The following is a 169,995-nucleotide window of genomic DNA, read 5'->3' as shown; positions in this document are numbered from 1 at the left end:
GTTGTACCGGGTACAGAAATCGCATCAGGTTGTACCGGGTACAGAAATCGCATCAGGTTGTACCGGGTACAGAAATCGCATCAGGTTGTACCGGGTACAGAAATCGCATCAGGTTGTACCGGGTACACACTTCACAACTAAGTGTACCCGGTACAAAAAAAGTGTCAAAAATTGAATTTTTAATGGACGTTGAAGTATCTGGCTTCGGGGTGGGCGAAGACGATGGCGGTGACGGAGGCTTCGGGCTCCATCATGCATTCTTCGGTGAGTTCCACGCCGATCTGTTCGGGTTGGATGAGTTTAAATAGTTTCTTCTGATCTTCTAGTTCCGGACAGGCCGGGTAGCCGAATGAATAACGCTGTCCTTGATATTTTGCGGAAAAGCGTTCCTGCATGGTGAAATCCACTGCATCCGGGAATCCCCATTTATCACGCATGAGCTGGTGAATATGTTCGGCCAGTCCTTCTGCTGTTTCTAAAGCAAGAGCCTGCAGAGCGTGACTCTTCAAGTATTCTCCCTGATCTTTCAACTTAATGGATTGATCGCGGATTCCTTTCCCGGCAGTCACAGAGAAGAATCCAGCGTAATCCATTTCTCCGCTGTCGACAGACCGCAGATAGTCGGCTAAACAAAGGTAAGGCTCCTGGTTCTGCCTTGGGAACGTGAACCGTTCAATGATCGTTTTATGATCATTTGGATCATAAATAATGACGTCGTCCCCATCCGACTGAGCCGGGAAGAATTGATAGAGTGCAGAGGGCTGAATGATCCCTTCTTTTTGAGCTTTTTCAATCAATTCATCAACCACTTCTTTCAAATGTAGAGCCTTTTCATTTTTCTGTTCCATTAGTTTTGAGAATTTACCTTTTAACCCTAAGTGGTGACCGATTAACATTTGCATATTAATGTAAGGTTCAATATGGGCAACTGAATAATTTCTCAATAGATGCTGATTGAAATCATGAGGTTTAAATACAGGAACCGTTTTCGACACCGTGGAGACCGGTTTTTCAGCTACAGCGGTGGAGGCCGGCTTTTTGGCAGCTTGTTCTGCGCCTCTCGTAATGGCCTGCTCCTGCTTTTCGCGCTGTTCTTCAATCAAGAGCTGACGGTCTTCTTCATGACTCAGCCGGTTCGATAACGACAGCCCATCCATCGCGTCCTTCGCATAAAAAACTGTTCCTTCGTACTGCGGAGCGATTTTCGTATTGGTGAACTTTCGTGAAAGCGCAGCGCCGCCAACTAAAATAGGAATATCAATTCGCTGCTGCTTCAGATCTTGAGCTGTCAATACCATCTGCTGAGCGGATTTCACGAGCAGTCCGGATAATCCGACAAAGTCCGGGTTTTCGTTTTTAATTTGTTCAATAAGTTCAGTGGATGTGACCTTAATCCCGAGGTCAACAACATTAAACCCGTTGTTACTAAGGATAATGTCAACAAGGTTTTTACCGATATCGTGTACGTCGCCTTTTACAGTGGCCAGTAGGATTTTGCCTTTTTTATTCGACGTATCATCTTTTTCCATATGTGGTTCAAGGTGGGCTACAGACGTTTTCATCACTTCAGCACTTTGCAGAACCTCAGCAACAATCAGCTGGTTGTCATTAAAGAGACGGCCGACCTCGGCCATACCATCCATTAATGGACCGTTTATGATCTGTAAAGGTGTTGGATAAGCAGCTAATGCTTTTTCTAAATCAGGGATCAGTCCTTCTTTTGTTCCTTCAACGACGTAGTGAGCCAGACGTTCCGGTAAGCTCATCGTGGCTGTCGGCACCTTTACCTCTTTCTTTTTACCACGGTAAAAGGCCGTGAATTTGGCTAATGTAGCGTCTGTTGTCTCAAAAAGAAGTTCGTTGGCCTGATCGATTTCTTCCTGGGCGATAGAAGCAAAGCGCTCAAGCTTCTCTGTATTGACGATCGCGTAATCAAGTCCAGCTTTTGTACAATGATAAAGATAAACGGCGTTTAATACCTCTCTTCCTACAGGAGGAAGACCAAAGGACACATTGCTGACACCTAAAACGGTCTGACAGTTCGGCAGCTTCTCCTTAATCATACGAATACCTTCGACTGTTTCATCTGCAGAGCCGATATACTGCTCATCTCCAGTACCAACAGGGAAGACAAGAGGATCGAAAATAATATCTGATTCATTAAGTCCGTAATCTTCAACGAGAATATTTCTTGAACGAACAGCGATCTCAAGCTTGCGTTCTGCTGTAACGGCCATACCTTCTTCATCAATGGTACCAACGACGACTGCAGCTCCATATTGCTGAACTAAAGGCAGGATTTCCTTGAAACGGTCTTCACCGTCTTCTAAGTTAATCGAATTGATAATTACTTTACCTTGAGAATAGGTAAGAGCCTTCTCGATAACATCCACGTCAGTCGAGTCAATAATAAGAGGTACCTTCACTTTATTAATAACCTGCTTCATGAATTCTTCCATATCCTGCACTTCATCACGGTCCGGATCGGCCAGACAGATATCGATCACTTGAGCTCCTTTTTTTACCTGCGCACGAGCTATTTCTGATGCTTCTTCGAATTTCTCTTCAGCAATTAACCGCTTGAATTTACGGGAACCAATAACATTTGTCCGCTCTCCGATTAAAATAGGACGGTCATTTTTGTCTTCGTAAATAAAAGGCTCAATTCCAGCTACAGCGTGTGCGTGACTATCAGGTGCTTTTCTCGGCTCAAAATCTTTTACTGCTTCTACCAGTGCACGAATATGGTCTGGTGTGGTGCCACAGCAGCCTCCGACGACATTAAGCCAGCCTTTCTCAGCGAACCCGGCAATTTTTTCAGCCAGCGATTCAGGTGTTTCGTGATAGTTCCCCTCTTCATCAGGCAGCCCGGCATTTGGATAACAGCTGACGTTTGTTGTGGCTAAGTCAGATAATGAGCGAATGTGATCTCTCATAAATTCAGGACCCGTAGCACAGTTCAGCCCGACGACAGCAGGTTTCATATGTTCAAGCGATAGATAGAACGCTTCAATGGTCTGTCCCGCAAGCGTAGTTCCCATGGGCTCAATGGTCCCTGACACCATGAGCGGTACTTCTTGATCAAGTTCTTTAAAAGCACGGGATATCCCAAGATACGCCGCTTTTACATTCAACATGTCTTGAGAAGTTTCTAGTAAAAGAAGGTCGACCCCGCCTTTAAGAAGACCGCGGGCCTGCTCCTGATAAGCATTCGTCAAATGTACAAACGTTGTGCCGCCTGTAACGGAGAGCGTTTTCGTTGTCGGTCCCATAGCACCGGCAACGAAGCGGGGACGCTCCTCTGTTGAATGTCGATCTGCAACATTTTTAGCAATTTGTGCGGCTTTAATATTAATCTCTTCTGCTAAGTGCCCTAGTTCGTATTCATCGAGGACAAGGTCGGTGGCTCCGAATGTATTTGTTTCAATAATATCGGCTCCGGATTTTAAATATTCATCATGAATCCAATCAATAACACCTGGAGATGTGAAATTCAAGTATTCATTACACCCGTCATATAATTCTCCTCCAAAATCATCAGGGGAAAGGTCGGCGTCCTGGAGCATCGTTCCCATAGCTCCGTCTAACACTAAAATTCTATTTGAAAGATGCTGGTGAAATGGTGTTGTTTTCATGGTGAACCGTCCTTTCTGCACGTTGCTTGGTAACTTCTTTTATATAATTGGTCAATTCTACAGTAATCTCATAACGTAAAAATGGAGTAATTAAGTAAATTCCATTAAAAAGCTCAGCGGCTGTATCAATTAACGTCTTGGCAATAGCGATTCCTTCTGCTTGAGCAAGCGCGGGATCGTGACTTACATTCTCCATACACTGACGGATATCATCTGAGAGTTTAATGCCGGGTACTTCATTGTGCAGAAACTCTGCATTTCGAGAGCTCGTCAGCGGCATAATTCCAATGTAGATGGGCGCATCAATGTGTTTTGTCGCTTCATAAACTTCCTTAATCTGTTCAACGCTGTAAACCGGCTGGCTGATAAAATAGTCAGCGCCGTAAGTTATCTTTTTCTCAAGTCTCCCTACAGCCCGGTTAAGGTTACGGACGTTCGGGTTAAAGGCTGCTGCCACGGAGAAGTTTGTATTCATGCCGAGCGATTTACCTGAGAAAGAAATTCCTTTGTTGAGCTGCTTTATATATTGAATTAAATCAAAGGAAGATAAATCATAAACGGACGTCGCTCCTGGAAAATCACCAATTTTGGTCGGGTCGCCAGTAATTGCTAATACTTCAGTAATTCCTAATGTGTGAAGTCCCATTAAATGGGATTGCAGCCCGATTAAATTACGATCCCGGCAGGCAATGTGTACTAGTGGGTTAATATCGTATTGCTGTTTAATAATGGAAGCGATGGCTGTGTTGCTGATCCGCGGGCTTGCAAGCGAATTATCAGCCAGTGTAACGGAATCCACCCCGGCATCTCGTAACGCCTGCGCCCCTTTCATGTAGCGGTCAGTCTTAAGTTTTTTCGGGGGATCCAGCTCTACGATAACAGATGGCCGCTCAGCCGCAATTTCGTGAAGGTGGGGTTTATGATCTCCGGATTCATTAGGTGCTTGAACCTCTGCAGGCTCTTGATGAACGACTTTCTGCTGAATCGGTTGTTTCCCTTTTACTTCCTCAGCAATGGCTGCGATATGTTCGGGTGTAGTTCCACAGCAGCCTCCGATTAAACGCGCGCCCTCTTCGTAAAGTGAGCGTGCACTTGCTTTAAAATAATTTGCGTCTGTTTTATAAACGAGACGGCCGTCCTGATAAGCAGGGAGGCTGGCATTCGGATATGCAGACAGAACAGCTTTCTTAGGGAGAGGGACACCTTCTAAGGCCTGGGTCATGTGATAAGGACCCAATCGGCAATTGATGCCTACTACGTCTGCTCCCATGTTTTCCAGAGCGGTTAATGCATCTGCTAGAGAAGTTCCGTCCTGGAGTACTCCCGGCTCATGCATCGAAACTTGTGCAATAATGGGCAGCTTCGTTTCTTTTCTAGCGATTTGAACGACAGTGGACAGCTCTTCGAAATCGTAAAAGGTTTCTAATAAAATACCGTCCACTCCTTCAAAAAGCATGCAGTATAACTGCTCCCTGAAACTTCCTTTAATTTCCTCCAATGAGACGGCCTGTTTACTGATCGCCCGGATGCCGCCGATCGTTCCTACCACATAATTGTGGTCCTTGGCAGCTTGCTTTGCGATCTTTATAGCCGCTGCATTAATTTCCTTTACTTTATCTTCAAGTCCATATCGTGATAATTTGACGTAATTGGCACCGTATGTGTTCGTCTGGATGACATCAGCACCGGCCTCTACATAAGCTTTATGGACATTAAGAACTTCAGTTGGATGTGTACGGTTTAAATCTTCAAAGCATTGATCGATCCCATAAGAGTAGAGAAGTGTTCCCAGAGCACCGTCCCCTACGAGAATTTGAGATTGAAGAGCCTCTTTCAAATTCATACATTTCCTCCTTGATTATAGAGTACCGCTATAAATACAAAAAAGCCTTCTTAAGAAGAAGACTTTAATTCGTAATTAATCCTCTCCTTATCTGCCAAGTTTAGTAACTTGCTGGAGTTAGCACCATACTGACGGACCAGTGGTTGCTGAGGCTTCATCGGGCCAGTCCCTTCACCTCTCGAGATAAGAAAGCATATGAAATTTCCTACGGCAAAACATTGTTGCGACTTACATTACACTAAATAATGTGAGGAATCAAGAGAATATTCGTAATTTTTCATCTTTGACCAGGGTTTATTCAGAAATCAAGAAATAATTGTTTTAAAATGGTAATTAATTAGTCCTAAATATACTCGTAAGTTTCGACAATTAGTGACATATATAATTATAATGTAGTGAATTTTCTTAATATTAAAATATGTCGAAAGATTTCTGTTATACTTGCCAAAAGCTTGATGTAAAGCCAATCCCGACTATCGTTATAGTGAATTTTAAAATCTATCAACCTCTATTGAATTTTAATGCAATTAAATGTATGATTAGTAAATTGGAAACGGGAATTTAAGTATTATGCACTACTTTTTTATACAATATTTATTCATTTATAGGGGGAATTCAAATTATGGATGCAGAAAAAAGGGAAGAAGAGTACATCACGCAAAACTATACGCCGGGGCAGCTTGTGAAATTCTTAGTGCCGTCGATTATTGGGGTATTATTATTTCTTGTCCCTGTTTCGGTGAATGGAACAGTTACAATTGGGCTCGGGGTAATGGCCGATGGTCTTCAGGCAGCAATAGAAGAATACATTCCTTTATTTATGACAATTATTATCTGGTTATCAGTCGTTGGGGCATTCGTAATCAAAGCAATAAGTCATCCATCTATACGCAATCATAAATTTTTATCCAGCTTGTTTGATATCAGTGCTTTCTGGATTATTCTACGTATTTTAGGTGCTGTTTTCGCTACTTTAACCCTTGCAGGAGCCGGACCTGAGATTATTTCATCTGAGCTTACCGGTCAAGTAGTACTGTTTGATTTAATACCTGTCTTAATGGTTTGGTTTCTATTTGCCAGTTTATTTATGCCGCTGCTGCTGGAGTTCGGACTTATGGATTTCATTGGGGCTGTTGTTAGAAAAGTAATGAATCCATTATTTAAGCTTCCGGGCCGTTCTTCTGTTGATGCGCTGGCCTCATGGATGGGGAGCGGTACCGTCGGCGTATTGCTGACAACGCAGCAATATGAAGGAGGTTATTATTCAAAAAGGGAAGCAGCGGTCGTAGCAACAAATTTCTCGATTGCTTCGATTGCTTTCAGTTTAGTAATTGCACGTCTTATTGATATTGACGACATGTTTGTTCAATTCTATTTCACCGTGGCAGTGTGCGGAGTCATAGCTGCTGTGATCTGCCCGCGTATTCCGCCGCTTTCAAGAAAAAAGAATACGTATTATGAGCCGGTAGGAAAACAAATTGATGAAGCCGTTCCAGAAGGCATCACAAGCTTCCGCTGGGGAGTGGATCAAGCCGTGAAGAAAGCCGATCAGGTAAAAAGCGCAAAAGACGTTATAAGCCGGGGGATTTTCAATGTTGCGGATATATGGCTGGGGCTGATTCCTCTCGTAATGGCGATTGGTACTATTGCGTTAATTATTGCTGAATTTACGCCTGTCTTTACGTACCTGTCTTATCCGTTTATCCCTTTATTAAACCTGCTTCAAATTCCAGAAGCAGCAGAGGCAGCACCTGCGATGATCGTAGGGTTTGCGGATATGTTCCTTCCGGCTGTAGTCGGGGCAGGGATAGAGCCCGAGCTTACGCGCTTTGTAATCGGGGTTATGTCTTTAACACAGCTTGTCTATATGTCTGAAATAGGAATTTTATTAATCAAGTCTAAAATTCCATTGAATCTGCTGGAACTGTTTGTGATTTTCCTGCAGCGAACCGTTGTTACTCTGCCAATTGCAGCTCTGATGGCTCATCTATTATTCTTTTAAAACAAGTGTTACGATTATGAGAGATTGTAGGAGGAGGTTGTGAATATGGGACATGATTGGAGTCACCTTGTTAAGAATATGTCAAATCGTCTGGCACCCAGTATGGCGAAGGATCATCCGAACCTTCCTGTCGTAAAAGAGGAAGGCTGCTATTACTATGGGGTGGACGGTAAAAAATATTTAGATTTTACTTCCGGGATTGCCACAACTAATGTTGGCCATCGTCATCCAAAGGTAGTGGAAGCAATTAAAGAAGGAGCTGATCAGCTTGGTCACGGTCCTTCAGGAGTTATTATTTATGAATCAATTTTAAAATTAGCTGACCGCTTAGCCGAAATTATGCCGGGCAATCTCGATTGCTTCTTTTTTGGAAACAGCGGGGCAGAAGCCATTGAAGGTGCAATTAAACTTGCGAAGCACGTCACGCAGCGCCCTTATATTGTTTCCTTCATAGGCGGCTTTCACGGAAGGTCAATGGGAGCTTTAAGTGTTACAAGCTCCAAAAGCAAATACCGTAAATTCCTCCAGCCCTCAGGGTCATATCAAGTGCCCTATGCCCAGGTAGATGAATGTCCTAAAGAGCACGATCCGGAAGAATATGTGGTAGAGCAGCTTGAGAAAGATTTTGAAAGATTATTTGCTCATCAAGTTACTCCAGAAGAAGTAGCAGCGGTGATTGTCGAGCCGGTTCTTGGAGAAGGTGGATATATTGTACCGCCTAAAGCCTGGCTGAAAAAAGTGAGAGAGCTGTGTGATCGTCATAATATTCTCCTCATTTTTGACGAGGTGCAGACAGGTTTTGGACGGACGGGTGAATGGTTTGCCTCTCAAACATTCGATGTAACGCCGGACATAATGGCGATTGCTAAAGGAATTGCCAATGGCATGCCGCTTAGTGCCACGGTGGCTTCGAATGAATTGATGAAGCAGTGGCCGCTCGGCAGCCACGCCACCACATTCGGCGGTAATCCTATAGCGTGCTCAGCCGCTAACGCAGTACTTGATGTCATTAAAGAAGAGAACCTGCTGGCCAATACGAAGGAGGTTGGAGCTTATGCAGTACAAAAGCTGCAGGAAATTAAAGCGAAGCATCCTGTAATTGGCCGCGTGCGCTCAGTAGGGCTGATGATCGGAATTGAAATTATCAATCCTAAGACAGGAGCACCGAATAGCGAGGGATTATTCAAAGTTTTAGATACTTCACTTGAAAATGGAGTGCTTTTCTATTTTGGCGGAAATCAAACTGAAATTATTCGAATGATCCCTCCTCTGACGGTAACGAAAGAACAGATTGATGAAGGCTTGCAAATGTTTGATCAGGCCCTCAAGTCTTACGAAGAAGAAATTGGGGTTTATAGTTGATATGAAAAGGAGCCTATCCAAACGGATAGGCTCCTCAGCTTGTAGAGAAACCCTGTGTTTTACTACAAGCTTTTTTTTGTGCGCCCGTGCGGACAAATACCACTCGCTTTCCGCGGACGAACGCCCGAGCCTCCTCGTGAAAACCCCACTGCGGGGTCTCGGATCGCCCGTTTTTCCGCAGGAGTCTCCTGGTATTTGACCGCCCTTCACCTAACTCATCTTGGTTAGGTGAAGGGCAATCTTTTTCATGTTCTGGCAGGCAGCCGTCAGTAACGCCTGCTCTCGAACTTTTTCGAGGATAAAGGAGAAATCTATGTATTGGTCAATCTTACGGAGTAAGTGATTTTCCGGGACAAGCTCTTCAATCGTTACGATTTCCATTTCATTTTGTCGTTCTTTTCTGGACTGAAACAAAAGATCACCGCCTAAACAGATTCTTATCTATAGGATAACAAATGAACGCGGTGAAAAATAAAAGAAATCAAAAAAATCAGGCTGTCGAGACTTTCGCGACAGCCTGAGGGAGCCTATCCAAACGGATAGGCTCCTTTTATTTAATGACTAATACTGGACATTTAGCATGCTGTACAACGTTGTTGCTCACACTGCCTAAGAAAAACTTCTTTACGTTTCCAAAACCGCGGTTACCTATAATAATTAAGTCGATGTCATTTGCAGCGGCGTAATCACAAATTTTAATGCCGGGGTTGCTTTCTCCTTTTCCGACTAACGCCTCAGTTACAATCGGGTGGTGAACTGTTTTAAACTCTTCCTTAATTTTTTCCAGGTCAGATTTTAACTGTTCGGCCAGCTCTGTTCCAATACTTTCACTCATTTTTGCATTCGTAAAGGGGCCAGTCGGCTTAATGACTGAGACCACATGGACCTCAGCTTCATTGTTAGTTGATTCTTTCGATAAAGCTTCCTGAATAGCTTTCTTGCTAAGTTCTGAACCATCGTATGCTACTAGAATCTTTTCCTTCATTATAACCACCTTCCTTGGAGCTATAATACTAAGGTTTCCTATCTATATTTTACCATACAATTAACTGGAAATCTTCCAAAGCATTTCTTTTGTCGAATGCGGATATGAAAGTATGGTTACACTTTAAATAAACGATAAAGTACAGGTGAAGACGTTGAAAATATTATGTATAGATGGGGGAGGGATTCGAGGAATTCTTCCTGTCACCATATTAAAAGCAGTTGAGCAGGACAGGCAAATTCAGGTGGGAAAAGACTTTGACTTAATTGCAGGTACAAGTACAGGTTCGATTATAGCAGCATCTATTGCTTTAAATAAAAAAATGGAGGATGTGCTGGAATTTTATCAAACGTATGGAAAGAAAATATTCAAGAGACAGGCGAAGGTCGGTTTATTTAAGAGTGTTTACAGTGATCGAGATCTAAGGGAGATGCTTCGTCAAGTTTTCGGAGAAATTAAATTAAGTGAAATTGAGAAACCTCTCTTAATACCAGCCGTAGACATTACCCATGGCCGGCCATTTACGTACCGCTCGCACGTAAACGAAAGTGATAAATCGAGAGAGGATGTTCATTTATGGAATGCCGTTCTCTCTTCCTGTTCAGCGCCCGTTTACTTTCCTCCTAATAACATTTCCCAGCACTATCTATCCATCGATGGGGGGCTGTGGGCGAACAATCCATCTATAGCTGCGATCACTGAAGTAATCCAGTCCTTTCATACGTCCTTAGAAAATATCCAGGTTCTATCGTTTGGTACAGGAAGACAGAAAATTGAGTTCTCTTTTACAAAAAATAAATATTGGGGGCTGAGGCAATGGATGCCTTTACAGCTTCCGTCGTTAAAAACAAAGCCGAAGCTGTTAGATTTGGCCCTTCACCTGTCTTCAGAATCGGTATCTTACCATAGTCAACTATTATTAGGTGACCGCTACCTGCGTATTGACGATGATTTAACTAAAGAAGTCCCTTTTGATGATATTAACTGTATGAACGATCTAATGACGTTAGGGGAGCAGGTATATCAGCGTAATAAAGATGCGATTCTACAGTTCCTGGAGCAGTAGAATCCCTTTTACAGATTCAAGAGACCCTGACTGCATCCATATTCACCATAGGTTAGTAAATTACTGTTGTTCCATGCCCGGCACGGCAACATACTGCCATTGATCTTGAATTATAAAATCCTCCCCGTTCCAGTAAAGCGGAGATTGAACGAGCCCCAGCCCATCCGCATTGTACCGGCCTGCTATACGCTGGAAAACAAACAGTTCATACACGCCGTCTCCATTAAAATCAACTGGATAAGCCGTGTTTAACCCGGAGACCCACCCTTGAACAAGAGACTTCAGTATGCCGTCTTTAGTATATATTTCCGAAAGATATTCTTCTCCCTTATTACTAATATCAATAATATAATCAAGCTTTAACGTTTGATTGGTCACGTCTACTTTATAGTGATCACGATAAACCACATCGTATAAGTATTGGTCATTGAACGTTTCATAATTAAATAACTCGTGTGCCTGGTTGTTTAGGAATGAATAAATGTACACAAAGTAATAGCCGCCGCTGCCGCCGGAGTTGATGTTTATTTGAATATCATCCACCCCGTTTCCGGTGAAATCTCCTAAAAATAGAGAAGGTTCATAGCCCGCATTAGACTCGAGGGGGATACTGAAAAAGCCTTGAGTTCTTCCGTCCTGAATAACCAGAGTAATGTCGGTCGTGAAAGGGCTGCCTGAATCATTCGGTTTCTTCCCTGTTAAATATACGTTATCCATGATCCCGTCACCATTCACATCACCTTGAGCAAAAGCAATGACTGTCGGCTGTTCAGCTGTCAGTCTATAGTAATATGGATACATGAGCTCCATCCTTTCCAGAAAATAGCCTTAGACTATTCTATGCTTCTTCACCGGGACAATATATGAAATCTTTGGAAAGACTTTTTGTAGACTCTTACTGATGGGATGGTATATCCTTAAAGGTAGGCATTACATAAATAAAGGAGCATAAAGCATGTCAATTCGTAAAAAGTTCACACGTTCTAATCTAGCAATTGTTATTATCCCCGCATTATTATTTTTAGCTGTTGAAGGCTACCTGCTTTTATATACATTTGATTTCAGTGCACAGCAAAGCGACCAGCTTACATTCATCTCTATTCACATTGCGGGCTGGCTAGTTCTGTTATTAATAACTAATGCATTATTTATTTATTTTGTAACAAAGCACGTAATTAAACCGATGAAAAGCCTTACGAAAGCAGCGGAAGAAGTAAGTGCCGGTCAAATGGAGACTCCATTTATACGGATGAAAAAGGATGAAATTGGGAAACTGGCTGATTCCTTCGAGAATTTGAGACTGCAGTTGATGGAAGCAGAAGATGTGAAAGAGAAATATGCAGAGAACCGAAAGAAGCTTCTCTATAATATATCAACGGATCTCCGCCTCCCGATGACCTTCATCAAAGAGCAGATCGAATTAGTTAAGGGAGATGAGGCTTCGAAGGAAGAAGTGGATGCAGCTTTACAAGCCCTCCATATGAAATCAATTGTACTTGAACGTTTAGTCGATGAACTGTTCCAGCATTCAGAACTGGATATGGGACGTCTTGCCTTTTATTTTAAAAAAGTAGAGCTCCGCTCGTTTCTAGTTGAAGTTATGGAAGAATTTCAAATGGAATGGGAAGAGGTAACGTTTACGTTTGAAGCTGAAAAGGTGAGGCCCTACGAAGCGAAAGCCGATCCTGCACAGCTTAAACGTGTAATGGTTCATTTAATTAACAACTGCCTGCGGTTTATGGATAAAGAAACGAAAAAAATAAATATACACTTAAAAGAAAAGCAAGGAGAAATAATAGTAGAAGTGATGGACAATGGACCGGGAATTCTCGATCATGATCTGCCCCACATTTTTGAACTTTTCTATCAATCAGAGCAGACGAAAATGTTTTCTGAGGGAGGAAGCGGTCTCGGTCTTCCGATTTCAAAGCGTATTATTGAGGAGCATGAAGGCACGATTAAAGCTGCCAGCCGAATCGGCCATGGCACGACGATCACATTTACGCTGCCATCCTATGAGTCTTAATCCGATTTAATGAATGCTGCCATTATAAAAAAGCTTCCCTTTTAGGGAAAGCTTTTTTAAATACGGCTGAATCCTTCCTGTTCAAGAAAGTTAGCGGCTTCTTTGTAAGAATTAAAAGATCCTTCTAGATCTTCTCCTGCGTACACATGAAATCCATCATCTTCCCGCATAAGAAAAAGAGACTGCTCGAAGTCATTCATCCATTCTTCGAAAACAGGATTTTTCTCTGCCGGGGTGGAAGACAACGAATCAATCGCCTCGCGCACAATCGTTCGCAGTTCTGCTTCACTGAAGTGGCGGATATTGACCATCCCGCGTTCATCAGCCGGATAGTCGTCGATTTCTCCTGCATACACGAACCCGTTCCCATTCGGATGAAGATGGTAGACAATGTTCTTTTTGTCGTAAAGACTATCCTCGTAATGGAAGTTGATTCTGCCTAATGACACTTGCTTTTTATCCAATTCTTTAAACTCTTCAATAATAGCGATCTTTTCTTCAAACGTTAGCATAAGAGCCTCCTGCTGATTTTGTAATTCGTTAATTATAGCACAGGTGGGACAGGTCCTGAAATAAGGGATTGTAAGCGGCATTAGAAAATGGTATAGTAATTAAGCGATGAGCTGTTTGTGTAAGACGAAGTATATGCCTTTAAGGCTAAACGACGAATGTGGTCGTCGGTACATTCGCGTCAAAAGATCGAAAGCTTTCCCTGAAATACGGGAAAGCTTTTTTTGATGGCTTAGAAAGGGGAATTGCCCATAAAAGTTGGCTATTGGCCCATAAATGTTAATATTCGCCCATAAATTAAAATATCTGCCCATAGAAGGTTTAAACGCGTCCATAAAACCCGGACGCTGATTCGTTTTTATACCGTTAATTCAGCATGGATATGGTATAGTGTTAGAAACATCTTCGTTTATGAAAGGGAAGGTGAATATTATGTACTTAACAGTTAAAGAAACGGCTCAATATTTAGATGTCTCAGAAGAATACGTGGAACATTTAATTAGAGAAAAGAAAGTACGATGCTTGCATGACGGAGAGCAGTATCTCGTTAACAACGACCAATTTGATGGCTACTTTGAACAAATAGAAAAATATAGGGATATGATGCAGGAATATTTAAATGAACCGCTGCCTCAAGACCCGAATATTAAAGATGAGGATTAGAAAGAGCAGGGGGGATTCCCTGCTCTTTTGCTTTTGAAGACTGTACTCACACGGCTCCAGCATTCAGACACCTGCCTTCAGCCGTTGCTTATGCGTTGTTATGTTTACCAGTCCGCTTATGCTTTTATTCTAAAAGTTCTTTTTCCACGCTGCCACGTTTCGACCACTTGGATAGTGTGAAGCTTTTCAGGAGGTACTTCTAAAGGGTGGTCGCTTAATAAGACGAAGTCAGCCTGCGAGCCTTCGGTAATAGTACCTTTTGTATGCTCTTTAAATTCCAGGTGGGAGGGAGTGACGCTGAATGAGTGGAAGCTGTCATCTATAGAAAGCTTTTCCTGCGGCATCCACCCTCCTTTAGGGTTATGGTTTAAATCCGTCCGGTTTACAGCTGTAAATATTGAGATGAGGGGGTTAATACTGCCGATTGGCAAATCAGAGCTTAGCGTTATAGGAATCTGAGCACGAATTAAACTATTGAATGGGTCACAGAATGGAAGAAGCTCTTCAGGAGTCCACCGATCCTTTTTATCCCACTCTCCCAGTAAAAAAGAGGGCTGAGTTTCAATGAAAGGCTTAGTTTCCTGAAGCCGCTCGATTAAATCAGGCGCTAAAGTCTGCGCATGAATGATGCGGTGGCGCAGTCTTTTTGTGGCTGCTTCTTCTTGTTCAAGGGCAGTGACCGCCTGCTCGACCGCTTTGTCTCCAATCGCATGCATGGCCACCTGCATGTTTTGAGATCCTGCCAAAGAAACCATCTCATTTAACTGTTCCTGTGTATAAATAAGCTGTCCGCTTTTGTCCGGATTTTCTGGATAGGGATTTCGCATAGCTGCTGTGTGAATACGCTGCGTGCCATCGAGAAATATTTTAACAGCCCCAACAGTGACCTGATCGGTGCCGTCACCTGTACGTCGGTGGTGGTTTTCTAAAAAGCCGGTTAAATCTTCAATGTCAAAAATGTAATGATGCAGCTGCACATCAATGGGAAGCTGACCTTCGGCTTCAAGCTCGGTGTAAGCTTCAAACAGCCGGTCGTAATCCCCAATAAAGCTCCGGTCATCTGTGTGAACGCTCGTTATTCCGTTCGCACATAAATGAGGAAAGGCAGCGAGCAGTGCCTGCTTTGCATCATCTGCAGACCTCCCCCAAAAACGGTGGTTAATATAGTGAACGGCTGTATCCTTAAATCGTCCCGTCCAGTTCCCTTTATCGTCTTTTTCTTTAAACTCCTCAGGCTCCTTTTTGAAGGCTTCCTCCTGCTTTAATAGTTCTATTGCTTTCTCACTAATGACACATTCATGACCATCTTTATGCAAAAGATAAATATAAGCGTCAGTCTGAATTTTATTAAGGTCTTCGGCTGTTAATAAATGTTCAATATCATCAAATTGATCATCATTAAATCCCTTTCCAAAAAACCAGCCGTCTTCATTTAAATCTTTGTAATGGTTCTCTATCCGTTCTTTCATTTCCTGAAAACTGCCGGCCTGAGTTAAATCCAGCTCTTTTTTTAGAAGGCCGTAACGAAGCAGGTGCATGTGACTGTCAATAAAGCCGGGGCACAGCACCCTCCCTTCCCCATCATAGGTTTGCTGTTCCCCGTCCCATGGGCTTGGGTAGACAGCTTTAATTTTTTCTTCTTCTATTTCAACGGCATATTTTTTGTTTGGGTCTTCATTTCCGTAAGGCTGATAGATCCTGACATTATCCAATATCATGAATAGACCTCCTGCAGTCGTTGTCTACTGTTTTTCTACCCTGAAAGAATCTTTTATATGCACAAAAAAAGCAGAGCATTTAGCTCTGCTGCATCTATCTATTCTTTTACGGCGACAGCTTCGATTTCAACTTTTGCTCCCTTAGGAAGCTTTCCTACTTCTACAGCTGCACGAGCAGGATAAGGCTCACTTAAGTAACTAGCATAGACTTCGTTTACGATTCCAAAGTCCTCCATTGAATCAAGGTAGATGTTCGCTTTGGCAATATGTTTATACGTCAGTCCAGCTTCATTTAAGATAGCTCCTAGGTTTTTCATGACCTGATGGGTCTGATCTTCCACCTGATCAGAAACAAACTCCATTGTATCAGGATCAAGGGGGATCTGTCCGGAAATAAAAATGAGATTACCTACATCTGCAGCTTGAGAATAAGGTCCAATCGCAGCAGGTGCCTGGTCGGTAGCTAAAGGTTTAAACATAATGGTCACTCCTTTTATGTAATTATTCTTATCCTATCATGTTCAGGGTGATTTGCGAAAACATTAGACGAAAAACATATCATTTCCTGGGAAATAATCATATGTTTTGTCGAAGTGCGTGATTGAAAACTAACTAAGAAGACCTTCCTTAATAATTGTGAATATTATACATATTAATTCTGATTTATAAGGATTAAATCCTGGAATGAAGATAACGATTCCTTATAAAAGATAATTAGTGATACACTATGATAGGATTTTAAGTCATCAAGGAGGAAGTCTAATGGGCAAGTTCGGAAACAATGAAGTAATTGATGAAGCTTTAGGATAGAAAAAGATACAAAAATTAGAATTCCGCGGCGGCGTTTTTGCAGCTGCGATACCATTAGTCTTTTTCATTATTTGGGCGATTACGTTAAGTGCAGCTCAATTAGTTACTGAAGAAGCGCTGGTACTAGGAATGGTTATTGGGGTAGCTATAGGATTATTTTTTTGTAAATCAAAATGGGCTGATTTTGCTCAAAGTTTAATATCAGGAATGGCTCAGCCTGTAGGAGTTGTAGCCGTCATTGCATGGTTTTGGGCCGGGATGTTTGCCACTCTTCTATCTGCAGGGGGGCTGGCTGGCTCGGCTTTCAAAAGGGTCTTCAAGGCGGAGCTTTTGTCGGGGTGACCTTTCTGCTTTCAGCAGTATTCGCTACAGCAGTAGGGACAGGATATGGAACTGTAGCCACATTTGGGGTGCTTATGTATCCAGCGGGAGTTATACTTGGCGCAGACCCGGTGATTCTGCTAGCGGCGATATTAAGTGGAGCTGTCTTTGGTGATAACTTAGCTCCTGTATCTGATACGACAATTGTCTCCGCCACATCGCAAGAGGCGGATGTTCCGGGTGTCGTACGTTCAAGGTTTAAATACTCTATTACAGCAGCGGTGCCTGCTTTAATTTTATTCGTTATATTTGGCGGCGGTGAAAGTCTTGGAAATGCCCAGGTCATTACAGAATTGCAGCAAGAGGTTTCTGCTGATGGACTTCTGCTGCTGCTTCCATTTGCACTCGTATTATTTTTAGCTTTGTCCGGGCACCATTTACTCACTTCATTAACGTGGGGAATTGTTGCTTCTATCGTCGTTATGGGACTGGCTGGCACACCTTTAACAGAAATCATTCACATTTATCAAAATGATGCAGGAGATGCTGTTATTGAAGGGGCTCTGATGGAAGGGATAGGCGGCTACTTTAATATGGCAATCTTAATTCTATTTATATTAGCGGCCGCTCATTTAATGGAAGTAGCCGGAACTATGGATACGATTAAGAATTTCTTCTTAGGAATTATTAATAATGTGGTACGCCGTGCAGAATTGACGATGTTTGGAATTGTCGCTTTCTTAAATGTGTTTATTACGATTAATACAGTGGCTGAGATTGCAGCGGCCCCTTTCGTACGTAAGATAGGAAAAGAAATGAACATCCCCCCATACCGACGGGCTAACTTTTTAGATACCGTTACATCATCGCTCGGTTATATATTTCCTTGGAGCGGGGGTGTACTGCTTGCATGGGCCACGATTCAGGGGGCAGCTGATGATTATGATTTTCTGCCTGTGGTAAGTCCGACAGAAGTTTTTCCTTTCGTATTTCAAGGCTGGGGTTTGCTGATCGTTATGCTTATTGCTGCACTTACTGGCTGGGGGCTTCGGTACAACGGTAAAAATGGCGAAGAAGTAAAGCCTAAGGACGTATAATATAAGCAGCGAACCTTCTTTTCATAAGAAGAGAGACCCCTATGACTTTGTAATCAACCTTGTAATTTATTAACGCTCACATTTAAGCATTCTGGACCTTCATAGCACTTTACAAGGGTATTATAATAGAAAAAAGGGTTTATTTTGTCGATAGGAGGATATCATAGCAATGGCTTATAGTTATTACTTATCAGATGATGATAATAAAAAGAAAAAATTCAATATAGTGTCACTTGTATTATTCGTTATATTTATTGCCTTGTTTACCTTAATGGTCAGCGGATTTTCATTCTGGGGACTTGGAAGAGCTGCCGTAATCTTAATGCTGTTATTTCCAATAGGCGGAATAGTAACTGGGGTTAAAGGCGGCGGCTGGAAGAAGTGGCTGCTTATCCTGGTGCACGCTGCTGCGTTCATAATGATGGTTTTCATTTTATTGAATGCACTTGGCATAGCTTAATTGTAAAACAGTATTTTCTTAAAACCCTGCCCTCAATGTTTACTCCTTCCAGCAGAGGAGACGATGGTTTTTCAAAAAGCTTTTCTTCAACACGAAGAAAAGCTTTTTGTTATACATCGCTATAGTTTGATATATAACAGCAGTTTCATTAGAATTATATGTAAGCGCTTTATATGTATAAGAGAAGGAGGAGTACTATGCATGTACCTTTAGTTCTTACTGATTTCTTAGACCGTGCTGTTGAACTTTATGGGGATAAGCCGGCCATCATTGATGATCATCAGACTTTAACATACAAAGAACTGAATGAAAGAGTCAATCAATTATCCAGGGGGTTGAGAGGTTTAGGTGTTAAGAAGGGAGATAAGGTTGCTTATTTAGCACCCAATTCGACAGAAATGCTCGAAGGGTTTTATGGAGTTTTTCAAGTAGGCGGTGTGATGACTCCGTTAAATACCAGGCTGAAACCGGCAGATTATCAGTTTATACTAACCCATAGTGAGAGCAAGGTTTTATTCGTAGATGAAGAACTTTACCCGTTAGTAGAGTCAATACTGCCTGAGCTTCCGACCCTGGAAGAAGTGATTGTCCACGGCGGCAGTTCACACGGACGGCTTGCTTATGATGCCTGGCGCAGCAATTATTCTTCGGATAAGTTTGACCGGGAGCCGCTGGAGGAATCGGATACAGCCAGTCTCTTATATACAAGTGGAACTACAGGAAACCCTAAAGGGGTCCTTCTGTCTCATCGTTCGAATTATCTTCATGCCCTTTCTTCCATGCATCATTTACGTGTCTCCGATCAGGATACGTTGCTGCATGTTTTACCGATGTTTCATGTTAACGGCTGGGGTTCTCCTTTTTATTACACATTAAATGGAGCCACTCAGGTGATGCTGCGCAAAGTCGATCCCGAGATCATTTTACAAAAAGTGAGAGAACACCATGTGTCGGTCATGCATATGGCTCCTACCGTCTTAAATATGATACTGGAACAGTATGAGTCTCAATCTGAAACGATATCCCATAAAGGACGGATTGTCATCGCCGGATCTGCTCCTCCGCCTGCTTTTGTACGAAAAGTAGAAGAGGAGATGGGCTGGGAGTTTATTCAGGTGTACGGTATGACTGAAATTACTCCACTCATTACGACTTCAGCTCTGCGCTCTATGGAGCAGGATCTATCGAAAGAAGAACAGTACTTGTTAAAAGCAAAAACCGGATACGAGATGGCAGGATCGAAAGTCCGTGTGTTTGATGAACTGGGAGAGGAAGTTCCGAGGGATGGAAAGACCATTGGAGAGATTGTAACCCGCTCAAACAATGTCATGGAAGGCTATTACAAGAACCCGGAAGCAACTAATGAGACGATACGAGATGGCTGGCTTTATACCGGGGACATGGCCGTAGTGGATGAGAGAGGTTATATTGAAATTGTAGACCGTAAGAAGGACGTCATTATAAGCGGTGGAGAAAATATTTCTTCCATCGAGGTCGAAGCCGCACTCTATGACCACTCTTCTATATTAGAAGCTGCAGTAGTAGCTGTCCCTCATGAAAAATGGGGAGAAGCACCGCATGCGGTCGTTGTGAAAAGAGAGGGACATGATGTCACAGAAGATGAATTAACGGATCACTGTCGAAATAAATTGGCGCATTTCAAGGTTCCAAAAAGCTTTTCATTTGTAGAAGAACTCCCAAAAACCGCCTCAGGCAAGATTCAAAAAGTAGTACTGCGTAAGGAACTTTGGAAAAATGAAGGACGGATGGTGAAATAGCCCCGGGCAGACGGGGTTTTTTTCATGTGTGAACTGTCAGGTTATTCAGGGTCAGGAATAGGGTAAAGGGCAGTACAAAACCATTTGCTCAGTCAGGAGGCTCATCAGCGTGGAGACAGCGAAAAAGAAAAAAAGGCCAGTCGTAGCTCTCACTGGAGCGAGCGGCTACATCGGCAATAATTTGCTTGAGAAACTAACAGAATACGCCAATGTGATTGCTTTATCGAGAAACGGGGATGACAAAGAGGATGCTGAACACGTATTTTGGCGGTCCTGTGACCTCTACTCGATGGCGGATGCAGAAAAAGGTCTGGAAGGAGCGGACATTGCAGTATACCTCGTTCACTCCATGCTTCCTTCTGCTAAATTGACCCAGGGATCGTTTGAAGATATGGACGTGATTCTTGCGGACAATTTTGCTCAAGCTGCGAAGAAAAAAGGGGTAAAGCAAATTGTCTATTTAAGCGGGATTGTTCCAAAGGCGGATAAACTATCCCGCCATTTAAGAAGCCGGCTTGAAGTAGAGAAAATTCTAGGTGCTTACGGTGTGCCTGTGACGACCATAAGGGCTGCACTTATCGTTGGGCCAAAAGGTTCTTCGTTCCCGATATTAGCGAAGCTTGTGAGACGACTTCCTGTGATGGCGCTGCCAAAATGGACGCGCACGAAGACACACCCGATTGCGCTGCCTGATGTTCTACATGCATTAAATAAAAGTATTGATAATGAAAAGCTGAAAGGAAAAGCGATTGACGTTGGCGGGCCGGAAGTGATGACGTATAAAGAAATGATGATTCAAACCGCGGAAGCCATGGGGAAGCAGCCGCGGCTGTTTGACGTACCGTTTATTACAGTAAAGCTTTCCAGGCTGTGGGTCAGCTTAACGACCCAGTCCCCTAAAGAAATGGTATATCCTTTAATAGAAAGTCTTATCCACCCTATGACAGCCAGTAAAGAACGGATGGAGGAAGAAGTGAGCCGTGGTAAAATGAGCTTTAAAGAAGCTGCCGAATGGTCCCTCAAGGAAGAAGCTGAAGCATCAGGTTCATCGAAGAAAAAATTTCAAGCTCCCCATGTGCAGAAGGATGTGCGGTCTGTTCAGCGTATCTGTCTTCCAGAAGGAAAAGATGCCTCCTGGGCAGCGAAAGAGTATGCGGACTGGCTTGCCCGTAAATTTCGTCCATTTCTTAAGACTGAAGTAGATCATAATCATAATTATAAAATAAAACTGAATCAGACAGGACAGCCTTTGCTGAAGATGAGTTTCTCTTCCGATCGCAGCAGTGACCAGCGGGCTTTGTACTATTTAACCGGCGGTTTGTTTTTTGATGCACGTAAAAACGAACGCGGCCGTCTGGAGTTTAGAAAAATTCCGAACTCTCAGGAATGTATTGTTGCAATTCATGACTATATGCCTTCTCTGCCATGGTTCATTTATAAATACACGCAGGCTAAAGTACATTTGTTCGTAATGTATCTTTTCCGAAAACATTTACAAAGTATGATAAAATCAACAGAAAACCGGATACCCCGTGTAAGGGAACATGTAGAAGGTACGTCTTAATTTAAGAGAAAAGGAGTAAAGGAATATGGATCTGCCCCAACCGTTTGCAGACAATGTACTAACGGCCTGTCCTACAGAAGGTGAGGCCTGGCTTAAGAAGATTCCAGAGCTGCTGAGATATAGTGAACAACGCTGGGCTCTTACGGTTCATGACCCTTTTCCTCTATCTTATAATTATGTAGCTCCGGCCACTTCTAAAAAAGGAGCCAAAGTTGTTCTTAAACTGTCTCTCCCTGAAGAAGGGTTTGAGCGCGAAGCATTACTCGCCTTAAATCCGGCAGGAAGGGTTAAGGTTATAGATGAAGATAAGGAGAAAGGGATTTTACTGCTGGAGAAGGTCGAGCCGGGCATGCCGCTGTCTGAATTAAAGGATGATGAAGCAGCGACGTTAACAGCTGCCCGCTTACATAAGCAGCTCGTTACCGCTGTCAGGCCTGATTCTCCGCTGCCTACTATAAAAGGCAGAGAGAATCAATTAAGGGATATTTTAATGAACAATAGTGCGGGTCTCGGTCCAATATCGAATCAGACTTTAAGTCGTGCGCTGGCTTTATTTACATATTTGAACCAAACCAGTAAGACCCAGGCCGTCCTTCACGGTGACTTTCACCATTATAATATATTAAAGCAGGGAGAGAATGAGTGGACAGCCATTGACCCTAAAGGATTAATCGGTGAAATAGAGTATGATCTTATTCAATTTTTATTAAATCGATGGCCTGCGGAGCGGCAAAGAGATTGTATTAATGAACGAATAAAAATATTTGTGCAGGAATTAAACTTAAATAAAGAGAGACTGCTGCTATGGGGATACTGTCATACGGTGCTGGCTGCTTCCTGGACGGTTAACCAGCACGGGGGTTACGATGAAGATTTTTACTCAGCTATTGAAATCTTTCGCTCTCTTTATGAATGTACTTATCAACGCACCATTGAAGGCGCTATTGATTGAAAAGAGGGAAAGACGATGAACACGAAATACGAATTACATAAAAGGAAGTGGCTGGTGGCCGGGATTATCCTTGTGGCTTTGAATTTACGGCCTTCCATTACAGCTGTTGGACCGCTTATCGGTTCGATTCGTGAAGACCTTGCCATATCAAACGGTACAGCCGGTCTGCTCACCACACTTCCGCTGGTGGCTTTTGCTGTTCTCTCCGCACTAGCCCCGCGGCTCGGATTGAGAATTGGACAAGGTCAGGCTGTATTCCTAGGTATGATCATTCTTACAATAGGTATTTTTATACGATCCATCGAGTGGGCAGCCGCGTTATTTATCGGAACTACTCTTATTGGTGTGGGTATTGCCATTGGCAATGTCCTTCTGCCGGGGATCGTTAAGGAGCAGTTTCCCGAGAAAGTTGGCCTGCTGACAGGTCTTTATTCGATTTCTCTAAGCGGACTTGCTGCGATCGGATCGGGGGTCAGTTTTCCAATTGCCGAGCGGCTTGCAGGCGGATGGCAGAGTTCCCTGGCGCTCTGGGGGGCTCTCTCGGCTGTTGCTCTTCTTGTTTGGATCCCACAAATAAGAATTAAGAAGCAGCCTGTTAAAATTCCAAAGATTGATTTAAAAGACAGTCCGCTTTTACAATCAAAGCTTGCCTGGCAGGTTACGATCTTTATGGGCATGCAGTCCTTTATGTTTTACTGCTTAATCACATGGATCCCTGAAATTATGCAGAGCCGGGGCATGGACCCGTATTCAGCTGGGTGGATGCTGTCGTTCATGCAGATTGTCGGGCTCCCGAGTACTTTTTTAACCCCTGTATTAGCTGGCCGTATCCAGAGTCAGCGAGGAATTGTAATGAGTATTGGAGTTTTGTACTTGATTGGATTAACGGGCATGTTAATTGGTTCCTCTTCTAGTCTATTAACCTTATGCATCGCTATAATTGGGATCGCTCAAGGGGCTTCTGTCAGTCTGGCACTGACCCTGCTAAGCCTTCGTGCCTCCTCAGCAGTTCAAGCATCCAACTTATCAGGCATGGCCCAGTCAATAGGATATACACTAGCTGCTGTCGGTCCGATTGCACTGGGATTACTGCATGATATTACTCAATCATGGACTCCGGCTTTAATTATTTTTATTGGAATAGTTATTGTGATGGTAAGTGCGGGGCTGGGAGCCGGCAGAGATATTGAAATTTCTAAAGCTGAGATCGCCGATCGTTCGACAAACTTTTAAAAAGTGTGCACAAAAGAGTGGACAACGACGAAATGAGATGATAGTATCATTTAAAAGAACGTTCTTTATAGAGAAATTGATCAATCTAGTAACTGGGGTTCAGTATAAGCGCGTCTTTCTTAAGATGTGCTGATTTTTTAATCTTTTGTTCTTTATTAAGAATAGAAAGGCGGAGAGATTGTGAAAAAAGAGTGGAATATCCCTGTATTAGACGAGCTGGATGTCAGTAACACGATGAAGTTCCACGGTACTATCGGTACCCCCCCTTGCTGGAAGTGTGGAAAAAACCACGAACATGATAAGGATTGCGAACACGGTGGAGGAGGTTTAGACAGTTAATCATTAGACCCTTATGGACATTAACCCATAAGGGTCTTGCTAAAGGGGGACTCTTAATGTATGAAATAGTCACAACCCATAAACAGCAAAAAAAATTTAAGAAAACATGGGAATATTTTTGTGAAAAATATTGCTGGATTAATGATCCCTATGCAGCAGATGGCATTCGGTATAACCTGATTTCACAGAATAGAAGAATGAGGATCATAAGGAAGAGAGTGATCGGTACGATTGAATTCATTCCTTATAACCCCTATAATCCCCACAGTACAGTGGAAGGAAGACATCCTTTCTCTAAACTAATAGAAATTAAATCAAATATAGATTATGTATGGGAAATAGATAAGCTCTGTATCCATGAAGATTTTCAGAGGGCAGGGAACTTCGAAACGTTTATACACATTATGTATGACCACATACAAAGATATAAAGCCAGGTATTATGTGGCCTTAATCGAGAAAAGGCTGTACCGTCTAATTAAATTCTACTACGGGTATGGAGTAGAGAAAACAGGCAGTGAATTAGAGGGACCGGCCTCATCCTTAATTCCCGTTTTGATTGATGTAGAGAAGATAGTAAGGAATGATAAGTACGTCGAGGAACTGATTCAGGCAAGGAAGCAGCCGGAGAGTACCTTAACTTTTAAAAGCAGGACTTCCACTCACTGATTGCTTTTTATCTCAATTTTCGGACTTTTTCTCTTTACCCCCTTGACACGTTCTTTATATAGAACTAAAATGTAGTCAATATAGTAAATTAAATCGTAGAAAAAGTTGAATTATGGAATGAATATATTTTTTTGCCCCTCTCGTTCTTTATAAAGAATAACAGCTAAAGGTGGTAAACATGAGCAAAATGAAGCGGATAGTCTATAATGATGAACAGCTTGGCAAAGAGATTAACTTAAAGGAATACTGGGATGTCATTAAAGGACGGATTTGGATTGTGTTTGCCATGGTGATTTTTGCTGTAGGAGCAGCGTACGCGTACAGTTACATGAATAACACGCCGCTCTATGATACATCAACACGCATGATTCTAAGCACTGAAGACGAAAATATGAATACCCTGATGGTTATGATTAAAGACCCGATCATTATGGAACAGGTTAAGAGTGATTTAAATCTTGAACAATCCTCAGAAGGATTAGCTAATCAAATTGAAGTGAACCGCCTGGAGGATTCAGAGGTCATTCAAATTTCAGTGACAGCCAATGATCCTGAATTAGCAGCTTCAATTGCTAATAAAACAGCGGAAGTCTATAAAAACGAGATTGTAAATATTCTGGAATTTGAGCAGGTGCAGCTTCTATCTAAAGCAGAAGTCAACCCTTATCCTAATAATGAATTTCAAGATCGTAACCTCGTGATAGCGGGAGTATTCGGAATAATTGCCGGAATCGGTTTAATCTTTCTATTAGATACATTGGATGGAGCGGTGAAAACGAGAGAAGAAGTAGAGGACTTCTTAGGAATTCCAGTACTCGGCTTTGTATCACCGATGAACCGAAAAAATAGTACAACGAAAAAGAAAAAAAACAAGGGACAGGAAGTAGAAGTAAGGGGGGAATCCGTTGATATTAAATAAGGATAAAAAGAACAGGCTGGTCACTCATTTTTTTCCTGAATCTATCATTTCTGAACAATTTAGAACGATTAGGACCAATATTCAATTCCTCACCGAGAATCGAAATCAGCGCCTGTTCTTAGTAACATCTCCAGGGAAAAAAGAAGGAAAGTCTACGTCCATCGCAAATTTAGCCGTATCCATGGCCCAGCAGAAACACAAGGTATTACTCATTGATACTAACTTTAGAACCCCGATGGTGCACCAACTATTTAAAGTAAGCAATAAAGAAGGTTTAATTGAAATCCTGACGGGTCGGTCGACTTTTGAACATACCGTATACCCAACAGGAATCGGTAATCTGGATTTGTTAACGAGCGGCCAATTAGCAGCCAATCCTTCAGAACTGCTTGGCGGCGAAGCTATGAATGATCTTCTGAAAAAAGTCAGCCAGAAGTATGACGTTGTTCTAGTTGATGCTCCGCCTGTTCTGCAGTCAAATGAATCGAGACTGCTGGCTCATTTATGTGACGGGGTGGTGCTCGTCTTAAGCCGCGGGAAAACAGATTTACGGAAAGTTGTCGAAGCAAAAAAAGTACTGGACCTCGTGAATGCAGAAGTTGTAGGGGCGATTATGAACGAGAAAAAGTAATTTGTAACCTTTCGTTCTCTATTACGAATTTAAATTCTTTAAAAGATGCGGTGATGTCTCCTTACCGTTAGCAATGGAGGCACTCAGCCATGTTGTGGGTTGAAATATGACCTTAGCGCAAGTCGCATTGGCATGGTGTGAGGATGGGTTAAATGCCCGTATTAAAATCTTCAGAAAAAAGATTTGCCCTTAAGAATCTTTTTTCTGAAGATTTTAATCTATAACACTAGGAAAGGAGCAAGTCCATGACCTATAGGCAAAGGTTATCTTTATTTATTTTTATCGATCTTTGTATCGTCCTTGCCTCATTAATAATGATTAAGCTGTTAGTCAGTTCACAGTTTTATGATTCTACAGCTGCGCTGACGATATCCTTTGGAGTTGTATTGATCAGTCATATTTATTTTTCCTTTCAGCTTAATCTTTACCGGAAAGTATGGGAATACGCGAGTGTGAGGGAATTAATCATTATAGGCAAGACCGTGACCTACGCTATAGCAGCTACCGCTTCGATACAGATTATTCTTTTTCAAACCCTTTATTTGAGGATGCTCGTTCTTACGTGGATGATGCATATTTTACTCATTGGAGGATCACGGTTCTTATGGAGGGTCTATCGTGATTCCGTTATGCTGGCTGAGCAGAATAAGAGCCGGACCTTAATTGTCGGTGCTGGATCAGCGGGCACGATGGTAACCCGGCAGCTTCAAAAAGGCAGTGATTCTGAACTGACGCCGGTCGCTTTCATAGACGATGATGTGAAGAAACATCAGCTCGATATCTTAGGAGTGCCGGTTGTAGGAGGCGTGCATGATATTGTTCAAAAAGTAAAAGAGCTGGACATCTCTCATATCGTAATCGCCATTCCTTCATTAAGCCGAAGGGAATTGAATGTTATTTTTCAAGAATGCGCCAAAACCGAGGCCAAAACACAAATCCTGCCTATGCTGGAGGATTTAGTAACCGGGAAGGTATCCGTTAAGCAGTTTCGTGACGTTCAGGTCGAGGATCTGCTTGGAAGAGAACCTGTGGTGCTGGATTCAGAAAGTATCTCAGACTATGTAAAAGGAAAAACCGTCCTTATTACCGGTGCAGGAGGCTCGATCGGATCAGAGATAACGAGACAGGTCGCGAAATTCGGTCCAGGAAAAATTGTTTTGCTCGGACATGGCGAGAACAGCATTTATACGATCGAAATGGAAATGCGAAACAATTTTTATGATGAACATATTGAGCTGGTAACAGAGATTGCCGATGTGCAGGACGCAGAGAAAATGATGAACATTATGGGGGATCATCAGCCCGATGTTGTTTACCATGCAGCTGCTCACAAGCACGTTCCTTTAATGGAAAGAAATCCAGAGGAAGCTGTAAAAAATAATATAATCGGTACGTGGAACGTCGCAAAAGCAGCCAGCTGGCATAAGGTTGATACTTTCGTCATGGTTTCAACCGATAAAGCCGTGAACCCGACGAGTGTAATGGGAGCTTCCAAACGTCTGGCTGAAATGATCGTACAGAATATGAATCAAAACAGTTCGACGAAGTTTGTAGCGGTACGGTTTGGAAATGTACTCGGCAGCCGCGGCAGTGTCATACCGCTGTTTCGAAACCAAATCGAAAAAGGGGGACCCGTTACCGTCACTCATCCAGATATGGTCCGTTATTTTATGACGATTCCTGAAGCCTCACGATTAGTCATCCAGGCTGGCGCATTAACAAAAGGCGGAGAAGTATTTGTATTGGATATGGGGGACCCCGTGAAAATCTTGGACCTGGCCAAGAATTTGATCAAGCTTTCAGGCAATTCTATTGAAGAAATAGGAGTAGAATACAGCGGCATCCGTCCTGGCGAGAAGCTGTTTGAAGAACTCCTTAAAGCAGATGAGATATACGAAGACCAGGTCTATCCTAAGATCTATATCGGCAAGACTGTACAGCTTTACATCGAAGAAATAGAATCTATTATCGAAGAATACGAATCGATGAGCCGTGAAACTCTGCGCCAGCGTCTGATCGGTCTTGCAAACTATTCGAATCCGAAAGAGAAACCAATGCCTATTATTAGTTAAAGGAGGAAACCTTGTGAAGGTCAAAAAAGCAATCATCCCCGCTGCTGGATTAGGAACGAGATTTTTGCCGGCAACGAAAGCCATGCCTAAGGAAATGCTGCCGATCGTCGATAAGCCTACGATCCAATATATTGTAGAAGAAGCAATCGAGTCAGGAATTGAAGATATCATCATCGTAACCGGAAAAGGAAAACGTGCGATTGAGGATCATTTTGACTACTCCTTTGAGCTCGAACAGAATTTAATGGAGAAACGGAAATTCGAGCTGCTGAGCGAAGTTCAGAAATCTTCGAATCTAGTAGACATACACTATATACGGCAAAAGGAACCAAAAGGACTTGGACATGCCATATGGTGTGCGAGAAAATTTATTGGAAATGAACCTTTTGCCGTCCTGCTGGGAGACGACATCGTCCGGGCAGAAACACCATGCCTGAAGCAGTTAATTGACCATTACGATCAATATGAATCATCGGTGTTAGGGGTGCAGTCGGTCAAACGGGAAGAAGTAAGCCGGTACGGCATTGTCTCAGGAAGCCCCGTCACGAAACGTCTCCACGCTGTGGAGGGGTTAGTAGAAAAACCAAAAATAGAAGAAGCCCCATCGAACTTAGCCATATTAGGGAGATACATTTTAACGCCAGCCATCTTTGACATACTAAACCATCAGGAACCTGGCGCCGGAAATGAAATTCAGCTGACCGATGCTATCGCCTCCCTAAACCAATCGGAACATGTATTTGCTTATAATTTTGAAGGCACCCGCTACGATGTCGGTGAGAAAATGGGTTTTATTAAGACAACTCTTGAAATCGCGTTAGAACGCGAAGAACTGCGTGAAGAATTATTTACTTATCTGAACACCATTTTAGATAAAGAGTTAATGTCAAAATGACAGGGACGTGAGAAGAGTGGTCCAAAAAGTTCTGTTCACAGCCACCGTCGACTATCACTTTAAGGCCTTTCATCTTCCCTATTTAAAATGGTTTAAAGAACAAGGCTGGGAGGTCCATGTCGCAGCGGGTGGGAATATTGAGCTCCCATACGTTGATCAGAAATACAGCCTGCCTATTCAAAGGTCCCCTATGCACAAAGAAAACATCACCGCTTTTCGTCAGCTGAAGAAAATAATAGATAACAATGAATATGATTTAATTCACTGCCATACCCCCATGGGCGGAGTACTGACAAGACTTGCCGCCCAGGAAGCGAGACACAAAGGAACAAAAGTGATCTACACCGCTCACGGCTTTCATTTCTGCAAAGGCGCCCCATTAACGAACTGGGGACTATACTATCCAATTGAAAAAGGTTTATCCTTTCTCACCGATTGTTTAATTACGATTAATGAAGAAGACTACAGGCTGGCCGCTGCTAAACTAAAAACAAGAAGAAACGAGCTGGTCCACGGGGTCGGAGTGAATACGGAAGAATTTAAGCCCGTCAGTCATGAACAGAAAATGGAGTTAAGAAAGTCATTAGGCTATCAGTCTGATGACTTTTTATTAATTTACGCCGCTGAATTTAACAAAAATAAAAACCAAAAGTTTCTATTACGAGCATTTGCAAAAGCAGCAAGAACCGTGCCGCAGATCAAGCTCTTGCTGGCAGGTGAAGGTTCGACATTCAATGAATGCCGGGAACTCACCGTTCGTTTAGGAATTGAGAATCGAGTGAAATTTTTAGGATTTAGAAAAGATATGAAGCGTCTGTTGGCAATGAGTGATGCTGCGGCAGGATCAAGCCGTCGTGAAGGGCTTCCAGTCAACATTATGGAAGCGATGGCTTGTGCACTCCCCATCATCGCAACCGACAACCGTGGTCACCGCGAACTGATTCACCATAGTGTGAACGGCTGGCTGATCGAAAAAAACGACATTGATGATTTTGCCGGGAAAATAGAGTTCCTCGTCCATCATCCACAAGTGAAAAAGCAGCTGGGTAATGAAGGTAGAAAAACAATCCTACAAACATACAGCGAACAAAAAGTATTAATTGAAAAGAGAAAAATCTATCAATCTTATATGAAGGAAGAGGAGGTGGGAGCTTGGGCAGTCCGTTAAGAGTACTCCATGCCGTCGTTAATATGAACCGCGGCGGAGCGGAAACCTTACTCATGAACTTATACCGAAATATCGATCGATCCAAAGTGCAGTTTGACTTTCTAACCTGCAAGCCTGGGGTGTTTGATCAAGAAATTGAAAATCTGGGCGGCACGGTTCACCGAATTCCTTACGTTACAGATGTCGGTCATCGGGGCTATAAAAAGGCTTTAAAAAGATTTTTTCAATCCCATCAGTATAAAATTGTTCATGCTCACATGGATAAGATGAGCGGGATTGTTCTTCAGGAGGCCGAAAAAGCTAAGGTGCCTGTCAGGATTGCTCATAGTCATAACACGCAGAGTGAAGGCGGCATGTTAACTAAACTGTATAAAAATTATGCAGCCAGCAGCATACACCGATCGGCAACTCACAGATTTGCGTGCTCCCGGTCAGCGGCTGAATGGCTGTTCGGACGGAAGTCATCACAAGTTCATTTATTAAAAAATGGAATAGACTGCCGGAGATTCCTCTATTCTGCAGAAAAACGATTAAGGGTGAGAGAGCAGTTAAATTTATCGCCAGAGACTTTTGTCGCAGGGCACGTAGGAAGGTTTAACTATCAGAAGAATCACAACCATATACTTGAGATCTTTTGCAGGTTCTTAAACACACATGAAAATTCAGTACTGCTATTGGCCGGAGACGGGACTTTAAGAAATACGATAGAAGCCAAATCAAAGCAGCTTGGAATAGAAGATAAAGTTAAATTCCTTGGTGTGCGGGAGGATGTAGATGAGCTTCTGCAAGCTTTTGATTTATTTCTTTTTCCCTCCCTGCATGAAGGACTGCCTGTGACATTAATCGAAGCACAAAATGCCGGACTACCATGTTTGATAACAGATACCATTACTAAAGAAGTGGATATGGGGATGGGACTTGTGGAGCATTTACCTTTGTCACATATAGATCCCTGGATAACGGCAATGAAAAAAGCGGCCGCCACCCCGGATTCCAGAGTCGTGGATACGGCTTTATTAAAAAGGAATGGCTATGACATTAAACAATCAGCCGTGCAGACACAAAATAATTACATTGTTTTAGGGAGGGTTGTAAGCTGAAACTGCTGACAGTATTTACCCCTACCTATAATCGCGCATTCTGTTTAGAGAAATTGTATAAAAGTCTTGTAGATCAAACCAATCAAGATTTTATATGGCTTATTATAGATGATGGATCTACAGATCACACGAAGCAGCTGGTGGATTTATGGACAAAGGATAATCATCTGACGATAAAATACATTTATCAGGAAAACCAGGGAATGCATGGGGCTCATAACACAGCTTATGAGGCGATCGAGACCGAACTTAATGTGTGTATTGACTCAGATGACTTTATGCCTGAGGATGCTGTTGACAATATAGTATCCTGCTGGAAGGAATATGGAAGTGAAAAAGTCAGTGGGATAATTGGACTTGATTCATATACCGATGGAAGGGTAATTGGTACCGGACTCCCGTCACACCTTACACAGTCGACACTTTTTAATTTATACAACAAACATGGCGTAAAAGGAGATAAAAAACTCGTCTACCGTACAGAGTTGACTAAAGAGTTTCCTTATCCAGTTTTCAATAATGAAAAATATGTAGGCCTCGCTTACAAGTATTTTAGACTTGATGAGAAATACGAAATGCTGCTTCTTAATCAAGTGTTGTGCAGGGTAGAATATTTAGAAGATGGCTCTTCACGTAATATGCTGAAGCAGTATCGCAGAAACCCTGAAGGATTTGCGTTTTATAGAAAGGAATTAATGACACTTCGTTTTGCGGGTGTCTTTTTTAAATTCAGACAAGCAGTTCATTATGTATCAAGCAGTTTAATGATGAAAAACAAACAATTATTAGTTGAATCACCTCAAAAAGGAATGACGATCCTGGCCCTGCCGTTTGGATGTCTTCTATATTTATACGTAACAAGCCGGACTAAAGACGTTCTTAACTAAGCAGCGGATTGTCCAGCTGCTTGGAAAGGAAACACATTATGACATTACTTTGGATGAATTTATTTCTCGTGTTTGGATTAGTACTGCTGGCTAGAGTGTTGGCGGTGGAGGTTCATACGAATACATCTGTCTATTTTAAACCAAATAAATTGTTTATATTTATTGCTCTAATATCAATTGCTGCTGTTTCAGGATTAAGGTCAAATATAGGTGACACCTACTACTACATGCACTCTTTTGAAGTGAATACATTTACGTGGGAAGTGATTCAGGAACAGAAAGATATCGGCTTTGGTATCCTTCAAATGGGACTGCAGTCTCTGTCTCCTGACCCACAAATATTAATACTTACCACAGCCGTCATCACTAACGCTCTGATTGTAATGGTTCTTTACAAATACTCCCGCATGCTGGAGTTAAGTATTTATGTCTATATAACCGGCGGGTTGTTTCTAATCACAATGAATGGAATCCGTCAGACATTAGCTGCTGCCATCGCGTTTGCAGCCATTAAATTTTTAATTGAAGGCAGCTTTAAGAGATATGCGATGGTTATTATGTTTGCTTCACTGTTTCATCAGAGCGCACTCATTCTGCTCCCGGTCTATTTTATCGTGCGGGTGAAAGCTTGGTCTAAAGCCACCGCAGCTTTAATAGGATTGGCGGTATTCCTTGTAATAGGGTTTGAACAATTTTCTTCTGTATTATTTTCAGCTATTGAAGATACACAGTATGGAGAATACAAAGATTTTGCCGAAGGCGGCGCGAACTTTCTTCGCGTAGCTGTAGAGAGTGTGCCGTTATTTATAGCATATCTCGGAAGACATAAATTAAAAGAGATCATGCCGAACAGTGATGTCATTATTAATATGACGCTGATTGGATTTGTCTTTATGGTCATCGCTACACAAAATTGGATTTTTGCAAGGTTCTCTATTTATTTCAGTCTGTATCAACTCATATTAATTTCCTGGATCATCCCTCTGTTTCAGAATAGAGACAAAAAATTTGTTTATTTAGCCATTATTGTCTGCTATTTCGCTTATTATTTTTACGAGAATGTCATGACATTAAACATTCAATATGAAAGCAATTATTTAATATGGTAGTTAAAGGAGGAAAGTAACATATGACCATTTTGGTAACAGGTGGAGCGGGATATATCGGCAGTCATACGTGTGTCGAATTATTAAATGAAGGACACGACATTGTAGTTGTAGATAATTTTTCTAACAGCCACCAGGAAGCCTTAAGAAGAGTAATGGAAATCACGGGCAGGAAGTTTCCCATATACGAGCTTGATCTTTTGGAAAGAGAAGAGCTTGAAGTTGTTTTTGAAGAAAATGACATAGAGGCCGTGATCCATTTTGCTGGGTTGAAAGCTGTTGGAGAATCGGTGGAAAAGCCATTATGGTATTACGCTAATAATGTAATCAGTACAGTCATTTTATGTGATGTCATGAAAGAATATAATGTAAAAAATCTCGTGTTCAGTTCTTCAGCAACTGTATATGGTGATCCGAGTGAAGTGCCTATTACGGAAGAGCACTTACTGTCAGCGACTAACCCTTACGGACGTACGAAGCTGATGATTGAAGAAATTTTAAGAGACTTGCATCTGTCGGATTCTCAATGGAGCATCGCGCTTCTTCGTTACTTCAATCCGATAGGAGCTCATGAAAGCGGGAGAATCGGAGAAGCACCTAACGGCATTCCAAATAATTTAATGCCTTATATCTCTCAAGTGGCTGTGGGGAAGCTCGATCGGCTTAATATATTCGGGAACGATTATCCGACTAAAGACGGCACAGGAGTAAGAGATTACATTCATGTGGTGGATCTGGCAAAAGGTCATTGCAAGGCGTTGAGAAAGATTACGGATGAAGCCGGCTTAGAAGCTTATAACCTGGGAACTGGTCAGGGATACAGTGTTTATGAAATGGTAGCTGCATTTGAGAAAGCATCAGATCGATTTGTACCTTATACTATTTTAAACAGACGTCCTGGAGATGTTGCAGCTTGTTATGCAAACCCTGACAAAGCAGAAAGAGAACTCGGCTGGACGGCAATTAGAGGAATCGAACAGATGTGTCAGGACACCTGGAAGTGGCAGGTCAATAATCCAAATGGTTACGAAGAACCAGCCATAAAAGATCCGGTGCTTGGCAGAGCAGCGGATTTATTTATTCCAGCCAGTAAGTAGAAGAGGAGACGTAATAATGAAGCGAACGATCGACATAGTCATATCTTTCATTCTCTTACTCGTTTCTTTTCCTCTTATGTTCGGTGCAGCTCTTTTAGTGAAAACGAGTATGGGTTCTCCTATTTTGTTTAAACAGGAGCGGCCGGGCCGGTTCGGACAGCCTTTTTATCTGTACAAATTAAGAACGATGAGGGAAGGAGATTCATCAGATGAAATGCGCTTGACAAAGGCGGGAACGTTTCTAAGGAAATATAGTTTGGACGAACTTCCGCAGCTTATTAATGTTATTAAAGGAGAAATGAGTTTAATCGGGCCAAGACCCCTGCTTATGGAATATCTACCTTTATATTCGCAAGAGCAGGCAAAGCGTCACGAAGTAAAGCCGGGAATTACGGGATGGGCACAGGTTAATGGAAGAAATGATATATCTTGGGAAGAGAGATTTAAATTAGATACATGGTACGTAAACCACCAAAGCTTCGAACTTGATATGAAGATTCTATCGATGACCATTCAGAAGGTTATCAGGAAAGAAGGAATTACACCTGAAGGGCGTGGGGCGATGGAAAAATTTAAAGGCTCCAAGGAAGTGATGTAGAATGAAGCTTATTTTAATTGGAAATGGAGGCCACAGCCGGGTCATTCAAGACATAATTACAGCTAGAGGAAAAGAGAAGCTGGCAGCTATTCTGGATGAGAAATACTCTTATGGATTTATCGAGAATAATATTTATTTTGGCCCTGTAAAAGACATCGAGCACATGATCGATGATTCCACGAAAATCGTAGTGGCGATTGGTAACAATGAAACCAGAAAAAGGTTAACTCAGAAATTTAAGAGGCGACAATTTGCTACGTTGATTCATCCCGCTGCGATGGTCAGTCCGTCAGCTTCTATCGGAAAGGGAACGATCATTATGGCACACGCTGTGGTGAATGCTGCAGCGAAAGTCGGGGAGCACTGTATAATCAATACCGCTTCGATCGTAGAGCACGACAGTAAAATAGGGGATTACTCTCATATATGTCCCAATGTAACATTAACAGGTCAGGTATCGATAGGGGAAGGCGTAGACATGGGGGCGTCTTCAACAGTTATTCCTGGAATAACTATTGATCAATGGTCAGTAATAGGGGCAGGGTCCACTGTCATACGTGACCTGCCTTCTTACAGCAGAGTAGCAGGATCGCCAGCTCGAAGTATTAAAAAAGCGGTGCCGTTCAAATTTCTGCATCGTACAGGGGGTGACGCATTTGAAAGATTCAAAGATATTCCTCTCCCCACCGCACATGACAGGAAATGAGCCTTTTTATATAGACGAAGCGTTTAAGAGTAACTGGATTGCACCAGTTGGACCGAATATTGACGCCTTCGAAAAAGAAATTGCGGATTATGTAGGAGCTAAAGGAGCAGTGGCTGTGAGTTCAGGGACAGCCGCCATTCATTTAGCTCTTTCTATATTAAATGTACAAAAGGGTGACCGGGTATTCTGTTCGAGTCTTACTTTTGTTGCTACAGCCAACCCCATCTTGTATCAAGGGGCCGAGCCTGTCTTTATTGATTCGGAACCCGATACGTGGAACATGTCTCCAAAAGCACTAGAAGCAGCTTTAGTTCAAGCCGTTAAAGACAATAAGCTGCCAAAAGCTGTTATTGTGGTTCACCTCTATGGACAGAGCGCTAAAATGGTTGAGATCTCCGCGCTTTGTGATGAATACGGGGTGCCATTAATAGAAGATGCTGCAGAATCACTTGGTTCCACTTATAAATCAAAACATACCGGCACTATAGGAGACCTGGGTCTATACTCCTTTAATGGGAACAAGATTATTACAACCTCGGGCGGGGGGATGTTGGTTTCGGATGACATGGAAGCCCTTAGAAGAGCCAAGTTCCTAGCCACTCAAGCTCGCGATCAAGCCGTCCATTACCAGCACAGCACCCTCGGCTTTAATTACAGAATGAGCAACCTCCTAGCGGGTGTCGGAAGAGCCCAGCTTCAAGCGATTGAGCATCGAGTGGCAGCAAGACGCCGGTTATTTAAACGATATGAACAGATGCTGTCCTGGCTGCCAGGTATCCGTTTCATGCCGGAATATAACGGGACAAAGTCGAATCGGTGGCTGACTACATTTACGATTAATCCGAACATCTCCACTGTCACCAATAAAGATATTATAGAAAATCTAAGCTTAAGAAGCATCGAAGCTCGCCCGGTTTGGAAGCCGCTGCATCTGCAGCCTTTATTTAAAGGGTGCCAGTATTTCACCCATGAACCATTTAACAGTGTATCCGAGAAGCTTTTCGTCACTGGAGTTTGTTTACCATCCGGATCGAGTCTCAGCGATCTGGAGCAAAATAGAGTGATCGATTTAATTCAAGAAACGTTCGAGAAAGCCACAAACAAGGAAGGTATTGTATGACAAAAAAATTGAGGTATTTATGAATGATAGGAACAACAATCCATAAAATTCGCCGTGGCAAGGGAATCTCATTATCAGAACTGGCCAAGAAAGCCAACATCTCAAAGTCAAACTTAAGCAACATAGAACGAAACGTAAACAAGAATCCGTCCATTACATTAGTAAAGAAAATTGCAGACGTTTTAGAAGTTGATTTATATGATCTGCTGCACCCAGAACGCGACATCCACCAACAGCTGCCCCCTTTAATTGAGTACGAATGGGTTCAATTCGTTTACGACTTAAAAAAAGCAGGAGTTCAAAAGGAACAGCTGCCGGAATATAAGCACATCATTGAATTTATTCATTGGAAGAAACAACAAGAAGATGGCTAGAAATCTTATGGGGATTTGAGGGGAAAAACATGGCTCAATCCAAACCTATAAAAGTTCTCCAAGTCACAGGAGGCATGAACCGAGCTGGAACCGAGACGATGTTAATGAACATATACAGAAACATAGACCATGACAAAATTCAATTCGACTTTATTTCTTACAGTCGGAAAGAAGCTCACTATGACAAAGAAATTGAAATGCTGGGGGGCAGAGTAATCCGGCTGAACCAGACGAATTCAGTGAAAGAACTCTATCAAGTAATGAAAAACTATGGACCATATCAAGCTGTTCATTCTCATACTCTTTTTCATTGTGGCATTGCAAATATGGCTGCTTTACTAGCTGGAGTGAAAGTTAGAATCGCCCACGCGCACACAACGGATGACGAACATACTCGGCTGATCAAGAAATTATATATATCGGGTATGCGGAAAGTCATTAAGTATGCATCGACGAATTACTTAGCCTGCAGTAAGCAATCAGGTAATTATCTATTCGGAAAACAAATGCTGGAAAAGAACGAATACTCTTATTTTCCAAACGTGATCGATTACTTTTCTTTAATCGAAAAACCGCAGCAGAAAGTCAATGAGTTTAAGCTGCAGCATGGGTTAGGAAACAGCCTGGTCATCGGTCATATCGGCCGCTTTATCGAAGCAAAAAATCACACCTTCTTATTAAAGATAATGAAAGTTATTGTAAACAAACACCAGGATGCCAAACTTTTATTAGTCGGAGATGGAGACCTTAGAAGTCAATTGATAGAGGAAGCTGAAGAGCTGGGAATATTCAACAATATCAGATTTGTCGGGGTCAGAAGCGACATCGAAACGATGCTTCACAGTATGGATGTGTTCGTTTTCCCATCCATTTACGAAGGGTTAGGATTAGTATTACTCGAAGCGCAGGCAAGCGGAACTCAATGCGTTGTGTCAAATGCTATTCAGCCGGAAGCTGATTTAGGATTAGAATTGGTCTCCAATCTTTCATTAAGTGATGGACCCGAAAAATGGGCAGAAGTAATTCTGGAAAAAGCAGGACAGAAAGAAAAGAACATCAACAAAATTATTAACAGTTTTGAATTGAATCGATACAGCCTCAACGCAGGAATCTCCAGGCTGTTAAAAATTTATGGCGGGAAACAAGGAGAAAACTATGAAAAACCTGTTAATTACCTCCTTTGATATGGAAGTGGGCGGGGTGGAACGGAGCTTAATCAGCATGTTAACTCACTTCGACTATGAGAAATATAAAGTCGAACTGCTGCTCTGCAGCCACACCGGAGAATTTATGGACATACTCCCACAAGAACCAACGCTTCTAAATGAGATTCCTTCTTACAAAACATTTAGGATGTCGATAGGACAAGTGATCAAGCAAGGAAAACTTCCAATAGCAATAACAAGACTCTTAGCCAAATACCGTGCCAGCCAATCTAAAGGGGTGGAGAACGGGTACAAGCAAATGCAGTACATGTGGAAATATTCCTTACCCTTACTACCAAAAGTTGAAAAAACCTATGACGTAGCGATCAGTTACCTTTGGCCACACTACCTGGTGGCGGAAAAAGTAAAGGCAAAGACCAAAATTGCCTGGATCCACACTGATTATTCTACTGTGGATACGGATCAAGGGATGGACCTTGAGTTATGGGACAAGTTCAACCACATCATCGCTGTTTCAGAACAATGTAAACAAGCCTTTATCAAGAAATATCCCCCACTTAAAAGTAAAGTTAAGGTGATAGAGAATATAACCTCTCCTCATTTGGTTCGAACTCTATCAGAAGAGAAGCTAGACAACCCGATGAAGAATGACAATAGGTTCAAAATAATAACCGTGGCCCGCCTGTCGCATGCCAAAGGAATTGACCAGGCAGTAGAAGCTATGAAACTGCTGGCGGATAGAGGGTATAATCAGCTGGCCTGGTACGTTGTCGGCTATGGCGGGGACGAGGAAAAGATAAGAAAGCAAATTAAAGACAATAACTTAGAAGATTGCTTTTATTTGTTAGGCAAAAAAATCAATCCGTATCCTTTTATGAAAGCAGCAGATCTATACGTTCAGCCTTCCCGTTATGAAGGCAAAGCTGTGACTGTAGGAGAAGCCCAGCTTCTAGGAAAGCCGGTAGTCATCACGAATTATCCAACAGCACCAAGCCAAGTCGAAGATCAAGTGGATGGATTCATCTGTTCGTTGTCTCCTGATGGGATTGTGGACGGTATAGAAAAGCTGTACCACGATAGGGAATTAAGAAGTAAGTTGGAACGTAATTGCAGCAATCATAACTATCATAATGAACACGAACTGGATAAACTCTATCAACTAGCATAGGAGGTGTAAGAATTGAATCAAACAGTCAGCGTTATCGTTCCTATCTATAAAGTAGAAAAATACATTCACCGCTGCATAGACAGCATACTTACACAATCCTATCAAAAATTAGAGATTATTCTAGTCGACGACGGTTCCCCTGACCGCTGCGGTGAAATTGCGAATCAATATGCTGATAAAGATCCCAGAGTCAAAGCCTTGCATAAAGAAAACGGCGGTTTGTCAGATGCGCGTAATTTCGGAATGAAGCACGTAACTGGGGAATTTACGATGTTTGTTGATAGTGATGATTGGCTTGAACCGCAAGCGATTGACCACATGATTCATCATATGCTCGCCTTTAAAGCTGATGTAATCCAATCAGCTTTTTATTATGCGCATAAGGATCATCTCCTGTTTGATCAAAGGTATTATTCAAAAAACGGAGACCTTCTTATCTACGATAATGAAAAGCTAATGTATGAACTCGTAAAAAATGAAACCGTGAAAAACTTCGCCTGGGGCAAGCTCTATAGAACCGAACTCATTCGCGATCTGGAGTTTGAAAAAGGGGTATTGTTTGAAGACGTGTTCTGGGCTCACAACGTTATGCATCGGGTAAGAACCTTCATCGTATTGAATGAACCTTTATACAACTATTACCAGCGTAATGACAGTATCGTGGCTAATTATACAATTAGAAATTTAGACATAATTAAAGGGCTTAAAGTCAGGCACGAATTTCTGGAAAAAGAACACACGAGTCTGACACAAGAATCCTATAAACAATTATTGAAGAACCTGCTAATTCATTATAACCTCCTGCTTTTAAATCGTAAGGTAGATCAACAAAGAATGCATCGAAAGGAAATAAAAGAGTATATTCGTCAGAACTATTTTAATTTCAAACAGGCGACCGAAAATGACCAGCAGCTGAGTCTTCAACTGCGTTTATTTTATAGAAATCCATATTTGAATGTCGCTTACTTGAGCCTGCGAAAAATAACGAGGAAATTAAAAGTGTTCTCTAAACAAGCTGGACTTGAAAAAATAAGCAGGGAAGGAGCAAATGCAGTATGAGCCTCCTCAAGAAATTCCTTTCCTATCTCATCATTTATTTCTTTAACAGCTTTCCTATTAAAAAGAATAAAGTCTTCTTGTTTAGCTATTACGGCAGTCAGTATGGATGTAATCCAAAATATATTACAGAGTATATGCTTCAGCATAATAACAGCAAATTCGATGTCGTATGGGCCTTTAATGACCCAGAAGCCTATAATCTAGATCCTCGAATAAGAAAAGTAAAAGTAATGTCCATTAAGTACTTTTATGAACTTTGTACATCTAAAATCATCATTACCAACTTTAGAACCACTGATTTATTTGTGAAAAGGAAAAAACAATATTACATCCAGACATGGCACAGCTCGATGCGGTTAAAACAAATCGAGAAAGACGCAGAAGAAACACTCCCTGAACATTATGTAAAGATGGCAAAGAGAGATTCTAAGCAGTGTGACTTACTGCTCTCAGGATGTGAAAACAGTACAGACATATTTAGAAGAGCGTACTGGTACAATGGAGAAATTTTCAAACATGGAACTCCGCGGAATGACCTTTTATTTGGAGGAAGAAGCGGATCTGACCTAGTAAAACAAAATCTTAATTTATCAGATAACACAAAGGTTCTATTTTATGCCCCTACGTTTAGAAGAAAGAACGATACCTCAGTTTATGACTTGGATTATCAGCAATTACGACAATCACTCACCCAACGATTTGGAGGAGAGTGGACGATTCTCGTTAAATTTCATCCTCATCTCCTTTCATTAAAAGGCGAGCGGATGGGAGAAGGTGTCATAAACGTCACGGATTACAGTGATATACAGGAGCTTTTATTCATTTCTGATGCACTGATAACAGACTATTCTTCCCTAATGTTTGATTATGCCATAACCAAACGGCCCTGCTTCTTATATGTGCCTGATCTGGAAGAATACATGAGGAAAGATAGAAAGCTCTACTTTAATGTAGTAGAACTCCCATTTGTTAAGGCAGCTTCTAATCATGAACTCGCTAAGAGAATTGAAAAGTTTAACGAAAAGCATTATCAGGAGGAACTGATTTTATTTCTAGATGAAATTGGCTCTTACGAACAAGGTCAGGCATCAGAACAAGTAGTAAAACAAATGGAAGAAATCTGCTTTAGTGAAAAGAGAGGAGAAATATATGAAGCCATATAAAATCGGATACACAACCGGGGTCTTTGATTTATTTCATGTGGGTCATCTAAATATTTTACGTAAAGCGAAAGAACAGTGCGATTATCTTATCGTTGGCGTAAGTACAGACGAACTCGTTCAAGAATATAAAAACAAGCAGCCTGTGATTCCGTTTGAAGATCGCAAAGATATTGTGAGCGGAATTAGGTATGTCGATCAAGTGATTCCTCAAGTTAACAGGGACAAAATAGCTGCCTGGGAAATGTTGAACTTCAATGTCATGTTTGTTGGGGATGATTGGAAAGGTGACAAGTTGTTTTTAGAGGTTGAGGAAAAGTTTAACCGGGTTGGGGTAGATATTGTTTTTTTTCCTTATACGAAGGGTGTTTCTTCGACTTTGGTGAAGGAGAAAATTGAGTTGTAAAGTGGGTGAGATTATGAATCCAGCTATAAGTATAATTGTTCCTGTTTACAATGTTGAGCCTTATCTTAGAAGGTGTTTGGATAGTATTCTTGCACAAACGTTTACTGATATTGAAGTGATAGTTGTTAACGATGGATCTACTGATAGAAGTGGCGAAATTTGTGATGAGTTTGCAGAAAAAGATAAAAGGATCAGGGTAATTCATAAGAAAAATGGAGGGTTAAGCTCAGCAAGGAACGCAGGATTAGATATAGTTAAGGGTGAGTATATAGGTTTCGTGGATAGTGATGATTATATTGATATAAATATGTATAAAAAGTTATATGAATTATGTATATATACAAGAAGCGATATCTCTATTTGTACATTTGGGGAAGTTAATGAAAAAAATGTATCGGTACCTAAAAAGGAGAAAGATTTAATACTAGAAATGGATAACAATGAAGGCTTAAGACAACTTTTTAAAGGGGAAATTTATCGCTTTTCAGTCTGTAATAAATTGTTTAATAGGAAATGTATATCAAACATTAAGTTTCCAGTCGGATTTTTACACGAAGACTTAGCAACTTCATATCAAATGTTTGCTAAAGCAAACAAAGTTGTATTCACTAACTTCACGGGTTATATGTATTTTAAAAGAGAAAACAGTATCCTAACTACTAATTATAAGGCGGATAGGCTTATAAGCTTTTCAATATGGGATAAAATAATTTCTTTTATGAGAAAGGAATACCCCGAGCTATCAAAAGAATACTTTTCTTCCTTTGTATTTTGGAGTATAGACAATAGTTACTATATAGTAAGTCAAATAAGGAGCGAGGAAGAAAAGATGAAATTTTTGAAGATTATACAATCCCATATAAAGAATCATTATAAACAAGTTATGAAAAATGACTTATTATCCATTAAATATAAGTTTTTAATTACATTAATAAATTACAACCCACGTTTATTTTACTTTCAACATAGGATCAATACTTTATTAAGAACAAAATATTAATAAATTCAAGGAGGGAAAATGAAACATTATTTACAATTAGAACAGAAACTCTTTGTTAGTAAAGATATGTTATTTATTAAGTTTATATATATACTAATATTTAAATGTAAACCATTTTTGCCAAATGATTTTAGAGGAAAAATAAATAAAATAATTTTGTACATTAAGATTTTTTTGAAGTCTAGATCTAAAGTGATCAGTTTGCCTTTGAAAGGAGACATAGCTTTAAAGGTAAGCGATATTAATTACAAAGTAATCTCTTTAAGAATTAAAACCGTATCATTTTTGTATGAAAAACAATATTCAAATTTAGTAGAAAATCAATTCTATTTAAGTAAGCTCCAAAGTATGGTTCATGTAATAAATTGGGATGAAGAAAATAGAATATTAAATGAGTTGTATATTAATGGGATGCATCCGACAGCTAGTTCTTTATTAAACAATCATAATTCTATAAAAAATTTAATGGAAAATTTAATAAATTCGTCTGAGGTGAAAGAAATAAAAACTGAGGATTATATAAATTATTTGTTTAACCAAATAAGAAAAGAACTAAAAACAAATACAATTTATATAACAGACGCTCAGAAGAAAAAAATTAACGATTACTGCTATCAAACGTACAAGAAATTAATAGATGAGTTGACTTTAAAAAAGGTTCCTCAAGTAATTAGCCATGGAGATGTATCATGTAAAAACGTAATTATTAAAGACGGAGGTTTTCATTTGATAGATTGGGAGTATTGCAATTTCCGCTCTCCATACTTTGATATTAATTTTCTTATTAATACTCTCCTTGATGATGACTCTCGGTATTCAAAAGAAATTAATGATGTGAAGACATTCAAAAAATCGATATTACAAAATTTAAATTGTAGAAGAGATATATTTGATTTTTTTCAAGTTGATATATATATATTGGAGTGTCTTTTTATGATGGAATATATTCTTCTAGTTTTAAATCAAATAAAATACCGTGATTTTGCGAAAGATATCAATAAATACATTATTGAAAAAATTAATATAGAGTAGTTAAAGAGGCAGGGGAAAACATGAAAAAGAAATTATTATTTGTTATCGAATCTTTAGATGTTGCTGGTGCAGAAAAGAGTTTAGTAACATTACTATCCTTATTGGATTATAACAAGTACAGTGTTGACCTAATGCTTTTTTCGCATGGAGACCCCCTTGAAGAATTTGTTCCTAAAGAAGTTAACCTCTTGCCAGCATTAGAATACATTAAATTTTCAAATTGTAGTTTTAAAAACTCTCTAAGACATGGATTCCTTAGTGGAAATTTTAAAATGCTTACTTCGAGAATCAAATATTCTTCAAGAATACGGTTAAAAAAGTATAGTAACGCAGAAAAAGCTAGAATATATTGGAAAACAGTTTCAGATGTTATTGAAAATAACACAAGTAAATATGATGTAGCAATTAGTTATTCACAGGGAGTCCCTACTTTTTATGTTGCTGAAAAAGTGCAAGCTAAAACAAAAATTGCTTGGGTAAATGTTAGTTATCATTTAAATAGAAAAGAAAAGGAATTTCAAGAAGTATACTATAGAAATTATAGTAAAGTAATCGCAGTTTCAAAATCAACAAAAGAAATTTTCGCAGAAACTTTTCCAGAAAACAGGAACAAATTAGAAGTGATTTATGATATAAATCATCCTGATCTTATTTTTAACATGGCTAATATAGGGGATGCTTACAAAGATGATTTTGATGGGTATCGCATTCTAACAATTGGTAGATTAGCTTATCAAAAAGGTTATGACATTGCATTAGATGCTTGTGAAAGACTAAGAAATCAAGGGATCAATTTTAAATGGTATGTATTAGGAAAAGGTCCATTGAGAAAAGAAATTGAAGAAGAAATTGAGAAGAGAGAGTTAAGTGACCACTTTATATTACTTGGTGTCAAACCAAATCCGTATCCTTATATTAAAGGTGCGGATTTTTATGTACAAACCTCTAAGTTTGAAGGTTTTGGATTGGCGATTGCAGAAGCAAGAATGTTAAATGTTCCTATAGTCACTACTAGGTTCGATGCAGTTTATAACCAAATGATAGATAACAAGAATGGGTTGGTCGTGAATATGGATGGTAATAGTGTTTTTAATGGAATTATTAGGTATATTGAGAACCCATTATTAAAAGACGAAATTATTAATTTTCTCAAGACAGAGAAAAAAGGTAATTTCGAAGAAGTTAATAAGTTTTATAAATTGATAAAGTAATAGTATTAATACAGAAAGATGTGTATATATGAAGAGAAAAAGAATATTAGTCAATGCTTACTATAACATAAACTTAGGAGACGATTTGTTTTTAAAGGTTCTTTTTGAAAGATACCCAAATGTACAATGGGAACTTTTAACTACGAAGAAAAAATATGAATTAATATTTAAGGAATACAAAAACGTCAATCTTATTAAACAATCTAGTTTAAATGTACTTGTGAAAAAAGTAAGGTTTTATAGGAGATTGGACAACTTGTTATTTTACTATTTTAGATATAGTGCCTACGTTTATATAGGTGGTTCAATTTTCATGGAGGGAAAGGGGTGGGAAAAATTCTTAAAAGAACGAATGGAGGTCCCCTTAAAATTTAAAAAATCCAAGAAACCTATATTTATTATTGGAGCAAATTTTGGTCCATTTAAAGATTCATATTTTATAAATGAACATCGGGAATACTTTAAGTTATTTGATGATATTTGTTTTCGTGACAAATACTCGTACAATATTTTTAGTAATGAACAAAATATTAGGTTAGCTCCAGATGTGATTTTTGGGTTAAAAAATGATTCAGTCAGTTACAAAGAAAAAAGTGTTGGTTTTTCCATAATAAACTTGGTTAACAGAGAAGGATTAAAAAAGTATGAATCACAGTATAAAGATAAGATTGTAGAATTAATAAAAAGGTATATAGAGAAAGGATTTGAAGTGAAATTATTTTCTTTTTGTAAAAAAGAAGGTGACCTGGAAGCAATAAAACAAATTATAGAGTCTTTAAGATTCAAACATAGAAGGAAGATTAAGATAGTGAGTTATGAAGGAAATATAGATAACTTTCTAAACGAATTCAAAAAATGTGAAATAATATTTGGTAGCCGTTTTCACTCCATCATACTTGCTTTCTTATTCAATCAAAGTGTTTTTCCTATTATATACAGTGAAAAAACGTATAACATACTTAACGACCTTGAGATGACTTCAAACTACTCTTATATAAGAGATATTAGTAAGATAAATGTAGAAAAAATAATAGACGAGGTTAGTAGAAACAAATTAATTAATAATAATATATTCGAAAAATCTAAAAAACAATTTAAATATTTAGATAAATTTGTTGATTAATGCACTTTATTTTACATTAACTCTTATGTTAAAAGAAGGTGAAATAATGAAGAGAAGCATAGTTTTTATGGTTAAAAACATGAATATTGGTGGAACAGAAAAAGCCCTTCTGAATTTGCTCTCTGAAATGTCAAAAGATAGATATGATATTACGATTTTATTAATGGAAGAAAAAGGGGAGTTTTTGACACATATACCACAACATGTTCATGTAGAAGTTCTAAAAGGTTTTTCAAAAATTAAGCGAATGATTAATCAACCTCCTAAACAAACAGCTATCTCATTATTTAAAGAGGGAAGTGTTATAAAAGCTTTGAGTTTTTCTTATTTTTATTTTTTATCGAAAATATTTAGAAATAAAGATATATATATAGGGTATTTAGCTAAACACATTCGTTATGAAAATAAAAAATATGATATAGCAGTAGCTTATGCAGGTCCTATGGACTTCATAAGCTATTTTATATTGAATAAAGTTTCAGCAACAAAAAGGATACAGTGGATACATTTTGATGTCACAAAAATAGGATTTAATCATGTAAATGCTCTAAAAAGTTATAGGAGTTTTAACAAAATTTTTGTAGTCTCGAAAGAAAGTCAACAAAAGTTAAAAGAATTACTGCCTAGTATATCAAATAAAATTTTTTGGTTTCCTAATTTTATCTCCCAAAAGGTTATTCAAAATTTGGCTGAAGTAGGGAGTGGGTTTCAAGATGATTTTAATGGCATCAGGATCCTTACTGTGGGAAGACTCAGTAGAGAAAAAGGGCAAGATTTAATTATTAAGGTACTTGCTAAATTAAAGAGAAAAGGTATTCATGTTAAGTGGTACTGCATAGGAGAAGGCATTGAACGTAATAATTATGAAAAATTAATTGAACATTATGGCCTTCGAGAAGATTTTTTATTGTTAGGAGCTAAGGCGAACCCATATCGATATATGAAGGATTGCGATATATATATTCAGCCATCGCGTCATGAAGGATTCTGTATTACCTTAGCTGAGGCCATATGCTTTAACAAACCAATTATTAGCACAAAATTTTCTGGAGCATATGAACAGTTAGTGCCTAAAAGGAAAGGGGAAATTGTTGATTTTGATGAAGACCAGCTGGAACTCATGATTCTAGAGAAAATTAAGGAATTAAAAAATTATCAAAATGAGTCCGTACGAGGCTAGTGAAATTGCTAATATGGATAATTCTTAGAATTAGGGTAAATCGTTCGAAAAGGGAGGAGTGAAGCAATAAAATGCCTAGTATAAGTGTTATAGTACCAATTTATAATGTTGAACCATATTTGGCTTCATGCTTAGATTCGATACTATCCCAATCGTTCTCTGATTTAGAAGTTATACTTATAAATGACGGCTCTGAAGATAGTTGCGGAGAAATTTGTGAAAAGTATGCATTAGCAGACAATAGAGTAAAAGTAGTTCATCAAAAGAATGCTGGGGTTTCTTCTGCCAGGAATAAAGGAATAGACATTTCTAATGGTGATTATTTAGCATTTGTGGATCCTGATGACACTATCGAGTCCAATATGTATGAAGTGATGTTTTTAAAGGCTAAAGAAAATAACGCTGATATGATTGTTTGTCCTATTAAAACAATAAACTCTTTCAATAAAACAGAAACCATATCTTCTATATGGACCAAAGCAGAGGGGCTATATAGTAAAGCTGATATTGAGGAAAACATAATCATATCATCAATAGTAGAACAAAAAACATATAGCTTAGTATCTAGCGTAAATAAGCTATACAAAAAGTCTTTATTTAGTCACTACGAAATTAAATTCGATGAAGACAAAAGTCACAGTGAAGATATGATATTAAATTTTAAGATATTACCATTATTAAATAGTCTGGTTTTCATTCCCCAACCCTTATATAACTATTTTGTTAGAAGAGAAGATTCATTAACTCAAACTTTTAGAGAAGACTTTTATGATTATATTGTAGTTAATAGAGAACTCTTCTTAAATAGGTGTTGTGAATATAAATTATTTAATGCACAAGAAAAAATAAGATACAAATATGCAGGTATTACACTATCATATTTGGAAGATATTATGAGTTGTTCACTTCCAAACTATAAAAAATTAAAAATGATCTCAAAAATAGTTAACGATAATGAATTTATTAACGATATCCGTTATTACCATTGTCCCTCTATATTTACAAAGTTATTAAAAGCTATATGCAAGTTAAGAAATGAGAAATTAGTTTACTCTCTTATTGTTTTAAAAGTGAAAATTAAGACAGTTACCAAGCTTAGAGATGCTATTTTTAGTTGAAGAAAAAAATCTTTTGTGTAAGGAGTGAAATAGTTGTTAAAGAACTTCAAGAAGTTACAAACTTTATTTAATAAACAAGAAAAAAAGAAGCTATTATTATTGTTTGGAATGATGGTAATTGCTGCAATATTAGAAACCATAGGAATAGGTTTAATTGTACCCTTCGTAGGTATAGTAACTAAACCAGAACTAATACATGACCAATTTATACTTGCATACTTTTATGACTTGTTTAATTTTAATAGTAATAATGCATTTATTATTTTTGCAGTTATCGTACTATTATTAGTATTTGTATCGAAAAACTTGTATTTATTATTGTTTAATTACACACAATTTCGAGTAATATTAAATCAGCAAGTGAAATTGTCAGCAGAATTATTTCAAGAATATCTGACCAAACCATATACTTTTCATTTGAAACGTAACACTTCCGATTTACTTAGAAATATTAATTCAGAAGTACCAAAAGTTTTTCAAGGTATAATTATGTCTAGTTTTCAACTGTTTACTGAAATATTAGTAATTGTTTGTGTGTTAACTTTACTATTTATAACATCTCCAATTGCAACAATAACAGCTTTCACTTTATTAAGTGGAAGTGTTTTTATTTTCTTTAAAATTTTTCGAAAGAAGATTTCTTTACTAGGTAATGAACAGCAAAAGGTTTCTGGGAAGATGATTAAGTGGGTAAACCAAGGTCTAGGAGCAAGTAAAGTAGTGAAAGTAACAGGTAAAGAAAGTTTTTTTATTAATGCATATAAAGAGCAAAGTCAGATTAAGGCAAACAATAGTCGGTATATGAAATTGTTAGAACAAGTGCCTCGTTTATTTATAGAAACATTACTGGTTTCTGTAGTGCTTATTACTATGGTTATTATTGTGCTCCAAGGTAAAGATACTTCTGAAATTATATCTACGATGGCCCTATTTGCTATGGCGGCTTTTCGTCTGATGCCATCAATAACACGTGTAGTAGCAATGATTACCACAATTAAATATAGTCAACCTGCTCTATCGGTAATTTACTATGATTTATCGAGAGAAAAAGATTATATATCTTATAGGAATGAATTAGGGTTTAAAAAAGATATTATTAATAGAGGAGAAAAAACTTATAAAAAGTTAATTAAATTAGAGAATATTTCTTTTAAATATCCAGGGCAAGATAATTATTGCGTAGAGAATGTGTCACTAAATATTCCTATTGGCGATTCAGTAGCTTTTGTAGGTCCCTCTGGTGCTGGAAAGACTACATTAGTTGATATAATTTTAGGGATATTACAACCTGAAAAAGGGGAAGTGAAAATTGATGGAGAAAGTTTAACAAGTCAAAAGTCTTTATGGCAGCAAAAGATTGGTTATATTCCCCAATCTATTTATCTATCAGATGATACCATCAGAGGAAATGTAGCTTTTGGAATTGAAAGTGAGAAAATAAATGATAAAGAAGTTTGGAGGGCATTAGAACAAGCACAGTTGAAGGAGTTCGTGAAAGACCTTCCCGAGAAGTTAAATACAACGGTAGGGGAAAATGGAGTAAGGCTATCCGGTGGTCAACGCCAACGTATCGGTATAGCTAGAGCTCTATATCATAATCCGGAAATTTTATTTATGGATGAAGCCACCTCCGCATTAGATAATGAAACAGAAAAAGAAATTATGAAAGCGATTGATGGTTTAAAAGGTGAAAAAACATTAATTATTATAGCTCACAGACTAAGTACAATTAAAAATTGTGATACAACTTTTGAAATTAATGGAGGACATTTAGTTTCTCCCCAATCTAAACAAAAGAAATCAGTAATGTAGTCACCATATTATAATAAAGGTGAATATTTATTACCTTTATTATAATTTTCAGGTAAACCTTTTATATTGTCATTAATTCACGATTTAATGGATATAAAGGATAGGCTTGTCATAGTTAAAAATAATTCTCATATAACCGCTGCATTCATATACTGAAACTAATTGGTTCAAAAGGATGTGGGATAGGTTAAATGAGAATTTTAAATTCTGTAACTGGTTGGTTGAACAAAGCCAAAACAGATAAAGAAAGTTTAGACAAAAATGGGAGCATTACAAATAATAATTTTAAAATTACAGAGGAGGAATTGAATTCAACCGTATGTAATGATATCTCTACTTTAGACTGGGTTGAAGGATCAGAATTGGTGGAAATAGAAGACACACAGCCACCTAATGAAGTTGAAAATATTTATGTTACAAATGTACTTCAGGAAAGCCTGACTTTACACTGGAGTGCTAGCAATTCTAGTGACATTAAAGAATATAATATCTATTTGCAAGAGAACTTGTTAGGTACTACCTCATCCTTAAGCTTTCAAGTTACTTCTCTAAGTGCTGATACAGAGTACACTTTCTTTATTAAAGCAGTTGACCAAGACAACAATGAGTCTATAGGGGTTAGTTTTACAGTAAGGACAGCTTCTTTAGAATTTTACTTGCAAATGTCAGGAACCGATAGCTTCTTTAGGGCGCCATCTTCTCTTCCGCTGTACAATAAAATTGTGGTAATTGGACTCATTTCAGTTAAGGATAATGGAGATTTATTTTACTCAGGCTCTGGAAGTTACTCAGTGATGTCAGGCGCTAAAAGAAATATAGAAAAAATTGAAATTAACGGAGATGAAATTCCGGGTAATTTGGGTAACTACGTTCCGATTGGAGAAGATTGCGAAATTATTCATTATTTAAGTACACCAAAAAGCGGCAGTTTAACATTATTCGGCTCGAATAGCTCTAATTCTATGCCTGGAAATATCTATAATATTGAAGTTTTTCATGATGATGTATTAATTGCTGAATACGATACTTCGGAAGGCAATGTGTTGGATCAATCGGAAAATGGTCATGATGCTTCTATAAATGGGTCTCACAGCTTTGTTGAGATCGACTAATCCAGGGGTGAAGATGTGCTAGGTAAAATTAACCGCTTAAAAGATAATTGTGATGACAAATTTATTTATCCTTTAACTGTTTCAAAAGCAATTTATGTGAACGAGACTCAAAACCTGCAGAGTAAATTAGCAGATATTGACCAAAAGTTTGAAGATTTTTCAATCGAAGATATTAAGGATATTGACTTTAATAATGTTGATGAGCGAGGACTAATTGCATATCAAAACGGTAGTTGGAAGGTAGTCCCCGACATTACCAGTAGCTATACTCTTGAATTAGAGAAATGGGAAGTATCTAACGAGGGAATAGATGCTGTTAATACTTCTCAACACTTAAATGATGCACTTCAGTGGGCAAGTCAAATGGGATACAATGAATTCGTTTTGCCAGATGGTACCTATCTTATTGATGAAAATAATCCAATATTAATACCCAGCCGAATGACGTTTAATTTAGGTGGCTCAAAGCTTCGTATACAGGATAATGGTCTTGAAAGGTATACTGTTATCTTAATTGAAAATAACTCAGAATTTATTAGGGTAACGAATGGAGATATTGAAGGCGATAGATACACTCATGATTATGAAAGTATCCCAGGAACTCATGAGTGGGGGATGGGGATTACAGTTGAACACCACTCAAGATATATTCATATTGACTTTCTTAATATCTATAATTTCACAGGAGACTGCATCTATACAGAAGCGTTACCGAATTTCTACAACATGAATGCATTCGATCATTGGGAACAAGGGAGTATTGATACAAATAATGGTGAATTGTTCAGCGATTCTTCAAGGATTAGAAGCAATAGTTATATCTCTTTACCAACTGCAGCTATAAATATTTATGGTTTTTTTAATGTGTGTGGGAATAGCTGGGGTGATTTTGGCCGTGACATTGAAAGTGAAACCTTTGACGTAATATTTTACGATGAAAACAATAACTTTGTAGATTCCTTAATTAGAGCTAAAGTATTTGATGATATTGAAATTCCTGAAGGGGCAACAAAGATCAAACTGTCTTACTATCAAGGTACACTTCCCACAGATACAGAAGGGACAGCGTTAAGTTTATGTGTATCTTTATGTCCAAGGTATGTTTATATAGAAAAGTGTGATCTTCATCATGCCCGTAGATGTGGAGTCGTTCCCACAGGAAAACATTTGTTTATTAATGAAAATAAAATCCATCACATTAGAGGAGCTTCCCCTGGTTGCATTATTGACGTTGAAGATGGCTACGGATTAAACCAAAATATTAGAATTTACAATAATCACTTTTATGATTCCAGAATTGGAGTTGCGTTTGTAAGCACGCAACATGTTTATTTCTATAGTAATTATATGGATAGGTTGGGACAAAGCACTGTCTGGGGTGAGTGTAGGCAAGTTCATATAAAAGATAATATCATTAATTCTTCTAGCTGGGATCTTCAGGGGGAAGCACTTTTTAGCGGAAATACAATGTTTCACTCTTCAGTAGGTTCAAGGAGTACTGGAAGACATCTAATTAGCAATAATTATTTCTATAACAGTTCTTTAGGCTTAGATAAAAAAATAGCTTATACATCACTAGTGAATTCTAATTATTTTTTTAGAGATTCCAATAACATTTCGGCTACAAGCGATAGTAATAACCTACAGACTTCAGGAACTCCACAGATGCTTCAAGACAATGTTTTAGATGAAGCACGGATATACAATTATTCAGATGAAAATGGTTGGATGTTTACCAACAATTATCTAAAGCTCACACCAGGAACTTTAGGGGTAACTATTGCTCCAGGCGACTATAGAGGATGCTACTTTGACTGTTCAGATTTGGATTCACCATTACAATTCAGAGTCAACTCAACCGGCTACAAATATGAATTCAAAGACTGTACATTTAATGAAACCGAATTTTTCGCAAGCTATGATCAACCAATGGACATTTTAAGGTTTGAACAGTGTGAGATTAACAGTACTCAGAATAGATTTGTATATTTCCGTGATATGAATGGAAAAGTGGAGTTTCTCAATAACCGTTTTAATATGGCACCAGTCGATGATAATCCAGACAATATTATTTCGCTGCTTACTTCTCGGTTTGTTTCATGTGAAAAATTTCTTGTGAAAGGCAATACTTTTACTTCCTCAGGTGAAGCGATGCAAGTCATGCCTTTATCGGGATATTCAATACCTGATTTTCAGTTTCGGGATAATGTATTAGAAAACACAACGATAAATCCTAACAATCAAGATCTTATCCTATCTAATAATTTGATCAATGGAATTAAAGATCCTTACTTCATCGTTTCTTCAGCACCTACCACGGGATATTTTAGGTATAGGCAAAAGTTAGAAGAGGCAAACTTGGAGCCTGGAGGGTATATAGGATGGATTTGTATTCATGAGGGTACAGCAACCGATTTAACCTGGCAGTCTTCTACGAGTTATATTGCTGGAAGTACTATCCACCACAACGGACTGGTTTATGAAGCGTTGAATGCTGGAACATCTTCTGATTCAGGTCCGACACACACTTCGGGAAGTGAGGAAGATGGGGAAGTTACCTGGGAGTATAAAAGTGAAAGAGCCATCTTTAAACCATATGGTTTGATAGCAGATTGAAGTATGATTAAAACATGAAAAAGAGTGCTGAGATCTCAGCACTCTTTTTCATGTTTTAATTTTTTTTAATCAAATGAATTAATTGTGCAAATTTTGAAAAAATAAGAAGAAATATTTGTTTTCAATATTGTGTTCTTTATAAAAGTGTGATAAGTTCTTTATATAGAATAATAGCGTATGAAACGTTATATAATTACTACAATAAACAAATTCTTACACATAATCGTTCGTTATTAAGAATTTAAATTATTTATAAAAGAGTGGGGATTGCTATGAGCGCTATTGCTGGAATTATAAACCTTAACAATGAGCCTGTTCCTATGATGCATAGTAATTCCATAATGGAATCTCTACAAAAATACCCAGCCGATGACATACAAACGTGGAATGATCGCAATATTTTCTTGGGCTGTCACAGTCAATGGATAACTCCTGAGCAGGTGGGTGAGAAGCTCCCATATTATGACCCAGACCGAAAATTGTGCATAACTGCAGATGCTATTATCGATAACCGTGAAGAATTATTTAATGCCTTAGGTGTGAGTAAGGCTCTTAGAACAAATATGCCGGACAGTAAATTAATCTTACTTGCTTATCACAATTGGGGGGAAGACTCTCCAAGATATTTAATCGGAGATTTTGCTTTTATGATTTGGGATGAGCGAGAGCAGAAGCTTTTTGGGGCAAGGGATTTTTCAGGAGCTAGAACTTTGTATTACTTTCAGGGCCATAACAGTTTTTCTTTTTGTACCACAATTAAACCACTACTAGCATTACCTTACGTTGAAAGGGAGATTAACGAAGATTGGGTAGCTGATTACCTGGCAATTCCTGATATGTTTAACTCTGTAGATTTGTTTTCAACTATCTACAATCAAGTTAATCAAATTCCGCCATCTCACACAATTACAGTAACTAAATTAAAACTATCCTTTAAGAAATACGATCATTTCAGTTCAATAAAGAAGCTAAGGTTAAATTCTAATGAAGAATACGAAGAAGCGTTTAGAGAAGTATTTAAAGAAGCGGTGGATGCAAGGTTAAGAACTACTAAGGAAATTGGGGCGCATTTAAGTGGAGGATTAGACTCTGGAGCAGTGGCAGGATTTGCTGCAAGTTCTTTAAGGGATAAGAAAAAGACCATTAAAACATTCAGTTATGTACCTATTAAAGAATTCAAGGATTGGACTCCTAAGACAAAAATCCCTGATGAGAGGCCTTTTATTAAGAATACTGTTGAATACGTAGGCAACATAAGAGATCACTACTGCTCTTTTGAAGGTCATAATTCTTATACAGTGGTGGATGATTGGTTGGATACATTAGAAATGCCTTATAAATTTTTTGAGAATTCATACTGGATGTCTGGGATTTATAGAGAGGCTGCAAAACAGGATATTAGTATTTTATTAAACGGAGCAAGAGGTAACTATACGATTTCATGGGGATACGCACTTGATTATTATACTAAATTGCTAAAACAGTTTAAATGGATTTCTCTTGTTAAGGAAATGAATGCATACAGGCATGTTAAAGGGACAGGTAATAGAAAAACATTAGCCATTATAAGAAAGAAGGCATTTGCAAAACCGGTAAATAATTTAGGGGAATTTAAATCTATTCCTAGCATAATCGATTCTGAATTTGCCGATAAAACAAATGTTTACAATCGTCTACGAGAACATAGTATTGATTTCACAGGGACTAACCTTCCTAATACTTACGAAGCTAGAACAAATCAATTCACAAAACTTTATTATTGGGGAAATGGAACAAGTGCTACTAAATTATCACTAAGATATTCTTTATGGAACAGGGATCCAACGAACGACTTAAGAGTAATTAAATTTTGTTTATCTTTACCTGATTCCCAATATATCCAAAATGGTATGGATCGTTCAATTGTTCGTAGAGCTACAAAAGGTATATTGCCTGATAAAGTGAGATTAAATTTTAAGTATCGAGGGCTCCAAGGTGCTGACGGAACTCAAAGGTTGGGGTCTCATTGGAATGAGTTAATTAATGAGTTTAAAGGGTTACTAAAAAATTCTTCAGTGGTTCAATATTTAGATGAAAATGTCATTAAAGATTCTCTGAATAAAATTAACGGAGAGCTTAAACCTGAATTAATTTTTAATCATGATTTTAAAATGTTAATGAGATTATTAATCTTAAATAGATTTCTAATAAAAAACTCATTAAAGGAGGTGAGAAAATGAGCCGCAAATGGAAAGAGCCTAAACTTGAAGTCCTTGATGTAAATCTAACGATGGCAGGACCAGGACTTACTATACCTGATGCTGAACAGCATGATCCAGACGAAGATGTGCACCACGACAGTTAATGTGGATAGTCGAAATTACTGGCCCTCTCGGGGGCCTACATATTTTATATAACTTTTATAACAACTTTACAGAAGGGGGAGTTATGCATGAGTGCTATAGTCGGGCTGCTACACTTAGATAATAAGCAGTTTATCCCCACAGAAAACATATACAACCTAATGAAAAGCTTTAATAGTTATCAGTTTGACTCAAAAAGAGAATGGACAAAGCACAACGTATTTCTGGGCTGCCACGCTCAATGGATAACCCCTGAATCTATAAATGAAGTCGTACCTTATTACGATTACGAAAGAAAACTAGCTATAACATCTGATGCCATTATTGATAATCGAAATGAGCTTTTTGGTCAGTTAGGAATTTCCCAAACAGAAGGAAAGCTGATTTCGGATACTCAACTCATATTGTTAGCTTACAGCAAGTGGAAAGAAGAAGTTCCCCGGCATTTGGTAGGTGATTTTTCATTTATGATTTGGGATGAATCTGAACAGAAGCTGTTTGGTGCTCGAGACTTTTCAGGTTCACGAACACTTTACTTTTATAACGATCCCCAGCGATTTGCATTTTCTACGACTATGGCTCCTTTGTTTTCTCTGCCTTTTGTGGAGAAGAAGATAAATGAAGTTTGGCTGGCTGAGTTTCTTTCCATTCCTACCATGATAGAAGCGGTGGATATGACTTCTACGGTCTATACATCTATACACCAAGTACCTCCTTCGCATAGTATTACTGTTCAAGATGGGAACGTAGCGCTTAAGAAATATGACACGATTGGTGAGGTTAAAGAATTAAAATTAAACTCTTCAAAGGATTATACTGAGACATTTCATGAAGTTTTTGGACGTGCTGTTAAAGATCGTTTAAGAACTTTCGGAAATGTTGGATCTCAGTTAAGCGGTGGCCTGGATTCTGGTTCGGTCGTTAGTTTTGCGTCTAAAGAGTTAAGTAAAGAAGACAAAGTGCTCCATACATTCAGCTATATTCCTGAAAGCACTTTTGAAGATTGGACGCCTAACTATTACATGCCAAATGAAGCAGATTTAATTAAAGAAACGATAAACCACGTTGGTAATATCGACTCTCATTTTCTTCAGTTTGAAGGAAAAAGTCCTTTATCTGAAGTCGATCAATTTATTGAATTAATGGAAATGCCTTATAAATTTTTTGAAAATACGTATTGGCTTAAAGGGATTAATGAAGAGGCTCAAAAAAGAGGGATAAAGGTTCTCTTAAATGGAGCTAGAGGAAATCATTCTATCTCCTGGGGATCCTGGAACTTAAATATGGAATACTACACTTCCTTACTAAAGGGGTTGAAATGGAAAAAGCTTTACAGGGAGCTTAATGAATTTACTCAGACCTATAAGACAGGAAAATCAAATATATTACCTATCTTAGCAAAAAAAGCTATTCCTAAATCATCCATCCATTCAGAGTCAAAAAGTCAGCTATCTTCACTTATCAATCCTTCTCTTGCCAAGAAAACAGATGTATATACTCGTTTATTAGATTACAACAAGAGTGTATACCCTGATTCTATCAAAGACTTGACTAAATACAGAAAAGATTATTTTCAAAAGCCTTATGTATGGAATAAAAGTGGAGTAGCAGAAACAAATCTATCGTTGCGCTATGGGCTATGGAACCGCGATCCTACAAATGACATTAATGTTATCAAATTTTGCTTGTCATTACCTTATGAGCAATATGTTAAGAACGGGGTGGATCGTTCATTTATACGTGAAGCTACCAAGAACTTTCTTCCTGAAAAAGTGAGGTTAAATTACCATGTTAGAGGGTTGCAGGGGGCGGATACGATTCATCGGATGACTGGCAGTTGGAAAGACTTTAGACAAGAAGTTGATTGTATTTGCAGAGACTCCGAATTAGCTGAAATTTTGAATATACAGCTTATACAAGAAGCGATGAATAGGCTGGGAACTATTCCAAGACCGGAAATGGTATTTGAAGAAGATTTCAAGGTGCTCACTCGTAGTTTAATTGTCTCAAGGTTCATTAAATCGATAGAAAGAAAGGAGGTGATGGGGATTTGAAAGAGTGGAAACAGCCAATTTTAGAAGTTTTAGATGTCAGTATGACAATGAATGGTCCTGGTAACGCTAATGCAGATTGCTTTGACATAGGCGAAGCACCAAGAGGGGAGACACATCCTGGGCAATCAAACGCTAGTTGCTTGGGCAGTTAAGTATTATGTGCCCCTATTTCAGAAAAGGGATAGGGGCACTTTCTAAAAGAGGAGGAATGAGCCGTCATGCCTGTCACCTCGAAACAAATTATGTACACGGCATTCGGATTTAATATAATGAGTGAACTATCTTTGCCGGAGCTATTGGAAATTAATCATAAAACCGACTTTGATCTTTACATTCAACAAAAAGATTTATTAGATGAATGGAATGTGAAAACTGTTCAGAATCGGAATTTTTATGTTGAGGCTAAAGAATGCCTTTTTAGAATACCTAATGTAGCCATCTATAAGATTGAGAATGGTAAGCGCATTTATTTCCATGCTTTTGACGAGGCAGAAGAGGATCAACTTCGTCTTTATATTTTAGGAACGTGTATGGGCAGTGTCCTCATGCAGCGCAAGATTCTTCCGTTACATGGAAGTGCTGTAGAGATAGATGGGAAAGCCTATGCTGTTGTAGGTCATTCCGGGGCAGGCAAGTCGACTACAGCATCAGCAATTTTGAACAGAGGATTTCAATTAGTTAGTGATGACGTTATTCCTGTTACTGTTGAAAACGGTATCCCTATGGTAACGCCCGCTTACCCGCAGCAGAAATTGTGGCAGGAGAGTCTTGATGGTTTCGGCATGGAGTCTGAACGTTATCGGCCGATTATAAATAGAGAATCCAAATATGCGATTCCAGTGTCAGATAAGTTTTACTCAAAGAAGCTTCCGTTAGCTGGGATCATAGAATTAGAGAAAGTTGACGGGGAAGAGATTCAATTTGAGCAAATAGAAAAACTGCATGGTTTACACACTATATTTAATCATACGTATCGAAATTTCATGATTCCTCGAATGGGACTGGTAGATTGGCATTTCAGCGTATCGGCACAAATTTGCAGCTATATAGATCTATATACATTGAAGCGGCCTAAGTCGAGGTTCACTGCTCATGAATTAACTGATTTGCTCTTATCAAAACTGGAGGTGCATAAGGTTGGAAAAACAGTTGGAACTATCACTGAATCTTTTAGTCAGCCAATCTGAAGGAAACATAGTGAGTGATATGGGAAACGAAAAAGTAATGCTAAGCGTTGAAAATGGGAAATATTACAACTTAGGAGAAATGGGGGGAGTGATTTGGGAGTTAATTGCGTCCCCTGTGAAAATAGACAAAGTTGTTGATTCCTTACTCGCTCAATATGAGGTTGAACGCCCTGAGTGCGAAAGGCAGGTTACTGCTTTCATAAATAAATTATCTGAAGAGGGGTTAATTGAATTCCATCGGTATGTTTCTCTAGAAGGGAATTAATAAAGATGAACAAGTTGAGAGCGTTTCTGCAAATGGATGTAAGTAGTAAAAAGCTTATGATAGAAGCTTATTTTTTGCTTGCCTGGGCACGTTACCGGAAGAGTATTCCATTTGAAAGGCTGGCCCCTTCTCTTGGATCAGCTTCAGAGGAGACAAGTACAAACTCACTATTAGAACGAAGAGAGCTGGCGAAAATCTCTCAATCTATTCAAATTGTCAGTCGGTATACTTTTTGGGAAAGTCAGTGTATGGTCAAAGCGATTGCAGCTATGAAGATGCTTGAAAGACGTCAGTTGAGTAGTACGTTATACTTTGGTACGGCACGCGATGAAAGTGGGGAAATGATCGCTCATGCATGGCTGCGTTGTGGTCCTTATTATATTACTGGAGCTGAGGGAATGGAAAAGTTTACAGTGGTCGGTAAATTTGCTAAGCGGGTAGGAGGACAGCAGCATGAGGCAAAGACTGAACTTATCTAAGGTGCCCATTGAACTCAAACTCATTATCAGCCTTGTAGAATGTGATACTTCAGACCAAGTCGAAAATATTGACCTCTCTCTTTTTCATGGAGTGAATTGGGATGTTTTTATAAAGCAGAGTAGACACCATCGTATTTATCCTGTTCTTTATAAAAAGTTACAGTGGTGCAGCCCTGAATTGGTTCCTGATTACGTGGTACAAACTGTAGCTGCTGATTATAAGCGAAATACCTTTCAAATGCTTCATTTAAGTAAAGTAATGGAGCAGCTGAGCAAATTATTCTCTGCAAAACGGCTTCAAATTCTATTCCTTAAAGGTCCGCTGCTTGCATTAGATTTATATGGGGACTTATCTTTACGTACTTCTAACGATTTAGATGTACTTGTTCCTATAAATCAATTATCTGATGCTGAAAAGTTATTACAAGATTTAGGTTATCAGAAGGATGATTATATTGAAACGATCTTAAATGATTGGAAGTGGCGGCATCACCACGTTACTTATATTCACCCTGGAACGGGTGTGAAAGTAGAAGTTCATTGGCGTCTAAACCCGGGACCTGGAAAAGAACCAGGGTTTTCAGAATTGTGGGCGCGAAAGAGAAGTATGAGCTTATCGAAGCAGCCAATTTACATTCTTAGCAAAGAAGATCTGTTTGTATTTCTCGCATCTCATGGGGCCAGACACGGTTGGTCTAGGCTGCGTTGGATCGTCGATATACACCAATTGATGAAAATGAAGCTTGAGTGGGAAGAAGCTTATAAATTACTTAAGAAATATGGAAATAAGCATACTGGATTTCAAGCAATCTACTTAGCGGAACAATTATATCATACTTATAGTAAAACTATTCCTAATCAAAAAACAAATAAATCCCGGAAATTAGCTCAACAGGCTGTTTACTATTTAGAGTCTATGATTAATCTACACTCTGAACCATTGGATCCAGAGGTAGCTAAATACCACAAGCGCCATCTATTTGCATTGATGTCGTTTCAGCAAAGAGTGTATTTTATTTTAAGTTTTTTATATCCTTACCCCCAAGATGCACAAACACTGCCACTGCCGAAAAATCTTCATTTTTTGTATTTTCCATTGCGTCCATTTATATGGGGATGGAGGAAAACGAGAAGGCTTGTCTAAGAGAAGGGAGGGTTATTTATGAACCACGTTCTTTATTTCTTGAAGCAAATCCACGCTTTTTCCGGAAAGATTCTGTACGTTAACATACTGGCTATGGCCGGTATTGGTCTGCTGGAAGGGGTAGGTATTTTATTACTGGTTCCAATGATTAGTATGAGTGGAATTATCGACCTTGGTACGGGGAGTATGCCATTTGCGGGTTTGTTTACGTTTCTGGATAGTATTCCTGAATCTATTGGTCTGCCGCTTATCCTAGCCATATTTGTACTTATTGTGATCAGTCAAAATTTGATTAACCGCAGGATTGCTGTACGTAATGCAATTATTCAACAAGGCTTTTTAAGACATTTACGTGTGAAAACCTATCGTTCGATTTTAAATTCCAATTGGAGTTTTTTCATCCGTAATAGAAAGTCTGATCTCATTAATATATTGACAACTGAAATCGGTCGGGCTAATGCAGGTACCCATTCCGTGCTGCAGTTTCTTGCTTCGCTTATTTTCACATGTATTCAAATCGGTCTAGCATTTATTCTTTCTCCTAACATTACGATCTTCGTTTTATTGTGTGGGATAGTTCTGCTGTTTTTTAATCGTCGATTTCTTAAGAGATCCTTGGCATTAGGTAACCGAAACTTCGAACTTGGCCGCCGGTATATCGGAGGGATTACGGAGCAGATTAATGGGATAAAAGATGTTAAAAGTAATACATTAGAAAAATCTCGTATGAATTGGTATGAAGCTATTACAGACCAAATTAAGAAAGAACAGGTTGAATACACCCACCTTAAAACTACTTCTCAATTCTATTATAAAGCTGCTTCAGCAGTGATTATTGCTTCCTTTATTTATTTTGCTTTTACCATGTTTAACGCCCAGGCGGCTCAATTGATGATGGTAATTGTTATCTTCTCCAGGTTGTGGCCTAAGGTGGCAGGGATTCAAGCTTCATTGGAGCAAATTTTCACTAGCTTACCATCTTTAAGAGCAGTCGAAGCACTTCAGCAGGAATGCAGCCTGGCACGTGAACATACCACAGATATATCTAGTGTAAGACCTTTAATAGTAAGTAAGAAAATAGAATGCCGTGATGTTTCCTTTCGTTATCAAGATCAAGCGGATTACGCACTAAAAGACATTAATATTACCATTCCTGCAAATCAAATGACGGCATTTGTAGGTCGTTCAGGAGCGGGGAAAAGTACGCTGATTGATTTGTTAATGGGATTAAATCAACCGGAGCAGGGTGAGGTGATCTTAGATGATCAGCCATTAACAAGCGATAATTTATTAGCGCTCCGCCAAGCGATAAGTTATGTACCACAGGATCCGTTTTTATTTAATATTAGTATAAGAGAAAATCTCACTCTTGTATTACCTGAAGCTAAAGAATATGAACTGTGGGAAGCGCTGGAGTTTGCTTCTGCTGCTGATTTTGTCAGGTCGTTACCTCAAGGACTAGATACGCTGATAGGTGATCGTGGAATTAAATTGTCCGGCGGGGAAAGGCAGCGTCTTGTGTTAGCGCGAGCTATATTGCGTAAACCTTCTATCCTTGTGCTGGACGAAGCAACCAGTGCCCTGGATACCGAAAATGAGGCAAATATTCAAGAAGCAATTGAAAAGCTAAAAGGCAAGATGACTATTATCGTTATTGCTCATCGTCTTTCTACAATTAGAAGCGCAGATCAAGTTGTAGTATTGGACGAAGGGAAAGTGGTTCAAAGAGGCGGCTTTACTCAATTAGCTGAACAAAAACGGAGCATGTTCAGTCATTTACTGCAAAACCAATTAAAAGCAACCCATTAGGAGTAAGGAAAAGTGAAAAAGGTCGTGCGAAAGATGCTCATCATAATTATTGTATTGGTCATATCTTCAGCCATTTATATTATCTGGGATAACCAGCAAATAAAATTAGTAAAACAAACCGTTGAAATTGAAGAACTTCCGAGTGATTTAGAAGGTTTTTCTATTCTCCAAATCACGGACTTACATGAGAAAATCTTCGGCGGTAATCAAGCTAAATTAATTGAATCAATCAATGAACTTGACTACGACGCGATCGTTTTTACAGGCGATATGCTGAATGGAGCAGACAGTAAGAATTACGAGCCTTTTTACACTTTAATCGAAGGTATAGAAAATAAGGATTTTGCATTTTATGTCCCGGGAAATGCTGACCCTGAGAATTACTATATTGATGGTGACAATCAATATGTAATGGATGAGTTTGTGGAGGGGATGGAGGAGCGCGGCGTAAGTCTTCTTGAATCCGCTGCTTATGTGGAGAAGGATGGAGCACGGGTCCGGTTTGACATGTTTGAGGCTTCTATTCTGCATCCTGACCAGGGGGTCGTAACCGCTGAAGGGAGAGTGCGGCCACAATATTCACACACGAGCCAGTATCGTAATCATCATCGGCGCTTAGTTGAGGAAGTTCATCATATGAATGAAGATGATCATGATTTGCTGGTTGCTTTGAATCATTATCCTGTAGTTGATGAAAGAATAGAGCAGCTGCAAGGCGGGCGGTATGTCTGGAGGGATTATGATTTAATTATGGCCGGTCATTATCACGGCGGTCAGATCCGGGTTCCTTTTATTGGAGCTCTGTTTGTGCCGGAACCATGGGGACCGAGAAGCGGACTGCTGCCGCCTCGTGACAGGGTGAGCGGATTGTGGGAATATAATGGCACGCAGCAATACGTAAGCCGTGGTCTTGGAGCGAGTAATTTTATTCCTTTTTTAAAGTTCAGGGTGTTTAATACGCCGGAAATAAACTTAATTACTTTTACAAATCTGTCCTCTTCCTAGGGCAGATTTTTTTGAAAAATAGAACTTTTTTAGAGCAGCGCTTACATTGAAAAATCGTTGTTTTGCTACTAGTATGAGCGGGTATCTCCGGAAATGGAATTATTTTTATATAATAAAAATCAGCCATTCAGGAGGTAGTCTTCATGACTAAAGGAAAAAGTATACACGCTTTAATTATTCTTATGTTTACTCAGTTTATTTCGGGCGGAGTAACAAATACGAAAGGGATTGTGCTCGATAAGGTGGAAGAAGATCTTGGATTGAATATGGATGAGTTCGGACTTGTCGTATTTATTTTCCAATTAGGATTTACGTTAGCCAGTTTAATTATCGGTTATTATACGGATAAAAAAGGACTGCGCATTATGACAGTCATTGGTTCCATTATTATGGGGCTTGGATTTTTAGGGACTGGATTAGCACCTAATGTGATGTTTTTCTTAGGTTTCTACATGATTGTTGGTTTTGGGCTGGGATCGTTAGGGGTTGCATCGAATGCGATTGTACCCGCAGCGTATCCTAATAAACAGCGCCAGATGTTTAACTATGCGATGGGTGTTTATGGGCTTGGTATGGTACTGTTCCCGCAAATTTTGAATTTCTTATTTCAGTTTGCTTCGTGGAGAGTCTTTTACCTTGGTATTGCGGTGATTCTCGTAGCGGTTATTATTTATGTTACTTCAGTGGCGTTCCCGTCCGGCAGGGCAGAGAAAATTGATTTGAAGGCCTTTATCCCGATGTTGAGGGATGCGCAGTTTGTCTTTCTTATGGTTTTTCTCATGCTGCAAGTATCGGCAGAAGTATCGTTTACAAACTTTTTCCCTACTTATTTAAAGTCGCTTGATTTAGGCGGGTTGTCTACGGATGAAAAGGATGACATGACGGCAACGATACTGTCGTTATTCTCTGTATTTTTCATGATTGGCCGATTGGCAGTTGCGTATCTGTCGAATTGGATTAATGAGCGGATCATCTTAATTACATTCTCAGCAGGGTCTGTCGTAATGGTAGGTATCAGTTTTCTATTCGCTGACAGCTTTCCATACTTGTTTGCGGGAGCAGGGCTGTTCTTCTCTACGCTTTTCCCGACAGCCACGGCATTTGGTACGCAGCTGTCAAAAACAAGTGGTTCAGCGTTAGGTCTGATTTATATTGCTTCAGGAATCGGCGGAGGAATTGCCGGTTATATTGTCGGGTTGGCTTCTGATTGGTTCGGACAAAAGGGCGGATTTAGTATTGTTCTGGTCTTTCTGGTTATGATGTTGATTGCATCGCTGTTCTTAGACAGTAAGAAGTCAACTCAGGAAGGATATGCTTCCTCCTAAACAAAAACGTCGAAGAATCTCCAGGGATTCTTCGACGTTTTTAATTTTTGAAATAGGCTTCGATGATCATCTGCAGGGTACTCTCGGATAGGTTAAGGTGCCTAACATTCGTACCTTTGATGAGCTCCTGTGTGTTGTAGTCTTCAAATGTAACGTTCGCAGCCAAATAAACGCGGAAAATATCGATCATACCGTTCAACTGCTGTTCTTCCGGGGTAAGGTCTGTAATGTTATTCGAATTGATGAGGTCCAGTTCCTTAAAGCTCAGTGCAGATTTAAACATATTGAGAATTTCTACGTTGCTGGGTGGATTCGGATTCGTAATGTTGTAGATCTTATTTGGCTCTGCTTTAGTTACTGCCAGACTTAAAATATCTGCTACATAATCAACAGGGACAAAATTAGAAGTTCCTTCGTCGTTAGCAATCACCCGGTATTTAACATCCGGGTTGTCTTTATCTTTTCTTGCGACCCGGCGTTTGAATATATGAAGCGCGCGCATGAACCCGTACAGAGTAAATTCAGAATCGGCTTCCCCGGTTTTTGAATCTCCAACGATGATAGCCGGACGGAAAATAGATACGTCCATTTGATCTTTATAAGAAAATACAAGATGCTCGGACTGTACTTTACTGGCCTCATAAGGATTGTGATACTCAGCATCGATAGGATACAGTTCTTCTACGCCTTTACTGCTCTTTCCAACCGTATAAGCTGTACTGATATAGAAAAACTTCTGGACATCAAGAGCTTTGGCCAGCTCCAGTGTATTTTTCGTTCCTTCGTAGTTGATTTCAAACAGCTCATCGCTCAATTCCACATCGAATTTTACGAGAGCTGCAGAATGATAGAAGCACTGCATGCCGAGGTGCTGTAATTTATCAAATTGTTCCTGTGATAACCCACAATAGGGGGCTGTAATGTCGCCTTTAATCAAATGGATTCTGTTCTGTTTATCTTCAGAAAACTGATTAATCAGACGTTCACCTTTCGCAACATTCCGTACTAATACATAGACGTGATGATCGGTATCATCCATCAAATTGTTAATCAGCTTTCCCCCGAGAAAACCAGTCGATCCCGTTAAAAATAAATTCAAATTCTTCACTCCTGGAGCAATACTTTAAGAAATTTGCTTCGTCGGCTTAACGCTTTGATTTCCTTTAAGAAAATCAAGAGTCAGCTTATTAAATTCCTTATAGCGCTCAATATTACAAACATGTCCACACTTCTCAATCAGCTTGAATGTGGCATTGATATCCTGCTTCACATCTTTTTTTAAATTCTTAATAAAGAGATGGTCTTCACTGCCTGATACATAAAGCTTTGGGATACTTTTAGCTAGTTTTGGTACCAGGTCATAACTACGGGCAACTTTATCTATGGAATTGAACCAACCGATAAAATCCTCCCGCTTCATTTTCTGTGCTTCCTTAATAAAAATATCTCTTGAAGTCTTATGATTCGCTTTAGGCATAATAATATGAGCGAAAAGATAATAGATCCATAAATGAGGCGTAATGGACTTAAACATCCGCCCAATCAAAAGTAAAAATTTAGAGAAAAGATTAAATCTCGTAATTGCGCCAGACAGCACCGCACTCTGAATACGCTCGGGATGGCTCTTCATCATATAATGAAGAATAACGGAGCCAAGCGACACCCCGACAAAATGTGCCCGCTGGATATTTAAATGCTCAAGTGTTTTAATGACTTCCTGCGCCACTAACTCATGTAGAAACTCTTTCCCGTAATGATCTAAGCTGGGGGAATTACCGTGACCAGGTAAATGAATCGTAATGACGTTAAATTGCTCGCGATAATACTTTAACTGTTTATAGAAAATGTTAGAATTCCCGCCCATGCCGTGCAGCAGCACTAAATCTTCTTTGCTACTAACTTTGTTATATACCTTATATTCTAACACGTGGACCCTCCTGAAATACGAACTATATTCAATTCGATTGAAGTCGTAGTGGTTCGACAGAATAAACTGCCTCTCCTCATAGTAAAGCATAGAAGCGCAGGGGGCTAGCCTTAATAGGCGAATTCTTAATTTTTTTGTGAACTTTGTGAATGTGGACAGATTTTCAGGATGAATATGGTAAAAAGGAAGCGTTCTAGATGAGTTATTGGGGGCAGCTGGCTATGTGAAAAGAGGGTATCAGCGAAAATCTGAATTTATCAGCTTTAATTGCTCAAGATTTAAGACAGCATATATATATTTTTGTGCAAAATTACGGACTTGTCCAGGGAGATTCTCGACTCGAACGCCCCTTTGTACATCAGTGTGCTGCTTATCACTAAAGTCAATAATAGCGCCATTATTAGTGAAAACGACAAATGATTCCATTGCCGGTAAAGGGAGCTCTCTTTCCAACAGCCACTGCCTGTCTGCCTGACTTAAATGGCTCGGTATTCCGGTTTCTGCACCGTCCAAAACACGGACTAATTGTTGGCGGTCCATATCAAAAGTATTTTTTTCCTTCCAAGTTCTTCGCTTCTAAAATAAGGATGCAGCTTCTGCTTAGAATGAGTGCGTCAATTTGGACAACAACGTCATTGAGCAAGGGGAGGCGGACATCGTGGAAAATGGAGAAGGATTCGGTTTGGGGGAAGTGGGTGAGGCAATAGCGGAGGAAATCTTCATCGTTGGCTCCTGTAGACCGGCAGTTTACATATTCTTCAATATTTTTTCGGCTGGGGTGCTCGATAGGCACACGCCTGTGGAGAGCTTTAACTTGTTCATAAAAATGGGTACATCACTCCTTTCCCTAAATTATACCTCAACCTTAAGGTGATTTCTGGTAAAATAGTGTGAAGAAAGGAGATGCTTCTAATGTCTTATGATTTTGAATGGTCCTGGAATCTCCCTGAGATCATTCTCTTAGTTTTTGCTTATGCAATCCTCATCACGATTTTCACGATCACGTATAAGAAACAGTCCGAAAAACCTCACATTGGAAAAGCTCTGCTTGCAGCTTTGGTGGGGATTTTTTCATTTTCCGTTAATTTTCAGTTTCAGGGGTATCCGATCAGTATTGCGATTTTGCCTTTGGGCGTCGGTATTCTTTATTTTTTCATTAAAAGAAGAAACGAGGACCGATGGCCGTTATATCGCCGCTATGCCTGGATGGGATTTGTGTTTAACTATGTTTTTTTATTAACCGGACTATTAACACCGCTATTATTTGATCTTATGTATGATAAAAATGATCCCACTACATATTTAGCTCAGACGGATGAAGCAGAGGTGCATTTATCCCACGAATCAGCGGAACCGCAAACCTTACATATCGAAAGGTTAGAAAAGGAATTGGAAAATGCTCAAATTGAAGAGTTTGACAGTATGAGGTGGCACCGGGAAGCAGAGGATCGTGAGGAGAAAGAGAGATTTCCTTATGTTTTATCGGGAGTGCAGGCTGAATCAGGAAGCGATTTAAGGGCAGTTACTTTTGTAGAGAAAGATGGAAAAGGGCTTCTCATTCAAACGGAGGAAGACCAGTTTTATGTGAGAACTGAGCAGTCGGTATTAGAGGAGGGGGAATAACATGAAGAAGAAGTTTATAATAGGGATCCCCATACTTCTTATCATTATTATCTGCTCCTTTATCTTCTTCAACCAGCGTATACCGGAGAATCTCCCCGAAAACAGTACACTGATAGACGAAATAGAATCTACCTTAGACGGGCGTAAAGTTGATAAAATTCTCGACCGTCAACTGGTAGGTGAGCGGCATGCTTTCTTTCCTTATATAGGGGAGAATGGCAGACGGGGGATAAGCGTTTGGAGTGTTGAGAAAGGTAAATGGACTTTAGGAGCCGTGAGTAACGGTGGAGAGCCTGCCCTGTGGAAAATAGACCAAGATAATCCAGATACGTTTTATTTCGTATGGAATTTACATCCTGATGACCAGGTGGAACAATTGGAAATTTTCTTTGAGAGAGAACGCAACTTTAACATTTCTGGCAGCCAGCAGAGATACATACCACAAATATTTTCTAAGGATGAAATGGAGAATAATAAAGATTATGGTGTTCAGGCGATCCCTGAATCATGGAAGGAGTTGTTGGAGCAGCAGGCTTCTTTAGAACAGCCACAGAAAACAGGACCAGCCGCTATGTTTAACCATTCAGAATCTATTCAGCCTTTGCAGTTGTCCTATGTTCCTTATAATGAAGAGGGAGAACATATTCAATTAGATGAAAAAGGTGGACAGTATAGTTTCTATAATGGGGAACAACTTGATATGATTCCATGGGTGGATCCGAGTATGCTTAAAGAAGAACAATTACAGTAACTTGATTCCAACCTCTCCCTGTGCTATTTTTAAATTAATGCCACCTCAGCGCAAAACAACTGCGGGAACTTAACCATTCTCTACTGGGGTGGCAGGTTACATAGTAAAGCGGGATTCTATTTCAGAATTCCGCTTTTTTTATGGTCTAAGCAAACCGGCCTGCGGATAAAAAGACCACCTTCCTCCGGCTGTTTTGCTTATGCGTGTCGTGTCTACCAGTGCGCCTTTGTTCTGCCAAATTATGCCTTGTGAACCTGCTCATGACAGTGAAAACGCTTTAAAATTTAGAGAAATAAGAAAAAATATATAATTTTCAGAATAGAGGTTGTTATCAGGTTATAACCGGTATAGAATACTCCTTACATTCAATTTTGAGAGGAGGCTTGGCGATGCTTACATTTGTTGCATCCATCTTACTATTACTAGCAGGCTATTTTATATACGCAAAGGTGGTCGAACGGATTTTCGGTATTAACGACGAGAATCAAACGCCTGCCTATTCACATAATGACGGTTTCGACTATCAGCCCATGAGCTGGTGGAGAGCGAGCCTGATTCAACTCCTCAATATCGCTGGGCTTGGGCCGATTTTCGGTGCTGTAATGGGCGCACTGTATGGTCCGGTAGCATTTATCTGGATTGTGATCGGCTGTATTTTTGCTGGAGCGGTTCATGATTATTTCAGCGGGATGATGTCTGTACGACATAAGGGAGCGCAATATCCAACTATCGTTGGGAAATATTTAGGGAACAATGTGGCCAGGGTCATTAATTTGTTGTCGATTGCTTTGATGATTCTTGTAGCAGCTGCATTTACGGCAGGTCCTGCTGAATTAATTGCTCAAACAACGCCACTTACGTTTTTTACTGCACTTATCATTATTTTTGCCTATTTCTTAGTGGCGACGATGCTGCCTGTTCATAAAATCATCGGAAGAATTTATCCTATTCTTGGTGCTGTTCTTATTTTTATGGCTGTCTCGATCGGGGTCGGGTTATTCTTCTTTGAGAATCCGGTTCCTAACTTGACGGTTAGCAATTTGCACCCTGGAGAGCTGCCGATGTGGCCGCTTCTTATGGTTACGATTTCTTGTGGAGCTATTTCAGGCTTCCATAGTACGCAGAGTCCAATTCTTGCCCGTACGCTGAAAAAAGAGAGTGAAGGGCGGAAAGTATTCTACGGAGCTATGATTGCAGAAGGGATTATTGCCTTAATCTGGGCCGCAGCAGGTATGGCTTTCTTCGGAAGCACAGGCGGTCTTCAGGCTGCACTTGATGCGGGAGGACCGGCAGGAGTAGTCAATGAAATCAGTTCAACCACGCTTGGTACATTTGGCGGTGTGCTGGCTGTCTTGGGAGTTATTATCCTGCCAATAACTACTGGGGACACGGCCTTGCGTTCGTCACGGATGATGCTCAGTGAGTTGTTGACAAAGAAAGACGCTGAAGAAGCTGTCCCAGGAAAACTAAAAAGCGCACTCATTGTTTTTGTTGTCGCGGCTCCGGCCTTTTATCTATCAACGATTGATTATAATTTTCTTTGGAGATATGTTGGCTGGTCTAACCAGGTTGTTGCAACGGTCATGCTTTGGACGGGAGCTGTTTATCTCCTGCAGAAACAGAAGTTTCATTGGATCTGCAGTGTTCCGGCATTGTTCATGACGGCAGTCGTCAGCACATATATTTTCTATGCTCCAGAAGGATTTGCACTTCCTTATGACGTTTCCATGGTTATTGGAGGCATCATTTGGCTGGCTGTTCTTGGGTGGTTCATTACTCAAGTTGTAAAAAACAAATCTGTAAAACGTACACGGCGTTCTACGGTTGCCACAGAAGCTAGCTGACGTGAAGCCTGTCTCCATTGTGAGGCAGGTTTTTTTGTGTACTATGAAATTATAAAATTCCAAACTGTGGATAATTTTTATAGAGCGACATCCAGCTCCAGCGCCCAGACACTCGTGTCATAAGCTAATCCCTCCTGTGAAAGGTTAAAAACACCTTCCTCCGGCCGTTATGCTTTTATGTTTCGTGTCTGCCAGTGCGCTTTAAGCTTTTGTTATCGAAAAAGCTGTCCTGTTTGGGCGGAAGGACAGCTTATTGATTATCGTCGCAGCAGTTGAATGGAGTCAGGTGATCGACGTTAAACTTCTCGATCGAATGAACGAGCTGAATACGGAGTTCTTGTTCTAAATCCTCTCGTTCTGATTGAGGCAGTGTTGAACTCAGTTTCTTAATCTTGGGCTCGAATCTTTGAATGACTTCTGACACTGCCTGCTCTTCATTGTTTTTAGCCCGAAGTAATAGGTGATACAGTTTACTTTCCACTTTCCTTTTCCTCCTCTATAAGATCGAATACCGTTTCCTCCAGCCTCTGGATGCTTTTATCTAACCTGAATAAAATGAAGGAGGCAATGGCAATCGGGAAGCCAAAGCTCTCTACGGCCTGTACCCACAGATCTAATCCCATATTTGCTCATCTCCTTTAAGAGTTAGTCGCAGTTTAGTCATCATGCGCCGGTATGTTTTAGAAACGGACTGCTGGGAGACTTCCAGTTGATCCGCAATTTCTTGAAAGGTGAATCTCTCGACTGCATAAGTGTAAAGGACATATTGCTGCCTGTCCGTTAGTTTCTTTACAGCTCTATACAACTCTTTATTTTCCAGAGATTCAAATAGATCACGTTCCGTTAGATGTTGAATCACATCCTCATCTGCAGAGATCATTTCGATGTCCTCCACATTTATCGATTGCTGATGACTATAGCGTTTTTTATGATAATCTTTAGCCTGCCGCCACAGCGCTGTGGTGACATAATTTACAAAACGCGCTTCAATTTGTTCAGGGTCATACAATGGATTTACATACCTGCAGTTTTTGGTCGAAGGCTTGTTTATGGCAGCTGCGAAGACGGATGTATTTTTTTGCGCCATTGCTTGCTGTTTTTCAAATTCTTTCCTCATTTGCCACCCTCCTTACTAAAGAATAAGGGTTGAACGTGAAAATTCACAACCTACTTACGAACTAGTGTTCGTGTTTTTGTTCGAAAAAATACCCCTCTTTTTATATAAAAGGGGAATTTAGGATTCAAATTGTTTCTTATATGCTCTTTGATAGAGGAGAAACTGAATTCCTGTAATACTGACAAAGAGGCCGATTGGAACCGGCCATTCAAATGGGGCGTCGCGCGCTGTGCGCAGTAAGTAATACAAGACTACGCATAAAACTCCTGTAAGTACCGGGTAAACGTAAACCTGCCATTTTCTCATGAGATATCTCCTTGTTATGTTCTTACCCGCTACTCTACATTAATCAGGCACGGACGACAAATGGAGTGCTGGTAAGGTCAAAATAAAAAACCAGCAGAGCCCCCACTCTGCTGGTTTACTAGAGTTATTCTTCAATTAATCGATCCTCAAAAGCATCGTCAGGATTGATTGTTTCACCTTGATCACGAATATTACGCAGATAATCGGCAAACAGCTCGCGCTGGAAGTCAGGGTCAGCTTCCCATTCTACTTCGCCGAATGTGTAGTATCCGTCCCCTGTACCTGTAGATAGGAAGTTGTTCGTTACGACAGAGAACGTTTCATCATTTTCTTCTCCTTCGGTATACACAGGAGTTCCATCCCACAATTCGATAGAGGAGACGCGCTCCCCGTCTTCTTGAGAAGGATCATAGACGACATTCATCCCAGAAAACTGAATTTGCATGAAGTTCCAGTCGTCCTCAGCTGGTCCTTCGAAAATATCCTTAATCTGTTCGCCTGTCATGTCTGCTGTTACATTATAATTATCAAACGGGAGAACTTCAAACACGTCTCCATACGTAATTTCGCCTTCTCCGATATCATTTCGGATTCCGCCGCTGTTTTGAAAAGCGATGTCAGTCCCGGCAGTTTCCCGCATAGCATCTGTAATCATGTTACCCAGCTGACTGACGCCAAGATCGCCGTATTTACGATCACGGGTAATAGGTCCTTCTGTAGTAGATACTACTTCACTTGTAACTTCTTCAACCTCATTTTGATAATAGTCTACGATATCCCTTACGCTCTCGTCTTCTCCAGCAAGGTGAGAGTAAGTTTCCAGCATATCTACATCTGAGCTGTAAATTTCTTTAGAATCACGGTCTACGAAAAGCTGGATGTGACCGACGGCTTTCGTATACTCATCAGCTTCGACAACAGGAATATCATTAACGTGTCCGGCTACACGCTCGTGGGAGTGTCCGCCCACTAAAGCGTCAAGTCCGCCATTTTCCGATCCAGCCAGGTCGGCAAGCTCGCCCATGATCTCATCGGTTTCTTCTTCGTGCCAGCCTGGCAGGTGGGAAGTTACCATAACCATGTCTGCTCCCTGTTCCTTCAGTTCAGCGGTTAATTCTTCAGCGATTGGAGCTGGAGTAGGGAATTCTAATCCTTCGACATGAGTGGATAAGGTGGTTTCTGGAGTTTCGGTTGTGGCAAAACCGATGATCCCAACCTGATACCCTCCGATGTCCACCATGGTGTAAGGCTGTGCCCAGTCAGGACGCTCGCCTGTATCTTCTTCAAAAATATTAGCCCCCAAAATTGGGTAGTCCGCATCCTCTAACCGGTCTTGAAGAACATCTACACCCCAGTCAAATTCATGGTTTCCGATTGAACCGGCATCATATCCAATATCATTCAGTGTTTCAATAGTAGACAGACCATCGAATGAGTTGGAGATAAGGGTGCCCTGCATCGTATCACCGCCATCTACTACCACAGTTCCATCACCATTTACTGAGCGGAAATCTTCGATCAGCCCGCCTACCATAGCCATGCCGCCCTGCTCGTACTCTGAATCTTCTTCAATATTTCCGTGGACATCATTGGTAGATAGAATATCAATGACATCGAAAACTAATGGTTTAAAAGAGGCAGCTACTTCTTCACGGTCCATGGGCTCGTTCGGATTAAATTCGTCTTCAAATGAAATGTCAAATGCACCGGCAAGTAAAGCGTATGCCACGTAAGGCTTAGCCTCCTCCGGGATGGAATCTACATCGTTAAAATTATTCAATACCTCTACGTCGGTGTCAGGCTGTTTGCCGTTATTCATAGCAAGCGTAAATACTTTCGCCATATCCAGCTTAGTTATAGGTTCGTTCGGATTGGCACCTTTTCCTTTATTAGAGGAGTCGGAGAAGAAAATATCTTTAGGATTTAACCCTTCCATTTCATCTGCACGCTGCAGCATCTTCTTAACTTCATTTCTCGTAATCTCTGAATTATTATGTACCTTACCATTACCTTTTTCCTGCATAATATTCTTCTCGATCATCAGCTCTGTGTCACTCATGTTAACTGCATCAAAGTTCGTATCAGCTTTGACTGAGTCGGCCTGATAGAGACTCAATGCCATAACAGGTGCGGCAAGAACGGTTAGAAACTGTCTCTTTTTCATAGATTCCTCTCCTTCAAATGTAATAGTAAACCTTCTTTAATGTAACAGAATGTTCACAATTTAAAAATCAATCAATCTACTTAAATTTTACATACATAGGAAGGTATTTTGATATCTTTTGTCAATTTGTGTAATTGGACCTGCAATTTTCTATTTCAGAAGACGCTGATCGTGTAATAACGACTATAATTATTAAAAGTTGTCTATGAGTCGTAAGAAATAGTCGGATATAACCTTTATTATGATTGTAGTCAGGGACTTAAGCTCTATGTGAGAATTAAGAAAAACAGAGGGCATTGATTACATGAAATAGGCGCTGCTAAAATAATGAGCGGGAAAAGTAAGGGGAAGAAACTATTGGCAGGTAATAAAGGACTGTTTCAAATGAACTAAAAAATCCGCTCCCGAAAGAAGCGGATTAATAATTATTTTAGACAAGTTCCTTATCAAGCTCGTGGTCTTTAACAAAGGCTTTTGGAAGCAGTGTATTGCTAAAATCAAATGCCTCCATTTCCATCCCCTGCTTCGCTTTGCGGGGAAAGTCAGGATTGGCCAGGGCACTTGTCCCAAGAGAAATTAAGTCGGCCTGTTCATTTTTCAAAACCTGTTCAGCTTTCCATGGATCTCCCAGATTTCCATTTGCAATAACAGGAAGACGGCTGAATTCTTTAGCTGCCTGGGCAAATGTCCGCGTACCTTTTCCAAAAGAAGGTTCCGCAGCATCTGCATCTGTTACGTGAATGTAATCAAGTGAAGTTACCCCGAGCTTCGTAAAGATGTGTTCGGCTTCTTCTTCACCGCCTGCCCATTTGTGCTCTCCATCTGCGACTTTAGCCTGGGATAGACGGATCCCGACTAGATAATCTTCGCCGACTGCATCGCGGACGTCTTCAATTAGTTCCAGAATAAGGCGTAATCGATTGTCCAGTGAGCCGCCGTATTGATCTTCCCTTTGGTTAAGATAATCAGTTAAAAACTGGTCGAGGAGATAGCCATTTGCTCCGTGCAGTTCTATTCCGTCAAACCCTGCTTCTTTAGCACGGAGACAGCTCTGTACAAAAGCTTCCTTTATTTCGTTAATTTCTTCTTCACTCATGGCGCGCGGGCTGGGGAAGGGACCTTGACCGCCATAGAATTCGAGTTGATCTCCTTTAGGTGCTACCGCGGAAGGAGCGATGGTTTCGTCTGTATAATCATTTCCCTGGCTTTGACCGCCGGCATGCATGATTTGCGCAATAAACAGTGCTCCGTTATCCTGAACAGCTTCCACCACCAGCTTCCATGATTCTGTGTGACTGCCGTTCGCTAAGCCGGGCTGGTTGTAGTACCCCTGACTATATTGGTCATCCGGGTAGATTCCTTCAGAAATGACAGCACTGAAACCGCCTTTTGCGTACCGTTCATAATATTTTTTCATCGTTACGTTTGCCCGTCCATCGTCTTCTGCGCTGATTCGTGTCATCGGGGCAACGACCAATCGGTTGTCCAATGTGGTATTTTTTAATTTAAAATCTGAAAATAATTGATGATAATTCATAAATAAGCCTCCTGAATTCAATATTTCATTCATACTAACGGCAAAAAGTCTCATATTCAAGATAATTGCTCAGCGGGTATTTAAATTTTCCATACCCGCTTTTAAAGCCTGATAAAAGTGTAATCAATTGTTTGTACAAATGCCTGTTCGGGAATGTTTCCTATATGTTTACCGAAGGAGGTCGATATTATGAAAGCTCTATTCTTAAATGCATCATTAAAAAAATCCGATCAAACCTCTAATACAGAAGGTCTGGCTCAGGAAGTGATTGATCTGTATTCTAAAGAGGGTGTTGAGAGTGAAGTGGTGCGTTTAGCCGATTATAATATTCCATATGGGATCGAAAAAGATTTAGGGGAGGGGGATGAATGGCCGCAAATCTTTGAAAAGGTCAAACAAGCCGATATTTTAATTTTAGCTTCTCCTATATGGCTTGGAGAGAAAAGCAGTCTGGCTGCAGTAGCCATGGAACGACTGTATGGAAGCAGCAGTGAAACCAACGAAAAAGGACAATCCATATATTACAATAAAGTAGCTGGCGCAGTTATAACAGGGAATGAAGATGGTGCCAAAAATGCTGCCGCTTCCCTGCTGTATGGTCTTTCGCATATTGGTTTTGTCATACCTCCAAATGTGGATGCCTACTGGGTAGGAGAAGCTGGTCCTGGGCCTTCTTATTTAGACGACGACGGCCAGGAGAACGAATTTACGAAGAAGCATGTAGAAATGCTTGCTTACAATACGATGCATCTGGCTGAAATCTTTAAAAAGAATCCTATCCCTCCTAAAGGGAATGTCATGGAGTAAAAAAACGGACGTCTCCTAATTGGAAGATGTCCGTTTTACATTGTATTCGATAGCTCTGTAACTTTTTTCATTATCTGTGAATACTGCAAGTTCATGCAATTTTTCTAAAAAATATTTTTTATCTAAATCATAAATGTGGTTTTCGAAAACCTGCTCCGTTGTATTTTCAGCAAAATCCCATAGCGTGGCGTGTTTATCGCTGCCAATTGTCTGTGCGAGCATACCCATTACAGCAATAAGCTCAGTAATAATAGTAAGGTGGCCTGTGGCGGCGTTTCTAATTGTGCTGAAGCCTGTGTGTAGAAAATATTCAAAGTCTTCACGGGGGACGATAATTCTTGTTTGTTTATTTTGGTCGTGAAGATAAGGGCTGAACGCCACCTTAGACTCAACGTCTGCAAGTAAATCAGAAATATGATGAATCGTCGAAATTGCCGTTTGAGGATCTGAATTACCGACAGCTTTAACAGCGATCTCACTTAATTTCATTATCCCCATTTTCATTTCCTGAATTTCTGTTTTCTTATGACCTATTTCAATGAGATCCATATATGTGTCCTCGTTCACACTGCTTTGTCCCGGTCCCCAATAGGAGAAGAGGACGTTTTCTTTTAATGTAAAGTCGCCAATTTTTTTATGCATTTTAATCACTATATTGTCTTTATCAGCTTGGTTAATCATTTTCTTGAAATAAACCGTTTGAAGGTAACCTGCTTCAGAAGTTTTTACTGACATTTCTCCTTCTGCATACTTCTCCATAAGATCACCGGCTTCTTGTCTGCTGCTTTCTTCAAATCCATATTTTTGTGATTCTTTTATAGTGGACTTTGATGTGTTTTTCATCGCATAGGTGAAGTTGTGCACCTGCATCCAGCTGGCCGCATGATTAATAAAGAAAATAAATGTGATGATCGTTAACGCTGCAAGCATTACAGACATGACAGGAATAGCTGAATAGAGCTCATTTTCATTATTAGTAAGAAATAGAAAAATGAAGAGCACATAAATAAAGCTGCCATGAAAAATGCCTAAAAGATGCTGGGTGGTCTTATCAGCAATAAAATTAAACATCATTCTCGGTGAGAACTGATCACTGAAATTGGTTAATACGACTAATAAAGAATTCAACGTAAATGCGCTCAGAGTCAATATTCCGCCTATTAACGCACTTACTAGAATTTGAGTCGCATCTCCGCCTGCGGTAAACCACGGGTGGACGAAGTTAGAGATATTTAATTGAAGGTCCAGGAAAATAGTGAATACAATGATCGCTGTCGAAGCACCAATATAAATAAGCGGCATTGACCATAAAGTCATCTGAAGTTCATTTTTTCTCTGACGATGTGACATTTGTAAGTATTTCCGGATTTCCAAAGGGAAGAAGTTCATCCACTTTTTCTTCTTCATTATTAATCCCTCCTGTTGCCTGCTTTTACGTCTTTCCCCGATCGCTCTAAAAATAACCATTATTTATTTTTGAAAATATTGTTTAATCATTCATCGGGGAAGGAAAAGTAAATTAAATAACAGATGTCACTGAAAAGGAGCTTGTATATGAATGAAATTCCCCGGGATCATAAACTGGATCAATCGATCAACGTATTGCGGGAAGGGTATCAGTTTCTGCCTAAACGATTTGAACGATTACATACAGATATCTTTGAGACTACCCTGCTTGCTGAAAAAGTGATTTGCCTGACGGGCGAAGAAGGGGCCGGGTTGTTTTATAATACAGAAAAGTTCAAAAGAAAAGGGGCCCTTCCGAAGAGAATTGAGAAATCGTTGTTTGGAGAGAATGCCATTCAAAGTATGGATGGAGACCCTCATGAGCATCGCAAGCTTCTATTTATGTCTTTAATGACGCCCGAACGGATGAGCAGCCTTTATGACCTAACCTCGCAACAGTGGAAATTAAAAGCAGGCTCCTGGAAGCCGGAAGATGAAATTGTTTTATTTGAAGAAGCGAAGGACGTGCTGTGCAGAGCGGTGTGTCAATGGGCGGGTATTCCGTTAGAAGAAGATGAAGTTAAAGAAAGAGCTGAACAGTTATGGCTGATGATTGACGCTTTTGGCGCTGTAGGAACGAGGCATAGAAAAGGCAGAAAAGCACGTACTGAATCTGAGAAATGGATGACTAAAAAGATATTGAGTGTCCGGGCGGGAGAATTGGCAGCCCCGGAGGATTCAGCTTTGCATAAGATGGCATTTCATCTTGATATAGAAGGGAATCACCTTGACGCCGGGATGGCAGCTATTGAATTGCTGAATGTGATAAGACCCACCGTAGCGGTAGCGGCCTATATATCGTTTGGGGCCCTGGCACTTCATGAGAATAACGAATTGAAACATTATTTAAGAAGCGATGACAAAAATATGGAGTTCTTTGCAAAAGAGATCAGGCGCTTGTTTCCCTTTGTTCCATACTTAGGTGCCCGTGTGAAGAGAGACTTTGAATGGAATGGGTTTACTTTTAAAGAAGGGCGTTTAGTTCTACTGGATATACACGGCACAAATCATGACAAGAGGCTGTGGGAACAGCCGAATCGGTTTATGCCGGAACGATTTGAAGAGTGGAAGGGAGGATTATTTGATTTAATTCCTCAAGGAGGGGGAGAGCATTATAAAGGACACCGGTGTCCTGGAGAATGGATCACCATGGAAGCCATTAAAGCAAGTATAAGGTTTTTAACAGAAGAAATAGAGTATGACGTTCCTTCTCAAGATCTCAGCTACAGCTTAAGGAGGATGCCTTCAATGCCGAAGAGCGGCTTCATCATTTCTAACGTCAGACTGAAGGCTGTACAGGTATAGAAGGAGCAAAAGGAGCAACACTAATACACAGCATGCTTTCTGAAAGAAGGAATTCTATGACAAGTGTATGGGTGAAAGTTTTTGTGCTCCCTGTTTTATTAATACTTGCTTCTTATTTTTTAGACAATGTTCAATTTGGCGCCTTTTGGCAGCCGCTGCTGGTAGCGGCTGTGCTTATTCTAGTTGGCGTACCTATGGAAAACAGGTGGCTGAGGAAAGGGAATCTTATTTCAGGTGTCCTCATGGATGTCATCAGTGCTTTCTTTATCATCTGGGGATTATCGAACATGTTTAACACAGCTTCTGTCACTTTTACAGGGGCCTTCCTTATTTCTTGCGTTATTGGTTTATGTGAGCTCGTGCTTCATAAATATTTATTAAGCAATGATCAGCCTGCTCCTGTATCTGACTAAATAGGAAAAAGCCGTTATGTGGTTCAGTTCAGCAGCCCAGACGGCTTTTTTACTTGGAAAGCTCGTAAAAGCGTATGGTGTTGTCATAAAGCTGATTATAAACTTGCTTCTTGCCCTTTTGTTTAATTTCACAGATTTTATTAATAGATTGGTGAATCATTTTTGGGTGTGTCCATTCTCTGCTAGTGAACTCCCACGGACCGTCCGTTTCTACCATTAATAATTCCAGTGGATACCGTTTAATTAACTGTTGAGTTCTTTCTTTGTATAAGCAGTCAGGGGTAACTGAAATATAATAACGCTTATCCACCATTCGTTTCAGCGTTTCTGTGCTGCCTTTAAACCAATGAAAATGAGCCTTTCTTACAGAATACTTTTCTAAAAGATCACAAGTAACATCAGCATCATCATAGATCGCATGCAGCACAACAGGCTTGTGATATTGGACTGCTTTTCTAATAAATGCTTCGAGAATTTCTTTATACGCATCAAGCGGGAGCGAAGAGTCTTCCTGACGCAAATAATAAGGGAGACCGACTTCGCCTATTGCAGCGATCCTGGTGTGATGTTGGTCTATAAATGATAAGATCTGGTCAATCTCTCCTTCAGCCGGGAGTTTCTGTTCGGGATGAAACCCTGCGGCCATGGAAACTTCTTTATATTCATTGGAAAGCTGCAGGTTAGATCTGCAGGAATCAAAACCGCTGGAAACACTGAGTAAACCCTTAACATGATAAGTATCCATGTCACGCAGAATTTGTTCCCGTTTTTCTTGATCATACCAATCAAGGTGAATGTGCGAATCAATGATAGGGAAGGTCATGGCTGTCCTCCTTTGTGATATGTATAATTCTAACGTAAATCAATGCACAGTAAATAGGTTAGTCTTATATGTTATACTCTTGCTAAGAGAAAAACAGCTAGAGAGGAGCCTATTAATGTCAAAAATTTATGTCATCCATGAAAATGATGAATGGACAGATCATCTAGTTAAGCGTTTAGAAGAAATTGAAGCACCTTTTGAATTATGGCATGTAAATGAAGGAACCATAGATTTATCGATTGAACCGCCTGAAGGAATATTCTATAACCGAACGAGTGCTTCTTCTCATACTAGAAACCACCGCTATGCTCCTGAATTTGCGGAAGCAGTGCTTGCCTGGCTTGAAAGGCATGGACGGAAAGTGGTCAACGGAAGCCGGGCTCTAAGGCTTGAGGTAAGCAAGGTTAATCAATATATGGCTTTAAACAATACAGGGATAACAACGCCCAAAACAATTAGTGCCGTAGGAAAAGATAACATTATCAAAGCAGCAGAGAAACTTAACGAACCTTCGTTCATTACGAAGCATAACCGTGCAGGAAAAGGCCAGGGCGTTCAACTCTTTCATTCTATGGAAACATTGAAGGAGTATGTTTATGGAGAGAATTTCGATCAACCTGTAGATGGAATTACATTGATTCAGCAATATATTGAAGCCCCTCAGCCTTATATTGTTCGCCACGAGTTTGTCGGCGGCCGTTTTGTTTATGCCGTGAAAGTCGATACGTCTGAAGGCTTTGAGCTCTGCCCGGCGGATGCGTGTACCATTGAAGATATGTATTGCCCGACAGATCAGCCTCAAACGGTGCCGGGTGCCAAGTTTCAAATATTAGAAGGGTATTATCATCCCTTACTGAACAAGTATGAGCAGTTCTTACGAGAGAATAAGATTCAAGTTGCCGGTATTGAGGCTATACAAGATCAGGATGGCAGGCTCTATACCTATGATGTAAACACCAATACGAATTATAATTCGGATGCGGAACGGACGGCAGGCATTTATGGGATGCTTGAATTAGCCAGGTACCTGAAGAAGGAATTAAATAATACTTTAATAGAGATTGATTAACACGATCACCTTCATCATCTGATGTACGATGCTGGGGGTGTATTTTTTATAAATTGTGTTAAACTTGTCGAAGGAAGTCGAATACTTACAAACGTTTAATTTCGGAGGGTTTTAATACTTGAATGTTTTCCGCTTTTTGCTATTTCTGCTTCTTTCGTTTTTTTACTACTTCGCGGTAAAAGAAAAAGAAGTAGAGAAGCTTGAAAAATTAGATGCAGGAGAAATTGAATGATTTAATGAAGAAGACCGTGCAAATTAATTGTGCGGTCTTTTCTTTTTCTTCATAATTTCTCGAAAAGATTAAGGTATATTAGTAGGTACGAAAAGGATAAAAGAATCTAGGTTTACTCATTTGGAGGAACTGTAATGCGCAATAAAATATCGGTCAAGTTAGGATTATTATTTTTGGGGCTCACTTTAATCGTGGAGTTTATTTTGTTTGTGTTTTTATATACAAGTATATCGGAAGACCGGATTGACGAGGTGATGGAAAGACTTCAGGCTAGAGGGAACAGTCACCGTGATGTATTAGTAAATAATTTCACCGAATCAACGTTTGACCATGTAGCTTTAATGGAATCGGAAGCCTCTACGGATGTCGTCATCCTGGACGAAGATTCAGATGTCATTGCTGCCTCCACGGAAGTTAGAGAAGAAAAGCGCGCTATTATTGAAGAGCATCAAGCTATGGGCCATAAATCTGAAGAAATGATCGAAGAGAGGTGGAAGACAGAGCCCTACGTTGCAACAATTTCTCCCATACTTGTAAACAACGAAGTTCGAGGCTATGTATATATGTTCTCACCTTCTGAAGAGATATCCGACATTATGTCTCAGCTGACCCGTCAATTTATACTTGCCGTAGCAATAAGTTTGGTAGTCACGGTTCTCATTGTAATGATATTAACGAAGCGGATTACGAAGCCTTTAATCCAAATGAAGGAACAAACAGAACTGCTCAGCCAGGGGAATATGGATATCCAGGTTCATTATAGTCAGAAGGATGAATTAGGAGTGCTGGCTGAATCGATACAGAGGCTTGGGAAGGATCTTGATCGCTTGAAGAAGGAACGCAGTGATTTCCTGTCAGCAGCAGCACATGAATTGAGAACCCCTTTAACCTACTTAAAGGGCTATGCTGATATTGCTTCTAAGCCTGGACTCAGTAACGAGCAAAAGGATAAATACATTGGCATCATCAAGCAAGAAGCTGATCAAGTAACTAAAATGGTTCAGGAGTTGTTTGAACTGGCCAGAATTGACAGTAATGCTTTTTCTTTAGACAGGCAGATCACCAATGCGGTTCCGCCCCTTAATGAAATTAAGGAGAAGCTCTTCCCGGTATTAAATGAAAAGACCATGGATTTATTTATAGCTGGAGATTCTAATGCTGAAGCATATATTGATCCAGTACGTTTTAAACAGGTAATGTTAAATGTGTTAGATAACGCTATTTATTACAGTCCGAACTGCACCAGTGTTCAAGTGAAGGTAGAGAACACAGACCGATACATTAAGATAGCTGTAAAGGATGAAGGTAACGGTGTTCCTGAGGAGGCCGTTGATCATTTATTTGAACGGCTTTATCGTGTGGATCAATCGCGGTCGCGGGCCTATGGGGGGGCAGGGCTCGGCTTATCCATAGTGAAAGAAATTATTCATGCACATGGAGGTCAAGTGAAGGCACAAAACGATTCAAACCGGGGATTAGTAATCACGATGTTATGGCCAAAGGAGAATTGAGATGACACGAATTTTACTAATTGATGATGAACAAAGAATGCTCGACTTATTAACACTGTATTTAAAGCCTCATGGTTACTATTGCGAGACCGCCAGTAGTGGAAGAGAGGCTTTGCAAAAATTAAATGATCAGTCGTTTCAATTAATTTTATTAGATATTATGATGAAGGATATGAACGGTTTTGAGACGTGTAAACATATTCGAAGAAATAAAAATACCCCGATTATTATGGTGACGGCCCGGGATCAAAAGCAGGATATTCTCCAGGGCTTCCGGTTAGGAGCGGACGATTATATTACGAAACCCTTTGATGAGGATATACTGCTCGCGAGAATGGAGGTTTTGATCCGCCGCCAGGAGAAGAGGAGGACAATTTCCACTGATGGATTAGATTGGAACGAAGAAAACCATCAGCTGTTATACAAAGGAAGTGAAATAAACTTAACTCCTAAAGAATTTAAGCTTCTCGGTCTTCTTATGCAGTATCCGGGGAGGGTATTTGAACGGGATCACCTGCTTGAACTTATATGGGGGCATGACTCCTATACAGAAAGCCGGACAATTGATTCGCATGTCAGGAACATTCGGGATAAGGTAAGAGTTTTTGGTTTTCCGATTGATGGTTATTTAAAAACCATTTGGGGGGTAGGCTACAAATGGGAGAGTACTTCCAATAAGTAAATGTCACGAAGTATATATATGGGTTATTCCCATTCTACTCACCATGCAGAAAACATGAAGGACACGATCATGAGGCTATGGAAGATGGTTTCTATATCGTATTTGTGAAGAGCAGCCCAGAGGATATTGTAGCTGTGATCAAGCTTTCAAAAAACACGTACCGGAAGATAATGCAGAATCTTTGGCGGGCTGCAGGTTATAATGTCGCAGCCATCCCCCATGTGCGGGAGTTTCAGCTCCAATTGGAAGTCCAGCCATTGGTGTTGTTCTAATGAGTGTCAGCACAGTGGTTGTGGTCATAAACGCCAGACTTCGTAAATCGGATTTAAAAACAACCATCCACTCGGGTACAAGAGTGGATGGTTTGTTTAATGTCGTTTATTCAGCCATAGAACGCCGGACTTTGCCAGGCGTGGCAGACGCCCTGTCACAGGCTGCTGCATCATATTTCCGAATCCGTCAGATTTACCTAAAGATCCCAATGTTCCCTTCAATTTAATCTCTTTTGGCTTAGCTGGTTCTTTATCATTGAGAAGGGAAGCAAGCACTTCTCCGATCTGCTCCCCCTGCTGACCGGCAAGCTGTGCACTAGGAGAAAAAGTAGACGATGCACAATCTCCCACGACGTACACATTCTGACGTTCAGGGACCTGGTAAAAGTCGTTGATAACAATTTTATCCTGGTCGTCCTTCTTAAATGGAAGTTCACGTACTAAATAATTGGGCCGGACACCGGCTGTCCATATCGTCACGTCATTAATGTAGCAGACACCATTATTACAAACTCCATCCTTTTCCACATAACCTACGCTCGCGCTGTGCAACACCTCTACATCGTTGCTGGCAAACCATTCTTCCACATAATCCTGAATCTTCTTATCAAAAGCTCTCAGCACGGTTTCACCACGATCTAATAAACGAATGTTTAAGTCAGGCCGGCTTTCTCTAATCTCCGAAGCGACTTCGATACCGCTCAGTCCGGCGCCAACTACTGTCACTTTTCCGTAGGCATTTAAGTTTCCGACGGCGAAGCCCGCACCTCTTGCATTTCCGAAAGTTTGAACACTTTCTGTATATTCTTTAGCTCCTTCGATCCCGTGATAGTTGTCTTCACAACCAAGACCGATGATTAAATAGTCATAAGATATGATTTCTCTATAATCTTTAATTAAAATTTGTTCATTTTCTATATCGATTTGATTAATTTCGGTAAAGACATAGTCTACCTGTTCGTGTTTAGGAAATTCCATTCTTACATTTTTATCTGCTTCTGTTCCTGCCGCAATCGTGTAAAATTCGGTTTTAAGTGAATGGTAGGGATTACGGTCAATTACAGTGATATGTACGTCTTTAGGCAAGCCTTGATCAAGTAAAGTCAATAAGGCTTTCAAGCCGCCGTATCCGCCGCCAAGTATGACTAGTCGTTTCAATTGGGACACCACCTTAGGTTGCTTTAAATTAGAGTGTGCTCATTTCTCAAACGTTTATCCAACGGAAAACGCTTTCGCTATACATTCCACTAATAGCCTACCAAAAAACATGACATAAAACTAGAAAAAGTATAGGATTCTTAATATTTGTTGATAATAAACAGCTGTTTTCAGTTTAGTTTTTCTAGTTTCAAACTCTGATTCAAGGGTAAGGTATATTATAGTTAAATAGACGTAAGTCAGATGGAGGGTATCGTATGAGTGAAAATAATACAGTGATTGAGGAGTCGCTGACAGCGCTTCTTGAGGATGAGAGCTTTTTGCCTGATTTAAAAGCTCAGACGAGGAGACAGGCATTTAAATCATTGGTTGCTATATTATCTACACCAAATCATATACATAAGTCTTTTTTACGAGTAGCACTTGAGGACGGTACCATTGTAAGGGTGCCTTCTTTTCGGGTTCAGCATAATGACACACTCGGCCCTTATAAAGGAGGGATCCGATTTCATGAATCAGTAAATGAAGAAGAAGTCGCCAACTTAGCCAGGCTTATGACACTGAAAAATGCTCTTCATGAGCTTCCCTTTGGCGGCGGTAAAGGGGGCGTGATTATTGATCCCCGTGAGTATAGTGTGAAAGAATTGAATTTAATTTGTAAAAAGTATGTACAATACTTTAATGATATTCTTGGGCCAGACAAGGACATTCCTGCGCCGGATGCAGGGACAGGAGAACGGGAAATGGATTGGATGATGGCCGAATATAAGAATACGCACCCGGGTCTTCCATACCGCGGAAGTTTCACTGGTAAAAGCATTATTAATGGTGGTTCGCTCGGACGTAAAGAAGCTACAGGTAAAGGTGTTTACTTTTCTTTCAGGTATTTAATGCATAACTTCCTTAACGATAATGAAAAGTGGCTCAGAGAACAAGATAACCTGTTTGCTGAAACAGCATTAAGTAAAAAAGACAGGAAGCTCAATATAGCTGTCCAGGGGTTCGGAAACTTAGGGGCTGTTGCTGCTAAAGAAGCATTCAAATGTAATGAGCTTCAAAACAACATCGTGGCTGTCAGCGATCGGGATGTTATGCTTTATAATTCTGATGGTTTAGATATACCTGCTCTTGTAAGATACGCACAGGAGCATGGAGGCTCTCTTCCTGATTCTAATACCGCTTTAAAAGAAAATGAAATCAAGGCTGTTATCAATGATCGCGACGAGCTGCTTGAGCTTGATGTGGATGTTTTAATTATGGCTGCTTTAGAGAATCAGATTCATGAGGAAAATATGGATAAGATTCAAGCTCAGATCATTGTCGAAGGGGCCAACGCACCCATAACAGTAAAAGCTGATAAATATTTAAGTGACAATGGTATTTTAATTATCCCTGATATCTTAGCCAATGCCGGCGGAGTTATTGTGTCTTACCTGGAATGGATTCAGGGAAGAGATACTCAGTTCTATAAAGAAGAACAAATTTATAAACTGTTGTTTGATAAAATGCAGAAGACGATGGATACGATTCTGCCGCAATTCTTTGGAGATCCTTTTCCACTTCGGCAGAACTGCTACATTCATTCCGTAATGAAGCTTTCAACAGTGTTATTTAGACAAGGTAAATTATATTAGAATCATGTACTTTGAACAATACGATATTAATCCAGGAATACCCGGACAATTCATTCGAATTTGATCAGGTCTTACTGTATTTAGCGGCTGTCTAAGTCTCCCTTGAACTGACCTTTTTAATAAAGGTCAGTTTTTGGTTTGTATAGGAAATTATAAATACCCAACTGTGGATAATTTTATAGAGCCACATCTAGATCCAGCGCCCAGACACTCGCGTCATAAGCAATCCGTTCTGCGGAAGGGTAGACCACCTTCCTCCAGTCGTTTTGCTTATGCGTGTCGTGTCTACCAGGGCGCTTGCGCTTTTTTGAGTGGTTTTAATATATTTAGGCAAAACTATTGACTAGGTTGTAAAGAGGCTGTATGATCATTAAGTCAACTATCCCGATGGAACAGGTAGGGTTTAAATATGAAAGGAGAATGTGAAATGAAAAAGGCTGGTTTATGGCTGTTTGCGTCTTTATTAATACTTATTATCTCGGCATGCGGGTCGAGTGAATCAGAAGGTGGGAACGCCTCTGAAGAAGATCAAAATTTATATGAGCAGATTCAAGAAGAAGGTGTCCTCACGGTTGGAACTGAAGGCACCTATGCTCCTTATACATTCCACGATGAAAATGACGAGTTAACTGGTTATGATGTAGAAGTTGCTAAAGAAATCGGTAAACGTTTAGACCTTGAAATAAAATTTGAAGAAACTAAATGGGACTCGATGTTTGCAGGTTTAAATAGTGAGCGTTTTGATATGATTGCAAACCAGGTAGGTATAAAGCCAGATCGAGAAGAGAAGTACAGCTTTTCTGAGCCATATACGTACACAGCAGCTGTACTTGTAGCAAGAAAAGATAATGAAGAGCTTCAAAGCTTTGAAGATTTAGATGGAGCATCGTCTGCTCAGTCCCTAACAAGCAATTACGCTGACATTGCAGAAGAGTATGGAGCAGAGATAGAAAGTGTAGAAGGACTTAACCCTGCCATTGAGTTGTTAAGGAATGAACGTGTAGAAGCTACTGTTAACGATCGTCTTTCCGTACTGGATTATCTTAATCAGACAGGTGATAATGCTGCGATTGAAATAAAGGATCAAGAGGACGATGCTTCTAAAAACGCAATGATGTTCCGTCAAGATAATCCTGAACTGGTTGAAGCTGTTAACGGAGCATTGGATGAAATGAAAGAAGATGGAACTCTGGAAGAAATTTCGAGAGATTGGTTCGATGAAGATGTATCTGTACAGTAGTTTTTTGAGTGCCGAAAATATAGAAATATTACAAGACTCCTTTCTTCCTTTATTGAAAGGGGTCTTGTCCTATACAATACCGTTAACGCTTATCTCATTTATTATTGGTATTCTAATAGCTGTGGTAACAGCAGTCTTCCGTATATCAGGGATAAAGGTTCTCTCAGCTGCTGCCAGAGTATATGTCTCTATTATTCGCGGGACTCCTTTACTTGTTCAATTGTTTATTGTCTTTTTTGGATTGGGAAATCTGGGAATAGATGCTTTGAAATTTGAGCCGTTTACAGGAGCAGTCATTGCTTTTTCTTTAAATACGGGTGCCTATGCCTCAGAGATTATCCGGGCGTCTATCTTGTCGATTGACAAAGGGCAGTGGGAAGCTTCTTCTTCAATAGGGATGTCTTATCTTCAATCCTTAAAAAGAGTCATTCTTCCACAAGCAGCCCGAGTATCTATACCACCGCTTTCTAATTCATTTATTGGGCTGGTTAAAGAAACATCATTAGCTTCAACTATATTAGTAAGTGAAATGTTTCGAAAGGCGCAGGAAATTGTGGCGACCACCTACACACCATTGCTCGTCTACGTGGAAGCTGCAGCAATCTACTGGGTCATATGCTTTGTACTGTCTATTATTCAAGAACGGATTGAGATTCGATTGAACCGTTATGTGAAAACGTAAGGAGTAGTCATTATGATTTCAATGAAGAAAATCACCAAACAATTCGGTGACTTAGTTGTTTTAAAGGATATTAATTTGGAGGTTGAAAAGGGGAAGGTTGTCGTTATTATCGGTCCGTCCGGTTCTGGAAAAACTACACTTTTGCGGTGCTTAAATATCCTCGAACAACCGGAAGAGGGCTCAATATCCATCGATCAGCAGACCGTTGACTTTACTAAAAGGATAACTAAGAAAGAAGTTCTTTCTTTTAGAAAACAGACAGGGATGGTATTTCAAACTTATAATCTATTTCCTCACTTTACAGCAATAGAAAACGTGATGGAAGGCCCTGTTACTGTACAAGGTGTAAACAAAAAAGCAGCCCGAAAAAAAGCTGAAGAACTTCTTAAAAAGGTAGGGCTTTCAGAGAAAGTGAATGTTTATCCCCATCAGCTCTCAGGAGGTCAGCAGCAGCGAGTGGGAATTGCACGTGCCATGGCTATAGATCCTAAAGTGATGCTGTTTGATGAGCCAACTTCAGCATTAGATCCAGAATTGGTTGGTGAAGTGCTGCTTGTTATGAAACAGTTAGCCGAAGAGGGCAGGACGATGGTCGTTGTTACTCATGAAATGAAATTCGCTAGAAGTGTGGCGGATGAAGTGATATTTATGGATCAGGGCCGGATTATTGAAAGAGGGAAGCCGGATGAAGTATTCTCCAAGCCTAAAGAACAAAGAACAAAGGAATTCTTGAATTTAATCAATCAGTAAGAAAAAGGTGCCTCAAGCTAGGCCACTGAAAAACTGAAGGTCTGAGAAAAGCAGCTTTCTTAAAAAGCGGTCTGCGTGGAATTTAGTTTTCATACAGACCGCTTTTCATCTAATTTCAAGAGGTTTGTGCCATCTATTTCTTCATTAAATTCAAGAATAATGGACAGCTAACATCGAATCCCTTATTTTTATGTATTCCTTTCATTGGACAAGAAAAAAAGTGACTTTCTTTTATATATCAAAGAAAATCACACCTTCTCGTTTTACCCTCTGTTCATGCCACGATGAGCGTTCGGTGGTGACGCCTGGTCGATTAAAACCGGCCACGTCCTGTGGCCAACATCGACACTAGCACGTCCGGTGCGTCGCGGGAACAGCGCGAGCCGAAGATCCACTTGGTCAAGTGATCTTCTTGACCAAGTTAGCTGAGGCCGTGCCCGCGGCAAGCATCCACCGATAAGCGATTCGTGAGAAGCAACAACAAACTTTAAAAGCAGAAAGGACTTTTTCAGTGGCCACCCTCAAGCCGGGGTGCCTTTTTGTTTATTCCTGGTCCTAAACTGTACGCCAATTAAATACGTCTGTATCGCTTTCTTAGTAATTAGACAATTAATCCGTACGAGTTTAAATCCTTTATCTACTATAAGTCCTCCTTTACACTAAGAAAGATACTAATGACAAAAAGAGGGTAAAACATGAAACAAATACATAGTAATATACTGCAGTTTAGAGGAACTCATTACGAGTTTGGATATGAGCAGGGAAGGTTATTAAAAGACTCTTTAACAGTGAAAAATCGCGAGAAACAGTGGAGAGTGCGAAAGCCTAGGTTTATTGTAAAGGAAGAGGAAGTGAAATCGGCCATTACTACATTCGCTCCATTGTTATGGGATGAACTCCTCGGTCTTCGTGATGGTTTGGACTGGCCGATGGAGCGTGTCCTGATGGAGTATGGCGGCTACCGTATTGATTACAAACGTTCCGGATGTTCCATTATGACAGGAGATGGCTACTTCATTCGTAATTACGACTACATGCCGAAAACCTATGAAGGACGGTACATATTTTTTCAGCCGACTGATGGAGGAAATGCTATTGCCGGCCCCTCCCAGCGAATTACAGGTCGTATGGATGGGATGAATGAGCATGGGCTTGTCATCGGCTATAACTTTATGCATCGAAAAAATCCAGGCGACGGGTTTATCTGCTGTATGATTGGAAGATTGATATTAGAATCATGTGCCAATCTGGATGAAGCCGTGAACATGCTGAAGGTAATTCCACATAGGCACTCTTTCAGCTATATTGTTTTTGACCGCAGTAATCAGACTTTCGTAGTCGAGGCTTCTCCGCGCGGAGTGGAAGTGCGGACTTCTGATGTTTGTACGAATCACTTTGAAATTTTAAAAAAGGAAAACAGAAATCACCTTAAAGATTCGATGAAAAGACTGAATGCTATAAACGCAGCACGCGGGCATATTAATAATGCCTGCGAGGCGTTTCGATTAATGAATGATACAGACCAAGGTGTTTTTTCAAAGCAATACAGGAATTGGGCAGGAACTATTCATACGTCAGGTTATCTGCCTGATGAAATGAAGACATGGTTTGCATTGGGCGGGGATCAGCCGCCCACAGAGTTTGATTTTGCACTATGGTTAAAAGGTAAGAATTTCTCCGAGGATAGAATAACAGGCGAAGTGGACACTGATATTCCTTTTGTGCATATGGACGAAGGGGCTTATTGGACAGGACGTAAGTGACGCGCTCATAGAGAGTGCGTCTTATTAATATCAGGCAAATATAGGTTATCACCAGGATCAGAGACCCTAATCTGACATGAGAGACAAATAGGATTTACTGATTTTTGAAAAAAGATGTTTAGAAACTCTTCCTTTGAGGAACAGCGTATTATAAGAGAATGATTAGAAGGACATTTTAGGTAAGGCAGCCTTATAGATGATATGAAGAATACACTTGACCACTTGAAGGGAAATGTTAGATTGGTAAGGTTGTAGCGGTAAGAGCTGGCTCGTGTCAGCTCTTTTTGTTGGCTGTTAAGCTGTTTTAGTAAAGGGGTGATGCTTTGCATGTTAATATCATTCCGTATATGAGAGCGTTTCTGACGAGGAAATTAGAACCGTCTTTTATTGTAATGTTTGGTTCGTATCAAAACGGCGGGGAGAGAGGTGAAAGTGATATTGATCTTGCTTTTTGCAGTGATATAAACCATTCTTCTTACAAACTTTTCTTAATTGCTCAGCAATTGGCAGAGTTGATTGATATTGAAGTAAACCTTATAGATTTGCGAAATGCTTCTTACGTATTTCAGACTCAAATCTTTTCAAGAGGGACGGTTATTTATTCCGAGAATGAATTTTTACGCATGGGCATGCAGATGAAAGCCTTTAGTATGTATGCTCTACTCAACGAAGAGCAAAATTGTATCGCTAATCGCATCAATGAAAGAAGGGCGTTGGATGAAGGATGAAATAATCGTAAGGAAAATAAACTCTATGGAAAGAAGCATTCAGAAGGTGTACACGGTTTATGATGATAACCCGAATCAGCTTTTGGATAACATTAAACAGGATTCTATTGTGCTTAACATCCATCGGGCATGTAAAGCTGCCATTGACTTATCCATACACATTGTAGCTGAGTATAATTTAGGCGTTCCCCAGAGTTACCGGGATTCTTTCGATATTTTATATGAAAGAGGAATTATAGATCATTCATTGAAGCTCAAAATGAAAAATATAGAAGAATTCCGGCATGTGGCGGTTGGTGACAGCAGAAAACTTAATTTGAATGCTCTAAAGCGTACGATTGAACAGGACCTGAAAGATTTATCTATATTGGGAAAACAAATAATAAAAACGAATGCATAAGAGACAGCTTACTAAAGCTGCCTCTTTTTTTAGCTTGTTTTTTTGTGGACTTCCTTCATTTGCTCGAGGTGACGAATTTCGTGCCATCCTATAAATTCCACCCATTGCTTTATGTTTAAATCCCCGAAAGCAGGGTGAGGGAAGGCATATTTCTTGAGTGTTTCCTCGTCTTTATTATGGATGAGAAACAAAAGGGCTTCTCTGCTTTTAGCTAGAGCGTCTATTGCTTCCTGCCCATTCTTCATTTGTCCTTTAGGCTGTACGGCTTCCGGGGCGTCTACTTTATAATCTCGATTGGTCGTTTTGTGAATAGGCTTTTCACTTGTTTCCTTTGGTGAACCTTCTTCAAATGCTTTTCCAATTTGGTAGCTGATTAACTGTTCCATCAAGAAAAGGTGTTCTGTAATTTCTATAATGGACCAGGATGCAGGTGTGGGTCTTTGGTTCATTTGTGAGGCGGGAACTTCTTTAATAAACGAAAGAACTTCTTCACGTTTTTCTTCAATTCCATACATGCTTATCATCCTTTCACTGGAAGCGTGTTTTGATTTTACCATATTCACTTCAAAGATTCTTTTCTCACCCCTTATTACACGTTCCTTATATTTAAATTTGTACATAGGAATTATTGCTATGTATGATTGTAGAATCAGTAATAGGTGAGAGAGTAATATTCTTTCCGCAGTTCTATTTTTCAGAAGCCGCTAAAGAGGTCTGGCTGAATGAGCAGCTGATTGAATTAAACGACTTGAATAAATGTTAAAAAAGCAAAATCTCTATATAAGCTGAGATTAAGAAAGCTCAAGTATCATTTATCGGAAGGGATGAGGCTGAACTTACGAATACTTTAAGTAATGTTATGATTCATTACCAGGTCTAAAGATCTGTATCGATTATGGACCAATTCATAGGGGAAAGCTGCTATACTTCTGTTATAGTAAAAGGTGTGAAGGATTCAAAGGAAGATCAGCCTAAAGTGTTTGAACTCTTTTATCGAGTGGATCCTTATAGGAGCGAGAGCAGCGAACAGTAATGAAATTGTGAATTGTCATGAATGGTAGTTGATATTAGAAACTGATGGAAAGTGTCATAATTTCACTTTAAGCTTCCCTCTATAATAATAGGAAAGATATTCTACTCTACATGTTCCCTCTTTTTACTGCATGATTATGTAAATAATATAGGAACTATGTTGTATATTATTTTATGCTTTGGTCTGATAATTTAGAAAAGGACCATTCCACACGAATTGCCATCGCCACCATTTATTTGGCTGAATTTTCAGAAACATAAACTTCTATACAAATTCATATATAGGAGTAAACGAGCTTTTACAACTACGAGAAGGAGGCGTAAATGTATGAACTTAACCATTAAAATATTTATAGGTTTAATCTTGGGTGCAGCTATTGGTTTAGTCTTAAATCTTACTTCACCAGATTTATTTAGTACATTAAATACGTATGTGTTCGATCCATTAGGGACTATATTTCTTAATTTAATTAAAATGCTGGTTGTTCCGATTGTATTCTTTTCGATTACCCTTGGAACAGCTTCTTTAGGTGACCCAAAGAAACTGGGGCGTATCGGAGGTAAAACAATTGCTTTCTTCCTGGTTTCAACAACGGTTGCGATCACAATTGCTTTATTGCTTGCTTTCGTATTTGAACCAGGCAATGCAAACATAGATACATCAGGGGCGTCTTATGAGCAGGAAGAAGAATCTCCTGGCGTTGTGGATACATTTACTAATATTATTCCAGAAAATCCACTGCAGTCTATGGCAGAAGAAAATATGCTTCAAATTATTACGTTCTCTATCTTTATAGGGCTGGCATTGGCTATGCTTGGGCAGAAGACAGCAGGCTTATACAGTCTTTTAGAACAAGGTAATGAAGTCATGATGTGGCTGGTTAATCTAATTATGCGTTTTGCGCCTTATGGTGCATTTGGATTACTGGCTTCTGCAATTGGTGAGATGGGAATTGACGGGATGAAAGCGATGCTTGCTTACATGCTTCTCGTTTTGGCAGGATTAGTTATTCACGGGGCTCTTTTCTATAGTTCGATTGTCTACTTTATAGGTAAGATGAACCCAATTCACTTTTTCAAAAATTTCTTCCCTGCAATGACTGTAGCGTTCAGTACGTCAAGTAGTAGTGCTGTCCTTCCAATTTCAATGAAAACAGCCCAGGAACGCCTTGGTGTTTCCAAACCGGTGAGCAGTTTCGTACAGCCGCTGGGAGCTACTGTTAATATGGACGGTACAGCAATTATGCAAGGGGTTGCTACACTATTTATTGCACAAGTGTACGGCAGTGAACTTTCCTTCGCTCAATTAATTATGGTGGTATTAACGGCAGTGCTGGCAAGTATCGGTACAGCAGGTGTGCCGGGCGTAGGATTAATTATGCTTGCAATGGTTCTGAACCAAGTGTCTCTTCCAGTTGAAGGAATTGCGCTTATTCTAGGTATTGACCGTGTGCTTGATATGGCTCGTACAGCCGTTAACATTACGGGTGATGCAGCCTGCGCGGTTGCCATTGATAAATCAGAAAAAGATAAAGGGGCACCGCCTAATACGGCAGAAGAACCTGTATAGTGAAGAGGAGCTTGCTCAATAAGAGTAAGCTCTTTTTCATTCAGCTGTTTTTAATTGGCGGCAGCAGGGAATGAAACAACTATTATAGCTTAAAGAGGTGAGAGTAGAGTTGAGTGTTCTTTTAACGAAGGAAGATATGACCAATTTAGATAAAGTTCCTGCCTGGGTGAAAAGAGAGTACGAAACTTTTCGCGATGTGGTGACAGATAAAACATTTCCCTGTTACTTTGGGATGTCGGGAGAAAAGCGCGGAGAATTGAGATATTCTTACATTACGCATGATAACTGGGAGCACCTGCCTGACACATTAGAGACATTTATACGGTTATTTGATGACCAGAAGCGTATGATTCGGCATGGTTTCTTTCTTTTCGTAGAACCAGAGAAGGAGGAGAAATCCATCCCTTATTACAGAGAGTACTTCTGGAACATTCTACAGTATTTACATAATCAGGATCCAAAACCTTGGCCAAAGGATTATCCAACTGACCCTGACCATCATTTATGGGCATTCTCCTTTGCGGAAGAACCTTTTTTTGCTTTTGGGAATGCTCCAGCTTATCATCAAAGAAAGACGAGGGACTTAGGAAACAGCCTTGTATTAGGCTTTCAACCCCGTCGTATCTTTGAAGGTCTTGAAGGCACCTCAGAGGGCGGGGTAATGTCTCGGGAAAAAGTAAGGGAACGGGTGGAAAAGTGGGATCAGCTGCCGAAGCATCCTAATATAAGCCACTACGGGGATCCTGAGCATCGCGAATGGAAGCAGTATTTTATCGGGGACGACATAGAGCCGCTGCATGGGAAATGTCCTTTTTCCCATAAAAAGAACGAAGAGTCGTAATTTGACTCTTCGTTCTTTTTTAACATGTTTACTAATAGCGTTGACACTTTCACAGTTGTAAATTCGGAGTAGTACCATTGCTTAGGAAGCCCGGTCTACAGAAGAGGCAGATGATTCTTTTTCCTTCATTTTCCGGTAGATAGTAGCGGCTACAGGGCCGGAAATATTATGCCATACACTGAAAATAGCACTCGGAACTGCAGCTAAAGGACTAAAATGAACGGATGCAAGTGAAGCTCCAAGTCCAGAATTCTGCATGCCGACTTCAATTTATACAGCCCGTTGTTTTGCCGGTCCCATTTTAAATAATTTTCCTAGTCCATATCCTGTCAGGTAGCCAAGTAAGTTATGCACAACCACAATGGCGAAAATCATAGGTCCTGTCTCCATAATCTGCTGCTGGTTCGCTCCAATCACTGCGGCAACGATCGCTACAATAGCTGTAACTGACACGAGTGGTACCGATTTAATACCTGCTTCCACTTTTGTCCCAAGTATGGCCCGCACAATCAATCCTAGAATAATAGGAATCAAGACGACGTTTACGATTGAGAGAAACATGTCATAAGCTGATACAGGAAGCCACTGACTTGCAAATAAAAGCATGAGTGCCGGAGTTACAACAGGAGCGACGTTATCGCTACAGACAAAGCCGTATCTCCTTTTGATAAATACGTCATGACGTTCGAAGCTGTACCGCCAGGGCAGCATCCTACTAAAATCACACCTGCGGCTACTTCTGTAGAAACAGGTAAGACGGTGACTAGAAGGAATGCGAGAAGTGGCATCAAAGTAAATTGAGCAGCTACTCCTATGGCCACATCTTTAGGACGGCGAAATACTTCTTTAAAGTCATTTTTTGAGAGGGTGAGTCCCATGTCAAACATAATAATTCCCAGCAGGGGAACGATGTAAGGAGAGATCCATTCAAAGGCGGAAGGATATATAAAAGATAATACCGCAAATAATAATACCCAGATTGCAAAAGTACTCCCTACAAAACTGCTGATTTTTTCTAACGTACGCATATGTACTCCTCCTTGATGTAAAAGAAATATAATGTCAGATTATACGTTATTTTCAGACAAAAGAAAGATGTACTGTATAGAAAAAAAATGAAAAGAATGATAACCTACCGAAATTTTTATCGTTTTGTAAAAAAATCGTAATCGTAATACCAATAATAATTGTGGTAAAGTGGATAGAGTCAGGGTTTAATATGGTACATACTTCGATTAGAATTCACAACGCAGAGAAGGAGTGAGTTTTTGTTTATTCGCTCGTATTTTATTCCGCTCGTTTTCTTCATAACGAACGTAATTTTACTTATTATATTAACTTTAGAAGTATCAGGAGCTCTTCCTCATAAGCAGGGCGGACTAGGCTTCTTTGTACCTTTTCTTTCATTTCTTTCTTTCCAGTTTATAAGAGGTGAACAAAGAAGAAGGAATTATGTCAGCAGGGGCTTAAGTACTTTGCAGGCTATAAATACATTTACATTCATTATCCCGTTTTTAATATTTATTACATTTTTAATTAGATTCATCTAATCTCTCTTGAATTTCCTTAACTTTCCTGTAGAATAATAGTATCCTAGACAGGGAAGTTTTTTTTACATTAATAAATGAATGACTAATCATTCATTTAGGTTTGGAGAGATACAACACTAACTCTGAATTTAATTAATTTAGTATTGTTCGATGTAATACAGGTGAGGGGAATATAAATGGCTGAAATAAAGGAACTACTGACGGATGAGGAAATAAAAATTGGTTTTCCTGTAATGAAGCAGCTCCGAACTCATTTAGAGCAACAAGACTATGTCGATTTAGTAAGAGAAGCTATGGAAAAAGACATGTATCATTTATTCGGCTTGTTTGAAGGTGAAGAAATTGCAGCCCTCGCTGGATTCAAAACTATGATCACATTATATTATGGAAGGTTTGTCTGGGTATGTGATTTAGTTGTTAGAGAAAATCTTCGTTCAACAGGTTATGGGCAGGAGCTGTTGACTTTTATTCATCAATGGGCAGAAGAAAAAGGATACCATAAAGTGGCTCTTTCCTCCGGTCTGCAAAGAGAAGAGGCTCATCGTTTTTACGAACAAAAAATGGGTTACGACCGAGTAAGCTATGTTTTTATGAAGAATATGGAGAGATGAAATGAAAGAATGTATTTTTTGTAATCTATTTAGAGATGAGGAGCAGCTGGTTATAGATGAAACCGAGACCTGTTATTTTATACAAAAAGAAGACGAACAGGAGGTTTTAGAAGGAAGTGGTCTAATTATTCCAAAAGAACATAGAAGAAATGTATTTGAACTGTCTATCCAGGAATGGGAGGATTCCCGGGAATTACTGCTGAAGGCGAAGAAAAGACTGGATGAGTATTATGTACCAGATGGATACAGTATTGGCTGGAATACAGGGGAGGCAGGCGGGCAGTCGATTCCTCATGCCCATCTGCATGTGATCCCGCGATTTGCAGATGAACCACTTGCGGGGAAAGGTATCAGATTCTGGATTAAACAGGCTGAGAATAAGAGAGCATTTAGGAGAAACAAGTAGAACAAACACAACGTAAAAAGAGTTTTGAAAAAAAGTAAATTTATTTGGGGAAACGTAAAACTTTTTACTATGAGCAGTCGTCTAAGTTCATAGGGTTAAGATGTAAAAAATTTCATAGTAAAATGGATATAAGTTCTAAAGTTTTCCTGTTTATGCTAAAATATTTTTGGTGAATATTTAGTCATCCAGAACTAGACAACTGTTTTTAATTCCATTATTAGAGGTGACATAAAAAAAGTGAACTATAACGTAACAATTGATATGGAAGGACGAGGGGAGTTTTCTGATTTTATTTATCAAAAGCTGGCACAATGTAAGAAAGAATATTCTACTTATCTCGCAAAAAACAAAGAGGCTGTTCAACCGATCAATATGATGGTTTCTAATGAGGAACAGAAATGGATGGGTGGAATTTCTTCAGAGTTGTACTGGAATTGGCTGGAGATTAATGATTGCTGGGTGTACGAGCAGTACCGTGGAAAAGGAATAGGCACAGAGTTGCTGCGTACTGTCGAGAACATGGCACGAAAACGAGGCGCAGATTATGCGATGCTCACCACCTTTGAACATCGTACAAGGAAATTCTACGAAGCCAATGGTTACAAAGTGGTAGGTGAAATTAAAGACTATTTCCCAGGCACAAACTTCTACACATTAAAAAAATCTTTATAAACAGCCGGAAAGGAAGGTTGTTGTGGATTGGGTTATGTTGAGGACTTGAGAAAAATCGTAGGGCATCGCCCATTAATACTTACGGGAGCCGTAGTAGCGATTCTAAACGAAAAAGAAGAATTGTTGTTAGAGCAGCGAACTTATCCTAGTGGAGTCTGGGGACTTCCTGGAGGACTGATGGAGCTTGGAGAATCAATGGAAGATACGGCGAAGCGAGAAGTACTTGAAGAAACTAATTTAGTTGTCGAGAACTTAAAGTTGATCGACATTTATTCAGGAAATGAATTCTATACAGTTGCAGAAAACGGTGATGAGTTTTATTCAGTTACTGGAGCATATTACACTACTTCCTTCCAAGGGGAGATTGTATCAAGCAAAAAAGAATCGCTTCAGTGTAAGTTTTTCCCTAAGCATCAGCTGCCAGACCAAATGGTAGGAAGTCATAGAAAAATGATTGAAGATTTATTGAACATATAAAGTACATTTAAAAAGACAGGGTCTTCTTCTGATAAAGAAGACCCTGTCTTTTTTATAGTTTCAGTCCGCTTCTGCTCTTAAAGCGGCGCAGCAGAATATGGCTTTCCACCCGTGTAATGCCCTGCAAAGCATAAAGTTCTTTGTTAATGAATGATTCTAACTCCGTGAAATCACTAACTAACACGTGCATATGTAACGTACTTGGTCCTGTCATTTGATAGCAGCTGGCGACATAAGGGTTGTTCGCGAGATTCTCCGCTACCTCTACCAGAGCTCTAGGTTCACAATCGACTTCAAAAAAAGCAGAAACTTCCTTCCCGACTTTTTCGCTGTTAACGACGGCTGTGAATTTTTCTATTACCCCATTCTCAATGAGTTGATTGACCCTTGTACGCACTGCAACACGGGAGAGGTTTAACTGTTTACCGATATCCGCATAGGATAGTCGCCCATCTTCAGTTAACAACTTTAATATCCTTTTATCTATTTCGTCAATCTTTCTTTGGTTTATTTCCATTTTATCCACCTATCTTAAAATTCAAGTTTACGTATCAAAATAGTAGCATGAAGTATTTATTGCATCAAACTTGCATTTCAAAAAAACTCTTTAAATATTTAGAAATATCGCTTATAATTATTTTACCGAATGTTAATTAAAAAGTCTATTTAAATTAACAATGATTATTTTTTAGTTAATTTATAGATTGAAAGTAATTTTAAGTAGACGAATAATTTAATGTAAAGGGGATTTAGAATGAAGAACTTAGATTATCTTTATCAGCCTTACACTTCTAGAAGAATGGCAGCAGTCGCACAAAAGGGAATGGTCTCTACATCACAACCACTAGCCTCACAGGCAGGGTTATACATATTGAAAAAAGGAGGAAATGCAATAGATGCAGCAATTGCAACGGCGGCAACTTTAACTGTAGTTGAGCCTACTTCTAATGGAATCGGTGGTGATGCATTCGCGCTCGTATGGGTTAAAGATAAACTTTATGGCTTAAACAGCAGTGGACAATCGCCTTCCTCTATATCTATAGATGATTTGAAGGCACGCGGATATGATGAAATTCCTAAGTATGGTTTAACTCCAGTGACTGTCCCTGGCGCGCCAGGAGCGTGGGCAGAGTTGTCCAGGCATTTTGGAAAGCTTCCTTTAACAGAAATTCTCGCCCCAGCAATTGAATACGCTGAAAATGGTTTTCCTATCAGTCCAATTTTAGGTAAATTTTGGGATTTAGGCATCAGAAAATTTAAAGATGAACTAAAAGGTGAAGAGTCCCGTTATTGGTTTGAAACTTTTGCTCCCGATGGCAGGGCACCTAAAATAGGAGAAATGTGGCGTTCACCTAACCATGCAAGTACACTGAGAAGAATTGCTGAATCGAAAGCTGAAGATTTCTATCATGGAGAGTTGGCAGACAAAATTGATGCTTTTTCTAAAAAACATCAGGGATACATAAGGAAAGAAGATTTAATAAGATTTAAACCAGAATGGGTAGAGCCAATATCAGTGAATTATAAAGGCTATGACGTTTGGGAAATACCCCCAAATGGTCAAGGGATGGTTGCACTCTCTGCATTGAATATTATGAATGGATTCACTAATCTTAATAAAGAAGACGTTTCTACCTACCATCGTCAAATCGAGGCGATGAAATTAGCATTCGCTGACGGAGAAAAGTATATTGCGGATGCTGCTCATATGGAAGTTAGACCTGAGCAACTTCTAAATTCCAAATACGCTCAAAAGCGCAGAGCTTTAATAGGTGATGAGGCAGGAACTCCAGAAGCGGGTGAGCCACCTAAAGGAGGAACTGTATATTTAGCTACGGCAGATAATGAGGGGAATATGGTCTCTTTTATTCAAAGTAACTACATGGGTTTTGGAGCCGGAGTTGTGATACCGGGTACAGGAATATCATTACAAAACCGCGGCCACAATTTTTCAATGGATCCTGAACATGTTAACTCTTTAGAGGGAAATAAACGTTCTTACCACACTATCATACCGGGATTCTTAACTAAGAATGGTAAATCTGTGGGACCATTTGGTGTAATGGGAGGGTTTATGCAACCGCAAGGGCATCTTCAAGTTTTGATGAATACGATTAATTTTGGGTTAAATCCTCAAGCCGCTTTAGATGCGCCCCGCTGGCAATGGATAAAAGATAAAACCGTCTTTGTAGAACCTGACTTTCCTTCACACCTTGCTCAGGCTCTTCATAGAAAGGGGCATCAAATTGAAGTGCAATTAGATAGTGATGGATTTGGTAGAGGTCAGATGATATGGAGAGATGAAGAAACTGGAGTATTATTCGGCGGTACAGAATCAAGGACAGATGGTACAATATCTGCCTATTAAAGGAGTTGGGTGTCTAATATGCAGCAATGGAATCTCTTCCTTGCCTTTTTTAGAGTAGGGATATTCGGGTATGGAGGAGGTCCATCCTCCATACCCCTGGTTCATAAAGAAGTGGTTGAGAAATATAAATGGCTTTCTGACGATGATTTCGCAGACATTCTAGCATTGGGGAATTCTCTTCCTGGACCTATAGCGACAAAAATGGCTGGATATATCGGGTATAGGGTTTCAGGATATGCAGGCATGTTCAACGCGATATTAGCGACGATAATCCCTACTATTGCTGTACTAATTATATTGTTATCATTTCTTAACAACTTTAGAGAGCTGAGCTGGGTTAATGGAATGACACAGGCGGTAGTTCCTGTAGTTGGAGTCATGTTAGCCACGTTAACATTTGATTTCATTAAGAAATCTAAAGAGAATCTGGGGTTGTGGATCACTGTATTATTGGCAGGGGTCTCGCTTTTATTGATAGAAGCGGCAGGAGTTCACCCAGGTATAATCATTTTATTACTTTTAATTTATGCCCTGGTACGGCCTGCCCGGAATGAGAAGGTATTGGAGCAAAGTAATAAAAACAAGGAGTCCTCATTATGATTTACTGGCAAATATTCGTTGCTTTCTTTATCCCCGGGATAGTGGGGTACGGCGGCGGACCGGCATCCATCCCTCTCGTTGAGAATGAAGTAGTGGGCCGGTTCGGTTGGATGTCGGTTAACGAGTTTAGTGAAATGCTGGCGGTAGCCAACGCACTGCCTGGACCTATTGCAACAAAAATGGCCGGATTTATTGGCTATGAACAGGCTGGAATATTAGGAGCGTTTATCGGAGTTTTTGCTACAGTCGCACCATCTCTTATATTGATGATTGCCTTATTAAGTTTATTAAATAAATTTAAAGGTTCACCCCGTGTGAAAGCAATGACCTCGTTTATTCGTCCTGTTATTGCTATATTGCTTGGTGTTATGGCGTATCAGTTCTTTGCGACTTCTTACGGATCCGCTGGACTGATTCAAACGATGTTTTTAATTGCAGTCAGCTACATTTTATTGGAACGGGTGAAAATTCATCCCGCATTCGTCATTGCAGGATCCCTATTTTACGGGGCTGTGTTTCTTGGAGGATAGATATTTTATTATTTGAATCATTTACCTGAACTTTTTCGTATACAATAAGGACGAGACAAGAAAGGGGCGTACAGGAATGAGCAATTATTCTATTAATGAATTTATTCGAAAAACGAAGCAGGATGAAAGTGAAAATGAGTTCTTTGAATTGGAGACACCGCGTATATTAGAAGTGAACCTCTCTGACCATGTATGGGCTAAGGCAGGTTCAATGATTTCATATAATGGATCGATTAAGTTTGAACGTGAAGGGATTCTTGAACATGGTGTCGGCAAAATGTTTAAAAAGGCTTTCTCTGGCGAAGGCAGTTCCCTTATGAAGGCTGCAGGCAGAGGGCGTTTATACTTAGCAGATCAAGGAAAAAAGATTACGATTTTTAACTTGGATAATGAAGCCATTACTGTAAACGGCAACGACCTTCTTGCCTTCGAACCAGGGGTTTCCTGGGATATTAAACTCATGAAAAAAGTAGCTGGAATGATGTCTGGTGGATTGTTTAATGTTACGCTCGAAGGAAGTGGGAGGGTGGCGATTACATCTCATTATGAACCGCTGACTTTACTGGTCCGGCCGGGGGAGCCGGTAATAACGGATCCTAATGCCACAGTGGCCTGGTCTGGTCACTTGAAGCCTGAGTTTCGAACGGATGTCAGCTTGAAAACCTTCATTGGACGGGGCAGCGGTGAATCGATTCAGATGGAATTTAAAGGGGAAGGGTTCGTGATTGTGCAGCCTTTTGAAGAAATTGTGACAACAGGGAGCGGGTCTTAGTAATTTTTTTAGAAAATGAAGCAAGCGCCTTTACTTCGAGATCGAAACATTGTATTATATAAAATAACTTAAAATTATAACGGAAACTTCTTATCCAGAGAGGCGGAGGGACTGGCCCTTTGATGCCCGGCAACCATCGAATCAATCTAAGGATTGATAAGAACGGTGCCAATTCCTGTAGAGTGTTATTTCACTCTAGAAGATGAGAGGATCGTACGGAATATTACGACCCCTTTTCTTATACTGGATAAGAAAAGGGGTTTTTTGGTAGTTTATACCGTCAAACTCTCTTAGGTAGAAGTTTTTTGTTAATGGAAAGGGAAGATGACAAATGGCGACAGCAATTTTTGGAGCAGGATGTTTTTGGGGAGTTGAAGCATTCTTTGAGCGATTTGAAGGAATTACACATACACGAGTAGGTTATACGGGCGGCCGTGTGCACAATCCAACCTATGAACAAGTGAAAACGGGAAGGACGGGGCATGCGGAATCTATCCGTATAGAGTATGACCCGGAGATTATCACATATGGCGGTTTAGTTAATATCTTTTTTGAAGCACACGATCCTACAACTAGGAATAGGCAGGGTGCGGATGTGGGGCACCAATACCGTTCCGCCATTTTCTATCAGGATGAAGCAGAAAAAGCGATTGCTGAAGAAAAAATTCAGCAGTGGACGAATAAAGGAATCTTCAAGCGTGAAATCGTAACTGAGGTTACACGTGCTGGAGAATTCTATGACGCTGAAGAGTACCATCAGAAATATGCACAAAAGAATGGTTCCTTTGCTTGTGGAATCGGTTAATAAATTCAAAAGAGCTCCCCCTCTCGCGCGAGAGGGGGAGCTCTTTTTTTATGGAGATTTTCAATGAGAATCTATTGTATAGAAGTTTCGATTTCTTTATTAAATTTCTTCATTCTGTCCTTAATAACCGAAGTATCCGCAAATAAATCGTGGATTCCCTGATGCTTCTTCGTAAAGATAACCACTAAGTAGGGAAGCCCGATAACAGCCATACTGATATAACGGCCGATGAATTCTCTGAAGATAATCTGCCCTTTTGTGAGCTGATCGCCTTTGAGGGATTCAACTGATAAGCCAAGAACCATTTTTCCTAGAGTTGCCCTGAAAAAGAAAGTCATAAGGATAAAATAAAGGAAGAACACAATGGATTGAGTAATATTTGCTGCACTGAAAAGTTCGATCCAAAGTTCAGCTTCTGAAAGGTTTGTTAACCTTAACAGCGGCCTCGTAATAATCGAGTTTAAACTCCAAATCACGATTAAATCAATGATGTACGCAAAGAATCGCGGTGCAAATCCTGCATAAACAATACGATGAATTTCATTTAAGTTTGAACTGACAGCTTGGTTTAAGTGATTGGGTTGATGAGTCGGTTCTACTGTGTCCATCTAATCCCCTCCTTTACTCAGAATACATGTACATTAATCTTGGACCTTGACGCTGTTCTATCATTTCATTAACCCATTTCACTTCACTTGTAGGCAGGAAGCTTCTGACATCGATCGGCATGCCGAATAATGTTTCGCCACTTGGGTTATATTCGATGACTTCAGGGTCGCCGCCGACCTCTTCTTTAAGAGCAGCCAATGCATCTTCTTCAAAACCTATATCATCAATCAGCCCGTTATCAACTGCTTGTTGACCCGAGTAAATCCTTCCGTCAGCAATTTCTCTAACTTCATCTTCAGGCATATCTCGACCTTCACTTATGACATTCACAAAATTTTGGTAGGATTCATCTACTAATGTCTGTAGAATTTCTTCATCCTGCTCCGTCATTTCTCTGGTCGGGCTCATAATATCTTTGAATTCTCCGCTTTTAATTGTGTTGAATTCTACTCCATATTCATCTGCCAGCTCTTCATAGTTTACACTCTCCATAATTACGCCTAAGGAGCCTGTAAACGTTTCTTCAGAAGCATAAATTTGGTCTGCGGGAGCTGATATGTAATAACCTCCGGAAGCAGCCATGCCTCCCATCGATACATATAAAGACTTTCCTTCTTCTTTTAACTCATTAAGCTTATCGTGAATTTCGGCACTTTCAAATACGCCTCCACCCGGCGAGTTTACGTACATTAATACTCCATTAATACTGGAGTCTTCTTTAATCGCTTCTAATTGTTCGAGTAATGCTTCGTGATTATACCCTTCACCCATAAAAGGGTTTGACCCTTGTCCGCTCATAATTGTTCCTTCTACAGAAATACGGGCAATTCGTTCGGACGAAGACCCGGATTCAACTACTTCTTCTGTAGGTCCCTCAGAGCTGTTTCCTCCAAATAAGCCGTCGGAGGTGTCTGAAAACGTATTAGATGTTAAAAAACTAATGCTTTGAATCAGGATGGCAATCACTAATAAACTGGCAGCAATCCCGATAGCAATTAATCGTTTCTTCATGATTATCTGTCCTTTCTTTAATGCATTGAACTACAATCGTAGCAAAAAATTGTCAAATAATATATAGTTACACGAAAGATCATTTGAATAATTTGCTACGTGCTGCTTTTCCATTCTGGGTATAGAATGCTCATCTCAAATAAACTCCAATACTCATTCTCAAAGCGCCGGTGGTCCCGCAGAAGACCATCGATCTTAAGACCAGCATTTTTGTATGCCTGAACCGCTGGTTTGTTAAAGTCAAAGACTCCTAGCGTGACCTTATGCATATCGAGTTGTAGAAAAGCAATGCTTAAGATCTCTTCCATCATGCGTCGTCCGACACCCTGTCCCCTTGCTTCCTTATAAACTAACACTTTGCCCACTCGAACTGAGCGGTTGTGGCGGTCAATATTTTTTAAACCTATATGTCCTACGGTTTGATTAGTGTTTAAATCCACAGCTTTGTAAATAAAAGTTGTACTGTCTTGTTTATTAGCTTCATGTATATAGTTATCTAATTGTTCATATGTAAGAGGATAATGAAAATCAGGGCCTGCCCACTGTAACAGGAAGGCTGGAGATTCAACACAGTTGATCAACTGATCATAATCCTGTTTTTGAAAAAACTTTAAAGAAATCATGCCTTATCACCTTTCTTCTACTTGACGAATGGATTATTTTCGCTTTTAAATGGAAAAGAGATTCATTATAGAAAGTAGGGAAACTATTCGATACTATTATATACTCTTATTCCTTAGTTTGACGATTTTGAGTGCTTGTGGAAGTGGAAGGGACGAAGTTGAGATTGACAGGGATCAGCTGGCTGATACGTTATATATTCAAAAGGTAGAAGATAATCAAACGAGGGAAGAGCAGAAGGCTGCGAGACAGGAAGAAGAAATCAACGATGAGTTATTAAATTTAATAGAAGGCATGGAGATTGAAAAAGGTAGTGAGAATGAAATAAGAGACAGTATGGGCGAGCAGGAAACGTACACTTACAGCTTTTCAGATGAGGGTGAGCTTGCAGCCGGTGCTGATGCTGATTTCAGTTTTGCTGTATTAGAGGATGGCACGTTCTTATTACCGAAAAATGGAGACGATTCAGGGACGATCAGCTATCAATCCACTGAAAAGCACCCTGAGCTGTTAAATAAAATCAATCATACAGTAGATATCAGTTTTTAATTACAACGTCATTTAGGCGGGAAGGGAGGGTGTTATGTGGCTGAATGATGGGATATTAATTCTTATGGCAGGCTTTATGGCTGCAGGTGCAATAGACTACTCTCTTCTTCAAAATCGTTTAGGCCTGGGCGGGCGGTTTAAGGAAGCCTTTCATATGATGGGACCGCTGGCTTTAGCGATGGTTGGAATTATATCGCTGGCACCTGTAATTTCAAGTTCCCTTTCTCCAGTAGTTACACCTTTCTTTGAATGGATAGGTGCAGATCCAGCAATGTTTGCGTCTATGCTTTTGGCCATTGACATGGGGGCTTATCCTCTTTCAGAAGCTTTGGCAGATGACAGTGAGGCGGCTGTTTTTTCGTGGGCTTTTCTAGGAACGATGATGGGGCCGACTTTAGTCTTTACCATTCCAATCGCCTTGACCATTATTCAAAAGGAAGATCAGCGGTACTTTGCACGTGGTATATTGATTGGACTAATGACGATCCCCTTAGGATGTCTAATCGGCGGAGCTTTGGCAGGGTATGAAGTGATTTGGATGATTCAAAACCTGCTTCCAACGGTTGTCCTGGCAGCCTTCATTGGCGCAGGACTATGGAAATTCACGAATGTAACCATCACACTTTTTTCTAAATTTGGTAAAGGGATTGAAATTGTGATTATGATCGGTTTGGTTTCTGTGATTATTGAGACCTTGACAGATATTACAATTATTCCCGGTCTGGCTTCTTTAAATGAAGGGGTGGAAATCGTAGGAAGAATTACCGTGACGCTTGCTGGGGCCTACCCGCTTGTTGCTTTTATTAACCAAAAGGGTGAAAAGCTTTGGGAGAGGTTAAGCAGCCGCATAGGCATTAATTCGGTTTCAATGACAGGCTTTATTGCTTCACTGGCCCATCATCTGCCTATGTTTGCCACAATGAAGGATATGAATCCAAAGGGGAAAATAATGAATGCGGCATTTGCTGTAAGCGGAGCTTTTGCCTTTGGCAGTCATATTGGTTTTGTTGCAGGAGTGGAGAAAGACGTAATAGCCGCTGTGATGGCTGGGAAATTGAGTGCAGGATTACTCGCCGTCTGGCTGGCGTGGAGCACTTCTCCTGAAAATTAACGAATCCTATGTCGCTTTTCTTCAATCTTGGCTTTAATTCTATTATACTTAGAATATACTATGGCAAGGGAGTTTTTCATATGAAAACGGCAATGAAAGACCGCTACAATGAATACTTGCAAAAGTTTAAAGAAGCCACCCCTCAGGAAGTTCAGAGCAAAATGAAAAATGCCATTGATGACTTAAAAAACTCGGATGACGGAAAAGGATTGAAAGAAGGAGACAAAGCTCCAGACTTTTCACTGCCGGATCCAAATGGGAATCAGGTTAATTTATCGAATCAGCTGGACGTCGGACCGGTCATTTTAACTTTTTATCGGGGCGGCTGGTGCCCTTACTGCAACATGGAGCTAAAAGAATATCAGCGTATATTAAGCGAAATTCATGATGCCGGTGGAGAGCTGATCGCAATCAGCCCTCAAACACCAGACTATTCCTTAAGTACGGCTCAGAAAAATGAATTAAACTTTCACGTATTGAGTGACAGGGGAAACAAGGTCGCCCGGGACTATCAATTAGTGTATCCAGTTCCAGATTATCTTGCAGAAATTTATAAAGAAAAAGGATTGGATGTTGATCTTCACAACGGAGATGAGTCGTGGGAGCTTCCTGCTGCCGCAACTTATGTGATCGACCGGGAAGGAACCATTGTCTTTGAATATACGAAAGCCGATTACAAAGATCGGGCTGAGCCATGGGAAGTTCTGGAAGTGTTAAAGGAGAAGACTAAATGATCACGAAACACACCCTTTAATAGAGGGTGTGTTTTCTTGGGTGGAAGGTGTACAAAAAATGAAATTATACAGTGCTTTAATTGGCTTAAGTCTTATTTGGGGCTTGTCCTTTGTTTTTATTAAGTGGCTTGTAGAGCCTGCAGGTGTATGGGGGACAATTTTTCTCCGATGCTTGGCCGGAGCAGTTGTTCTGCTGCCGTTTCTGTATATGAAACGCAAAGAATTAAAGGGACCGATTCCATGGAAAGCCTTATTGTTTGTAGGGATCTTCAACGCGGCGGTTCCCTGGGGGTTTATAGCCTGGAGTGAAACTGAAATCAATAGTAATACAGCTGCGGTATTAAATGCGCTGACCCCGATCTGTACAGGGCTGGTCGGTTTTCTGTTCTTTTCAATTCTATTGAAAAAGAGACAATGGGCGGGGATTGTTCTTGGGTTCATTGGCATATTAGTATTGATGGACTTTAATGTCTTTGACCTTTTGAATGAGAGCTTTATAGGAATGGGAACAATGATCCTGGCAACGGTGTCATACGGATTTGCTTCTCAGTTCACGAAAAGACATTTACAGCACACGTCGATTCTGCTTATTACTACATGTTCTCTGCTGATCGCGTCTTTAATTGGCTTACTTGGCATGATTGTTTCAGGTGAAGCGGGCGCATTAGAAATCGGTACAATTAGCTCTCCTCTAGTTTGGGTTTCCATTATCGGACTTGGATGCTTCGGATCGGGTTTTGCCCACCTCTTATTTTATTACATGGTGAAGAATGGAAGTGCAGAGTTTGCGACTTCAGTAACGTATATTATTCCGGTTACGGCGATGATCTGGGGGTATGTTTTACTGGGTGAGCCGATAACAAAAAATTTAATCCTGGGACTGGTAATCATTTTTGCCGGGGTTTATTTAGCAACACGAAAGCCTCGTAAGCAAGCTGCTGCTATGGCTGCTTAATCTTCTATTTGGTATATTTATTGGCATAGCTGCTGGCTGTTATTGAATCTGGTTTTATTTTTGGTTCAAGCCCTAGTGATTCAATGCGCGCCACCATTTCATTTACGTAAGCTTTCGTACGGTTCCTATCCCCGGCTCCTATATCAATGTGCCCTTCAATGGTCAAACTCGCATTTTGGTAGATATGAGGAAGTACGATTTCTATTAATTGATCAATTTTTTCTTTTGTAAACAAAGAGGCGATCTCGACTGTAAGGCTTGTTTCATAGGAAATCCTTTCATGCAGGACCTTCATAGTTCTCGGAACAACTTCTTTGTGATAGCAGGCCCAGGCTCCTTTGCCTATACGGTGGATGACAATTCCAGTAATAAATAATGTATGATTCGTGTGAATTTGAGAGTCTGTGCCCAGCATTAACTTATAATTACTTACAGGCTCTTCCTTCATAAATGTTTGAATATGTGAAAAAACTTCCTCGAAATTCATTGTTGGATGGGACAAATTTTGAAATATCATCGGTTCCATCTTTGTTCCTCTTTTCAAACGGCTGTCGCAGCCTGTTTTTACTATACTATTCATTATTTACTATTCCCGTGTTTTCAATATTAATAAGAGGCTGGGACATAAGTAAAGCATTTTGACGGAGCGATAGTGTGAATGCTCTTTAACATAAATAATCCGAACTGATTTCTACAAAATCATTCGGATTATTTTAAGATTTATTCAGTTCCGATCTCTTGGAAGTTTCCATTAAGTGATAAGGATATCTGTTTGTACAAGTGCAGCCTAGAAAATAAAAATCCAAACAAGTACAATGGTGATAATAAACGCAATGGCATAGATCCGAGTTAACAGTCTCACGCTCGAGTCTTTAACAGGACGATCTTTCTTCAGGCTTGTCAGGTCTGCTTCCGGGGAGCTTTCATCCCTTTCTCTTTTTGTCATCTCGCGTGCTACTTGAATCGTACCTATAAGAGCAATAACGCAGACGAGTATTACAATTGCGTAGTAAAGTGGATACATCAATAACTGCCCCTTTTCTCCTCAGGTGACTAAATTTTACCATGAATTCTTAGGTTAGAGAAACTTATGATGAAGTTCCCTTAGATAAGTCGACTGGTCGTGCTCTTTTTACAAACAAGGATAGAATAAGCCCGGCTAATGCTACACCAAAGGCGACAAAGTAAACGAGCTCCACTCCTGAAACGGTCGCCTGTGTCAGGGCCTGCTCAGAATTTGGGTTGGACGCTTGATTGAGTACAGATTCTTCCCGGGCCGTCAAAATGCTAATAAACACAGAGACACCAATGGCCCCGGACACGGGCTGTAATGTATTCATAATCGCAGTACCATGGGGGTAAAGCTTCTTAGGCAGCTGGTTAAGCCCGTTCGTTTGCGCCGGCATCATAATGGCCGACACAGATAACATCAGCAGCATATAACTTATAATGATGACGTATATCGGTGTGTTCTCACTAACTTGACTGAGCGAAAACATCGTAGCTGATAAAACGGCAGCGGCCGGAATAATCAATTTTCTTGGACCGAATTTATCAAACAGCTTTCCCATTACCGGTGACATAAGACCATTGAGCAATGCGCCTGGAAGCAGAATGAGTCCGGCATCTGCTGGGTCTAAAGCTAAAGGCCCCTGCATAAACATGGGCAGGATGATTTCAGACGAGAACATCGACATCATAACGATAATAAACATAACGAGAGCAATCGAATACATTGGATATTTAAACACTCGGATATCTAACAGGGGCTCTTCAAGTTTTAACTGGCGAAAAGTGAAAATAACTATGGTAGCAGCCCCGACTAAAATTAAGCTGTATACATGCGGCTCCATTAAGCCGGCTTCTCCTTCTCCTGCAAAACTAAAGCCAAGTACAATTCCGCCAAATCCTATAGTAGACAATAGAATGGAGAGGATATCAGCTTTAGGCTTTGTCACTTCCCCTACATTCCTTAAATACTTAAATGCGAAAATAATGGAGAACAAAGCGAAAGGAATAACAGTGATAAACAAGTATCTCCATCCTAAATGCTCAACAATAATCCCGGAAAGTGTAGGTCCTATTGCGGGTGCAAACATAATGACAAGTCCAATCATCCCCATAATTGCTCCGCGTCTTTCAGGCGGAAATATGAGCAGGAACGTATTGAAAATAATCGGAATTAAAAGGCCCGTTCCAACCGCTTGAATGAGCCGGCCTATAAGAAGGACTGCAAATGTAGGGGCTAAAGCACAAATAATGGTCCCAATAGTGAAGACCGTCATTGTCCCCATAAACATCTGTCTTGTCGTAAACGTCTGAAGCATCAAAGCTGAAACGGGAATTAAGATTCCCATAATTAACATGAATCCGGTAACCATCCATTGAACCGTAGGAGTTGAAATATCAAAAACATCTTTGAGAGTAGTAAGGGCAATGTTTAGTAATGTCTCATTAAGTATGGCAAAAAAAGCACCTATAATGAGAGAGAACATAACTGGTTTTACGCTGAAATCAGGGTCGTCAGCCAAAAACTCGTATTCTTCGTTTGATTCATTTCCTTCCATATATGTAATCTCCTTTTTTGTATGTGTTCACAATAGACTATTATATAGGAAAGAACAGGTCGATATGAAGATTTTGCTCAAATACTTTTATAGGGACATATAGAAGGACGAATACAGTTATTTTTAGCTCCAGCGACGCAGTTTTACAAAAGCTACATTTCTTCCGGAGCTTCAATACCAAGAAGCTGCAAGCCTTCTTTGATCACAATCGTGAAACTAAATACTAAGGTTAATTTCGCCTGCTGATCAGACCCGCCAATAATTTTGGAGTGGGTGTAAAACTGATTAAACGTACGGGCCAGCTCCAGCAGGTACTTAGCTGTTTTACTTGGGTCATAATTCATGTAAGATTGCTCAACTACATGAGGGAAGGCTTTTAGCTGCTTGACTAACGGCCAAGTAATCTCTTCTTCCAGGTGCGGATCCGCATGCTGCTCATCAAAATCTCCTTTCTGAAGGAGGGAGCGGGCGCGCACATAGGCATACTGGAGATAAGGAGCGGTATTGCCTTCGAATGTGAGCATGTCATTAAGAGAGAACTCTACGTCATTACGACGGTCATGTTTTAAATCATGAAATATTACAGCACCAACTCCAACTTGACGGGCTGCATCATTTTTGTTTGTTAACTTAGGATTTTTCTCTTCAATATTAACTTTAGCTTTATGAATAGCTTCTTCCAGTACTTGTTCTAATAAAATCGTTTTGCCTCTGCGTGTGGACATCTTAGAGCCGTTTTGAAGCATCATACCGAAAGATATATGTTTAATGCTATCAGCCCAGGGCAGTTCAAGCTTGTTAAGAACGTGCTTAATCTGCTGAAAATGCAGTGATTGTTCATGACCTACTACATAAAGAGCTTCATCAAAAGAATAGCTTTGATAACGATCGATTGCTGCAGTTAAATCACGAGTAGCATAAATGGTAGTGCCGTCACTTTTTTTGATTAAACAAGGAGGAAGACCTTGCTCATCAAGACGTACCACTTGTGCACCGTCGGACGCCTTTAATAAATGGCGTTTTTTTAGTAAGTCCACAGTAGCTTCCATTTTATCGTTATAATAGGCTTCCCCGCGTGTGAGATCGAAAGTTACACCGAGCAGGTGATAAATTTTATCGAACTCTTCAAGGGAGGCGTCTTTAAACCACTTCCACAATCTAAGAGCTTCTTCGTCCTGATGCTCTAGTTTCTTAAACCAGAGACGCCCTTCTTCAATTAACTGAGGATGATTTTTTGATTCTTCGTGGAATCTTACATAAATCTTAGTCAGTTCGGCTATTGGATTTGATTGTATACGTTGTTCGTCTCCCCACTTCTTGTAAGCGGCCAGTAATTTACCAAACTGCGTACCATAATCACCAATATAATTAATTTTAATCGTTTCATATCCGCAATGCTCGGCTAAATTAGCAATAGCATTTCCGATTACAGTGGAGCGGAGGTGACCCATTGAGAATGGCTTGGCAATGTTAGGTGCTGATAAGTCGAGCACGACCGTTTTTCCTTTACCGAATTGATGCTTCCCGAAGTTCTCACGCTCCGTAAGTATTTGTTTAAGCGTATGTTCGGTTGTGAATTTTTTATTTAGGAAGATGTTGATATAGCCACTGACAGGTTGAACGCTCTCAAATAAATCATGCTTCAGCTGCAGCGCAAGTTCGTTCGCCAATTCTTGAGGCGGTTTGCGTAAGGATGGTGAGAGTTTGAAACAAGGGAATGCCAAATCCCCCATTTTTTCAAGCTTAGGGGTTTCGATGTGATCATAAATCCATTCTCGTGGGAATTTCTCACCAAGTATGTGGGATAACTGCAGGGCCAGTACGTGCTTCTCCATATATATTACCTCCTTCAAATATAAAAAATCACCTCGTCTCAAGAAAGAGACGAGGTGATTGCTCGCGGTGCCACTCTTATAGCTGCACAGGCAGCCACTCGAAGTTAATAACGGGGATCATCCCCGGCCGTGTCCTACTGATAGTTCAGACTGGCTTCTTAAAAGTCCGGTTCACTTACGATAGACTGACAGGCTTACACCATCCCTGACTCGCTTTAAGCGTCTCATAAGTTACTCTCTTTATCACAGAAATTAGGTATTGAGAAGATTATAGCGGAGTATGCTAAGGAAAGCAACAGCTGTTTACACCAAGTTTCTTCTATATAAATAAATAGACCCATACGAGGTTTTAGATTCAACCGGCCAGATTAAGGATGGTTTCCAATGAGGCATGGTAAAGCAATTAGAAATAAGCGTTAAAGGGTGGTTCTTAAGTTTCAGTTCGAGCTGATCCATAGCTCTTGGATAGAGGTAGGTGTAGAACAAATCGTATGCGGACAAGTCTTCTCTCATAAAATTCTTTCTTCTGATGACCAGGTTGGAACGACGCTGAATTACATTTCTTCTTATGAGTAAAAAAATCCAGGGGATGATGGCAGATTCGTAGGCTGTCACTTTAGCATCTGGAAATTGCTCAGCTAACGAAAACGCCATAGTGCCAAAGCCGGCTCCTAAGTCCGCAACAGATTGAGGTGCCATATTCTTTGAAATGTTTAGAATGGCGGATTTCTCTTTAGACGTAGTCGGCGTCGGGGTTATTCCATTTCTAGCTGAATCAATTAAAATAGTGAGAGTAACTCCTACCGTAAAGATTAACACTAGTATAGTTATATACGTCATAGCTTCACCTCTTATAATTAGTATAAAACACACAATCTTAATAAGGAAGAGTTCGGTGTTACAATAAAAGCGAGGTGAGATCATGCAAAAAGCACATTCAATAGAAGAAGAACATGAACTAGTGGATAAGGAAATGCTGGCTCTCGTTTATATTTCCCAGCCCGGGTGTTCGGTTTGTCACTCACTGCTGCCACAGGTAGAAGAATTGCTTTCAGAGTTTTCCCGGATCACTTCCATACATGTAGATGCAGCACAAGTGAAGGAAATTGCCGGGGAGTTTACTGTTTTTACAGTACCCGTTGTCATTCTGCTTTCTGAAGGAAAAGAATTAGATCGAATGGCACGTTTTGTACCGCTAGGAGAATTACATGAGAAGCTCGTCAAATATAATAAGCTTGTTCAGTAATGGCCTTTGCTTTGCGAAAGGTCTGAGGATGATGAAAACTAAAAGTAGGGCTGCTTCTGGGGGAGAAGTGGGAATTTTCATATCGGAGGGTTTAGGAAACGACGATACTTTTGTGAAGATGTGGACATGGTGAGATCCCGGGCGGAACCTGAGCTCTTTTTCAATCGACTGGCAATCAATATTTCTTTAAAAGCTGATACTGACAGAATTTTCGGAAAAAACAGATGTAAACCGCATGGAAGTTCTAAAAGATTAATCTCCATATATCCGCATGAGTCGGAATTATTTGCGATGAGAAGCGATGAATGAGATATATCTCTCCATGAAACCGTTTACGCTCATTAATTGGACGTTATAGACATGACTTGCGAAATAACCCTTGAACTAGTTTTTACTAGTGTTATGATAAAAAACGTCATTGATTAGAGCGAACAAAAAATGCGAACGGGAGAGATGTTACCCAAATGATTAAACAGACAATTGCTTTTCTAGGTGCAGGATCTATGGCAGAAGCTATGATTTCCGGAATGGTTGAGTCAGGAAACATTCCTGCCCACCAGATCATTGTGACAAACAGAAGCAATCAAGATCGTTTAAACGAAATTCAAAGTAAATACGGTGTACGCACTGTTTTAAAAGATAATTTAAACTATGGTGAAGTTGACCAATTCATATTAGCAATGAAGCCTAAAGATATAGATGCAGTCCTTGAAGATTTAAAATATCGTATTGATCCAGATCAAGTACTTGTTTCAGTATTAGCCGGAATTTCTACTTCTTATATGGAAGAACGCTTAAATGACGGGCAGCAGGTAATTCGTGTCATGCCTAATACGTCAAGTATGCTTAGAGAATCAGCAACAGCGATCTGTCCAGGATATTATGCAGGTATGGATAATGTAATGGTGGCTAAAGAATTGCTGCAATCCATTGGGGAAGTTTTTGTAATAGAAGAAGATAAAATGGATGTTTTCACAGGGATTGCAGGAAGCGGACCAGCTTATTTCTACTATTTAATGGAGCACATCGAGGAAACAGGAAACGCAGAAGGAATGGATCGAGAAACGTTGCGTGAAATTGGAGCACAGACATTATTAGGAGCCGCTAAAATGATGCTCGAGCGTGATGAAAGCCCAACAGAACTAAGAGAAAACGTAACATCACCTAACGGAACAACTGCAGCTGGACTTGAGGCTCTTCATCAAGCAGGTGGAGGAGAGGCGATTTCTGAAGCTATTAAAGGAGCAGCCAGCCGTTCTAAAGAGATGAGTAAAGAACTGGAAGGCATGCTTGTCGGTTCTAAATAAAAGTCAAATCAATCAATAAATAAACCATTAAAATATAGTAATTAATAGGAGTGATAATTTGGTTAACGGCACGAACAAGAAACGTGTAGTTATAAAAATTGGAAGTAGTTCATTAACAAGTCTTCACGGTGAAATCAGCCGCCGTAAGCTCGAAAAACTAGTAGATGAGGTTGTACGCATTAAAGATGATGGGCACGAAGTACTGCTCGTATCATCTGGTGCAGTGGCAGCTGGCTACCGTAAGCTGGGCTGTCTGACACGTCCTGATTCTTTACCGGAAAAACAAGCGGCAGCGTCCGTTGGCCAAGGATTGCTCATGGAATCATATTCAGATTTATTCTTATCTCACGGGTATATGGGATCTCAAATCTTAATAACACGCAGTGATTTTTCTGATGAAGACCGTTACAACAATGCGCGAAATACAATTAATGTGCTGTTGGAACGTGGTATTATCCCAATCGTGAACGAAAACGACACGATTACGATCGACCGTTTGAAGTTTGGTGATAATGATACATTGTCAGCCAAAGTCGCGGGCTTAGTAGATGCGGATGAACTGATCATCCTTTCTGATATAGATGGCCTGTACGATGCAGATCCTCGTAAAGACAGCAATGCTAAGCTGCTGGATACAGTCCACGAAATTACTCCGCAAATTGAAGCAGCTGCCGGAGACCCGGGCAGTGACGTAGGAACAGGCGGAATGAAGTCTAAGATAGATGCATTTAAGATTGCTATGGCTTCAGGAATTACCTCTTTCTTAGGTAAAGCAAGTACGGAGAACATTGTTTATGATGCTGTAAATCGTAACGGAGTTGGAACGTACTTTGAGCCTGCGGCTGAACGTGAAAACTTAAACCAGAAGAAGCAGTGGATTGCTTTTAACTCTGGTCCGGAAGGGAAAGTGACGATTGATCACACGGCTCGTGAAACCATCGTTGATGAAAGAAAGAACCTTCTGCCGATTAATGTACACCATGTAAATGGACGATTTAGAAAAGGTGCGGTTGTACGCATATTTGATCTAAATGGAGAAGAAATCGGACTTGGTGTCGTAAATTATTCGTCTAAGCAGCTAGAACAAATGATCGGACAGACTGAGGAAGAACTGTCTAATTATGAAATGGCTGCTATTGAAAGTAAAGATTTAGTTTGTCATTTAGAAGTTAAACTGCCGGTAGGTGTATAGTAAAGCAGCATAGGGTATCGGCATAGATCTGCCGGTGCTGGATCATTCCACCTTTTGTGTACCCAAATTTTTCAAGGAGGTCTTTGATGACACAAACAAAAAGTAATGTGAACGTTGAGGCACAAGCGATCGAAGCGAAGAAAGCTTCCAAATCACTATTGGTACTTTCTGAAAGTGAGAAAAACGAAGCACTGAACCATTTAGCAGATGTATTAGAGAGAGAGTACGAAACCATTTTACAGGCGAACGAGAAAGATCTTGAGAACGGAAAAGAGAAAGGGTTCTCCGAAGCTTTTATGGATCGACTGTCTTTATCAAAAGAACGTATTGCTGATTTTGCTAATGGGCTGCGTGAAGTAGCTAAGCTTGAGGATCCAACGGGAAACATTCTGTCAGACTGGACATTAGATAACGGCCTTCAAGTTGAAAAAGTAACGGTGCCGCTTGGTGTTATAGGTATGATTTATGAAGCACGTCCTAATGTAACAGTAGACGCTACAGGACTTGCTCTGAAATCAGGGAATGCGATAGTTCTTAAAGGAGGATCTTCCGCTATTCATTCCAATGGGGCTATCGTCGATGTTATTCACAAAGGTCTTTCTGAAACTAAAATTCCTAAAGAAGCTGTTCAGTTCATTGCGAGTACTGAACGTGCAGCAACAAATGAACTATTTACTATGAAAGAGCACATCGATGTTCTTATCCCACGCGGAGGCGGCAAGCTGATTCAAGCTGTTGTCGAGAACGCTACTGTGCCTGTGCTCGAGACAGGAGTGGGAAACTGCCATATCTATGTAGATAAAGAAGCAAATGTTGAGAAAGCTATCAATATACTAGTGAACGCCAAAACGGATCGACCAGCCGTTTGTAACGCAGCAGAGACCCTGGTTGTGCACGAAGATTGGCTAGAGAAGCACAGTGCAGCCTTAATTGACGCACTGCAGCAGCATGGAATCAATGTACACGGCGATGAAAAAGCCGTAAGCGTCATTCCGGGTGCTGTTCCTGCGGGTCATGAAGACTGGGCGAATGAATATTTGAACACAGATATCGCCGTTAAAACAGTGAGCGATTTAAGTGAAGCCATTGCCCACATTGAAACGTATGGCACGAAGCACTCGGAAGCGATTGTGACGGAAAATGCTGATACCGCTCATAAATTCTTGAGCCTCGTTGATGCAGCTGCCCTGTATCACAATGCGTCCACACGCTTTACCGATGGCGGAGCGCTGGGCTTTGGAGCAGAAATCGGAATTTCCACTCAAAAACTTCATGCCCGCGGACCAATGGGGCTGCCGGCGCTGACAACGATTAAGTTCTTAATGAAAGGCGACGGCCAGATTAGATAAAGTAGAAGGGAAGCTGAGGCTTCCCTTCTTTTTTGTCGCTGGGGCGGGGTGGGCTGCTGACTGAGGATGGGGAGATAGTGCCCTATCTATATAAGATAGCTCCCTAACTGAAGTAGATAAGTCCCTAACAAAAAAGATAACGCCCTAACAGAAAATATAGTAACTTAACAAAAAAAAATACTTCCTTGATTGTACGGGTTGCGAATTGTGAGAGCAGACTTCTGTTAACAATTTCCTTGCCACCTTCACAGACTTTAACCCCGCAAACCTGCGGAATTCTGCATCGATTTGAAAACTTGAAATTCCATCAAATAAAAGAAGATCTTTTAAAACGCGGAACGTATCTGAAGAAAGGTATTGAAGATAATGATCAGCAGTGGTTTCGCCGTAGTGGCCGGCGGAAGATTTAAGAAACTGTGCCTGAACATCGCTTCGTTTGGGATGATCAGGCAGTAAACGGTGATATAATTTTCGAGCTCTATATGTGGTGTAGTGCGATTTCTTTTTATAAAAATTCACGCTCCTTCTTTCTATTAGTTGCTGCTCTTCTTTTCAGAATCATTTATTTAGGATATGATAATGTAATCATTTACTAAGGAGGGAGTCTTATGCGTCAGTATGAGGCAGTGCATAGGATTACTGAGAGCTTAAAGCAGGATGAACTGGTGAAGGCGGTATTTTTAAAAGGGTCAATGGGGAGGGGGGAAGAGGATGAGCATTCAGATGTGGATTTGTATGTTCTTGTAGATGATGAAGAGGAGTTTCTTCCAAAGCGGTTCCGCCATTTAGAAGTTTATCGGCCTATGATTTTTTATGATGATATTTATATTATAGCTCCTCAAATTATTGTGGTATATGAAAATTTACTTCACGTGGATTTGTTTACAGTTACTGATGAAACGATTATACATAAGGATGATATTAAAGTGTTGTATGACCCCGGCTCAAGGATGGATAAGCATCAAACCTGTCAGAATTTAATACTCTCAGACCAGGAATTTGTAGATGCCGTCGATGATTCGGCATTCTTTCTACTTCAATATAAAAAAGCTGCTGATCGCGGGAATGATCTTTGGTCAGTAAAAATGCTGACTAATGTAATGGAAAATATGACACGGGTGCTTCTGCATAAGTATTGCCCTGAGAGAGCTCAATTAGGATTAAAAACGATCGAACGGTCTCTGGATGCAAGCTTAGTCCAGGAATGCAGGGATATATTTAAATACAATACGATCAATGATCATTCATGTGCTGCTTTTCAAATTGTTGAAATGTTAGACCGGGAATTTGAATGGATATCGAGTTCATTGCCTCAAACGACATTTACAGATTCTTTTCTAAAAAGAATGATCGTTGAAGTAAAGCATACCCGCCCTTAATAACCAGGGCGGGTTATCTTGTTATTCTGAAGGGATCCAGTCCGGGACATTCATAATTCTAGTCCACATTGGTTCTGGAATCATTACATCCTCACCTGGATCTTTCGGCATTTTAGTTCGTACGGATTCGCCGGACCCGACTTTCTGAACCCAGTCAGGTTCTATAAGAAGTTCGCGCCCTAACGAAACAAGGGAAACAGTTTCAAGAGCGTCTTCCACTTCGCCGGCTGTATAAAGTGAGCCGACGCCCATCACTGGGATTCGATCGCCAATGCATTCAGTAATACGCTTAATAACAGGGGGTGAAGAATCCTTATCCCTCATAGAAGACTGATGAAAGTCAGCTAAGGAAACGTGAAGGTAGTCTATATTCTGCTCAGCCAGGACATCAACCAATTGGAGAGTATCTTCTAAAGCAATCCCTGGTTCTTCCCGCTCTTCCGGGGACAATCGATACCCTATGACAAAGGGGGAATCACTATGAGTTTTTACAGCTTTTTTCACAGATTCTATTACTGCTAAAGGGAAGTTCATTCGCTTACGAACATATCCTCCCCATTGGTCTTCACGTCGGTTAGAGTGCGGAGAGAAGAATTGCTGCAGCAGGTAAGTATTCGCTCCATGTATTTCCACTCCATCAAACCCGGCTTCGATTGCTCGACGCGCTGTATCTCCAAAATCCATAATTGTCTGCTCAATTTCTTCATTTGTTAATTCGCGAGGTGTTACAGCACCTTCCCTTTCCGGTGGCACAGGGCTGGCACTGACCGTTTCATTATAAGGAACGAGCTTTGGAGGACACATTCGGCCTCCATGATAAATTTGAAGAATTGCTTTTGATCCTTGTTCATGGATGCTTGCGGCTAACTTTCTAAGACCGGGAATCAATTCATCGCGGTCAGCACCAATCTCTCCTTCAAATCCTTTCCCTTGAGCATTGACGTTTGCGCAAGCTGTGATGACAGCGCCAACGCCTCCTGCCCGCCTGGCGTAATAATCTAATTCTTTAAGTGAAACTGCTCCATTGTCCGTGGATAAGAAATTAGTCATCGGAGCCATTAACACCCGATTTTTAAATTCAACCCCAGAAGGCAGCGTTAAAGGCTGCGATAGTTTCATTTGAAAGCCTCCTTCCTTACTCAGACCATTCACAGTTTAGCATCAAAAGGAATCACTGTCGCTATTACTGTTTTTAATTACAAGAAAATTTTATCGCTGAAGCTCGGAAAGTTGACAATTGGTTCCAAGTTATTTTTAATAGTTTTTAGATTGTAATTATTAAAAAGTAGTTTCGTTACTTTGAGCGAAGGGTACTTCACTTATGCATCCATCTATTATGCGCAAATCTATTCAAGGAAAGAGAGGGTATTATGTCAGACCAAAATTATAAAAAACGTATGACGACCAACCAGGGTGTACCTATATCTGATAATCAGAATTCTAGAACTGCAGGGAGAAACAGTCCGACTCTTATAGAAGATTACCAAATGATTGAGAAAATTGCTCATTTCGACCGCGAACGGATACCTGAACGTGTAGTGCACGCGAGAGGGGCCGGGGCTCATGGAGTCTTTGTTACTAAAAATAGTATGAGCAAATATACAACAGCAGATTTCTTACAGGAAGAAGGCAAAGAAACTCCTGTCTTCACACGTTTTTCCACGGTTATACATGGGAAGCATTCTCCAGAGACTGCACGGGACCCTCGAGGGTTTTCTGTTAAATTCTATACTGAGGAAGGAAATTATGATTTTGTAGGCAACACACTTCCAGTCTTTTTTATTCGTGATGCTATTAAATTTCCGGATGTTATTCATTCCCTTAAGCCTGACCCTGTTACAAACGTACAGGATCCGGCCCGCTACTGGGACTTCATGTCTCTTTCACCTGAAACTACAAACATGATGCTGCACTTGTTCACAGATGAAGGGATCCCGGCGACCTATCGTAATATGCGCGGATCGAGCGTTCACGCATTCAAGTGGTATAACGATAAAGGAGAAACATTCTACATTAAACTTCGCTGGGACCCTAAAGAAGGGATTAAGAATCTAACTCCGGAAATGGCGCAGGAGGTTCAAGGGAAAGACTTTAACCATGCGACTGTGGACCTTTACAATGCCATCGAGGAAGGTAACTATCCAGAATGGGATCTCTATGTACAAGTTCTGCGTCCTGATGAGTTAAACGACTTTGACTTTAACCCGCTTGACGCAACTAAAGACTGGTTAGAAGAAGATGTCCCCTGGGAGCTTGCAGGAACGATGATGCTGAATAAGAATGTAGACAACTTCTTTGAAGAAACTGAGCAGGTAGGTTTTAACCCGGGTGTTCTTGTGCCTGGCATGCTTCCATCTGAGGATCAGCTTCTGCAGGGACGTCTATTCTCTTACTCTGATACCCAGCGCCACCGCGTAGGACCGAACTATCAGCAGCTTCCTATTAACCGTCCAAAAGTCGACGTGAATAATAATCAGCAGGAAGGCTTTATGGCCCGGGATACGGGTATCCGCCACGTAAACTATGAACCTAACAGCCATAGCGGGGAACCAGCTCCAGTTGATGGTTACGAGGAGCCGCCTCAGCCTATCAGCGGAACGGCCGGTCGCGAAATCATTGATAAGCCCAATTACTTTGGTCAGGCCGGACGTATTTACCGCGGGTATGATCAACAGACGAAGGACGGGTTAATCCGTAATATTATGATGGATTTTGATCAAATTGAAGACCGGGATATTGTTGGACGGATGATTGCGAACTTCTACCAGGCTGATGAAAGTCTGGGCAGGACACTGGCTGGAAAATCAAATATTAATCTGGAGCAGTATGTAGGCAATACAGTATAAACTTGTCTATTTATTAAATCCTTACCTTTCATTTGAAAGGTAAGGATTTTTTTGTATGGGAAGGATTTATATAGTTTATGAAGAAATTGTATTGAATAAAGGAGGAATATTATGTTTGTCGAACTTTTTATTGTTTATCCATTTATCAGTCTGGTGCTCGGTGGAATATCTGCATTCTTTTTTAAAAGCATACATATAATGCCTGTGACCATAGGCGTTATATGTATATTACTAATGTTCACCTTGTATAATTTAAGCTTTTGGGTGTGGTGTGTCTTGTACCCTCTTTGTGCTTACGCTGGAGGTACGGCAGTAAAACAATCTGTCGGAAGGAGGTGGGCGGGTGAATAGAAGAGGAGCCGCGATTGCTTCATTAATATTAGGAATACTTTCAATTCTTTTTCCTTTTCTAGGATTAATTCTCGGCATAATAGGCATCGTATACAGCCGTAAAGTATTAAAACTGCCAAAGGAGGAGGATGATTATAAAGGAATGGCGAAAGGAGGGATGATCTGTTCTGTTATCGGTGTATGCCTGCAGGTTTTCTTTATCCTCTCCGCCTTACTTGGAATCGTATTATTTATGAATGTCGCATAAGTCAAGTTAGAGTTGGGACTGCATGTCTCAACTTTTTTTGCTGGAAATTTTATAGCAGCATCCGCACCCGGCTTCCAAACATTCGTATCGCAGGCAATCCGCCTTGGGGAGATGGCGGACTGTTTTATATTAAGAGACTCGTGTCTACCTGAGTGCTTACGATATTATTCCTAAATTAATGAAATGAATTGTTATTCACTTATTACTTGAATTATCAGAAATTTCGGTATAAAATGGAAACAACATACTAACCGGTTGGTATGTAAACTGGGGAAGGAGACCGAATAAGTGAACTTTGATTACTCAGAAAAAGTGAAAACCTACCAGCAGAAGCTTACAGATTTTATGAATGATTACATCTATCCGAATGAAAAAAAGTATGAAAAGCAGTTGAACCAACAAGAGTCCAGGTGGGCTGAGATCCCGCCAGTTTTGGAAGAACTGAAGGTTGAAGCAAAAGAACAGGGGCTTTGGAATCTTTTTTTTTCGGATGATACATACGGGGCTGGACTGAAGAATATCGAATACGCTCCTTTGTGTGAAATTATGGGCAGGTCTTTATTAGCTCCAGAAGTCTTTAATTGTAATGCTCCGGATACAGGTAATATGGAAGTGCTTTCGAGGTATGGAAGTGAAGAACAGAAAGAGAAATGGCTTAAGCCTTTATTAAATGGACAGATCCGTTCTTGCTTTTCGATGACAGAACCTGATGTGGCTTCTTCGGATGCGACCAATATCGAGGCAAGGATTGAAAGAGATGGCGAGGAGTATGTTATTAATGGAAGGAAATGGTGGTCGTCAGGTGCAGGAGACCCACGCTGCGAGATTGCTATTTTTATGGGAAAAACGGATCCAAATGCAGCAAAGTATGAGCAGCAGTCTATGATTCTAGTCCCCCTCGATACTCCTGGAGTGTCGATTAGAAGAATGCTTCCTGTTTTTGGTTATGACCATGCTCCTCATGGTCATGGAGAAATTGATTTTAACGATGTACGTGTACCGGCTTCTAACATGATCTGGGGGGAAGGAAAAGGCTTTGCCATTGCACAGGGAAGGCTTGGACCGGGCCGTATCCACCATTGTATGAGATTAATTGGCGCCGCAGAGCGAGCACTTGAAGAGTTATGTAAGCGCGTACAATCTCGTGAAGCTTTTAAGAAACCAATATCCGAGCAAGGTGTGGTACAGGAATGGATTGCGGATTCCCGCATTGAACTTGAACAGGCCCGGCTTTTGACGTTAAAAGCTGCTTATATGATGGATACAGTAGGAAATAAAGCGGCCAAGACTGAAATTGCCATGATCAAAGTTGTAGCTCCAAACATGGCCCTTAGAGTTCTCGATCGTGCCATCCAGGCACATGGGGCAGCGGGAGTAAGTAATGATTTTACGTTAGCTGCTCAGTGGGCGAACTCGCGGACGTTAAGATTGGCTGACGGACCTGATGAAGTCCACCGCAGGCAGCTGGCCAGACTTGAGTTATCTAAATATAAGGAGTGATATATGATGCATGTTATGGAGTTATTCAAACTAAATGGGAAGACGGCTATCGTCACTGGCGGAGGCCGGGGGTTAGGCGAGCAGATAGCCGAGGGCCTGGCGGAAGCGGGGGCGAATGTGGTTGTCTGTTCAAGGAAAAAAGAAGCGTGTGAAGATGTAGCTGAACGATTGGAGTACGCCTACAAGGTGAAAACTCTCGCGCTGAGCTGTAACGTAACAGACCCTGAGGATATTAAGGATGTAGTCGATCAAACTCTAGCTGCTTTTGGGACGATAGATATTTTGGTAAATAACAGTGGTGCAACGTGGGGAGCTCCAGCCTTAGAAATGCCGTTGGAAGCCTTCCAAAAAGTGATGAATGTAAATGTGACCGGAACCTTTTTAATGTCGCAAAAAGTTGGCGAGGTCATGGTGAAGCAGGAATCCGGCAAAATTATAAATATTGCTTCAGTAGCGGGACTTGGCGGCACTGATCCAAGATTTATGGATACAGTAGGTTATAACGCCAGTAAAGGTGCAGTTATTACATTTACAAAAGATTTAGCTGTAAAGTGGGGTTCTAAGAACATCCAGGTAAATGCGCTGGCTCCGGGATTCTTTCCTACGAAAATGTCCAAAGGATTACTTGAACAAGGTGGAGATTTTATATTAGATCGTACTCCACTCGGCCGGTTTGGAAATGAGGAAGACTTAAAAGGAGCAGCACTGTTCCTTGCTTCAAAGGCTTCCAACTATGTAACTGGAGATGTTCTCGTTGTAGACGGGGGTATGCATGCTTCATGTTAAAGACAGATGAGAAGGCTGGATTGCAGAAGAAGGACAGGATGATAGATACGTGTATTGCTTTGTTTGGTCAAAAGGGATTTAGAGAAACCTCAATTCAGGATATTGTCGAAGCCAATGGGATGACGAAAGGAACATTCTATTATTACTTCAAAAGTAAGGAGGATGTTCTTGTATATATCCATGACACATTTATCTCGGAACTGCTTATGAAACAACAAAAAATCATCCAAAACGATGATTGGTCTTATAAGGACAAACTTTACGCCATCGTTGAGATGATTATTTCTAATATTGCAGAAGGTGTAGATAGTGCGATGGTATTTTTTAGAGAAATCCGGCACTTAAGTGAAAAGAAAACAAACGAAATTCTGCCAAAGCGGGACCTGTTTCAAAAGAACATTGAGCAAGTCATAGAGGAAGGTATAGAAAAAGGGGAGTTTAGAACTGGACTGAGAGCAGACATGCTTTCCTATGCGATATTGGGAATCGTGAACTGGAGTTACTTCTGGTACGAACCTGGAGGTGAAGTTAAAGAAAAAGAACTGACTGAGATTTATATGAACATGATTTTAAAAGGGTTGGAGGAAGGTTAAATGAATGTAAAAACTATCGCAGTTATAGGTGCAGGTTCAATGGGACATCAAATTGCAATGCTGAGTGCTTTAGCCGGGTATAAAACAAATCTTCAGGATCTTAAGAACGAAGCGTTAGAAAAAGCAAAGCTGGATTTAACAAAGATAATGGACAAATGGGTGGCGAAAGAAAAAATTACAATTGAAGCAAAAGATCAGGCTTTTGAGAATTTATTTTTTACGACAGATATACGTGAAGCAGCCGGGCAGGCCGATTTAGTTATTGAAGCCGTTGTTGAAAAGCTTGAAGTGAAACGGGAAGTATTTGCGGAATTAGATCAAATTGTTCCCAGCCATACGGTACTCGCTACAAACTCATCAACCATAGTCAGTTCTTTAATTGCAGATGCTACCTCACGCCCTGATAAAGTGTGCAACATGCATTTCTTTTTTCCGCCGCTTGTGATGGATTGTGTGGAAGTAGTTAAAGGAGAGCACACTTCCGATCAGACGGCTCAGCTTGCTATGGAAATCTGCAGTCAATTGAATCGCACGGCAGTACTTTTACAAAAAGAAATCTCCGGTTTTATTGCAAATCGTATTCTTTTTGCTATTCAAAAGGAAGCAATGGCACTTTATGAAGGCGGCTACGCGAATTATAAAGATATCGACAAAATTACTAGAAAAGCACTGAGTCATCCAATCGGACCTTTTGAATTAATGGATTTGTCAGGAATAGATGTTGGGTATTATGTGATGCAGCAACAGTACGCAGAGACAGGGGACCCAAAGGATAAACCATCTAAAACCATTACTGAAAAAGTAGAAGCAGGAGAACTGGGAAGAAAAACCGGAAAAGGATTCTACGAATATGGAACGAAAGTTAACCGTTGAGGGAGAGAAAGACATGCATGAGACTGAAATCCGAGTCCGTTTTTGTGAGACTGACTTGCTCGGTCACGTAAATAACAATAATTTCTTTGTCTATATGGAAGACGCGCGGATTAAATTTTTTAATGATCTAAAACTGGTAGATGATGATTGGAATTTCATATTAGCTTCTATAAAATGTGACTTTATAAAACAGGTGTATTATGGACAGAAACTTATTATTAATAGTGGTGTCGTCAAAATAGGAAATTCCAGCTTTCACTTAGAACAGGGGATGTATGAAGAAACCTCGGGAGAACTTGTGGCTAGAGGGGAATCAGTGGTCGTTCAGTATAATTTTAACGAGCAAACCAGTCAGCCGCTCTCTAAGGAAATGAGAGAACGGCTGGCAGCTCATCACCTGGCAGCTAATTAAAGGAGGCTGAGTATGAACCATACACCTGAAACGCAAAAAGTGAGAGAAGGGGAAGAGCTGGACATTGCTAAAGTTGAGAAGTTTCTTCAGCAAAATTTTGCAGAACTTTCCAAAACAACTCTCCAAGTCCGCCAATTTGGAGCAGGACATTCAAATTTAACCTATGAATTAAAAATGGGAGACTGGGAGGCAGTACTTCGTCGTCCTCCTAAAGGCCCGGTAGCCCCTAAAGCCCATGATATGAAGAGAGAGTACAAAATCATGGAAGCTTTACATGAAGTATACCCTTTAACACCGAAGCCTTACGCTTTAAATGAAGGGGATGTGTTAGGAAAGCCTTTCTTCATCATGGAACGCAGACACGGCCTCGTGTTTAATACTGAATTTCCTGAAGGAGTGGAAGGCTCTTCAGTATTGGGCAGAAAGCTTTCGGAAACGATGGTGAAACGACTGGCTGAACTTCACGCGATTGATTATGAGAGAACAGGTCTGCGCCACATGGTCAAACCTGAAGGATTTATGGAAAGACAGGTACACGGTTGGATTAAACGGTACGACAATGCTATGACCGATGATGTGGTAAACGCTGATCGTCTAAAAGAATGGATGCTTGAAAACCTTACCCAGTCGGCAGAGGCTTGTATCATTCACTATGATTACAAATTGAACAATGCCATGTTCGATGAAAGCGGTGAAATGGTGGGGCTGTTTGACTGGGAGATGACAACAGTTGGTGATCCTTTAGCTGACCTCGGTGCGGCTATGAGCTATTGGATTGAACATGATGATCCAAAGCTTCTGCAGACCGGACTGGGCAGCCCCCCTTTAACTGTGAAGCCAGATTTCTATACGAGGAATGAATTTATTGAAGCGTATGCTGCGGAGAGTGGAAGAGATGTGGAAAATATCCATTTCTACCTTACTTTTGCCTATTTTAAGTTAGCTGGCATTATACAGCAAATCTATTATCGGTATAAGAAAGGTCAGACGAACGATCCACGGTTTGCCCGCATGAATGAGTTTGTAAACAACCTCATTCAGCATGCGGAAAGAACAGCGGGCATATCTGATGAGTAATGTGCAGTTGATATTTAAAAAAGAAGATATAGTGCCTGAGCAGATGAAAGGAAAGGTTGCTGTAGTGTTTGATGTATTATTTGCCACTTCTACGATAGCTGCAGCATTAGCAGACGGGGCAAACTCGGTCATTCCAGTTTATGATCAGGCACAGGCAAGAGAAAAAGCAAGATCGATGGATGAACCGTTTGTATTAGCAGGAGAAGAGCAGGGACGAACAATTGAAGGGTTTCACCATCCCCTTCGCTCCTATTTAAATCCAATCGTAAAAGGAAGCCATTTAATATTATCCACAACAAATGGCACGGTAGCCATCAACCGCTCAAGTCAAGCTGATCATCTTTATACTTCTTCTCTATTAAATAATAGGGAGATGGCAAATTATTTAATAGAGAACCACAGTAGTGAAACGATTGTTCTTGTTTGTTCAGGGTCTAGCGGACACTTTACAATGGAAGATTTCTATGGGGCTGGAAGCTTGTTATCTTATTTAATTGAAAAAGGATCGTTCACCCTGTCTGATGCGGCTTATACAGCTTTGCTTTTTTATAATGGTTTATCTGTTTCACCTTTTGATCTGCTTCGTTCGAGTAAGATAGGCCAGATTCTTCTTCGACTTGGGATGGATGAGAATGAAATTAAGTTTGTCGCTCAGGAAGGAGTTCTTCACACTATTGCTAAATATGATCCTGCTACTCGACAAATTAAGGAGGTAGAGAAATGAATCCAGCTTACTCTTTAGTTAAAGGTGGTGACTTTCTGTTATCGGATACAAGGCCAGAATCAGTTTTTACGCCCGAAGACCGGACTGAAGAGCACAAGATGATTGCAGACACAGCTCGACAATTTATTGCCCGGGAAATATATCCCTGCCGGAAGGAAATTGAAAAGGGGGATTTTCAATTAGTCAGTAATAAAATGAAACTGGCAGGAGAACTTGGGTTGTTAAGTCACAGCATACCAGAACAATACGGCGGTCTCGGGCTCGATAAAATCAGCAAGGGTATTGTCGGTGAGGCACTGGGTAATGCAGGTGGGTACAGTGTCGCTCACTCAAATCACACGTGTATCGCTACTCTGCCCATTACTTACTTTGGAAATACGTCACAAAAGGAAAAATATCTTCCTAAATTAGCCAGCGGGGAGTTTATCGGGGCGTATTGCCTGACTGAACCGGAAGCGGGTTCCGACGCCTTGGCCGCTGCAACAACCGCTCACTTAAATGACCAAGGGACACATTACATTCTTAATGGGACGAAAATATATATCACTAACGCATCGTTTGCCGATACGTTCATTGTGTACGCCAAAGTTAATAGGAAGTCATTTACGGCATTCATCGTTGAAAAAGGGTTTAAAGGTATTTCCATAGGACCTGAAGAAGACAAGATGGGGATCAAAGGTTCATCCACCTGCTCCGTAATATTGGAAGATTGCGAAGTTCCTAAAGAAAATCTTTTAGGAGAAGCGGGGAAAGGGCATCTGATTGCATTAAACGTACTAAACCTTGGTCGATTTAACCTCGGTTTTGCAACATTGGGAGCCGCTAAACACAGCCTGAAGCTTGCTCTTGAACATACAACCGAGCGCAAACAGTTCGGCCGATCTATCGCAGACTTTAATGCTTCAAAACAAAAAATCGCCCATATGGGTGCTCATATTTACGCAGCGGAATCACTGCTTTACCGTACTGCCGGATATATTGAAGGAGCATTAGGCGGATTTGAAAATTCAACAGACTATGATTCTATCGCCAAAGCGATGAATGAACATGCTTTAGAATCCGCTATTTGTAAAGTAACAGGATCCGAAACACTGGATTTTGTAGTAGATGAATCACTTCAGCTGCATGGCGGAGCAGGATTTATTAAAGAATACGCTATCGAACAAGCTTACCGCGACTCAAGAATAAATCGAATTTTTGAAGAGACAAATGAAATAAACCGTCTGCTCATTCCAGGGAACTTTTACAAAAAAGCAGCCAAACAAGAATTCGAGACAGAAGCACTTATGGAAAAAGCCTTTCATTCTTTGCGTCAAGGAATTAATAATAAGGAAGAAAACGATTTGGAAAAATTGTCTCAGGCCGTCCGTTTGTTTAAGGACCTATACCTGGCAGCGTCTGGTATTGCTTATAAAGTATATGGAAGTGCCATCCAAACAGAACAGGAGACGCTGATGAATCTGGCCGACCTTGCGATAGCTGTTTATGAAAGTGAGTCCGCTCTTCTAAGGACTATAAAAGCAATTAATACATCTGACCGCTATGCCCGAATCAAAACAGATTTAGCGTTCATATTTATTGAAAAGAAGGCTGGTGAAGTTCAGCAAATTTCGAGTGGCCTGCTGTCCTGCTTATTAAACGGAGAAGAACGGGTCCAGTCGCTGCGAAACACTGCACTATTATTAAGTGAATTTAAATTTAAAGACACTATAGAAAAGCAGCGTTCGGCCGCAGATCACTTCATTGAATTCAAACAATACAATTTATAGATGGAGTGGGGTAGACAAAGGGATTATAAAAAAACATTTACTTTAAAGAGGGAGTGGAAGTGAAATGAATAAGTTAGGAAATGCTCACTTAAACGTTAGCGTAAATGGTCCGGTTATGTCTTGTGTCTTGAATCGTCCAGATAGTCTTAATGCCTTTTCAGATCAAATGATTTCCGGACTGCAAGAGGCTATTCAAGCAGCAGAGGAAAATAACGAAGTGAAGGTTGTTGTGCTGTCAGGAGCAGGCAGGGCTTTTTCGGCAGGCGGAGACGTGAAGAGTATGGGGGAAGCGACCTCCAGTCACTTATATGATCATGTCGGCGAATTGAATAAACTGATTTTAATGATGAAGGACTTACCTAAGCCTATTGTCGGGGTTGTGCACGGTTATGCAGCCGGCGCTGGATTTAATTTGGCCCTTTCCTGTGATCAAATTCTTGCTGGGGAAGAATCAAAATTTGTTCTGAGCTTTGCTCAAGTAGGACTGGTTTCTGACGGTGGAGGTCATTACTACCTTTCAAGAATTCTAGGGCCCTACCGTGCGAAGGAATTGTTGTTTAGAGGAGATCCTGTTCCTGTAGAAACCGCTGTGGAGTGGGGCCTCGTAAATAGAGTATTCCCGCTTGCCGAACTGGAGGAAGGGGCAATGAATTATGCGCTTGATCTTGCTAAAGGACCGGGGAAAGCGATAGGTATGATGAAGAAGCTGGTAGACCGTGCTGAACGTACAGATCTTGCTGACATTTTAGAACAAGAGCGGATCACGCAGACGATGATGATTAATACAGAGGATCATAAGGAAGGCGTCCAGGCTTTTAAAGATAAAAGAAATCCAGATTTTATAGGCAGATAAGGAGGAGTTAAATTGAAGTCAGTACTCTTTAAGGAATATGGAGGGCCTGATGTCCTGCAAACAGCAGAGGTCACTAAGCCTGAACCAAAAAAAGGAGAAGTTCTTGTTAGAGTTACAGCAATCGGAGTGAACTATGCGGACACAGCCAGACGTGAAGGAGCTTATGTTGTACCCACTCCGCTTCCTTTTACACCTGGAGCTGAAATAGCTGGTGTCGTTGAGGAAGCTTCCGAAGGGGCGGAACATTTTTCAAAAGGAGACCGGGTGGTCACACTTATCTCCTCTGGAGGTTATGCAGAGTATGCAGCAGTGCCGGCTGAAACATTGATTCGAATACCTGAAGGGTTAGATGATGAATCTGCAGTTGCTCTTCCGCTTCAAGGATTAACAGCTTACCATTTGATAACTACAATGGGCAGGCTTGTAAAAGGAGAAACCGTGTTAGTCCACGCGGCAGCAGGAGGAGTCGGCTCATTAGCAGTACAGCTTGCCAAGCATTTCGGTGCGGGGAAGGTGATCGCAACCGCAAGTAATGAAGAAAAACTCGCTCTGGCCCAGGAATTAGGCGCCGATCATTTAGTTAATTATACGAACACTAATTGGCGGGAATCCGTGATGGAAGCTACAGGTGGAAAAGGTGTAGATATTGCGTTAGAAATGGCGGGCGGAGAGATATTTCACGAAACCATCAAGTGTATGAGTGCATTCGGAAGACTAGTTATTTATGGAGTGGCCAGCGGTAATCCGGCAGAAATGTATCCGTCAGGACTGATGAACCGCAACTTGTCGGTTATTGGTTTTTTCCTGCCTCAAATAATGAAAAAGCCGGCTTTATTTGAAAGGAGTTTACAGGAATTACTTACGTTGGTTCATGAAGACAAATTAAAACTGACAGTTGGAGGGATTTACAAGCTGGAGGAAGCGGCCCGGGTCCATGAACTTATGCAAGGTCGTCGCACCAAAGGTAAGTTAATCCTGAAACCATAGAATAAACCGTCCTTAAGGGCGGTTTTTTTATGAAGCCAGAAGGAGTTTCTTGTAAACTATCGAATTAGTTTAGTAGAGTAAGATCTTGTATAAATTTGACGAAGGAGAGAGAATAAATGTTTGTACATAAGATAGACGATGAATTATCTTTAAAATTAATGGAGATGAAAGATGCGGATGAGCTCTATGAGTTAACGAACACCTCACGAAACCATCTCCGCACCTGGCTGGGCTGGGTTGACGATAATGAATCGATTAAACATACTAAAGAGTTCATACAGATGGGTTTGAATAAATACGCAGCCCATCAGGGAATCTCTGCTTGTATTCTATATAAAGGTAAAATAGCGGGGGTGATCGGGACCCATGCTGCCGACTGGACCAACCGAAGCACAAGTATTGGGTACTGGCTTGGAGAAGAGTTTATAAATAAGGGAATCATGACTCGTTCGGTAAAAGCATTAACAAACTACCTGATCAAAGATCTACACTTAAACAGAATTGAAATAAGAGCTGCAGAAAGCAATAACTCCAGCAGAGCGATTCCAGAACGCCTCGGTTTCACAGAAGAGGGACGACTGAGACAAGTTGAATGGCTTTATGATCACTATGTGGATCACGTAGTTTACAGTATTCTTGCTGAAGATTGGTCTGTAAGATGAAGTGGGTGCTTATACTCATTATCCTTGTGATCTTTGGAATAGGAGGCTTTTTTACCTTTGTCAAATTGAATCCACCTTTAATTAATGGGGGGTATGGGATGAGTGAATCGGATGAGACTGTGGTGATTTCACTAGGGAATAAAGGAATGCAGGATATTTATTTTACAGATGTCCATGTCAACTCAGATGAACCGCCAAAGGAGACGGCTTTTCAAGTTGTCGAAGGAGGAAGCGGCTTTGTTATAAGTGACAATTTTCAAGATGAAGATGAATTTGAAGGTCATTTTCAACCAATTAAAAGAACAGTTCTTCGGGCTGGCACTGATTCCGTTCCTTACGATGATGAAGATATTATCTATGGATTGAGTGTAAGCAGTGGTGAACGTATTGAAAAAGTGAAAGTTACTTATGAATACTTCGGACTAAGGTTTCTTAAAGAAATTTCAGTAGAATAGTAGAGAAGGAAAACTTGTCCGTTTCTGCCTGGAAATACAGGGACTTCATCAGCCCCATGTATTTTATAATGACTTCTCGTTGTATGCTTTACCTTCTCTTGCCGCAGCAGCCACCAGATTTATAACCAACTCTTCTTTTTATACTTGCGGAATCTATAACAGTAGGTTCTGATTTATCTCTTTTAACGATAAGTGGTGCTGTACTTCGTTTCGCTTTTTTTGATTTCAAGCCTGACCTCTCCTTCCCATTTTACTATAGTATAGTCTGAAGGTTGAAATTGGAGAGGGCTAGTGTATTTCTAAAGGATAAGAATAGTAAGTATGATTAAATATTTGAAAACATTTAACGGCAGGAGGATTATTTTTATAGGAGATAATGATCATTTTCACTTCATTATCATGATGTTCTATGTCATAGCTTGAAGGTATAGGAGAAGTCGTTGGGTGTGAGTGATAGACAGCTAGAACTTCCTCTGACTTCTCCTCTATTCTCTTCAAGGTCTGTTCCACCACGGATTGACTTACAAAAAAACGATGAACTGACTTTGCTTCGTTTACAAGGGGCCAATTAGTATAGATCGTAGAGCGGAAACCAGTTAAAAGTCCACACACCTCATAGGGCAGACTCATTCTGCCTAGCTTAATCATGTCATTATATATATCCATTGGAATGATAAGAGGATTATTTTTTCTCATATTGTTTCCTCTTCTGGAAAAAAGAAAAAAACGATAGAGCTTTTTCTCTTGCGCCTGACTGTTCAGTATCCTTGATTTCACCTTGTTTAGTGGAGGCTATGGTTTTGGATCGTGGTTTGTTATAGATGAGCTGTTGTCTATCTTTTTTTTTAGGTGAATTCTTATTAGATGAATTAATAACGTTTCGCTTAGAGTTCTTGTTTATAGTCTGGCTTCCTGGAACGGGCGGCTGTGGGTAGTTTGAACGCTTCTGAGGATAAGGCTTCATGGCAGGATCATAGATTTGTTTAGAAGATTTCACCATGTCTCGCAACTGTCTGAAATTGGCGGGCTGTGTATTCCGTTTTGTTTGGTCTGCCGGCTGGGCCGTACCCAATCTTTCTTTTAATCCTTTTAATTCTTCTCTTACTTCTTGTTTTTCTTTTCGATCTTCCTCCATATATTTTTCCTGAAGGATGAGCATATGATTCATACTTTCAACAAGATCAGCTAATGGAAGCTTTTCCAATTCCAACGTGATCGAATGAACATCGTCTTTTAACTGCTTGATGGTTTCTTCGAGTGACTCAAGTCGGTTTGAGAATTGTTCAAACTCCATACTGTTTCTATCTATTTGTTCTTCTTCCATTTGTTTTAAAGCACCTTCCATCTTTGAAAAAATTGTATTGCCTGTACTCAGGTTATCTTCTGACAGGAGACGTTCTTTTTTGATTGTTTCCAGTGTAAGTTTATAAGCTTGAATTCTTTGTTTCATCTTCACGATTTCCTGTGAATCAAACCCTTTTTGCTTTTCCATCACTCATCACCCTTTGGTAGCCCATAATTATTCTATTGACTGTAATTGGATTCGTGACAATAAAAATGTTTAACCTCGACAAACGCTTCTATATTATATGTGGGTTCTATTAAAAACATATGCCGCCAGTGAAACATAAATTAACATATTTGAAGGGCACAGCGTGCTGTGTCCTCTCGTGTGATATTCCTTAGGTGTACCACATAAGATGGAGGGAGGAGCAGCCTCTCTTTATTTTGTTGAAAGAAGGTGAACGTGATGGTGGATGAATTAGACAAAAGCATAACCTTACTCCGTAATCAGAACGAAATGTACTTCAAGCAACTAAAGGATTTAATTATACAACTTAAAAATAAGAATCGCATTCAATTATTATCATACTTTACATACTCTTTAAGTATTTCCCACGATCCTGGTCAGGAGAGCCTTTGTTTTGGTTCATACCATCTGACTAATACAGGGACGGTGCCATTAATTAATCCTTATATTTGTATTAAACTCTCAGAGAATTCACCGTTCACTTTATCGGGGAAGTACACATATGACTCGTCTAAGCCTTCGTCTAAGAATCCTGGAGGCTGGCAGCGGATGAATGAGAAAACAGACAAAGAAGAGTTCTGGTTAAAACCCATAAATACTGAGGTGATTAACCCGGAAGAAACGATTTCCTTCTCAAACTTTCAAGTGAAGTGGATTTCAGACATGGATTACGCGGGCAGTGTTTTGGGGTTTGCTTACAGTAAGGAAGTTCCAGAGGGGGCAGCAGTACTTAATCCGATTAGCCTGAATGGTACAACTTTTTCACGGGGGGATAAAGATGACCAAACATCATGAGCAAGATCAGAAGCTTCTAGTGAAGCATCTCATTCGTCAGTTTATGAGGGACCAGCTGAAAGACCTGAAAGAAAACAAGAAAAGTCGAAACAACAGTTTCGTTTTTTTAGAAAACAATACATTAAACATGCTGATTATTCATTTGTTAATGAATTTTGAAAAGCAAACCCCTGAAGTAAGAGGGGAAGGTGACGGACTGGATTCAACGAAATGGATTGAAGAGTTAAATCAAGTGATTAAACAGAGTGAGGAAGAGTTCACTGAAGTAATTTCTCTGCTTAAGGAGAAAGTTTGAGAACTTGCACATTATAGGCAGATTTTTCATACACATAGAAATATAGGTGCCTAGAAAAATTGGTTTACCGGAGGTTGAAGTATGAAAAGTGATCCTATCCAAATGCAGCAGAAGCTGATTTATTTTAAATCAGAGCTGGATAAATACAAAGAAAAAGTTAAGGATTACCAGGACAATTATCATTATTCTCAGCTCGAAGCATTAAAGAAAGAGAATGCTTACTTACTTGAGCAGAACGAAGAATTCAGCGTGCAGTTAAATGCTGCCAGGGGAGAGCTTGATAGACGGTTAAAGGGGCATGACAGGGAAATAAATAGTTATAAAGAAAATAAAGAAAAGCTTATAAATGAAAAAACAGCGGTGCAGCACAAGAATTCAGAGTTGTTTCAGCAACAGCAAAAACTCTTAAGCGAACTAAAAACATTAAAAGAAGAACTATCGACTAACCGTTCGCGGTTGTCTCAGCAGCAGAATGATATGGCAATGCTTCAGGCGAGCTACGTTAACGCTCAAAAAGAATTAGAGGAGAAAAATAAAGAATTAAGCACCGAAAGAATTGCTAAAACGAATGCAGTGGATAAGTTGAAAACTCTTGAAAATAACTGGATAGAAGATAAGGCATATTTTGAAGAGAATATGGAAGCGTTGACTCTTGAAAACAATACGCTGCAAACCAAAGTAGAGCAATTGGAAGAACAATTGAAACAAGCGGTGGCTGTTCCCGAAGAAAGCGAAGAGCTAATTGAGGATCAGGATCTGCAATTTCTTGCCCAACTTGAAACTCAGGTGAAGGATTTATTAGGCTTTTCTTCAGAGTTCGAGGAGGATGAAGATTCAAAAGTAATCTTTATGAGAGTTCTAGAGAATAAGCTTTCAGAGCTTTCGAATGAAATTGATGATATAGAATCAAAAATGATAGAGGAAGAAAACAAAAAATCATAAAAGAACCCCCTGATGCGGGGGTTCTTCTGATTATTTGCTCATATAGTGTTCAAGTTCCCAATTACTTACCTGCAGGGAATACTCCGTCCATTCTTCGTCTTTCTCATCAATATAGACTTTGGAAGTGTGCTCTCCAAGAGCTTTAAGAAGGACTTCGTCTTTTTGAAGAGCTTCAAGTGCTTCCTTAAGGTTTGTAGGAAGAGTAGGGATACTGTCATCTGTTACTTCATATAAGTTACGAGATTCAGCTTGACCTGGATCCATCTTATTACGGATTCCTTCAAGACCAGCTTGTATAAGCACAGCAAGAGCCAAATAAGGATTAGCAGTTGGGTCCGGATGACGTACTTCAAAACGAGTTCCCAGTCCACGGGTAGTCGGTACACGGATCATACAGCTGCGGTTAGAGTGAGACCATGCCACACTTACAGGAGCTTCATATCCTGGCACAAGGCGCTTGTATGAGTTAACGTTTGGGTTAGTAATGGCTGCAATACCGCTTGCGTGATGAAGAATTCCACCCATGAAATATTTCATGGTCTGGGAGATTTCATCATCTGTTCCATTATCATAGAATGCGCTGTTTCCATCCTTAAATAAAGACAAGTGACAGTGCATACCGGATCCGTTATCTTCAGTTACTGGTTTTGGCATAAATGTAGCGTGATAATCATGGTTAGTAGCCACATCTTTAACCACACTCTTGAATGTTTGAATATTATCAGCTGTTTTCAGAAGTTCGTCAAAGCGGAAGTTGATCTCGTGCTGTCCTTTTGCAACTTCATGGTGAGATGCTTCCATTTCGAAACCGATTTTCTTCAATGTACGTACGATATCACGGCGGACATTGTCTCCTTTGTCTTTTGGAGAGGCGTCAAAGTAACCTGCGCGGTCGTTCATTTTACGTACCGGGTATCCTTCTTCATTTAGTTTGAAAAGAAAGAATTCCGGTTCAGGACCTACGTTTACCGTATAACCAAGATTCTTAGCTTCTTCTACTGCCCTTTTTAGTATAAAACGGGGATCACCTTCAAAAGGCTCTCCGTCCGGTGTATAAATGTCGCAAATGAAACGCGCAATCGGGTCTTCATCCATTTCCTGAGGTAATACTAAAAAAGTATCTAAGTCAGGATAGAGATACATATCACTCTCCTGGATATCGGAGAACCCTGAGATGGATGAGCTGTCGAACATTGCTTCATTTTCTAGTACGGTTTCGAGTTCTTCGATCGGGAGCTCTACATTCTTTGTGTCCCCCAGCATGTCCGTGAACTCGAGGCGGATGAATTCCACTCTTTTTTCATTCACTTTCTGCTTGATTGTTTCTTTCGTGTAAGTCATATTTATTACCCTCACCTTTGTTTAATTTTTCGAGATTTACGAACCAGATAAATAGTCTGTAATCTCTAAATAATCTTATGTTAAGAATTCTAACATAAGATGTTCTGTTTTTCTAACAATAATTAATAATTTTCCCTTAAAAATTTTTGTTAAACCAATTTATTGCGAAATTTTTGGTATATTGACGAAAAATTTTTGTTTGAAAGATCTACTATTGAGGTAAAGGTCAAAAAAAGAAAAAAGGAGTGAATATAATGCCTTGGGATACGAATGATTATCCAAGTTCATTGAAAAACCTTGATACTACAGTGCGGAAAAAAGCTATAGATATTGCGAATGCTATGATCGATGAAGGATACGATGAAGGCAGAGCCATCCCCATTGCTACCGAACAAGCAAAAGAGTGGTACGACAGTGCAAGTAAGAGTGAAATTGACCAAGTTCGCAATATGAGCGATAAACAATTAAAACAGCGTGACGAAAATGCAGAGCACAGCCGTCCAGAGCTGTTGGATAAAGGGGAGCATGTGGTCGCTCACGATAAAGGCTGGGCTGTCCAGTCTGAGGACGCCAAAAAAGCTTCTTATGTATTTAAGAATAAAAAGGATGCAGTTGAACGTGCAAAAGAAATTGCTAAAAACAAGGGAACCAAGGCCATAGTACACAAGAAAGACGGCAGCATTCAAAATCAGACGTCATTCGAAGAGTAAAAAAACCCGCGAGCCGGGACTTGGCTAAGGTGGAGAAACTTTAGGAGTCAGTGTGAAAAACCGGGTATAAAATCTTTGTGATTTTATACCCGGTTTTTGTTTGTGTAATATTGAGTTCGCACTCGTAGTCTGGCAGACAAATTAATTAAATTGATTTGAATAAGGAAATAAAGCTGAAACTACTTCCTGAGTCAGGCGTCTTTTTTACTGTGAAAATAATGGGCTCACGTATGATAGAATAACAGCAGGAGAGAAGGTGAATCATGAACGGGCAAACGCGAAAAGACATTAAACCAGGGTTGGAAGTTGATATTGTACTAAAGAAAGATCAAAGAAGCGGGAAGTTAACAAGAGGGGTTGTAAAAGACTTATTGACAAAGTCTCCCTCTCATCCACATGGAATTAAGGTACGATTAGAAGATGGACAGGTAGGAAGAGTAAAGAATATTTACGAAGCAGGAAATTAACAGGCTTTATTCCATTAGAAAAGCGTGACAGACGATAGTCTGTCACGCTTATTTAGTGTTTCGGATCAATGAATATTTTTGCTGATAGGCTTGCGATTCTATCACAAGCGGTTTAATAACCATATTGCCGCGGTTTGTTTCCACATGGTAGTTTTTATCAACTTAAACAACGCAATCCCTACCTCTATTGCATCCTTACAGCTCCGAAGCTGATCCAGTGTGATTAAGTTGTAATAAAACGTAGCAGACTGCCAGTCTCATACTTATCACTCTTTCATTTTCCGAGTTACCTTTTTAGCGAAGGCACTAATAGATAATATTAATACATATTATTGCTGATGTCAACATGAATTGCTGGTTTTCTGTACGGAACAATGGAACTACCACATCTTACATTTTTATAATGGTTCTGCCGCGGGTCTTTCCTTGAAGAATTTGCTGTAAAGTATTCGGCACATCCTTTAATGTGATTTCGGTTTTTATCTGTTTAAATGAGCGTGTCGTTTTTAAATCGTTAGCTAAGCGATGCCATATTTTCTTACGGGTGGACATAGGACAATAAACGGAATCAATCCCAATAAGACTTATACCCCGGAGAATAAAAGGGTAAACCTGTGCAGGGATTTTTGTACCGCCTGTTAATCCACTGACTGCTGCTGCTCCATTATATTTTAATTGGCTTAATATAGATGCGAGCTGCTCTCCACCTACAGGATCCACAGCAGCAGCCCATCGTTCGCTTTGAATTGGTTTTAATTCTCCATCGTACACTTCTTCGCGTGTAATGACGTTTTCTGCACCAAGCTCTTTTAAAAACTCTATGTGTTCTGTACTGCCTGTGCTTGCCTCTACGTGATAGCCTCGTTTACTGAGCATTGCAACAGCCATACTGCCTACCCCGCCTGTGGCACCGGTAACAAGTACTTTTCCATCATCAGGAGTAACTCCTGAATTTTCTATGCGATAAACAGAGAGAGCAGCTGTGAATCCAGCTGTTCCATAAATCATTGCTTCCTCAAGACTGATTCCATTTGGGAGAGGTACAACCCAGTCTCCCGGGATGCTGGCATATTCACTGTAGCCTCCATGGTGGTTTACACCAATCTCATAGCTGGTGGCAATTACTGCATCGCCCGGCTTGTAGCGGGAATCTTTTGATTCGACAACTTCACCTGAAAGGTCGATGCCGGGGATTATAGGGTAATTTTTAACCAGCGGATTATTTGGTGTTGTCACCATTCCGTCTTTATAGTTCACGCTTGAATAGTGGACTTTTATAAGTACGTCACTATGGGGCAGGTCATCCTTTGATAAATAATTAAGCTGAGTTTCTATCTCTCCATCCTCGTTCTTATCAATTGTATAAGCTTGAAATTCAGACATAATATGTCTCTCCAATCTATTTACTGCTTTTATTGTTCTTTAAGTCTTCCTCATACTTTTCTTCCGTGGAAGAATCGTCCTTAGACTGGCGTCCTTTGTTAATTTCGCGTTCTTCTTTTCTCATATCTTTATCTGGTACGGGATCTTCAGGTCGTTTCTTTTCTTCTTTTAATTTCTCTTCAATTTCTTTAGAACTATAATTGGCTTTATTTTTATTTTCTTTACTCATTACCTTCACCTCCGATACCTGTACTTCATGTTCCTTTTTTCAGCAGTAATTAAACAGCTTCACGTCTTAAAAAATAAAATTACTGCGTCATTTATTTACAGGAGTAGACAATTTCGGTAGTTGGTACTGGAGACTAAGGTGATGGAAACTTGCTATATTGCCATTGATGACCTGCTTTTAAGCAATACATACGCCAACTCTATGAACTCAAACTTTCATGAGATCAAATCACGAAAAAAACCTCTGAAAGTATACAGAGGTCATTAAGATCCATTATTCTTCCAACGGTTGATGTACCGCTGTATTCTGGATGAGTTGACAATCAGATCAATGACTCGTACTGATTATTACTCCGTGAAGAATGATGCCTAAGAGAGTAATCATAACAATAACAATATGGCCGAATATTGTTGAAGGTTCAAAGTCCTACTGAGGCTCAACTATTTTTAATTATAATATCTTTGAAATTGTAGATTTGTTTAGGTGGCGGCGGGATGTGCTAAAATGAAACAATAGATTATGATTAATCTTTCTCTTATTCAGCTTGGGTTGTGATCTTATTTTTAATAGAGAGGGATATTTAATTGAGGCGTGTGTTCAATCGAATGGTGTGGTCTATATTTCTTGTTCTATCAAGTGGGCTGACTGTTTATTCTTTAATAGAAATACAAGAGCGAAGAGCAGGTGTGTATTATGTGGATGAAGAAAATAAACTTCCCGATGAGCTTCATCCGACCGTAGAAGACAAGAAGAATCAATTGATCGAAGAAGCGGCCGACGAAGGAATTGATGTTGTTATCACGGATGAGGTTCGATCAATAGAAGAACAGGATGAAATTTATGAAAGAGGCCGTTCTAGGGAAGGCGATATTGTTACGAATGCTGAGGGCGGAGAATCCTACCACAATTATGGGTTAGCTGTTGATTTTGCTTTAAGAACGGAAGAAGGAAATCTTTCATGGAATACAGAACGGGATGGTAATCAAAATGGGCAGGCTGATTGGGAAGAGGCTGCAGAAATAGCAAAGAGTCTAGGATTTGAGTGGGGAGGAGACTGGGAATCATTTAGGGATTACCCTCACTTGCAAATGGATTTTGGGTTAAGTGTCCGAGAACTCCAAAACGGAAAACGCCCCAAAGCAGAGCCTTTGGATGATTAAGATAATGCCCCTGCCTCGATTGATGAAGGCGGGGGCATTTATCTGGGAGTTAATCATTTTCATAAGGCTTGATCATAGCGTGAATGGTTTGAATATAAGGTAATGATAAATTGTGTTCATCTGCTAGTCGCAGAGCCCCGCCATGAAGGTGCTCCACTTCCAGGGTAAGCCCTTTTCGGCGATCCTGGTGCATGGATGAAGTCATTGATTCATCCAGTTTGTTCAGGTTATGGAAGGCATTTTCCACATCTTCCTCAGTTAGTTTAACATTATGAGAAGTAGCAAGTGTCTTCATTTCATTTAACATTTCTTTCGCGATAAGAAACGTTTCAGGGTGATTTCGAATATCTCCGATCGGTAAGTTTACAGCCGTTGTTATCCCTGAAAATGAAGTAATAAACATATATTTCTTCCAAATATCTTCTAATATATGAGGACTCTGCCTGCCGTCCATATTAGCCTGGTTACATGCAATTCCTAATTCTTCACAAATTTGCTGCTGGGATGGGTGAAGAGGTCCGAAGACTAAATCGTGGAAGGAACTTGTATGCTCAACATGTCCTTTTTCGTTCAGCGTAGCAATGATGTAAGCAAGTCCTCCAATGACGGCTTCTTCTCCAAGTTCCTGCTGCAGTATGGGTAAATGCTCCATCCCGTTTAATACGGGTAATACTTTTGCTCCTTTTTGGTTGAGCTGTTTCAGCCATGGCAGAGTGCCGGGAAGATGATACCCTTTGACGGAAAGAAAGACTAAGTCAGCCTCTTTAATCTCCCCAGGATTCTCCACGATTTGTAAGTTATTGACTTCATAATCACCCATTTTACTATGTAGAGTTAATCCGTTTGTCCGTAGTTGTTCTGCACGACCCTCGCGCACCAGGTAAGTGACCTCATGCCCGGCCTCCTGCCACCTCGCACCATAGTAAGCTCCTAGTGCACCTGCACCCAACACTGTGATTTTCATATTGATTCCTCCTTACTTTACACTAATCTGAATTTAGAGCTGATTACTTTGTCCATTTCAATAATATCTTTAATATGTTGATTTAAATAAGAAAGCATATCGTTTGAGCCTGTCTTCTTCATAACCTCATAATAATGGTCTGCGTTTTCAAAAATGGTTTGCCCGAGCATTAATTCTTCATCATCTTCTAATTCGAATAAGTTGAGCATGCCCATAGTCCCCTGCCGCCCAGTCAGTTCATTAGAATAGTAAATGCTATGATCTAATGTTCCGTGAGAAATGAGAATGTCTCCTGTTTTCTTTGACATTTTAAGAAAGCGTTTAACATGGGTCTTTTTCACCCTAAAAAAGCAGATTACGGTATAAATAAAATTCACTCTCCTTAATTGGAAGGAACTACTGGGACTGTACAGCTTAGACTTCAGACTCTGCGTCATGAAATGTAGATGTAATTAAAGATGTAAAGTCAACAACCTCACGTAACTGGTCGTATGTTTGTTTGATCAGGTTATCCTGCTTCATTTGTTCCATCGCCTCATGAAAATGTTCTTTAGAATGGAATTCAATCTTACCTAGAAAGACGACTTCTTCGTCTCTAAGGTCAAATAAATTCAACAGTCCCATTGACCCCTGCTTACCCGTAAGAACATCTTCCTCGAATAAATACGCCTTACCTTCATAGGACTGGATAAGAGGTTTTAATTGATCGATAAGTTCAATAAAACGGGGAACGCTTTGACGGTGAACTCGAAAAATATACAATGATACAAACATTGTCATCACCTCATATTAGATCTTATTTTTTTGTTTCAACAGCAGCATCAATGAGTAAAACTAATGCAGTAATTGTATGCATGACCCAGCCGATAATCGGTATGGCGCCAATGAAGCTTGTGATCATTCCCAATATACTTCCTGCGCTGAATCTAGAGTCTTTGATAGAAAGAATTAACGTAATCGTATGCAGGACGAACATAAACAACAACGGTGTCCATGACATACTGACAATAAATGTGCCGCCTGCTAAAGGGATGGCGAGGAGCCCCTCACAAATTCCGGATACCCATTTTAGTATAGTAGTGCGATTCATAAGGCTATTCCTACTCCTTTGCGTTAGTCTTGCATTTAACTTTCTTAGTACTATTTCGCCAGCTTACGGCTAAAACCTTTTTATTTCAACAATAAATAAAAAGACTAACCTATTTCTAAAGGTTAGTCTCTTTCAATTGAATCGTATTAGATTTGGGTGGGTTTGTCCACTTATATCCTTCGTTACTTAGCTGCTTTTTCAAGCTTTTGAATCATTTTAATGGACCGGCCGGTACCGATGGCAACTGATTCCAGTGGACTTGGGGCCATGTGGACGGGTACATAGATTTCTTCAGAAAGCCATTCCTGCATGCCTTTGAGCAGCGAGCCGCCGCCCGTAAGAATGACACCGTGGTCGACAATATCTCCACTTAATTCAGGAGGGCAGTCTTCCAGTGTCGCGCGGATGGTTTCCAACAGTTGTTCCAGTGATTCTTTTAAAGCCTTTTGAACTTCATGAGAAGAAAGTTCAATCGTCTTAGGAAGTCCTGTTACCATATCTCTGCCTCGTACTTCCATTTTCTCTTCCGGGTGATCTACTAGAGCATAGCCAATCTCCATCTTAATCTGCTCAGCTGTTCGTTCACCGATCAAAATGTTATAGGCCTTTCGTACATATTGAATGATTTCTTCATCCATCACATCGCCGCCCATACGGATGGAGCGGCAGGAAACTACCCCTCCAAAGGAGATGATAGCCACTTCGCTTGTCCCTCCACCGACGTCAACAATTACGTTGGCTACGGGTTCATCAACCGGAAGGTCAGCACCAATGGCGGCTGCAATAGGTTCTTCAATTAAGTGAACCTGTTTGGCTCCATAACTTTTAACGGCATTATGAATGGCTCTGCGTTCAACAGACGTCGATCCGGATGGTGTGCAAATGACTACGGTTGGCTTACGCATGGATACACCTGATTTACGGCTCACTTTTTTCATCAGTTCTTTAAGCATTTGAGCTGTCATGTCATAATCAGCAATTACACCGTCACGAAGAGGACGGACCGGGATAATATTACGCGGGGTCTTTCCTACCATTTCTTTTGCTTCTTTACCTACGGCTACTACGCTTTTTGTATCAGTATTATAAGCAACAACGGACGGTTCGTTTAACAAAATTCCTTTAGACTTTGAATAAATAAGTATATTAGCAGTTCCTAAATCAATTCCTATTTCTGCAGTTGATAACATGTAAGTCGTACCTCCAAAGATGACAGATTCTTATACATTCTTTCTCCTATGCTACTTATTTTATGGGGGTGATCGCAAGAGGAATTTTATGGACTATCTTACCGGTAGTCTGTAAGGCTTACTCGCGTGTATAATGATTGTAAGCAACTATTAAGGGGTTTTCCAAATGAAAAGGTATCTATCACACGAGGAAATTATCGAAAAATCAAACCGAATAAATGAATCATATGAACTAGACCCGCAAGTCTTTGCCGATATTGTTGATGATCTGCTTGATAGTGATGCTGATACGGAAGAAGTGATTTTAAATGGATTTCAGAAGCTTTTAACAGAGGTGAATCATGAAATTGGACGTATGGAGAAGCACGCTGGCATGGAGGCCAGCTGCTTTAAAGGGTGTGCATTCTGTTGTTACTTTCCAATCATAGTAAGTAAAATGGAAGCAAAAATGCTGTTTCGTTCTATAGAATCCTTCTCGCATGAACGAAAGCAGTATATTTACGATCAATGGGAATACTATTATTCAACTCAGGCGGATAAACTAGAACAGGCGATGAAATTAGATCATACAGATGAAGAGATTAAGTTTGACTATAAGAAGCTGAATTTACCATGTCCTATGCTTGATCCAAAAACGCAGGCGTGCATGGCTTATGAGGTCAGACCGATTCCCTGCCGGACGTATTTAAATTACGCTGACCCGAATGTATGTGCAGAGAATCATTTGCCGAAAGAACCATTCAGCTATGAATTTTTGTATAATGATTATTTTGCCTCATTAAATGAAATCATCCAGGCCTTATACGAAAATGGTGAAGAATTATTCGTGGAATACCCATCTGATGCGTGGAGGTATGATTTTCTGCCCGCATGGATTCAAAAGTGGAGGGAGGGGACGATCGATGAAATATAAGCTGTTGTCATTAAATGTTGGAAAGCCTGAAGTTTATGAAACAGATAAAGGAGAATTGGAGAGCGCCTACCGCAAGAAGCCTGTGGAGGGAGCTGTCTTTTTAAGTAAGTTAAACTTTATTGGGGACGAGCAGGCGGATAAAGAAAACCATGGAGGGGAAAACCAGGCGGTCTGCCTCTATCCAGCTCAGCATTATCGTTTCTTTGAAAAAGAATACGATCGTACATTTTCCTATCCTTCTTTTGGGGAGAATATAACTGTAGAGGGGATAGACGAGCGGACGACAAATATTGGTGACGTCTTCACCCTCGGGGAAGCAGAACTGCAGGTGACCAAACCCCGAAAACCTTGCTATATCATTGCAAGAACACACGGGATCGATGATTTCCCTAAAAGAGTACTGCAAACCGGATTTACTGGCTTCTATTTTAAAGTAGTGAAAGAGGGAATTGTCCAGGCGGGAGATAACTTGATTTTGAAAACTCCACACCCAAATGGTGTAACCGTCTCGGATGTGAATGATGTGAAGTATGATCATCCTCATGATCAAGAAAGAATAAAACGCATCCTTGAGGTCGAAGCGTTTCCTGAAGAAGATCGAAAGTCGCTGGAGAGACGCTTACCTTAATAAAGGAGATGAAGTAAATGGATTATGGTCATTTGATAGAGGAAAAGATCAAGCAATCCATTAAACAAGGGGACTTTGATGACCTTCCGGGCAAGGGGCATCCTCTTCCAAAAGATGAACTGGCCTATGTTCCGGATGATATGCGTAACAGCTATCGAATCTTAAAAAACGCTAATATGCTGCCAGAGGAAATGCAGCTTAAGAAAGAAATTGTTCAGCTTGAGGAAATATTACAAAAGAACGGGGAACATTCTAAAGAGCAGAAACAGCAGTTGACTGAGAAAAGGATTAGGTTTAATGTGCTGATGGAGAAAAGGAAGATGCAGAGCAGTAAGGCATTTCAGCAGTACAGTGGAAAAATGAACCGTAAATTAGGATGGTGAATTCCTTAAGTGAGGTGAGGATATGTGTGGAAGATATACATTAACAGCTCATGAAAATGAGATAATGCAGCAGTTTCAATTAGATATGCCTATCCCGGATATACAGCCGCGATATAATATAGCGCCTGGCCAGAAAGTCTTAGCCATCATCCACGATGGAAGAGAAAGACGAGCAGGTTATATGTACTGGGGTCTTGTCCCTTCCTGGGCAAAAGATCCTAAAATAGGCTATAAAATGATCAACGCCCGAAGTGAAACGGCTCATGAAAAGCCCAGCTTTAAAAAGCTAATGTCCTCGAAGCGGTGCTTGATTGCAGCAGATAGTTTTTATGAATGGAGAAAAGAGGACCAGGACAAAATTCCTTTTCGTATAAAACCAAAAAATCGTCAGCTGTTTGCCTTTGCGGGCCTTTGGGATCAATGGAAATCAGAAAAGGAAGAACGGTTTACATGTACAATATTAACCAAAGCAGCCAATGAATTTATGGAGGATATCCATCATCGGATGCCGGTTATATTACCAGAAGATCAGCAGAGTGAATGGATAAAGCCTGTAAAGTGGCAGCCGGGTGAGGCTGCGCAATTTATTGATCAGATAGACATGGATCCTCTTGAATCAGACCAGGTGAGCACGTACGTAAATTCAGCTAAAAATGAAGGAGCACAGTGTATTCAACCTATTAAGTGATAGGGAAGTTGTTAGTTGTTAAGACGCTTTTAATCAAAAGAGGCTTTTGGAACCATAGGAGCATGAAATCTTGTGGGACAGGACATCCTAGATCCCACTTGGTTTAGTGATAATTTATCGAAAAGGTTTTAGGAAACAGCGAGATTCCTAAGGGGGAGATGAATCAGGTGTGAACACGGAGGGCTTGATAAGCCTGAGGAGGCACCCCGTTCGCCCTTAGAAAGCGAGTGGTTTCCTAAAATCTTTTCCTCTTGTCTATGCAAGGAAAGTTGACACTTTCGAGTAAACAAGGGTTTCTCAACAAACTGAAAAATCAAGGCTGCAGCAATTCTGCAGCCTTGATTTTTATAAATTTGATCTTATAAACTTATTCAGCATTATATCGAGCACGTTTTTCTTCTTCTTTTTCTTGTTTGGCAACTTTCAAGAACTTGTTAGTTTCAGCAGCTACTACTCCTGATAAGAGAAGCAGCCCGATTAAGTTTGGAAATGCCATTAAGCCGTTCATAACATCAGCGAAAAGCCATACGGTGTCAAGCTGCGCAACGGCACCTACGAGAACGAACAAAACGAAAATCACCTTATATACTGGTAATGCTCTGTCTCCTGTTAAGTAACCAAAACATTTCTCACCGTAGTAAGACCATCCAACAATGGTGGAGAAGGCGAAGAAAATGACACCTAAGGTTACGATATACATCCCCATGTCACCTAAAAAGAATTCAAAAGCGCTTGTAGTAAGGTCTGCGCCGTCTCCTGCATAGTCAGTATCAAAGGCCATAACAATTGTAAGTCCTGTCATTGTACATATTAAAATCGTGTCAATGAATACCTGCGTCATAGATACTAAAGCCTGCCGTCCCGGATAATCCGTACGAGCTGCCGCTGCTGCGATTGGAGCAGAACCTAAACCAGCTTCGTTTGAGAAAACACCCCGGGCTACACCGTAACGGATAACAGTACCGAGGATCCCTCCCCCTACTGCATTGGCAGAGAATGCATCAGAGAAAATTGTCCCAAAAGCCGGCCCTACTAAGTCAAGGTTCATAATAATAATAATAAGTGCGCCAAGTACATAGAAAATGGCCATAATAGGTACGAAAAAAGCAGTTACTCTACCGATACCTTTAATTCCTCCGATGATCACTAGTGCAGCAAAGAGAGTAAGAAGGACCCCTGTGACCCATGGATTAATACTAAACGTAGAATCCATAACATCCGACACAGTATTAGATTGGACCATATTCCCGATGCCAAAAGCAGCGCAGGCCCCAAACAAAGCAAATAAGATACCGAGCCACTTCTGTTTTAGCCCTCGTTCTAAGTAGTACATTGGACCGCCTGACATTCTTCCATTTTTATCGGTTACTCGGTATTTTACAGCTAGTATGGCCTCCGCATATTTAGTAGCCATTCCGAATACGGCAGTAATCCACATCCAGAACACTGCTCCCGGCCCACCGAGCACAACAGCTGTTGCCACACCGGCAATATTCCCCGTACCAATTGTTGCAGCTAAAGCTGTTGTTAAAGCTTGATAATGAGAAATATCCCCTTCTTCATTTTTTTGTTTCTTGCCTGGTTTAAAAGCGAGTTTAAGTGCGTATGGTAATGTCTTAAATTGGAGGAACCCGAGACGGAGAGTTAAATAAACCCCTGTACCTACTAATAATATCAACAGCACAGGTCCCCAGACAAATGCACTGGCAGCCTCTAAAAAATTGTAAATTGCCCCTAATTGTCCCATTTTTCATCCCCCTTATTAGTAATTAAAGCCTGTATATATAAAATATTCCGAAAACTAACAAGAAATGTCAAGCTAATTAATAAATGTTAATGAAAATATTTGGTTTAATGTAAATAGATTTAGGTTAAGCAATATTATAATGCCTTAGGAAGACAGGGAGAGTGCTTCTCTTTTTCGTGATATAATGAACGTGAAATATTTGAGCATGATGGGGGAATATAAGTATGATTAAAGTTTTATTCGTATGTTTAGGAAATATTTGCCGTTCACCCATGGCGGAAGCTGTTTTTAGAAAGCTTGTAGAAGAGGAAGGGCTGGAAAAAGAAATAATAGCCGATTCTGCTGGGATTGGGCACTGGCATATTGGGAAAGGGCCGCATACTGGAACCCGAAGTATATTAGATGAAAATAAGATTTCATATGAAGGAATGACGGCCCGGCAGGTAGAGAATTTAGACTGGGACCGTTTTGACTATATTATTGCAATGGATCAGCAGAACCTTACTGACTTAAATGCTATACGGGAAAAGAACGATGTCGAAGTTCAATTATTTATGGACTTTGTAGATCATGAAAACGAAAAAGATGTACCTGATCCATATTTCACAGGTAACTTTGATTATGTTTATGGGTTAATACAATCAGGGTGTCAAAGCTTATTGGAGCATATTAAACAAACAAAAATAAAGGAGGAATTATAATGGGAGAAACAAAATTGTTAAAAGGAATTGCAGCAGGAGCACTGATTGGCGGGGCAGTTATGCTTTTTGATAAAAATACGCGTCAATATGTAATGAATAAATCTAAAGGGGCAGGTGTGTCCTGCCAAAACTATTTGCAGCAGCCTTCAGAAGCGATTCATGCTGTAAGGTTAAGTTATGAGTCTTTCTCAAAGAAATTAAATAAGGGGATAGATGACATATTAGTGCTTCTAAATAAAGCAGAAGAAGCATTAAATAAGATAGGGGAGATGGACGAGAAGGTGAATAATAAATTAGAATCGGTAGACAATTCTAAAGAAGCCTCATAGTGTCCGCAAAAGGGGGGAAAAGGAGACTTTGATACGTTTTAGTAAAGAGCTGTTTAAACAAATAGGAGAAAATGATGTTCCAGGATCAGCAGCTCAACTGGCATACTTCTTCTTACTGTCTCTTTTTCCATTTATGATTTTCCTTATTACATTGTTGGGTTATCTTAATATTGATGAAGAAAGAGCGCTTCTTATGATCAGCACGTATGCTCCCCCTGACACGTATGAGATGATTTCGGAAAATGTTTCAGACATTTTAAGGGACAGGAACGGAGGCTTACTCTCTATTGGTATACTCGGAACGTTATGGGCCGCTTCTAATGGAGTCAACACCCTCATTAAAGCTTTTAACCGGGCGCACCATGCAGATGAGAAAAGGTCGTTCCTTGTATCGAGACTTATTTCGATCCTATTAACAATTGCGATGATTGTAGTTATTGGGGTAGCTTTTTTGCTCCCGGTGTTAGGAAATGCCATAGGCGTCTACGTCTTTTCTATGTTTGGTTTATCGGAAGATTTTCTTCGGACATGGGATACTCTCAGGTGGGTTATATCTTCAATTATATTTTTTACTGTTCTATCCTTTCTCTACTTTATGGCTCCCGATCAGCCAATGAGAATAAAAGAAATTGCCCTTGGTGCGCTTTTTGCTACAGTAGGCTGGCAGTTAGTCTCCCTGTTTTTCTCCTTTTATGTAGAGAATTTAGGGAATTACTCGGCTACCTATGGAAGCCTTGGTGGTGTAATTGTCTTGATGATTTGGTTTTACTTGTCTGGTATAGTTATACTTATTGGCGGAGAAATAAATGCTCTTATTCATAAGAAACATAAAGGCCGTCATCCTTTTTAAAAGTGACGCTGTTAATCAAATGTTTATTTAAACTGGGTTAAAGCCTATGCTGTGTAGGTGGTCGGAGGTCGGCGTGTTTCCCACAGGAGAACCGTAACAATTTTATAATAAAAGAGGCAGCTGGATTTCCAGCTGCCTCTTTTATTATTGTTCAGGAATTTTTAAATTTCGAGCTGTGATAAATGTCTCGAATAGCGGCATACGAAACTGGCATATTATAAGCAATCCGCCTGGGGTCAGGGGAGGTCACTTTCCTCCAATCATTTCGCTTATGCTTCCGTGTCTACCCGGACGCTCGTGCCTTTATTCTTTTTGACGGCTGAAATTTTGTTGAAAACTAAGCAACTTAACATTTTATGTGTAGTTGGTTACAACTTTATATTAAGTATAATGATTATAATTTAATACAAGTTATTACATTACCGTGACAGGGGTTAAAGTTGATCTCCTATTCTTTAAGAAACTATAAATTTAAATTAAGCATCAAGGTTGATATGAGGGGATGCTGTTGCTATATTGGTTAAGTATGAATTTTAGAAAGGTGGAGCAAATATGAGGAAATGGTTTTTATCAATACTTATTCTCTTGTTGGCTGTTGTACTGATGGCTTGCGGTTCAGATGATAATGAAGAGTCTTCAAATGAGGATGAAGAGACTTCAAGCAATTCAAAATGGGATGAAATCCAGGAAGAAGGAGAGATTGTAGTTGGAACCTCCGGGACACTTTATCCCGCTTCTTATTACCCTGAAGAATCCAATGACGAATTAACAGGGTATGATGTAGAAATTATAAAAGAAATAGCTGACCGGCTTGATTTGGAAGTTTCTTTTGAAGAATATGGTGTGGACGGACTCTTGTCTGCGATTGACAGCGGAAGAGTCGACGTCGTCGCGAATGACATTGAAGTGACTAATGCGCGGGACGAAAACTATGATTTCAGTGAGCCTTATAAGCATTCTTATGCCACTATGATTGTGCGTGAAGATGATTTATCTGGAATTGAATCTTTAGAAGACATTGAAGAAAAAGTTCACGGTGGGGGCGCAACTACAATTTTTGCCCAAATTGCAGAACATTACGGAGCAAAAATTAAGTCCTATGGAAACGTAACAAACGATGTATATTTGCGTGATGTAGAAAATGGGAGAACTGATCTGATTATAAACGACTATTTCCTGCAGTCTCTTGCCCTGGAAGCACTCCCGGAACTGGAAGTAACTCAGCATCCGGATCTTCAATTCCATCCCAGTGAAACTGCGGTTGTCATGGGAGAGGGAGAAGATGATTTAAAAGAGAAACTGGATGAAACCTTAAATGAAATGCGTGAAGATGGCACCCTGACAGAATTGTCAGAGGAGTTTTTCGGTGGAAAAGATGCATCAGAAAAGCCTGAAGAAGAGGTAGAAGAGATTGAAGGACTTGACTTATAAGGGTGTAATTTCATGTTTTCAATGGATATTAATGAAATAAACATAGATAAATTGTTTGTGCCGGAGCGAGCATGGGAGAACCTTCCTTTTGTACTGGAAGGCGTGCCTTATACAGTTTTAGTAGCCATTTTAAGTATGGCAGCAGGCTTGGTTTTAGGTTTTTTCCTTGCTCTTGCACGACGGTCGAATTCTCGTCTGCTGCGCTGGCCTGCCCGCTTGTATATTTCATTTATGCGCGGAACTCCTATTCTAGTTTATTTATTTGTTTTGTACTTCGGTCTTCCTGTTCTCGGTATCACCTTTTCCGGTCCCACTGCAGCAGTGATTGGGTTTGGAACGAACAGTGCTGCTTATATAGCAGAGATCAATCGAGCTTCGCTGGCTAGTGTTGCACAGGGACAATGGGAGTCGGCACGGGCATTAGGATTTTCCTACTGGCAGACGATGAGGCGGATTATCATGCCTCAGGCAACCCGGATTGCAATTCCTCCACTTGCAAATGTGTTTCTTGATTTACTAAAAGCTACATCGCTCGCGGCTATGATTTCAGTTCCAGAAATTTTAAATAAAGCTCAGGTTGTTGCCGGCCGGACGAATGATTCGATGACTCTTTATATTCTGGCAGCTATGATTTACTGGCCGTTAACTATGGTCTTCTCAGCGCTGCAGGATTATTTAGAAAAAAGATACAACCGTTATTTGTAGGTCAATACTGCTGTTGATGAACATCATGTTTAACTCAGCTTCTAAAAAAGCAAGCTCCCATTCTAAGGGAAGCTTGCTTTCTTAGCCTGCAAATTCAAATTCTTCATATACATAAGGTTCCTTAGGAGCATCAATAGTCTTTATTTCTGTTGGTTCTATCATAGGCAGCTCCCAATCATTATGTTCAACCTTTTTCACAGTTCCTGTTACTTCAATCCACGTATCATTTTTATATTGGTCAAAATTTTGTCCATCTCCTTGAACTAATACTCCATAGACCCCGCCATCGGCCACACAGCAGCTGATTCCGAATCTGCCTACTACTAACCGATCGTCCGGAAACCCATCTTCTCTGAATACAAACCCATTCATTTTAATTTCTTTACCTATATACTGATCAACCTCTTCTTCGAGAAGAGAGATTGTGCCGATATAATTATCTTCACTCATCGTAAAACGATCAGCAGAAGAAAGCTCTTCGTAAAGATCAGGGTAACGGTCTTTTGTTGAAAGAATTGCAGGGTCGTCCTGCTCTTCAGATTGGTGGACAGGGTCGGATCCGGTTTCGGTACCGTCTTCTTCACCTTCGCTCACCTCTGAATTGCTGTAATTATCGTCATCTGCGGAAGCGGTGCGAAGCTCATATTTAAAACCTTTATTTGCTGCCTGAGAGCTTCCTAGAACGTGGTCAGAGAATAGCATACCTGTGATGATAGGAACAATAAATAAAGAATAAACAAGTATCGAACGAGTTTTGGATGACGAGTAATCATGATTATGTCCACACTCACAGGCATGGCCTTCTTCTGAGTCACTTTTAAAAAACTGAATTAACCCAAGGACAGCGATGACTGCCAGTGCAAAATACATATAGGGCATCATGCGTGGGGCTATAAACTTTTGTATATCTCCAGAGATCAGCAGTTTAATAATGAAAAGACCAAATCCAAGCAAGATCACACTTCGTAAAAAAGAGTGTGTGTTTCTACTCATGCTGAACCCTCCTATTAATAGAGTAAGTCAAATAATATAGTAATGATATAAGTAACTACAGTAACTATAGCAACGAAAGAAATGACGAATCTTTTTCTAAAGTAAGCTGCCATTAGAATAGTGTTCTTTAAATCTGTCATCGGTCCATAGACCAGGAACCCTAAAATGGAGCTGCTGGAGAATAAACCATTGAAGGAAGATGCTACAAAGGCATCGGCTTCTGAACAGAGTGATAAGAAATAGGCGAGTCCCATCATGACTGCTGGCCCAGTAAAGAAGCCGCTTCCTACACCCACTAATAATTCACGGTCCATGAATGTTTGAATCATACTGGCAAGCAGTGCACCTATAATTAAAAATTTTCCCATATCAAAAAATTCATCACTGGCATGGTAAAAAGTTTCTGCGATTTTATTGCGGTGCTCGTGCTCGTGGGTCTTACGGACCAATCCTTCTGGTTCTTTAAGCTGCCAGCTATTTTTGAACCGGGAGTAAATAATACCTCCTACAATAATCGCTACGATGAAAGCTAATCCCATCCTTGCCCATGCTATTGTCAGGTCAGTCTGAAAAGCGTAAAACGTGGATAAAAATACGATTGGGTTTAAAACAGGTGCTGACACTAGTATGACAATTCCTACATGAAGCGGCATTCCTTTTTGGATCAGCCGTCTCACTATAGGTACAATTGCACATTCACATACAGGGAAAATGGCTCCGATCGTCACGGCTGGGAAGAGAGCCAGTATTGGATTAGAAGGTATGAACCGTTCCAGCGTTTCTTCTTTGACAAAGGATTGAATCAGGGCAGAGACAAATACACCTAACAATACGAAGGGTATGGCTTCGAGCACTATGCTGAGAAAGATCGTATTCATATCAAGTAAAGAAGGAATAACCTCAGTTATCAATTCAGCGGGGAAGAGGTCTCCGTAAATGAACAATAGAAAAAACAAGAATAATAGTATGTAGCCCCATTTATTGTTAAGAGATTTTTCTTGATACAAAGCTTGTCCTCCTTTATTATAAGTAATGAACATTAATCGTAATTATTACTGTTTAAGGTACGCCCCCTATTTTTGCTTGTTTTTATATAAAAGTCAATAGGGTGTTTTACTTCAATATATGTACGTATTATAATTTAATTCGTAATCATTCTTGTTTTGAAAGGGAATTTATATGAAACCAAATAAAATCATAGATATGGAGCAGGTCTCTTTTAAATATGACAAAGAGCTGGTCGTGGAGAAGGTCGACTTAGTGATTGAACGTGGCCAATTCCTGGGTTTGGTGGGACCTAATGGCTCAGGTAAATCTACGTTAATAAAATTAATGCTAGGGCTTATTAAACCTGATAGAGGAACTGTTAAGCTGTTTGATCAGCCGATTAAGCAGTTTAATGAGTGGCAGGAAATTGGATTTGTCTCACAGAAAGCAAACAGTTTTAATTCGGGCTTTCCAGCTTCGGTGATTGAAGTCGTTAAAACCGGCCTCGTTTCCAGGATAGGAGCTTTTAAATTTTTTAACCGAAAGCATAGAGAAAAAGCCCTGGAAGCTCTACGAACTGTAGAAATGGAAGAATACGCAGACACTAATATTGGCGAGTTATCAGGGGGACAGCAGCAGCGTGTATTTATTGCTCGTGCGCTGGTCAGCGACCCTTCTCTGCTGATTTTAGATGAGCCGACAGTTGGAGTAGATGCTAAGCATGTTACAGCTTTTTATGAACTGCTGAGGAAGCTGAATCATGATAAAGGTATATCCTTGTTAATGGTTACTCATGACATTGGGACGATTACGGAACATGCTACTCATGTTGTCTGTATGAATAAGACGGTTCATTTTCATGGAGCTTCTGAGGAGTACAAGGAGTTTGATGATCAGGATTTAAATCGGTTATACGGCCATTCTGTGCAGCAGTTGAACCATAATCACGAGCATGGGGTGAGCCAGTCATGATTGAGAGCTTTTTGCAGTATGAATTCTTACAAAATGCTGCCATAACAGGAATGCTGATAGGGATTGTTGCCCCCCTGCTCGGAGTCTTCATTGTCGTAAGGAGACTTTCCTTAATAGCAGACGCGCTTTCTCACATTACGTTAACGGGCATTGCGGCAAGTCTTTTAATAGAAAAAAGAGTAACAAGCGTTAATGAACTTAATCCTATTTATATGGGGATGGTATTTTCTGTTGGAGGAGCAATTTTAATCGAAAAACTTCGTAAGCTTTATAAGCATTACGAAGAGTTGGCTATACCGATTATTTTGTCAGGCGGTATCGGTGTCGGAGTGATTCTTATTTCCTTAGCAGACGGTTTTAATACAGATTTATTCAGCTATTTGTTCGGAAGTGTAACCGCTGTGAGCAGCTCTAATATGTGGACAGTAGTCTGTATAACTATTGCTGTATTAATTATCGTTATTCTTTTCTATAAGGAGTTGTTCGTTCTTTCCTTTGATGAAGAGCACGCATCTATTGCAGGAGTGAATGGACGCTGGATTCATTTGTTATTTATTGTTATGGTTGCATTGGTTATTGCTTCATCTATGCAGGTCGTTGGTATTCTGCTCGTATCGGCTTTAATGACGCTGCCGGTGGCTGCTGCCTTAAGAATCGCTTCTAGCTTTAAGCAGACGATCGGCCTCTCCATTGCTTTTGGAGAATTCTCGGTTATCTTAGGGCTGATTTCTTCCTATCAGCTAAGTGTACCGCCTGGAGGAACCATTGTAGTGATTGCTATTTTAGTGTTGATCATGGCCATATTGTATAAAAAAGTAAGAAATCATCTTTATGTAAAGGGTGAACCAGTATGAACCTTGAGACTGCGATTCAAAAGTTAAGGGAGAAAGGCTATAAGAAAACGCGTCAACGTGAGCGGATTCTTGAAATATTCGTTAACCAGGACCAATATATTGCGGCCAAGACTATTTTAAAGGAGATTCAGGAGGATTTCCCTAGTGTAAGCTACGATACCATTTATCGTAACTTATATTTGCTGACGGATGAAGAGATCCTGGAGGCTACAGAGTTGAGCGGGGAAAAGCATTTTCGTCTCGGTTGTGATACTCACGGTCATCATCACCATTTTATCTGTACAGACTGCGGGAAAACTAAGCCGATCGATTTCTGCCCAATGGAGAGCATTAATGAGAATTTACAAGGTTATGATATAGAAAACCATAAATTTGAAATTTATGGAAAGTGTCCGGTTTGTCATTAACGATTCGATAAGGTCTATTGGAAGCCCATAGACCTTTTTTTGATGTGTTTTTTAAAAAGTAATGATTACTGTTTACAAAAAGTAATCATTACTATATACTTTTTTATCGAAGAGCAAGGAGGAGAACGGCAATGAAAAAGAAAACGATCGGCTTGATATTATTAATGGTTATACTTATTCTAGGCGCTTGTGGGGATCAAACGTCTGAAGAAGATTCAGGAGATGAAGGGGAACCGCTGAAGATTAATACTACTGTATACCCTCTTCAATATTTCACTGAACGGATTGCAGGAGATGCTGCTGAGGTTGAAACCATTCTACCACCAGGTTCTGATGCTCACTCCTATGAACCATCTACAAAAGAAATGGTAGAAATGGCTGAAGCAGACGCTTTCATCTATAATGGAGCAGGTCTTGAGACTTATGCAGAAAAAATATCTGAATCAATAGATTCTGAAGATGTAGAGATTGTAGAAGCTTCGAATGGGATTGATTTATCTGCTGGATCCCATGATCATGAAGCTGAAGACGACCACGAGGAAGAAGAGCATGCTGGTGAAGAAGATGACCATGCTCATGAGGAAGAAGAACACACTGATGCAGAGGAACATGATGAAGACAGTCATGAAGGAGAGGACGCTCATGATCACGAAGGAGAAGATCCTCACATCTGGCTTGACCCAGTGCGTTCTATTGAAATTGCAGAAAATATTAAAGAGACTTTAGTAGAACTTCAACCTGAATCAGAGGAACAATTCGAAGAGAATTTCAGCGAGTTAGAAGAAGACCTCAACGCACTCGATGATGATTTCCACGAGCAGGTAGAAGAGCAGGAGAAAAAGGAAATTATCGTTTCTCATGCTGCCTATGGTTATTGGGAAGAAGCATACGGTATTGAACAAATTGCTGTATCGGGACTAAGTCCGTCTAATGAGCCTTCTCAGAAAGATTTGGAAGATATTATAGCAGTGGCAGAAGAACATGATATCGATCATGTGTTATTCGAGCAGAACATTACACCGAAAGTATCTGAAGTGGTTCAGGGCGAAATTGGTGCTGACCCGCTGCGCGTACACAATCTCTCTGTGCTCACTGAAGAAGATATTGAAAATGATGAAGATTATTTCACTCTAATGGAGCAAAACTTAGAAGTTCTTAATGAAGCTTTGGAAGAATAAAGAATGAGCTGCGTATCGGTCGAACGATACGCAGTTCTTTCTTATACTGTTGTTTGTGCTCCCGACTTAAAAATAGTGGAAGCAAGAACAATGAGAAGCAGGAGGACAATGATATAGAAAAGCGATAGTCCCGGAAACACGTCAATTATGATTCCTGTGAGAAACGGACCACCTATACTTCCCAGACTAAAACTCATCCCGCATAAAATATTGCCGGCGGGGAGCAGTTCTTTAGGCAGCAAATCCGTCATAAATGAAATACCAAGTGAGAAAAGGGAGCCGACAAATAGTCCACCTATCGCAAATGTAGCAAACAAGCCTATGATGGAGGACTCTAAGAAGGCAGCCAACGTGAAGGCGAGAATGCCTCCTGTAACAACACATATAATAACCTTTTTCCTTCCAAGTTGATCACTAAGGGCCCCAAGCGGTATTTGTGAGAGCAGACTGGCTGCAGCAAAGGCTGGAATAATCAATGAAAGAATGTTCACATCGTGTCCGATTCTCATTCCATATACAGGAAATATTCCATGTAAGGTCGCTTCTAAAAATCCATAGGTCATGGGCGGAAGAAAAGCAACCCACCCCAATTTAATAGCTGTGCTGAATCTTTTCAAAGAACTGGAGCCATGAGCGGTTGTATACTCATGCGGGGGCATTTCGTTTTTTACCCAGGCCATTGTAATCCAAACGATGAAGCTGAGCAGGGCGGATACTATAAATGGCAGGTACATACTTATAGAGAGCAGATTAGTCATGAGCGGCCCCAGGGTAAAGCCTGCACTAAAGAAGAGCCCATAGTAGGCAATGCTTTTCCCTCTTGTTTTTTCTTCAGCTGTTGCAGTTATCCATGTTTGTGTCCCAAAGTGCAGGATTTGATCACCTATACCAATCAACATACGAAGCGCGAACCAAAACCATAAAGACTGCCATATAGGAAAAAAGGCTAAAGATATAAAAACGAGCGCCCCTCCCGCCATAATGACTGGTTTGTATCCAAATCTCTGCAGAGGTTTCTCCATGAATGGAGAAGATATGAGTATACCTATATATAAAGCAGTAGCGTGCAAACCATTAATAGAAGAAGACACACCATTCTGTTCCAGGATAACGGCCAGTAAAGGAAGTAACATCCCTTGAGAAAATCCTGAAATCGTAACAAGACTAATTAGTATCCAGAATCGAGTTGTGTTTGATACCATATGTAAGACCTCCCTGATCATGGTATGGATAACATCCTTATTATCCTAAACGATAGGCAGAACTTCGAGCAACACATTTATTAAGGAAAAGGTTAAATGACTAAAGAAATCGGTTACAATATATATAAGGGGAAGATAATAAATTATAGGAGGGGTTAGGGTATGGATTTTTATATTAAAGAAGAAGGGGTCCGGACTTCATTTGATTATGGACAGCTGGACATATCAGGAGACGAAGCTTACGGCTTTCGCCCTTTTCAACTCATGGTTGCTTCTGTTGCAGGCTGCAGTATCGGTGTATACAAAAAAATTCTCGACAAACAGAGGATTAACTATGAAGACATTAAAGTCACCGCTGATGTAAAAAGAAATTCTGAAGAAGCAAACCGCATTGAACGTATTCATTTACATTTTGTTATTAAAGGTTATCGTCTTAATCAAGACAAGCTGTTAAAAAATTTAGAAATATCCAGTAATAATTGCTCCATGGTCCAGTCGGTTAATGGCAGTATCGAAATTGAAGAAACTCTTGAGTGCATTGAGTTGAGCAAGTAATATAGAAAGAGTATCCTTAATAAAATTTTTGTTTCAACAGCCCGAAAGAGCATATCCTTTTATAAGGATGGCTCTTTCTTTATGGTATGAATTTTGAGCTGTGGGTAAATTTGCATTGAAGTGCGTTCCGAACTCTGCGTCAACAGCAATCGTTTTGTTCATGACTATTGCCTGAAGATCGCTTGCGTCCTTGTTCTATGCTGCTTATACCATCCAGTTTTATAAACCTTTACATAAAGTCTGAGGAGTGGAGTAATGAAAGCTTTTGCAATCAAAGGGGTCTTTTATTTCATTGGATTAATTATTATTTCATTAGGTATTTCTTTAACTATAAATGCTGAGCTGGGTGCAGGGGCCTGGGATGCTATGAATGTTGGTCTTACCGAAACTTTCGGGTTAACCGTAGGTAACTGGGTTATTATTATTGGAGCTGTATTAATTATAACCAACGCGTTGATCACTTTTGAGCGGCCGGATTTGTTTGCTATTATCACAATTATAGTTGTCGGAAAAATGATTGATTTTTGGTTGATCACAGTGTTTGAAAGTATGGTAATTGATGGTCTGATCTACCAGATCCTCACACTTATTACGGGGATATTTACCATTGCTGTCGGTGTCGCTCTTTATTTGCAGCCTAAGTTTTCTTTAAATCCGATTGATAATTTCATGGTTGCTTTACAGAAGCGATTCGGTTTCAGCCTTACTGTCTCTAAGACGCTTACCGAAGCTTTTGCTTTTATTCTGGCCTTATTATTCGGAGGACCGATCGGGCTAGGCACCATTATTATTCTAATATGCATCGGCCCTTTCATCCAATTTTTGGACCCTAAAGCAGAAAAAGTTATGAACCGATTACTCTCCTCTTAAGAATAGGCTGTGACCATCTTTCACAAGATATAGAAAAAGAAAGGTGGTCAGATCATGAGAGTAAAATGCGTAGGACTTATTGTACTTTTTAGTTTGTTTTCAGCTGTTATTCCTTTAACTGGTGCTGCTGAAAACAAAGAAAATAAAGAGCAATCAGAAATTCCTAATCATGTTCTCAATATATCAAAAGATAACACTTATCCAAATTCAACTGAAGATCAGGAGGTTTTAGAGGCAGAGAAACTAACGGACGATCTTATCAACGATTCCGATGTAAGAATCTCAAACCCGGAACTCATTAAGATGCTGAACGAAACCTCCATTCGTCCTTCGCCGTTTGCGGTTGGTTACCGGGGAGAGATTTTTCTGGGAAGATGGCCGTTATCCTATGAGTCGAAGGAAAGAAATACGAACTGGGAATATCAGGAGATCAATGTAAATGAATTGAATAACCAAGGCGGCCAGCACACAGAAGAAATAAGCTATGAACAAAAGGAAGAGAAGCACGTAAAAGGCGGCTTAACTACAAAAGCCTCTCATAGTGATCAAATGATGAAACTTATCCTTCTTGAAGCCCAGAAGAATACAAAGCTTCCCCTATCTTTTCAAAGCGTAATTGGCAGAGGAACGAAGCAGAATAATAAATATTCTGTACCTGTTAACAAAATAGGGCTGCTGCACGCATATGCACCGGCGGTTAACGAAAAAGGGGAAGTTGCATTTGGTGATGTATATATCCAGCTGAAAGGTTCAAAAATGAGCATTGATGTTAAGAATGTAACCAGACAAGGGATCGGCGCATGGATCCCGGTGCAGGACCACGTCAGCTACTCCTTTGAATTAAGATAAGTCGTTCTCTTGATTATAATTGAATTGAACACGCTGCTCTGCCATGGCAATTTGATGATCGTACATTGCTTCTGCCAGGATGTAGCGTGTTTTTTTTGAAGCTGTCCAGTAGACCAAATCGTGTACCAATCCAATCACTGTATATTGATAGCCGCGGTGTTCATCATTTAAAGAAGACATACCATAGACTTGAAAAGGCTCGATAGTATCACCTTTTAAATCCTTTTTCAAATACTCACCAAGCTCTTTATTCAACCTCTCGCAGGCTTCTTCGAGCACTTGAATCACTCGCCTTGGATCTTCGCGGAAATTTGTCGTGACATGCTCGATTACACGCATATGTTCAAAATTATAATTTTCGATAGTTTGAATCTGTCCGTTACTGATTGTTAATAACTTGCCACTCCATTCGCGAAGCTTCAAAAATCGCAGTCCAATATCTTCAACGATTCCATGGTGTTTATCATTAAGGGTAATAAAATCACCTTTATGGAGCTGCTTTTCGTAGAGAAGGAATAAGCCTGAAAAGAAATCCTTAATTAAGCTTTGTGCGCCGAAACCGATAATTACCCCGAGGACTCCGGCACCTGCCAGAATCCTTCCGATCTCAATCCATTCGGATAAGATAATAAAAATAAAGCTCAGGACGGCTGCATAATTAATTAATGAATACGTCATAGCTTCTAGCGTGTGAATTTTACGAGCTTCAATAAAAGAGGCCTTAGAAAAAAAGGTGCGAAGCAGTTTTCTTAATAGAAATACAACTATGCCAATAGTTACGGCGGCCAGGATAATTCTTAAAACGAAGTAGTTAGATAACAGTGAAAAGAATTTATTGTCGAAAATATCCAAAACATTCCCTCCTTCAACAAATTAAGCATGGACAGTATAAAGCCTTTATACTATGATAGGCAAAGTGAAAGTAAACGATACCTTTATAAAGGAGTGTCTCCCGTTTGACACAGAAGGAAAAAATTACAGATTTAAAAATTAAATTATCGGCCTTTATGAGCCGTTTAGACGAAATAGAGCCCGAAGAGACATCAGTTGAAGATGTCGATGAATTAATCCGTATGCTTGAAGATCTTGAACGGAAATTATAGAAGTTAAAAAAAGGAAAACTCTCATTGCAAAGTGGGGGTTGATTTTTTTGAAATAGTCCTTTATTATGGTAAATCGCTAATGTGATAAAAGGGTTGTTGAGAGGAGATTAAAGTATGGCACTGGCTGTCATTGTATCAGTACTTGTACTGACAATATTAAGTTTATTAAGGATTAATGTAATCATAGCGCTCATAGCTGCTGGATTAACGGCTGGAGTTATGAATGGACAATCGATTATAGATTCCCTTGAATTAATAGTAAGTGGCATGGGGGATAATACGAGTATTGCTTTAAGTTATATCCTGCTTGGGGCTTTTGCAGTTGCTATAACGCAGTCAGGGATAACTAATATTCTAGTGGGGTATTTACTGCGGGTCCTAAAGGATATGCGGACATTAACTGTACTCGTGATTGCCGCAGTGGCAAGTCTTTCGCAAAACGTAATACCTGTACACATTGCGTTTATCCCAATCTTAATACCGCCATTACTTCAGTTGTTTGACCGAATGAAGCTGGACAGGCGTGCTGTGGCTGCAGCGTTAACATTCGGCTTAAAAGCGCCATATATTATGATTCCGGTAGGGTTTGGCTTCCTCTTCCATGAAACGATTCAAGAATCACTGGAAACGAGCGGACTCACCTTATCTATTGGCGAAATTGCTCAATCTCTAATTATTCCAGGATCAGGAATGATTGTTGGTCTACTTATCGCTGTGTTTTGGACATACCGCAAAAAACGGGAGCCAAAAGCAGATGATGCTGGTCATGATATTGAGTCAGTAGACTCATTTGAACAGATGAAAACGGTCTCCTTCAACGTTAAACATGGGTTAACATTGGTCGCTGTAATCGTTACTTTATTTATTCAAGCTTATTATGAAGATTTAGTGCTAGCCGCTTTAGCTGGTCTGGTATTAATGTTCTTGTTTAGAATTGTACCTTTCAGGCTAGGGGATCGTGTAGTCACTGATGGCATTGCTATGATGGGGACTATTGCTTTTGTTATGCTGATTGCCGCAGGCTATGCGAACGTTCTTACTGAAACAGAGTCTGTCTCTGCGTTAGTAGACGCAAGTTCGGAGTACTTAGGATCGAATCAGCCTTTGATTGCTTTCATATTACTTTTAGTTGGATTAGTTGTAACGTTGGGAATAGGTTCTTCGTTCGCTACAGTACCGATTCTGGCCGCTTTATTTGTTCCAATTTGTATCGGGGCTGGTTTCTCGCCTTTGGCGGTCGCTGCTCTCGTTGGAACGGCTGGAGCATTAGGAGATGCAGGTTCACCGGCTTCAGACAGTACGCTTGGACCTACTTCTGGTTTGAACGCTGACGGACGACACCACCATATCTGGGACACATGTGTGCCGACCTTTATTCACTATAATATCCCACTCTTTATCTTTGGGTGGGTGGCTTCATTAATTCTTTAATGATCAGGGCATGCGGAATATCTTCCGCATGTCTTTTTTATAGGATACATTTTTCCGCACATACTAAGAAAAAAAGCAGGTGAATGGTATGGCGAAGTGGATAAGTCTTGTCGTGTTGTTCGTGTTTTTCTCTCCTCTTTCAGTCAGTGCGGAGGGATGGGGCTTTGAGAAAGATAAACAAGGGAATGCACCGGATGTAGGGCGGTATGGTCCAATGATTGAGGAGCATGACGGTTTTTTTGTCGACAACTCTGGAGATAAAGTAGTCTACTTCACATTTGATAATGGTTACGAGCAGGGGTATACGGACGATGTACTAAATGTTTTACGTGAACAGGAAGTACCTGCATCTTTTTTTGTAACAGGACATTACATTAACAGCGCCCCGGATCTGGTGAAAAGGATGGTAAAGGAAGGTCATATCGTAGGAAACCATTCCTGGTCACACCCAGACTTTACAACGGTGTCTAAACAAAAGATAAAGCAGGAGCTTGAGCAGGTGGAATCAGCTGTAGCGGAGATGACTGAACAAAATACAATGACGTTTTTACGACCGCCCAGGGGTA

178 protein-coding genes, 2 pseudogenes, 2 riboswitches and 1 other annotated feature (1 of these 183 cut by a window edge) are annotated in these 169,995 nt (G+C 40.3%); of the genes and pseudogenes, 130 read left to right on the top strand and 50 right to left on the bottom strand.

Annotated features, from left to right (window positions below; translation table 11 throughout):
* Positions 1 to 179: 179 nt before the first annotated feature.
* Positions 180 to 3,635 carry a methionine synthase gene (metH, locus tag LF822_RS20020; protein WP_253925867.1) on the bottom strand — a complete coding sequence of 1,152 codons (3,456 nt, stop codon included), beginning with the start codon at positions 3,633 to 3,635 and terminating at the stop codon, positions 180 to 182.
* A complete protein-coding gene (locus tag LF822_RS20015) occupies positions 3,598 to 5,478 on the bottom strand; it encodes a bifunctional homocysteine S-methyltransferase/methylenetetrahydrofolate reductase (protein WP_253925866.1) in 1,881 nt (626 codons plus the stop codon). Before LF822_RS20015 ends, metH begins: the two co-directional genes overlap by 38 nt.
* A gap of 84 nt (positions 5,479 to 5,562) precedes the next feature.
* A riboswitch (SAM riboswitch) is annotated at positions 5,563 to 5,668 on the bottom strand.
* A 432-nt stretch (positions 5,669 to 6,100) separates the two neighbouring features.
* On the opposite strand from LF822_RS20015, the gene LF822_RS20010 reads away from it, so the two are divergent.
* Together LF822_RS20010 and LF822_RS20005 are read left to right on the top strand one after the other, a co-directional pair.
* On the top strand, positions 6,101 to 7,480 hold the full coding sequence (locus LF822_RS20010) for a YjiH family protein (RefSeq protein ID WP_253925865.1): 1,380 nt from the start codon (positions 6,101 to 6,103) through the stop codon (positions 7,478 to 7,480).
* A 45-nt stretch (positions 7,481 to 7,525) separates the two neighbouring features.
* On the top strand, positions 7,526 to 8,842 hold the full coding sequence (locus LF822_RS20005) for an aspartate aminotransferase family protein (protein WP_253925864.1): 1,317 nt from the start codon (positions 7,526 to 7,528) through the stop codon (positions 8,840 to 8,842).
* A gap of 282 nt (positions 8,843 to 9,124) precedes the next feature.
* Here the strand turns inward: LF822_RS20005 and LF822_RS23270 are convergent.
* Positions 9,125 to 9,223, bottom strand: a pseudogene (locus LF822_RS23270) (transposase); the annotation flags it as partial.
* A gap of 169 nt (positions 9,224 to 9,392) precedes the next feature.
* The gene (locus LF822_RS19995) at positions 9,393 to 9,827 is read right to left on the bottom strand and encodes a universal stress protein (RefSeq protein WP_253925863.1); all 435 of its coding nucleotides are present in this window, start codon (positions 9,825 to 9,827) and stop codon (positions 9,393 to 9,395) included.
* A gap of 145 nt (positions 9,828 to 9,972) precedes the next feature.
* Between LF822_RS19995 and LF822_RS19990 the strand changes: the two genes are divergently transcribed.
* Positions 9,973 to 10,893: a CBASS cGAMP-activated phospholipase gene (locus tag LF822_RS19990; protein ID WP_253925862.1), complete on the top strand. Its 921-nt coding sequence runs from the start codon at positions 9,973 to 9,975 to the stop codon at positions 10,891 to 10,893.
* Between the two features lie 60 nt (positions 10,894 to 10,953).
* On the opposite strand, the gene LF822_RS19985 is transcribed toward LF822_RS19990, so the two are convergent.
* A complete protein-coding gene (locus LF822_RS19985) occupies positions 10,954 to 11,694 on the bottom strand; it encodes a VCBS repeat-containing protein (protein ID WP_253925861.1) in 741 nt (246 codons plus the stop codon).
* Positions 11,695 to 11,848: 154 nt separating this feature from the next.
* Between LF822_RS19985 and LF822_RS19980 the strand changes: the two genes are divergently transcribed.
* Positions 11,849 to 12,919, top strand: coding sequence for a sensor histidine kinase (locus LF822_RS19980; protein WP_253925860.1), 1,071 nt, complete (start codon positions 11,849 to 11,851; stop codon positions 12,917 to 12,919).
* Positions 12,920 to 12,975: 56 nt separating this feature from the next.
* Here the strand turns inward: LF822_RS19980 and LF822_RS19975 are convergent, their stop codons facing one another.
* Complete coding sequence (locus LF822_RS19975) at positions 12,976 to 13,431, bottom strand: hypothetical protein (RefSeq protein ID WP_253925859.1); 456 nt, start codon at positions 13,429 to 13,431, stop codon at positions 12,976 to 12,978.
* Positions 13,432 to 13,861: 430 nt separating this feature from the next.
* On the opposite strand from LF822_RS19975, the gene LF822_RS19970 reads away from it, so the two are divergent.
* Positions 13,862 to 14,092: an excisionase family DNA-binding protein gene (locus LF822_RS19970; RefSeq protein ID WP_253925858.1), complete on the top strand. Its 231-nt coding sequence runs from the start codon at positions 13,862 to 13,864 to the stop codon at positions 14,090 to 14,092.
* Between the two features lie 116 nt (positions 14,093 to 14,208).
* Here the strand turns inward: LF822_RS19970 and LF822_RS19965 are convergent, their stop codons facing one another.
* Both LF822_RS19965 and LF822_RS19960 read right to left on the bottom strand, forming a co-directional pair.
* Positions 14,209 to 15,810 carry an amidohydrolase gene (locus LF822_RS19965; protein WP_253925857.1) on the bottom strand — a complete coding sequence of 534 codons (1,602 nt, stop codon included), beginning with the start codon at positions 15,808 to 15,810 and terminating at the stop codon, positions 14,209 to 14,211.
* Between the two features lie 98 nt (positions 15,811 to 15,908).
* Entirely contained in the window at positions 15,909 to 16,289 is a 381-nt protein-coding gene (locus LF822_RS19960) for a RidA family protein (RefSeq protein WP_253925856.1), read from the bottom strand.
* A 573-nt stretch (positions 16,290 to 16,862) separates the two neighbouring features.
* Here LF822_RS19960 and LF822_RS19955 point away from each other — a divergent pair.
* The 46 genes from LF822_RS19955 (at position 16,863) to LF822_RS19735 (ending at position 66,478) form a co-directional block, all read left to right on the top strand.
* Positions 16,863 to 18,038: a Na+/H+ antiporter NhaC family protein gene (locus LF822_RS19955; protein ID WP_371925970.1), complete on the top strand. Its 1,176-nt coding sequence runs from the start codon at positions 16,863 to 16,865 to the stop codon at positions 18,036 to 18,038.
* Between the two features lie 169 nt (positions 18,039 to 18,207).
* Positions 18,208 to 18,498: a hypothetical protein gene (locus tag LF822_RS19950; protein ID WP_253925855.1), complete on the top strand. Its 291-nt coding sequence runs from the start codon at positions 18,208 to 18,210 to the stop codon at positions 18,496 to 18,498.
* A gap of 197 nt (positions 18,499 to 18,695) precedes the next feature.
* Positions 18,696 to 20,276, top strand: a complete 1,581-nt coding sequence (locus LF822_RS19945; RefSeq protein WP_253925854.1) for a long-chain-fatty-acid--CoA ligase — start codon at positions 18,696 to 18,698, stop codon at positions 20,274 to 20,276.
* Between the two features lie 109 nt (positions 20,277 to 20,385).
* Entirely contained in the window at positions 20,386 to 21,840 is a 1,455-nt protein-coding gene (locus LF822_RS19940) for an NAD(P)H-binding protein (protein ID WP_253925853.1), read from the top strand.
* Positions 21,841 to 21,865: 25 nt separating this feature from the next.
* Entirely contained in the window at positions 21,866 to 22,792 is a 927-nt protein-coding gene (locus LF822_RS19935) for an aminoglycoside phosphotransferase family protein (RefSeq protein ID WP_253925852.1), read from the top strand.
* Between the two features lie 15 nt (positions 22,793 to 22,807).
* The gene (locus LF822_RS19930; protein WP_253925851.1) at positions 22,808 to 24,025 is read left to right on the top strand and encodes a CynX/NimT family MFS transporter; all 1,218 of its coding nucleotides are present in this window, start codon (positions 22,808 to 22,810) and stop codon (positions 24,023 to 24,025) included.
* 180 nt (positions 24,026 to 24,205) lie between these two features.
* Positions 24,206 to 24,364, top strand: a complete 159-nt coding sequence (locus LF822_RS23210; protein ID WP_371925969.1) for a paeninodin family lasso peptide — start codon at positions 24,206 to 24,208, stop codon at positions 24,362 to 24,364.
* Positions 24,365 to 24,420: 56 nt separating this feature from the next.
* Positions 24,421 to 25,032, top strand: coding sequence for a hypothetical protein (locus tag LF822_RS19925; protein ID WP_253925850.1), 612 nt, complete (start codon positions 24,421 to 24,423; stop codon positions 25,030 to 25,032).
* 178 nt (positions 25,033 to 25,210) lie between these two features.
* On the top strand, positions 25,211 to 25,951 hold the full coding sequence (locus LF822_RS19920; RefSeq protein WP_253925849.1) for a YveK family protein: 741 nt from the start codon (positions 25,211 to 25,213) through the stop codon (positions 25,949 to 25,951).
* Positions 25,938 to 26,582 (top strand): CpsD/CapB family tyrosine-protein kinase, encoded by a 645-nt coding sequence (locus tag LF822_RS19915; RefSeq protein ID WP_253925848.1) that lies wholly within the window; start codon positions 25,938 to 25,940, stop codon positions 26,580 to 26,582. The genes LF822_RS19920 and LF822_RS19915 overlap by 14 nt, the downstream gene beginning before the upstream one ends.
* A 245-nt stretch (positions 26,583 to 26,827) precedes the next feature.
* On the top strand, positions 26,828 to 28,654 hold the full coding sequence (locus LF822_RS19910; protein ID WP_253925847.1) for a polysaccharide biosynthesis protein: 1,827 nt from the start codon (positions 26,828 to 26,830) through the stop codon (positions 28,652 to 28,654).
* 13 nt (positions 28,655 to 28,667) lie between these two features.
* Positions 28,668 to 29,549 (top strand): UTP--glucose-1-phosphate uridylyltransferase GalU, encoded by an 882-nt coding sequence (gene galU / locus LF822_RS19905; RefSeq protein ID WP_253925846.1) that lies wholly within the window; start codon positions 28,668 to 28,670, stop codon positions 29,547 to 29,549.
* Between the two features lie 16 nt (positions 29,550 to 29,565).
* Positions 29,566 to 30,717, top strand: coding sequence for a glycosyltransferase family 4 protein (locus LF822_RS19900; protein ID WP_253925845.1), 1,152 nt, complete (start codon positions 29,566 to 29,568; stop codon positions 30,715 to 30,717).
* Positions 30,702 to 31,817 carry a glycosyltransferase family 1 protein gene (locus tag LF822_RS19895; protein WP_253925844.1) on the top strand — a complete coding sequence of 372 codons (1,116 nt, stop codon included), beginning with the start codon at positions 30,702 to 30,704 and terminating at the stop codon, positions 31,815 to 31,817. Before LF822_RS19900 ends, LF822_RS19895 begins: the two co-directional genes overlap by 16 nt.
* Positions 31,814 to 32,704: a glycosyltransferase family 2 protein gene (locus tag LF822_RS19890; RefSeq protein ID WP_253925879.1), complete on the top strand. Its 891-nt coding sequence runs from the start codon at positions 31,814 to 31,816 to the stop codon at positions 32,702 to 32,704. The genes LF822_RS19895 and LF822_RS19890 overlap by 4 nt, the downstream gene beginning before the upstream one ends.
* 38 nt (positions 32,705 to 32,742) lie before the next feature.
* On the top strand, positions 32,743 to 33,813 hold the full coding sequence (locus LF822_RS19885; protein ID WP_253925843.1) for an EpsG family protein: 1,071 nt from the start codon (positions 32,743 to 32,745) through the stop codon (positions 33,811 to 33,813).
* Between the two features lie 20 nt (positions 33,814 to 33,833).
* Complete coding sequence (gene galE / locus LF822_RS19880; RefSeq protein WP_253925842.1) at positions 33,834 to 34,907, top strand: UDP-glucose 4-epimerase GalE; 1,074 nt, start codon at positions 33,834 to 33,836, stop codon at positions 34,905 to 34,907.
* A 16-nt stretch (positions 34,908 to 34,923) separates the two neighbouring features.
* On the top strand, positions 34,924 to 35,505 hold the full coding sequence (locus LF822_RS19875; RefSeq protein ID WP_253925841.1) for a sugar transferase: 582 nt from the start codon (positions 34,924 to 34,926) through the stop codon (positions 35,503 to 35,505).
* 1 nt (position 35,506) lies between these two features.
* Complete coding sequence (locus LF822_RS19870; RefSeq protein WP_253925840.1) at positions 35,507 to 36,211, top strand: acetyltransferase; 705 nt, start codon at positions 35,507 to 35,509, stop codon at positions 36,209 to 36,211.
* Complete coding sequence (locus LF822_RS19865) at positions 36,198 to 37,331, top strand: aminotransferase class I/II-fold pyridoxal phosphate-dependent enzyme (RefSeq protein WP_253925878.1); 1,134 nt, start codon at positions 36,198 to 36,200, stop codon at positions 37,329 to 37,331. The genes LF822_RS19870 and LF822_RS19865 overlap by 14 nt, the downstream gene beginning before the upstream one ends.
* 23 nt (positions 37,332 to 37,354) lie before the next feature.
* On the top strand, positions 37,355 to 37,705 hold the full coding sequence (locus LF822_RS19860; RefSeq protein WP_253925839.1) for a helix-turn-helix domain-containing protein: 351 nt from the start codon (positions 37,355 to 37,357) through the stop codon (positions 37,703 to 37,705).
* 29 nt (positions 37,706 to 37,734) lie between these two features.
* Complete coding sequence (locus tag LF822_RS19855; RefSeq protein ID WP_253925838.1) at positions 37,735 to 38,889, top strand: glycosyltransferase family 1 protein; 1,155 nt, start codon at positions 37,735 to 37,737, stop codon at positions 38,887 to 38,889.
* Complete coding sequence (locus tag LF822_RS19850) at positions 38,861 to 40,039, top strand: glycosyltransferase (protein ID WP_253925837.1); 1,179 nt, start codon at positions 38,861 to 38,863, stop codon at positions 40,037 to 40,039. Before LF822_RS19855 ends, LF822_RS19850 begins: the two co-directional genes overlap by 29 nt.
* Before the next feature lie 12 nt (positions 40,040 to 40,051).
* Complete coding sequence (locus LF822_RS19845; protein ID WP_253925836.1) at positions 40,052 to 41,098, top strand: glycosyltransferase family 2 protein; 1,047 nt, start codon at positions 40,052 to 40,054, stop codon at positions 41,096 to 41,098.
* A complete protein-coding gene (locus LF822_RS19840) occupies positions 41,095 to 42,261 on the top strand; it encodes a CDP-glycerol glycerophosphotransferase family protein (protein WP_253925835.1) in 1,167 nt (388 codons plus the stop codon). The genes LF822_RS19845 and LF822_RS19840 overlap by 4 nt, the downstream gene beginning before the upstream one ends.
* A complete protein-coding gene (locus LF822_RS19835) occupies positions 42,248 to 42,664 on the top strand; it encodes an FAD synthase family protein (protein WP_253925834.1) in 417 nt (138 codons plus the stop codon). Before LF822_RS19840 ends, LF822_RS19835 begins: the two co-directional genes overlap by 14 nt.
* A gap of 13 nt (positions 42,665 to 42,677) precedes the next feature.
* Complete coding sequence (locus tag LF822_RS19830) at positions 42,678 to 43,664, top strand: glycosyltransferase family 2 protein (protein WP_253925833.1); 987 nt, start codon at positions 42,678 to 42,680, stop codon at positions 43,662 to 43,664.
* An 18-nt stretch (positions 43,665 to 43,682) separates the two neighbouring features.
* Positions 43,683 to 44,696, top strand: a complete 1,014-nt coding sequence (locus LF822_RS19825; protein WP_253925832.1) for a phosphotransferase family protein — start codon at positions 43,683 to 43,685, stop codon at positions 44,694 to 44,696.
* A 20-nt stretch (positions 44,697 to 44,716) separates the two neighbouring features.
* Positions 44,717 to 45,907: a glycosyltransferase gene (locus LF822_RS19820; protein WP_253925831.1), complete on the top strand. Its 1,191-nt coding sequence runs from the start codon at positions 44,717 to 44,719 to the stop codon at positions 45,905 to 45,907.
* A 28-nt stretch (positions 45,908 to 45,935) separates the two neighbouring features.
* Positions 45,936 to 47,030 (top strand): polysaccharide pyruvyl transferase family protein, encoded by a 1,095-nt coding sequence (locus tag LF822_RS19815; protein ID WP_253925830.1) that lies wholly within the window; start codon positions 45,936 to 45,938, stop codon positions 47,028 to 47,030.
* A 46-nt stretch (positions 47,031 to 47,076) separates the two neighbouring features.
* Entirely contained in the window at positions 47,077 to 48,210 is a 1,134-nt protein-coding gene (locus LF822_RS19810; protein WP_253925829.1) for a glycosyltransferase, read from the top strand.
* Between the two features lie 71 nt (positions 48,211 to 48,281).
* Positions 48,282 to 49,328: a glycosyltransferase family 2 protein gene (locus LF822_RS19805; protein WP_253925828.1), complete on the top strand. Its 1,047-nt coding sequence runs from the start codon at positions 48,282 to 48,284 to the stop codon at positions 49,326 to 49,328.
* Between the two features lie 33 nt (positions 49,329 to 49,361).
* Positions 49,362 to 51,140: an ABC transporter ATP-binding protein gene (locus LF822_RS19800; RefSeq protein WP_253925827.1), complete on the top strand. Its 1,779-nt coding sequence runs from the start codon at positions 49,362 to 49,364 to the stop codon at positions 51,138 to 51,140.
* A 191-nt stretch (positions 51,141 to 51,331) separates the two neighbouring features.
* Complete coding sequence (locus tag LF822_RS19795; RefSeq protein WP_253925826.1) at positions 51,332 to 52,252, top strand: fibronectin type III domain-containing protein; 921 nt, start codon at positions 51,332 to 51,334, stop codon at positions 52,250 to 52,252.
* A 15-nt stretch (positions 52,253 to 52,267) separates the two neighbouring features.
* Positions 52,268 to 54,868, top strand: a complete 2,601-nt coding sequence (locus LF822_RS19790; protein ID WP_253925825.1) for a hypothetical protein — start codon at positions 52,268 to 52,270, stop codon at positions 54,866 to 54,868.
* 272 nt (positions 54,869 to 55,140) lie between these two features.
* On the top strand, positions 55,141 to 57,087 hold the full coding sequence (locus tag LF822_RS19785) for an asparagine synthase-related protein (RefSeq protein ID WP_253925824.1): 1,947 nt from the start codon (positions 55,141 to 55,143) through the stop codon (positions 57,085 to 57,087).
* The gene (locus LF822_RS19780; RefSeq protein ID WP_253925823.1) at positions 57,084 to 57,212 is read left to right on the top strand and encodes a paeninodin family lasso peptide; all 129 of its coding nucleotides are present in this window, start codon (positions 57,084 to 57,086) and stop codon (positions 57,210 to 57,212) included. Before LF822_RS19785 ends, LF822_RS19780 begins: the two co-directional genes overlap by 4 nt.
* 87 nt (positions 57,213 to 57,299) lie before the next feature.
* Positions 57,300 to 59,264, top strand: coding sequence for an asparagine synthase-related protein (locus LF822_RS19775; protein ID WP_253925822.1), 1,965 nt, complete (start codon positions 57,300 to 57,302; stop codon positions 59,262 to 59,264).
* Positions 59,261 to 59,416, top strand: coding sequence for a paeninodin family lasso peptide (locus tag LF822_RS22950; RefSeq protein WP_256522430.1), 156 nt, complete (start codon positions 59,261 to 59,263; stop codon positions 59,414 to 59,416). The genes LF822_RS19775 and LF822_RS22950 overlap by 4 nt, the downstream gene beginning before the upstream one ends.
* 66 nt (positions 59,417 to 59,482) lie before the next feature.
* Positions 59,483 to 60,451 carry a phosphoenolpyruvate carboxykinase (ATP) gene (locus LF822_RS19765; RefSeq protein ID WP_253925821.1) on the top strand — a complete coding sequence of 323 codons (969 nt, stop codon included), beginning with the start codon at positions 59,483 to 59,485 and terminating at the stop codon, positions 60,449 to 60,451.
* Positions 60,402 to 60,716 carry a lasso peptide biosynthesis PqqD family chaperone gene (locus tag LF822_RS19760; protein WP_253925820.1) on the top strand — a complete coding sequence of 105 codons (315 nt, stop codon included), beginning with the start codon at positions 60,402 to 60,404 and terminating at the stop codon, positions 60,714 to 60,716. The genes LF822_RS19765 and LF822_RS19760 overlap by 50 nt, the downstream gene beginning before the upstream one ends.
* Before the next feature lie 5 nt (positions 60,717 to 60,721).
* The gene (locus LF822_RS19755; RefSeq protein WP_253925819.1) at positions 60,722 to 61,195 is read left to right on the top strand and encodes a lasso peptide biosynthesis B2 protein; all 474 of its coding nucleotides are present in this window, start codon (positions 60,722 to 60,724) and stop codon (positions 61,193 to 61,195) included.
* Positions 61,170 to 62,339: a nucleotidyltransferase domain-containing protein gene (locus tag LF822_RS19750; RefSeq protein ID WP_253925818.1), complete on the top strand. Its 1,170-nt coding sequence runs from the start codon at positions 61,170 to 61,172 to the stop codon at positions 62,337 to 62,339. The genes LF822_RS19755 and LF822_RS19750 overlap by 26 nt, the downstream gene beginning before the upstream one ends.
* Positions 62,340 to 62,357: 18 nt before the next feature.
* On the top strand, positions 62,358 to 64,148 hold the full coding sequence (locus LF822_RS19745) for an ABC transporter ATP-binding protein (protein WP_253925817.1): 1,791 nt from the start codon (positions 62,358 to 62,360) through the stop codon (positions 64,146 to 64,148).
* 12 nt (positions 64,149 to 64,160) lie between these two features.
* The gene (locus LF822_RS19740) at positions 64,161 to 65,153 is read left to right on the top strand and encodes a metallophosphoesterase (RefSeq protein ID WP_253925816.1); all 993 of its coding nucleotides are present in this window, start codon (positions 64,161 to 64,163) and stop codon (positions 65,151 to 65,153) included.
* A gap of 143 nt (positions 65,154 to 65,296) precedes the next feature.
* Positions 65,297 to 66,478 (top strand): MFS transporter, encoded by a 1,182-nt coding sequence (locus tag LF822_RS19735; protein ID WP_253925815.1) that lies wholly within the window; start codon positions 65,297 to 65,299, stop codon positions 66,476 to 66,478.
* Positions 66,479 to 66,518: 40 nt separating this feature from the next.
* On the opposite strand, the gene LF822_RS19730 is transcribed toward LF822_RS19735, so the two are convergent.
* The 4 genes from LF822_RS19730 to LF822_RS23265 all read right to left on the bottom strand — a co-directional run bounded on the left by LF822_RS19730 (position 66,519) and on the right by LF822_RS23265 (position 69,072).
* The gene (locus LF822_RS19730; RefSeq protein ID WP_253925814.1) at positions 66,519 to 67,577 is read right to left on the bottom strand and encodes an SDR family oxidoreductase; all 1,059 of its coding nucleotides are present in this window, start codon (positions 67,575 to 67,577) and stop codon (positions 66,519 to 66,521) included.
* Between the two features lie 24 nt (positions 67,578 to 67,601).
* Positions 67,602 to 68,405 carry an alpha/beta fold hydrolase gene (locus LF822_RS19725; protein ID WP_253925813.1) on the bottom strand — a complete coding sequence of 268 codons (804 nt, stop codon included), beginning with the start codon at positions 68,403 to 68,405 and terminating at the stop codon, positions 67,602 to 67,604.
* A gap of 237 nt (positions 68,406 to 68,642) precedes the next feature.
* Positions 68,643 to 68,945, bottom strand: coding sequence for a hypothetical protein (locus LF822_RS19720; protein ID WP_253925812.1), 303 nt, complete (start codon positions 68,943 to 68,945; stop codon positions 68,643 to 68,645).
* A 1-nt stretch (position 68,946) separates the two neighbouring features.
* Complete coding sequence (locus LF822_RS23265) at positions 68,947 to 69,072, bottom strand: nuclease-related domain-containing protein (protein ID WP_483867094.1); 126 nt, start codon at positions 69,070 to 69,072, stop codon at positions 68,947 to 68,949.
* On the opposite strand from LF822_RS23265, the gene LF822_RS19715 reads away from it, so the two are divergent.
* The 4 genes from LF822_RS19715 to LF822_RS19700 all read left to right on the top strand — a co-directional run bounded on the left by LF822_RS19715 (position 69,064) and on the right by LF822_RS19700 (position 72,623).
* On the top strand, positions 69,064 to 69,279 hold the full coding sequence (locus LF822_RS19715; RefSeq protein ID WP_253925811.1) for a hypothetical protein: 216 nt from the start codon (positions 69,064 to 69,066) through the stop codon (positions 69,277 to 69,279). The two genes, LF822_RS23265 and LF822_RS19715, sit on opposite strands and share 9 nt — an antisense overlap.
* Positions 69,280 to 69,317: 38 nt before the next feature.
* The gene (locus LF822_RS19710) at positions 69,318 to 70,028 is read left to right on the top strand and encodes a hypothetical protein (RefSeq protein ID WP_253925810.1); all 711 of its coding nucleotides are present in this window, start codon (positions 69,318 to 69,320) and stop codon (positions 70,026 to 70,028) included.
* Position 70,029: 1 nt separating this feature from the next.
* Positions 70,030 to 70,779: a hypothetical protein gene (locus LF822_RS19705; RefSeq protein ID WP_253925809.1), complete on the top strand. Its 750-nt coding sequence runs from the start codon at positions 70,030 to 70,032 to the stop codon at positions 70,777 to 70,779.
* Between the two features lie 389 nt (positions 70,780 to 71,168).
* The gene (locus tag LF822_RS19700) at positions 71,169 to 72,623 is read left to right on the top strand and encodes a carbon starvation CstA family protein (protein ID WP_253925808.1); all 1,455 of its coding nucleotides are present in this window, start codon (positions 71,169 to 71,171) and stop codon (positions 72,621 to 72,623) included.
* A gap of 250 nt (positions 72,624 to 72,873) precedes the next feature.
* On the opposite strand, the gene LF822_RS19695 is transcribed toward LF822_RS19700, so the two are convergent.
* The 6 genes from LF822_RS19695 to LF822_RS19670 all read right to left on the bottom strand — a co-directional run bounded on the left by LF822_RS19695 (position 72,874) and on the right by LF822_RS19670 (position 77,747).
* Positions 72,874 to 73,104 carry a helix-turn-helix domain-containing protein gene (locus LF822_RS19695; RefSeq protein WP_253925807.1) on the bottom strand — a complete coding sequence of 77 codons (231 nt, stop codon included), beginning with the start codon at positions 73,102 to 73,104 and terminating at the stop codon, positions 72,874 to 72,876.
* Positions 73,094 to 73,246, bottom strand: a complete 153-nt coding sequence (locus LF822_RS19690; protein WP_253925806.1) for a YvrJ family protein — start codon at positions 73,244 to 73,246, stop codon at positions 73,094 to 73,096. Before LF822_RS19690 ends, LF822_RS19695 begins: the two co-directional genes overlap by 11 nt.
* Positions 73,237 to 73,740, bottom strand: coding sequence for a sigma-70 family RNA polymerase sigma factor (locus LF822_RS19685; RefSeq protein ID WP_253925805.1), 504 nt, complete (start codon positions 73,738 to 73,740; stop codon positions 73,237 to 73,239). The genes LF822_RS19690 and LF822_RS19685 overlap by 10 nt, the downstream gene beginning before the upstream one ends.
* Positions 73,741 to 73,857: 117 nt before the next feature.
* Positions 73,858 to 74,046 carry a hypothetical protein gene (locus tag LF822_RS19680; RefSeq protein WP_253925804.1) on the bottom strand — a complete coding sequence of 63 codons (189 nt, stop codon included), beginning with the start codon at positions 74,044 to 74,046 and terminating at the stop codon, positions 73,858 to 73,860.
* Between the two features lie 124 nt (positions 74,047 to 74,170).
* Positions 74,171 to 76,210, bottom strand: coding sequence for a bifunctional metallophosphatase/5'-nucleotidase (locus LF822_RS19675; RefSeq protein WP_253925803.1), 2,040 nt, complete (start codon positions 76,208 to 76,210; stop codon positions 74,171 to 74,173).
* A 430-nt stretch (positions 76,211 to 76,640) separates the two neighbouring features.
* Entirely contained in the window at positions 76,641 to 77,747 is a 1,107-nt protein-coding gene (locus LF822_RS19670) for an NADH:flavin oxidoreductase (RefSeq protein ID WP_253925802.1), read from the bottom strand.
* Between the two features lie 189 nt (positions 77,748 to 77,936).
* Between LF822_RS19670 and LF822_RS19665 the strand changes: the two genes are divergently transcribed.
* Complete coding sequence (locus tag LF822_RS19665; RefSeq protein WP_253925801.1) at positions 77,937 to 78,554, top strand: flavodoxin family protein; 618 nt, start codon at positions 77,937 to 77,939, stop codon at positions 78,552 to 78,554.
* A gap of 15 nt (positions 78,555 to 78,569) precedes the next feature.
* Here LF822_RS19665 and LF822_RS19660 read toward each other — a convergent pair whose 3' ends face one another.
* Positions 78,570 to 79,961 carry a DUF2254 domain-containing protein gene (locus LF822_RS19660; RefSeq protein WP_253925800.1) on the bottom strand — a complete coding sequence of 464 codons (1,392 nt, stop codon included), beginning with the start codon at positions 79,959 to 79,961 and terminating at the stop codon, positions 78,570 to 78,572.
* A 147-nt stretch (positions 79,962 to 80,108) separates the two neighbouring features.
* On the opposite strand from LF822_RS19660, the gene cypC reads away from it, so the two are divergent.
* Together cypC and LF822_RS19650 are read left to right on the top strand one after the other, a co-directional pair.
* A complete protein-coding gene (gene cypC, locus LF822_RS19655; protein ID WP_253925799.1) occupies positions 80,109 to 81,365 on the top strand; it encodes a CYP152 family fatty-acid peroxygenase CypC in 1,257 nt (418 codons plus the stop codon).
* Positions 81,366 to 81,421: 56 nt separating this feature from the next.
* Positions 81,422 to 81,778 carry a DUF2512 family protein gene (locus LF822_RS19650; RefSeq protein ID WP_253925798.1) on the top strand — a complete coding sequence of 119 codons (357 nt, stop codon included), beginning with the start codon at positions 81,422 to 81,424 and terminating at the stop codon, positions 81,776 to 81,778.
* A gap of 49 nt (positions 81,779 to 81,827) precedes the next feature.
* Here LF822_RS19650 and LF822_RS19645 read toward each other — a convergent pair whose 3' ends face one another.
* The gene (locus tag LF822_RS19645; protein ID WP_253925797.1) at positions 81,828 to 82,601 is read right to left on the bottom strand and encodes a TatD family hydrolase; all 774 of its coding nucleotides are present in this window, start codon (positions 82,599 to 82,601) and stop codon (positions 81,828 to 81,830) included.
* 115 nt (positions 82,602 to 82,716) lie between these two features.
* Between LF822_RS19645 and LF822_RS19640 the strand changes: the two genes are divergently transcribed.
* The 4 genes from LF822_RS19640 (at position 82,717) to LF822_RS19625 (ending at position 86,367) form a co-directional block, all read left to right on the top strand.
* Positions 82,717 to 83,670 (top strand): ATP-grasp domain-containing protein, encoded by a 954-nt coding sequence (locus LF822_RS19640; RefSeq protein WP_253925796.1) that lies wholly within the window; start codon positions 82,717 to 82,719, stop codon positions 83,668 to 83,670.
* 366 nt (positions 83,671 to 84,036) lie between these two features.
* Entirely contained in the window at positions 84,037 to 85,413 is a 1,377-nt protein-coding gene (locus LF822_RS19635; RefSeq protein WP_253925795.1) for a sensor histidine kinase, read from the top strand.
* A 1-nt stretch (position 85,414) separates the two neighbouring features.
* Complete coding sequence (locus LF822_RS19630; RefSeq protein ID WP_253925794.1) at positions 85,415 to 86,095, top strand: response regulator transcription factor; 681 nt, start codon at positions 85,415 to 85,417, stop codon at positions 86,093 to 86,095.
* A gap of 77 nt (positions 86,096 to 86,172) precedes the next feature.
* Complete coding sequence (locus LF822_RS19625; protein WP_371925965.1) at positions 86,173 to 86,367, top strand: hypothetical protein; 195 nt, start codon at positions 86,173 to 86,175, stop codon at positions 86,365 to 86,367.
* 96 nt (positions 86,368 to 86,463) lie between these two features.
* On the opposite strand, the gene LF822_RS19620 is transcribed toward LF822_RS19625, so the two are convergent.
* Complete coding sequence (locus LF822_RS19620; protein WP_253925793.1) at positions 86,464 to 87,525, bottom strand: NAD(P)/FAD-dependent oxidoreductase; 1,062 nt, start codon at positions 87,523 to 87,525, stop codon at positions 86,464 to 86,466.
* A 257-nt stretch (positions 87,526 to 87,782) separates the two neighbouring features.
* On the opposite strand from LF822_RS19620, the gene LF822_RS19615 reads away from it, so the two are divergent.
* The 7 genes from LF822_RS19615 (at position 87,783) to hepT (ending at position 94,722) form a co-directional block, all read left to right on the top strand.
* Entirely contained in the window at positions 87,783 to 89,159 is a 1,377-nt protein-coding gene (locus LF822_RS19615; RefSeq protein ID WP_253925792.1) for a Glu/Leu/Phe/Val family dehydrogenase, read from the top strand.
* 427 nt (positions 89,160 to 89,586) lie between these two features.
* A complete protein-coding gene (locus LF822_RS19610; protein ID WP_253925791.1) occupies positions 89,587 to 90,399 on the top strand; it encodes an amino acid ABC transporter substrate-binding protein in 813 nt (270 codons plus the stop codon).
* Positions 90,377 to 91,081, top strand: a complete 705-nt coding sequence (locus tag LF822_RS19605) for an amino acid ABC transporter permease (protein ID WP_305881986.1) — start codon at positions 90,377 to 90,379, stop codon at positions 91,079 to 91,081. Before LF822_RS19610 ends, LF822_RS19605 begins: the two co-directional genes overlap by 23 nt.
* Before the next feature lie 12 nt (positions 91,082 to 91,093).
* Positions 91,094 to 91,831: an amino acid ABC transporter ATP-binding protein gene (locus LF822_RS19600; protein WP_253925790.1), complete on the top strand. Its 738-nt coding sequence runs from the start codon at positions 91,094 to 91,096 to the stop codon at positions 91,829 to 91,831.
* A gap of 695 nt (positions 91,832 to 92,526) precedes the next feature.
* Positions 92,527 to 93,594, top strand: coding sequence for a C45 family autoproteolytic acyltransferase/hydrolase (locus LF822_RS19595; RefSeq protein ID WP_253925789.1), 1,068 nt, complete (start codon positions 92,527 to 92,529; stop codon positions 93,592 to 93,594).
* Positions 93,595 to 93,917: 323 nt separating this feature from the next.
* On the top strand, positions 93,918 to 94,322 hold the full coding sequence (gene mntA, locus LF822_RS19590; protein WP_253925788.1) for a type VII toxin-antitoxin system MntA family adenylyltransferase antitoxin: 405 nt from the start codon (positions 93,918 to 93,920) through the stop codon (positions 94,320 to 94,322).
* Positions 94,312 to 94,722: a type VII toxin-antitoxin system HepT family RNase toxin gene (gene hepT, locus LF822_RS19585; RefSeq protein ID WP_253925787.1), complete on the top strand. Its 411-nt coding sequence runs from the start codon at positions 94,312 to 94,314 to the stop codon at positions 94,720 to 94,722. Before mntA ends, hepT begins: the two co-directional genes overlap by 11 nt.
* A gap of 29 nt (positions 94,723 to 94,751) precedes the next feature.
* Here hepT and LF822_RS19580 read toward each other — a convergent pair whose 3' ends face one another.
* The gene (locus LF822_RS19580) at positions 94,752 to 95,237 is read right to left on the bottom strand and encodes a DinB family protein (RefSeq protein WP_253925786.1); all 486 of its coding nucleotides are present in this window, start codon (positions 95,235 to 95,237) and stop codon (positions 94,752 to 94,754) included.
* Positions 95,238 to 95,359: 122 nt separating this feature from the next.
* Between LF822_RS19580 and LF822_RS22945 the strand changes: the two genes are divergently transcribed.
* From LF822_RS22945 to LF822_RS19570, 3 genes are all read left to right on the top strand, one after another.
* Positions 95,360 to 95,485, top strand: a complete 126-nt coding sequence (locus LF822_RS22945; RefSeq protein ID WP_256522421.1) for a hypothetical protein — start codon at positions 95,360 to 95,362, stop codon at positions 95,483 to 95,485.
* Positions 95,486 to 96,082: 597 nt separating this feature from the next.
* Positions 96,083 to 97,324: a dicarboxylate/amino acid:cation symporter gene (locus LF822_RS19575; protein ID WP_253925785.1), complete on the top strand. Its 1,242-nt coding sequence runs from the start codon at positions 96,083 to 96,085 to the stop codon at positions 97,322 to 97,324.
* A gap of 136 nt (positions 97,325 to 97,460) precedes the next feature.
* Positions 97,461 to 98,165 carry a YqcI/YcgG family protein gene (locus LF822_RS19570; RefSeq protein ID WP_253925876.1) on the top strand — a complete coding sequence of 235 codons (705 nt, stop codon included), beginning with the start codon at positions 97,461 to 97,463 and terminating at the stop codon, positions 98,163 to 98,165.
* A gap of 81 nt (positions 98,166 to 98,246) precedes the next feature.
* Here the strand turns inward: LF822_RS19570 and LF822_RS19565 are convergent.
* A pseudogene (locus LF822_RS19565) lies at positions 98,247 to 99,193 on the bottom strand (bile acid:sodium symporter family protein).
* 698 nt (positions 99,194 to 99,891) lie between these two features.
* Between LF822_RS19565 and LF822_RS19560 the strand changes: the two are divergent.
* The 4 genes from LF822_RS19560 to LF822_RS19545 all read left to right on the top strand — a co-directional run bounded on the left by LF822_RS19560 (position 99,892) and on the right by LF822_RS19545 (position 101,881).
* Positions 99,892 to 100,326, top strand: coding sequence for a GNAT family N-acetyltransferase (locus tag LF822_RS19560; protein WP_253925784.1), 435 nt, complete (start codon positions 99,892 to 99,894; stop codon positions 100,324 to 100,326).
* Between the two features lies 1 nt (position 100,327).
* Complete coding sequence (locus LF822_RS19555; protein ID WP_253925783.1) at positions 100,328 to 100,732, top strand: HIT family protein; 405 nt, start codon at positions 100,328 to 100,330, stop codon at positions 100,730 to 100,732.
* Between the two features lie 237 nt (positions 100,733 to 100,969).
* The gene (locus tag LF822_RS19550; protein ID WP_253925782.1) at positions 100,970 to 101,404 is read left to right on the top strand and encodes a GNAT family N-acetyltransferase; all 435 of its coding nucleotides are present in this window, start codon (positions 100,970 to 100,972) and stop codon (positions 101,402 to 101,404) included.
* A 27-nt stretch (positions 101,405 to 101,431) separates the two neighbouring features.
* Positions 101,432 to 101,881 carry an NUDIX hydrolase gene (locus tag LF822_RS19545; protein ID WP_253925781.1) on the top strand — a complete coding sequence of 150 codons (450 nt, stop codon included), beginning with the start codon at positions 101,432 to 101,434 and terminating at the stop codon, positions 101,879 to 101,881.
* Positions 101,882 to 101,933: 52 nt separating this feature from the next.
* Here the strand turns inward: LF822_RS19545 and LF822_RS19540 are convergent, their stop codons facing one another.
* Positions 101,934 to 102,398 carry an Lrp/AsnC family transcriptional regulator gene (locus tag LF822_RS19540; protein WP_253925780.1) on the bottom strand — a complete coding sequence of 155 codons (465 nt, stop codon included), beginning with the start codon at positions 102,396 to 102,398 and terminating at the stop codon, positions 101,934 to 101,936.
* A 237-nt stretch (positions 102,399 to 102,635) separates the two neighbouring features.
* On the opposite strand from LF822_RS19540, the gene LF822_RS19535 reads away from it, so the two are divergent.
* The 5 genes from LF822_RS19535 (at position 102,636) to msrA (ending at position 106,956) form a co-directional block, all read left to right on the top strand.
* Positions 102,636 to 104,249 (top strand): gamma-glutamyltransferase family protein, encoded by a 1,614-nt coding sequence (locus LF822_RS19535; RefSeq protein WP_253925779.1) that lies wholly within the window; start codon positions 102,636 to 102,638, stop codon positions 104,247 to 104,249.
* Positions 104,250 to 104,267: 18 nt separating this feature from the next.
* The gene (locus LF822_RS19530; protein ID WP_253925778.1) at positions 104,268 to 104,849 is read left to right on the top strand and encodes a chromate transporter; all 582 of its coding nucleotides are present in this window, start codon (positions 104,268 to 104,270) and stop codon (positions 104,847 to 104,849) included.
* Entirely contained in the window at positions 104,846 to 105,379 is a 534-nt protein-coding gene (locus LF822_RS19525; protein WP_253925777.1) for a chromate transporter, read from the top strand. Before LF822_RS19530 ends, LF822_RS19525 begins: the two co-directional genes overlap by 4 nt.
* A 76-nt stretch (positions 105,380 to 105,455) precedes the next feature.
* Positions 105,456 to 106,151, top strand: a complete 696-nt coding sequence (locus LF822_RS19520) for an AIM24 family protein (protein ID WP_253925776.1) — start codon at positions 105,456 to 105,458, stop codon at positions 106,149 to 106,151.
* An 87-nt stretch (positions 106,152 to 106,238) separates the two neighbouring features.
* A riboswitch (SAM riboswitch) is annotated at positions 106,239 to 106,360 on the top strand.
* A 122-nt stretch (positions 106,361 to 106,482) separates the two neighbouring features.
* Positions 106,483 to 106,956, top strand: a complete 474-nt coding sequence (gene msrA / locus LF822_RS19515) for a peptide-methionine (S)-S-oxide reductase MsrA (protein WP_253925775.1) — start codon at positions 106,483 to 106,485, stop codon at positions 106,954 to 106,956.
* A 71-nt stretch (positions 106,957 to 107,027) separates the two neighbouring features.
* Here msrA and LF822_RS19510 read toward each other — a convergent pair whose 3' ends face one another.
* The 3 genes from LF822_RS19510 to LF822_RS19500 all read right to left on the bottom strand — a co-directional run bounded on the left by LF822_RS19510 (position 107,028) and on the right by LF822_RS19500 (position 109,199).
* Positions 107,028 to 107,564 (bottom strand): RDD family protein, encoded by a 537-nt coding sequence (locus LF822_RS19510; protein WP_253925774.1) that lies wholly within the window; start codon positions 107,562 to 107,564, stop codon positions 107,028 to 107,030.
* A gap of 13 nt (positions 107,565 to 107,577) precedes the next feature.
* Positions 107,578 to 108,576: a signal peptide peptidase SppA gene (sppA, locus tag LF822_RS19505; RefSeq protein ID WP_253925773.1), complete on the bottom strand. Its 999-nt coding sequence runs from the start codon at positions 108,574 to 108,576 to the stop codon at positions 107,578 to 107,580.
* A 95-nt stretch (positions 108,577 to 108,671) separates the two neighbouring features.
* Complete coding sequence (locus tag LF822_RS19500) at positions 108,672 to 109,199, bottom strand: GNAT family N-acetyltransferase (RefSeq protein WP_253925772.1); 528 nt, start codon at positions 109,197 to 109,199, stop codon at positions 108,672 to 108,674.
* A gap of 127 nt (positions 109,200 to 109,326) precedes the next feature.
* Here LF822_RS19500 and LF822_RS19495 point away from each other — a divergent pair, with 127 nt between their 5' ends.
* The 4 genes from LF822_RS19495 (at position 109,327) to LF822_RS19480 (ending at position 112,546) form a co-directional block, all read left to right on the top strand.
* A complete protein-coding gene (locus LF822_RS19495) occupies positions 109,327 to 109,746 on the top strand; it encodes a hypothetical protein (protein WP_253925771.1) in 420 nt (139 codons plus the stop codon).
* Positions 109,747 to 109,780: 34 nt separating this feature from the next.
* Complete coding sequence (gene eutH / locus LF822_RS19490) at positions 109,781 to 110,857, top strand: ethanolamine utilization protein EutH (protein ID WP_253925770.1); 1,077 nt, start codon at positions 109,781 to 109,783, stop codon at positions 110,855 to 110,857.
* A gap of 80 nt (positions 110,858 to 110,937) precedes the next feature.
* A complete protein-coding gene (locus LF822_RS19485) occupies positions 110,938 to 111,591 on the top strand; it encodes a peroxiredoxin-like family protein (RefSeq protein WP_253925769.1) in 654 nt (217 codons plus the stop codon).
* 58 nt (positions 111,592 to 111,649) lie between these two features.
* A complete protein-coding gene (locus LF822_RS19480; protein WP_253925768.1) occupies positions 111,650 to 112,546 on the top strand; it encodes a DMT family transporter in 897 nt (298 codons plus the stop codon).
* A 4-nt stretch (positions 112,547 to 112,550) separates the two neighbouring features.
* Here the strand turns inward: LF822_RS19480 and LF822_RS19475 are convergent, their stop codons facing one another.
* The 5 genes from LF822_RS19475 to LF822_RS19455 all read right to left on the bottom strand — a co-directional run bounded on the left by LF822_RS19475 (position 112,551) and on the right by LF822_RS19455 (position 117,788).
* Positions 112,551 to 113,072, bottom strand: a complete 522-nt coding sequence (locus tag LF822_RS19475) for a ribonuclease H-like YkuK family protein (RefSeq protein WP_253925767.1) — start codon at positions 113,070 to 113,072, stop codon at positions 112,551 to 112,553.
* 261 nt (positions 113,073 to 113,333) lie between these two features.
* Positions 113,334 to 113,570: a hypothetical protein gene (locus tag LF822_RS19470; RefSeq protein WP_253925766.1), complete on the bottom strand. Its 237-nt coding sequence runs from the start codon at positions 113,568 to 113,570 to the stop codon at positions 113,334 to 113,336.
* 64 nt (positions 113,571 to 113,634) lie between these two features.
* Positions 113,635 to 115,113 (bottom strand): MDR family MFS transporter, encoded by a 1,479-nt coding sequence (locus LF822_RS19465; RefSeq protein ID WP_253925765.1) that lies wholly within the window; start codon positions 115,111 to 115,113, stop codon positions 113,635 to 113,637.
* 152 nt (positions 115,114 to 115,265) lie between these two features.
* Positions 115,266 to 116,948 carry an arginine--tRNA ligase gene (gene argS, locus LF822_RS19460; RefSeq protein ID WP_253925764.1) on the bottom strand — a complete coding sequence of 561 codons (1,683 nt, stop codon included), beginning with the start codon at positions 116,946 to 116,948 and terminating at the stop codon, positions 115,266 to 115,268.
* Positions 116,949 to 116,990: 42 nt separating this feature from the next.
* Positions 116,991 to 117,204 (bottom strand) — a binding site (T-box leader).
* A 47-nt stretch (positions 117,205 to 117,251) separates the two neighbouring features.
* The gene (locus LF822_RS19455) at positions 117,252 to 117,788 is read right to left on the bottom strand and encodes a class I SAM-dependent methyltransferase (RefSeq protein WP_253925763.1); all 537 of its coding nucleotides are present in this window, start codon (positions 117,786 to 117,788) and stop codon (positions 117,252 to 117,254) included.
* Positions 117,789 to 117,870: 82 nt separating this feature from the next.
* On the opposite strand from LF822_RS19455, the gene LF822_RS19450 reads away from it, so the two are divergent.
* The 4 genes from LF822_RS19450 (at position 117,871) to LF822_RS19435 (ending at position 122,042) form a co-directional block, all read left to right on the top strand.
* Positions 117,871 to 118,194, top strand: a complete 324-nt coding sequence (locus LF822_RS19450) for a thioredoxin family protein (protein WP_253925762.1) — start codon at positions 117,871 to 117,873, stop codon at positions 118,192 to 118,194.
* Between the two features lie 464 nt (positions 118,195 to 118,658).
* Entirely contained in the window at positions 118,659 to 119,501 is an 843-nt protein-coding gene (proC, locus tag LF822_RS19445; RefSeq protein WP_253925761.1) for a pyrroline-5-carboxylate reductase, read from the top strand.
* Positions 119,502 to 119,559: 58 nt separating this feature from the next.
* Positions 119,560 to 120,693 carry a glutamate 5-kinase gene (gene proB / locus LF822_RS19440; protein WP_253925760.1) on the top strand — a complete coding sequence of 378 codons (1,134 nt, stop codon included), beginning with the start codon at positions 119,560 to 119,562 and terminating at the stop codon, positions 120,691 to 120,693.
* Positions 120,694 to 120,779: 86 nt separating this feature from the next.
* Entirely contained in the window at positions 120,780 to 122,042 is a 1,263-nt protein-coding gene (locus LF822_RS19435) for a glutamate-5-semialdehyde dehydrogenase (RefSeq protein WP_253925759.1), read from the top strand.
* A 144-nt stretch (positions 122,043 to 122,186) separates the two neighbouring features.
* Here the strand turns inward: LF822_RS19435 and LF822_RS19430 are convergent, their stop codons facing one another.
* On the bottom strand, positions 122,187 to 122,561 hold the full coding sequence (locus LF822_RS19430) for a hypothetical protein (RefSeq protein ID WP_253925758.1): 375 nt from the start codon (positions 122,559 to 122,561) through the stop codon (positions 122,187 to 122,189).
* An 89-nt stretch (positions 122,562 to 122,650) separates the two neighbouring features.
* On the opposite strand from LF822_RS19430, the gene LF822_RS19425 reads away from it, so the two are divergent.
* On the top strand, positions 122,651 to 123,421 hold the full coding sequence (locus tag LF822_RS19425; RefSeq protein WP_253925757.1) for a nucleotidyltransferase domain-containing protein: 771 nt from the start codon (positions 122,651 to 122,653) through the stop codon (positions 123,419 to 123,421).
* Positions 123,422 to 123,442: 21 nt separating this feature from the next.
* Here the strand turns inward: LF822_RS19425 and LF822_RS19420 are convergent, their stop codons facing one another.
* A complete protein-coding gene (locus LF822_RS19420; RefSeq protein ID WP_253925756.1) occupies positions 123,443 to 124,540 on the bottom strand; it encodes an NADH-dependent flavin oxidoreductase in 1,098 nt (365 codons plus the stop codon).
* Positions 124,541 to 124,791: 251 nt separating this feature from the next.
* On the opposite strand from LF822_RS19420, the gene LF822_RS19415 reads away from it, so the two are divergent.
* The 15 genes from LF822_RS19415 (at position 124,792) to LF822_RS19345 (ending at position 137,556) form a co-directional block, all read left to right on the top strand.
* Positions 124,792 to 126,267: a catalase gene (locus LF822_RS19415; RefSeq protein WP_253925755.1), complete on the top strand. Its 1,476-nt coding sequence runs from the start codon at positions 124,792 to 124,794 to the stop codon at positions 126,265 to 126,267.
* Between the two features lie 111 nt (positions 126,268 to 126,378).
* Entirely contained in the window at positions 126,379 to 126,618 is a 240-nt protein-coding gene (locus tag LF822_RS19410; protein WP_253925754.1) for a DUF2651 family protein, read from the top strand.
* Positions 126,611 to 126,865, top strand: a complete 255-nt coding sequence (locus LF822_RS19405) for a DUF4190 domain-containing protein (protein ID WP_253925753.1) — start codon at positions 126,611 to 126,613, stop codon at positions 126,863 to 126,865. The genes LF822_RS19410 and LF822_RS19405 overlap by 8 nt, the downstream gene beginning before the upstream one ends.
* Positions 126,866 to 127,153: 288 nt before the next feature.
* Positions 127,154 to 128,365, top strand: a complete 1,212-nt coding sequence (locus tag LF822_RS19400) for an acyl-CoA dehydrogenase (protein WP_253925752.1) — start codon at positions 127,154 to 127,156, stop codon at positions 128,363 to 128,365.
* Between the two features lie 6 nt (positions 128,366 to 128,371).
* Complete coding sequence (locus tag LF822_RS19395) at positions 128,372 to 129,151, top strand: SDR family oxidoreductase (RefSeq protein ID WP_253925875.1); 780 nt, start codon at positions 128,372 to 128,374, stop codon at positions 129,149 to 129,151.
* The gene (locus LF822_RS19390; protein ID WP_253925751.1) at positions 129,145 to 129,744 is read left to right on the top strand and encodes a TetR/AcrR family transcriptional regulator; all 600 of its coding nucleotides are present in this window, start codon (positions 129,145 to 129,147) and stop codon (positions 129,742 to 129,744) included. Before LF822_RS19395 ends, LF822_RS19390 begins: the two co-directional genes overlap by 7 nt.
* Positions 129,745 to 130,617, top strand: a complete 873-nt coding sequence (locus LF822_RS19385) for a 3-hydroxyacyl-CoA dehydrogenase family protein (RefSeq protein ID WP_253925750.1) — start codon at positions 129,745 to 129,747, stop codon at positions 130,615 to 130,617.
* Positions 130,595 to 131,029 (top strand): acyl-CoA thioesterase, encoded by a 435-nt coding sequence (locus tag LF822_RS19380; RefSeq protein ID WP_253925749.1) that lies wholly within the window; start codon positions 130,595 to 130,597, stop codon positions 131,027 to 131,029. The genes LF822_RS19385 and LF822_RS19380 overlap by 23 nt, the downstream gene beginning before the upstream one ends.
* Before the next feature lie 12 nt (positions 131,030 to 131,041).
* A complete protein-coding gene (locus LF822_RS19375) occupies positions 131,042 to 132,106 on the top strand; it encodes a phosphotransferase family protein (RefSeq protein WP_253925748.1) in 1,065 nt (354 codons plus the stop codon).
* Complete coding sequence (locus LF822_RS19370; RefSeq protein ID WP_253925747.1) at positions 132,099 to 132,830, top strand: 2-phosphosulfolactate phosphatase; 732 nt, start codon at positions 132,099 to 132,101, stop codon at positions 132,828 to 132,830. The genes LF822_RS19375 and LF822_RS19370 overlap by 8 nt, the downstream gene beginning before the upstream one ends.
* Positions 132,827 to 134,599 carry an acyl-CoA dehydrogenase family protein gene (locus LF822_RS19365; RefSeq protein WP_253925746.1) on the top strand — a complete coding sequence of 591 codons (1,773 nt, stop codon included), beginning with the start codon at positions 132,827 to 132,829 and terminating at the stop codon, positions 134,597 to 134,599. Before LF822_RS19370 ends, LF822_RS19365 begins: the two co-directional genes overlap by 4 nt.
* A gap of 64 nt (positions 134,600 to 134,663) precedes the next feature.
* Positions 134,664 to 135,452, top strand: coding sequence for an enoyl-CoA hydratase/isomerase family protein (locus tag LF822_RS19360; protein ID WP_253925745.1), 789 nt, complete (start codon positions 134,664 to 134,666; stop codon positions 135,450 to 135,452).
* Positions 135,453 to 135,464: 12 nt separating this feature from the next.
* Positions 135,465 to 136,439: a quinone oxidoreductase family protein gene (locus LF822_RS19355; protein WP_253925744.1), complete on the top strand. Its 975-nt coding sequence runs from the start codon at positions 135,465 to 135,467 to the stop codon at positions 136,437 to 136,439.
* Positions 136,440 to 136,555: 116 nt separating this feature from the next.
* Positions 136,556 to 137,101 carry a GNAT family N-acetyltransferase gene (locus LF822_RS19350; protein WP_253925743.1) on the top strand — a complete coding sequence of 182 codons (546 nt, stop codon included), beginning with the start codon at positions 136,556 to 136,558 and terminating at the stop codon, positions 137,099 to 137,101.
* Positions 137,102 to 137,199: 98 nt separating this feature from the next.
* Complete coding sequence (locus tag LF822_RS19345; protein ID WP_253925742.1) at positions 137,200 to 137,556, top strand: hypothetical protein; 357 nt, start codon at positions 137,200 to 137,202, stop codon at positions 137,554 to 137,556.
* A gap of 88 nt (positions 137,557 to 137,644) precedes the next feature.
* On the opposite strand, the gene LF822_RS19340 is transcribed toward LF822_RS19345, so the two are convergent.
* The 3 genes from LF822_RS19340 to LF822_RS19330 are packed head-to-tail and all read right to left on the bottom strand — an operon-like array spanning position 137,645 to position 139,048.
* Positions 137,645 to 137,785: a hypothetical protein gene (locus tag LF822_RS19340; protein WP_253925741.1), complete on the bottom strand. Its 141-nt coding sequence runs from the start codon at positions 137,783 to 137,785 to the stop codon at positions 137,645 to 137,647.
* Positions 137,786 to 137,844: 59 nt separating this feature from the next.
* Positions 137,845 to 138,252, bottom strand: a complete 408-nt coding sequence (locus LF822_RS19335) for a M67 family metallopeptidase (RefSeq protein ID WP_253925740.1) — start codon at positions 138,250 to 138,252, stop codon at positions 137,845 to 137,847.
* Positions 138,239 to 139,048 (bottom strand): hypothetical protein, encoded by an 810-nt coding sequence (locus LF822_RS19330; protein ID WP_253925739.1) that lies wholly within the window; start codon positions 139,046 to 139,048, stop codon positions 138,239 to 138,241. The genes LF822_RS19335 and LF822_RS19330 overlap by 14 nt, the downstream gene beginning before the upstream one ends.
* A gap of 258 nt (positions 139,049 to 139,306) precedes the next feature.
* On the opposite strand from LF822_RS19330, the gene LF822_RS19325 reads away from it, so the two are divergent.
* The 3 genes from LF822_RS19325 (at position 139,307) to LF822_RS19315 (ending at position 141,119) form a co-directional block, all read left to right on the top strand.
* Complete coding sequence (locus LF822_RS19325; RefSeq protein WP_253925738.1) at positions 139,307 to 139,882, top strand: hypothetical protein; 576 nt, start codon at positions 139,307 to 139,309, stop codon at positions 139,880 to 139,882.
* Complete coding sequence (locus LF822_RS19320; protein ID WP_253925737.1) at positions 139,866 to 140,177, top strand: hypothetical protein; 312 nt, start codon at positions 139,866 to 139,868, stop codon at positions 140,175 to 140,177. Before LF822_RS19325 ends, LF822_RS19320 begins: the two co-directional genes overlap by 17 nt.
* Before the next feature lie 81 nt (positions 140,178 to 140,258).
* Complete coding sequence (locus tag LF822_RS19315; RefSeq protein ID WP_253925736.1) at positions 140,259 to 141,119, top strand: coiled-coil domain-containing protein; 861 nt, start codon at positions 140,259 to 140,261, stop codon at positions 141,117 to 141,119.
* Between the two features lie 30 nt (positions 141,120 to 141,149).
* Here the strand turns inward: LF822_RS19315 and glnA are convergent, their stop codons facing one another.
* Complete coding sequence (gene glnA / locus LF822_RS19310) at positions 141,150 to 142,460, bottom strand: type I glutamate--ammonia ligase (protein WP_253925735.1); 1,311 nt, start codon at positions 142,458 to 142,460, stop codon at positions 141,150 to 141,152.
* A gap of 254 nt (positions 142,461 to 142,714) precedes the next feature.
* Between glnA and LF822_RS19305 the strand changes: the two genes are divergently transcribed.
* Together LF822_RS19305 and LF822_RS19300 are read left to right on the top strand one after the other, a co-directional pair.
* Positions 142,715 to 143,170, top strand: a complete 456-nt coding sequence (locus LF822_RS19305) for a DUF2188 domain-containing protein (RefSeq protein ID WP_253925734.1) — start codon at positions 142,715 to 142,717, stop codon at positions 143,168 to 143,170.
* A gap of 263 nt (positions 143,171 to 143,433) precedes the next feature.
* Positions 143,434 to 143,637, top strand: coding sequence for a YwbE family protein (locus LF822_RS19300; RefSeq protein WP_253925733.1), 204 nt, complete (start codon positions 143,434 to 143,436; stop codon positions 143,635 to 143,637).
* 390 nt (positions 143,638 to 144,027) lie between these two features.
* Here LF822_RS19300 and LF822_RS19295 read toward each other — a convergent pair whose 3' ends face one another.
* Both LF822_RS19295 and LF822_RS19290 read right to left on the bottom strand, forming a co-directional pair.
* Positions 144,028 to 145,020 (bottom strand): acrylyl-CoA reductase family protein, encoded by a 993-nt coding sequence (locus LF822_RS19295; RefSeq protein WP_253925732.1) that lies wholly within the window; start codon positions 145,018 to 145,020, stop codon positions 144,028 to 144,030.
* 16 nt (positions 145,021 to 145,036) lie between these two features.
* Positions 145,037 to 145,249: a hypothetical protein gene (locus LF822_RS19290; protein WP_253925731.1), complete on the bottom strand. Its 213-nt coding sequence runs from the start codon at positions 145,247 to 145,249 to the stop codon at positions 145,037 to 145,039.
* Between the two features lie 605 nt (positions 145,250 to 145,854).
* On the opposite strand from LF822_RS19290, the gene LF822_RS19285 reads away from it, so the two are divergent.
* The gene (locus LF822_RS19285; RefSeq protein WP_371925977.1) at positions 145,855 to 146,409 is read left to right on the top strand and encodes a M15 family metallopeptidase; all 555 of its coding nucleotides are present in this window, start codon (positions 145,855 to 145,857) and stop codon (positions 146,407 to 146,409) included.
* A gap of 49 nt (positions 146,410 to 146,458) precedes the next feature.
* On the opposite strand, the gene LF822_RS19280 is transcribed toward LF822_RS19285, so the two are convergent.
* The 5 genes from LF822_RS19280 to mreBH all read right to left on the bottom strand — a co-directional run bounded on the left by LF822_RS19280 (position 146,459) and on the right by mreBH (position 149,653).
* Complete coding sequence (locus LF822_RS19280; protein ID WP_253925729.1) at positions 146,459 to 147,373, bottom strand: ketopantoate reductase family protein; 915 nt, start codon at positions 147,371 to 147,373, stop codon at positions 146,459 to 146,461.
* 17 nt (positions 147,374 to 147,390) lie between these two features.
* On the bottom strand, positions 147,391 to 147,582 hold the full coding sequence (locus tag LF822_RS19275; RefSeq protein WP_253925728.1) for a hypothetical protein: 192 nt from the start codon (positions 147,580 to 147,582) through the stop codon (positions 147,391 to 147,393).
* A 205-nt stretch (positions 147,583 to 147,787) separates the two neighbouring features.
* A complete protein-coding gene (locus tag LF822_RS19270; protein ID WP_253925727.1) occupies positions 147,788 to 148,147 on the bottom strand; it encodes a DUF1428 family protein in 360 nt (119 codons plus the stop codon).
* A gap of 22 nt (positions 148,148 to 148,169) precedes the next feature.
* Positions 148,170 to 148,463 carry a hypothetical protein gene (locus LF822_RS19265; RefSeq protein WP_253925726.1) on the bottom strand — a complete coding sequence of 98 codons (294 nt, stop codon included), beginning with the start codon at positions 148,461 to 148,463 and terminating at the stop codon, positions 148,170 to 148,172.
* A 182-nt stretch (positions 148,464 to 148,645) separates the two neighbouring features.
* Positions 148,646 to 149,653, bottom strand: a complete 1,008-nt coding sequence (gene mreBH / locus LF822_RS19260) for a rod-share determining protein MreBH (RefSeq protein WP_253925725.1) — start codon at positions 149,651 to 149,653, stop codon at positions 148,646 to 148,648.
* A gap of 166 nt (positions 149,654 to 149,819) precedes the next feature.
* Between mreBH and LF822_RS19255 the strand changes: the two genes are divergently transcribed.
* From LF822_RS19255 to LF822_RS19240, 4 genes are read left to right on the top strand one after another with little or no spacing between them, the layout of a single operon-like run.
* Positions 149,820 to 150,566 carry a YkgJ family cysteine cluster protein gene (locus tag LF822_RS19255; protein WP_253925724.1) on the top strand — a complete coding sequence of 249 codons (747 nt, stop codon included), beginning with the start codon at positions 149,820 to 149,822 and terminating at the stop codon, positions 150,564 to 150,566.
* Positions 150,556 to 151,194: an MOSC domain-containing protein gene (locus LF822_RS19250; RefSeq protein ID WP_253925723.1), complete on the top strand. Its 639-nt coding sequence runs from the start codon at positions 150,556 to 150,558 to the stop codon at positions 151,192 to 151,194. The genes LF822_RS19255 and LF822_RS19250 overlap by 11 nt, the downstream gene beginning before the upstream one ends.
* Before the next feature lie 17 nt (positions 151,195 to 151,211).
* A complete protein-coding gene (locus LF822_RS19245; RefSeq protein ID WP_253925722.1) occupies positions 151,212 to 151,577 on the top strand; it encodes a DnaJ family domain-containing protein in 366 nt (121 codons plus the stop codon).
* A 22-nt stretch (positions 151,578 to 151,599) separates the two neighbouring features.
* Positions 151,600 to 152,265: an SOS response-associated peptidase gene (locus LF822_RS19240; protein ID WP_253925721.1), complete on the top strand. Its 666-nt coding sequence runs from the start codon at positions 151,600 to 151,602 to the stop codon at positions 152,263 to 152,265.
* A 367-nt stretch (positions 152,266 to 152,632) separates the two neighbouring features.
* Here the strand turns inward: LF822_RS19240 and LF822_RS19235 are convergent, their stop codons facing one another.
* On the bottom strand, positions 152,633 to 154,012 hold the full coding sequence (locus tag LF822_RS19235) for an alanine/glycine:cation symporter family protein (RefSeq protein WP_253925720.1): 1,380 nt from the start codon (positions 154,010 to 154,012) through the stop codon (positions 152,633 to 152,635).
* A gap of 224 nt (positions 154,013 to 154,236) precedes the next feature.
* Between LF822_RS19235 and LF822_RS19230 the strand changes: the two genes are divergently transcribed.
* From LF822_RS19230 to LF822_RS19210, 5 genes are all read left to right on the top strand, one after another.
* Positions 154,237 to 154,713, top strand: a complete 477-nt coding sequence (locus LF822_RS19230) for a low molecular weight protein-tyrosine-phosphatase (RefSeq protein WP_253925719.1) — start codon at positions 154,237 to 154,239, stop codon at positions 154,711 to 154,713.
* Entirely contained in the window at positions 154,713 to 155,042 is a 330-nt protein-coding gene (locus LF822_RS19225) for a YtxH domain-containing protein (RefSeq protein WP_253925718.1), read from the top strand. Before LF822_RS19230 ends, LF822_RS19225 begins: the two co-directional genes overlap by 1 nt.
* Before the next feature lie 28 nt (positions 155,043 to 155,070).
* The gene (locus tag LF822_RS19220; RefSeq protein ID WP_253925717.1) at positions 155,071 to 155,892 is read left to right on the top strand and encodes a YihY/virulence factor BrkB family protein; all 822 of its coding nucleotides are present in this window, start codon (positions 155,071 to 155,073) and stop codon (positions 155,890 to 155,892) included.
* Positions 155,893 to 156,444: 552 nt separating this feature from the next.
* Positions 156,445 to 157,323, top strand: coding sequence for a transporter substrate-binding domain-containing protein (locus tag LF822_RS19215; protein ID WP_253925716.1), 879 nt, complete (start codon positions 156,445 to 156,447; stop codon positions 157,321 to 157,323).
* A gap of 12 nt (positions 157,324 to 157,335) precedes the next feature.
* The gene (locus LF822_RS19210) at positions 157,336 to 158,028 is read left to right on the top strand and encodes an amino acid ABC transporter permease (protein WP_253925715.1); all 693 of its coding nucleotides are present in this window, start codon (positions 157,336 to 157,338) and stop codon (positions 158,026 to 158,028) included.
* A gap of 81 nt (positions 158,029 to 158,109) precedes the next feature.
* Here the strand turns inward: LF822_RS19210 and LF822_RS19205 are convergent, their stop codons facing one another.
* Together LF822_RS19205 and LF822_RS19200 are read right to left on the bottom strand one after the other, a co-directional pair.
* A complete protein-coding gene (locus LF822_RS19205; RefSeq protein ID WP_253925714.1) occupies positions 158,110 to 159,021 on the bottom strand; it encodes a TIGR03943 family putative permease subunit in 912 nt (303 codons plus the stop codon).
* Positions 159,022 to 159,035: 14 nt separating this feature from the next.
* Complete coding sequence (locus tag LF822_RS19200; protein ID WP_253925713.1) at positions 159,036 to 160,028, bottom strand: permease; 993 nt, start codon at positions 160,026 to 160,028, stop codon at positions 159,036 to 159,038.
* Between the two features lie 172 nt (positions 160,029 to 160,200).
* Between LF822_RS19200 and LF822_RS19195 the strand changes: the two genes are divergently transcribed.
* The 4 genes from LF822_RS19195 (at position 160,201) to LF822_RS19180 (ending at position 163,419) form a co-directional block, all read left to right on the top strand.
* Entirely contained in the window at positions 160,201 to 160,980 is a 780-nt protein-coding gene (locus tag LF822_RS19195) for a metal ABC transporter ATP-binding protein (RefSeq protein ID WP_253925712.1), read from the top strand.
* Positions 160,977 to 161,834 carry a metal ABC transporter permease gene (locus LF822_RS19190; RefSeq protein ID WP_253925711.1) on the top strand — a complete coding sequence of 286 codons (858 nt, stop codon included), beginning with the start codon at positions 160,977 to 160,979 and terminating at the stop codon, positions 161,832 to 161,834. Before LF822_RS19195 ends, LF822_RS19190 begins: the two co-directional genes overlap by 4 nt.
* Complete coding sequence (locus tag LF822_RS19185) at positions 161,831 to 162,241, top strand: Fur family transcriptional regulator (RefSeq protein WP_253925710.1); 411 nt, start codon at positions 161,831 to 161,833, stop codon at positions 162,239 to 162,241. The genes LF822_RS19190 and LF822_RS19185 overlap by 4 nt, the downstream gene beginning before the upstream one ends.
* Positions 162,242 to 162,372: 131 nt before the next feature.
* Positions 162,373 to 163,419 (top strand): metal ABC transporter solute-binding protein, Zn/Mn family, encoded by a 1,047-nt coding sequence (locus LF822_RS19180; protein WP_253925709.1) that lies wholly within the window; start codon positions 162,373 to 162,375, stop codon positions 163,417 to 163,419.
* Between the two features lie 41 nt (positions 163,420 to 163,460).
* On the opposite strand, the gene LF822_RS19175 is transcribed toward LF822_RS19180, so the two are convergent.
* Positions 163,461 to 164,621 carry an MFS transporter gene (locus tag LF822_RS19175; RefSeq protein ID WP_253925708.1) on the bottom strand — a complete coding sequence of 387 codons (1,161 nt, stop codon included), beginning with the start codon at positions 164,619 to 164,621 and terminating at the stop codon, positions 163,461 to 163,463.
* A 162-nt stretch (positions 164,622 to 164,783) separates the two neighbouring features.
* Between LF822_RS19175 and LF822_RS19170 the strand changes: the two genes are divergently transcribed.
* The 3 genes from LF822_RS19170 to LF822_RS19160 all read left to right on the top strand — a co-directional run bounded on the left by LF822_RS19170 (position 164,784) and on the right by LF822_RS19160 (position 166,895).
* Positions 164,784 to 165,176, top strand: a complete 393-nt coding sequence (locus LF822_RS19170) for an OsmC family protein (protein WP_253925707.1) — start codon at positions 164,784 to 164,786, stop codon at positions 165,174 to 165,176.
* A 255-nt stretch (positions 165,177 to 165,431) separates the two neighbouring features.
* Positions 165,432 to 166,046, top strand: a complete 615-nt coding sequence (locus tag LF822_RS19165) for a YczE/YyaS/YitT family protein (RefSeq protein WP_253925706.1) — start codon at positions 165,432 to 165,434, stop codon at positions 166,044 to 166,046.
* 54 nt (positions 166,047 to 166,100) lie between these two features.
* Positions 166,101 to 166,895, top strand: coding sequence for a YfkD famly protein (locus LF822_RS19160; protein WP_253925705.1), 795 nt, complete (start codon positions 166,101 to 166,103; stop codon positions 166,893 to 166,895).
* Here LF822_RS19160 and LF822_RS19155 read toward each other — a convergent pair.
* Positions 166,887 to 167,747, bottom strand: coding sequence for a mechanosensitive ion channel family protein (locus LF822_RS19155; protein ID WP_253925704.1), 861 nt, complete (start codon positions 167,745 to 167,747; stop codon positions 166,887 to 166,889). The genes LF822_RS19160 and LF822_RS19155 overlap by 9 nt on opposite strands.
* A gap of 104 nt (positions 167,748 to 167,851) precedes the next feature.
* Here LF822_RS19155 and LF822_RS19150 point away from each other — a divergent pair, with 104 nt between their 5' ends.
* The 3 genes from LF822_RS19150 to pdaA form a co-directional block, all read left to right on the top strand.
* The gene (locus tag LF822_RS19150; RefSeq protein ID WP_253925703.1) at positions 167,852 to 167,998 is read left to right on the top strand and encodes an SE1561 family protein; all 147 of its coding nucleotides are present in this window, start codon (positions 167,852 to 167,854) and stop codon (positions 167,996 to 167,998) included.
* Positions 167,999 to 168,112: 114 nt separating this feature from the next.
* Positions 168,113 to 169,429: a Na+/H+ antiporter family protein gene (locus LF822_RS19145; protein ID WP_253925702.1), complete on the top strand. Its 1,317-nt coding sequence runs from the start codon at positions 168,113 to 168,115 to the stop codon at positions 169,427 to 169,429.
* 88 nt (positions 169,430 to 169,517) lie between these two features.
* On the top strand, positions 169,518 to 169,995 hold the 5' portion of the coding sequence (gene pdaA, locus LF822_RS19140) for a delta-lactam-biosynthetic de-N-acetylase (RefSeq protein WP_253925701.1). 284 nt of this gene lie beyond the right edge of the window; the window shows 478 of its 762 coding nt (coding positions 1-478); it begins with the start codon at positions 169,518 to 169,520; its stop codon lies off the right edge, out of view.

Origin of the sequence: Halobacillus sp. A5, assembly GCF_024189315.1 — a bacterium.
In the GTDB taxonomy this organism is placed as follows: domain Bacteria; phylum Bacillota; class Bacilli; order Bacillales; family Halobacillaceae; genus Halobacillus_A.
Note: the sequence above shows the minus strand (reverse complement) of the source record. Positions and strands in the feature narration are given on the sequence as shown.

Bases quoted from the DNA above. Each gene is read 5' to 3' on its own strand.
- metH (WP_253925867.1), bottom strand. From the start codon at position 3,635: ATGAAAACAACACCATTTCACCAGCATCTTTCAAATAGAATTTTAGTG.
- LF822_RS20015 (WP_253925866.1), bottom strand. From the start codon at position 5,478: ATGAATTTGAAAGAGGCTCTTCAATCTCAAATTCTCGTAGGGGACGGT.
- LF822_RS20010 (WP_253925865.1), top strand. From the start codon at position 6,101: ATGGATGCAGAAAAAAGGGAAGAAGAGTACATCACGCAAAACTATACG.
- LF822_RS20005 (WP_253925864.1), top strand. From the start codon at position 7,526: ATGGGACATGATTGGAGTCACCTTGTTAAGAATATGTCAAATCGTCTG.
- LF822_RS19995 (WP_253925863.1), bottom strand. From the start codon at position 9,827: ATGAAGGAAAAGATTCTAGTAGCATACGATGGTTCAGAACTTAGCAAG.
- LF822_RS19985 (WP_253925861.1), bottom strand. From the start codon at position 11,694: ATGTATCCATATTACTATAGACTGACAGCTGAACAGCCGACAGTCATT.
- LF822_RS19980 (WP_253925860.1), top strand. From the start codon at position 11,849: ATGTCAATTCGTAAAAAGTTCACACGTTCTAATCTAGCAATTGTTATT.
- LF822_RS19975 (WP_253925859.1), bottom strand. From the start codon at position 13,431: ATGCTAACGTTTGAAGAAAAGATCGCTATTATTGAAGAGTTTAAAGAA.
- LF822_RS19970 (WP_253925858.1), top strand. From the start codon at position 13,862: ATGTACTTAACAGTTAAAGAAACGGCTCAATATTTAGATGTCTCAGAA.
- LF822_RS19965 (WP_253925857.1), bottom strand. From the start codon at position 15,810: ATGATATTGGATAATGTCAGGATCTATCAGCCTTACGGAAATGAAGAC.
- LF822_RS19960 (WP_253925856.1), bottom strand. From the start codon at position 16,289: ATGTTTAAACCTTTAGCTACCGACCAGGCACCTGCTGCGATTGGACCT.
- LF822_RS19955 (WP_371925970.1), top strand. From the start codon at position 16,863: ATGGTTTTGGGCCGGGATGTTTGCCACTCTTCTATCTGCAGGGGGGCT.
- LF822_RS19950 (WP_253925855.1), top strand. From the start codon at position 18,208: ATGGCTTATAGTTATTACTTATCAGATGATGATAATAAAAAGAAAAAA.
- LF822_RS19945 (WP_253925854.1), top strand. From the start codon at position 18,696: ATGCATGTACCTTTAGTTCTTACTGATTTCTTAGACCGTGCTGTTGAA.
- LF822_RS19935 (WP_253925852.1), top strand. From the start codon at position 21,866: ATGGATCTGCCCCAACCGTTTGCAGACAATGTACTAACGGCCTGTCCT.
- LF822_RS19930 (WP_253925851.1), top strand. From the start codon at position 22,808: ATGAACACGAAATACGAATTACATAAAAGGAAGTGGCTGGTGGCCGGG.
- LF822_RS19925 (WP_253925850.1), top strand. From the start codon at position 24,421: ATGTATGAAATAGTCACAACCCATAAACAGCAAAAAAAATTTAAGAAA.
- LF822_RS19920 (WP_253925849.1), top strand. From the start codon at position 25,211: ATGAGCAAAATGAAGCGGATAGTCTATAATGATGAACAGCTTGGCAAA.
- LF822_RS19910 (WP_253925847.1), top strand. From the start codon at position 26,828: ATGACCTATAGGCAAAGGTTATCTTTATTTATTTTTATCGATCTTTGT.
- LF822_RS19885 (WP_253925843.1), top strand. From the start codon at position 32,743: ATGACATTACTTTGGATGAATTTATTTCTCGTGTTTGGATTAGTACTG.
- galE (WP_253925842.1), top strand. From the start codon at position 33,834: ATGACCATTTTGGTAACAGGTGGAGCGGGATATATCGGCAGTCATACG.
- LF822_RS19875 (WP_253925841.1), top strand. From the start codon at position 34,924: ATGAAGCGAACGATCGACATAGTCATATCTTTCATTCTCTTACTCGTT.
- LF822_RS19870 (WP_253925840.1), top strand. From the start codon at position 35,507: ATGAAGCTTATTTTAATTGGAAATGGAGGCCACAGCCGGGTCATTCAA.
- LF822_RS19865 (WP_253925878.1), top strand. From the start codon at position 36,198: ATGACAGGAAATGAGCCTTTTTATATAGACGAAGCGTTTAAGAGTAAC.
- LF822_RS19860 (WP_253925839.1), top strand. From the start codon at position 37,355: ATGATAGGAACAACAATCCATAAAATTCGCCGTGGCAAGGGAATCTCA.
- LF822_RS19855 (WP_253925838.1), top strand. From the start codon at position 37,735: ATGGCTCAATCCAAACCTATAAAAGTTCTCCAAGTCACAGGAGGCATG.
- LF822_RS19850 (WP_253925837.1), top strand. From the start codon at position 38,861: ATGAAAAACCTGTTAATTACCTCCTTTGATATGGAAGTGGGCGGGGTG.
- LF822_RS19840 (WP_253925835.1), top strand. From the start codon at position 41,095: ATGAGCCTCCTCAAGAAATTCCTTTCCTATCTCATCATTTATTTCTTT.
- LF822_RS19835 (WP_253925834.1), top strand. From the start codon at position 42,248: ATGAAGCCATATAAAATCGGATACACAACCGGGGTCTTTGATTTATTT.
- LF822_RS19830 (WP_253925833.1), top strand. From the start codon at position 42,678: ATGAATCCAGCTATAAGTATAATTGTTCCTGTTTACAATGTTGAGCCT.
- LF822_RS19825 (WP_253925832.1), top strand. From the start codon at position 43,683: ATGAAACATTATTTACAATTAGAACAGAAACTCTTTGTTAGTAAAGAT.
- LF822_RS19820 (WP_253925831.1), top strand. From the start codon at position 44,717: ATGAAAAAGAAATTATTATTTGTTATCGAATCTTTAGATGTTGCTGGT.
- LF822_RS19815 (WP_253925830.1), top strand. From the start codon at position 45,936: ATGAAGAGAAAAAGAATATTAGTCAATGCTTACTATAACATAAACTTA.
- LF822_RS19810 (WP_253925829.1), top strand. From the start codon at position 47,077: ATGAAGAGAAGCATAGTTTTTATGGTTAAAAACATGAATATTGGTGGA.
- LF822_RS19805 (WP_253925828.1), top strand. From the start codon at position 48,282: ATGCCTAGTATAAGTGTTATAGTACCAATTTATAATGTTGAACCATAT.
- LF822_RS19795 (WP_253925826.1), top strand. From the start codon at position 51,332: ATGAGAATTTTAAATTCTGTAACTGGTTGGTTGAACAAAGCCAAAACA.
- LF822_RS19785 (WP_253925824.1), top strand. From the start codon at position 55,141: ATGAGCGCTATTGCTGGAATTATAAACCTTAACAATGAGCCTGTTCCT.
- LF822_RS19780 (WP_253925823.1), top strand. From the start codon at position 57,084: ATGAGCCGCAAATGGAAAGAGCCTAAACTTGAAGTCCTTGATGTAAAT.
- LF822_RS19775 (WP_253925822.1), top strand. From the start codon at position 57,300: ATGAGTGCTATAGTCGGGCTGCTACACTTAGATAATAAGCAGTTTATC.
- LF822_RS19765 (WP_253925821.1), top strand. From the start codon at position 59,483: ATGCCTGTCACCTCGAAACAAATTATGTACACGGCATTCGGATTTAAT.
- LF822_RS19755 (WP_253925819.1), top strand. From the start codon at position 60,722: ATGAACAAGTTGAGAGCGTTTCTGCAAATGGATGTAAGTAGTAAAAAG.
- LF822_RS19750 (WP_253925818.1), top strand. From the start codon at position 61,170: ATGAGGCAAAGACTGAACTTATCTAAGGTGCCCATTGAACTCAAACTC.
- LF822_RS19745 (WP_253925817.1), top strand. From the start codon at position 62,358: ATGAACCACGTTCTTTATTTCTTGAAGCAAATCCACGCTTTTTCCGGA.
- LF822_RS19735 (WP_253925815.1), top strand. From the start codon at position 65,297: ATGACTAAAGGAAAAAGTATACACGCTTTAATTATTCTTATGTTTACT.
- LF822_RS19720 (WP_253925812.1), bottom strand. From the start codon at position 68,945: ATGGACCGCCAACAATTAGTCCGTGTTTTGGACGGTGCAGAAACCGGA.
- LF822_RS19710 (WP_253925810.1), top strand. From the start codon at position 69,318: ATGTCTTATGATTTTGAATGGTCCTGGAATCTCCCTGAGATCATTCTC.
- LF822_RS19705 (WP_253925809.1), top strand. From the start codon at position 70,030: ATGAAGAAGAAGTTTATAATAGGGATCCCCATACTTCTTATCATTATT.
- LF822_RS19700 (WP_253925808.1), top strand. From the start codon at position 71,169: ATGCTTACATTTGTTGCATCCATCTTACTATTACTAGCAGGCTATTTT.
- LF822_RS19690 (WP_253925806.1), bottom strand. From the start codon at position 73,246: ATGGGATTAGATCTGTGGGTACAGGCCGTAGAGAGCTTTGGCTTCCCG.
- LF822_RS19685 (WP_253925805.1), bottom strand. From the start codon at position 73,740: ATGAGGAAAGAATTTGAAAAACAGCAAGCAATGGCGCAAAAAAATACA.
- LF822_RS19680 (WP_253925804.1), bottom strand. From the start codon at position 74,046: ATGAGAAAATGGCAGGTTTACGTTTACCCGGTACTTACAGGAGTTTTA.
- LF822_RS19675 (WP_253925803.1), bottom strand. From the start codon at position 76,210: ATGAAAAAGAGACAGTTTCTAACCGTTCTTGCCGCACCTGTTATGGCA.
- LF822_RS19670 (WP_253925802.1), bottom strand. From the start codon at position 77,747: ATGAATTATCATCAATTATTTTCAGATTTTAAATTAAAAAATACCACA.
- LF822_RS19665 (WP_253925801.1), top strand. From the start codon at position 77,937: ATGAAAGCTCTATTCTTAAATGCATCATTAAAAAAATCCGATCAAACC.
- LF822_RS19660 (WP_253925800.1), bottom strand. From the start codon at position 79,961: ATGAAGAAGAAAAAGTGGATGAACTTCTTCCCTTTGGAAATCCGGAAA.
- cypC (WP_253925799.1), top strand. From the start codon at position 80,109: ATGAATGAAATTCCCCGGGATCATAAACTGGATCAATCGATCAACGTA.
- LF822_RS19650 (WP_253925798.1), top strand. From the start codon at position 81,422: ATGACAAGTGTATGGGTGAAAGTTTTTGTGCTCCCTGTTTTATTAATA.
- LF822_RS19645 (WP_253925797.1), bottom strand. From the start codon at position 82,601: ATGACCTTCCCTATCATTGATTCGCACATTCACCTTGATTGGTATGAT.
- LF822_RS19640 (WP_253925796.1), top strand. From the start codon at position 82,717: ATGTCAAAAATTTATGTCATCCATGAAAATGATGAATGGACAGATCAT.
- LF822_RS19635 (WP_253925795.1), top strand. From the start codon at position 84,037: ATGCGCAATAAAATATCGGTCAAGTTAGGATTATTATTTTTGGGGCTC.
- LF822_RS19630 (WP_253925794.1), top strand. From the start codon at position 85,415: ATGACACGAATTTTACTAATTGATGATGAACAAAGAATGCTCGACTTA.
- LF822_RS19625 (WP_371925965.1), top strand. From the start codon at position 86,173: ATGGAAGATGGTTTCTATATCGTATTTGTGAAGAGCAGCCCAGAGGAT.
- LF822_RS19615 (WP_253925792.1), top strand. From the start codon at position 87,783: ATGAGTGAAAATAATACAGTGATTGAGGAGTCGCTGACAGCGCTTCTT.
- LF822_RS19610 (WP_253925791.1), top strand. From the start codon at position 89,587: ATGAAAAAGGCTGGTTTATGGCTGTTTGCGTCTTTATTAATACTTATT.
- LF822_RS19605 (WP_305881986.1), top strand. From the start codon at position 90,377: ATGAAGATGTATCTGTACAGTAGTTTTTTGAGTGCCGAAAATATAGAA.
- LF822_RS19600 (WP_253925790.1), top strand. From the start codon at position 91,094: ATGATTTCAATGAAGAAAATCACCAAACAATTCGGTGACTTAGTTGTT.
- LF822_RS19595 (WP_253925789.1), top strand. From the start codon at position 92,527: ATGAAACAAATACATAGTAATATACTGCAGTTTAGAGGAACTCATTAC.
- hepT (WP_253925787.1), top strand. From the start codon at position 94,312: ATGAAGGATGAAATAATCGTAAGGAAAATAAACTCTATGGAAAGAAGC.
- LF822_RS19580 (WP_253925786.1), bottom strand. From the start codon at position 95,237: ATGTATGGAATTGAAGAAAAACGTGAAGAAGTTCTTTCGTTTATTAAA.
- LF822_RS22945 (WP_256522421.1), top strand. From the start codon at position 95,360: ATGATTGTAGAATCAGTAATAGGTGAGAGAGTAATATTCTTTCCGCAG.
- LF822_RS19575 (WP_253925785.1), top strand. From the start codon at position 96,083: ATGAACTTAACCATTAAAATATTTATAGGTTTAATCTTGGGTGCAGCT.
- LF822_RS19570 (WP_253925876.1), top strand. From the start codon at position 97,461: ATGACCAATTTAGATAAAGTTCCTGCCTGGGTGAAAAGAGAGTACGAA.
- LF822_RS19560 (WP_253925784.1), top strand. From the start codon at position 99,892: ATGGCTGAAATAAAGGAACTACTGACGGATGAGGAAATAAAAATTGGT.
- LF822_RS19555 (WP_253925783.1), top strand. From the start codon at position 100,328: ATGAAAGAATGTATTTTTTGTAATCTATTTAGAGATGAGGAGCAGCTG.
- LF822_RS19540 (WP_253925780.1), bottom strand. From the start codon at position 102,398: ATGGAAATAAACCAAAGAAAGATTGACGAAATAGATAAAAGGATATTA.
- LF822_RS19535 (WP_253925779.1), top strand. From the start codon at position 102,636: ATGAAGAACTTAGATTATCTTTATCAGCCTTACACTTCTAGAAGAATG.
- LF822_RS19530 (WP_253925778.1), top strand. From the start codon at position 104,268: ATGCAGCAATGGAATCTCTTCCTTGCCTTTTTTAGAGTAGGGATATTC.
- LF822_RS19525 (WP_253925777.1), top strand. From the start codon at position 104,846: ATGATTTACTGGCAAATATTCGTTGCTTTCTTTATCCCCGGGATAGTG.
- LF822_RS19520 (WP_253925776.1), top strand. From the start codon at position 105,456: ATGAGCAATTATTCTATTAATGAATTTATTCGAAAAACGAAGCAGGAT.
- msrA (WP_253925775.1), top strand. From the start codon at position 106,483: ATGGCGACAGCAATTTTTGGAGCAGGATGTTTTTGGGGAGTTGAAGCA.
- LF822_RS19510 (WP_253925774.1), bottom strand. From the start codon at position 107,564: ATGGACACAGTAGAACCGACTCATCAACCCAATCACTTAAACCAAGCT.
- sppA (WP_253925773.1), bottom strand. From the start codon at position 108,576: ATGAAGAAACGATTAATTGCTATCGGGATTGCTGCCAGTTTATTAGTG.
- LF822_RS19500 (WP_253925772.1), bottom strand. From the start codon at position 109,199: ATGATTTCTTTAAAGTTTTTTCAAAAACAGGATTATGATCAGTTGATC.
- eutH (WP_253925770.1), top strand. From the start codon at position 109,781: ATGTGGCTGAATGATGGGATATTAATTCTTATGGCAGGCTTTATGGCT.
- LF822_RS19485 (WP_253925769.1), top strand. From the start codon at position 110,938: ATGAAAACGGCAATGAAAGACCGCTACAATGAATACTTGCAAAAGTTT.
- LF822_RS19480 (WP_253925768.1), top strand. From the start codon at position 111,650: ATGAAATTATACAGTGCTTTAATTGGCTTAAGTCTTATTTGGGGCTTG.
- LF822_RS19475 (WP_253925767.1), bottom strand. From the start codon at position 113,072: ATGGAACCGATGATATTTCAAAATTTGTCCCATCCAACAATGAATTTC.
- LF822_RS19470 (WP_253925766.1), bottom strand. From the start codon at position 113,570: ATGTATCCACTTTACTACGCAATTGTAATACTCGTCTGCGTTATTGCT.
- LF822_RS19465 (WP_253925765.1), bottom strand. From the start codon at position 115,113: ATGGAAGGAAATGAATCAAACGAAGAATACGAGTTTTTGGCTGACGAC.
- argS (WP_253925764.1), bottom strand. From the start codon at position 116,948: ATGGAGAAGCACGTACTGGCCCTGCAGTTATCCCACATACTTGGTGAG.
- LF822_RS19455 (WP_253925763.1), bottom strand. From the start codon at position 117,788: ATGACGTATATAACTATACTAGTGTTAATCTTTACGGTAGGAGTTACT.
- LF822_RS19450 (WP_253925762.1), top strand. From the start codon at position 117,871: ATGCAAAAAGCACATTCAATAGAAGAAGAACATGAACTAGTGGATAAG.
- proC (WP_253925761.1), top strand. From the start codon at position 118,659: ATGATTAAACAGACAATTGCTTTTCTAGGTGCAGGATCTATGGCAGAA.
- LF822_RS19435 (WP_253925759.1), top strand. From the start codon at position 120,780: ATGACACAAACAAAAAGTAATGTGAACGTTGAGGCACAAGCGATCGAA.
- LF822_RS19425 (WP_253925757.1), top strand. From the start codon at position 122,651: ATGCGTCAGTATGAGGCAGTGCATAGGATTACTGAGAGCTTAAAGCAG.
- LF822_RS19420 (WP_253925756.1), bottom strand. From the start codon at position 124,540: ATGAAACTATCGCAGCCTTTAACGCTGCCTTCTGGGGTTGAATTTAAA.
- LF822_RS19415 (WP_253925755.1), top strand. From the start codon at position 124,792: ATGTCAGACCAAAATTATAAAAAACGTATGACGACCAACCAGGGTGTA.
- LF822_RS19410 (WP_253925754.1), top strand. From the start codon at position 126,379: ATGTTTGTCGAACTTTTTATTGTTTATCCATTTATCAGTCTGGTGCTC.
- LF822_RS19395 (WP_253925875.1), top strand. From the start codon at position 128,372: ATGCATGTTATGGAGTTATTCAAACTAAATGGGAAGACGGCTATCGTC.
- LF822_RS19390 (WP_253925751.1), top strand. From the start codon at position 129,145: ATGTTAAAGACAGATGAGAAGGCTGGATTGCAGAAGAAGGACAGGATG.
- LF822_RS19385 (WP_253925750.1), top strand. From the start codon at position 129,745: ATGAATGTAAAAACTATCGCAGTTATAGGTGCAGGTTCAATGGGACAT.
- LF822_RS19380 (WP_253925749.1), top strand. From the start codon at position 130,595: ATGGAACGAAAGTTAACCGTTGAGGGAGAGAAAGACATGCATGAGACT.
- LF822_RS19375 (WP_253925748.1), top strand. From the start codon at position 131,042: ATGAACCATACACCTGAAACGCAAAAAGTGAGAGAAGGGGAAGAGCTG.
- LF822_RS19370 (WP_253925747.1), top strand. From the start codon at position 132,099: ATGAGTAATGTGCAGTTGATATTTAAAAAAGAAGATATAGTGCCTGAG.
- LF822_RS19365 (WP_253925746.1), top strand. From the start codon at position 132,827: ATGAATCCAGCTTACTCTTTAGTTAAAGGTGGTGACTTTCTGTTATCG.
- LF822_RS19360 (WP_253925745.1), top strand. From the start codon at position 134,664: ATGAATAAGTTAGGAAATGCTCACTTAAACGTTAGCGTAAATGGTCCG.
- LF822_RS19350 (WP_253925743.1), top strand. From the start codon at position 136,556: ATGTTTGTACATAAGATAGACGATGAATTATCTTTAAAATTAATGGAG.
- LF822_RS19345 (WP_253925742.1), top strand. From the start codon at position 137,200: ATGAGTGAATCGGATGAGACTGTGGTGATTTCACTAGGGAATAAAGGA.
- LF822_RS19335 (WP_253925740.1), bottom strand. From the start codon at position 138,252: ATGAGAAAAAATAATCCTCTTATCATTCCAATGGATATATATAATGAC.
- LF822_RS19330 (WP_253925739.1), bottom strand. From the start codon at position 139,048: ATGGAAAAGCAAAAAGGGTTTGATTCACAGGAAATCGTGAAGATGAAA.
- LF822_RS19325 (WP_253925738.1), top strand. From the start codon at position 139,307: ATGGTGGATGAATTAGACAAAAGCATAACCTTACTCCGTAATCAGAAC.
- LF822_RS19320 (WP_253925737.1), top strand. From the start codon at position 139,866: ATGACCAAACATCATGAGCAAGATCAGAAGCTTCTAGTGAAGCATCTC.
- LF822_RS19315 (WP_253925736.1), top strand. From the start codon at position 140,259: ATGAAAAGTGATCCTATCCAAATGCAGCAGAAGCTGATTTATTTTAAA.
- glnA (WP_253925735.1), bottom strand. From the start codon at position 142,460: ATGACTTACACGAAAGAAACAATCAAGCAGAAAGTGAATGAAAAAAGA.
- LF822_RS19305 (WP_253925734.1), top strand. From the start codon at position 142,715: ATGCCTTGGGATACGAATGATTATCCAAGTTCATTGAAAAACCTTGAT.
- LF822_RS19300 (WP_253925733.1), top strand. From the start codon at position 143,434: ATGAACGGGCAAACGCGAAAAGACATTAAACCAGGGTTGGAAGTTGAT.
- LF822_RS19295 (WP_253925732.1), bottom strand. From the start codon at position 145,020: ATGTCTGAATTTCAAGCTTATACAATTGATAAGAACGAGGATGGAGAG.
- LF822_RS19290 (WP_253925731.1), bottom strand. From the start codon at position 145,249: ATGAGTAAAGAAAATAAAAATAAAGCCAATTATAGTTCTAAAGAAATT.
- LF822_RS19285 (WP_371925977.1), top strand. From the start codon at position 145,855: ATGGTGTGGTCTATATTTCTTGTTCTATCAAGTGGGCTGACTGTTTAT.
- LF822_RS19280 (WP_253925729.1), bottom strand. From the start codon at position 147,373: ATGAAAATCACAGTGTTGGGTGCAGGTGCACTAGGAGCTTACTATGGT.
- LF822_RS19275 (WP_253925728.1), bottom strand. From the start codon at position 147,582: ATGCTCAACTTATTCGAATTAGAAGATGATGAAGAATTAATGCTCGGG.
- LF822_RS19270 (WP_253925727.1), bottom strand. From the start codon at position 148,147: ATGTTTGTATCATTGTATATTTTTCGAGTTCACCGTCAAAGCGTTCCC.
- LF822_RS19265 (WP_253925726.1), bottom strand. From the start codon at position 148,463: ATGAATCGCACTACTATACTAAAATGGGTATCCGGAATTTGTGAGGGG.
- mreBH (WP_253925725.1), bottom strand. From the start codon at position 149,653: ATGTTATCAACTGCAGAAATAGGAATTGATTTAGGAACTGCTAATATA.
- LF822_RS19255 (WP_253925724.1), top strand. From the start codon at position 149,820: ATGAAAAGGTATCTATCACACGAGGAAATTATCGAAAAATCAAACCGA.
- LF822_RS19250 (WP_253925723.1), top strand. From the start codon at position 150,556: ATGAAATATAAGCTGTTGTCATTAAATGTTGGAAAGCCTGAAGTTTAT.
- LF822_RS19245 (WP_253925722.1), top strand. From the start codon at position 151,212: ATGGATTATGGTCATTTGATAGAGGAAAAGATCAAGCAATCCATTAAA.
- LF822_RS19240 (WP_253925721.1), top strand. From the start codon at position 151,600: ATGTGTGGAAGATATACATTAACAGCTCATGAAAATGAGATAATGCAG.
- LF822_RS19235 (WP_253925720.1), bottom strand. From the start codon at position 154,012: ATGGGACAATTAGGGGCAATTTACAATTTTTTAGAGGCTGCCAGTGCA.
- LF822_RS19230 (WP_253925719.1), top strand. From the start codon at position 154,237: ATGATTAAAGTTTTATTCGTATGTTTAGGAAATATTTGCCGTTCACCC.
- LF822_RS19225 (WP_253925718.1), top strand. From the start codon at position 154,713: ATGGGAGAAACAAAATTGTTAAAAGGAATTGCAGCAGGAGCACTGATT.
- LF822_RS19215 (WP_253925716.1), top strand. From the start codon at position 156,445: ATGAGGAAATGGTTTTTATCAATACTTATTCTCTTGTTGGCTGTTGTA.
- LF822_RS19210 (WP_253925715.1), top strand. From the start codon at position 157,336: ATGTTTTCAATGGATATTAATGAAATAAACATAGATAAATTGTTTGTG.
- LF822_RS19205 (WP_253925714.1), bottom strand. From the start codon at position 159,021: ATGAGTAGAAACACACACTCTTTTTTACGAAGTGTGATCTTGCTTGGA.
- LF822_RS19195 (WP_253925712.1), top strand. From the start codon at position 160,201: ATGAAACCAAATAAAATCATAGATATGGAGCAGGTCTCTTTTAAATAT.
- LF822_RS19190 (WP_253925711.1), top strand. From the start codon at position 160,977: ATGATTGAGAGCTTTTTGCAGTATGAATTCTTACAAAATGCTGCCATA.
- LF822_RS19185 (WP_253925710.1), top strand. From the start codon at position 161,831: ATGAACCTTGAGACTGCGATTCAAAAGTTAAGGGAGAAAGGCTATAAG.
- LF822_RS19180 (WP_253925709.1), top strand. From the start codon at position 162,373: ATGAAAAAGAAAACGATCGGCTTGATATTATTAATGGTTATACTTATT.
- LF822_RS19175 (WP_253925708.1), bottom strand. From the start codon at position 164,621: ATGGTATCAAACACAACTCGATTCTGGATACTAATTAGTCTTGTTACG.
- LF822_RS19170 (WP_253925707.1), top strand. From the start codon at position 164,784: ATGGATTTTTATATTAAAGAAGAAGGGGTCCGGACTTCATTTGATTAT.
- LF822_RS19165 (WP_253925706.1), top strand. From the start codon at position 165,432: ATGAAAGCTTTTGCAATCAAAGGGGTCTTTTATTTCATTGGATTAATT.
- LF822_RS19160 (WP_253925705.1), top strand. From the start codon at position 166,101: ATGAGAGTAAAATGCGTAGGACTTATTGTACTTTTTAGTTTGTTTTCA.
- LF822_RS19145 (WP_253925702.1), top strand. From the start codon at position 168,113: ATGGCACTGGCTGTCATTGTATCAGTACTTGTACTGACAATATTAAGT.